Annotated in this window: 246 protein-coding genes, 3 pseudogenes and 1 riboswitch (1 of these 250 cut by a window edge); of the genes and pseudogenes, 31 read left to right on the plus strand and 218 right to left on the minus strand. The window is 48.0% G+C overall.

Annotated elements, in window-relative coordinates; translation table 11 throughout:
- From ACO9K6_RS02500 to ACO9K6_RS02605, 22 genes are all read right to left on the minus strand, one after another.
- Positions 1–521, minus strand: a 521-nt coding sequence (locus tag ACO9K6_RS02500; RefSeq protein WP_424765961.1) for a transposase, incomplete at its 3' end; no start/stop codon positions are given.
- 296 nt (positions 522–817) lie between these two features.
- Positions 818–2,146, minus strand: coding sequence for a type I glutamate--ammonia ligase (gene glnA / locus ACO9K6_RS02505; RefSeq protein ID WP_424765962.1), 1,329 nt, complete (start codon positions 2,144–2,146; stop codon positions 818–820).
- A gap of 41 nt (positions 2,147–2,187) precedes the next feature.
- Entirely contained in the window at positions 2,188–2,598 is a 411-nt protein-coding gene (locus tag ACO9K6_RS02510) for a MerR family transcriptional regulator (RefSeq protein WP_424765963.1), read from the minus strand.
- A gap of 62 nt (positions 2,599–2,660) precedes the next feature.
- Entirely contained in the window at positions 2,661–3,959 is a 1,299-nt protein-coding gene (locus tag ACO9K6_RS02515; protein WP_424765964.1) for a methionine gamma-lyase family protein, read from the minus strand.
- Between the two features lie 38 nt (positions 3,960–3,997).
- The gene (hflX, locus tag ACO9K6_RS02520) at positions 3,998–5,287 is read right to left on the minus strand and encodes a GTPase HflX (RefSeq protein WP_424765965.1); all 1,290 of its coding nucleotides are present in this window, start codon (positions 5,285–5,287) and stop codon (positions 3,998–4,000) included.
- Between the two features lie 28 nt (positions 5,288–5,315).
- Positions 5,316–6,302 carry an AAA family ATPase gene (locus ACO9K6_RS02525; protein ID WP_424765966.1) on the minus strand — a complete coding sequence of 329 codons (987 nt, stop codon included), beginning with the start codon at positions 6,300–6,302 and terminating at the stop codon, positions 5,316–5,318.
- Between the two features lie 89 nt (positions 6,303–6,391).
- Complete coding sequence (locus ACO9K6_RS02530) at positions 6,392–7,069, minus strand: YdcF family protein (protein WP_424765967.1); 678 nt, start codon at positions 7,067–7,069, stop codon at positions 6,392–6,394.
- Complete coding sequence (locus ACO9K6_RS02535; protein ID WP_424765968.1) at positions 7,066–7,623, minus strand: ribonuclease FAU-1 family protein; 558 nt, start codon at positions 7,621–7,623, stop codon at positions 7,066–7,068. The genes ACO9K6_RS02530 and ACO9K6_RS02535 overlap by 4 nt, the downstream gene beginning before the upstream one ends.
- 241 nt (positions 7,624–7,864) lie before the next feature.
- Positions 7,865–8,515 (minus strand): peptidylprolyl isomerase, encoded by a 651-nt coding sequence (locus ACO9K6_RS02540; protein ID WP_424765969.1) that lies wholly within the window; start codon positions 8,513–8,515, stop codon positions 7,865–7,867.
- The gene (locus ACO9K6_RS02545) at positions 8,516–11,023 is read right to left on the minus strand and encodes a transglycosylase domain-containing protein (protein WP_424765970.1); all 2,508 of its coding nucleotides are present in this window, start codon (positions 11,021–11,023) and stop codon (positions 8,516–8,518) included.
- Positions 11,024–11,174: 151 nt separating this feature from the next.
- Positions 11,175–11,420 carry an RNA chaperone Hfq gene (hfq, locus tag ACO9K6_RS02550; RefSeq protein WP_424765971.1) on the minus strand — a complete coding sequence of 82 codons (246 nt, stop codon included), beginning with the start codon at positions 11,418–11,420 and terminating at the stop codon, positions 11,175–11,177.
- Positions 11,417–12,451, minus strand: a complete 1,035-nt coding sequence (gene miaA / locus ACO9K6_RS02555) for a tRNA (adenosine(37)-N6)-dimethylallyltransferase MiaA (protein WP_424765972.1) — start codon at positions 12,449–12,451, stop codon at positions 11,417–11,419. Before miaA ends, hfq begins: the two co-directional genes overlap by 4 nt.
- On the minus strand, positions 12,448–13,224 hold the full coding sequence (locus ACO9K6_RS02560; protein ID WP_424765973.1) for a class I SAM-dependent methyltransferase: 777 nt from the start codon (positions 13,222–13,224) through the stop codon (positions 12,448–12,450). Before ACO9K6_RS02560 ends, miaA begins: the two co-directional genes overlap by 4 nt.
- The gene (mutL, locus tag ACO9K6_RS02565) at positions 13,221–15,224 is read right to left on the minus strand and encodes a DNA mismatch repair endonuclease MutL (RefSeq protein WP_424765974.1); all 2,004 of its coding nucleotides are present in this window, start codon (positions 15,222–15,224) and stop codon (positions 13,221–13,223) included. The genes ACO9K6_RS02560 and mutL overlap by 4 nt, the downstream gene beginning before the upstream one ends.
- 32 nt (positions 15,225–15,256) lie before the next feature.
- Positions 15,257–17,950, minus strand: coding sequence for a DNA mismatch repair protein MutS (gene mutS, locus ACO9K6_RS02570; protein ID WP_424765975.1), 2,694 nt, complete (start codon positions 17,948–17,950; stop codon positions 15,257–15,259).
- A gap of 454 nt (positions 17,951–18,404) precedes the next feature.
- Entirely contained in the window at positions 18,405–20,030 is a 1,626-nt protein-coding gene (locus ACO9K6_RS02575; protein WP_424765976.1) for a putative amidoligase domain-containing protein, read from the minus strand.
- A gap of 111 nt (positions 20,031–20,141) precedes the next feature.
- The gene (locus ACO9K6_RS02580; protein ID WP_424765977.1) at positions 20,142–20,705 is read right to left on the minus strand and encodes an outer spore coat protein CotE; all 564 of its coding nucleotides are present in this window, start codon (positions 20,703–20,705) and stop codon (positions 20,142–20,144) included.
- A 102-nt stretch (positions 20,706–20,807) separates the two neighbouring features.
- Entirely contained in the window at positions 20,808–21,776 is a 969-nt protein-coding gene (locus ACO9K6_RS02585) for an aromatic acid exporter family protein (protein WP_424765978.1), read from the minus strand.
- Positions 21,777–21,818: 42 nt separating this feature from the next.
- Positions 21,819–22,616: an ABC transporter permease gene (locus ACO9K6_RS02590; protein WP_424766232.1), complete on the minus strand. Its 798-nt coding sequence runs from the start codon at positions 22,614–22,616 to the stop codon at positions 21,819–21,821.
- A 145-nt stretch (positions 22,617–22,761) separates the two neighbouring features.
- Positions 22,762–23,559: an ABC transporter ATP-binding protein gene (locus tag ACO9K6_RS02595; RefSeq protein WP_424765979.1), complete on the minus strand. Its 798-nt coding sequence runs from the start codon at positions 23,557–23,559 to the stop codon at positions 22,762–22,764.
- 28 nt (positions 23,560–23,587) lie between these two features.
- Positions 23,588–24,598: an ABC transporter substrate-binding protein gene (locus ACO9K6_RS02600; protein ID WP_424765980.1), complete on the minus strand. Its 1,011-nt coding sequence runs from the start codon at positions 24,596–24,598 to the stop codon at positions 23,588–23,590.
- 149 nt (positions 24,599–24,747) lie between these two features.
- Complete coding sequence (locus ACO9K6_RS02605) at positions 24,748–26,262, minus strand: carboxypeptidase M32 (RefSeq protein WP_424765981.1); 1,515 nt, start codon at positions 26,260–26,262, stop codon at positions 24,748–24,750.
- 149 nt (positions 26,263–26,411) lie between these two features.
- Here ACO9K6_RS02605 and ACO9K6_RS02610 point away from each other — a divergent pair, with 149 nt between their 5' ends.
- Entirely contained in the window at positions 26,412–26,729 is a 318-nt protein-coding gene (locus ACO9K6_RS02610; RefSeq protein ID WP_424765982.1) for an iron-sulfur cluster biosynthesis family protein, read from the plus strand.
- A 102-nt stretch (positions 26,730–26,831) separates the two neighbouring features.
- Positions 26,832–27,005 (plus strand): carbonic anhydrase, encoded by a 174-nt coding sequence (locus ACO9K6_RS02615; protein WP_424765983.1) that lies wholly within the window; start codon positions 26,832–26,834, stop codon positions 27,003–27,005.
- A gap of 20 nt (positions 27,006–27,025) precedes the next feature.
- Here ACO9K6_RS02615 and ACO9K6_RS02620 read toward each other — a convergent pair whose 3' ends face one another.
- Positions 27,026–27,565, minus strand: a complete 540-nt coding sequence (locus tag ACO9K6_RS02620) for a DUF309 domain-containing protein (RefSeq protein ID WP_424765984.1) — start codon at positions 27,563–27,565, stop codon at positions 27,026–27,028.
- A 136-nt stretch (positions 27,566–27,701) separates the two neighbouring features.
- On the opposite strand from ACO9K6_RS02620, the gene ACO9K6_RS02625 reads away from it, so the two are divergent.
- From ACO9K6_RS02625 to ACO9K6_RS02635, 3 genes are all read left to right on the plus strand, one after another.
- Positions 27,702–28,121 (plus strand): hypothetical protein, encoded by a 420-nt coding sequence (locus ACO9K6_RS02625; protein WP_424765985.1) that lies wholly within the window; start codon positions 27,702–27,704, stop codon positions 28,119–28,121.
- Between the two features lie 2 nt (positions 28,122–28,123).
- Complete coding sequence (locus ACO9K6_RS02630) at positions 28,124–28,402, plus strand: YxcD family protein (RefSeq protein ID WP_424765986.1); 279 nt, start codon at positions 28,124–28,126, stop codon at positions 28,400–28,402.
- 185 nt (positions 28,403–28,587) lie between these two features.
- Positions 28,588–30,507, plus strand: coding sequence for a glycosyl hydrolase family 18 protein (locus ACO9K6_RS02635; protein ID WP_424766233.1), 1,920 nt, complete (start codon positions 28,588–28,590; stop codon positions 30,505–30,507).
- A 66-nt stretch (positions 30,508–30,573) separates the two neighbouring features.
- On the opposite strand, the gene ACO9K6_RS02640 is transcribed toward ACO9K6_RS02635, so the two are convergent.
- Positions 30,574–31,707 carry an ATP-binding protein gene (locus ACO9K6_RS02640; protein WP_424765987.1) on the minus strand — a complete coding sequence of 378 codons (1,134 nt, stop codon included), beginning with the start codon at positions 31,705–31,707 and terminating at the stop codon, positions 30,574–30,576.
- Between the two features lie 488 nt (positions 31,708–32,195).
- On the opposite strand from ACO9K6_RS02640, the gene ACO9K6_RS02645 reads away from it, so the two are divergent.
- A complete protein-coding gene (locus tag ACO9K6_RS02645) occupies positions 32,196–32,633 on the plus strand; it encodes a VOC family protein (RefSeq protein ID WP_424765988.1) in 438 nt (145 codons plus the stop codon).
- A 103-nt stretch (positions 32,634–32,736) separates the two neighbouring features.
- On the opposite strand, the pseudogene ACO9K6_RS02650 reads toward ACO9K6_RS02645, so the two are convergent.
- Both ACO9K6_RS02650 and ACO9K6_RS02655 read right to left on the minus strand, forming a co-directional pair.
- Positions 32,737–32,874, minus strand: a pseudogene (locus ACO9K6_RS02650) (transposase); the annotation flags it as partial.
- A complete protein-coding gene (locus tag ACO9K6_RS02655; protein WP_424765989.1) occupies positions 32,875–33,495 on the minus strand; it encodes an NAD(P)-dependent oxidoreductase in 621 nt (206 codons plus the stop codon).
- 353 nt (positions 33,496–33,848) lie between these two features.
- Between ACO9K6_RS02655 and ACO9K6_RS02660 the strand changes: the two genes are divergently transcribed.
- Positions 33,849–34,172 carry a hypothetical protein gene (locus ACO9K6_RS02660; RefSeq protein ID WP_424765990.1) on the plus strand — a complete coding sequence of 108 codons (324 nt, stop codon included), beginning with the start codon at positions 33,849–33,851 and terminating at the stop codon, positions 34,170–34,172.
- A 294-nt stretch (positions 34,173–34,466) separates the two neighbouring features.
- Here the strand turns inward: ACO9K6_RS02660 and ACO9K6_RS02665 are convergent, their stop codons facing one another.
- From ACO9K6_RS02665 to ACO9K6_RS02680, 4 genes are all read right to left on the minus strand, one after another.
- Entirely contained in the window at positions 34,467–35,459 is a 993-nt protein-coding gene (locus ACO9K6_RS02665; RefSeq protein WP_424765991.1) for an ABC transporter permease, read from the minus strand.
- The gene (locus ACO9K6_RS02670; protein WP_424766234.1) at positions 35,456–36,946 is read right to left on the minus strand and encodes a sugar ABC transporter ATP-binding protein; all 1,491 of its coding nucleotides are present in this window, start codon (positions 36,944–36,946) and stop codon (positions 35,456–35,458) included. The genes ACO9K6_RS02665 and ACO9K6_RS02670 overlap by 4 nt, the downstream gene beginning before the upstream one ends.
- A 122-nt stretch (positions 36,947–37,068) precedes the next feature.
- Positions 37,069–38,208 (minus strand): sugar ABC transporter substrate-binding protein, encoded by a 1,140-nt coding sequence (locus ACO9K6_RS02675; protein WP_424765992.1) that lies wholly within the window; start codon positions 38,206–38,208, stop codon positions 37,069–37,071.
- Between the two features lie 322 nt (positions 38,209–38,530).
- A complete protein-coding gene (locus ACO9K6_RS02680; RefSeq protein WP_424765993.1) occupies positions 38,531–38,716 on the minus strand; it encodes a hypothetical protein in 186 nt (61 codons plus the stop codon).
- Positions 38,717–38,945: 229 nt separating this feature from the next.
- Here ACO9K6_RS02680 and ACO9K6_RS02685 point away from each other — a divergent pair, with 229 nt between their 5' ends.
- The 3 genes from ACO9K6_RS02685 to ACO9K6_RS02695 are packed head-to-tail and all read left to right on the plus strand — an operon-like array spanning position 38,946 to position 41,784.
- The gene (locus ACO9K6_RS02685) at positions 38,946–39,812 is read left to right on the plus strand and encodes a class I SAM-dependent methyltransferase (protein ID WP_424765994.1); all 867 of its coding nucleotides are present in this window, start codon (positions 38,946–38,948) and stop codon (positions 39,810–39,812) included.
- Positions 39,812–40,540: an RluA family pseudouridine synthase gene (locus ACO9K6_RS02690; protein WP_424765995.1), complete on the plus strand. Its 729-nt coding sequence runs from the start codon at positions 39,812–39,814 to the stop codon at positions 40,538–40,540. The genes ACO9K6_RS02685 and ACO9K6_RS02690 overlap by 1 nt, the downstream gene beginning before the upstream one ends.
- Before the next feature lie 2 nt (positions 40,541–40,542).
- Positions 40,543–41,784, plus strand: coding sequence for a CapA family protein (locus ACO9K6_RS02695; RefSeq protein WP_424765996.1), 1,242 nt, complete (start codon positions 40,543–40,545; stop codon positions 41,782–41,784).
- A 23-nt stretch (positions 41,785–41,807) separates the two neighbouring features.
- On the opposite strand, the gene ACO9K6_RS02700 is transcribed toward ACO9K6_RS02695, so the two are convergent.
- The gene (locus ACO9K6_RS02700) at positions 41,808–42,212 is read right to left on the minus strand and encodes a MarR family winged helix-turn-helix transcriptional regulator (protein ID WP_424765997.1); all 405 of its coding nucleotides are present in this window, start codon (positions 42,210–42,212) and stop codon (positions 41,808–41,810) included.
- Positions 42,213–42,415: 203 nt separating this feature from the next.
- Between ACO9K6_RS02700 and ACO9K6_RS02705 the strand changes: the two genes are divergently transcribed.
- Positions 42,416–42,583, plus strand: coding sequence for a hypothetical protein (locus ACO9K6_RS02705; RefSeq protein WP_424765998.1), 168 nt, complete (start codon positions 42,416–42,418; stop codon positions 42,581–42,583).
- Here ACO9K6_RS02705 and gyrA read toward each other — a convergent pair.
- The 15 genes from gyrA to leuC form a co-directional block, all read right to left on the minus strand.
- Positions 42,564–45,026 (minus strand): DNA gyrase subunit A, encoded by a 2,463-nt coding sequence (gene gyrA, locus ACO9K6_RS02710; RefSeq protein ID WP_424765999.1) that lies wholly within the window; start codon positions 45,024–45,026, stop codon positions 42,564–42,566. The genes ACO9K6_RS02705 and gyrA overlap by 20 nt on opposite strands.
- A gap of 13 nt (positions 45,027–45,039) precedes the next feature.
- Positions 45,040–47,010, minus strand: coding sequence for a DNA topoisomerase IV subunit B (parE, locus tag ACO9K6_RS02715; RefSeq protein WP_424766000.1), 1,971 nt, complete (start codon positions 47,008–47,010; stop codon positions 45,040–45,042).
- Positions 47,011–47,334: 324 nt separating this feature from the next.
- On the minus strand, positions 47,335–47,538 hold the full coding sequence (locus ACO9K6_RS02720; RefSeq protein WP_424766001.1) for a hypothetical protein: 204 nt from the start codon (positions 47,536–47,538) through the stop codon (positions 47,335–47,337).
- Positions 47,539–47,574: 36 nt separating this feature from the next.
- Complete coding sequence (locus tag ACO9K6_RS02725; protein WP_424766002.1) at positions 47,575–47,850, minus strand: YqkE family protein; 276 nt, start codon at positions 47,848–47,850, stop codon at positions 47,575–47,577.
- A gap of 528 nt (positions 47,851–48,378) precedes the next feature.
- Positions 48,379–49,560 carry a formate-dependent phosphoribosylglycinamide formyltransferase gene (purT, locus tag ACO9K6_RS02730; RefSeq protein WP_424766003.1) on the minus strand — a complete coding sequence of 394 codons (1,182 nt, stop codon included), beginning with the start codon at positions 49,558–49,560 and terminating at the stop codon, positions 48,379–48,381.
- 131 nt (positions 49,561–49,691) lie between these two features.
- On the minus strand, positions 49,692–51,515 hold the full coding sequence (locus tag ACO9K6_RS02735) for an ABC transporter ATP-binding protein (protein ID WP_424766004.1): 1,824 nt from the start codon (positions 51,513–51,515) through the stop codon (positions 49,692–49,694).
- Positions 51,515–53,302 carry an ABC transporter ATP-binding protein gene (locus tag ACO9K6_RS02740; protein ID WP_424766005.1) on the minus strand — a complete coding sequence of 596 codons (1,788 nt, stop codon included), beginning with the start codon at positions 53,300–53,302 and terminating at the stop codon, positions 51,515–51,517. The genes ACO9K6_RS02735 and ACO9K6_RS02740 overlap by 1 nt, the downstream gene beginning before the upstream one ends.
- Before the next feature lie 295 nt (positions 53,303–53,597).
- A complete protein-coding gene (locus ACO9K6_RS02745; RefSeq protein WP_424766006.1) occupies positions 53,598–57,332 on the minus strand; it encodes a dynamin family protein in 3,735 nt (1,244 codons plus the stop codon).
- An 11-nt stretch (positions 57,333–57,343) separates the two neighbouring features.
- A complete protein-coding gene (locus ACO9K6_RS02750) occupies positions 57,344–57,616 on the minus strand; it encodes an NAD/NADP transhydrogenase alpha subunit (protein WP_424766007.1) in 273 nt (90 codons plus the stop codon).
- 5 nt (positions 57,617–57,621) lie between these two features.
- Positions 57,622–58,317 carry an endonuclease III gene (gene nth, locus ACO9K6_RS02755; protein ID WP_424766008.1) on the minus strand — a complete coding sequence of 232 codons (696 nt, stop codon included), beginning with the start codon at positions 58,315–58,317 and terminating at the stop codon, positions 57,622–57,624.
- A gap of 161 nt (positions 58,318–58,478) precedes the next feature.
- Positions 58,479–60,962, minus strand: coding sequence for an S-layer homology domain-containing protein (locus ACO9K6_RS02760; protein ID WP_424766009.1), 2,484 nt, complete (start codon positions 60,960–60,962; stop codon positions 58,479–58,481).
- Positions 60,963–61,039: 77 nt separating this feature from the next.
- A complete protein-coding gene (locus ACO9K6_RS02765) occupies positions 61,040–61,600 on the minus strand; it encodes a GerMN domain-containing protein (protein WP_424766010.1) in 561 nt (186 codons plus the stop codon).
- A 19-nt stretch (positions 61,601–61,619) separates the two neighbouring features.
- Complete coding sequence (locus ACO9K6_RS02770; protein ID WP_424766011.1) at positions 61,620–63,047, minus strand: N-acetylmuramoyl-L-alanine amidase; 1,428 nt, start codon at positions 63,045–63,047, stop codon at positions 61,620–61,622.
- A 157-nt stretch (positions 63,048–63,204) separates the two neighbouring features.
- A complete protein-coding gene (leuD, locus tag ACO9K6_RS02775) occupies positions 63,205–63,804 on the minus strand; it encodes a 3-isopropylmalate dehydratase small subunit (protein ID WP_424766012.1) in 600 nt (199 codons plus the stop codon).
- 28 nt (positions 63,805–63,832) lie between these two features.
- Entirely contained in the window at positions 63,833–65,248 is a 1,416-nt protein-coding gene (gene leuC, locus ACO9K6_RS02780) for a 3-isopropylmalate dehydratase large subunit (protein ID WP_424766013.1), read from the minus strand.
- 163 nt (positions 65,249–65,411) lie between these two features.
- On the opposite strand from leuC, the gene ACO9K6_RS02785 reads away from it, so the two are divergent.
- Complete coding sequence (locus ACO9K6_RS02785) at positions 65,412–66,305, plus strand: LysR family transcriptional regulator (RefSeq protein ID WP_424766014.1); 894 nt, start codon at positions 65,412–65,414, stop codon at positions 66,303–66,305.
- Here the strand turns inward: ACO9K6_RS02785 and ACO9K6_RS02790 are convergent, their stop codons facing one another.
- Positions 66,306–67,106 (minus strand): carbon-nitrogen family hydrolase, encoded by an 801-nt coding sequence (locus ACO9K6_RS02790; protein WP_424766015.1) that lies wholly within the window; start codon positions 67,104–67,106, stop codon positions 66,306–66,308.
- Positions 67,107–67,227: 121 nt separating this feature from the next.
- On the opposite strand from ACO9K6_RS02790, the gene ACO9K6_RS02795 reads away from it, so the two are divergent.
- The 8 genes from ACO9K6_RS02795 to mtnB all read left to right on the plus strand — a co-directional run bounded on the left by ACO9K6_RS02795 (position 67,228) and on the right by mtnB (position 75,162).
- Positions 67,228–67,689, plus strand: a complete 462-nt coding sequence (locus ACO9K6_RS02795; RefSeq protein WP_424766016.1) for a hypothetical protein — start codon at positions 67,228–67,230, stop codon at positions 67,687–67,689.
- Between the two features lie 83 nt (positions 67,690–67,772).
- Positions 67,773–68,963, plus strand: a complete 1,191-nt coding sequence (locus ACO9K6_RS02800; protein WP_424766017.1) for a pyridoxal phosphate-dependent aminotransferase — start codon at positions 67,773–67,775, stop codon at positions 68,961–68,963.
- Between the two features lie 338 nt (positions 68,964–69,301).
- Complete coding sequence (gene proB, locus ACO9K6_RS02805) at positions 69,302–70,408, plus strand: glutamate 5-kinase (protein ID WP_424766018.1); 1,107 nt, start codon at positions 69,302–69,304, stop codon at positions 70,406–70,408.
- Positions 70,409–70,425: 17 nt separating this feature from the next.
- Entirely contained in the window at positions 70,426–71,673 is a 1,248-nt protein-coding gene (locus ACO9K6_RS02810) for a glutamate-5-semialdehyde dehydrogenase (protein WP_424766019.1), read from the plus strand.
- Between the two features lie 60 nt (positions 71,674–71,733).
- Entirely contained in the window at positions 71,734–72,603 is an 870-nt protein-coding gene (proC, locus tag ACO9K6_RS02815; RefSeq protein WP_424766020.1) for a pyrroline-5-carboxylate reductase, read from the plus strand.
- Positions 72,600–73,829 carry a 2,3-diketo-5-methylthiopentyl-1-phosphate enolase gene (locus ACO9K6_RS02820; protein ID WP_424766021.1) on the plus strand — a complete coding sequence of 410 codons (1,230 nt, stop codon included), beginning with the start codon at positions 72,600–72,602 and terminating at the stop codon, positions 73,827–73,829. The genes proC and ACO9K6_RS02820 overlap by 4 nt, the downstream gene beginning before the upstream one ends.
- Positions 73,829–74,512: a 2-hydroxy-3-keto-5-methylthiopentenyl-1-phosphate phosphatase gene (locus tag ACO9K6_RS02825; protein WP_424766022.1), complete on the plus strand. Its 684-nt coding sequence runs from the start codon at positions 73,829–73,831 to the stop codon at positions 74,510–74,512. The genes ACO9K6_RS02820 and ACO9K6_RS02825 overlap by 1 nt, the downstream gene beginning before the upstream one ends.
- Complete coding sequence (gene mtnB, locus ACO9K6_RS02830; protein WP_424766023.1) at positions 74,509–75,162, plus strand: methylthioribulose 1-phosphate dehydratase; 654 nt, start codon at positions 74,509–74,511, stop codon at positions 75,160–75,162. Before ACO9K6_RS02825 ends, mtnB begins: the two co-directional genes overlap by 4 nt.
- Positions 75,163–75,297: 135 nt before the next feature.
- Here the strand turns inward: mtnB and ACO9K6_RS02835 are convergent, their stop codons facing one another.
- From ACO9K6_RS02835 to ACO9K6_RS02935, 21 genes are all read right to left on the minus strand, one after another.
- Positions 75,298–75,981 carry a DnaD domain protein gene (locus tag ACO9K6_RS02835; protein WP_424766024.1) on the minus strand — a complete coding sequence of 228 codons (684 nt, stop codon included), beginning with the start codon at positions 75,979–75,981 and terminating at the stop codon, positions 75,298–75,300.
- 37 nt (positions 75,982–76,018) lie between these two features.
- Positions 76,019–77,221, minus strand: a complete 1,203-nt coding sequence (locus tag ACO9K6_RS02840; RefSeq protein WP_424766025.1) for an acetate/propionate family kinase — start codon at positions 77,219–77,221, stop codon at positions 76,019–76,021.
- Positions 77,221–78,093, minus strand: a complete 873-nt coding sequence (locus ACO9K6_RS02845; RefSeq protein ID WP_424766026.1) for a 3-hydroxyacyl-CoA dehydrogenase family protein — start codon at positions 78,091–78,093, stop codon at positions 77,221–77,223. Before ACO9K6_RS02845 ends, ACO9K6_RS02840 begins: the two co-directional genes overlap by 1 nt.
- A gap of 153 nt (positions 78,094–78,246) precedes the next feature.
- Positions 78,247–79,740: an AAA family ATPase gene (locus ACO9K6_RS02850; protein ID WP_424766027.1), complete on the minus strand. Its 1,494-nt coding sequence runs from the start codon at positions 79,738–79,740 to the stop codon at positions 78,247–78,249.
- 1 nt (position 79,741) lies between these two features.
- Entirely contained in the window at positions 79,742–80,272 is a 531-nt protein-coding gene (locus ACO9K6_RS02855) for a hypothetical protein (RefSeq protein WP_424766028.1), read from the minus strand.
- Between the two features lie 113 nt (positions 80,273–80,385).
- Positions 80,386–80,916 carry a cell wall elongation regulator TseB-like domain-containing protein gene (locus tag ACO9K6_RS02860; protein ID WP_424766029.1) on the minus strand — a complete coding sequence of 177 codons (531 nt, stop codon included), beginning with the start codon at positions 80,914–80,916 and terminating at the stop codon, positions 80,386–80,388.
- The gene (locus tag ACO9K6_RS02865; protein WP_424766030.1) at positions 80,916–82,217 is read right to left on the minus strand and encodes an amidohydrolase; all 1,302 of its coding nucleotides are present in this window, start codon (positions 82,215–82,217) and stop codon (positions 80,916–80,918) included. Before ACO9K6_RS02865 ends, ACO9K6_RS02860 begins: the two co-directional genes overlap by 1 nt.
- Positions 82,198–82,854: a redox-sensing transcriptional repressor Rex gene (locus ACO9K6_RS02870; protein ID WP_424766031.1), complete on the minus strand. Its 657-nt coding sequence runs from the start codon at positions 82,852–82,854 to the stop codon at positions 82,198–82,200. The genes ACO9K6_RS02865 and ACO9K6_RS02870 overlap by 20 nt, the downstream gene beginning before the upstream one ends.
- Positions 82,851–85,760 (minus strand): ATP-dependent DNA helicase DinG, encoded by a 2,910-nt coding sequence (gene dinG, locus ACO9K6_RS02875; protein WP_424766032.1) that lies wholly within the window; start codon positions 85,758–85,760, stop codon positions 82,851–82,853. Before dinG ends, ACO9K6_RS02870 begins: the two co-directional genes overlap by 4 nt.
- A gap of 16 nt (positions 85,761–85,776) precedes the next feature.
- A complete protein-coding gene (locus tag ACO9K6_RS02880) occupies positions 85,777–86,484 on the minus strand; it encodes a hypothetical protein (RefSeq protein ID WP_424766033.1) in 708 nt (235 codons plus the stop codon).
- Positions 86,485–86,606: 122 nt separating this feature from the next.
- Positions 86,607–86,990, minus strand: coding sequence for an aspartate 1-decarboxylase (gene panD, locus ACO9K6_RS02885; protein WP_424766235.1), 384 nt, complete (start codon positions 86,988–86,990; stop codon positions 86,607–86,609).
- A gap of 6 nt (positions 86,991–86,996) precedes the next feature.
- Positions 86,997–87,872 (minus strand): pantoate--beta-alanine ligase, encoded by an 876-nt coding sequence (panC, locus tag ACO9K6_RS02890; protein WP_424766034.1) that lies wholly within the window; start codon positions 87,870–87,872, stop codon positions 86,997–86,999.
- Positions 87,869–88,780 (minus strand): 3-methyl-2-oxobutanoate hydroxymethyltransferase, encoded by a 912-nt coding sequence (gene panB, locus ACO9K6_RS02895; protein WP_424766035.1) that lies wholly within the window; start codon positions 88,778–88,780, stop codon positions 87,869–87,871. The genes panC and panB overlap by 4 nt, the downstream gene beginning before the upstream one ends.
- 254 nt (positions 88,781–89,034) lie before the next feature.
- The gene (locus tag ACO9K6_RS02900; protein WP_424766236.1) at positions 89,035–90,009 is read right to left on the minus strand and encodes a biotin--[acetyl-CoA-carboxylase] ligase; all 975 of its coding nucleotides are present in this window, start codon (positions 90,007–90,009) and stop codon (positions 89,035–89,037) included.
- Entirely contained in the window at positions 89,999–91,300 is a 1,302-nt protein-coding gene (locus ACO9K6_RS02905; protein ID WP_424766036.1) for a CCA tRNA nucleotidyltransferase, read from the minus strand. The genes ACO9K6_RS02900 and ACO9K6_RS02905 overlap by 11 nt, the downstream gene beginning before the upstream one ends.
- 33 nt (positions 91,301–91,333) lie before the next feature.
- Positions 91,334–92,497 carry an N-acetyl-alpha-D-glucosaminyl L-malate synthase BshA gene (gene bshA / locus ACO9K6_RS02910; protein ID WP_424766037.1) on the minus strand — a complete coding sequence of 388 codons (1,164 nt, stop codon included), beginning with the start codon at positions 92,495–92,497 and terminating at the stop codon, positions 91,334–91,336.
- A gap of 64 nt (positions 92,498–92,561) precedes the next feature.
- Positions 92,562–93,260 carry a bacillithiol biosynthesis deacetylase BshB1 gene (gene bshB1 / locus ACO9K6_RS02915; RefSeq protein WP_424766038.1) on the minus strand — a complete coding sequence of 233 codons (699 nt, stop codon included), beginning with the start codon at positions 93,258–93,260 and terminating at the stop codon, positions 92,562–92,564.
- Positions 93,257–93,679 (minus strand): methylglyoxal synthase, encoded by a 423-nt coding sequence (locus tag ACO9K6_RS02920; RefSeq protein ID WP_424766039.1) that lies wholly within the window; start codon positions 93,677–93,679, stop codon positions 93,257–93,259. Before ACO9K6_RS02920 ends, bshB1 begins: the two co-directional genes overlap by 4 nt.
- A 30-nt stretch (positions 93,680–93,709) precedes the next feature.
- Complete coding sequence (dapB, locus tag ACO9K6_RS02925) at positions 93,710–94,516, minus strand: 4-hydroxy-tetrahydrodipicolinate reductase (RefSeq protein ID WP_424766040.1); 807 nt, start codon at positions 94,514–94,516, stop codon at positions 93,710–93,712.
- 5 nt (positions 94,517–94,521) lie between these two features.
- Positions 94,522–95,058 carry a tetratricopeptide repeat protein gene (locus ACO9K6_RS02930; RefSeq protein ID WP_424766041.1) on the minus strand — a complete coding sequence of 179 codons (537 nt, stop codon included), beginning with the start codon at positions 95,056–95,058 and terminating at the stop codon, positions 94,522–94,524.
- A gap of 54 nt (positions 95,059–95,112) precedes the next feature.
- On the minus strand, positions 95,113–95,448 hold the full coding sequence (locus tag ACO9K6_RS02935) for a nucleotide pyrophosphohydrolase (protein WP_424766042.1): 336 nt from the start codon (positions 95,446–95,448) through the stop codon (positions 95,113–95,115).
- A gap of 143 nt (positions 95,449–95,591) precedes the next feature.
- On the opposite strand from ACO9K6_RS02935, the gene ACO9K6_RS02940 reads away from it, so the two are divergent.
- A complete protein-coding gene (locus tag ACO9K6_RS02940) occupies positions 95,592–96,455 on the plus strand; it encodes a YitT family protein (protein WP_424766043.1) in 864 nt (287 codons plus the stop codon).
- Positions 96,456–96,462: 7 nt separating this feature from the next.
- Here ACO9K6_RS02940 and ACO9K6_RS02945 read toward each other — a convergent pair whose 3' ends face one another.
- The 64 genes and pseudogenes from ACO9K6_RS02945 to ACO9K6_RS03260 form a co-directional block, all read right to left on the minus strand.
- Positions 96,463–97,332, minus strand: coding sequence for a sporulation protein YpjB (locus ACO9K6_RS02945; protein WP_424766044.1), 870 nt, complete (start codon positions 97,330–97,332; stop codon positions 96,463–96,465).
- Between the two features lie 42 nt (positions 97,333–97,374).
- Positions 97,375–98,004, minus strand: a complete 630-nt coding sequence (locus tag ACO9K6_RS02950; protein WP_424766045.1) for a DUF1405 domain-containing protein — start codon at positions 98,002–98,004, stop codon at positions 97,375–97,377.
- Positions 98,005–98,085: 81 nt separating this feature from the next.
- Entirely contained in the window at positions 98,086–98,955 is an 870-nt protein-coding gene (locus ACO9K6_RS02955; protein WP_424766046.1) for a c-type cytochrome, read from the minus strand.
- Positions 98,956–98,973: 18 nt separating this feature from the next.
- Positions 98,974–99,645: a menaquinol-cytochrome c reductase cytochrome b subunit gene (gene qcrB / locus ACO9K6_RS02960; RefSeq protein ID WP_424766047.1), complete on the minus strand. Its 672-nt coding sequence runs from the start codon at positions 99,643–99,645 to the stop codon at positions 98,974–98,976.
- Positions 99,646–99,661: 16 nt separating this feature from the next.
- Positions 99,662–100,195 carry a ubiquinol-cytochrome c reductase iron-sulfur subunit gene (locus tag ACO9K6_RS02965; RefSeq protein ID WP_424766048.1) on the minus strand — a complete coding sequence of 178 codons (534 nt, stop codon included), beginning with the start codon at positions 100,193–100,195 and terminating at the stop codon, positions 99,662–99,664.
- A 240-nt stretch (positions 100,196–100,435) separates the two neighbouring features.
- Positions 100,436–100,858, minus strand: a complete 423-nt coding sequence (locus ACO9K6_RS02970) for a DUF2487 family protein (RefSeq protein ID WP_424766049.1) — start codon at positions 100,856–100,858, stop codon at positions 100,436–100,438.
- 177 nt (positions 100,859–101,035) lie between these two features.
- The gene (locus ACO9K6_RS02975; RefSeq protein WP_424766050.1) at positions 101,036–101,218 is read right to left on the minus strand and encodes an IDEAL domain-containing protein; all 183 of its coding nucleotides are present in this window, start codon (positions 101,216–101,218) and stop codon (positions 101,036–101,038) included.
- Positions 101,219–101,240: 22 nt separating this feature from the next.
- Complete coding sequence (locus tag ACO9K6_RS02980) at positions 101,241–101,723, minus strand: gamma carbonic anhydrase family protein (RefSeq protein ID WP_424766237.1); 483 nt, start codon at positions 101,721–101,723, stop codon at positions 101,241–101,243.
- 122 nt (positions 101,724–101,845) lie between these two features.
- Entirely contained in the window at positions 101,846–103,021 is a 1,176-nt protein-coding gene (locus ACO9K6_RS02985; RefSeq protein ID WP_424766051.1) for a hypothetical protein, read from the minus strand.
- Positions 103,022–103,208: 187 nt separating this feature from the next.
- Entirely contained in the window at positions 103,209–103,787 is a 579-nt protein-coding gene (locus ACO9K6_RS02990) for a histidine phosphatase family protein (protein ID WP_424766052.1), read from the minus strand.
- Positions 103,788–103,850: 63 nt separating this feature from the next.
- Positions 103,851–104,456 carry an anti-sigma factor gene (locus ACO9K6_RS02995; protein WP_424766053.1) on the minus strand — a complete coding sequence of 202 codons (606 nt, stop codon included), beginning with the start codon at positions 104,454–104,456 and terminating at the stop codon, positions 103,851–103,853.
- Complete coding sequence (locus ACO9K6_RS03000) at positions 104,453–105,049, minus strand: RNA polymerase sigma factor (protein WP_424766054.1); 597 nt, start codon at positions 105,047–105,049, stop codon at positions 104,453–104,455. Before ACO9K6_RS03000 ends, ACO9K6_RS02995 begins: the two co-directional genes overlap by 4 nt.
- A 396-nt stretch (positions 105,050–105,445) precedes the next feature.
- Positions 105,446–106,537 carry a prephenate dehydrogenase gene (locus tag ACO9K6_RS03005; RefSeq protein ID WP_424766055.1) on the minus strand — a complete coding sequence of 364 codons (1,092 nt, stop codon included), beginning with the start codon at positions 106,535–106,537 and terminating at the stop codon, positions 105,446–105,448.
- A 4-nt stretch (positions 106,538–106,541) separates the two neighbouring features.
- Positions 106,542–107,639, minus strand: a complete 1,098-nt coding sequence (gene hisC / locus ACO9K6_RS03010; protein WP_424766056.1) for a histidinol-phosphate transaminase — start codon at positions 107,637–107,639, stop codon at positions 106,542–106,544.
- A gap of 159 nt (positions 107,640–107,798) precedes the next feature.
- Positions 107,799–108,605: a tryptophan synthase subunit alpha gene (gene trpA, locus ACO9K6_RS03015; protein WP_424766057.1), complete on the minus strand. Its 807-nt coding sequence runs from the start codon at positions 108,603–108,605 to the stop codon at positions 107,799–107,801.
- Positions 108,592–109,797: a tryptophan synthase subunit beta gene (gene trpB, locus ACO9K6_RS03020; RefSeq protein WP_424766058.1), complete on the minus strand. Its 1,206-nt coding sequence runs from the start codon at positions 109,795–109,797 to the stop codon at positions 108,592–108,594. The genes trpA and trpB overlap by 14 nt, the downstream gene beginning before the upstream one ends.
- Positions 109,794–110,471, minus strand: a complete 678-nt coding sequence (locus ACO9K6_RS03025; protein ID WP_424766059.1) for a phosphoribosylanthranilate isomerase — start codon at positions 110,469–110,471, stop codon at positions 109,794–109,796. The genes trpB and ACO9K6_RS03025 overlap by 4 nt, the downstream gene beginning before the upstream one ends.
- A complete protein-coding gene (trpC, locus tag ACO9K6_RS03030) occupies positions 110,468–111,268 on the minus strand; it encodes an indole-3-glycerol phosphate synthase TrpC (protein ID WP_424766060.1) in 801 nt (266 codons plus the stop codon). The genes ACO9K6_RS03025 and trpC overlap by 4 nt, the downstream gene beginning before the upstream one ends.
- Positions 111,255–112,307: an anthranilate phosphoribosyltransferase gene (gene trpD / locus ACO9K6_RS03035; protein ID WP_424766061.1), complete on the minus strand. Its 1,053-nt coding sequence runs from the start codon at positions 112,305–112,307 to the stop codon at positions 111,255–111,257. Before trpD ends, trpC begins: the two co-directional genes overlap by 14 nt.
- The gene (gene trpE / locus ACO9K6_RS03040) at positions 112,307–113,878 is read right to left on the minus strand and encodes an anthranilate synthase component I (protein WP_424766062.1); all 1,572 of its coding nucleotides are present in this window, start codon (positions 113,876–113,878) and stop codon (positions 112,307–112,309) included. The genes trpD and trpE overlap by 1 nt, the downstream gene beginning before the upstream one ends.
- A gap of 367 nt (positions 113,879–114,245) precedes the next feature.
- Positions 114,246–114,614, minus strand: coding sequence for a chorismate mutase (aroH, locus tag ACO9K6_RS03045; protein ID WP_424766063.1), 369 nt, complete (start codon positions 114,612–114,614; stop codon positions 114,246–114,248).
- A complete protein-coding gene (gene aroB / locus ACO9K6_RS03050; RefSeq protein WP_424766064.1) occupies positions 114,614–115,714 on the minus strand; it encodes a 3-dehydroquinate synthase in 1,101 nt (366 codons plus the stop codon). Before aroB ends, aroH begins: the two co-directional genes overlap by 1 nt.
- 2 nt (positions 115,715–115,716) lie before the next feature.
- Positions 115,717–116,886 carry a chorismate synthase gene (gene aroC, locus ACO9K6_RS03055; RefSeq protein ID WP_424766065.1) on the minus strand — a complete coding sequence of 390 codons (1,170 nt, stop codon included), beginning with the start codon at positions 116,884–116,886 and terminating at the stop codon, positions 115,717–115,719.
- Between the two features lie 192 nt (positions 116,887–117,078).
- Positions 117,079–117,249 carry a hypothetical protein gene (locus ACO9K6_RS03060; protein ID WP_424766066.1) on the minus strand — a complete coding sequence of 57 codons (171 nt, stop codon included), beginning with the start codon at positions 117,247–117,249 and terminating at the stop codon, positions 117,079–117,081.
- A gap of 65 nt (positions 117,250–117,314) precedes the next feature.
- Positions 117,315–118,100: a CheR family methyltransferase gene (locus ACO9K6_RS03065; RefSeq protein WP_424766067.1), complete on the minus strand. Its 786-nt coding sequence runs from the start codon at positions 118,098–118,100 to the stop codon at positions 117,315–117,317.
- Positions 118,101–118,130: 30 nt separating this feature from the next.
- Entirely contained in the window at positions 118,131–118,574 is a 444-nt protein-coding gene (gene ndk / locus ACO9K6_RS03070) for a nucleoside-diphosphate kinase (RefSeq protein ID WP_424766068.1), read from the minus strand.
- A gap of 29 nt (positions 118,575–118,603) precedes the next feature.
- Positions 118,604–119,578, minus strand: coding sequence for a polyprenyl synthetase family protein (locus ACO9K6_RS03075; protein ID WP_424766069.1), 975 nt, complete (start codon positions 119,576–119,578; stop codon positions 118,604–118,606).
- 8 nt (positions 119,579–119,586) lie between these two features.
- Complete coding sequence (locus ACO9K6_RS03080; RefSeq protein WP_424766070.1) at positions 119,587–120,435, minus strand: menaquinone biosynthetic enzyme MqnA/MqnD family protein; 849 nt, start codon at positions 120,433–120,435, stop codon at positions 119,587–119,589.
- Positions 120,404–121,057, minus strand: a complete 654-nt coding sequence (locus tag ACO9K6_RS03085) for a UbiX family flavin prenyltransferase (RefSeq protein WP_424766238.1) — start codon at positions 121,055–121,057, stop codon at positions 120,404–120,406. The genes ACO9K6_RS03080 and ACO9K6_RS03085 overlap by 32 nt, the downstream gene beginning before the upstream one ends.
- 8 nt (positions 121,058–121,065) lie before the next feature.
- Entirely contained in the window at positions 121,066–121,941 is an 876-nt protein-coding gene (locus ACO9K6_RS03090; RefSeq protein ID WP_424766071.1) for a UbiA-like polyprenyltransferase, read from the minus strand.
- Positions 121,938–122,654, minus strand: coding sequence for a demethylmenaquinone methyltransferase (locus ACO9K6_RS03095; protein ID WP_424766072.1), 717 nt, complete (start codon positions 122,652–122,654; stop codon positions 121,938–121,940). The genes ACO9K6_RS03090 and ACO9K6_RS03095 overlap by 4 nt, the downstream gene beginning before the upstream one ends.
- 10 nt (positions 122,655–122,664) lie before the next feature.
- Positions 122,665–123,534, minus strand: coding sequence for a heptaprenyl diphosphate synthase component 1 (locus tag ACO9K6_RS03100; RefSeq protein WP_424766073.1), 870 nt, complete (start codon positions 123,532–123,534; stop codon positions 122,665–122,667).
- Between the two features lie 122 nt (positions 123,535–123,656).
- Positions 123,657–124,232, minus strand: a complete 576-nt coding sequence (locus ACO9K6_RS03105; RefSeq protein ID WP_424766074.1) for a hypothetical protein — start codon at positions 124,230–124,232, stop codon at positions 123,657–123,659.
- Between the two features lie 156 nt (positions 124,233–124,388).
- On the minus strand, positions 124,389–124,610 hold the full coding sequence (gene mtrB / locus ACO9K6_RS03110; protein WP_424766075.1) for a trp RNA-binding attenuation protein MtrB: 222 nt from the start codon (positions 124,608–124,610) through the stop codon (positions 124,389–124,391).
- Between the two features lie 143 nt (positions 124,611–124,753).
- Positions 124,754–124,873, minus strand: a pseudogene (locus ACO9K6_RS03115) (HU family DNA-binding protein); the annotation flags it as partial.
- A gap of 175 nt (positions 124,874–125,048) precedes the next feature.
- Positions 125,049–125,258, minus strand: coding sequence for an HNH endonuclease (locus ACO9K6_RS03120; RefSeq protein WP_424766076.1), 210 nt, complete (start codon positions 125,256–125,258; stop codon positions 125,049–125,051).
- A complete protein-coding gene (locus ACO9K6_RS03125) occupies positions 125,177–125,659 on the minus strand; it encodes a hypothetical protein (protein ID WP_424766249.1) in 483 nt (160 codons plus the stop codon). Before ACO9K6_RS03125 ends, ACO9K6_RS03120 begins: the two co-directional genes overlap by 82 nt.
- 421 nt (positions 125,660–126,080) lie before the next feature.
- The gene (locus ACO9K6_RS03130) at positions 126,081–126,581 is read right to left on the minus strand and encodes a reverse transcriptase domain-containing protein (RefSeq protein ID WP_424766077.1); all 501 of its coding nucleotides are present in this window, start codon (positions 126,579–126,581) and stop codon (positions 126,081–126,083) included.
- Positions 126,582–126,602: 21 nt separating this feature from the next.
- Positions 126,603–126,803 carry a hypothetical protein gene (locus ACO9K6_RS03135; protein ID WP_424766078.1) on the minus strand — a complete coding sequence of 67 codons (201 nt, stop codon included), beginning with the start codon at positions 126,801–126,803 and terminating at the stop codon, positions 126,603–126,605.
- 749 nt (positions 126,804–127,552) lie between these two features.
- A pseudogene (locus tag ACO9K6_RS03140) lies at positions 127,553–127,705 on the minus strand (HU family DNA-binding protein); the annotation flags it as partial.
- Positions 127,706–127,933: 228 nt separating this feature from the next.
- Positions 127,934–129,412 carry a stage IV sporulation protein A gene (gene spoIVA / locus ACO9K6_RS03145; protein WP_424766079.1) on the minus strand — a complete coding sequence of 493 codons (1,479 nt, stop codon included), beginning with the start codon at positions 129,410–129,412 and terminating at the stop codon, positions 127,934–127,936.
- Positions 129,413–129,699: 287 nt separating this feature from the next.
- Positions 129,700–130,452 carry a hypothetical protein gene (locus ACO9K6_RS03150; protein ID WP_424766080.1) on the minus strand — a complete coding sequence of 251 codons (753 nt, stop codon included), beginning with the start codon at positions 130,450–130,452 and terminating at the stop codon, positions 129,700–129,702.
- Between the two features lie 52 nt (positions 130,453–130,504).
- A complete protein-coding gene (locus ACO9K6_RS03155; RefSeq protein ID WP_424766081.1) occupies positions 130,505–130,852 on the minus strand; it encodes a 2Fe-2S iron-sulfur cluster-binding protein in 348 nt (115 codons plus the stop codon).
- Positions 130,849–131,451, minus strand: coding sequence for a nucleotidyltransferase family protein (locus tag ACO9K6_RS03160; protein WP_424766082.1), 603 nt, complete (start codon positions 131,449–131,451; stop codon positions 130,849–130,851). The genes ACO9K6_RS03155 and ACO9K6_RS03160 overlap by 4 nt, the downstream gene beginning before the upstream one ends.
- Positions 131,452–131,470: 19 nt before the next feature.
- On the minus strand, positions 131,471–131,767 hold the full coding sequence (locus ACO9K6_RS03165) for a 2Fe-2S iron-sulfur cluster-binding protein (protein ID WP_424766083.1): 297 nt from the start codon (positions 131,765–131,767) through the stop codon (positions 131,471–131,473).
- A 69-nt stretch (positions 131,768–131,836) separates the two neighbouring features.
- Positions 131,837–132,016, minus strand: a complete 180-nt coding sequence (locus ACO9K6_RS03170) for a DUF2768 family protein (RefSeq protein WP_424766084.1) — start codon at positions 132,014–132,016, stop codon at positions 131,837–131,839.
- A gap of 137 nt (positions 132,017–132,153) precedes the next feature.
- Positions 132,154–132,429: a stage VI sporulation protein F gene (locus ACO9K6_RS03175; RefSeq protein WP_424766085.1), complete on the minus strand. Its 276-nt coding sequence runs from the start codon at positions 132,427–132,429 to the stop codon at positions 132,154–132,156.
- Between the two features lie 81 nt (positions 132,430–132,510).
- Complete coding sequence (locus tag ACO9K6_RS03180) at positions 132,511–133,545, minus strand: NAD(P)H-dependent glycerol-3-phosphate dehydrogenase (RefSeq protein ID WP_424766086.1); 1,035 nt, start codon at positions 133,543–133,545, stop codon at positions 132,511–132,513.
- Positions 133,546–133,552: 7 nt separating this feature from the next.
- The gene (gene plsY / locus ACO9K6_RS03185; protein WP_424766087.1) at positions 133,553–134,152 is read right to left on the minus strand and encodes a glycerol-3-phosphate 1-O-acyltransferase PlsY; all 600 of its coding nucleotides are present in this window, start codon (positions 134,150–134,152) and stop codon (positions 133,553–133,555) included.
- Between the two features lie 12 nt (positions 134,153–134,164).
- Complete coding sequence (gene der / locus ACO9K6_RS03190; RefSeq protein ID WP_424766088.1) at positions 134,165–135,487, minus strand: ribosome biogenesis GTPase Der; 1,323 nt, start codon at positions 135,485–135,487, stop codon at positions 134,165–134,167.
- Positions 135,488–135,565: 78 nt separating this feature from the next.
- Positions 135,566–135,745, minus strand: a complete 180-nt coding sequence (locus ACO9K6_RS03195) for a capping complex subunit for YIEGIA (protein ID WP_424766089.1) — start codon at positions 135,743–135,745, stop codon at positions 135,566–135,568.
- Complete coding sequence (locus tag ACO9K6_RS03200) at positions 135,738–136,655, minus strand: YIEGIA family protein (RefSeq protein ID WP_424766090.1); 918 nt, start codon at positions 136,653–136,655, stop codon at positions 135,738–135,740. Before ACO9K6_RS03200 ends, ACO9K6_RS03195 begins: the two co-directional genes overlap by 8 nt.
- Positions 136,655–137,308: a YphA family membrane protein gene (locus ACO9K6_RS03205; protein ID WP_424766091.1), complete on the minus strand. Its 654-nt coding sequence runs from the start codon at positions 137,306–137,308 to the stop codon at positions 136,655–136,657. The genes ACO9K6_RS03200 and ACO9K6_RS03205 overlap by 1 nt, the downstream gene beginning before the upstream one ends.
- An 85-nt stretch (positions 137,309–137,393) precedes the next feature.
- A complete protein-coding gene (rpsA, locus tag ACO9K6_RS03210; protein ID WP_424766092.1) occupies positions 137,394–138,629 on the minus strand; it encodes a 30S ribosomal protein S1 in 1,236 nt (411 codons plus the stop codon).
- An 80-nt stretch (positions 138,630–138,709) separates the two neighbouring features.
- The gene (locus tag ACO9K6_RS03215) at positions 138,710–139,288 is read right to left on the minus strand and encodes a lysophospholipid acyltransferase family protein (protein ID WP_424766093.1); all 579 of its coding nucleotides are present in this window, start codon (positions 139,286–139,288) and stop codon (positions 138,710–138,712) included.
- Between the two features lie 3 nt (positions 139,289–139,291).
- The gene (gene cmk / locus ACO9K6_RS03220) at positions 139,292–139,987 is read right to left on the minus strand and encodes a (d)CMP kinase (RefSeq protein ID WP_424766239.1); all 696 of its coding nucleotides are present in this window, start codon (positions 139,985–139,987) and stop codon (positions 139,292–139,294) included.
- A gap of 143 nt (positions 139,988–140,130) precedes the next feature.
- Complete coding sequence (locus ACO9K6_RS03225) at positions 140,131–140,328, minus strand: hypothetical protein (RefSeq protein ID WP_424766094.1); 198 nt, start codon at positions 140,326–140,328, stop codon at positions 140,131–140,133.
- Between the two features lie 56 nt (positions 140,329–140,384).
- Positions 140,385–141,038 carry a flagellar brake protein gene (locus ACO9K6_RS03230; protein WP_424766095.1) on the minus strand — a complete coding sequence of 218 codons (654 nt, stop codon included), beginning with the start codon at positions 141,036–141,038 and terminating at the stop codon, positions 140,385–140,387.
- A gap of 58 nt (positions 141,039–141,096) precedes the next feature.
- Complete coding sequence (gene ypeB / locus ACO9K6_RS03235; RefSeq protein WP_424766096.1) at positions 141,097–142,455, minus strand: germination protein YpeB; 1,359 nt, start codon at positions 142,453–142,455, stop codon at positions 141,097–141,099.
- Between the two features lie 104 nt (positions 142,456–142,559).
- Positions 142,560–142,721: a hypothetical protein gene (locus tag ACO9K6_RS03240; protein WP_424766097.1), complete on the minus strand. Its 162-nt coding sequence runs from the start codon at positions 142,719–142,721 to the stop codon at positions 142,560–142,562.
- A gap of 74 nt (positions 142,722–142,795) precedes the next feature.
- On the minus strand, positions 142,796–143,491 hold the full coding sequence (gene prsW, locus ACO9K6_RS03245) for a glutamic-type intramembrane protease PrsW (protein ID WP_424766098.1): 696 nt from the start codon (positions 143,489–143,491) through the stop codon (positions 142,796–142,798).
- A gap of 15 nt (positions 143,492–143,506) precedes the next feature.
- A complete protein-coding gene (locus ACO9K6_RS03250; protein WP_424766240.1) occupies positions 143,507–144,748 on the minus strand; it encodes a Glu/Leu/Phe/Val family dehydrogenase in 1,242 nt (413 codons plus the stop codon).
- Positions 144,749–144,896: 148 nt separating this feature from the next.
- A complete protein-coding gene (locus ACO9K6_RS03255) occupies positions 144,897–145,511 on the minus strand; it encodes a genetic competence negative regulator (RefSeq protein WP_424766099.1) in 615 nt (204 codons plus the stop codon).
- A 196-nt stretch (positions 145,512–145,707) separates the two neighbouring features.
- Complete coding sequence (locus ACO9K6_RS03260; protein ID WP_424766100.1) at positions 145,708–146,031, minus strand: hypothetical protein; 324 nt, start codon at positions 146,029–146,031, stop codon at positions 145,708–145,710.
- Between the two features lie 164 nt (positions 146,032–146,195).
- Here ACO9K6_RS03260 and ACO9K6_RS03265 point away from each other — a divergent pair, with 164 nt between their 5' ends.
- A complete protein-coding gene (locus tag ACO9K6_RS03265) occupies positions 146,196–147,059 on the plus strand; it encodes a polysaccharide deacetylase family protein (protein ID WP_424766101.1) in 864 nt (287 codons plus the stop codon).
- Here the strand turns inward: ACO9K6_RS03265 and ACO9K6_RS03270 are convergent.
- Both ACO9K6_RS03270 and ACO9K6_RS03275 read right to left on the minus strand, forming a co-directional pair.
- Positions 147,046–147,282: a hypothetical protein gene (locus ACO9K6_RS03270; RefSeq protein ID WP_424766102.1), complete on the minus strand. Its 237-nt coding sequence runs from the start codon at positions 147,280–147,282 to the stop codon at positions 147,046–147,048. The genes ACO9K6_RS03265 and ACO9K6_RS03270 overlap by 14 nt on opposite strands.
- Positions 147,279–147,872, minus strand: a complete 594-nt coding sequence (locus ACO9K6_RS03275) for a CPBP family intramembrane glutamic endopeptidase (protein ID WP_424766103.1) — start codon at positions 147,870–147,872, stop codon at positions 147,279–147,281. Before ACO9K6_RS03275 ends, ACO9K6_RS03270 begins: the two co-directional genes overlap by 4 nt.
- Before the next feature lie 103 nt (positions 147,873–147,975).
- Here ACO9K6_RS03275 and ACO9K6_RS03280 point away from each other — a divergent pair, with 103 nt between their 5' ends.
- Positions 147,976–148,893 (plus strand): hypothetical protein, encoded by a 918-nt coding sequence (locus ACO9K6_RS03280; RefSeq protein ID WP_424766104.1) that lies wholly within the window; start codon positions 147,976–147,978, stop codon positions 148,891–148,893.
- Between the two features lie 24 nt (positions 148,894–148,917).
- Here the strand turns inward: ACO9K6_RS03280 and ACO9K6_RS03285 are convergent, their stop codons facing one another.
- Positions 148,918–149,244, minus strand: a complete 327-nt coding sequence (locus ACO9K6_RS03285; protein ID WP_424766105.1) for a rhodanese-like domain-containing protein — start codon at positions 149,242–149,244, stop codon at positions 148,918–148,920.
- Between the two features lie 240 nt (positions 149,245–149,484).
- Here ACO9K6_RS03285 and serA point away from each other — a divergent pair, with 240 nt between their 5' ends.
- Positions 149,485–151,077, plus strand: a complete 1,593-nt coding sequence (gene serA / locus ACO9K6_RS03290; RefSeq protein WP_424766106.1) for a phosphoglycerate dehydrogenase — start codon at positions 149,485–149,487, stop codon at positions 151,075–151,077.
- Positions 151,078–151,205: 128 nt separating this feature from the next.
- Here the strand turns inward: serA and ACO9K6_RS03295 are convergent, their stop codons facing one another.
- The 36 genes from ACO9K6_RS03295 to ACO9K6_RS03470 form a co-directional block, all read right to left on the minus strand.
- Complete coding sequence (locus ACO9K6_RS03295) at positions 151,206–152,669, minus strand: HAMP domain-containing sensor histidine kinase (protein ID WP_424766107.1); 1,464 nt, start codon at positions 152,667–152,669, stop codon at positions 151,206–151,208.
- Positions 152,670–153,386 (minus strand): response regulator transcription factor, encoded by a 717-nt coding sequence (locus ACO9K6_RS03300; protein WP_424766108.1) that lies wholly within the window; start codon positions 153,384–153,386, stop codon positions 152,670–152,672. It lies immediately after the preceding gene.
- Positions 153,387–153,413: 27 nt separating this feature from the next.
- On the minus strand, positions 153,414–154,673 hold the full coding sequence (gene ccsA, locus ACO9K6_RS03305) for a cytochrome c biogenesis protein CcsA (RefSeq protein WP_424766109.1): 1,260 nt from the start codon (positions 154,671–154,673) through the stop codon (positions 153,414–153,416).
- Entirely contained in the window at positions 154,670–156,334 is a 1,665-nt protein-coding gene (gene resB, locus ACO9K6_RS03310; protein WP_424766110.1) for a cytochrome c biogenesis protein ResB, read from the minus strand. The genes ccsA and resB overlap by 4 nt, the downstream gene beginning before the upstream one ends.
- A gap of 11 nt (positions 156,335–156,345) precedes the next feature.
- Positions 156,346–156,876 (minus strand): redoxin domain-containing protein, encoded by a 531-nt coding sequence (locus ACO9K6_RS03315; protein WP_424766111.1) that lies wholly within the window; start codon positions 156,874–156,876, stop codon positions 156,346–156,348.
- An 87-nt stretch (positions 156,877–156,963) separates the two neighbouring features.
- Positions 156,964–157,707 (minus strand): pseudouridine synthase, encoded by a 744-nt coding sequence (locus ACO9K6_RS03320; RefSeq protein WP_424766112.1) that lies wholly within the window; start codon positions 157,705–157,707, stop codon positions 156,964–156,966.
- 54 nt (positions 157,708–157,761) lie between these two features.
- Complete coding sequence (locus ACO9K6_RS03325; RefSeq protein ID WP_424766241.1) at positions 157,762–158,265, minus strand: spore maturation protein; 504 nt, start codon at positions 158,263–158,265, stop codon at positions 157,762–157,764.
- Positions 158,266–158,290: 25 nt separating this feature from the next.
- Positions 158,291–158,947 carry a nucleoside recognition domain-containing protein gene (locus tag ACO9K6_RS03330; RefSeq protein WP_424766113.1) on the minus strand — a complete coding sequence of 219 codons (657 nt, stop codon included), beginning with the start codon at positions 158,945–158,947 and terminating at the stop codon, positions 158,291–158,293.
- Positions 158,948–159,023: 76 nt separating this feature from the next.
- The gene (locus tag ACO9K6_RS03335) at positions 159,024–160,208 is read right to left on the minus strand and encodes a D-alanyl-D-alanine carboxypeptidase family protein (protein WP_424766114.1); all 1,185 of its coding nucleotides are present in this window, start codon (positions 160,206–160,208) and stop codon (positions 159,024–159,026) included.
- A gap of 134 nt (positions 160,209–160,342) precedes the next feature.
- Positions 160,343–160,840 (minus strand): GerW family sporulation protein, encoded by a 498-nt coding sequence (ytfJ, locus tag ACO9K6_RS03340; RefSeq protein WP_424766115.1) that lies wholly within the window; start codon positions 160,838–160,840, stop codon positions 160,343–160,345.
- Positions 160,837–161,505: a DUF2953 domain-containing protein gene (locus ACO9K6_RS03345; RefSeq protein WP_424766116.1), complete on the minus strand. Its 669-nt coding sequence runs from the start codon at positions 161,503–161,505 to the stop codon at positions 160,837–160,839. Before ACO9K6_RS03345 ends, ytfJ begins: the two co-directional genes overlap by 4 nt.
- A gap of 58 nt (positions 161,506–161,563) precedes the next feature.
- The gene (gene scpB, locus ACO9K6_RS03350) at positions 161,564–162,166 is read right to left on the minus strand and encodes an SMC-Scp complex subunit ScpB (RefSeq protein WP_424766117.1); all 603 of its coding nucleotides are present in this window, start codon (positions 162,164–162,166) and stop codon (positions 161,564–161,566) included.
- Positions 162,135–162,914 carry a segregation and condensation protein A gene (locus tag ACO9K6_RS03355; RefSeq protein ID WP_424766118.1) on the minus strand — a complete coding sequence of 260 codons (780 nt, stop codon included), beginning with the start codon at positions 162,912–162,914 and terminating at the stop codon, positions 162,135–162,137. Before ACO9K6_RS03355 ends, scpB begins: the two co-directional genes overlap by 32 nt.
- Positions 162,915–162,948: 34 nt before the next feature.
- Entirely contained in the window at positions 162,949–163,419 is a 471-nt protein-coding gene (gene ribH, locus ACO9K6_RS03360; protein ID WP_424766119.1) for a 6,7-dimethyl-8-ribityllumazine synthase, read from the minus strand.
- 23 nt (positions 163,420–163,442) lie between these two features.
- Positions 163,443–164,678, minus strand: a complete 1,236-nt coding sequence (locus tag ACO9K6_RS03365; RefSeq protein WP_424766120.1) for a bifunctional 3,4-dihydroxy-2-butanone-4-phosphate synthase/GTP cyclohydrolase II — start codon at positions 164,676–164,678, stop codon at positions 163,443–163,445.
- An 87-nt stretch (positions 164,679–164,765) separates the two neighbouring features.
- Positions 164,766–165,425 carry a riboflavin synthase gene (ribE, locus tag ACO9K6_RS03370; RefSeq protein WP_424766121.1) on the minus strand — a complete coding sequence of 220 codons (660 nt, stop codon included), beginning with the start codon at positions 165,423–165,425 and terminating at the stop codon, positions 164,766–164,768.
- Between the two features lie 72 nt (positions 165,426–165,497).
- Positions 165,498–166,601: a bifunctional diaminohydroxyphosphoribosylaminopyrimidine deaminase/5-amino-6-(5-phosphoribosylamino)uracil reductase RibD gene (gene ribD / locus ACO9K6_RS03375; protein ID WP_424766122.1), complete on the minus strand. Its 1,104-nt coding sequence runs from the start codon at positions 166,599–166,601 to the stop codon at positions 165,498–165,500.
- Between the two features lie 221 nt (positions 166,602–166,822).
- Positions 166,823–167,030: riboswitch (FMN riboswitch) on the minus strand.
- A 33-nt stretch (positions 167,031–167,063) separates the two neighbouring features.
- Entirely contained in the window at positions 167,064–167,495 is a 432-nt protein-coding gene (locus tag ACO9K6_RS03380) for a peptidylprolyl isomerase (protein WP_424766123.1), read from the minus strand.
- 52 nt (positions 167,496–167,547) lie between these two features.
- A complete protein-coding gene (gene lysA / locus ACO9K6_RS03385; protein WP_424766124.1) occupies positions 167,548–168,879 on the minus strand; it encodes a diaminopimelate decarboxylase in 1,332 nt (443 codons plus the stop codon).
- Positions 168,880–169,011: 132 nt separating this feature from the next.
- A complete protein-coding gene (locus ACO9K6_RS03390; RefSeq protein ID WP_424766125.1) occupies positions 169,012–170,649 on the minus strand; it encodes a spore germination protein in 1,638 nt (545 codons plus the stop codon).
- Between the two features lie 25 nt (positions 170,650–170,674).
- Positions 170,675–171,103, minus strand: coding sequence for a stage V sporulation protein AB (locus ACO9K6_RS03395; RefSeq protein WP_424766126.1), 429 nt, complete (start codon positions 171,101–171,103; stop codon positions 170,675–170,677).
- Positions 171,096–171,746, minus strand: coding sequence for a stage V sporulation protein AA (locus ACO9K6_RS03400; RefSeq protein ID WP_424766127.1), 651 nt, complete (start codon positions 171,744–171,746; stop codon positions 171,096–171,098). The genes ACO9K6_RS03395 and ACO9K6_RS03400 overlap by 8 nt, the downstream gene beginning before the upstream one ends.
- Before the next feature lie 114 nt (positions 171,747–171,860).
- Complete coding sequence (gene sigF, locus ACO9K6_RS03405) at positions 171,861–172,616, minus strand: RNA polymerase sporulation sigma factor SigF (protein WP_424766128.1); 756 nt, start codon at positions 172,614–172,616, stop codon at positions 171,861–171,863.
- A gap of 19 nt (positions 172,617–172,635) precedes the next feature.
- Entirely contained in the window at positions 172,636–173,082 is a 447-nt protein-coding gene (spoIIAB, locus tag ACO9K6_RS03410; RefSeq protein WP_424766129.1) for an anti-sigma F factor, read from the minus strand.
- Positions 173,079–173,432, minus strand: coding sequence for an anti-sigma F factor antagonist (gene spoIIAA / locus ACO9K6_RS03415; RefSeq protein ID WP_424766130.1), 354 nt, complete (start codon positions 173,430–173,432; stop codon positions 173,079–173,081). The genes spoIIAB and spoIIAA overlap by 4 nt, the downstream gene beginning before the upstream one ends.
- Positions 173,433–173,614: 182 nt before the next feature.
- Positions 173,615–174,835 (minus strand): D-alanyl-D-alanine carboxypeptidase family protein, encoded by a 1,221-nt coding sequence (locus tag ACO9K6_RS03420; RefSeq protein WP_424766131.1) that lies wholly within the window; start codon positions 174,833–174,835, stop codon positions 173,615–173,617.
- Positions 174,836–175,084: 249 nt separating this feature from the next.
- Positions 175,085–176,419 (minus strand): pyrimidine-nucleoside phosphorylase, encoded by a 1,335-nt coding sequence (locus tag ACO9K6_RS03425; protein WP_424766132.1) that lies wholly within the window; start codon positions 176,417–176,419, stop codon positions 175,085–175,087.
- Between the two features lie 24 nt (positions 176,420–176,443).
- The gene (locus tag ACO9K6_RS03430) at positions 176,444–176,614 is read right to left on the minus strand and encodes an aspartyl-phosphate phosphatase Spo0E family protein (RefSeq protein ID WP_424766133.1); all 171 of its coding nucleotides are present in this window, start codon (positions 176,612–176,614) and stop codon (positions 176,444–176,446) included.
- Between the two features lie 111 nt (positions 176,615–176,725).
- Positions 176,726–177,565, minus strand: a complete 840-nt coding sequence (locus tag ACO9K6_RS03435) for a purine-nucleoside phosphorylase (protein ID WP_424766134.1) — start codon at positions 177,563–177,565, stop codon at positions 176,726–176,728.
- Positions 177,566–177,615: 50 nt separating this feature from the next.
- Positions 177,616–178,809 carry a phosphopentomutase gene (gene deoB / locus ACO9K6_RS03440; protein WP_424766135.1) on the minus strand — a complete coding sequence of 398 codons (1,194 nt, stop codon included), beginning with the start codon at positions 178,807–178,809 and terminating at the stop codon, positions 177,616–177,618.
- Between the two features lie 46 nt (positions 178,810–178,855).
- Positions 178,856–179,746 carry a site-specific tyrosine recombinase XerD gene (gene xerD, locus ACO9K6_RS03445; RefSeq protein ID WP_424766136.1) on the minus strand — a complete coding sequence of 297 codons (891 nt, stop codon included), beginning with the start codon at positions 179,744–179,746 and terminating at the stop codon, positions 178,856–178,858.
- Positions 179,747–179,862: 116 nt separating this feature from the next.
- On the minus strand, positions 179,863–180,096 hold the full coding sequence (locus ACO9K6_RS03450; RefSeq protein ID WP_424766137.1) for a DUF4227 family protein: 234 nt from the start codon (positions 180,094–180,096) through the stop codon (positions 179,863–179,865).
- A gap of 96 nt (positions 180,097–180,192) precedes the next feature.
- Complete coding sequence (gene ald, locus ACO9K6_RS03455; protein ID WP_424766138.1) at positions 180,193–181,317, minus strand: alanine dehydrogenase; 1,125 nt, start codon at positions 181,315–181,317, stop codon at positions 180,193–180,195.
- A gap of 259 nt (positions 181,318–181,576) precedes the next feature.
- Entirely contained in the window at positions 181,577–182,050 is a 474-nt protein-coding gene (gene fur / locus ACO9K6_RS03460) for a ferric iron uptake transcriptional regulator (protein WP_424766139.1), read from the minus strand.
- Between the two features lie 91 nt (positions 182,051–182,141).
- Positions 182,142–182,762, minus strand: a complete 621-nt coding sequence (spoIIM, locus tag ACO9K6_RS03465) for a stage II sporulation protein M (protein ID WP_424766140.1) — start codon at positions 182,760–182,762, stop codon at positions 182,142–182,144.
- A 243-nt stretch (positions 182,763–183,005) separates the two neighbouring features.
- A complete protein-coding gene (locus tag ACO9K6_RS03470; RefSeq protein ID WP_424766141.1) occupies positions 183,006–183,569 on the minus strand; it encodes an NUDIX hydrolase in 564 nt (187 codons plus the stop codon).
- Between the two features lie 97 nt (positions 183,570–183,666).
- Between ACO9K6_RS03470 and mciZ the strand changes: the two genes are divergently transcribed.
- On the plus strand, positions 183,667–183,846 hold the full coding sequence (gene mciZ, locus ACO9K6_RS03475) for a Z-ring formation inhibitor MciZ (RefSeq protein WP_424766142.1): 180 nt from the start codon (positions 183,667–183,669) through the stop codon (positions 183,844–183,846).
- A 49-nt stretch (positions 183,847–183,895) separates the two neighbouring features.
- Here mciZ and ACO9K6_RS03480 read toward each other — a convergent pair whose 3' ends face one another.
- Positions 183,896–185,029, minus strand: coding sequence for a M20/M25/M40 family metallo-hydrolase (locus ACO9K6_RS03480; RefSeq protein WP_424766143.1), 1,134 nt, complete (start codon positions 185,027–185,029; stop codon positions 183,896–183,898).
- A gap of 124 nt (positions 185,030–185,153) precedes the next feature.
- Here ACO9K6_RS03480 and ACO9K6_RS03485 point away from each other — a divergent pair, with 124 nt between their 5' ends.
- Entirely contained in the window at positions 185,154–185,213 is a 60-nt protein-coding gene (locus ACO9K6_RS03485) for a hypothetical protein (RefSeq protein WP_424766242.1), read from the plus strand.
- Here ACO9K6_RS03485 and lipB read toward each other — a convergent pair.
- From lipB to lpdA, 5 genes are all read right to left on the minus strand, one after another.
- A complete protein-coding gene (gene lipB / locus ACO9K6_RS03490; RefSeq protein ID WP_424766144.1) occupies positions 185,202–185,909 on the minus strand; it encodes a lipoyl(octanoyl) transferase LipB in 708 nt (235 codons plus the stop codon). The genes ACO9K6_RS03485 and lipB overlap by 12 nt on opposite strands.
- 17 nt (positions 185,910–185,926) lie before the next feature.
- Positions 185,927–187,258 carry a dihydrolipoamide acetyltransferase family protein gene (locus ACO9K6_RS03495; protein ID WP_424766145.1) on the minus strand — a complete coding sequence of 444 codons (1,332 nt, stop codon included), beginning with the start codon at positions 187,256–187,258 and terminating at the stop codon, positions 185,927–185,929.
- A 23-nt stretch (positions 187,259–187,281) separates the two neighbouring features.
- Positions 187,282–188,265 (minus strand): alpha-ketoacid dehydrogenase subunit beta, encoded by a 984-nt coding sequence (locus ACO9K6_RS03500; protein ID WP_424766146.1) that lies wholly within the window; start codon positions 188,263–188,265, stop codon positions 187,282–187,284.
- On the minus strand, positions 188,265–189,299 hold the full coding sequence (locus ACO9K6_RS03505) for a thiamine pyrophosphate-dependent dehydrogenase E1 component subunit alpha (protein WP_424766147.1): 1,035 nt from the start codon (positions 189,297–189,299) through the stop codon (positions 188,265–188,267). Before ACO9K6_RS03505 ends, ACO9K6_RS03500 begins: the two co-directional genes overlap by 1 nt.
- A gap of 96 nt (positions 189,300–189,395) precedes the next feature.
- Complete coding sequence (lpdA, locus tag ACO9K6_RS03510) at positions 189,396–190,823, minus strand: dihydrolipoyl dehydrogenase (RefSeq protein WP_424766243.1); 1,428 nt, start codon at positions 190,821–190,823, stop codon at positions 189,396–189,398.
- 216 nt (positions 190,824–191,039) lie between these two features.
- Between lpdA and ACO9K6_RS03515 the strand changes: the two genes are divergently transcribed.
- Entirely contained in the window at positions 191,040–191,333 is a 294-nt protein-coding gene (locus ACO9K6_RS03515; RefSeq protein ID WP_424766148.1) for a DUF2627 domain-containing protein, read from the plus strand.
- A 117-nt stretch (positions 191,334–191,450) separates the two neighbouring features.
- On the opposite strand, the gene coaD is transcribed toward ACO9K6_RS03515, so the two are convergent.
- The 27 genes from coaD to ACO9K6_RS03650 form a co-directional block, all read right to left on the minus strand.
- On the minus strand, positions 191,451–191,930 hold the full coding sequence (gene coaD / locus ACO9K6_RS03520) for a pantetheine-phosphate adenylyltransferase (protein ID WP_424766149.1): 480 nt from the start codon (positions 191,928–191,930) through the stop codon (positions 191,451–191,453).
- Positions 191,931–192,450: 520 nt separating this feature from the next.
- Positions 192,451–193,263 carry a sporulation transcription factor Spo0A gene (gene spo0A, locus ACO9K6_RS03525; protein WP_424766150.1) on the minus strand — a complete coding sequence of 271 codons (813 nt, stop codon included), beginning with the start codon at positions 193,261–193,263 and terminating at the stop codon, positions 192,451–192,453.
- A gap of 295 nt (positions 193,264–193,558) precedes the next feature.
- Positions 193,559–194,887, minus strand: a complete 1,329-nt coding sequence (gene spoIVB / locus ACO9K6_RS03530; RefSeq protein ID WP_424766151.1) for a SpoIVB peptidase — start codon at positions 194,885–194,887, stop codon at positions 193,559–193,561.
- Positions 194,888–195,010: 123 nt separating this feature from the next.
- A complete protein-coding gene (recN, locus tag ACO9K6_RS03535; RefSeq protein ID WP_424766152.1) occupies positions 195,011–196,723 on the minus strand; it encodes a DNA repair protein RecN in 1,713 nt (570 codons plus the stop codon).
- Positions 196,724–196,737: 14 nt separating this feature from the next.
- Complete coding sequence (gene ahrC / locus ACO9K6_RS03540; RefSeq protein WP_424766153.1) at positions 196,738–197,190, minus strand: transcriptional regulator AhrC/ArgR; 453 nt, start codon at positions 197,188–197,190, stop codon at positions 196,738–196,740.
- 16 nt (positions 197,191–197,206) lie between these two features.
- The gene (locus ACO9K6_RS03545; RefSeq protein ID WP_424766154.1) at positions 197,207–197,674 is read right to left on the minus strand and encodes a hypothetical protein; all 468 of its coding nucleotides are present in this window, start codon (positions 197,672–197,674) and stop codon (positions 197,207–197,209) included.
- Between the two features lie 189 nt (positions 197,675–197,863).
- Entirely contained in the window at positions 197,864–198,694 is an 831-nt protein-coding gene (locus tag ACO9K6_RS03550; protein WP_424766155.1) for a TlyA family RNA methyltransferase, read from the minus strand.
- Positions 198,695–198,709: 15 nt separating this feature from the next.
- Positions 198,710–200,653, minus strand: a complete 1,944-nt coding sequence (gene dxs / locus ACO9K6_RS03555) for a 1-deoxy-D-xylulose-5-phosphate synthase (RefSeq protein WP_424766156.1) — start codon at positions 200,651–200,653, stop codon at positions 198,710–198,712.
- Positions 200,654–200,724: 71 nt separating this feature from the next.
- A complete protein-coding gene (locus ACO9K6_RS03560) occupies positions 200,725–201,639 on the minus strand; it encodes a polyprenyl synthetase family protein (RefSeq protein WP_424766157.1) in 915 nt (304 codons plus the stop codon).
- A 2-nt stretch (positions 201,640–201,641) separates the two neighbouring features.
- Positions 201,642–201,896 (minus strand): exodeoxyribonuclease VII small subunit, encoded by a 255-nt coding sequence (gene xseB / locus ACO9K6_RS03565; protein ID WP_424766158.1) that lies wholly within the window; start codon positions 201,894–201,896, stop codon positions 201,642–201,644.
- A complete protein-coding gene (gene xseA, locus ACO9K6_RS03570; RefSeq protein ID WP_424766159.1) occupies positions 201,880–203,250 on the minus strand; it encodes an exodeoxyribonuclease VII large subunit in 1,371 nt (456 codons plus the stop codon). Before xseA ends, xseB begins: the two co-directional genes overlap by 17 nt.
- An 8-nt stretch (positions 203,251–203,258) precedes the next feature.
- Entirely contained in the window at positions 203,259–204,119 is an 861-nt protein-coding gene (folD, locus tag ACO9K6_RS03575; protein ID WP_424766160.1) for a bifunctional methylenetetrahydrofolate dehydrogenase/methenyltetrahydrofolate cyclohydrolase FolD, read from the minus strand.
- Between the two features lie 50 nt (positions 204,120–204,169).
- Positions 204,170–204,613: a transcription antitermination factor NusB gene (nusB, locus tag ACO9K6_RS03580; RefSeq protein ID WP_424766161.1), complete on the minus strand. Its 444-nt coding sequence runs from the start codon at positions 204,611–204,613 to the stop codon at positions 204,170–204,172.
- A 123-nt stretch (positions 204,614–204,736) separates the two neighbouring features.
- A complete protein-coding gene (locus ACO9K6_RS03585; protein WP_424766162.1) occupies positions 204,737–204,967 on the minus strand; it encodes a DUF2273 domain-containing protein in 231 nt (76 codons plus the stop codon).
- Positions 204,968–204,981: 14 nt separating this feature from the next.
- A complete protein-coding gene (gene amaP, locus ACO9K6_RS03590; protein WP_424766163.1) occupies positions 204,982–205,539 on the minus strand; it encodes an alkaline shock response membrane anchor protein AmaP in 558 nt (185 codons plus the stop codon).
- Positions 205,540–205,638: 99 nt separating this feature from the next.
- A complete protein-coding gene (locus tag ACO9K6_RS03595) occupies positions 205,639–206,046 on the minus strand; it encodes an Asp23/Gls24 family envelope stress response protein (protein WP_424766164.1) in 408 nt (135 codons plus the stop codon).
- A gap of 136 nt (positions 206,047–206,182) precedes the next feature.
- Complete coding sequence (gene accC, locus ACO9K6_RS03600; protein ID WP_424766165.1) at positions 206,183–207,538, minus strand: acetyl-CoA carboxylase biotin carboxylase subunit; 1,356 nt, start codon at positions 207,536–207,538, stop codon at positions 206,183–206,185.
- A gap of 56 nt (positions 207,539–207,594) precedes the next feature.
- Positions 207,595–208,098, minus strand: coding sequence for an acetyl-CoA carboxylase biotin carboxyl carrier protein (accB, locus tag ACO9K6_RS03605; RefSeq protein ID WP_424766166.1), 504 nt, complete (start codon positions 208,096–208,098; stop codon positions 207,595–207,597).
- 242 nt (positions 208,099–208,340) lie between these two features.
- The gene (locus ACO9K6_RS03610) at positions 208,341–208,961 is read right to left on the minus strand and encodes a SpoIIIAH-like family protein (protein WP_424766167.1); all 621 of its coding nucleotides are present in this window, start codon (positions 208,959–208,961) and stop codon (positions 208,341–208,343) included.
- A 31-nt stretch (positions 208,962–208,992) separates the two neighbouring features.
- The gene (spoIIIAG, locus tag ACO9K6_RS03615) at positions 208,993–209,625 is read right to left on the minus strand and encodes a stage III sporulation protein AG (protein WP_424766168.1); all 633 of its coding nucleotides are present in this window, start codon (positions 209,623–209,625) and stop codon (positions 208,993–208,995) included.
- Between the two features lie 29 nt (positions 209,626–209,654).
- Positions 209,655–210,419: a stage III sporulation protein AF gene (gene spoIIIAF, locus ACO9K6_RS03620; protein WP_424766169.1), complete on the minus strand. Its 765-nt coding sequence runs from the start codon at positions 210,417–210,419 to the stop codon at positions 209,655–209,657.
- A 16-nt stretch (positions 210,420–210,435) separates the two neighbouring features.
- Positions 210,436–211,683: a stage III sporulation protein AE gene (gene spoIIIAE, locus ACO9K6_RS03625; RefSeq protein WP_424766170.1), complete on the minus strand. Its 1,248-nt coding sequence runs from the start codon at positions 211,681–211,683 to the stop codon at positions 210,436–210,438.
- 5 nt (positions 211,684–211,688) lie between these two features.
- Positions 211,689–212,084: a stage III sporulation protein AD gene (gene spoIIIAD, locus ACO9K6_RS03630; protein WP_424766171.1), complete on the minus strand. Its 396-nt coding sequence runs from the start codon at positions 212,082–212,084 to the stop codon at positions 211,689–211,691.
- Between the two features lie 42 nt (positions 212,085–212,126).
- Positions 212,127–212,330 (minus strand): stage III sporulation protein AC, encoded by a 204-nt coding sequence (gene spoIIIAC, locus ACO9K6_RS03635; protein ID WP_137186654.1) that lies wholly within the window; start codon positions 212,328–212,330, stop codon positions 212,127–212,129.
- A gap of 15 nt (positions 212,331–212,345) precedes the next feature.
- Entirely contained in the window at positions 212,346–212,864 is a 519-nt protein-coding gene (gene spoIIIAB, locus ACO9K6_RS03640; protein ID WP_424766172.1) for a stage III sporulation protein SpoIIIAB, read from the minus strand.
- The gene (spoIIIAA, locus tag ACO9K6_RS03645; RefSeq protein WP_424766173.1) at positions 212,861–213,910 is read right to left on the minus strand and encodes a stage III sporulation protein AA; all 1,050 of its coding nucleotides are present in this window, start codon (positions 213,908–213,910) and stop codon (positions 212,861–212,863) included. The genes spoIIIAB and spoIIIAA overlap by 4 nt, the downstream gene beginning before the upstream one ends.
- 103 nt (positions 213,911–214,013) lie before the next feature.
- Positions 214,014–214,280, minus strand: coding sequence for a YqhV family protein (locus ACO9K6_RS03650; protein ID WP_424766174.1), 267 nt, complete (start codon positions 214,278–214,280; stop codon positions 214,014–214,016).
- A gap of 154 nt (positions 214,281–214,434) precedes the next feature.
- Between ACO9K6_RS03650 and ACO9K6_RS03655 the strand changes: the two genes are divergently transcribed.
- On the plus strand, positions 214,435–215,145 hold the full coding sequence (locus tag ACO9K6_RS03655) for a 2-phosphosulfolactate phosphatase (RefSeq protein ID WP_424766175.1): 711 nt from the start codon (positions 214,435–214,437) through the stop codon (positions 215,143–215,145).
- 94 nt (positions 215,146–215,239) lie between these two features.
- Here ACO9K6_RS03655 and ACO9K6_RS03660 read toward each other — a convergent pair whose 3' ends face one another.
- The 5 genes from ACO9K6_RS03660 to ACO9K6_RS03680 all read right to left on the minus strand — a co-directional run bounded on the left by ACO9K6_RS03660 (position 215,240) and on the right by ACO9K6_RS03680 (position 219,346).
- Positions 215,240–216,493, minus strand: a complete 1,254-nt coding sequence (locus ACO9K6_RS03660) for an aspartate kinase (protein WP_424766176.1) — start codon at positions 216,491–216,493, stop codon at positions 215,240–215,242.
- Positions 216,494–216,621: 128 nt separating this feature from the next.
- Entirely contained in the window at positions 216,622–217,179 is a 558-nt protein-coding gene (gene efp / locus ACO9K6_RS03665) for an elongation factor P (protein ID WP_424766177.1), read from the minus strand.
- A gap of 28 nt (positions 217,180–217,207) precedes the next feature.
- A complete protein-coding gene (locus ACO9K6_RS03670; protein WP_424766178.1) occupies positions 217,208–218,281 on the minus strand; it encodes a M24 family metallopeptidase in 1,074 nt (357 codons plus the stop codon).
- A gap of 17 nt (positions 218,282–218,298) precedes the next feature.
- Entirely contained in the window at positions 218,299–218,748 is a 450-nt protein-coding gene (aroQ, locus tag ACO9K6_RS03675; protein WP_424766179.1) for a type II 3-dehydroquinate dehydratase, read from the minus strand.
- A gap of 91 nt (positions 218,749–218,839) precedes the next feature.
- Entirely contained in the window at positions 218,840–219,346 is a 507-nt protein-coding gene (locus ACO9K6_RS03680) for a YqhR family membrane protein (protein ID WP_424766180.1), read from the minus strand.
- Between the two features lie 213 nt (positions 219,347–219,559).
- Here ACO9K6_RS03680 and ACO9K6_RS03685 point away from each other — a divergent pair, with 213 nt between their 5' ends.
- Together ACO9K6_RS03685 and ACO9K6_RS03690 are read left to right on the plus strand one after the other, a co-directional pair.
- Positions 219,560–220,525: a DUF1385 domain-containing protein gene (locus tag ACO9K6_RS03685; RefSeq protein ID WP_424766244.1), complete on the plus strand. Its 966-nt coding sequence runs from the start codon at positions 219,560–219,562 to the stop codon at positions 220,523–220,525.
- A gap of 33 nt (positions 220,526–220,558) precedes the next feature.
- Positions 220,559–220,876: a hypothetical protein gene (locus tag ACO9K6_RS03690; protein ID WP_424766181.1), complete on the plus strand. Its 318-nt coding sequence runs from the start codon at positions 220,559–220,561 to the stop codon at positions 220,874–220,876.
- 72 nt (positions 220,877–220,948) lie between these two features.
- On the opposite strand, the gene mntR is transcribed toward ACO9K6_RS03690, so the two are convergent.
- On the minus strand, positions 220,949–221,371 hold the full coding sequence (gene mntR, locus ACO9K6_RS03695; RefSeq protein WP_424766182.1) for a transcriptional regulator MntR: 423 nt from the start codon (positions 221,369–221,371) through the stop codon (positions 220,949–220,951).
- Positions 221,372–221,592: 221 nt separating this feature from the next.
- On the opposite strand from mntR, the gene splB reads away from it, so the two are divergent.
- Positions 221,593–222,660: a spore photoproduct lyase gene (gene splB / locus ACO9K6_RS03700; RefSeq protein WP_424766183.1), complete on the plus strand. Its 1,068-nt coding sequence runs from the start codon at positions 221,593–221,595 to the stop codon at positions 222,658–222,660.
- Positions 222,661–222,682: 22 nt separating this feature from the next.
- On the opposite strand, the gene ACO9K6_RS03705 is transcribed toward splB, so the two are convergent.
- From ACO9K6_RS03705 to ACO9K6_RS03740, 8 genes are all read right to left on the minus strand, one after another.
- The gene (locus ACO9K6_RS03705; RefSeq protein ID WP_424766184.1) at positions 222,683–223,393 is read right to left on the minus strand and encodes a cytochrome c biogenesis CcdA family protein; all 711 of its coding nucleotides are present in this window, start codon (positions 223,391–223,393) and stop codon (positions 222,683–222,685) included.
- 20 nt (positions 223,394–223,413) lie between these two features.
- Positions 223,414–224,223 carry a metal ABC transporter permease gene (locus ACO9K6_RS03710; RefSeq protein WP_424766185.1) on the minus strand — a complete coding sequence of 270 codons (810 nt, stop codon included), beginning with the start codon at positions 224,221–224,223 and terminating at the stop codon, positions 223,414–223,416.
- A complete protein-coding gene (locus ACO9K6_RS03715) occupies positions 224,204–225,013 on the minus strand; it encodes a metal ABC transporter ATP-binding protein (RefSeq protein ID WP_424766245.1) in 810 nt (269 codons plus the stop codon). The genes ACO9K6_RS03710 and ACO9K6_RS03715 overlap by 20 nt, the downstream gene beginning before the upstream one ends.
- A gap of 76 nt (positions 225,014–225,089) precedes the next feature.
- A complete protein-coding gene (locus tag ACO9K6_RS03720; protein WP_424766186.1) occupies positions 225,090–226,166 on the minus strand; it encodes a metal ABC transporter solute-binding protein, Zn/Mn family in 1,077 nt (358 codons plus the stop codon).
- A 250-nt stretch (positions 226,167–226,416) separates the two neighbouring features.
- On the minus strand, positions 226,417–228,429 hold the full coding sequence (gene metG / locus ACO9K6_RS03725; RefSeq protein ID WP_424766187.1) for a methionine--tRNA ligase: 2,013 nt from the start codon (positions 228,427–228,429) through the stop codon (positions 226,417–226,419).
- Positions 228,430–228,616: 187 nt separating this feature from the next.
- On the minus strand, positions 228,617–228,745 hold the full coding sequence (locus tag ACO9K6_RS03730) for a hypothetical protein (protein WP_424766188.1): 129 nt from the start codon (positions 228,743–228,745) through the stop codon (positions 228,617–228,619).
- A gap of 69 nt (positions 228,746–228,814) precedes the next feature.
- Positions 228,815–229,057 (minus strand): membrane protein insertion efficiency factor YidD, encoded by a 243-nt coding sequence (gene yidD / locus ACO9K6_RS03735; protein ID WP_424766189.1) that lies wholly within the window; start codon positions 229,055–229,057, stop codon positions 228,815–228,817.
- A 14-nt stretch (positions 229,058–229,071) separates the two neighbouring features.
- On the minus strand, positions 229,072–229,327 hold the 3' portion of the coding sequence (locus ACO9K6_RS03740) for a Fur family transcriptional regulator (RefSeq protein ID WP_424766190.1). Its footprint extends 182 nt past the window's final position; only the last 256 of its 438 coding nucleotides appear in the window; its start codon lies off the right edge, out of view; its stop codon occupies positions 229,072–229,074.

Genomic DNA, 229,327 nt, shown 5'->3' on the forward strand with positions numbered 1-229,327 from the left:
AACGCATCCTGACCTCCATCTTGGAATTTCTTCACCCATTGGTACACTTGTTGATAGGAAACCTTAAACTGGTCTGCCGTCCTCTGATAGTCGTGCTGATGTGCCATACAATATTGAACAATATCGATTCGTTCCTGCCAAGTTGTAGAACGTCCTTTGGTCATCGCATGTGCTCCCCCTGAATAAGCTTTTAAGCCGCTATGGCCATTATACTGCTTAATCCAGTTGGAGAGCTGCGTTCGACTAGCAATCTTGTATTTATCGATGATCTGGTACTGGGACAAGCCCCCCTCCAGGTAATCCTTTACTGCCTGAAGCTTAAGCTCAGCGCTGTAGCTCCGATTATGAACTTGACGCTCCAGCCCTTCAAAACCATACACATTATAACGTTGTCGCCATTTAACTAATGTTGTTTTTGAAATGCCGTATTTCTTTGTAGCATCCTTTAGACTAATCTCACCATTTGTTATTTCACCGATGATAGCTAGTTTATCTGCCGGACTATATTTTTCTTTAGGCATGAAAAAGCTCCCCTTACAGTACCAGGTTTTATTATTTCACCTGTCTACCATATGGGGAGCATATCATCGTTTCACGTATCCGATTCAGCCTCTTCTTTTTCTATCCACACAAGAAATCAAACTCTGAATAAAGACGCCTTTATGGGTTGCTTTACTATTATCTTTCTCTATATTTTTATTGAGACTAATAACCACTGCTTCAACCATTTGTTATTAATAAAAACAAAAGACCCGAAAGACAGGCACTTTTTCGAGTGTCTATCTTTCGGGTCTTCTTTCACATTAAGTTTTTTCGTTTAGTAAAGCGTCAAATATTGATCGCGTTCCCATTGGTGAACCTGGGTCCGGTACATATCCCATTCGATTTCCTTGAGCTCGTAGAAATGTGCAAGCGCGTGTTCGCCAAGCGCTTCACAAACGATATCGCTGCGGAGCATTTCATCAAGCGCTTCCTTCAAATCAAGCGGCAGACTTGGAATTCCAGCATCCTGACGCTCTTCCTCCGTCATGATGTAAATATTGCGATCTGTAGGAGCCGGCAGAGGCAGCTTATTCTTAATACCGTCAAGACCTGCTTTCAGCATAACTGCCAGCGCCAGATACGGATTAGCCGCAGGGTCTGGATTTCGAACCTCTACGCGCGTGCTAAGACCACGCGAAGCTGGAATACGAATCATAGGCGAACGATTGCTTGCGGACCATGCAACGTAGCAAGGTGCCTCGTAGCCTGGAACAAGACGCTTGTAGGAATTGACTGTCGGGTTCGTAATTGCGGCCATTGCACGGGCATGCTCCAGAATACCTGCCATATAATGACGGGCAGCTACACTTAAACCGAGCTTGTCCTTCTCATCGTAAAATACATTGGTATCGCCTTGGAATAATGATTGGTGACAGTGCATGCCTGAGCCATTCACGCCGAACAAAGGCTTAGGCATAAAGGATGCATGAAGACCGTGCTCCCGGGCGATTGTTTTTACAACAAGCTTAAAGGTTTGAATTTGATCAGCCGCTTTAATAGCATCGGCATATTTAAAATCGATTTCGTGCTGACCAGGAGCTACCTCGTGGTGGGAAGCCTCGATTTCAAAGCCCATTTCCTCTAGTGTCAATACGATTTCACGCCGGCAATTCTCGCCCATATCCATTGGTGCCAAGTCAAAATAACCGCCTTGGTCATTAAGCTCAGTCGTAGGCTCGCCGCGCTCGTCCGTCTTGAACAAGAAAAACTCAGGCTCCGGTCCAACATTCATCGCTGTATAACCGAGCTCCTCCGCTTCCTTAAGCGCACGCTTCAAAATACCGCGCGGGTCTCCAGCGAACGGCGTGCCGTCCGGCATATAAATATCGCAAATTAAACGAGCAACGCGATCTTGTGCTACCCAAGGGAAGACAACCCAAGTATCTAAATCAGGGTATAAGTACATATCGGATTCTTCAATTCGTACATAACCTTCAATGGAAGACCCGTCAAACATCATTTTATTATCGAGCGCTTTATCAAGCTGACTGACCGGAATTTCGACGTTTTTTATCGTACCTAGCAAATCAGTAAATTGCAAACGGATGAAACGAACATTTTGCTCCACTGCAATACGCTTGATGTCTTCTTTAGTAAAACTCACAGAATCATCTCCTTTGATGGTTTATCATTCGTTAAATCACTCTAACGTTTATTCAAGAATCGAGTCAATTGACCTTGTATGAGAGAGGCTTGACCCGGTCTTTTCTCCAGCAGCTGCTGTTTAAGCATCCGGTGAAGCTGTTGATCGGATAGCTCCCTGCGCTTCACTTCAGACTGCTCGCTGACAATCGTCGCATCCTCCGATTCCTTGGAAACCGGATTCATAACCTGCTTGATGCCTGCGATATTAACGCCCTTCTCAATTAGAGATTTAATTTCCAATAGCCGTTCTACATCATTGAACGAAAATAGCCGTTGGTTGCCTGCCGTTCTCGCAGGCACAATCAATTCATGCTGCTCGTAGTAACGGATTTGGCGTGCCGTTAAGTCCGTCAGCTTCATTACGATGCCGATAGGGAATAAGGCCATATTTCTGCGAATCTCATCAGCCATGCCGCATCAACCTTCCATACGCTCATTTATATGACCATTGTAAACGCTATACCATAAATGTGTCAAGTTATGTGAGGTTTGGTCACAATTAAACCACTATTCACAAGTCGGTATAACGCAGTTAAAATACCATATTTCGCATGAGCATAGGTGAGTCCACCCTGCATGTAGGCAATGTATGGCTCTCGAATCGGCGCATCAGCTGACAGCTCAAGGCTGCCGCCTTGAATGAACGTTCCTGCCGCCATAATAACAGCATTCTCGTAGCCTGGCATGTCCCATGGCTCAGGCACGACATGTGAATCAACCGCGGCTGCCTGCTGAATGCCTTGTACGAAAGCGATCAGATGCTCGGCTTGTCCGAATCGAACCGCTTGAATTAGATCGGTACGAGGCTCATGCCAACGCGGCTTCGTTTCAAAGCCAAGCTCTTCGAACAGCGCTGCAGCTAGTACACTTCCTTTGACTGCTTGTCCAACCAAGTGCGGGGCCAGAAATAAGCCCTGAAACATCCCGCGCAGCGTGCCAAGCATTGCGCCGACATCACCGCCTATGCCAGGCGCTGTCAAGCGATAAGCTGCAGCTTCAACGCAAGCTGCCGTGCCGGCAATGTAGCCTCCTGTTTCTGCTAATCCACCGCCAGGGTTTTTGATAAGCGAGCCTGCCATAAGGTCAACACCTGCCTGAGTAGGCTCCAGCAGTTCCGTAAATTCCCCATAGCAGTTATCTACGAAAACAAGCACATCAGGCTTCATCGCTTTTACCCGTTTGACGATGGCTTCGATCTCAGCCACTGTTAAAGATGCTCGCCACTCATAGCCTCGCGAGCGCTGAATGCCAATTACTTTGGTTTGATCCGAAATCGCTGATTCAATTCGCTCCCAGTCGAGTCCGCCGTCCGCCAGCAGCGCCACTTCCGCATATTTCACACCCCAGTCCTGAAGCGAGCCCTTTCCATCTCCCGGCTTACCAATGACTTTATGGAGTGTATCATATGGTCTTCCTGTCACATATAAAAGCTCGTCTCCTGGACGTAAAATCCCGAACAACGCACAGCTGATCGTATGCGTCCCGGAAACAAAATGAGGCCTAACAATCGCCGCTTCCGCCCCCATCACATCCGCATAGACGAGATCGAGAACCTCACGACCGCGATCGTTATAGCCATAGCCCGTAGAGCCTGTAAAATGAAAATCGCTAACTTTGTGGCGCTGAAATGCTTCTATGACTTTCCACTGATTACGCTCTGCTATCCGTTCAACTGTGCGAAATGCCGCATCCGCACGCTGCTCCGCTTCCTCTGCCAGCCTCTCCATATACGCCCAAACCTTCTGCTTTTCCTGCTCTTGCTGCTCTTTCATCTATGATCTTCCCCTTCTATTTATACTGCCCCTGCCCGCTAAACAAGATAGGGCTGCAGTCGGTGTCCATGCTGCTCATATTGCTGCTTGCTAACATGAATCGTCAGCTGCAGCGCTTCTTCAACAACCTCTTGCTTAATGACCTCTCCGCTGCGGTAAGCGAGCGCAATCAAATCCCCGCGTTCGGCTGGCACCGCGAAGGTCAGTATATCCCCGCTTAATCTGGCTTGAATCGTCTCGCGAAGCAGCTCAAGATCCGCTGTCTCATAAGCGCTGATCACCAGATTATCGCCGCCGGTAACAGGCAAGTCAGAAAGCGTGCCGCTGACAGCGACCAAATCCTTTTTATTATAGACCATAACCATTGGCTTATCTGACGCGCCTAGATCGCCCAATATTTGATGCACGACGGCAATCTGCTCATCACGCATAGGCGAGCTGCTGTCAATGACATGCAGGACAAGATCGGCCTCGCAGACCTCTTCTAATGTTGCGCGAAAAGCTGCCACGAGATCATGCGGCAAATTTTGAATAAAGCCTACCGTATCCGTCAAAACCACTTCCCTGCCATTAGGCAGCTCGAGTGCGCGCGATGTCGGGTCAAGCGTAGCAAATAATTGATTCTCTACATACACATCCGCGTTCGTCAGCTCGCGAAGCAGCGTGGATTTGCCCGCATTCGTGTAGCCTACCAAAGCAACTTGAATGACACCTGATTTTTTGCGGCGTTCGCGATGCAGCTTACGGTGACGAACGACCTCCTCAAGCACAGACTTCAGATCCGTGATACGATCACGGATATGACGACGATCCGTCTCGAGCTTCGTCTCACCAGGACCTCTGGTTCCTATACCGCCCCCAAGTCGAGACAAATTTTTGCCGTGACCAGATAGACGGGGCAGCAGATAGCTCAGCTGGGCAAGCTCAACTTGAATAATGCCTTCTCGTGTATTCGCTCTTCCAGCAAAAATATCCAAAATAAGCTGCGTGCGATCCACGATTTTGAGATCAAGCGTTTCCTCCAGATTTCTAACCTGTGCGCCTGACAGCTCCTGATCAAAAATCGCAGTTGTAGCGCCCAGTTCATCCGCCAGCGCTTTGACCTCTTGGACCTTGCCCTTGCCTATAAACCATTTGGAATCGACCTTCTCTTTATTTTGCGTGATCGTCGTAAGCACCTCGACCCCTGCTGTCTCCGTAAGCTGCACAAGCTCTTGCAGGGAGTGCTCAGGATCAATTCCTTTGCGCTTATCATCCGAAGTGACCAGACTGATCAATATCGCCTTCTCATGCATATTTGAATTCGTATCGAATGTCTTCTCGCTCATGCTAAGCTCCTTATATAAATCGTCTAATTTACGTCTTTATGTCCCACTTTAAATCCTCAGGCTTAATCGACATCAGCTCATGCTTTGGCGGGACAGAACTGGAATACAGGGCCAGCAGACGAACCGCTTGATAGCGAACGGCCTTCTCTATTGTATTTCTCACATATCGGGCATTGCTGAACGAGAACATCGCATTTTGCTTCTCCTGCATTAAATGCTGTCTTAATTTAAATATCGTCTGCGGCTGCAAAATATAATCCCGATCCTTTGCCATCAGCTCACTGATCTGGATCAATTGATCAACAGAATAGTCTGGAAACTCAATCTGAATAGGAAAACGTGATGGCAGTCCCGGATTCGTAAGCAAAAAATTTTCAATTTCCGCGGGGTAGCCTGCCAAAATAAGCACGAATTGATTGCGATGATCCTCCATCGCCTTCACCAGCGTGTCGATCGCTTCCTTGCCAAAATCCTTCTCTCCTCCGCGCGCAAGGCTGTAAGCCTCGTCTACAAACAGCACGCCGCCGATCGCTTTACGTACGAGATCACGCGTCTTTTGAGCCGTATGACCGATATACTCGCCAACGAGATCCGCGCGTTCGACCTCAATGAGATGCCCCTTCGACAGGACGCCCATCTTCTGAAACAGCTTCGCGACGATACGGGCAATGCTCGTTTTCCCCGTCCCCGGATTGCCTTTGAAGATCATATGATAAACCTGAGAGCCGCCGGACAAGCCCGCTTCTGATCGCATGCGGCTTATATAAAGCAAGGCGTATATTTCATACACTAGTGACTTCACGTTATCCATGCCGATCATCGGCTCCAGCTCTTTCTGAATATCAGCATAATGATCTGCGCTGGGCAGAGGCTTTACGACAGGCAGCGGGTCCGGCTCCAACGCATGGGCAGAGGCTCCAGCCTGAAAGGAATCCTGACTTCTTAATATCACATTGATTTGCCTTGAAGGTCTAGCAGATCCGCTGCCCGGTCCTGATATGACGTGTCCACTCATCTGTCGCATCACCTATCCTTTGCATCGAAAGCTATAGCGGTTGACCGCACTACAAGTTTATTCTACCTTGCGGCCGCATATTAGCAGAATCAGAGCATGGAATCGGAAGAGCGAATACCAACGGATAAGAGCAGCCAATTAAGCTTCCATTTCGTAAAAGCAAGTATCTCACGCGACTCGTTATAGACTGGATTTAATACTTCGGAACGTGTTGCAGCTACCTGTAACGGGTCAAAATCAAGTGATTTCGCGACCTCCTTCGCTCTAGCCGCATGATAATCATGCGTGATGACGATGAGGCTGGACAGGCTGTTCTGATCAGCGATTGCTTTGCTAAACATCAAATTCTGATAGGTGCTGGTCGCTTCTTCCTCTAGCAAAAGCTTGTCAGCTGAAATACCATTTGCGATTAAAAAATCGCGCATGCCCTCAGCTTCTGTTTTCGTAGATCCATTCGCTCCGAGACCTCCGGATAAAATAAGCTTGTCCACCGTACCCTCCTCCACGAGACGAATCGCCAAATACAAACGCTCCCGAAGCGCCGGGCTAGGTACATCATTCCATAAAGCGGCCCCGAGTACGATGCCGGCATCCGCTTTGGCCAAGGGCTTATCTATATCGTATCCATTAATTAACCACAATAAATATCCGCACCAAAATACACCTGCAACCACAACCCAGGCTGCAACACGAAACAGGAGCAGCCACGGACGATTTTTTTTCGTTCGTTTGCGTGGACTGCTCCTCCGACCTGTTGCTGTGCTCATGATTCACTTAGCTCCCCAGTTCGCTCCAGCAGACTTTTTCTATGCTTCAAGCTGAGTGTAAAGTAACGGAACCGCCCATTTCGAATGCTCGAGAGTAATTTGCCGGCTGTTTTGCGCGCAAGCGCAACATCCTTCCCATTCACATCGCCTTGCCTATGCGCATCCTCTAGCTCATCCTCATCCATTAGAAACACTTCGCCGCTCGGAAGAACGACGACATCCAAATACAGATCATCGAACCAAGGCACCTGTTGATCAGTAAGACCTTGCGTTTTACAAACATCAATATACCACTGTACGACGGAGCCTTTGTCATCAAACATCGTTGTGACAACAAAATGCTCGCCTCTTGGGAAATGCTGCATCCACAGGTAGCCTCGGTCTGCGAGACATAGCCGCCGTCCGTTATATTCCTTCCACAGCGGCTCCCGAAGCTCATGAATCCTGTAGAACGTAACGAGACCTTTGAACTCATCGCCATCAAGCGCAAGGCAGGAATAGCTTTTGCGCAAAATACGCCGCCAGTTGGCCCGGTCAGAAAATTTTCTCTTCATACGGAACGTACCTTTCCGGTCAAGTGGGAAAAGCCCGCAACAGCTTGCGAATGCTCCTCTTTGTATCGATCAAACAACATTCTCCATCCATTCTCCACGCGACTGACGATTAATGATTTTCCTATAAAAAAAGATTACCATATCTTATCGTCCATCTCCAGCCAACAGTCAAAATAAACCAAGCCACATGTCCCATTCCTACGAAAAAAATCGCCATCCCGAAACGGGACAGCGATTCTTATCAGCTTTCTTCAATAACAATCGATTCAATGACAATGCGCTCAGTCGGAATGTTGTTTTTGGTTGGTGTTTTGGCAATAGCCCGAACAATATCTAAGCCGCTGGATACCTTACCGAATATGGTGTATTTCGGCTCACGGTTTAAGTTTTCCGCATCCGGTCCGGTGGATATAAAGAACTGACTGCCTCCCGAATTCGGCTGACCTGCATTAGCCATGGCCACAATGCCTTCTTCATACTTCCTACTCGTGTCCAGCTCATCAGGAATCGTATAGCCAGGCGTACCGGTGCCATTGCCATTGGGGTCACCGCTTTGAATCATAAATGACTCAATAATGCTATGAAACGTTAGACCATCATAGAACCCTTCACGAGCAAGAAACACAAAATTATTTACTGTCACTGGGGCTTCCTTCGCAAACAGCTCGACTGTAAATGGCCCCTTCGAAGTTTGGAACTTTGCGGAATAAGCCTTATTCAAATCAATGATCATATCAGGCATCTTATTCCAGCTCATTGTCTTCGTTGAAGCTGCAGCACTATTCCCGTCTGTTCCACCGCCATCCGTCTTACTGCCGCAGCCAGCAACCAGCATCAGCGCGGCGATCAACATGATGAAAAGCGAGAACTGTGCTTTGTTTCCATTTGCCATTTAACCACCCGTTCCTTGCGTAATGCCGCCGGTATCAGTGCCGCCAATTACGTCATTACTGCTTCCGGTGCCTGCCTCCTGATTTGGAGTCGGAGTAGGACTTGGCTCAACCGGTTGATTGCCGCCGCCCGGACTTTGCGTCTCGATCGGTCCTTCTGTGCCATCAGCCGGATTTGGAGAAGGCTGCTCACCCGCATCTCCTTCGATTGGCGGCATGGTGGCTTCGCCATCTGGTTCAGTCGGTGTAGGTTCCATCGGGATATCAGGAATAATCTCTGTTTCCGGAATTTCCACCTTAACGGTCTGAGAAGGCGCGCTTTCCAGATCATTTTTGGCATCATAAGCAACGACGTAATATTCATAAGTAAGCCCTGGGAATACGCTCATATCATCGACTCCTGTTGTTGTCAGAGAGTCTACGAAACGAATATATTCACTTTCAGAGGCTTCCTTGCGAAATACTTGATAGGTCACATCTTCGCCCTCTATAGGGTCCCAAGACAGCTGAACCTTCATTTCTTCCGGAAAAAACTCGGCATTAAAATTCGTAATCGCTGCCGGCGGTTTATCTTCTTTGATACCCTGCGGTTTGTTAAAGCTTGATTTCGGGACATTTTTCATAGCGGATTGCATCACCTTAGCGAATAGAGCAGCCGATTGACTGCTTCCTTTCTTTAGGATATGCTCCTTGTCCGTCCTATCGTATCCCATCCACACGGCCGCTGTCCACTCCGGCGTATAGCCGACAAACCATGCGTCGCGTATGCCATTGCCTCTGTAATTCGGCAGCCCGTGCTGCGTAGTGCCCGTTTTGCCTGCAACCGGACGGTCTATAGCCGCACTTGTTCCCGTGCCGCCTCTCTCCACAACTTTCTGCATCATTTCGGTCAAATACCATGCTGTATCCTCGGACATCAGCTGCTTCGCTTTCGGCGCTTCATAGGTATACGTATACCCTTTACCTTCAATCTTCACGATCGAATGAGGGTCAACCGATTTACCTCCGTTCGCCATTACGCTATAGGCCGTTGCCATTTGCAGAGGCGTTGCCCCCTTGCTCATACCGCCGAGCGCGATGGCTAAATTTCGATCTTCTTTCGTAAATTCAAGTCCAAGCTTTTCCGCAAAATCGATTCCGTTCTGGATACCGATATGATTCAGCGTCCATACCGCAGCCAGATTTCGGGAATCCTTTATCGCCTGCGTCATCGACACAGGCGTCGCTCCCCAACGGTTGCCAATTTCGGTAGGACAATAATCGCCGAAGCACTTCTTGTCATTCTCAAGAATCGTCCAAGGGAACATCTTGCCAGTCTCGAGCGCAGGCCCATAGGAAAGAATAGGCTTGATCGCCGAACCCGGCTGACGCAGTACTTGGACGCGGTTATGGGTAAGTGCCTTCTGCACGTAATCGCGCCCGCCGGCCAAAGCCTTGATCGCGCCGTCCCGGTGATCAATAATGACCATCGCTCCCTGTACGATCTGCTCGTCAACACTCTTCTCAAAATTATCGTCATTCGCGAACTGCGCATCCATGGCCGTTTGCGCCTGTTGATTAAGTGTTGTATAAATATGGAAGCCTCCGATACGAAGCTCTTCCTCTGTGATGTTCGTTACCTTAATGGCTTCCTCAATGACATAATCAAGATAAGCTTGTGACACATTCGTGCTGCTGTTGTCCTCCTCTAAGTGCTTTGGCGCCACATATTCGACTGCCTTTGCTTCCTCCGCCTCTTGAGCTGTGATATAGCCTTGCTGCTCCATAAGCATCAGGACGACCGCCCTGCGTTTCGCTGATTCCTCAGGGTTGTTAATCGGATTATAGAGGTTAGGCGCCTTCGGCATTGCCGCGAGCGTTGCTACCTGCCAAAGCTTCAAATTCTCAAGCTCGGTATCAAAATAGTACTCGGATGCCGCTTTAACGCCATGCACCCCTTTACCGAAATAAATCCGGTTCAAATACAGCGTTAAAATGTCCTGCTTCGACATTTGATGCTCCAGAGCAACGGCAATCGAAGCCTCAGTCGCTTTCCGGAAAAAGGTTTTATCCGCACTAAGAAAAACGTTCTTGGCAAGCTGCTGCGTAATAGTGCTGCCGCCTTCAACAGCGCTGCGTGCGATAATATCCTTCACGATAGCCCGTCCGATGGCAAAGAAATCAATCCCGGAATGCTCGTAAAAGCGCTGATCCTCCGTAGCGACAATTGCATTGAGCAAAGGCTCGGGGATTTCACTGAATTCCGCCATTTCACGATTTTCCTCATAATGATAAAGCTTGGCAACTTCATTGTTATCCGCATCATAAATAATGGACGCCTCGCCAAAATCAAGCTTGTTGCCGTGCTCCGCTAATATCCGTTCTCCGTTGAGAATGATGAGCAAATACCCGATAATGCCGCATACGACAGCAATCGCCGCTGTAAAAAACAATCCATAGAACCATTTCCGTCTTGAAAATTTTGTTTTCTTCAATTTCGGTGCAGTCTTGCTGCGTGGTCGTTCAGCCATTGCCGACTCCCCTCCTGTTGTTCCAATTTCTATCTTTACTAGTTTTACCCCGAAATGCAAAGAGCAACCCATTTTGGAGCGGGTTGCTCTTGCATGCCGCTATCTAGTTAAACGTACCTTGCTATAAGAAAGTTTCATTATCCACCCTCGCCTATGTGTCGGAGCCGATATTGTCCTGCTGCATAAGTGATATATTCCGCTGCGGTGTGAACGTGGAGATCGCATGTTTATAAACCATTTGTTGACGGCCTTCACTGTCAATGATGATCGTGAAATTGTCAAAAGCTTTAATAACGCCCCGAATTTGGAAACCGTTCATTAAGAAAACCGTTACCGGTATGTTATCCTTGCGCAGCTGATTAAGAAAAGTATCTTGAATATTGATCGATTTGTTCATTGGACGTTACCCCCGTTTAAAAAAGATTGATTAGAAGTATATTCAAGATTATCTTGAAACTTTCCTGTAATTATACCATGAATGGCTTGCAAATTGTTGTGAAAATTTTCCCCATTATCGATCCAATGAATATCCTTCATATGGCGAAACCACGAAAGCTGGCGCTTCGCAAACCTTCTCGTATCACGTTTGAGACGCTCCACTGCGGCCTCGTACGAGCAATTGCCGAGCAAATAATCGATCATTTCTTTGTAGCCTAGAGCCTGAAGCGCCACGGCATGCGGCGGCAAATTACGCTCCAGCAGACGCTTGACCTCATCCAGCAAGCCTTGCTCCAGCATCAGGTCTATGCGCTCTTCTATTCTACGATACAGCACCGCACGGTCCATAGTCAAACCGATGATGCATAGCTCATAAGGCGAGTCCTTGGTTTGACCGGCCTGCTGCTCAGAGAAGGTCTGCCCCGTCATATGATACACCTCAAGCGCCCTAACGACTCGGCGCAGATCATTCGGATGGAGACGCTGCGCTGCCGGAGGATCTATAGCAGCCAAACGCGAATGAAGCGCTTCTGCGCCATGTTCTGCCGCAAAGCTCTCCTGCTCCTGACGAAAGGCTTCATCGGACCCATGATCGGCAAACTGGTATTGATAGCATACCGACTCTATATAAAGACCCGTCCCCCCCACAATAAAAGGAAGCTTCTCCCGCGCTGCGATTTCTTTAATAGCATGAGCGGCGCCCGCCTGAAAGTCGGCAGCCGAATAAGCCTCCTCCGGCTCACAAATATCGATCAGGTGATGCGGAATGCCTTCCCGCTCATGCGGGGCGATTTTCGCAGTTCCGATATCCATGCCGCGGTAAACCTGCATCGAGTCGCCTGAAACAATTTCTGCGTTCCACGCCTTCGCGATGTCCAGGCTCATTCTTGTTTTACCGACCGCCGTTGGTCCTATAAGAACGAGCAGCGGCTGCTTGCGGCTATCAGCCTCCTTGCCGTTTGGCTGCTCTAAACGCTGATGTTGATTCAAACCTCGATCACTCCATATGCTATTTTCGACGTATTCACATGTCTTCGATCAAACCCAAGACGAGCAAACTCCCCGCTTGCTTGATGCTCCTTCAGCACGACGCTTTTGCGGGCAACACGCTTCGCGTGTTCGATGACCTCCGGACTAAGCGCATCCATATTCGCAATCGATCGGAGAGGCTCCATCGAACTGGAAGCGTGGATCGGCTCCCTGAACATCGGATCGAAATAGATAATATCTGTACTTTTATCTGGCTGGCCCTTTAAATAATCCAAATGATTGACGTTAAGCAGAACGATTCGCCTCATCGCCTCATTTACATCGGGAAGACCTGTCTCATAGGCCGCTAAGCCCTCGCGAACGAGCGCGCAGAGCACAGGCTCGCTCTCTATCGCTGTGACACTGCCGGTTTCGCCTGCAGCATACGAGAAAACGAGAGAATCCGCTCCAAGACCTGCGGTGCAATCCAAAATGTGATCCCCCGCTAAGCAGCCGGACAGCTGAACGAGCGGGTCCGGCTCGCCCCGGCGCAGCCGCTTCACACGAACAAAGGCCATGCTTGGATGAAAATAAAGCGGCGATTCCGCTTCTCCCTCATAATAGCGGACCTCGCGCTCGGTTACAACGAGCAGTCGCGCATCATTCGTTAAAGTAAGAAGCTTGCGCACGGTTAGATTGCCGCGCGGTTTGAGCTGTGCATGAAGCTCCGATGCTAAACGCGCCGCCTGCTCGAGCGCTTTTTCCGACGGCTTTGCGGTTGTCGTTACAATCAAGACATCACCCGCTTAAACATTTTTTCCAGCTGATACGTCGACAAATGCACGATAATGGGCCGGCCGTGCGGACACGTATAAGGCTGTTTACAGGTAGACAATCTTGCCAGCAGCGTCTCGCCTTCCTCACGATTCATCCGGTCATTGGCTTTGATAGACGCTTTGCATGCAACCATAATCGCCGCTTTCTCACGAAACTTCGCGATATTGATCGATTTGCGCTCAGCGATGAGCAGCTCAGCCATTTCCTCCAGCAGCGACTTCTCTTCGCCCTGCGGCATCCATTCCGGATAGGCGCGCACAAGAAAGGTTTGGGAGCCAAAGGCCTCAAGCTCAACTCCAGCTTGCTCGAATAAGGGGAGCAGCTCCCGTAGCTGCGAAGCCTCTCCCGCTGTAAATTCCAAGGTTAAAGGGACGAGCAGCTGCTGACTTGCGGCTTCAGGGTTCCCAAATTTTTGGAAAAAGTATTCATAATTGATGCGCTCATGCGCCGCATGCTGGTCAATTAAATAAAGCCCGTCCTCAGCCTGTGCGACAATGTATGTGCCGTGATGCTGACCGATCCAATGAAGCTCGGGAAAAGCAGGCTGCGCTTCATCGGCATTCTCTGCAGCTGCATGCGCAGGAAGAGCTTGCCCGGATGCTGCATTTACTTCTGAAACAGCCTCGAATTCCATAAACGGATCAGGCAACATTTCTTTACTTCGTACGTCACGATCTAGAGCCGCCGCGGAAGGGGCAGCTTGCTCCAAAGGTATCGTTAGCTCGCGTACGACAAGAAGGTCCTCCTTCGCGGGTGCAGCAGGCGCATACAGCTTCTCCGCCGCATTGCGGGGAATATATTCCCGGTTAATCTGAGGCTGCTCATAACTAGAGCCTGATCCTTTGTTCCCACTCTGGACGTATGGTGATGATGCAGCAGGCTCCAATCGATGAAATGAGATGGCATCCTGCACAAATACAGGCTTCGAGCGCTCCTGTCTTCCGTGTGACTCTGGTCCGGGTATATGGCGCTGACGACCCAGCACCTCTTTTACTGCCGCTTCGATTAATGAACGAAGCTCAGCCTCCTTGCTGAATCTGACCTCCATCTTAGAAGGGTGAACATTGACATCCAACAGACTGGGATGCATACCCAGCTCCAGCACAGCAAGCGGGTAACGGTTAATTGGCAGCAGCGTATGATACGCCTGCATCAAAGCCTGATTGATCGCATGGCTTCGTATATATCGGCCATTTACAATAGCTGTAATTCCATTGCGATTAGCACGTGTAAGCTCCGGTTTGGATATAAAGCCGCGAAGCTCGTAGTCGGCGTTCTCGGCTTCGACCGGCAGCATTGTCTTTGCTGTATTCGATCCGTACACCGCAGCGATAACCTGCAGCCTGTCTCCTGTTCCAAGCGTTCTAAGCAGCACATTTCCGTTATGCTTGAACGTGAAAGCGATGCCCGGATGCGCCAGCGCAATCCGATTCACAAAGTCAGAAATATGCCCCAGCTCGGTTTGAATAGCTTTCATATATTTAAGTCGCGCAGGTGTATTGTAGAACAAGTCGCGCACAATCATATCCGTTCCTTGCGGCGCATTCGCCGGCTCATCGGCCGTTACATGGCCACCCTCAATCACGATGCGTCTTGCGAGTCCTGTCGTTGTCTCCGACGAAACGCATTGCAGACGAGATACGGATGCGATACTCGGGAGCGCTTCACCGCGAAAGCCGAGACTGGCAATGCGAAACAGATCGCTGCTTGTTGCGATTTTGCTGGTGGCATGCCGTTGAAAAGCGGTTGCGATATCGCCTGCTTCGATTCCGAAACCATCATCGGTCACCCTTATTAACGCAAGACCGCCTTCCTCGATCGATATATCGACAGTCGTGCTCCCGGCATCGACAGCATTCTCAACAAGCTCCTTCACCACCGATGCGGGCCGCTCAACCACCTCGCCCGCAGCGATTTGGTTCGCGAGCTGCTCGTCCAGCACCTTGATTTTCCCCATAGTGTGACCGCACCCCCTTTCTTCAATTAAGCTTAACTGCCCAGCTTGCTCTTCATATCATTAAGCCATTGCATCGCTTGCATTGGCGTGAGATTAAATAAATCCAGCTTACGGAGCTGCTCAGCCAGCTGCTCGGCCTTTGGGCTTGCCGCTTTGCGTCGCACGGATTCAGACTCCGCTGCTGCTGCAGGCTCATCGAATATAGACAGCTGTACAATCCTGCGTGATTCCGCGAAGTGAGCGGATTTGTCTTGGTGTTCCGAGTAGATTTCCGGTGGCTTCAGATGTTCCACGGGTTTCACAATCGCACTCGAAAGCGCCGTAAGAGCAGCAAAATCAGCATGCGCTTCGGTCTCATGAAGCAGCTCATACGACCTGCCAATAATCGATTGTGGAAGGCCCGCGAGCTGGGCACAATAAATGCCATAGCTAGTGCTTGCGGCTCCCGGAATGAGCTTCCGCAGGAAGGTCACTTGATCACCGCTCTCCTCAACGGCCATCCGGGCGTTTGTAAGCGAAGGCAGTGAATCCTCCAGATGTGCAAGCTCATGAAAATGAGTGGAGACGAGCGCTTTGCAGCCAATATGATGATGAACATACTCGATGACCGCCTGCGCAATCGCCATCCCTTCTCCAGTCGAGGTTCCGCGGCCCAGCTCATCTATGATGACAAGCGAATTTGCTGTCGCCTTCTCGGTCATGATCTGTATATCCTTCATCTCGACCATGAACGTGCTTTGGCCGCCGATTAAATCGTCGGCTGCCCCAATCCGCGTAAATATGCGATCGATTAACGGAATAACCGCAGACTTGGCCGGCACGAAGCAGCCAATCTGGGCCATGATGCAGATGAGTGCCACCTGCCGCATGTATGTGCTTTTGCCTGCCATGTTCGGTCCGGTAATAAGCAGCATCCACTGCTCATCTTTCTTCAGAGAGGTGCTGTTGGCTATGAAAGGCATTCCATCCATCATTGCCTCAACGACTGGATGCTTGCCATCTTCAATTTGCAGATCGTAGCTCTCGCTAACCTGCGGCCTTGCAAATCGCCGTTCAGCACTGACCGTGGCGAGCGATTGGTACACGTCCAGCTCTGCGATGACGCCCGCAGCCTTCTGTAGTCGATGCAGATGAAGGGCAAGATGATCCCGCAGCTCGATAAAACGCTCGTATTCCAAATCGACCATTTTGTCCTCGGCTTCCAGAATCAGTCGCTCCTTCTCCTTCAGCTCAGGCGTGACGAACCGCTCAGCATTGGCGAGCGTCTGCTTCCGTTCATAACGTCCTTCCGGAAGCATGCTCAGATTCGCTTTGGACACTTCCAAATAATAGCCGAATACTTTGTTGTAGCCGATTTTCAAAGATTTGATTCCGGTTGCCTCGCGCTCTTGACGCTCCAGCTCCGCTAACCATTTTTTTCCGTTCACGCTTGCTTCGCGCAGCTGATCCAAATAAGCATCGTAGCCGTCGCGAATGAGCCCTCCCTCACGAATAGAGACCGGCGGCTCGTCCACGAGCACCGTCTCGATAAGCTCCGCTAAATCCGCGCAGTCATCCATGCCATCCACAATAGCTTGAAGCACCGGCGAGCCGGATTGCTCGCATAGAGCAGTCAATCCCGGGATACGCCGCAGCGAGCTGCGAAGCGCGTTCAGGTCGCGTCCGTTTGCATTGCCGAACGCTACTCTGCCGACGAGACGCTCCAAATCATAGATCGGCTGCAGCTCCGAACGCATATCGTCTCTTAAAATTAAGTTTTTGTATAACGTTTCAACCGCATCAAGCCTGTCATTAACGGCCTTGCTGCTAAGAAGCGGCTTGTCGATCCATCGTCGCAATAAACGGGCGCCCATCGAAGTTTGCGTTTTATCAAGCAGCCAGAGCAGCGAACCCTTCTTATTCCGATCGCGTACCGTCTCAGTCAGCTCCAGATTGCGTCTTGTATAATGATCCAAAATCATATACTGGTTCGGCTCGTAGGCATGAAAGCTTCGAACATGTCCAAGCGAACGCTTCTGCGTCTCATCCAAGTAGCCCGTCAGCACGCTGACAGCCCTAAGGCGCGCATCGGACAGACGGCTAAGCGCTGCCTCGCCATACTGCAAAGAAAGCTTGTCCGCCTCCATCGGCTCACGAGCTGTCAGCGTCAGCTGACGATTCCACACTGCTGCAGCTTGAACCTTGTCCAACAGCTCGACATCGCCAACAAGCTCCGAAGGCTGGTACACATTAATTTCATCGATCAGCGACTCCAGCTGCTCCGGAAATGATGTGACATAAAGCTCACCTGTAGATAAATCGCATGCGGACAACCCCAGCATGCCGCCTACACGAACAACCGCCGCGATGAAATTATTCGTTTTGCCCTCTAGCGACTTAGACTCCATGACGGTGCCGGGAGTAATAATCCGCACAATTTCCCTGCGTACGACACCCTTGGCAGCCGAGGGGTCCTCCACTTGCTCGCATATTGCTACCTTATAGCCCTTGTCAACTAAACGGCTTATATAGTTTTCTGCGGAGTGATAAGGCACACCGCACATCGGTATTTTCTGTTCTCCCCCGCCCTCGCGTCCGGTCAACGTAATTTCAAGCTCACGCGATGCCGCGATCGCATCATCAAAAAACATTTCGTAAAAATCGCCCAGCCTAAAAAATAAAAAAGCGTCCTTCGCTTCTTCTTTTATCGCAAGATATTGCAAAATCATCGGAGTATATCCAGCCATCCCGATCCTCCTCATAGTAAACATCAGAAATCTATTATACCAAGCGGAACAGATGTACGCCATAACAACGCAAAGGGTGCCGGATCAAGCAACATGATTCGTATAACATACTGCTTGTTCCAGCAGCCCATTCGTCTAAGTGATGATTTCGCCACTTGCGGATCACGTGCCGAATACGGGTGTCTTATATTCGTAGTGTAAAGAAGTCCTGAGCTGCGCTCCCTTTATTAGTAACGTCTGGCTCGGTTTAGTTCGATTTTGCAAAGCTAAACCGGGATATAATTACGCCAGACTAAAAAAGGTTTTTTAACGACTTAATGGAATGATTCGAGCTGCTGGAAAGCTGCGGCTGAAATGAATACGATAAAATCAAATTAATTTGTGTTATGCGCTCGATCCACTATAATGCGCCACCTTCATTGAAGCAAATAACAGCGCAATCGCTTAGTTTCAATTATCTCACGAAAGGGATGCGCCACTTGCTGCGTATGTCTGCAGCCTCGTTCCAGGTTGCCCCGCGTCTTGCCGCTTCGAGCAGAGGCTCGATGTAAGGCTCGAGCGCGGCATAGCTGTCCGTGGCGGAGATGGACGATGCCACGGCATCGAGGCAGTCGGTGAGCTCCGAGCGATCACCTGCGTAGTAAGCTTCCACATACCGCTCCTCTAGAGCAGGTATGTAGGTTATGCTCATCGCCTCGCGGGCGCAAAGCAGCGCCAGCGCGAAGGCCGCTTTGGCCGCTGCCGGCGAGATGAGCCAGCTCGGCAGCGTGCGGTATTCGAACCCGCCATGCGGCTGCTGGCGGAAGTCCCCGAGTATGCCATACCGGGGACGGCGGGCCCGCCCTGCGGGGTCCTCCACCATTGCGAGCGGGAATGCCGCGAAGCTGTCGAGCAAGCGGAGCAAGCGGCTGGTAAGCGGCGCTCCGCTGATGTGGATGTGCCCGCCGAGCGCCAGCCCCGGCACGGGCATTGCTCCAGCGGCCCAGCGCAAGCTAGGGTCGCTGATGCGGTCGGCGGCGCGCAGCAATAGCCGCCGCACATTTGCGGCGAGAGCGGCCGGATCCTCGGCCGGCTCGGGCCGCAGCTCGGCGACGGGATAGAGCAGCCGTCGCCCGATGAGCACGGCGTCGGCTCCGGCTGCCCCGCCGACGCCTTCGCCAAAAAACCGTGACGCCGCCGCAACCTTGCCAGCTGGCGTCACCAGCACAAACTCCGGATCGGCGCCGATCAACAGCGGCCGCCTCACCGCAGCCTCTGCTCTCGCCGCCGCATGCCAAGCGGCGAATCGCCTCAGCATGGCCTCCTCCAGCCTCGTATCCCTCAGCTTCGGCCAGGCTGCGCGGACGGCTGTCCGCCCGTCCCCGCCCAGCGCGACTTCGGCCTCACCGATATCGAGGCCTAGCGCATAAAGCGCTTGCACGGCTGTCCGCGCCACCCGCCGCAGCACCGGATCCTCCGGCCATTGCCCAATACCATGCCCGGCCGTAACGCTTCCTCGCATCCTTGCGCTAACCCCTACGTCTGCCCCTACGCCTGCCGGTGTATCCTTTATCACTTGCCCGCTGCTTGCAAAACCACCGTTATCTATCTCATACGATTCGGCTAGCTCTCGCCTTTCCCCTACGCTTGCGCGGCCCTCCATGCTTGCACGTCCTGCCTTCCACAGGCCGTCTTCAGCGCATGGGATTGGCAATTCCTGAAACGACTTTCCCATGTGATCGATGCGCTTCATTTGCACCGGCTCCAGATGAATAACGCTCACAAGATAGAGTCGTTCACTCTCAATCGATTTGCCTCCGCAAAGCCCCGCTCTCTTCCATACCCGCTGTTTTTCGCCATCCATCATCCTCACTGCGGCAAAGCCTTTTACATTCAGAACCCAAGCGCCTGGAAATCGTCTGCTGTCAATCGCTCGGGCATCGGACCAAGCAAGTACAGCATCACCTGCTTTTACATTCGTCCATGGCTGCGCGTGGAGCGGCTGACCATTCCATTCACCTGACGTATGTACCGATTTTCTGCCGTATGCCACAAGCTCCAACCGATCATAGCTGCCGCGCCAAATCCACGTCGAAGCCATTAAGCTTCCCCTCCATTTTTTGCCTGAATAAAAAAAAAGGAGGGCTTTCGCCCTCGAATTTGCCGCTTACGCAGCATATGATACATTAAATGCGCTGCTTCCCCAGCTCGCTTACAACTCGTCGTCCAGAAGATCTGGATCCAAATCCTCATAATCATTGTCGCCGAGGCTGAACTCCAGGTCCTTGCCGTCCAGGTCGCCGCAACCGCCTGGCAGCACGGCCACACAAACCTTCGTCTCGGCTACGAGCTCTACCGAAAACTCACGTTCTACGCGTATCACAACGCTGGACCCGTTCGAAGAAATATTGGCTTCGATACAGTTCGGCTCTTGGATGACATCGGCAGATACCTCCTCTGTAGAAGGCCGATGCTTCGGATCTACATAGGAGAGGTTGACATGCTCGACGTAATGTACAGACTCCTTCGCTACGTCAGTTTGTGAGTTTTTGCTGTACGAATACCAGATGTTGATATCGTAAGTACCAACCACCTCAATACCGTCGCCCGAACGAACCGCTTCATACTGATGATTAATGATCCATGCTCCCAGAATACTGGTCGGATTATGAGGCGGCGTTACGGTATGGGTTACAGTGGAAAACTTACGACCTTTGCCGCAGACAGCTTTCGTAATGATTTCTCTGTACTGGAGCTGTTTATCTGCAATAGTCATTGATTTAACCTCCTCCATACAATCATTCATTTAAAGTGTATGCAGGACATTCGTCTAGGGTGACTGTTTCTTTTTCCGAAACGAATAATTTCCCTCTATATTCTATGGCCGCATTTCGGACAAAATGACTTTTCTTTTTTTCAAACGCTTCGCAACGCTTAAATACCTCTCCAGCTCTCGCAGCAGCATGAGGAGTGATGCGCGAACCTCAAATTCTCCCCTCGTTTTTGGCAGCTCCATCATTCGGAACTGCTGTGTCAGCTCATTAATCCGCCCCTCAACCGAGCCTTCGTAAACATCGGATTTCACATCGTTTGACAGCTGCTCAAGCAGCTCAGCGATAAGAGCCGCCTGAGGGAATTTTTCATATACGAACGCCAGCTCAACAAGCATTTGCTGAACCGATTCCAGCTGCTCCCGCCTCATCTCAAAATAAGACGACCAGTAATGCTCCTGTCCCCACAGCCGATTCTCCCGATTGCGCGCCGAGCGCTGTGCGCCTTCCTCGATCGCGGAGTAAGCGTCAAGAATTTCACCGCCATTCCACACATGCGAAGGATTCCGTAGCGTAATGGCCATTTCATTAAAAATAATACCAAAGCCCTGTTCGATTCTCGTGCGATAGTAATTGAGCTGATGCTCATCCTTCGGCATATAAATGATATTGACGATTGTCGCCCAGCCAAGACCTGCGAATAGCAGCAAAATTTCATTTCCGATCACATGGATGGTCACCTGACCATGATTAAATAAGTGAAAGACGATGACTGAGCTGGTCACTATGCCGTCCTTTAATTGAAAGCGGGAAAGAATCGGGAATGTGATAAGAATAAATACGGCAACCGCCCAAATATGAAAGCCGAACACCGTAAATATAAGTGAAGCAAAAAAAAGGCCAAGCACTGAGGCAACGAATCGTACAAAGGCACTCTTCAGCCCTTTCAATCGCGTAACCTCTACGCCGAGAATAGCAAGTATGCCTGCTCCAAGCGGCGGCTCAAGCCCCAAATAAACGGCCGTATAAATAGCTGCGATGGCGGCTAGCGCCGTTTTAATAATTCGAATGCCCATAATCAAAATAACCTCGTCTGCGCTAGAATGTATACCTACATCCTAACGTTCGCGCCAGCCTGCCGTCAACCGCCGCTCGAGCACGGCAACAAGCTGATACATAACCGTCGCGACCGCCGCTATGACCAGCAGACTTGAAAGGACAAGCGTAAAGTTGAAGACCTGGAAGCCATAGATGATCAAATAACCAAGGCCGAGCTTCGCCACAAGGAATTCACCAACAATGACACCGATCCATGCCAAGCCGACATTGACCTTTAGCGTTGAAATGATAACCGGGAAGGAGCCCGGCAAAATGACAAGTCGAAACAGCTGCAATCGTGATGCGCCAAACAGTCGGACTACTTTGATATAACCGCTGTCGATTTCCCGAAATCGATTATAAATATTTAAAGTCGTAATAATTACCGTCACCGATAACGTAATCGCCACGATAGAAATAAATCCGGGACCAAATCCAACGATGAAGATGGGGCCGAGCGCAACCTTCGGCATACTGTTGAGCACAACCAGATAAGGATCGAACACGCGAGAGAGAAAAGGAAACCACCAAAGCAGCGCGGCGATCATTGTTCCGAGCAGCGTGCCAAGGGCAAAGCCTACGACCGTCTCCATTACCGTCATGCCAATATGCGGCCATAACGAGCCGTCTGCGAGCGTCCGCCAAAGCTGATCAAACATCTTCGACGGAAAGCTGAATAGCAGCGGATCAATCCATTTATTTCTACCCGCTGCCTCCCACAAACCTACAAATAATAAGAGCAGGGCGATTTGAGTCGTCAAGACTGCTCCCGTTAATCGGCGATTCCGCTCCTTAAAGCGATAGTGAAGCTGCTGCATCCAGTCACGGCGGTCCTCTTGCACGCCGGATATAGCTGCGATATGATGCACCACTCCATGCTCATTCATCGGATCCACAGGCATGGGCTTCTGCTCTCTACGCTCATTCATCGATTCTTCACTCGTGGGCTTTCGCTCTCTAGGCTCATCCATTGCGTCCTCCCCCTTCGTCGTCCTCCTCATCAAGCTCTGCCCACAGTCGGTCGAACAGCTCCTGAAAGCCCGGAAGCTTGCGCGCAGCCATAGGGGCAGCCTGACGAATATCGGCAGGAACCTCGATCTCACAGCGAATATGACCCGGATTGCGCCCCAGCACAATAACGCGATCGCTCATCGCCGCCGCCTCCGCCAAATCATGCGTCACGAGTACAGCTGTTTTGCCAAGCCGCTTGAGCATCTGATGCACCAAGTCCTCCAGCTGCAGCTTAATATGAAGGTCTAGAGCGGAAAATGGTTCATCGAGCAGAAGCACCTCCGGCTCTGTTGCAAGCGTCCTTGCCAGTGCGACTCGCTGCCTCATCCCGCCTGAGAGCTCATGAGGATAGCGGCTGCCTGCGTCTGGCAGTTCCACCTCTTCAAGCAATAAATCGACTGAGGCAAGCGACTCAGCTGACTTCCTGCCGTTAATTTCCAATCCGACAGCGGCGTTATCCCGAATCGTGCGCCATGGAAACAAATAATCCTGCTGCAGCATATAGCCTACTTTAGGCGAGGGGCCGACAACCCGCTCACCATTTAGCAGCACCTGCCCCTTCGTCGGCGGAAAAAGTCCGGCAAGCAAACTAAGCACCGTCGTTTTTCCGCAGCCGCTAGGGCCGACTAAGCTTATAAATTCCCCGCGGGAGACTGCAAACTCGATCTTCTCCACCGCAAGCGAAGCTCCTTTTTCATTCACATAAACATGTGACAACTGCTGCAGCTCAAGCACTGGTAATTGAGTCATGCCTAAGCCTCCGTTCCCTGCTTTGCTTTTATTTCACCGTTTCAATCGCCTTCTCGGCAAAGCTTGTGTCCACCAGCTCGCTGTGCTCGGTCCGTTTCTCGAGCTCGCCTGCAGTTGTAATAATATCAAGTAAATTATTCCATTCCGCTTCATCGATAATCGGATCCGTAGCGAAGGAGTCCTGCTGCTTGTAACGGTCAATCGAGCTGATTAGAATATCGCGGTCCACATTTTCAAAAAACGGCAGAACCGCCTCTGCGATCGCCTCAGCACTGTTGCTTTCTACCCAAAGCTGCGCTTTATGAACAGCATTCGTGAAGGCTTGAATCGTATTTTTGTTTTTGTCGATATAGCTATGCTTTGCCATAAAAACGGTATAAGGCAGACGACCGCTTTCCGTACCGAACGATGCGACCACATGGCCTTGGCCTTCCTTCTCGAATATCGACGCTGTTGGCTCGAACAGCTGCACGTAATCGCCGGTTCCGGAGGCAAACGCTGCGGAAATATTAGCAAAATCTACGTTTTGAATAAGCTCGAGATCCGCATGCGGATCGATTCCCTGTTTCTTCAGTGCGAATTCACCTGCCATTTGCGGCATTCCTCCTTTTCTTTGCCCGAGGAACACACTGCCCTTCAAATCATTCCAGACAAAATCCCCTTTATCCTCTCTGGACACCAGAAAGGTTCCGTCAGTCTGCGTCAGCTGCGCAAAGTTAATAATGGGATCATCGGTGCCCTGCTGATGAACGTAAATCGCAGTCTCAGAGCCAACAAGCGCAACATCGATCACATTGGACAGCAGCGCCGTCATCGTTTTATCGCCTCCCGGCGTTGTCGTCAGCTCGACATCCAGCCCTTCCTCTTCAAAAAAACCTTTTGCCATAGCCACATACTCCGGCGCGTAGAATAATGACCGCGTCACCTCGCCTATCCGAACTTTTACCTTCTCCGAATCTCCACTGCCGCAGGCAGCCAGAGCTGCCGTCGAGACAAGCGCCACCGCGAGCAGCAGCGACAACCATATACGTCTTTTCATTTTAGACCCTCCTGCGCTTTTGCGTGAAATAGATGTATTCCAGCCTATGCGATAGAGCTGTTGAGGGTGATTAGCCCGCACAAAAAGAAGGCTGCCTATCGTCAATCGACGATGGACAGCCTTCATGTCTTCAGTTAAGGCAATTTAAATTAGAGCTTATAGATATCGGTGTACTTCTTCGTCAAGTATGTGACCAAGTATTGCGGATCTAGCGGCTTGCCGGTCACGCTCTGAATAAGCTCCGATGGTGTTCTCAGCTTTCCGTATTTATAGATCCGTTCTGTCAGCCATTTTTTTATGGGCAGCAGTTCACCGCTGCCCACAAGCGACCAGAAGCCTTGAAGCTCCCTTTCCATTGTATCGGCGATTTGCGCCGCATACATATTGCCAAGCGAGTAAGACGGGAAGTAACCGAAGGCGCCGCCCGACCAATGCACATCCTGCAGTACGCCGTCAGCATCGCTTGAAGGAGTAACACCCAAATACTCTTTGTATTTGTCGTTCCATATCGCCGGAAGGTCGGAAGCCTTCGCACCCTCGTTAAAAATAAGCTTCTCCATCTCATAGCGGATAATGATATGCAAATTGTATGTCAATTCATCTGCTTCAATCCGAATAAGGGAAGGCTGCACGACATTGTTGCCGCGATAGAACTGATCGACCGACACATCCAGCTGCCCGGGAAAGCGATTCTGCAGTTCGCCGAAATAACGCTCCCAGAACGGCCTGCTCCGACCGATGACATTTTCCCAGAATCGGGATTGCGACTCATGAATCCCCATTGAGGTGCCCGTGCAAAGTGTCGTTCCGATAAGCTCCTCCATAATATTTTGCTCATAAAGCGCATGCCCGCCCTCATGAATCGTACCGAAGAGTGCGCTCGTTACATCCTCTTCCAAATAACGGGTCGTAATCCGCACATCGCCGGGACTTAGCCCCGTTGCAAAAGGATGTACGCTCTCATCGAGTCGTCCCGCTTCAAAGCTGTAGCCCATTTGCTTCAGGATGTATAAGCTAAAGTCTTTCTGGGATGCTTTGTCGTACGTTTGCCGCAAAAATGACGTATCCGGCTGATGCGGTGAATTTGCAATGGCAGACGCGAGCGGAACAAGCTGCGAGCGCAGCCCGCCGAATACAAGGTCCAGCTCGGCAACAGTCATGCCAGGCTCGTATTGATCCAGCAGCGTATCGTAACGGGTTGCTTTCACCCCCCATAGATCGATAAATTGGTTCGTATACGAAATCACCTTTTCCAAATAAGGCTGGAAGCTCGCATAGTCATTATTTTCCTTCGCTTCCTCCCACTTCGACTCCGATTGCGAGGCAAGCACTACGTATTCTTGATAGAGCTGCGGTGGAATTTTGACGCTGCGGTCATAATCCTTACGTGTCTCCGACACAAGCCGCTGCTCGATTTCTGTCAATTCTGCATAGACAGACCCTTCCTCCAGCGTCGACAACGACTCCCCAAGCTCAGGCGAAGTCGACAGCTTGAACATATCGCCGGACAACGCCCCGATTACCTCCGAGCGGTTATCCATTCCTCTTCGCGGAGCGCCCGTCCGCAAATCCCAGTAAAGCACGCCCAGCGCTTCCTCATAGCTTTTTATTTTTCGAATCGTTTCCTTGAAGCTTTGCAGCGTATCCTTATGTATTGTCGGCATCTCGATTCCGCCCTTCTTTTTTGACTAATAATGCATTCCATTCAATGGAACTTAACTTGATCTTACTTATTTCAGTCCTTATAATCAACTTAAACCTGCTGGATTTGTGTACAGGATGAGATAGATGGAGTGAAGGGAAGGAATTCAAAATGAATATTACGTTTACAAAATCAGCCGCCGATCGTCTGAGTCCTTATCTTAGCGACGGAACCAAGCAGCTGAAGCTGCTTCATGATACAGAAGGCTGCGGTTGTGTCGTAAGCGGCGTACCGGCGCTTCAACTCATAACCGAGCCAACCGTTGATGACAGGCTCACGCAAGGAGAGCCATTCCCCTTCTATTACGAGCCGCGTCACGAGGTCTATTACGAGCCGCAATTACGTGTCGATTATGACGCTGCTCGGAGCAGCTTCAGTCTGAAGAGCGACAGTCAAATCTATACGACGAATCTGCGATTTTTAGCGTAATAATTAGGTTTTCCTCTGTTCATTCATTTTAATAAGGAAGTGCCTTGTAAATCCGTTTCAACCGAAACGATCACAACCCTTAAGCACTCCGGACTGAATCTGATGCGCTGGCTGACGGGCTTCGACAACGTGCGTGACAGCGTACTTAACAGCGTGAGCATCATTCGGAATCATCCTCTGCTGCCTACGAATATTTTAGTGCACGGATTAATTATAAATCCGGAAACAGGCGAGTTAGAGCTGGTAGAAGGAGAACGCGGCGCTCCCCGCTTATAAGAAAAAGAGCGCAACGGCATCTACACTGATCCGTTACGCTCTCTTTTTTTCGCTTCAAAGGCCGCAAGTCTTGCCGCAATCACACCCGAACGATCTCTAAGCTTATGCCGATAAATAATAGAAGCATTCGCTAACGGACTTGGAGCGCCCCACTCCCATCCACGTTCCTTACAAGCGGCATAGCATAATGATTTCAGCTCATCGTTTATAATATTCAAGTTCATATCCGTATATTCCGTGCCTCCCGCTTGCAGCAGTCTCTGTATCCTTTCGGATATTTCCTTAAGCAGGCTCTCACTCTCTAAGCCTAGGGTTGACAAAGGAGCCTCCGCGAGTCTAGTCCTCGCTTGCACATACATTTTTCGCGCGCCAACCGTGTTCCCCCGTCGTTCATGATAAAGCCCGACAGCCAGTTGGATCAGACCAACCCAAGTATCGGCGAGCAAATCGCCCGGATGCTCCTTCCAGTACTCCTCGAGCAGCTCATGGCATTCAAAATAGTCACGAGACGCGTGAAATTCCACCAGATAGGAAAGGTAAGCTTGAGGGAAAGTCGTCATAATATTCCTCCGAACCGCTTATATTTTCATAAAATCGAACCTACAATAGAAGAAGTAAATGAAACCTTTGTTTATATTAGCCGTATTTTATGGTGTTAGCAATGCTTGAACAAGCAATCAGGAGGAGAATTTACAGATGAGAAAAGGATTTATGATTATGGTGGCGCTGGTGCTGTTCTTCACTGTAGGATTTGCGCAATATGCGGATGCTAAGCCGCGGGGCGGTATGAAATCGCCAAAGCAAAGCGTAACGCAAACGCCGCCGAAGAAAACAGAAAACACAAATCAAACGAACCCCGGTTCCACTGCAGGCTCGACTGCCGGTGCCGCTAAGCCTGGATTTTTCAGCGGCGGAAGCTTAATGAAGGGTCTAATGATCGGCGGATTGGCTGGTCTACTGTTCGGCAGTATGTTTGCCGGAATGGGCGCATTCGGTGAAATTCTTGGATTAATGATTAACCTGCTTGCGATCTTTGCGATTATTATGCTCATACGCGTAGCGTTTGTGTATCTTCGCAGCAAGCGTAATCCGCCCGACCAACGGAGACCTTACTAATCGTGCGAATATATACGGATGAAATTATAAATGCGATCTGCTTCCAAATGGCCGATCGTCGAGGCGTTAAGCCGACAGATGTGGAAGTACAGCTTTCTTGGGAAGAGGAATACGGCTACACTGCAGAGGTTTGGGTGAACGGTCGCAGTCAATACATTATCGAAGCTAACATTCTCGAGGCCATCGAGCAATATATGTTCAAGCAGTATAATCGCCGCGTATTCCGCTCCGACATTAAGCTGGACGCAGATGAAGAATTTTGGGCAGATATTGCGGATTAAAATCCATAAAGCACGCGTTGAACCAGATGATCCTCGTGATCAGATGGCTCATGCGTGCTTTTTTTATGGCTGTTTTGCAGCTTATGTCAATTATTACCGCATAAAAAAGCATCGGTTACGAGCAACCTCTCTACTCTTTCTGCGTCTAATAGAAAGACTATGAGAGGAGTGTGGTAGAAAACGTGATGAGAAATAAAATAAGCTTGACCTTAGTGCTGTTATTGTTCTGCCAAACAATATTGGCCGGAGCTGCCAGTATGGCCGATGCGGCGGCGAGCCAAATGACCAAATATCGTGTCTATCAGAATGATCAGGCACTGAGGGAGTTTCCAACGGAATCCGGCGCTATCGCCTATGCGAAAAAGTTTGGCTACAGCCATGTCGAAACCATCGCCGGACGAAGCTGGGTATGGGATAACTTCCCTCGCTACAAGCTCTATCAAAATGGAGTATCCAGCACCAAATGGGAATTCAGCACCAATGCACAAGCATTGAACGCTGCCAAAAAGCTTACAAATGTACATATTAGAGATCTTGAAAACATTGGCTGGACTTATCAATCCTATTCGAAGTACAGACTATATCAAGGCGATAACACTAAGGACAGCTGGACCTTCTTGACGTTCGATGCCGCAAAGCAAGAGGCCAAAAAGTGGGGTAACGCACATGTCGTCGATTTAGCGACGAACAATTGGATTTGGAGTAATTTGACCGCAGCACAAAAAACTGCGCAATTAAAAGCCGCTCCCGCCTATCAAATTACGGTAGATGGCTCACCTGTGCAGGAGGGCAAGCTTTACTCCTTCCTATATGATGCAAAAACAGCTTCATTGAAGATCGCAAACAGCGAGGTTGTAAATACGGTTACCGGCAAGATCGTACAATCCAACGTGCCTGCTTACACTGTTTCGCAGAACGGAACTGCCCTGCAATCCTTCATTAGTCTGGATGCGGCTGTTCAGCTCGCTAAAAAAACGCCTAATGCCGAAGTGCTGATGGGCAATACGGTATTATGGTCGGGTATCCCCTATCTAGGCGTATATCAAGGCGATAAGAAAGTAAGAGCCTTCAATACCCGAAGCGGCGCAATCGCCTTCGCGAATGGCTATGCGAACGCTACCGTCCGCACGTCCGATGGCCGCGCAATCTGGAGTAATACAAAAAGCCTTGTCTACCTAGGCTGGAATGGCAGCGCGACAAGTCAAACCGTGCTGGCTCACGTAGCGAATACACAAGGACTTTCCATAGATTCACCGACGTGGTTTGAATTATCTGCCGCTGATGGATCAATCAAGGATACGTCAGACAAAGCAATAGTCGATACCTTCAAAGCGCAAGGCATACAAGTGATGCCTCTTGTTCACAATCAATTTGATCGAAAAATGACCACCGCGTTTTTGAAAAACAGCACCGCGCAGCAAAGCTTTATTAACAAGCTGGTCGGACGCTTAGTCGAGCTTGGGGCCGCAGGCGTCAACCTTGATTTCGAGGAGGTCGCAGGCAATGACCGGCAGGCTTACACGAACTTTGTAACTGCATTAACGAATGCTGTACATGCGAAAGGAATGAAGCTATCCATAGACCTCCCTCGCGGCAGCTTAAGCTGGAATCACTTAACCGCTTATGATCATGCCGCCATAGCAGCCGTCGTCGATACCGTGATAATTATGGCTTATGATGAGCATTGGAGCGGGAGCAACACTCCGGGATCCGTCGCTGGTCTACAATGGTCTGAGGAAGGCGTCAAGCAATTTCTGAGCTACGGTATTCCTCGCAGCAAGCTCATGCTCGGCATCCCCTTCTATGTGAGAGAATGGAAGCTCGACAACACAGGCAAGCTGGTTGGCAATCGAGCAATCTACATGAGTGAGGTTCCAAAGCTTATTTCCGACACGAAGGCGCAAGGCGTGCTTGATCCCGAATCGGGTCAAGTGAAATACAAGTATGTAAAGGACGGTTTCACCTATCTATTCTGGGCGGAAACGGAAGATACCGTCAAGGCGCGCATAAACATTGCCAAAACCTATGATCTGGCCGGCGTTGCAGCATGGCGGCTTGGTTACGAAAGATCGGATTTGTGGACATTGATGCTGCAGATGAAATAAAGACAATCATCCCCGTAGGTCAGGTTGACATACGGGGATGGTAATACGAAGGAACGCACGATACCTTTATGGGTGTACAGCGGGAAGCCGAATTGTCACCTTCGTTCCTCGGCCAAGATTGCTTTCGTAGGTGATTTTACCGTTCATTGCTTCAACAATTCGCATGGTGACAAGAATGCCAAGACCTGTCCCCGACCCCTTGGTCGTGAAGAAAGCCGTACCAATTTGATCAAGATCCGCCTTGGACATTCCTTTACCCGTGTCCATAATTTCAATATAAATAACCTCGTTACGATAATAAGCATTAACGGTCACATCTCCCGTTTCGGGTATCGCTTCAACACCATTTTTGATCAGATTTAGAATCACTTGAGAAAGCTTCGGCTTCTCAGCCATAATATAAAGATCTGTCTGCTCGCAATAGAAATGCAGTTGAACATTTTGGATTAGTCCATAAGAATTCATAATTTCGAGCGTGCTCTGCAGAAACCCTGAAACCTCGATCACCTCAAGCTGATCGGCCTGAGGCTTAGCTAAATTCAAATAATCGGTAATAATAAACTCTGCGCGCTCGAGCTCTGATAAAGCGATTTTCAAATAATCCCTTTTCTTATCGTCAACAGATTCCTTCAGCAATTGCAAAAAACCTTTCACGACTGTTAATGGATTGCGTACCTCATGTGCTACTGACGCTGCGATCTGACTTACAATCTTTAGCTTCTCGTTGCGCTCCAGCTCCAGCTTCAGCATCGTGCTTTCTATGATATGCTCGTTTAGCAGAGCCGAAATCCACATGCCAATAACTGACACTAAAGCGAAGGTGGAGATCAAGGCAAACAAATACATGACGTCGATCGACAAATGCAATTGATGACCATAAAGCTTTAAATATATGTATAACAAAAATTGAATGATCAGGAAAGCGTTTACAGAAAGCAGAATACTAATAACCACTCTTTTGAAAACAGCATAATCCGGAAATTTTCTTACGAAAAAAAAGCTTGGACCTAGAATAGAGATATAGCCAAATATGGCTAACACAAAGATTTCTCCGCCAATATAGATCTGATAAACAATAGCAATGAACGCAGAAATGATGCCGGGAACATATTTCCCCGAGCTATAAATAATGGATACAAGAAGTGGAATGCTTCGTAAATCCCATTGAAAATCACCCGCAACATAAACCGGGTTTGCCATGCATATTGCGGCCGAGGCACCGAACATTATACCATTAATAATTTGATACTGTACACTATCCGTTACTTTTTTGCGAGCGAAAAGGAACTGTTGGATAAAGATCGGAAACAATATGATAATTAGATGTAGTAATAGTTGATTTACCATATGTATGAATCATATTCCTCTCCCTTAATTTACAATATTTTGATAGTGCGAAAGTACTAACTCTTTCTTTTTATAATAACACATATTTTAGAGGCGAATCGTAGCAATTTAAAGATTATTTTTTAGATGGAAGGGTCGAAAAAAATCTCGCTTCGTGCTGAGAAGCATCGAAACGAGGAAAAAATATTGCTTATTTTTGTAATGCCTCACGTAAGGCTTTAGGAAGACTGGCGCGAAGCAGCTGAAATTGTTGCATAATAAATTCAAATAATTTTGATTTTAATTGACGAATGATATAATGGCTCTTAGATTAACATTCTAAAATAAGAGGAGCGAATGTGATGTCAATTATTGCTTACTTGAATTTCAAAGGGAATTGCCGGGAAGCGGTCGAATTTTACGCAGAAGTGTTCGGAACGGAAAAACCATCTATCATGGCTTTTGGAGATATGCCTCCCAACCCTGAGCATCCTATTCCCGAGGAAGCGAAAAACTGGGTGATGCATGCGATGCTTATGATTAACGGAAGCCCTCTCATGTTTTCGGATGTTTTCCCGGGTATGCCATTTGCGATGGGTAACAACATTAACCTCATGGTTCACAGCAAGGACGCGGATGAAGTAAAAACCTGGTTTAACAAGCTGAAAGAAGGCGGACAAGTCGGCATGGAGCTTCAAGAAACCTTCTGGAGCAAACTGTATGGCAGTGTAACGGACAAGTTCGGCATCGAATGGCAAGTCAATTTGAACAATGAAGAAGCCCAAAGGAAATCAGAGTAAAACCAGGACGAGGGGCTGTCTCAAAAGTAGGTTTGCTCGCTTGATGAGACAGCTCGCTTCATGAATGAATCGGCGAAAATGAAGAAATGGCGTGGCCAGGGGGTTATCCTTGGCACGCCATTTCTGGTTGTTGGTCTATTGCTGACTTCTTGAGCAAATTGCGGGCGAGCGAAAGCCACCCGACCTCAAGTCTTACCTTTGGCAGGCCTCGAAGCAGGAAGCGCCGGAATCCCCGGTTATATCAGTAGGCGATACCCACACGCGATTTTATAAAATCGCTATTTTTTATTTGGCTATATGTAAATTCCGCTGTATCCGTCACGGATATTTCAAAACCACCTTCCGGCAAAAAATTACGGTCTACACGGTAATTACCTACACTTTCTCCATCCGGCAAATACGTAGGACAGACAATAGTCCATTCGAGTGTTGATTGTTTTAGCATATCGTAAACTTTATGATGTTCTTTTGCTGCACGGACTGACTTACGCTTTGATTCAATTGACTGATAACGCAGTGATTTTGGGGTGGTTCTACTTTGTAGGATACCAGCAGTTCCTATAGTTATAATTCGTTGTATACCTTCGTTTTGCATTGCTTCGATAATTAGTGGCATACTTTCTGAAAGAGTAGTTGTCCCATCAGTATTTAGTGCACTAATAACTACATCATTCCCATGCATGACACGTACGATATCATCTTTATTTAGAACATTACCTTGAATTATAGTTAACTTTTCATTATTTATTTGAATCTTCTCTGGAGTGCGAACTAATACAGTAACATGATGTCTGTCATGAAGGGCATAAGTAACTATTTGACCTCCAACTCGTCCAGTTGCACCCAAAATTAAAATATTCATGAGAACGAACCTCCTCTTGCGAATACAAATATTACTCTATAGCTTAAAAGTTATTATATCGGCTTTTTCAACTAATAGGGGCTTTTGTTTATTAACGAAAACTGCCAGTTAATTTAGCTGGTACATGGTGGCTCCCATCACCGGAGAAGTGGCTCATTTTTTCCGGAGGTGTGGCTCACTAACTACCGGAATGATGGCTCTTTTAGACCGAAATATTCACTCGACCAACCGCACTTGTCAATATATCCAAATATTACAATTTTCCAGTTTACATCTAGATTGAATTATTGTAATATTCTTTATAAAGAACTTAATTATTCTTTATTGAATTGACGTCTGGAGGTGTTGAGTTCGTGCCCAAGTTCAAGAAAGTTTTAAGTCTTACTTTATTGATTTCGTTATGTATGTTCCCGGCTACCGTTTTCGCATCATCGAACCAGTATTCTTCAGATAGCAAGAAAAGCTTATTTACTAACCTTTTCTTGATCTTCACAGGCTCAGATAAGGATTATACAGATAAAGATTATAAATACGATGACTACAAAGACAAGGATTGGGGTTTCAAAGATTTTCTCGATTCGTTTGATAAAGACAAGAACTGGTGGGATGACTCCAATCCTTGGGATGATCCCAAGAAAGACTCCTACTCTCTATGGGAGAAGTACTATTGCTATTAAATAAAAGCAACCGATACGCCGCTGGTCTATCCAGCGGTTCTTTTGTAAGTTCGTATGATACCTTATCCATAATCACTCTCTTTGATAAGGTATAAGATCCTAAACCTAAGGCAGTTACCAGCATTACGATGCTTAGAAAAGTAATTAAAAAATTCATGAGAGAGACAACTGCAGCTATTCTCTTTCGGATGTGCATTCGTTTGCACAAAGCTCCAACCTAAAAAGCAAAAATAGAATACCATTTCAGAGGTGAAAACCAAAAAGACTGCCGATCGGATCGACAGTCTGGCTATGCTAATGTTTTCTTTTGTAATAAGTAATAGCAAGCGCTAATGCCAGCACCGCGCCCTTCACGATGTCCATCGCATAATAAGGAACAGACAGCATGATCAGTCCATTGGATAGAATTCCGATCAGCACTGCGCCCGCAAACGTTCCAAATGCATTCGGCTTTCCTGCTCCAAGAACAGAATAACCGATGAACGCAGCCGCTACCGCATCCATTAAATAAGGACCGCCCGCATTGACCTCTGCGTTCATCACCCGTGCCCCAAGCACAATTCCGCCGATAGCCGCGAATAAGGCTGAAACAAGATAAGCGATTAACCGATACTTGCTTACTGCGATGCCTGATAGCTTCGCTGCCTCTTGGTTGCCGCCAATCATGTACATATAACGGCCATGCTTCGTATAGGAGAGGAACAGATGAACCGCCACGACGATTACGAGCATAATAATGATGATCCAGGGCACCTGCCCGAGCTTCCCAAATATGTCCGGAATTTGACCAGTTGCGAAGTCGCCATTAGGCAAAATCATATTTTGAGAGATCGTCGCACCTCTTGTGTAGGTAAGTGCCACGCCTTGAAAAATGAACATCGTCGCCAGCGTCATCAGCATATCCTGAATCTTGAAGTTTATAACCAGGAATGCGTTTATCAAACCAACTGCAAGACAAAATGCAATCGTAATGAAAATACCTAGTCCGAAGCTATGCTCGTGCCAGACGAACATCGAAATGACTAATGCATTTGCAAGAGAAGCAGTTGATCCGACCGATAAGTCAAAGCCGCCAACGGTTAGGGACACGGTCAGACCAATTGCAATAATCGTAACGATTGAAATAGAACGTAAAATATTAATGACATTCGTTCCGCTCAGAAAATTATCTGTCATTGTGCCGAACACGGCAATGAGAAGCAGAATCGTAATAAGCGTACCGTATTTGTACAAAAAATCGAATAAAAGAAAAGATTTTTTCTTCCGAATCGGTTCGGCAGTATTCATGTTAACAAGCCTCCAGTACTATAAAGCAAAATCTCTTCCTCACTGCTGTCTTGCGTGTGCAGCTCCTTGATGACGCCGCCGTCATACATCACGTACACCCTATCCGTTATGCCGATGATTTCCGACATTTCGCTCGAAGCGTACAAAATGCATTTCCCACGGTCTGCAAGCGCGGCAACGAGCTTATAAATATCCCGCTTCGCGCCGACATCAACCCCTTTGGTCGGCTCATCGAATATGTATACATCCGCGTCCACCAACAGCCACTTGCCGATCGCAATTTTCTGCTGATTGCCGCCAGAAAGATTTTTTACCTTCGCTTGCTCATCAGGCGTCTTAATGCCGAGGCTGCGGATGATATCATTAGCAGCAGCTTTTTCCTTCACTGCGCTTAGCCATGTCCCCAGTCTTGTAAAGCGCGATAGACTAGCAACACTTAAATTGACTGATACCGACTCCTGTACAAATATACCCTCCCGGCGCCTTTCCTCCGGCACTAAAGCGAGACCGCTGCGCACAGCTTCATGCGGCGATTTTATGCTCAGCTTGCGTCCCTGCAAATAGATGTCACCCTTAGCCGTTGGAGAGGCGCCAAACAATGCGCGGCACAGCTCTGTTTTACCCGCACCTACTAGGCCTGCGATACCTACAATCTCACCTTTTCGTATGTACAGATCCACATTTTCCACCTTGTCGTCATCGCGAATCCCTTTGGCTTCAAACCATTTATCGCCAATTGTCCGCTTCATATCGGGAAACTGCCCATCCATCTTTGTGCCAAGCATATATTCAACAATCTTGTGCTGATCGATATTCGCAATTTCATCACGAATGACGAGCTGCCCGTCTCTCATAATGGTGATATCTTCACAAATCTCGTAAAGCTCGGGAAGACGATGAGAAATAAAGATGATGCCTACTCCTTCTGATTTTAAAAAGCGCACTAATTGGAATAGTTGCTCCGTTTCACTTTGGCTAAGCGGAGCAGTCGGCTCGTCCAGAATGAGAAAGCGACATTGCTTGGAAACAGCGCGTGCAATTAGCACCATTTGCTTCTCGGCTAGCGTCAGTTCCTGTACTAGCTTTCTCGTAGGGACTTTTACATTCATGCGGTCAAGAATGGATTGTGCCGATCGGTGAAGCTCCTTCCAGCGAATAAGGTGACGACCGCTCATATCATGCACCATTTGCTCCAGCATGATATTTTCTCCCACTGTCAAATTGGAAATTAGCGCGGTGTCTACCTCCTGATAGACGATTTGAATACCGTTGTCCTTCGCTTCCTTTGGGGTTCGGATATGTACCTCTTCCCCATCAATGTTGATGCTGCCGGTATAATGATCATAAGCGCCTGCAAGCACCTTCATCAGAGTAGACTTCCCTGCCCCGTTTGCTCCGACTAGGGCGTGAGCTCTTCCGGCAACGCTATGGAAATCAACCTCGGTCAGTGCCTTTACCCCTGGAAAGGCGATTGAAATCCGTTTCATATCCAGCCAGCTTTCCCTTGAGTCCTGCAACAATCGCACCTTCCTCTCCAAACAGGATAGAGCGCCCTTCTCTATGCAGAGAAGAGCGCCTAGATTGATACTATTATAACATCAATTAATGCTTACTTGTCGTTAGAAGACTTCAAAGCTTTCATCCAATCTTCTTCGAACGCATCCGTAGTACCCCATCCTGGGATAATATCAGCAAGAGTAACCATGTTGACAGGCTGGGTCGAAGTTTTCAAAATTTCCTGACTTATAAGTGCAGCCTCCAGATTATACGTAGAAGGCGTTTCTTCGCCAGCGATTTTCTTAGCAAGCAGCCTTACGTTAACTGCACCGATCATCTTAGGATCAACAGCCGCTGTAGCTACCCATGGGCTGTTTTCTTCTTGCATGATTTGCAGATCGGCATTCGATACATCGATACCGTAAATTTTGATCTCCGTACGTCCCGCTTCAATCAGCGCTCTTGCAGCACCGATTGCAAAAGCATCCCAAGTAGCGAATATCGCGTCAATCTCTCCTTTGGGATGTTTCGTCAGCATCGCAGCAACTGCATTTTGCGTCTCAACCGAAGTAGTGGCATTCGCTACGCCGAAGCGTTCGATTTCCTTGATGCCTGGATTATTCGCAAGTGTTTCCTGATACACCGTATTGCGGCGAACCATCGCTGGGAAGCCATCTACCCACAGGTATACGATATTTGCTTCCGCGGCCTGCTCTTCCACAAGCTGATCAAGCGCATATTTCGCAAGCGCTTCATCGTCCTGCGACGTCAAGGTGACACCTTCAATCTCAGCAAGCTCGCCAACGGAGTCAAAAGCGACAACCGGAATGCCTTTATCCTTCAGCTTCTGTACAGCGTCAACCGTTGCAGGGTCATCACCATGTGAGATGACAACGCCGTCATAGCCGCCATCTGTCGCTTGTGCGATTGCATCATGGAACTTTGCCGTGTCTCCGTTTGCGGAGAACGTATCTACCTTAAAGCCTAGCGATTCGCCCTCTTGCTTAGCACCAGCCAAAAATTGTGCGGTATGATCATCGCCGCCGATTTTACGGATGACCATTAATTTAATTTCATCCTTGTCGGCAATCGCCGCCGGAAGGTTCTCAATTCCTTCGACTACAGGCGAATTCGCAGCCGTTGCACCGCTTCCGCTGTTTGTGTTACTGCTGCTGGTTTGTCCACAGCCCGTTGCAACAATGGCAATCGCCATGAGCAGGACAAACGCGGTACGGAAATTTCTAATACTCATTCTGTCTTCTCTCCTTATATATAAAGAAATAATAATTAACATAAGTAATCCTATAGGATATTAATTCCAACGTCAATATAAAAATAAAAGAGACCAAACAAAAAAACCGCCTAAGCAGAAGCTTAGAGCAGTCCTTCTTGCGAAAATTAACGAATACGATATATAACAAGCACAAGCTCATTGCCGGACTCGAGATCATACGTATAATCCTCCATAAAGGATGTACCTATAAAGCCACTTGTACTTACAACTTAAACTTACGTTTATCATACTCCGAGAGGAGAAGTATTTCAATATCATCCCTGCAAAAAACTTTCTAAATTCAAAATTGCTCTAAGCGATACGTATACCCGCAAAAGGAGCAGCGAAACAGCACACTTTTTTCCCCGATCGTAAACGTAAGCCGCTCATCATCCTCGATTTCGATAAACTCTCTCCCGTTCTCATCGCGATCGCCTGTTGCAAACATAACCGTTTTGTTGCCGCATTCACATTCAAAGCTCATCATTTCCATATCTCTCCTCTAGCTTATCTTTAATGAGTATTTCATGAACATGATTACACTAATAAGAGCCAGACTTGACGCATAGCCTGCAATTATATCCGTTATGCAATGTACATGAAAATAAACCCGGCTTCCTCCCCCTGTTTCATTGCTTCAAGCTGTTCGCTTCGATATAATTATCGATGACATTATTATATTACAAAAACAGAGACAAGGAAGGGTTACGAGAGACATGTACATAGCAGATAAATGGCTTGATTACGAGGTAATTGATACAGGAGATGGAGACAAGCTGGAGCGCTGGGGCAAATACACCCTGCGCCGTCCGGATCCTCAAATTATTTGGCCGATAACAAATGAAACCGAATTGTGGAAAAAAGCCGATGGCCATTATCACCGCAGCAGTTCAGGCGGCGGCCAATGGCAAATCAATCCGACTTTGCCGGAGCGCTGGACGATCTCCTACGGCGAGCTCAACTTTCATATTAAACCGACCAATTTCAAGCATACCGGTTTATTCCCTGAGCAGGCGGTGAACTGGAGCTGGATGATGGATAAGATCAGGTCTGCCGGCCGGCCGATTCGTGTCTTAAATCTGTTTGCCTACTCAGGTGGCGCAACCGTTGCTGCCGCTGCTGCCGGCGCAGAGGTCTGTCACGTGGATGCCTCCAAAGGGATGGTCCAGTGGGCCAAAGAAAATGCGCAGCTGTCCGGATTGGAATCCGCGCCTATTCGTTATATTACAGACGATGTGTTCAAGTTCGTGCAGCGCGAGCAGCGCCGCGGCAAGCAGTATGATGCGATCATTATGGATCCTCCGTCATATGGACGCGGGCCAAGCGGTGAAACTTGGAAGCTGGAAGAAAATTTATTCCCGTTTTTGCAGACCTGCACGACCATTCTATCCGACAATCCATTATTTTTATTGATTAACTCCTATACGACAGGCCTGTCGCCTTCCGTCCTGCACAATCTGCTGCATATGACGATGAATGAGAAGTATGGCGGTGAAATCAACTGCGGCGAGATTGGCCTGCCGATTACCAAATCAAGACTGAATCTTCCCTGCGGCATTTTGGGGCGTTGGGAGTCGAAGTAATGTCTTTACCTGTTTTGTTTGAGGATAATCATGTGCTGGCAGTCGTAAAGCCTCCCGGCATCCTCTCACAAGAGGATGATACAGGCGATCCGGATATGCTTACGCTGCTGAAGCAGGACTTGAAGGAACGCCATAACAAGCCGGGAAACGTGTTTCTCGGCCTTGTCCATCGTCTAGACCGCACCGTAGGCGGCGTTATGGTATTTGCCAAAACGTCAAAATCCGCATCAAGACTATCTGAATCGGTGCGCAATCGTCTTTTTGAAAAAACATATATATGTGTCGTGCAGGGAAAACCGGCCGAGCCGCAGGCAAAGCTTACACACTATATTCGCAAAGACAGCAAGCATAATCAAGTTACGGTTTTTGACAAACCAACCTCTGAAGCTAAAGAGGCAATTTTAGACTACGTGGTCGCAGCGACAACCGGTCGATTTTCATTAATTGCCGTACGTCTGCATACAGGAAGACCCCATCAAATAAGAGCGCAATTATCACATATCGGTTGTCCGCTTGTCGGGGATCTCAAATATGGCGCAAGCAAAACCGCCGGCATATCGGATATCGCCCTATGGTCAACCTCCGTAACCGTCCCTCATCCCATCACGAAGGAAAAGATGAGCTTCCACTCTATTCCTAGCGGATCTGATGCTTGGACCTGGTGGACGGATGAGCAGCTCAAGTTCGCCTCAACGATGCTCATCAATCAATCGGGAGGCTCGACTTAGAGATGCAACGAACAAAGCAGAGAAGGCTGCAATTGATTTTATTGCTACTAAGCGTAATCGGATTATTTATCATCTACCTCCTGCCTTGGCGGAACGATCTGACTTCTTATGCGCCAGATGCGACTCCTGCATTGCTGACAGAAGAACAAGCACAAGCGTCCACCTCTCCTGCCGTGATTGAGCCTTCCACAGCTCCTCCTGAGCCTGTGTACTCGGATGCGGTGTGGATGGCAGTCGGTGATATTATGATGCACATGCCTCAGCTTCCAGGCTCCTATGATCAAGCAACGGGCAGGTATAACTTCAACTCGGTTTTCACAGAGGTTAAGCCGCTGCTGGAACAAGGAGATTGGGTGATTGCGAATCTTGAAACGCCAATCGCGGGGATAGAATTTGGCTATTCCGGTTACCCGCAGTTTAATGCGCCGGTCGAGCTTGCAGAAGCATTGAAGGCTGCAGGCTTCAACCTTATTACCAATGCGAATAATCATTCGCTGGACAAAGGGGAAAACGGACTGCTGCGAACGCTTGAAAACCTTAAGGCATTAGACTTGCCAACCGCGGGAACTGCAGCATCCCAGAAAGAAGCAGATACCCCGCTGCTGATCGAAAAGAACGGAATCGCAATGGGACTGCTTGCTTATACGTATGGAACGAACGGCATTCCCGTTCCTGCAGGTAAACCTTATTTAGTCTCCCTCATTGATGAAAAGAAAATAAAAGAGGACATAAAGCGGCTTAGAGAAGCCGGCGCGGATTTTATTATGGTCTCCCTGCATTTTGGAACCGAATATCAACCGTTGCCTAACGAAGAGCAAAAACGTCTGGCCAGAGCTTTAATTGCAGCTGGAGCTGACATTATTGCGGGGTCCCATCCGCATGTCGTGCAGCCGTATGAGGTCATTGAAAAAATCGATGAAAACGGGCATGTCAAAAAAGGACTTATTATTTATTCTATGGGAAATTTCTTATCCAATCAGCGGGGAGATACGAAGGATTACGGAGTTATCTTCAAGGTTAGCATTCGTAAAAATTGGAAGGATGGGTCGGTAGATTTAACAGAAATTGAAGCAGTACCGACATGGGTTCATCGTTACAAGCCTGATCAATCTTACAGGTACCGTATACTGCCTATTGAAGCAACGATTGCTTCTTCATCAGACACCTTATTGACACAAGCCGACTACGATGTTTTAAGAACGAACTACGAGCTGCTGCGCAATCGGCTCGATTCTTTAAAATAAGGTACGTAAACGTGAAACTTGCTTTAAATATTGGCAACCTTTCCCAGCAAATATACTAGCAGTTGTTGATTATGCGAGGAAATGCGGTCCAGCGATTGTTCGATCATTTCGGTCCTTATCGCTGAGCCGCGTTCAGCCTCGGTTCTACCCTTCTCCGAGACGGACACCCATACGATTCTTCGATCATTGTTATCCCTGGTACGCTCAATCAGCTCATTACGCTCCATACGGTCTAACAGTGTCGTAATCGCAGCGGGTGTAGTCTCCAAATACTGAAGTAAATCTGACGGCTTCATCGGCTGATGCAGCAATAACAGCTCCAGCACCTTTAATTGCCCTTCTGTCAATGGAGCCAACGATTGCTCCAAGTTATTTTTCCATTCACGCGAAAGCTTCGTCCACAATCTTGTAAATTCATCAGATAACATGCCCTCACACTCGCTCCCTGTCATATTCGCCTATTCGATTCCTATTATACCAGTCTTTATTGTCGAAAAAAAGATTAACACAATTAATAATTTGCGCTATTAATCGATGCTTTTATGAACATTCCGACAGCTTTAGACATACAATGAGGCGAGTGCCCAGCATAATGTTTGATTATGCTAAGCGATTAAGGAGCGTGATCCTGATGGACACACGAAAAATCGAAATCATCCAAAAAATAAAAAGCTATGGGTTAATAAAAGACCCACAATGGCTGGAACGTCCGGATGAACCGGTGCCATTGTGGGTCATGCTTGAGGCCTTATTGGAAGTAATCGAGCGATTCGATCCTCCTAATCGACCTTTTGATTAATATCCGTCTTAGAACGAGCGATCGTATGGATGATCGTATCATTTTTGTCCACTTGGAAGATTAATTTGCCAGTCGACTTACGGTCCTCGATTGGCGCCTTCTCAGAGTCGCTTGACAGCTTCACGCCAGAGGCTGTGATGGCTGTTATTTCCTTCGCATCCTTACAATAGTAGGCGGCAGCAAGCCAAGCTCCGTTGGATCTGACTCGCTTGCCTTCCTTGAATTCGAAGGTTTGAACGCCTTTTCCGCCCCTTCCTTGAATCGGGTAATCGAGCAGAAGCGAACGCTTCGCATATCCTATGTCTGTTATGACGAGCAACTCACCCTCATCATCAGCTACCCATTCCACTGCGGCAACCTCGTCTCCATCCTTGAGCTGTATCCCTCTGACTCCGGTCGCTACTCTACCCATTGCATTAACCTCGAACTCCGCGAACCGGATACTCATGCCTTGCTTGGTCACCAATAAAATCTGCTTGGTCCCATCACTAAGCGCGACGCGAATGACTTCATCCCCATCGGCAACCTTACAAGCGGCAACCGCCGTTGAACGGGTCGTAGCATATTCCTTGAGCTCCGTCCGCTTCACCTGCCCTCGCTTGGTTACAAATACAAGCGATGCTGCCGATGCAGAAATATCCTTGACCGGTATGACGCTGACGATCGAATCATCTTTCGGAATCGGCACAACATTAACGATTGCCGTACCCGTTTCCTTCCACTTAAACTCTGGAATTTGATGGACAGGCAACAAATAATATTGTCCTTTGCGGGTAAAGAGCAGCAGGTTGTCAATCGTATTGACCTCAAACAGCTCGCGAATGAAATCGCCTTCCTTCACTCCTGAGCTCTGCCGCTCACCACCAGATCTTGTAAAGGAAAGCATGCTCGTACGCTTCACATAACCGTCTTGGCTGAGAGTTACCAGCACGTCCTCAGCTGTAACCAGCACTTCGAGATTAACCTTAAGCTCCTCAATTTCCCCGCGGAGATCAGAACGGCGATCAATGCCGTACTTATTGCGAATCTCTATAAGCTCATCGTTAATTACGCCCAACAACTTCTTCTCGCTCGCCAAAATAGATTTCAAATAGGCAATTTTCTTAAGCGCCTCCTTGAGCTCCTTCTCCAGCGTCGTGATTTCCAGATTCGTCAAACGATACAGCTGCAGCGTTAAGATTGCATCCGCTTGACGCGCGGTGAAGCCAAACTTCGCAATAAGATTGTCTTGCGCATCGGCACGATTTTTGGAGGCTTTAATGGCCGCAATGACCTCATCCAAAATATTGAGCGCTTTAACGAGACCTTCAACCACGTGTGCCCGGTCTTCCGCCTTCTCCAGATCAAACTGTGTACGGAACGTCACAACTTCCTTCTGATGCTCAATATAAGCAGCTAAAATCTGCTTCAATCCAAGCTGCATTGGCGTTTTGTTCACAATCGCCACCATATTGAAGTTATAGGCGACCTGCAAATCCGTCTTCTTGAAGAAGTACGCTAGAATGCCTTGCGCATCCGCATCCTTCTTGAACTCGACAACGATGCGCAGTCCATTGCGGCCGCTCTCATCCCGAACCTCGGCAATGCCTTCAACCTTCTTCTCAAGACGAATGTTCTCAATTGCCGTAACTAGACGTGACTTGACAACCTGATAAGGGATTTCTGTAATGACAAGCTGCTGCTTGCCGCCGCGAAGCTCCTCGATAGCTGTCTTCGCACGCAGATAAATACGCCCTTTGCCGGTTACGTAGGCATCTCTAATGCCTTCATCGCCCATAATGATTCCGCCCGTCGGGAAGTCTGGACCCTTCACAAGCTTCATGAGCTCTTCAAGCGGTGCCTCTGGGTTGCCCATAAGCGCGATACAGGCGTCTATGACCTCACGCAGGTTATGCGGAGGTATTTCCGTGGCAAAGCCGGCAGAGATACCGCTGGTCCCATTAACGAGCAGATTGGGATACCGCGACGGCAGCACAACCGGTTCCTTCGTCGTATTATCAAAATTGTCTTTGAATAGTACGGTTCTTTTCTCGATATCCCGAAGCAGCTCCATTGCAATTGCGGATAGACGCGCCTCCGTATAACGCATGGCTGCTGCCGGGTCATCATCCTGCGAGCCCCAGTTGCCATGACCATCCACGAGCGGATGTCCCATTTTCCATGGCTGAGCCATGCGCACCATTCCCTCATAAATCGAGGAATCGCCGTGCGGATGATAGTTGCCCATCACGTCGCCGACCGTTTTGGCCGATTTGCGGTACTGCTTGTCCGGCGTATTGCCTGAATCGTACATCGCATATAGAATACGACGCTGTACCGGCTTCAAGCCGTCACGAACGTCCGGAATGGCCCGATCCTGAATAATATATTTCGAATAGCGCCCGAAGCGGTCACCGACGACCTCTTCCAGAAACGCCGGCAAAAATTGTTCCAGCATACTCATGCGTCAGTTCCCCCTATTCCTCATATTCCATAAAATCGACATTTTCCACAATCCAGCGTTTTCGCGGATCAACCTTATCCCCCATAAGCGTAGACACTCTGCGCTCAGCCTTAGCCGCATCCTCAATTTGCACCTGAAGCAGCGTGCGCTTCTCCGGGTCCATCGTTGTCTCCCATAGCTGATCCGGGTTCATCTCGCCAAGACCTTTATAACGCTGAAGCTCATAGTTTTTCCCATATTCCTTCAAGTAATTTTGCAGCTGCTCGTCAGTCCAGGCATAGCGAATCGTCTCCAGCTTGCCTGATTTGCGGGTGATTTTATATAGCGGAGGCTGTGCTATATATACACGGCCCAGATCAATTAACGGCTTCATATAACGGTAAAAGAAAGTAAGCAGCAGCACTTGAATATGAGCGCCGTCCGTATCTGCGTCCGTCATAATAATGATTTTATTATAGTTGCATTCCTCAGCAGCGAATTCAGAGCCAACACCTGCGCCAATGGCTGAGATGATAGCTTTATATTCGTCATTTTTCAAAATATCGGCGAGCTTGGCCTTCTCCGGATTCATCGGTTTGCCCTTTAGCGGCAGCAGCGCCTGATATTTAGAATCGCGGCCCTGTTTAGCCGATCCGCCGGCGGAATCTCCTTCAACAATAAACAGCTCCGTACGCGTATAGTCCTTCGACTGCGCAGGCGTAAGCTTGCCGTTCAGGTTCGAACTCTCGCTCTTCTTCTTGCCGCTGCGAATTTCCTCGCGAGCTTTGCGAGCGGCTTCGCGCGCTTTGGAGGCTTGCAACGATTTCTTGAGCAGCATTTGCGCGACCTGCGGATTTTCCTCCAGAAAAACCTGCATTTTGTCGGATACAATCGCATCCACCGCGCTTCTAGCCGACGCGCTGCCAAGTTGGTCCTTCGTTTGGCCGACGAATTCGACCTCGGACATTTTGATATTAATAACAACCATCATGCCCTCGCGAAGATCATTGCCCTCAAGGTTCTTGTCTTTCTCCTTAAGCATCGCTGTTTTTCGCGCATAATCATTCATAACGCGAGTATATGCAGTCTTGAAGCCCGTCTCATGTGTTCCTCCGCCGCGCGTGGGAATTGAGTTTACGAATGAGGCGATCGTTTCCGTGTAGCCATCGTTATACTGCAGCGCTACCTCAACCTCGATTTCATCGCGCTCCGCCGAGAAATGAATGACATCATGCAGCACCGTTTTGTCTTCATTCAGAAACTGTACGAATTGACGCGCTCCTCCTTCATAGTGAAACACATCCTGTTTGCCGCTTCGATCGTCTTTAATGGTAACCTTTAGTCCAGAATTCAAAAAAGCGATTTCCTGCAGACGCTCGGCTAGCGTATCATAGCTTAGCGAGGTACCGTTCTGGAATACGCGTCCATCCGGCTTAAACGTAACCTTTGTACCCGTGCGGTTCGATGTCCCGATTACCTCTAATCCTTTTACAGGCTCTCCGACATGCTCCTTGCCCGCATCGTCTACCCAGTACTCGAACCGCTGCTTATGAATTTTGCCATCGCGGAAAATTTCCACCTCAAGCCATTCCGACAGCGCGTTCGTAACCGATGCGCCTACGCCATGCAGGCCGCCGGATTTCTTATAGCCTCCGCCGCCAAACTTTCCCCCAGCATGCAGGATCGTAAATACGACCTGAGGCGTTGGTATACCTGTCTTATGCATGCCCGTCGGAATTCCCCGTCCGTTATCGTGAACGGTTACCGAGCCGTTCTTGTGAAGCGTTACATCTATGGCTGAACAAAATTTAGCAAGATGCTCGTCGACTGCATTATCGACAATTTCCCAAACAAGATGATGTAATCCTGAGCTGCTCGTACTTCCTATGTACATGCCTGGCCGTTTGCGAACGGCAGTCAAGCCTTCAAGCACTTGTATATCATCGGCCTCGTAATTCCGGTCTGCAGCCGCTGTATTTGCGAAGAGATCTATTTGCTCTGACATGAGTGCCCCCCAATCTGTATGCACGTTTGACGTATCTTCAAGCTATTTTAAAGCAGTTGTTCTATTTCGTAAAGACAATTAAGAAGCCGGCCAGCGCGGCAATTCCCAGAACCACAAGCGTCGTAAGGGAAAATATAAATGATATTTCATAAAAAATCCCATTCCGCCGCAAAAAAAAGATAGATGGTACCATGTTTTGCAAATCGTACGCTCCTTATGCCGCAGGCCACAAAAAAGAATGCGTCTCCTCCGCTGCGATAAAAGAAAAAAGCACCCGAAGATGCTCGTAAAGGTACTTTGAATAGATTGTTAGTTACTTAAGGATTAATAATATCCCCAAAAGCCCGCAGCGATAAATAACGAAGCTAAAAATCCAAATAAGATGACATAAATGTTCAGCGGCCGCAGCATCTCTTTCTTGCTGTCGTCTTTAATCTTTGAGAAAAGATACATACATAGAACTCCCAGTACGATCGCCGTAATCGCAGCAACTACCAGCGGTCCGGCAACATTCCAGATGTCAGTCAATTCGCCTTACTCTCCCTTGATTCCCCATGCAGCGGATTATTTATACTTCGACCAGCTTTGATTGCTATTCTCTAATAAATATTCGAAATCATTTTCCAGACGCTTAAGCTCCTGCTTCCGCTTCTCTTCCTCTTGCCTGCGGTGCTCTTCCTTGCGAGTCGTTTCCGCCTGCTTCAAATCATCCGCCTGCGCTTTAAGCTTGCCGATCATATCGGCGCTAAGCAAATCCTTCAGCGACAGCCCGTTGCTTTCCTCGCTTTTTGGAGCCGGCTTGCCTGCTGGCTTCGTCGTCTTTTTATGTTTTTTGCCCATATCAGATTTCACCCGCTTTTTCATGAATTCGTCTAAAATGTCCCTATGCTTCATTATACACGATAGAATTCAGCGGTTTATATAATAGCTTGTTTCGTTTCACCTTGCAAGCACGAGCCTGCTTAAATCCTTTTGAAGCTGCTGAGCTATATCCCGGACGGCTTCGGAAGAGACATATATATGGTAGGTATTTATTGAAATTCATAAAAATAAGGTTATATTATATGACGTGGAAATAAAAAAAGACCGTCCATTAGTCAAATAACCTTGGACGATCCTATTGCTTACGTTATAATTAACGGCGACAGCATTCAAAGTCAACAATCATAATCAAACGAGGTTGAATCCATGAGTGAAAATGAGCGTATCAACTGCATGAAATGCAGCTATTACTATGTAACCTGGGATCCCAAATCTCCAAAGGGCTGCAAAGCCTTCGGCTTCAAAACACACGCAATGCCCAGCACCGTCGTGTTATCCTCGTCTGGACAGCCCTGCATGAATTTCAAGCAAAAATAAAAAAATGATTTAGCTTTCATACGCGATATACATCAATTCGGCCGCAGTTCTTGCGGCGTCTCTAGCTTGCTCCACATCCGATGCGCTGCTAAGCGCTACAGCCATACGACGTCCAATCTTCGTCTCAGGCTTACCGAATACGCGAACCTGCGTGTTTGGAACCGACAAGGCTTCCTGAATGCCGTCGATGCGGAAGGCTGCAGACTCTCGATCCGCTTTGAGCGTATGCGATGCCCCAGGTGTCAAGAGGCGTATCGTCGGAATAGGAAAACCAAGAATCGCGCGAACGTGCAGAGCAAATTCGGACAGATCCTGTGTCACCATCGTCACCATGCCCGTGTCGTGAGGGCGAGGGGATACTTCGCTGAAGAGAACGCCATCCTTCGTAATAAACAGCTCCACACCGTAAATGCCAAAGCCCCCAAGCTCATCCGTAATGCGCAGGGCGATGTCTTCCGCCTGAGCGATCTGCTGCTCGGTCATATCATGCGGCTGCCACGATTCGATGTAATCTCCATCCTTTTGAACATGTCCAATCGGCGGACAATAGCTCGTCCCGGACACGGATCTAACTGTGAGCAGCGTGATTTCAGATTCAAAGGTGACGAAGTCCTCTACGATAATGCGCTGCTTCTTGGCGCGACCGCCCTCCATTGCATAGTTCCAGCAGGACTCAAGCTCCGCCTCTGAACGACAAACGCTTTGGCCTTTTCCTGAGGAGCTCATGATCGGCTTAATGACACACGGAAAGCCAAGCTCGGCTGTCGCTTGGCGCAGCTCATCCAACGAATCCGCGAAGCGATATGGAGCGGTCGGCAGCTCCAATGTTTCCGCGGCCAAACGGCGAATGCCTTCGCGGTCCATCGTAAGCCGTGCCGCACGGGCCGTCGGAATCACGCGATGCCCCTCTTTCTCCAGTTCAAGCAGCGTTTCAGTCGCGATCGCTTCAATCTCGGGAACGATGAAATCTGGCCGCTCTTGCTCAATAATACGGCGAATAGCCGCACCGTCCAGCATATCGGTTGTGTAGCTGCGATGCGCAACCTGCATAGCCGGCGCATGATCATAGCGATCTACCGCGATGGTCTCGACGCCCAAACGCTGCGCCTCTAGTATAACTTCCTTCCCAAGCTCGCCTGAGCCCAGCAGCAATAACTTTCTAGCATACGATGACAACGGTGAACCATACATAACAAAAAAGAACCTCCTGGAAGCACGCCAAGCCGTTAGCCGCACCTTATCAGCACGGGTAACACCCGGTCGTTTTTACTTCCATTGTGGAGGTTCCTTATACAAAAATCAACCTTTATTCTGTTTTTGTCCTACAGAAAACGATATTGCGCCTCGATTAAGCCATTGTATACGCCGCGTTTCGCGATCAATGCCTCGTGATTGCCCTGCTCTACAATTTGCCCGTGATCCAGCACGATAATTTCATCGGCATGACGGATTGTCGAGAGTCTGTGCGCAATCATAAAGGAGGTACGGCCTGCAAGCAATATTCTGAGCGCCTCTTGGATTTTCAATTCGGTTTCCGTGTCGATGCTAGCAGTTGCTTCATCCAATATGAGAATTTGCGGATCGGCGAGGAGCGCGCGCGCAAATGACAGCAGCTGACGCTGGCCCATTGAAAGCACGTTGCCCCGTTCCTCAACCTGCGTGTCGTAGCCATCTGGCAGGCTCATGATGAAATCATGCGCGTTAACGGCCTGCGCTGCCTTTACCACTTCCTCATCCGTTGCATTCAGTCGTCCGTAACGGATGTTGTCGCGAATGGATCCTGCGAAAATAAAGGTATCCTGAAGCACGATCCCGACCTGAGAGCGCAAGCTATCTAGCGTGATATCCCGGATGTCAATGCCGTCGATCAGCACACGACCCTCAACCGGATCATAGAACCGGCAAAGCAGATTGATGATCGTACTTTTTCCCGAGCCGGTATGACCGACGAGAGCGATCGACTGACCTGCCTTGACATCGATCGTGACGCCTTTGAGTGCCGGTCTGCCCTTCTCGTATTCGAAGACGATCTGATCAAACTTTACTGCCCCCTTAATTGGCGGCAGCGGCTTCGCTTTCGAAGACTCGCCAACGGTTGGCTCTTCGTCTATAAATTCGAAGATTCTCTCGGACGAAGCCATCGCGATTAGCAGCTGGGAGTACATTTGTCCGAGACGGTTGATCGGATCCCAGAAGTTTCCGATATAATTGGCGTAACCAACCAGCAAACCGACTGTAATAGCCCCTGTTTGAATGAGATGCGAGCCGTACCAGAACAGGATAAACGTTCCGATTGCGGAGGTGACCTCAATGACTGGACCAAAGGCCTGATTGAGCGCCGACGCTTTGTTCCAGGATTTCACATTGTCCGAATTCATATGGTTGAAGAAGCTCATATTGTCTTTTTCCTGAACATAAGCCTGGGTCACCTTCATCCCTTGAATGCTTTCATTCAAATGGGCGTTAATCCGCGATTGCTTCATCCGAACGTCCTGCCAGGCATAACGAATGCGTTTGCGAAGCGTAGTCGAAACAAGGAACATAAGCGGCACGGTAATCATAACCGCAAGCCCCAGCTTGAAGTTCCACACAAGTAATATAATGACGATACCGAACAGCTGCACGCAGTCCATGAGCAGGTTGACGACCCCGTTCGTGAACAGGTCCTGCAGCGCATTGACATCATTGGTCACGCGGACAAGCACTGAGCCGGCAGGCCGTTTGTCATAGAACCGAAAGCTAAGCTTCTGGATATGCTGGAACAAATGATTCCTCAGGTCATAGATAACTTTCTGGCCGATGATGTTCGTATATTTAATACGGTACGTATTGGATGCCCACTGGATCACATATAAAATCAGCATCATGCCTGCGAACATGAAGAGCTTAGAAATACTCGTTTCTCCGCTTTTAGGCGCTATGGCTTCATCGATTGCCAAAATAACGAGAGCAGGTACCCCCAGTCGGGTAAGCGTGCCTAGTATCATCATGAAGATAACGGGCATAAGCTGCTTCGTATACGGTTTCATATACGTGAACAATCGGCGAAGCTGCGACCAGTTAAACGGCTTCTCAATGAGCTCATCGTCTTGGTACACGAAACGTTCGTTTTTGTTGCTTGCTTTGACTTTGCTGCTCGCGCTCATTAGACGGTACTTCCTTTCCGATCAATCGCTTCAACAGCCGCATCCGTGTCAGCTATTGGATAATCACCATATTGAATGTTGTATGTGTCGCGGTATGGACCATTCCGAGCAATTAACTCCGCATGTTTGCCCCGCTGCACGACATGGCCTTTGTCAAGTACGATGATTTCATCGGCATGCCGCAGTGACGAAATTCTATGCGCAATGATAAAGGTTGTGCGGCCAGCCATCAGCTCCTTGAAGCCCGCTTGAATTTCATGCTCGGTCTCCATGTCAACCGCGCTTGTGGCATCGTCCAAAATGAGAATGCGCGGATTTTTGATCAGCGCTCTCGCGATGGCGATCCGCTGCTTCTGTCCTCCGGATAACCCCATGCCCCGCTCACCGACAATCGTATCGTACCCAAGCGGCAGCTCCATAATAAAGTCATGCGCCTTTGCCAGCTTTGCCGCATATTCGATTTGCTCTGGTGTCACATCCCGAACCCCGTACGCAATGTTATCGCGAATCGATGCAGAAAATAAGAATGTTTCCTGGAAAACCGGCGCAATCAAGCGGCGAAGACTTTCCACATCCAGATTGCGAATATCTATACCATCGAGTGTGATTGTTCCCTTCTTCACATTATAGGCACGCATGAGAAGCTGAATGATCGTTGATTTTCCAGAGCCTGTCGCACCCAAAAAACCGATAACCGAGCCAGCAGGAGCATCAATAACGAGATCGGTTACCGCTGGCGATTTGTCCGGATAGCTGAAGGTAACATGGTCAAAGCGCACATGGCCTTTTACTGAATCGTTACTAACCTCAATCGCGTGCTCCGTATTTTTAACATGAACATGCTCGTGCAGCAGTCCGAGCACCCTCTCACCGGAGGCTTTGAACTGCGTGTAGTTATTAATATGGAAGCCTAGACCCCACATCGGGCCAATAATGTACCAGATCAAGCTGAAGAAGGCGACGAATTCACCGAGCTTAAGCGAACCGTTAATGACAAGAATACCGCCGGCTACAAGAAGGATGACAGCGCTTAAGTTTGCGACAAGCTCCATCACAGGGAAAAACTTTGCCCATATCTTTGCCGCTCCAACCTGATTCGTCTGGTAGGCCTCGCTGCGCACGGAAAATTTCGTAACTTCGTGCGGCTCACGGGCAAAGGATTTGACCGTGCGTACCCCAGTAATATTCTCCTGCACCGCCGTCGTCAAATTACTCATCGCCTGACGCATTTCACGGAAGGCTGGATGGATATGACGTTCGAAGCGGATCGCTGTGAAGCCCAGCAACGGAATCGTTACAAGCGTTATGAGCGTGAGCTGCCAATGAATGGAGAGCATCATCGCGCCGCCGAAAACGACCATCAGCGCCATATTCAATATTTGCGCGAATCCGAAGCCGATAAAGTTCCGGATTGCTTCGAGATCGGCAGTAAGCCGGGACATTAAATCGCCTGTCTTTGCTTTGTCATAGTATTGAAAGGACAAGGTTTGCAGCTTCCCGTATAGCGCATTACGCAAATGAAAGGCAACCCGGTTGCCCAGCCGTCCTCCGAAAAAACCGTGTAAAAACTGCATGAAGCCTTTAAAACTGACTACTCCTACAACCGTAAATGCAAGCGCCGGAACCAGTTCAAATTTCTGTGGATCGATGACATCATCAATCAAGTAGCGCAGTAAATTGGGATAGACAAGTCCGAGCGCTGTCGCGCACATTAAGCACAAGATCGAGGAGAACAAAAATTTTCGTTCCTCCCAATAAAATGCTTTCAACTGCCTTAACACGTCCAAGTAAATCCATCTCCCCGTATCTATTTTATAAGCCTGAATGAATATTATCAGCATCGTTAGATGGTAGCAAACAGTATAACTATGCGAATATGTGGATGAAGACGCTTATTGTGTCGATATGGAAATTAGGAGCCGTTAAACCTTTCAAATAGTCTCAAATCATTACAAAAATGTGCCAATTGCTCAGTTTTTGCACAAAAACACACAGAAATAAAAAAATGCTTTTGCAGGTGATTAAGCACCTGCAAAAGCATTGAGCTATAAATGCGATAAAACGATCAGTATCCATTAACAATTAGAGATGAATCAATTGATCATAAAGCTGCTTAAGCTCCGTCATATTGGCGTCCCCTACAAGCGAGCTTCGCTTACCTTCTACATACGCCAGCAGATCAGCAAGCAGCCGATCGCCGGCATGACCGGCAGCCGTTCGCCAAATATCCTCGTACAAAATAGTCCAGTCCGCTGTCTGCCCAGCTATCCAGCTGTTCAGAGAAGGTGCAAGCAAGGCTTCAAGCTCCTTGCGCAGCAAGGCTTTGCCCTCTCCTTCAAAAAATTGCCGCGGCGATTTAAATCGGCTCCACAGCAGCTTCGCGTCCACAGCAGTCGACTCCCAAGCGGTCGGCTCTTCCGGTGTCGGCAGTGAGGCGACCTCATAAGGTACTGCTTGATAAGCGGCAATAGTCTGCTCAAAGCTCTCCGCATAGCTTTTGTACTGCTTATGCAGCGAGGAATGAACGCCTCTCTCCATACGCAGCGACGTCGCCAGCATCTCTTGTGAAAGCTCAAGCTGAACGAGCCGCTGTAACTCCAGCCAAGACGTCCATAGCGCTCTGCGCAAATCGCGGCCATCGTCCTGCAGTGAAGCCGGATTAAAGGCGAGGTTGTAAAATTCGCCGAAACGGTACTGTATCCGCTGCGCCACATAATAAAGCAGCTCGCTCAGCTCCTGCTTGAGCTGCTCAGGCATGTGGCCTGCTTGCAGCGCTGCAATGTCCGCTTTCGCGCTCGCAAAAGCGATTTGAAGCTGATTAAGCTCTGCCTCACGCGCCTGCGCATCACCCTCTGCGCTCTTCAGCCAGCCGGAGACCGTAGCTGCCGCCCGCCGCAAATCCTGCTCTGCTGCATCGATGGCTAATCGGCCAAGATCGTTCTGTACAAACGAGAGGAACGATTCCTCGAACGCTTCAATGCCCGATTGCGCAAGCAGCTCAGCGTCCCCTTCCAGCTTCCCGTCGAGCGCCTGCAGACTCGACACAGGGAACAGACGCGGTGACCGAATGGCATGCTGCAGCAGGTTCGCTTCCACATGCTTCAGCACATCCGACAGCTCCTCTTGATCGGCCGCCAAATCGGCAGCGTTCACAAGGAAAAACATTTTGTCGAGCTCGAACTGATCCTTCACCCGGCCAAGCTGCATCAGAAACTGGCGATCGGCTTGGGAGAAGGCATGATTATAATAGGTTACGAACAAAACAGCGTCCGCATTTTTGATATAGTTAAAGGCAACGCCCGTATGTCTTGCATTCACAGAATCCGCACCCGGCGTATCGACAAGCACGATTCCCTGCGCAGTTAAATCGCAGTCATAGTGCAGCTCGATCTCGCTGACAAAGCAGGATTTGGATTCCTCCGCGACATAACGCTCGTAGTCAGCTTGCCCCACTGAAAGGTGCTGGCCTAGGAGCGCTTCATGCTCTGCCCAGCCTGCGCGCGCTGCGCGCAGGAAGCTGTAGTGCGGGCGGCCGCCGGCCCCGATGGAATCTGGGGACAGACGATCAATCGCCTGCATGAGGGCTTTGGCATCCGGAAGCGCCTCTTCTGCAGCGTTCTCCCCAAGCAGCGCTAACGAATAGCGCACATCGTCAAGGATGGCCGCGCGCGTCTTCATGACGATGCGCGCAGTACCATGTCCGTGCTCCGTCGTAGGGGGCACGAGCCGATTAATCGCGGCAGTCGTCGGATTCGGCGAGACCGGGAGCAGCGGCTCGCCGATCAGCGCGTTCGCAAGCGATGATTTGCCGGCGCTGAAGGCGCCGAACAACGCGATGGTGAAGCGGCTGTTCTGCAGCCGCTTCGCCTTATCGCGCATCGCCTGCGCAGCCGCGGCCAGCGCCGCATGCGGCGCCAGCAGCTCGGCGGCGCTGGTTAAGCGCTCAGCTGCGCTATGCTGCTGCGCGAGTGCGGCTCCGCCGCCAAGGGCGCTGCGGCTGCCCGCAGCCGCTCGCTGCTGTACGCCAGCATAGCCAGCGCCTGTTTCTTGCGTGCCAGGAGCCCTCGCAGCAAGGCTGCTGGCTGAGCTGTCCGTGCCAGCAGCCGCGAACTGCTCTGCTGCGTCAGCGCCCGATCCGTCGCCAGCTGCACCCGGCTCCGCCTCAAGCGCCGCTTCCGCCCCAGCTTCGCTCGGCGCGGGCAATTCCGGCTTCGCCGATGGCTCCGGCAGCAGTGCCGCCAGCCGGGCCGCATGCTCGTCAGCGCGCTTCGCCAGCGCTGCCAGCGCCTCAATAGCGCCAGCCTGCGCGCGTAACGCCGCAAGCTGCGCCTGTGCCACAGCGGCGGCAGCTTTGCCCGCCGCCGCCGCATGATCCGCCAGCGCGTCAATCAGCTCAAGCGCACGCTGGCGATATACCCCCTTCACATCCGCGGCAAGCTCGCGGCTGTACGTCATCGTATACTCATTCCCGATGACGGCTCCAGCCTTCACCCGCTCCACGAGCCATTCCGGCTCCGGGAGCCAGCCAAGCTTACTCGCCAGCGCCTCTTCAAGCCGCTCAGCATCATAACCGATCCGATCCGCCGCCATTCGAAGCAGCTGCTTGACATGCCAATCGATGGAAGCGCTGATCAGGCTGTTCAGCTCCTCGCGGAACGCCTGCAGCCGCTTCTCTTGCTCAGCAGCCGTCTTTGACGCAGCGAAGAGAAGGCCTGCCTTGAAGCCGGGCTTGCGGCTTTCCAGAAATGTCTGCGCTAAATCGCGCAGGCCCGCAGGCGTAATGTTCGCATTATCCAGCATCGTTTGGAGCTCCTTACGCAGCTCAGCCCGATAGACCTCATTATCGTCCGCAAGCTCGATTAAGCGCGAGGTTAGCCGAGCAATTTCGTTCTTAACCTGCGCTGCCGCTTCTTCTCCGCCAGCCTCTCCGAGCAATCGCTCACGCTCAGCCTCCGCATGCTGCTCAGACCACTTCAGATGCTCCGCAACCAAATGCCTTAGTGTCGCATCAACGCTATAGGCGCAAAGCGCTTCGCGCTTCATCTGCAGCTGGTCCAGCAGCAGCAGAAGCTTCTCCCATTCCTGGTGCGGGTGGCTCGGCTCGCGAAGCGACAAATAAACGATTCCCGCCGGCTCCAAATGCCATGCGTGAAACGCTTCTTCAACACTTTGGCGATAGCTCGCAAATGAAAGCTCGCGCTCGCGATGTTTATCAATTTGATTGACAATAAAGTATAAGGGCTTCCCCCAGTCCTTCAACTGCTTCGCGAACGCAAAATTGATTTCGGATTGCACATGATTATAATCCATCACATAAAACACAACATCGGCCAAATGCAGCGCCGATTCCGTTGCCATCCGGTGCGCGTCATCTGTCGAGTCAATACCCGGCGTATCGAGCAGCACCGTATGATCGCCCAGCACCTCGCTTGGATACACAATGGAGACTGAGGTGTACTGCTCTCCGTCTACGCAATACCGATCAAGCTCATCAATCGGCACCTCTGCTTTTCCTGTTATCCCCGCCTTAATTGTCTCGACAGCCGCATAGGCGCGGTCACCGCCGCGAATCGAGACCACATTGGCGCTTGTCGGGATTGGACTGGAGGGAAGCAGCTTCGAGCCGCACAGCCGATTGATCAACGTCGATTTCCCAGCCGAAAAATGTCCACAGAAAGCGACAGTAAGCCGACCATCGGTCAGCTTACTGTCCAGCTCCTGTGCTTGCTTTGCATGTCTTGTATCTCCAGCAGCTGCCATTGCGCCGGCTGCTTCGTATATAGCTCCCGCTATGCCTTGCACCGTTGCCTCTGTCATCAGATTGCTCCTTACACAGCTTCCTCTTCTTCAGACGGGAAGCAAATTTCAAACACGTTGCCGTGCTGCAAGATCATAATATTACGTTCTTTCTCTCTCATAACGACAACCTCTGGCTTCGAACGCATGCGCTCGATGTACTGATCAGGAACATCTCCTGAGCCGCTGACGGTAATGCCTTCTACGAGAATATCTTCATTCTCCTGCGGCGGCGATTCAAGCACCTGCTCGTAAATATCGGAAAAAAGTTCAAAATTGTTTGTGTACACGGAAATGCATTTCATCTTCATCATCCTTCACTCGCTATTTTCGGTTTTATCGTCTTATTTTTCGTTTTTATGCCTGGCTTCATACGTTGCTTGCCTTCCTTGCATACATCCAGCAGCGGACAAACAAGACACTGCGGGCTTTGTGCCTTGCAATGATAGCGGCCAAAAAAGATGAGTCTGTGGTGCGTTAACGTCCACTCCTCGCGCGGAACGAGCTTCATCAGCTTCTTCTCGACCTCAAGCACAGAATCCTCCGGCTTCGCGAAGCCGAGACGCTTCGAGACACGATCCACATGTGTATCGACTGCGATGGCCGGCACACCAAATGCGTTTGACATGACGACATTCGCTGTTTTGCGGCCAACTCCCGGCAGCTCTGTCAGTCCCTCATGGCTTGCAGGCACTTCCCCATCATATCTATCAATGATTATGCGGCATAGCTTCTGAATATTGGAAGCTTTGCTGCGAAACAAACCGATGCGGCGTATATCTTGCTCCAGCTCTTCAAGCGGAACGCTCAAATAATGCTCCGGACGCTTATATTTTTGAAACAAAGACGCCGTTACCTTATTCACCGTCTCATCTGTGCACTGCGCTGAAAGCAGCACCGCGATCGTCAGTTCGAACGGATTGCTGTGATTCAGCTCACAATGCGCATCCGGAAACATTTCCGCTATAATATCCAGCACATGACGCATTTTCTGCTTCGCGCTCATCGTCCTCTCCCCTAATCAAACACTATCGTTCAAAGTGTAGCGAAATTTGACACGGTTAGCAACTGAAAACAACCAAATTCAATAAAAAAACTGCCTCAAAGGGCAGTTTTTTCACAAAATATAAATATCTTGGGCTAAAATGCCTCTGAATGACTGTAAATTTACGATTTGACGATTGCCAGCGCATTGTTTCTGAAACCATAGACGGTGATGCTGTCGCCTGGTTTGAAATCCGTTACAACCGCTGCATTCCCGTCCTGATAATATTTTGTGCTGCTCGTCACGTTGAAATAATTACGGTTATCGTTGCTCGTTACCTTCTCTGTCCACACCTGGCCAGCTGAGGCGCTATAGCTTGTAAATACACGGTTCTCACCAACAGCTACTGTGAACTGAGTTTTGTTCGTGTCCGACTTTAGCACCTCTACATAATCGCCCGCGGTCAGCATACTCGTTTCTGAGCCTTGGACAGCGCCTTCTATTACGAGGAAGCCGCCAACATTATTATAGATGATAGGCTGACCGGTCATATTCACGATCGTCACACTGTTTGCCGATACGGTTTGAACTCTTCCGTAGGTGACGTTTACCGTTTTGACGGTCATGGCTTGTCTGCCTAAATAGGAAGCGTTGATCATTTGACCAGGCTTGATTTGATCAATGGTTAGCGCTGCCCCAGCCTCGTTAAGCAGCTCCGTGCTTACTACCGATAAGTCGAACAATGGGGTAGTCTCATTTTTGACGCGCAGCTTCTTCCCAAGCGCATCGATGGAGACCACCTCATATTGTGCGCTGCCGTGAACTTTAATTGTCGCAACCCGGTCTTGATTGTTATTCAGCTCCAGCGTAAGCATATCCCCTACTTTCAAATCACTGAAGGAAGAGCTGGTTGCCCCTGCAATCTCAACGTATGCACTATTATATGGTACGGACACATTCGTTCCATTATCGAGCCGGACGGTCATCAAATTCGCAGATGAATTCATTGAAACGAGCGACCCAACATATTTTGTTACGAATTGTATGGATACAATCGAACTTCCGGTATACGAGATAACGATTTTACGATTTTGCGTCAATAGACTATTTGCGGATGCGAGCGAAATCAGATTGCCGCTGTACTCGATTTTAGTTTGATCCGTAATATATAAGGCCTTTGCGTTTACGCCATTCGCATCAACGATGGTCAGCAGTTTTTTGTCATAAACGAAGCTTGCGATCTGAGCCCCCACAACCTGCGTAACATTGCGATTAACTACTTTAACCTTGATCACTTCATCATTCGCATTCAACGTTAGCTCAACCTCATCAGCTTCCTTAAGCAGGTCTGCAGTCGTCGCACCGTTCATACCAGCGATTTCAACAGTCGCGGAATCCGCTAAAAATTTAGTGACTAAAGTCGAGTTTTCTTTTATCGTAATAAGCCTGCCATCCGAACCTACAAACATTCCCCTCGCCTGCGTAGCTGAAGATTGTGGTGCTGTAACTATCTTCAAGGCTATTGGCGTTTCACGGAAAGTATCCTGAATGATGCTGATTTGGCTGTCGCGCTTAATCTCATTTAACGTTGCAGGCTTCCCTTCATTGTCCTCCACAACAAGGGAATCACTGTAAAAGATTTCTACAGGCGCATCGTTCATCCATACATACATTTTCTTATCAACCGCAATGACACGATCCATTGTGCCGCTTACTGTTTTAATATGCTGCTTCTCGCCCATCACTTCAATGTAAAGCGCCTTGCCATCCTTCGAGATCACCGTGACATCGCCATATTCCAGCAGCTGTTCACGTGTAATTAGCGTTTCTGTATTATAGTGATAATAGAGTGTATCTGTACCAAGTGTATATGTAGTTTCCTTTTTATCATGGTAGAGTGTCAAGGACGTATCCGTTAGCTTCGATACAATCCCGCTCGTTTGTCCTTCGTATTCAACCGGGAACTGCTTTTGTGCACGGCTAAACAACGTAGCAAGACTTGCTCTTGTAACATTCGCTTTAGGATCGAACTTTACTGGCGTCACTCCTTTGACAAGCTCCAGCTGTGTTGCCGCATTCACATATCCTCTATACTTTGCGTCAATTTGAGCGTCATCAGAAAAAGCAGAGGCTGCAGACTTCAATCGCACCGCTTCGGCATCCTTATTAATTGCGCGAATCATCAGCTTCGTGACCCATTCCCGCGAGGCTGGACGGGTACCCCAGTTTTTATCCGCCGCCTTATCGGCAAGCGCATATTCCTCCTCCTCATCCAGCAGTCCTGAGGATAATGCATATTGTACATAAGGCTTGAAAAAATTACTTACTTTAAAAGAAGCGGGAAAAGCGGCGATTACATCGGGGTTAACCTGATTGTAGAGCCCAGCGAAACGAAGTGCCATGAGAATCGCCTCTTCTTGAGAAACATTCGCGCTCGGTCTAAATACAAATGTATTTCCCGCCGTATAGCCTGTGATAATACCTTGCAAAGCAAGCTTCGCAACATGCTTCTCCGCCCAATGCCCGCGGCTAATATCGGTAAATGGTGTAGACATCGCCGTCGTCGCAGCAAGCACATGTGTCGGTACCGTCATTCCGCTTCCCGCAACAAGTGATAAAGCAATGGCTCCAATTACGATTTTTTTTCCTGCAAAATGTAATGGCATCGTCCGGTAATCCTCCTAAATGTTTAGAATGGCCTTAGCACAATACAAGCCTGCTAAGACCATTCCCATCATATGATTTATTCCCTCGTGAAAGGGTGCTCCAATTCAACATGACCCATCATGCTTTCAATTGCTTCTCCATCAACAAGCAGCTCAATCTTATTCACAAAATCAAATTGGAACAACGTTTGCTGTAATGTTTTAATAAGCATCAGTTCCCCAGGAGCTCCTAATCGAGCTTCATCAGGCAGGTGAACGTTCAGTCTGACAAGGTCAGCTTCCAGCTCAATAGACTTGATTTCGATCGGTTTCCAAAGGGACATCGCCTCATCGAAGCCGTCCTCCTGCAGGGCCAAAACTGCCGCTTCGACTAATTCAGCCTCTGTCTCGTACGACAGCGTCACAGGTTTCTCTACTATTTCATTTAACTCATTGTCGGAAAAATAAATGATTGCATCACGCTTGAAAATTTCCGGTGTAGGCTCCGGTGAGGAAGACGGTGACGGTGTACTCGTTGTCGCCGGCGTCTGCACAGCGCTGCCTGGTTGATTTACCGGTTTATCCTGCGCACCGCAGCCTGCAAGCGCCGCTGATAATAGCATAACGGCAAGCAGCCTTCGTGCTTTGATTCTTCTCATAACACTAAACACCTGCCTCTTATTTTACTTTAAAATATTCCTTGATGCCGGCTGTGAGCTCTGCAGCGATCCGGTTTTGAGCAGCATCGTCATAAAGGATTTTGGAATCCGAAGCGTTTGACAGAAAGCCGGCTTCTAATAAAATTGCAGGCATGGTCGTATCTTTAATAACCTTGTAACCTACTTTCTTCACTCCACGATCCTTAATACCGGTTCCGGCAACGAGCCGCTTGTGAATCACTGCGGCCAATGTCTTGCTGTTTTCATGGTAATAATAGGTTTCTGTCCCGCTGACCGTGCTCGCAGCGCTATTGGCATGAATAGAAATGAACATGTCCGCCTTCAGACTTTCGGCAAACTTAACCCGATCCACTAGGGACGGATAGGTGTCGCCCGTTCTCGTAAGATGAACTCTAATTTTTGACTCTTTGTCTAGCAGATTCTTCATTTTTAGAGCAAGGCTTAAATTAAACTCCTTTTCCCATCTGTTCAGGACACTCTTCGCGCCCGGGTCTGTTCCGCCATGGCCGGGATCGATTACAACATCGTAAATGCCATCGCCAGCAGGAACTTCCGGAATAACAACCGGCGGATCAACAACAACTGGCGGATCAACTGGTAAATTAGGATCAACCGGAACATCAGCCTGAGGCATAAAATCGAATTGGATTTCAAAAGCATTTTCCGTCACGACCACGCCGGTATCCTTATTCACGTCCAGCACTAAACGTGCCGTTAATGGAGCAGATGAGAATTGCGAGTACCTGAAGCTTTGCAGCCAGGTGTTTTCAAACAATACATTTTTGACTTCTCCTCCCAAAAACAGCGAGGACAAATCATCGGAGTAGCCCGCATTCGGAAAATCAAATACGATCCGTTTTGGATTGTCCAAAATAAGCGGCTTGTTGGGCTTCATATAACCCTCATAGCTGATTTTCAATCTGCTAGTCCCATCGAACGTAACTTGGGTAATTTTCCCTGTCGGTTCAACGGATACAGGCGGCTGTTCGGGTTCTGTCGGCTTTGCCGACATATGTACTTCTTTCTCGGCCTGTTTATACTCCACATACAAGCCGAACTGTTCGCCGATGAAGCGCAGCGGAATGAGCGTAATCCCTTTCACAATCGATGCTTGCGTATCCATTTGAACAGGCTGATCATTAACTAGCGCGGTTTGATCATTTAGCTTCAGCTTAATGACATTGACGCCATGCTGGACCGTCGCTGTCTTGGTCGTGTTGTCCCAAGTAATCTGATAGCCTAGCCCTTCGGATATCGTCCGCACAGGAACAACCGTAAAATTATTCACGATCTGCGGATCGATGTCAGATTTCAACACCTGGCCATTCAAATAAAGCTTTGGGACGACCGCTGCAGCTTGTCCTACTGCGGCGAACATCGTGAAAAAAACCGACATAAACAACAACATGGATACAAATTTCTTCATTTCCCACCTCGATGACTGAAATTGCCCGCATCGAATGAGTGCATTCGACTATTACAGACGCAAATATAGACGCAGCTTGTCAGAAAAAGTTGCGTATAAAGGAAAAAAGAGGACAAGACGACTTTTGCAATCGTTTTGTCCTCTTCTGTTTGTTTAATTATGCAAGGCGGGCAGCATGTTTTTGTTCATATGCAGTGATTTTGTCCTCATGCTGAAGGGTCAAACCGATATCATCAAGACCTTGCAGCAAAAATTGACGACGGTGCTCATCAAGATCAAATGAAATTGTAAGACCATGCTCGTCACTTAGCTGTTTGTTCTCCAAATCTACCGTCAGCTTGTAGCCTTCATGCTTAGCTGTGCGCTGGAAAAGCTCTTCGACCTGCTCTTCACTCAGCTTGATTGGCAAAATGCCGTTCTTGAAGCAGTTGTTGTAGAAAATGTCCGCATAAGACGGAGCAATGATTACTTTATAGCCATAATCAAGAATTGCCCAAGGCGCATGCTCACGCGAGGAGCCGCAGCCAAAGTTCGCGCGGGAGATCAGAACAGAAGCTCCTTCGTAACGCGGTTTATTCGGCTCGAAATCAGCGTTTACTTCGCCGTTTTCGTGGAAGCGCCATTCGAAAAATAGAAATTGACCGAAGCCGCTGCGCTCGATGCGTTTCAAAAATTGCTTAGGAATAATCGCGTCAGTGTCGACATTGACTCTGTCGACCGGGGCGACGATGCCAGTAAGCTGTTTAAATGAGTCCATATCTTTAATACCCCTCTCTCGCGTTCAATTAGTTCAACACTTCGGTTTTGATTTCCCAATCGCGTACATCTGTGAAATGACCTTTTACCGCTGCGGCAGCAGCCATAGCAGGCGATACAAGATGCGTACGTCCGCCGCGGCCTTGACGGCCTTCAAAGTTACGGTTGGAGGTTGATGCGCAGCGCTCGCCTGGCTTCAATACGTCCGGGTTCATTGCAAGGCACATCGAGCAGCCTGCATCGCGCCATTCGAAGCCTGCTTCTGTGAAGATTTTGTCGAGACCTTCCTGCTCAGCTTGAATTTTAACGCGTCCCGAGCCCGGAACGACAATCGCTGTAACTCTGTCGCTTACTTTGTAGCCTCTTGCAATTTCAGCGGCTGCGCGCAAATCTTCGATTCGGCCGTTTGTGCAAGAACCGATAAATACATAGTCGATAGCGATTTCGGTCATCGGCGTACCTGGCTTCAAATCCATATAGTCAAGAGCTGCTTCCGCTGCTTTACGCTCGTTCTCTGTCGGAAGATCCGCAGGGAATGGAACGGATGCCGTAATGTTCGTACCCATACCAGGGCTAGTACCCCAGGTTACTTGCGGGATAAGCGCATCTACATCGAAATGAACGACCGTATCGTATTGCGCTCCTTCGTCAGTAGTCAACTGCTTCCAAGCTTCAACAGCCTCGTCGTAGTTTGCAGGCGCATATTGACGACCGCGAAGGTAGTTGAATGTTGTTTCATCCGGCGCAATCAGACCTGCACGCGCACCCGCTTCTATCGACATATTACATACGGTCATACGCTCTTCCATGGTCAGACTGGTTATCGCATCACCTGTATATTCAATAACATAGCCGGTAGCGAAATCCGTACCATATTGCGCGATAACGCCCAGGATCAAGTCCTTTGCGGTTACGCCTGGCTTGCGCTTTCCATTAAAACGGACTTCCATTGTTTTGGCTTTCGACTGCTGCAAGCATTGCGTAGCAAGAACATGCTCAACCTCGCTTGTGCCGATACCGAATGCCAATGCGCCGAAAGCGCCGTGCGTTGACGTGTGGCTGTCGCCGCAAACGATCGTTTTGCCCGGAGCCGTAAGACCAAGCTCTGGTCCCATGACGTGAACGACACCTTGGTCGATGCTGTCAAGATCAAACAGCGTTACGCCGAAGTCTTTACAGTTTTGCGTTAATGTATCGATCTGCTGCTTCGAGATCGGATCTGTAATGTTAAAACGGTCCTTCGTCGGAACGTTGTGATCCATCGTTGCGAACGTCAGGTCCGGACGACGAACCTTGCGGCCGGATAGGCGCAATCCTTCGAACGCTTGAGGCGAAGTAACCTCGTGCACGAGCTGAAGATCGATATAGATAACGCTCGGCTTTCCTTCTTCTTGATGAATGACGTGATTATCCCAAATCTTCTCAAACATTGTCTTTTTCGTCATTATGCTCACCTCATCATTTCATGAAATCTTCTGCATTTCTTAACTGAACCTACTATAGCATTTCTTTCTTCATTGATCCAAGATATAATATCTATAACGACTATAGGTAATAACTATAATGAAAGCTTTAAAACTTTTGTTGCCAATAAAGGAGCTTATCGCTATGGAACTTAGGCAATTGAATTATGTCATCCAGATCGCCTTGGAAAAAAACTTTTCCCGCGCCGCGGAGAAGCTGCATATCGCACAGCCCTCTCTAAGCCAGCAGCTATCCAAGCTGGAGCAAGAAATTGGTGTACTGCTATTTAGGCGTACAACAAATTCCGTCGAGCTCACGCAGGCCGGTCAAGTGTTCGTAAACAAATCACAAGCCATCCTTGACGCAGTGGAGCAGTTGAAGCAGGAAATGGATGACATGGCCCAAATGAGGCGCGGTCGTCTAGTCGTTGGCACGCTTCCGATAACCGGCTCGCATATTTTACCGCTAGTGCTGCCCGTGTTCGGTGAGAAGTTCCCGCAAATCGAAGTCGTGCTTGTTGAGGATACGACGGCCAAGCTCGAGCAGCTTACCGCTAGCGGAGGTACAGATTTAAGCCTCCTCTCTCTCCCGCTTATCGACAGCTCGCTTGCTTGGGAGCCTTTATTAGAGGAAGAAATTTGCCTGGCCGTTCCTCCGCAGCATCCGCTTGCAGGACGCGAGGGATCAATCGATATCGCCGATCTCAAGGAGGAGCCGTTCATCGGTCTCAAGCGCGGTCAAGGCTTCCGTCAAATAACAGTAGAGCTGTGTGAGGAGGCTGGCTTCACGCCTAGAATCGTGTTCGAAAGCAGCAATATGGAGACTATTCAATCGCTAGTTGCCGGAGGCATGGGAATCGCCTTTGTCCCGCAAATGCTGACGCGAGCCAAAGGCGCTGATTTTGCTCCAGCTTATTTAGCATTAAATTCAAAGCCTACCCGGATGCTGGTCATTGCGAGCCGCAAGGGGCGTTATCTCTCCAAGGCAGCAGACGCCTTCATTCGAACCTTAAACAGCACCATAAGCAGTTATCATTGATTACGCTTGATAGATTGCTGGTCTGCGATCCTCAAACACTGGAATTTTTGAACGAACCGTATCGACAAGCGATAAGTCGATATCGGCGTATAGAATCATTTCCTCTTCACCCGCTTCGGCTATAATCTCTCCCCAAGGGTCAAGCACGATGGAATGTCCGAAAAAGCTCGTTTCACCGCTCTCGCCCATGCGATTGCAGGCAATGACAAACATTTGGTTTTCAATTGCGCGGGCCGTGAGCAAGGTTTTCCAGTGATGCAGACGCGGATTCGGCCACTCTGCTGGCACGAACAGAAGCTTGGCCCCCTCCAGCGCCAGCCTTCGAGCCAGCTCTGGAAAGCGAATGTCATAGCAGATCATCATTCCTGCTTGCTCTCCTTCCATTTCCAGCTTGCCAAGCTTATTGCCAGCCGCCAAATATTTCTCTTCGTCCATTAAGCGGAAGAGGTGAATCTTCGAGTAATCGGCAGCTACATTCCCTTCACGATCAAAGGCATAAATCGTATTAAGAACCTTGTCTTCCTTTAGCTCCGCGATCGATCCGCCAATAATATGAACCTTATGCTTCTTGCTGAAAGCAGACAGGAATGTTTTAGTACGATCGCCTTCCTTATCAGCAATCGACTGAATTTCCGTTAACGCATAGCCGGTATTCCACATTTCCGGGAACATGATGACATCCGGCTTTTGCGCTCCTCCTACCGCTTCCTCCAGCATCGAAGCCAGCTTTGTGTAGTTCGCCTCCGGATTTCCTGCCTCTATATGCATTTGCAGCAGAGCCAGCCGCAATTTTTTACTCATATTTCCGCTCCTTCTGCATTAGCTTTTTTTCTAATGATACCGTCTCATGGTTCTGTGTCAAGATGGGAAGCTTAACATTGATGCCTTTACCACTATACGATAAAAAAGGAGAATGTCTGTTATGCTTCCGAAAAAATTAATTTCTCTGCTTATAGCTTGCTGCTCGCTATTTCTTTATACGCAAGCTGCCGCCGCCCATCCTAATATGAATAGGCCCGTTTCAGAAACGGGGCTAAAGCCTGTTCAAGTATTTGATGTCGCTGCTGGAAAAGTTTTGAAAACGATCCCGAATGATAAGGAATTTCAAACCTTTGCCACTTCATGGACAAATTCGATTACGGGACTAGCGCCTCAGATCACAACTGATCCAAGCTGCAGCTTCGTCTTCAGAGTTCCGCTTCAGAAGCCGGTTACGTTGAAGGCAAATGACATATCCGTGACGACAGACGATGTGTTCCTATTTTATTGCAAGGAGAAGCCGCCCCTGCTACTCGTTTTTGATGAGAAGCGGAAACCATTTATATTTTTGTTCAAAACCGATATCACGCCATTTCTGCAAAAGGTAGGATTGCCCGCTTCCTGAGATGTCGCTTCTCTTATACACTTATTCATGCTACATTAAAGCTATTGTCTAAATAGCGATATTGTCATGTGGAGCGTGAAGAAATGGAAACACAAATCGGTCAACACCCGATTCAACCCGCGGATCGGATGAATGGACTTCCGACGCAATTTTTTGCCAAGCTCGTAGCCAAAGCGAATGCGCAAGCAGCTAAGGGTCGCGATGTTATCAATTTGGGACAAGGCAATCCGGACCAGCCGACCCCTCCCCATATTGTTGCTAAGCTGCAGGAGGCTGCAGCTAATCCGTTGTATCACAAATATCCTCCTTTCAGCGGCTACGCCTTTCTTAAGGAGGCTGCAGCAAAGCGGTATAAGGAAGATTACGACGTAGATGTAGACCCTTCAACAGAGGTGGCTATTTTATTTGGCGGAAAAACCGGTCTCGTTGAGATCAGCCAATGCTTGCTAAATCCCGGCGATATCTGCCTTGTCCCTGACCCAGGCTACCCTGATTATTGGTCAGGTGTGGCGTTAGCCGGAGCGGAAATGTCGTTCATGCCGTTAACGGAGCAGAACAGCTACCTGCCGGAATACGGTGCCATTCCGCCTGAGATAGCCGAGCGCGCAAAGCTTATGTTCATGAACTATCCGAACAACCCTACAGGCGCTGTCGCGAATGCGGAATTTTATGCGGAGACGGTTGCATTTGCCGAAAAGCACGGTATTGTTGTAGCAAGCGACTTCGCATACGGCGCGATTGGGTTTGAAGGAAGCAAGCCGATAAGCTTCCTTCAAACGCCCGGCGCGAAGGAGGTCGGCGTTGAATTTTATACCCTTTCCAAAACCTATAATATGGCTGGCTGGCGCGTCGGCTTTGCGATAGGCAATGCTCAGATCGTGAAGCTTATCAATCTCATACAGGATCATTATTACTGCAGCCTGTTCGGCGGCATTCAAGAAGCTGCGGCTTTAGCCTTAACTGGGCCTCAGCAATGTGTCGCTGATCTGAATGCGATGTACGAGAGCAGACGTGAAGCATTGTTCAGCGCGCTTGATCGGATCGGATGGAAAGCGGCGAGACCCGGAGGCTCCTTCTTCTGCTGGCTGCCTGTAGCGCCGGGCTATACCTCTGAATCGTTTGCTGATTTGCTGCTCCAGGAAGCAGACGTAGTCGTTGCTCCAGGGGTAGGCTTCGGCACACATGGCGAAGGCTTTGTCCGCCTCGGTCTATTAACGACTGAAGCGCGTCTTCAGGAAGCTGTAGAGCGCATCGGCAAGCTGAATCTATTTTAAAGCGGTCAAGATGTCCGCCTTGCTTTACACAGATTTGGGATCATGATATGCTTATAGGAAATGAACATGAAACGTGATGACGGGACTAGTAAGCATGACAGGTCGCGATCAGAGAGTAAATTCCATGGGCTGTAAGAATTTACCGAAGGCCGCTTGCTGAACCTACCTCCGAGCGGCCGGCGATGAGCCGGACAGTGCCTTCTGTTATAGGCTTAAGCTGGATGATTGTCTTCGTGATGATCATCAACAAAGGTGGTACCGCGGAAGTATAGACTTTCGTCCTTTATGGACGGAGGTCTTTTTTGTCGTCACAAAACAAGCATAGGATGGGATCAAAGATGTCAGAGCGTATCGTTGTAAAAATTGGCAGCAGCTCGCTTACCTCTGAGGAAGGCGGCCTAAACCGCGAGCGGATCGAGTTCTTTGCTTCTGAACTTGCCTCTCTTCATCAAGGCGGTAATGGTGTTATGCTCGTTACCTCTGGCGCGGTTGCTGCAGGCTTTCGTCAGATTGGATATGTAACGAAGCCGAAGATCGTGCACGAGAAGCAAGCAGCTGCAGCTGTAGGTCAAGCGCTGCTCATGCAAGCATATCAAGAAGCCTTCAGCCAATATGGCATAGTATCCGCACAGATTTTGCTTACCCGGGCAGATTTCTCTAACCGGCGACGAATCCAGAATGCTTTAATGACCATCGAAGAGCTGCTAAGACTTGGCATTATTCCGATTATTAATGAAAATGATACTGTGTCTACCGATGAGCTCGTCCTTAAATTCGGGGACAATGATCATTTATCGGCTCTCGTTGCTGCAATGACAAAGGCTGCCAAGCTCGTTATCATTACAGATATGGATGGTTTATATACAGAGGATCCGCGCAAAAATCCACAGGCGGTCAAAATCGAACGCGTCGTTCAGATCTCAGAGGACATTATGAAGCTGGCAGGCGGCGCCGGCTCTTCTGTCGGCACCGGCGGCATGCGCTCAAAAATCGAAGCGGCGCGCATTGCCATGCGCGGCGGCGTGAACGCGTTCATCGGCAAGGTTCAGCAGCATGGAGACCTCACGCTTGCCGTTCAAGGAAACGGACGCGGCACCTACTTCGATACGAAGCTGCACAGCCTGCCTATGAAGAAGCAGTGGCTGGGCTTTCACTCTTTGCCACAGGGCAGCATAACGGTTGATGACGGAGCAGTTGCCGCCTTGCTTGAAGGCGGCAAAAGCCTCCTCCCTGCCGGGGTTACGAGCATCCAAGGCGAATTCCATCCCGGCGATGTCGTCGAAGTTATGAATCGTCAAGGTGAAACGCTCGGCCGCGGTGTAGTCAATTATGCGGCATGGCAAATTCAGGCGGCAGCCGGTCTATCAACTGAAGAAGTCAGACGCCGAGTTGAGGTCTCACGCATCGAAGTGATTCATCGTGACGAATGGATTACCTTGAAATAACGAAGGAGGTTTTACTTATGAGTGAAGTAAGAGAAAAAGCAACGCTTGCTCAGCAAGCATCAGCAATAATGAATCGACTGACTACGGAGCAGAAGAACAGCGCGCTTATACAAATGGCGGATGCTCTGCTTTCGGAGCAGGCTGCTATTATATCGGCAAATGAGCTCGACTTGCAGCGCGGAAAAGAGCAAGGCACAAGCCCCTCCCTGCTCGACCGTCTTGCTTTGAATGGTGACCGTGTTACGGCTATCGCCGAAGGTCTGCGCCAAATCGTAGAGCTTCCTGATCCTGTCGGCGAGCTTCTCGAGCAGTTTGACCGTCCGAACGGGCTGAAGGTTGAGAAGGTTAGAGTTCCGCTCGGCGTGATCGGCATGATCTATGAAGCGCGTCCAAATGTAACCGTCGATGCTGCCGGCCTCTGCTTGAAGACTGGCAACAGCGTGGTGCTTCGGGGCGGCTCCGCAGCGATCGAGTCTAACCGCAAAATCGTGGAGGTACTGAAGAAGGCGCTTGACGCTACGGCTATGCCCGCCGATGCCATTCAGCTCATAGAAGATTCCGATCGTGCATCGGTTAACGAAATGCTGAAGCTTAACGGTTTGCTTGATGTCGTCATCCCACGCGGCGGCGCCTCGCTCATTCGCAACGTCGTCGAAAATGCGACCGTTCCCGTTATCGAAACAGGTGCTGGCATTTGCCATACTTTCGTAGATGCCAGCGCGGATTTCAATATGGCCGCAGAGATTGCCTTTAACGCCAAGGTACAGCGTCCATCCGTTTGTAATTCCATGGAAACGCTGCTTGTACATGAAAATTTTGCTGAGAAAAGTCTTATTTCTCTCGCAGAGCGCTTTATCACAGCCGGAGTTGAGCTTCGCGGCTGCGAGCGGACGACTGCCCTGCTTTCAGGCGCAAAGCTTGCTACGGATGAAGACTATAGCACAGAATATAATGATTACATTATGAATATCCGCATTGTACCGCATGTGGATGCTGCCCTTGATCATATCCGCCGCTTTGGAACAAAGCATTCCGAATGCATCGTGACCGAGGATGCCGGAAACGCTGAACGATTCATTCAAGAAGTTGATGCGGCTGCTGTTTACCATAATGCATCGACTCGTTTCACGGATGGCTTTGAGTTCGGCTTCGGGGCGGAAATCGGCATAAGCACACAAAAGCTGCACGCGCGCGGACCGATGGGGCTGCCAGCCCTTACATCAACGAAATACCGTATTTACGGCACAGGACAAATTCGGGGGTAGTCTCTCTCCCCGGCACTCAGCTATTTAAAACAACATTTTACTAAATGGAGGTAATCTACTATGTCCTTACTGACGAAGTCCGGTATCGCTGACTTGCAGCTTTGCTTTTTTGGGGCCGGCTCAATGGCTGAAGCAATAGCTAGAGGCCTCATTAACGAGAAGCTGGTTGATGCTCATCGGATATCTATGCTTAACCGCCAAAATAAGGAGCGGCTGACGGAGCTACATACGCGTTATGGCGTTCAAACGGTCGTTCAGGGCTCAAGCAATGAAGCTTTCTTGCGCGAAGCGGATATTATTTTTTTAGCGATGAAGCCGAAGGACGCTGCTGAAGCGCTTACTGCCATTAAGCCTTACATGAAACCAAATCAACTCATTATTTCGGTCATTGCCGGCTTGTCGATAAAGTCAATCGGTCAGCTGCTCGGTGAGGAAGCGGCTATCGTAAGAACGATGCCGAATACGTCAAGCACAATTGGTCTCGGCGCGACCGGCATCAGTTATTCCGAGACTGTAACCCCGCAGCAGCGGATGCTTGCGGAGACGATCTTCAGCTCCGTAGGCATTAACGCAGTTGTTGAAGAGTCGCTGCAGCAAGCCGTGACAGGTGTGTCAGGCAGCGGTCCCGCATATGTCTATTACTTTATGGAAGCGATGATGAGTGCCGCAAGCGAGCTTGGCTTGTCGCAGGAAGCAGCCAAGGAGCTGGTCGTTCAGACCGTGCTTGGCGCCGCAGAGATGGTTCGTTCAACCGGAGAGGAACCGGCTGAGCTGCGCCGCAAGGTGACATCCCCAAATGGCACAACACAGGCCGCGCTTGAGGTTATGGCCGAGCATCATTTCTCGGAAACCATCATTAAAGCGGTCCACCGCTCCGCTGAACGGGCAGGTGAGCTTGGCGCTGCTATTGAAAGGAGCATATCGGAATGAATGGAGTATGTATTGCAACCTATCGCTCGTATGACGATAAAGCCGATTTCAATAAAAAAGCGCTCTCGATCGCCGTTGGCTTAACCGTAGGCAGCTGGACAGAGCTTCCTGAAGCCCAAAAAGCGGAAATGGAGAAACATCTCGGCAAGGTGCTGTCAGTGAATGTGCATGAGCCTGCTGCTGCCGCACCTGGCGAGCGGTATGCCGATATTCAAATCGCATACCCGGACATCAACTTTAGCCGCGACCTGCCTGCCCTGCTCGTTACCGTATTCGGTAAGCTCTCCATGGACGGCAAGATCAAGCTGCTTGATCTTACGGTTTCCGATACGTTCGCTTCTGCATTTCCTGGCCCTAAATTTGGACTGGAAGGCGTTCGCGGGCTGCTCGGCGTTCATGACCGGCCGCTCCTGATGAGTATTTTCAAATCGGTCGTGGGACATGATCTTGCAAATCTGCAGGACCAGTTCTACAAGCAGGCGCTTGGCGGCGTAGATCTAATTAAGGACGATGAAATTTTATTTGAGAACCCGCTGACGCCGCTTGAGAAACGCGTCGAAGCCTGTATGGATGCCGCCCGCCGTGCGGAAGCAGAAACCGGTCAAAAGCTGCTGTATGCCGTCAATTTGACTGGTCCTACCTCACAGCTGGCAGCAAACGCACGTAAAGCGATAAGCGCTGGCGCCAATGCTTTATTGTTCAACGTTCTCGCTTACGGCTACGATGTGCTGCATGAGCTTAGCAGCGACAAGTCGATCAGTGTGCCGATAGCCGCACATCCCGCTATGGCCGGAGCGATATATCCATCACCGCATTATGGAATCAGCGCATCGCTGCTGTTAGGCAAGCTCATGCGTCTTGCCGGCGCGGATCTCGTGCTCTTCCCTTCCCCCTATGGTTCGGTTGTCATGCCGAAGGAAGAGAATTTAGCCGTTAAGGATGCCTTGTTTGCACCGCTCCACGGACTGCGGACAAGCCTTCCCGTTCCATCGGCCGGTATTCATCCAGGGCTCGTTCCTCTTATTTTAAAAGATTTCGGAACTGACGTTGTCGTCAATGCGGGCGGCGGCATACATGGCCATCCAATGGGAACCGCAGCGGGCGGACAAGCGTTCCGTCAAGCGATTGCCGCTGCCATGAACGGTGTACCGCTGCGCGATGCTTCGACGCAAGCAGGCAACGAGCCGCTGCTGGCTGCCATTAACGCATGGGGGATCAAAGAATAATGAATGAGAAGCCTACAGCTAAGAAGCGTATCGTGTTCTGCGATTTTGACGGAACGATTACGGTGAACGATAATATCATTGCGATCATTAAACATTTCAATCCTGAAGGCTGGGAGAAGATTGCCCAGCAAACGATTGATCAGGAGCTATCCATAAAGGACGGAGTCGGGCAATTATTCCGTCTTCTCCCAGCCTCGATGCAGAAGGAAGTTATTGATTTTAGCATTTCCAATGCTCGTATTCGGGACGGCTTCAGCGATTTTCTCGCTTATTGCAAGGAACAGCAAATCGAGTTTTACGTAACAAGCGGCGGCATTGACTTCTTCGTGTATCCGATTTTGGAGCCATTCGGTATTCCAAGCGATCATATTTACTGTAACAGCAGTGACTTCAGTGGCGAGCGCATCGAAATTTTATGGCCGAATCCTTGCGATGAGCACTGTGCCAATCATTGCGGCATGTGCAAGACAACGATTATGCGCCGTTTCCCCGCTGATCAATACGAGCGCATCATCATCGGAGACAGCGTAACTGATTTTGAGGGCGCAAAGCTTGCGGATGTTGTATACTCCCGCTCACATTTGACCGTGAAATGCAAGGAGCTTGGACTGCCGCATCATGAATATGAAACATTTCACGATATTATTAACCATATGAATACGGAAAGGACGACTTCGAAATGAGCTTTCAACAACTCGCATTAGAGGATAAGCAGCGCGCTTTATCCGAGCTCCGCGATGTGAAGGAGCTGTTCGCCTCCCGCGGCTGGTTTCCCGGTACAAGCGGCAACCTGTCGATTCGCGTTGGCGATTACAAGCCGGAGGAATTTCAATTTGCCATTACGGCAAGCGGGAAAGATAAAACGGTTCATACACCGGAGGATTATCTATTCGTTGACCAAGATGGCAAGCCATGTGAGAATACTCGCTTAAAGCCTTCTGCTGAAACGCTCATTCACTGTGAAATTTATAAGCTGACGGGGGCAGGGGCCATTTTCCACGTGCATACCGTATTTAACAGTGTTATTTCCGAATATTTCTGGGATCGCAAAGCGGTGCCTGTTGATGGCGTTGAGCTCATTAAAGGCTTCAATATCTGGGACGAGGAAGCTCAAATCGATATTCCTATCGTGTCCAACTTTGCCCACATCCCTTTTATCGTGCCTGAAATTACCGAGCGGATCGATCAGAAGATCCCAGGCATTCTGCTGCGCAAGCACGGCATTTACGCTTGGGGAGCCACTGCCTTTGAAGCGAAGCGTCACCTAGAGGCATTCGAATTTATGTTCGAGTATGTATACCGTTTAGAGCTGCTGCAGCGCGGTAATCGGTAGCGTTCAACGATTTTATCGTTTCCCGTCATATTATGAGGTTAGCCAGATTTACTGGTTGACCTCTTTTTATTAAGTGATAAATTAACCGCAGAAAGGTGAGGTATATGATTACAAAAAAAGACCAAGCCTTTCGGCTTAGCCTCTTCCACCCCGAAATTTTTGCGCATGGGCGCGTGCTTCGTCTGCGTTAGTAATCCGATTCCGGCTCCACTCAAAGAGAATCCGATCTATATAACGCAAGCTCAGCTTTCCTGCAAATACGGCTTCCTTGAGAGCAAAACGGATGATCTCATCGGTGTACTTGTCCTGATCGAGCCAGATTGAAATCGTCTCACACTCCATCGGCGACAGCAGCCGTCCAAACTCCTGCTCGAACACACTAAATAAATCCGACGAAGAGGAAGCGGCAAGCGGCTTCGATGGTTGACGCTCTGCCTTCTTCGTTTCCCGCTTCTGCTCAGCTGTAAGCTGCGCCGCCTTAAACAGCCAACCGCTCCAATTATAACGCTCCGATTGCATGCCGGTCGTACTGTCCACATAGCCATCAATCGTTAAGAAGTCATCCTTCATCAGTCTGGCAAGCATTTGGCCCACATCCCTCACGGATAATCCCATCCGCTCCGCCAGCTCCTCCAGCATCGGAAAATCATTCAAATCCGCTTCCATATAGACCATGATTTGCAGCAGCAGCATAGCTTCTGAATCCGACAAATCAAGCTGACGGTATGTACGCAGCAGCATTGCAGACACATGGACACCGCCCTCTTGAAGCGCTGCAGCCATGCCATGCGTATATGCCTTCCAAATCTCGTTGTTCACCGCTCGCCATCCCCCCGAATCATCTGCAACTATTATTTTAGGATTGCTTAACGAGGTTATAGGTATCTCTGGCAATAAGAAGCTCCTCGTTGGTAGGCACAACAAGAACCTTAACGCGGGAGGCATCCGTTGAGATCTCTCTGGCATCCTTGCGGCGCTCCGCATTGCGTTCTTCGTCCAGCTCAATTCCCAAGAAGGAAATTCCTTCACAGACCGCTTTGCGCAGTGCAACCGAGTTCTCTCCTACCCCTGCCGTAAAGACAAGCGTATCCACACCGTTCATCGCAGCTGCATAAGCGCCAATATATTTTTTCACACGGTAAATGTACATGTCAAATGCAAGCTTTGCATTTTTGTCTCCTTCATTCATCGCTTCCGTTACCTCTCGCATATCGCTGCTAATACCCGAGACTGCAAGCATCCCGCTATGTTTGTTAAGCATAGAATTTACTTCATTCAAAGTCAATTCCTCTTTGTTCATGACAAAAGGGACGATAGCCGGATCGAGATCACCGCTTCTGGTACCCATCATTAATCCTTCCAATGGTGTCATCCCCATACTGGTATCAAAAGATTTGCCATCCAATATTGCCGCGCAGCTTGCACCGTTTCCGATATGGCAAGTGATCATTTTGAGCGATTCAAGCGGTTTCTCCAAATATTGAGCCGCCATGCTGCTTACATAGGCATGCGATGTGCCGTGGAAGCCATAGCGACGAATTTTGTGGCGTCGGTATAATACGGTGGGAATGGGGTACAAATATGACGTTTTTGGCATTGTCTGATGGAAGGCCGTATCGAATACGACAACCTGCGGCACATCCGGCATATTCGTTTCAACCGCGCTAATACCCATCATATGAGCAGGATTATGCAGCGGAGCAAGATCAAACAATCGGCGAATCTCAAGCTTTACCTCCGGCGTAACGAGCACTGAGCTGCTGAATGCCTCCCCCCCGTGAACGACACGATGACCGACGGCCTCAATTTCCTCCAGCTTGCTGATGGCGCCGTATTCCGGATGAAGCAGCATGTCATTGACACGCTTCACAGCCGTAACATGATCCAATATTTCACTTACATGCCGCACCTCTGGCTTGTCGATCGGCTCATGCGTCACGATGGAGGAATCCATGCCGATTCGCTCTACGCGTCCGCTTGCAAGCACCGATTCATTTTGCATGTCATACAGCTGATATTTCAAAGAAGAGCTTCCTGCATTTATAACGAGTACCTTCATTAAATTCGATCTCCATCCATATCGTATTTGAAAAAACCGACGCCTGATTTGACGCCTAGATGACCGGCGCGCACCATCTTTTTAAGCACAATCGATGGACGGTACTTCAGCTCACCATATTCACGGAACATACGGTCCAGCGCAGCCAATACGGAATCAAGCCCGAAGCGGTCGCACATTTCGAACGGCCCGTGCTGAAAGGAGTAGCCGATCCGCATGGCATTATCGATATCTTCAGCAGATGCGACACCTTCTTCAAGAACATGCAGCGCTTCATTAATAAATAAGCAAATAAGACGAGTCGTTACAAAGCCTGGGGATTCAAATACCATAACCCCTTTTTTGTTAATGACCTCTTCCACAAAATGTTTCGTTCTCGTGAAGGTTTCCTCTGACGTTTTAAGTCCGCGAACGATTTCGACCAGATCGATTTTAAATACAGGATAAATAAAATGCATGCCGATCACGCGGTCAGGATGTGCGGTTACGCTTGCCAGCTCCGTTAAGCTGAGAGTAGAGGTATTGCTTGCGAGGATGACATCTGATCCAATGATTTGATCTATTTTATTGAAAATTTCCTTCTTGCTGTTCAAATCCTCTGTAACAGTCTCGATCACAAGCTCGCATTCGGCAAGTCTATCATAGCTGAGTGTCGGATGAATTCTATTCATGACAAGCTTCTTCTCCGCCTTCGTCAACGCCCACTTCTCAATTTGCTTGTCTAAGCTGATCTCAATCATTTGTTTGCCGTAAGCGAGGCGTTCCTCTGAACGCTCGATGATAATAACGTCTAGTCCTTTGGAGGCCAGCATTTCTGCAATGCCTTGCCCCATTGTTCCTACTCCGACCACACCGACTGTTTTTATATTCAATGTAATAAGCTCCTTTTAGTATGTTGGAATGAAGACACATGCCCTATTAAGAATCATTCTCCGCCCGAATAGTTCAATCCTATTATAACGAATTTCATCAAAAAAAGAAGGCGGACAGACACTCCGCCTTCAAATTGTAATATTGTAAACGTTTTATGCAGCCGTGTAAAGCTTTAATAAGCTCCTGAACTCATCGCCGCTTAATGTTTCTTCACGAATCAGCGTCTGCAGCGACTGTGTAAACACATCTCGCTTCATTTCCAACAGCCGCTTCGTCTGTGCCATAAGCTCATCGAGTATGGTGCGGTTTATCGCCGCCCACGCCTCCTTTGTCATCATTGACGATTCAATAATACCAAGGTCGGTCAAGCCGGATTCAACTAATGTTTTCACGATGCTCATCGCCTGCTCGAAATCACCGCGCGAGCCCGTGCTTCTTTCGCCGTAAAAAATTTCCTCGGCAGCTGCTCCGCCAAGCGCAATCATAATTTGACCATTAAGAAAAGGCTTTGTATATAAATATTGCTCCTGCTGCGGATTGTGACGAACGTAGCCGAGCGCTTGCCCACGCGGTGACAAAGCTACCTGAGATACGCTGCCTGGACGAACGATTTCGGCCATGATCGCATGGCCGAGCTCATGAAGCGCGATTCGCTCACGCTCTTCCTTCGTTGCCTCTCGATCCGTCTTTTCACCCATCAGCACCTTATCAATCGCCATGGACAGATGACCTTCGGCAATTTTCCCGCTATTTTCACGCAACGCATAAATCGCCGCTTCATTCATGACGCTTTCGAGCTGTGCACCAGAGAAGCCAAACGCTTCCGTTGCTATGCGCTCCAAATCCACTTCGTCTGCTAATGGCTTATTTTGGGCATGTATGTTTAGAATATGCAATCTGCCTTTCTTATCCGGCAGCTCTACCCCGATATGGCGGTCGAATCGGCCCGGACGAAGCAAGGCGCTGTCCAGCATTTCCTTGCGGTTCGTAGCAGCAATGAGCAGAATGCGCGGCGACTCATTGGCATGGATGCCGTCCATTTCCGTCAGCAGCTGATTCAACGTTTGATCGTACTCGCGATGCTGGCCGCCATCTCTTTTGCCGCCTATCACTTCTATTTCATCAATGAAAATGACAGCGCTGCTCTTGCCGGCTTTGTTCGCTTTCGTTCTTGCTTCCTTGAATAGATCACGAACCCGCCCAGCCCCTACGCCGACATACATTTCCACGAACTCACTGCCTGATGCGGCCAAATATATCGAATCTGTATAGTTCGCTGCTGCTTTCGCGAGCAAGGTTTTTCCTGTACCCGGAGGACCCGCAAGCAAAATGCCTTTAAGCGGTCGAATACCGAGCTTCGCAATCTGCTCCTGACGGACGAGAAAATCGAGCGCCTCGACTAGCTCCTGCTTTGCCCGCTCCTGGCCCCCGATTTGTTCAAAGGTTAATGGCGCCGCATTAACCTTTGGGCGGCGCTGCTGGCTGGATAAGGCTGTTAGCTTGCCTCTGCCGCGTGCAGCATAAAAAACCAAAAAGCCTAATACGCCCATAAGCAGCAACGGCATAATATTTTGTCCTATATAAATAAAAAAGATAAGGAGCACAGGGACTAAGCCTATAGCTATTTCAGGCAAATATTTACGCATATTACCAAGCCTCCAACTGAGAAGGCGTACGTGGAAGCACAACGTATTTTACAGCGTCCGCGTTTTTCATCGTAATATATACATTTGTATCATCCATATCCGTTGTAACTGTTACATTTGCATGAGTTTTTGCAGCATCCTTCATCGCATGAGGGATATCTGAATAAGCCTTTGTCTCCATAGCCTCGGCAACTCGGAATAAGGACTCTGACCAGAACTCCTCCAACTGCGTATCCGAATTCGTTTGAATGTTAATGGCAAGCTTGCGATCACCGAAGACATCCTTGCCGTTTTGGGCAATTTCTTGATAGATTTCACGTATATTCGCCTCTGGCTTTAAGACAAGATCAAGCGTTACCTGATCGCGAGTCATAACGGGCTTCGAGGAGGAAACAACTCCATTTATATGAGCTACAACCTTTCCGATTGGCGCCGCTACTGCTACTTGATTGTAAATAGCCCAGCCACCAAACAGTACGGATGCTGTAATTGCAGCAGTCAAAAGTATAGGAACTAAACGCGGTTTTATCATTACAACTCTCCTCCCGCTTAATGAGTATATATAATTTATATATCAATCTTGCTATATGAAAGTATATCACATCTCTCGGTAGAAATGACGTTGTAAAAACAGGAAACGGAGCCTTATGGCTCCGTTTTGGCAGGCAGCGAATACTCATCAATGAAGGCACCGCTGTCAAAGGTATAAAATTCGTAATAATAACGCTCCGGACTGCTGCCCATGCTATAAAAAATTTCCCAAACTGGTTTATCATCGAATAGACCTGGCTGTACTCGCTTGATGCTCGCATCTGGTTTTTCGGCTAGAAAGACATTTTTCAGCTCTTCGTACGCGATGCTATCCGCTGCCTGAATAACCACTGGATCTTTGTCGTCGGTTACCCATACATAAACTTTATTATTTTCTTCATCCGTACCTGATACGATCCAGCTTTTCTTGTGCCACGTATGCGAATAAACAGTTTCAACGCTGGCAAGCTTGGCTGCTTCAATCGCTCTTGCCTCAGCATTATAGTCTGCAGACCATTTTGGCGTTTGGATCTCTCGAAAATAGAGTCCGAAGGCAATGATGAATAGAAGGATGAATCCAGTGAGTAAGAAAAGCCATCGCTGCGGCGTCTTGACAGGCTTACGTTTCTTCGTGGCGCCTCGCATTAGGCTTTCAGTAAGCGCTCAAAGCTTGCTTGCGCCTCAAAGCGGATTTTCTCTTCATCCAGCAGCGTGCACTCACCGTCCCGTAAAACGTGACGGCCGTCAACCCAGACATGCTTAACATCGCGGCCTGATCCTGAATAAACAAGGTGAGAAACGATATCTGTCTTCGGATAAAAATGCGGCTGTTCAAGGTCAATGCCAATGAAATCAGCCTTCATGCCTTCACGCAGCACCCCAATTTGGTCCTGCTGCCAGATTGCTTTCGCCCCATCAACCGTTGCCAGCTTTAATGCTTCATGTGCCGGGATCGCTGTCGGATCACCAGAAACGCCCTTATGCAGCAAGGCGGCGAAACGAATTTCCTCGAATAAATCCAAATTATTATTGCTCGCAACGCTATCCGTTCCAAGTGACACTGTAACACCGGCACGAAGCAGATCCGGAACGCGTGCAATGCCGCTTGCCAGCTTAAGATTACTTACCGGATTATGCGACACTGAGACGTTTTTTGCTGCTAACAGCTCTATTTCGGAATCATTCAGATGAACAGCGTGAGCGACAAGCGCAGGACGTGAGAAAAACCCAAGACGGTCCAAATGCTCTACAGGTCTAACCCCATAGTCCCGAACATTTTGCTCGACCTCTGCAATTGTCTCTGACATATGGGTATGCAGCGGCAAGTTGTAATCATGAGCAGCTTGAACAAAACGATCAATATAGGCAGGCGGACAAGTGTAAGGTGCGTGAGGCGAAATCATCGTTGAAATTCGTCCATCCGCTTTGCCATTCCAGTCGCGAGCGAACGCTATAGCTTCTGCTAGCTTAGACTCCTGCTCTGCAGGAGAACAAAGACCAATCACTCCTCTTGTCAAAATCCCGCGGATGCCTCCTTGCTCAACCATTTGTGCTACCTGATCCATACGGTCATACATATCAACGAATGTTGTTGTACCGGATCGGAGCATTTCCACAATCGCAAGGGCGCTGCCCGCTCTCGTATCCTGATCCACATATTTGCCTTCCATCGGCCACATTTTTTGCTCCAGCCAAACCTGAAGTTTCTGATCATCGGAATAGCCGCGCAGCAGACTCATCGCAGCATGTCCATGTGTATTAATTAAGCCTGGCATAAACGCAAGCTTGGATCCGTCAACCTTTTGCACTTCCTCGGATAGCTGCTGCGGCTCCGCCTCACCCAGGTATGTAATTCGGTCATTCGTTACGACCATATGTCCCTTAAATGATGGCGATTCTTCATCCATCGTAATAAATAAACCATTCTTAATCCAAATCTGACTCATTTTGCGCGTCTCCTTCTCGGTCAAGATAATAAGCTAAGCTTAGCAGCTCTTTGGTGAAATCAGCATTTTGTATACGAATGGCGTCCGGCACTCTTAAAATAGCAGGCGCGAAATTCAATATACCCTCAATGCCGGCTTCTACAAACTGGTTAGCGACATTTTGCGCTTCCAGGGCAGGCACAGTAATAATTCCGATTCTAATTTTTTGCTCGGCAACCGTATTGGAAAGCTCGCTAAGCGGCAGCACCTTTAAATTGTTAATATCAGATCCAATTTTACTTGGATGAATATCGAATACAGCCGTAATCTGCATATTATCCTTGGAGTATTTATTATAATTGCATAAAGCGTGTCCAAGATTACCTGCCCCCACCAGCGCTACCTTGATCGTCTGATCCACTTTAAGAATCTGGCGGATTTTCTCGATTAAATAAATAACATCATACCCTACGCCTTTTCGTCCAAACTCACCGAAATAAGCAAGATCCTTTCTTATTTGCGCGGGATTTAGATCCAGCTTCAAGCCCAGCTCTTGCGAAGAAACCGTTTGAATTTCACGATTGTGCATCTCGTTTAATACTTGGAGATAGATCGGAAGCCGTCTTACAACAGCCTCCGATATTTTCGTTTGCCTCATCGTTTCTCCTCCTCCGAGTCTGCTTTTGCATGAATAGCGAGCTCGCCGTCCTCCCGCTTTTCCTCCGACAGCCATTCCCGCATCCGTACGACCATTTGATCCGTATGCATCGTTTCAATTTTAGGACCTGGCAATGAATATAAGAAGTGCTTGCCGTAATAAGCATCAATTATTCTCGTATCATAAATAATGACGATACCTTTGTCCTGCGCCGTTCGTACAAGTCGGCCAAAGCCCTGTTTAAATCGGATAACCGCTTGTGGAATGGAAAGCTTCATAAAAGGATTTTGCTTTTGCCGCTGCAGCATTTCAGCCTTTGCTTCTGCGAGCGGGTGATTCGGCGGTTGAAAGGGCAATCGAACGATTGCCAAGGCTATTAATGCTTCACCCGGTATATCCACGCCCTCCCAGAAGCTGCTTGTACCAAGCAGAACAGACTCTGGAGCTTGACGAAAGCGTCTTGTCAGCTTCGTCCGATTGCCGCTGTCTATTCCTTGTCCCAGCACCTGAATGCCTGCCTCCGTCAACAATTCCTTTAACGGCTCATACACCTGCTTAAGCATCCGATAGGAGGTGAACAGAACAAGCATTCTGCCTCTCGTTTCTTTTGCCGTATCCGCTAATGATTTCACGAGCATCTCTAAATAAGTCTGATCGACCGTGGAGCCCTTAAGCACAGGGAAATTACGCGGTATGACAACAAGCGCCTGCTCCCGATAATTGAATGGCGAAGGGAGCTGAACGGTTTTCAGTCTCCCTTGCTCTTCATACCCTGCTAGGCCAAGCTGCTCTGCCGCATATTGAAATGATTTCTGAACCGATAAGGTGGCGGACGTCAATACAATGCTTTCTTTGACATCGAAAAAATACTTCTGCAGCTGCGCGCTGACATCTACAGGGACGCCATACAACTGAACGGAGCGAAAGCGATAGGCACTGCTTGCCTCAATCCAGAAGACGGAATCGGAGAGCTCCAGCCTTGTAAACGTGCGGAGTTCGTCCTTCATACGCGACAGATCACGGATTGCCCCATTAAGATCGGTAACAATCGCTTGAATTGGAGATTCATCTATACGGTCCTTAATATCGGTCATCATTTTCTCTACCGTCCGAACTACACGATTTAGCTCCGTATAAATGTTCTCTTCTACGTTGACAGCATCGTCCCAGCCGTTAGGCAGCTGATCTTTTTTCAAACGACAAATCGTTTGCGCGTTATCTATTGCCCCTTCGGAAGAGGTCGATGTGAAGCTGTAAAACATCTCAAACAGCTTATCCCAATGCTCCTTCACCTCTTGAAAGATCGGAATGACGGTATCAATCGTCTCCAGCCACGCAGCTTGATGAGCATCGTCCTCATACATAAGCTTCTGTCTCAGAGCAGGAAGTAAGCCCGATCGGGCATCCTTATACAGCCGAATAACAGCTTGCGTCAGCGAGAAGTAATTGATCTGCATACCGAGGTGCTTGCCTGCGACCTCCTCCACATGATGCGCCTCATCAATAATTAGATGTGTATAGGCTGGGAGCAGCCGATGATCAGCTTGGATATCCGTAAATAGCATAGAGTGATTTGTGATGGTAACATCGGCAATGTTGGCTTCATGCTTCGCGCGGTGATAATAGCACCGCTTGAACCATGGACAAGCACGATTTAAGCAGGAGTCGGTATCGCTTGCTACAGATGACCAAAAATCGGCCCCCTTGTTACCGAAATTAAGCTCCTCCTGATCACCCGTCTCGGTCTCTCCAAGCCATACAATCATTTGCGCAGCGGTTACCGTATCTTCAATAGGCGACACGAGATCCTTTGTATTCACTTTGCCAGTGAATTTCCGCAAGCATAAATAATTCCCGCGGCCTTTAAAGATAGAGGCTTTGAATTCAAATGGAAGCACCTCTGCCAGAAGTGGCAAATCTCGTTGTCTTAGCTGCTCCTGCAGGTTAATGGTATGTGTGCTCACAACTACTTTTTTTTGATTCTGAATCCCGTAATACAAAGCCGGAATGAGATAGCCGAGCGACTTTCCTGTCCCCGTACCTGCCTCGATCAGCAAATGCTGATTGCTGTTTAGCGCATCGTACACCTCTTGGAACATCGCTGTTTGCGCTTCCCGCTCCTCAAAATTTTCAAACTTATGTTCAAAACGCTGTCTGACATCCGCCAAATATTGCTCAAAGGACACAGCATTCAAAGGCTCATCATCGCCGCTTCCCAATCTTGGCGGCTCTTCCTCCGACCATTCTCTCACCTTTAATGCGAACTGATTAAAGTAATCGTATTCGTTTGATTCGAACACGTTCCTATATTCCATGCGCTGCTGTGTTTCTTTGATGAACCAGCTGAAATCGCCGCCGTCATCCATAAGCGCGGATAGCCGCTGCAATGTAAGCAGCGGCAATTTGCGTAGCTTCTGGATGGATTCAATAAGGATAAGTGCTGTTGCCATAGCGTCACTGTCTGCCCGATGATGCTGATCATGAGCAATACCGAACAGCTCGGAAACAGCTCCAAGCTGATAGGTCGTGATCGTAGGATATAAGATACGCAGCAGCTCAATCGTATCCAGCTTACGCCCCGAAAACATCTGGTGGCCGCTGCGGTTGAGCGCTTGATTGAGAAAACCAGCGTCAAAGCCAACGTTATGCGCGACAAGCACAGCATCCTTCAGTAACGGAATGAGCTTAGCTAGAACCTCACTAAGCTCAGGAGCATCCGATACATCTTGTTCTTCAATACCCGTCAATTGTGTAATAAAAGCCGGTATTGGGATATTGGGCCGAACGAAGGAGCTAAACGTATCTATAATTTCGAGCTCATCAGAAACGATGACAAGCCCGACCTGCAAAATATCGTCGTCCGAGCTATGACCCGTCGTTTCTAAGTCCAATACTGCAAATTTCATTCATTCCCCGATCCTCTCACAAACAGCACAGCTCCGTGCTTCCGAAATATAACGATAATTGCTCTGGTGTTTCTTGGCATGATCGCAAATTATTAAGCGGGTCCTTGAAGCTGGGGCATACGTCATGAGCTTTTTTAAATAATTGCTCTGCTTGTGCAAGGTTCATATACACCGCCTGTATACATCCAAGCGCATTATAACCCATTGCCAGCCATTTAGGAAATTCCGATAATGCAACGAGCAGCTGAAAGTGCCGCTCCGCCTCATTCCAGTTTTGAAGATGCATATGAGACATCGCTAAGAAAAGCCTTGCCAAATTGCAATCCGGCGATTGTCTAATGGCGCTTTGAAACTGGATGGCAGCCTGAGGAAACATAAATAGTTTATAATAGCCTTGGCCTTTAGAAATAATGGGCGCCGCTTCTTCCGGAATTTCCAGGTCTGCAGCATGATTTGTCGAAGACCCGCTGACAAATATAGATGGCTGATCATAGATTTTCTCCGCGTCGGATATGGCATCTGCTTGATTAACCATTAGCTGTTCCTTGAAATCAGCGAATTTCTCCTCGAACACAATCCACTGCTCAATCATGCTGTCACTTACCTTTTTTAGCTCCTTCAACTGCTTTTCGTATTGCTGCTTCTCCTGTGTGTTTGCACTGCTGTAATGATTCATAATCTGATCGAGCATGTCATTCATTGAAGCAAACATATGCTGGAACATAACTCATCCCGCCTTCGCCAAAGAATTAAGGAGTGTAATGTTCATTTTTTGTTTTCGATCAGCTTTTCATTCAGCATGCCAGCCGTTACATAAAGCAGGGACTAGGCTTATTATTCAAGCAGTTACAGGATTGTTGCGTGCAGCTCCTCATTCAGCACTTGAACCGGGCGGTTCTCATTGTCTAGAATCGTTATGACCGGTTTATGATCGCGTGCCTCCGCATCCGTCATCATCGCATAAGAAATAATAATGACCTGATCGCCAGGATGCACTAGCCGCGCTGCCGCGCCATTAAGGCAAATGACGCCTGAGCCGCGCTGTCCTGTAATGACATAGGTCTCAAAGCGCGCGCCATTATTATTATTTACAATCTGCACCTTTTCATTTTCCCAAATATTAGCCGCATCCATCAAATTCTCATCAATAGTAATGCTTCCGACATAATTCAGGTTGGCTTCCGTTACGGTAGCTCGGTGCAGCTTGGATTTCATCATCGTTCTAAACATGCTCATTCACACCTCCATCGCTTCGAATAATCGGTTATCTATTAAACGCGTCGTTCCAAACTTTACAGCGAGAGCCAAAATTAACGGCTTTTTTAAGGTTTGAACGGCCGCATTGGCGACTGGCGCCTGAAGCGTTGGATAATATAATAGTTCAACGTAGTCCACTAGAGCCTCGCTTGCTTTACTGATCTGCTGCTTTACTCTTTCTGTTAATTGCTCCACCGTCAGCTCTGACTCTTGAAGCCATTCAGATGCATGCTGCAGCGTTTGTGACAATACAACAGCTTGCTGCCGCTGCTCTGCATTTAAATACACATTTCTCGAGCTTAACGCAAGACCATCAGGCTCCCTGACGATCGGACATGGAATAACTTCAACTGGAATATTAAGATCGTAGACCATTTGTTGGATGACTGCTACCTGCTGCGCATCCTTCATACCGAAATAAGCCCGGTCTGGCCGAACCAGATTGAACAGCTTGCTTACAACTGTACCTACACCGTTAAAATGTCCTGGTCTAGACGCACCGCACAGACGATTTGTGATTTGATTTACAATGACGCTTGTCAGCGGCTTCTCAGGATACATTTCCTGAACCGTGGGAAGAAATACAATATCAATACCGCATTCCTTCGCGAGAGCCAGATCCCTCTCTTCATCCCGGGGATAACGGTCCAAATCCTCGTTTGGTCCGAACTGAAGTGGATTAACAAAAATACTGAGCACCGTCACATCATCGCCATCAGATTTAGATTTTCGCATAAGACTGGCATGACCTTCATGAAGGAAGCCCATTGTAGGTACAAAACCGATGCTTAGGCCTTTCTTACGCCATTCAGCAAGCTGCTGCTTTAGCTCATCTTTGGTGCGGCATATGATCATGGCTGTGAGACCCCTTTCTTGCTCGGACCATCTAACTTATCTTTGTTGGGCTGCTTGCTTTGATCGGCACCGCCGTAAAGCGGGCCAATGTTCGCAGGCTGTCCCGAGAACACATGCTGCTCCTGCGGGAATGCGCCCGTCTTAACATCTTCTACGTACGATTGAATCGCACCGCGAATGGTCGTGCCAATATCCGCGTAGGTTTTGACGAATTTTTTCTCGAAATATGGCGAGGCGTATTGCAATATATCATGGTACACCAGTACCTGACCATCGCAGCCTCGTCCAGCACCAATCCCAATAACAGGGATAGATAATGACTCGCTTATTAACGCTGCCAGCGGCTCAGTGACAAGCTCAAGCACAATACTAAAGGCTCCTGCTTCCTCTAACGCCTTTGCGTCATTGATTAGCCGCTCCGCTTCCTTATCCAGCTTGCCTTGCACCTTATAACCGCCAAGTTGATGAACCGATTGCGGTGTCAGTCCGATATGTCCCATAACGGGGATACCAGCTTTAACCAGCGCCGCCACGTCAGAGGCAATATCGGTGCCCCCTTCTAGCTTAACTGCTTGCGCTCCGCCTTCCTGCATAATTTTTGCCGCATTGCGAAGCGTCGTTTCGCGTCCGACACCGTAGGTCATAAACGGCATATCCGCCACAATAAAAGTATGCTGTGCACCTCTGGCAACTGCTCTTGTATGGTAAACGATATCGTCGATTGTGACAGGAATCGTCGTATCGTAGCCGAGCACGACGTTCCCTAGTGAATCTCCGACAAGTATAACGTCGATACCTGCTTCTTCAGCAAGCTTAGCTGAAGGATAATCATACGCTGTTAATACGGAAATCGCATTGCGTTCCTGCTTCATCTTCTTCATATTCGTAATTGTCAGTCGTTTCCTCATCAGCTTCATCCCCCGTTCAATGTTAGGATAAACACAAAAAAACCTTTTAGCCGTTGCTAAAAAGGTCCCCAAACTGAAAAGGAAACGATTGCTTGTAGTGCTTCCTTCTGTCTCGGTCCCTACGGCTCAGAGCAGAGTGTGCATTTCCAACCATTTGTATCTTATTGCGGTTCATCAGTGCAGCTTCCGGAGAATACCGCCTGATAGTTGTATTTTATCAAATATTTCGCAAGACGTAAATGAAAGATGTCAACTTACAGCGGCTCTCCCATTTCAGCCGAAAATACTGTCTTGATAGAACCGTCCGCCAGCTCTACTCGAATCGCGCCGCTTTCATCAAGTCCAATAGGAATGCCAACGATGTCGCCTTGAGGCGTAATCAGCCGAACTTGAACACCAAGCGATACCGATAATGCCTCCCACAGGGTAATAATCGGACTGAAGCCCTGCTCCTGGTAAAGTGTATAGAGCTGCTCCCATTCCTTAAGAAAATGAGCGATGATCTCCGTTCGATCCCATTTCTGTCCGGCTGCGACAAGCAGTGAAGTCGCTTTTGTCAAAAGCTCCTCCGGATAGTCAGCTTCCTCCAAATTAACGCTAATTCCTATACCCGCGATGACGTAACGCAGACGCTCATCCTCGGCTGCCGATTCTAATAAAATACCGCTGATTTTCTTCCCGTTAATCAGAAGGTCATTGGGCCATTTAATACCGATTGGCAAATCCGTTATCCGCTTTAAACTTCTGCACAGCGCAACTGCCGTCAAGAGCGTAAGCTGCGGGGCAAAATGAATAGGTACGGACGGACGCAGAACCATACTCATCCAGATCCCTTTGCCGCGCGGTGAGATCCAGCCTCGTCCCATGCGTCCACGACCGCTTACCTGCTGCTCCGCGATAAACAAAGTCCCCTCTGCAGCGCCTTCTTCCGCAGCAGTCCTGGCAAGATTTTGCGTGGATTCAACAGAATCGAACAGCTGCAGCGTCTTGCCGAATACAGCAGAGCTCAGCCTGCTGCTTAATTCAGCGACGGATAGCTTGTCCGGTATGCTAATCAGTCGATAGCCCAGTCGTCTAGACGCTTCAAACTGATAGCCGGCAGCTTCAAGCTTTCGAATCTGCTTCCAAATTGCCGTGCGGCTCACGCCCAGCTTCTGGCTGATGCTCTCTCCGGATACATATTCACCAGGACTGACTTCAAACAATTGCAGCAAAGATTCATTTTTCATCATCGTTATCCTTTTTATCCCATATTACTGCCTGCTTAAGCAGTTCAGGCTTGTCATTATCCAAAGCTCCAATAGCAACCTGAAGCAGCAGCTTATTCAGCATTTCACTTATCCATGGTCCCGCTTCCCGCTGCAAATGCCTAACAAGCTCACTGCCGCTCACGCTGAGCTGTTTTAATGCTGAAATCGGAAGTTCATCCAGCCATTGTTCCAAATGCGTTACATGCTTATTTAGAGCGGCTGGAGAGGATGTTTTCATGACATTTACGGTTGTTAGCCAATCCCTTGCTGAATCAACACCATTCCGAAGAACGACTTCAAGCCATCCTTTTCGCACAGCCGCTTGTGAGTTTAGGCTTGTAACCTTTAACATTTCATAGTGAATGGAAATCACTGTCAAAATGATCCTGGAACGCTGTTTGGAAAATCGGAGCGTGTTCAGCGCTTGCTCGGCAGCCATTATAGGAAGCCTCAATCCAATACCAATTGCGGCCCAGCGCAATTCATTCACAGACAGGTGCTGCAGGTCATGGAATAGCAAAACAGCATCACTGGATTGCAAAGCTTCGTCGATCGTATGCACCAGTAATTTAGGAAAAGGCTCCTTCAAATGATGAAGCAGTCCGCTTGCCGCAACAAAATGGAGCGCTCTTTGCGGACATGACCCGCTTAGCATCTTATCAAGCTCATCCCGTACACGCTCCATCGCGATAAATCGCAATAAAGAACGATGTCGAACAAGTGCTTTCCACGTTTGATGAGCGGGTCTTAACTGGTATGTACTCATAAATCGAACGGCACGGAGCATGCGAAGCGCATCCTCCTGGAAACGGGCATCCGCTTCACAGACACATCTAAGAAGACCATGCTTTACATCCTGCAAGCCGCCAAAAGGATCCAGCAACTCGCCATCCTCTGTCAAAGCCATTGCATTCATCGTAAAATCTCTTCGAAGCAGATCGCCATCAAGACTATTAATATATTCAACGTACTCTGGCTTTCGATGTCCCTCGTATTGGGATTCCAGCCTAAAGGTTGTCACTTCATAGCTAATACCCTCAGCCAACACCGTGATTGTTCCATGCTGTAATCCCGTCGGTATACAACGTTCAAACAGCTGCATCACCTGCTCAGGCTTCGCAGACGTTGCAATATCAACATCTTTGATCGGCAGACCAAGAACCGTATCTCTAACACAGCCGCCAACGAATACGGCTTCGAAATGGTGCTCTCGAAGCCGTTTTACGATGGGCAATGCGGTTATAATTGACTCTGGCAATGACAAGCGCATATTGAACACCGTCCTTCACAACCGGCATAATCGCTATTCACTGCATACAGCGACTGGAAGATCGGCTTCTATGCCTAACACGCGATAATAAATTTGTTCGTATTGCGTTGTAATGACATCGTTGCAAAATTCATTTCTGGCTCTATACAGACAGGCCTGCCTGAATTGTTCATGCAGTCTCTCATCTGTAAGAAGACGTTCTGTATTTGCGGCCATTGCTTCAACATCGCCAATGGGTGATAAGTAGCCGGTTTCGCCGTGTGTAATCAGCTCAGGAATGCCTCCAGCTTCAGAACCTACCGTAGGTACTCCACACGCCATCGCTTCGAGCGCTACTAAACCGAAGCTTTCCTTCTCCGAGGGAAGCAGCAGCACGTCAGCCATCGAAATGACTTGTGAAACATCCTCTTGTTTTCCCAGAAAATGCACACGGTCCTCCAGCCCAAGCTGACGTATACGGCACTGGATTTTGGATAGCTCCGGCCCTTCTCCCACTAATAGCAGCTTGGATGGCACCTTCTCAGATACCCGAGCGAAGATGTCAACGACATCCCCAACTCTTTTGACCGGTCGAAAATTCGATATGTGCATTAAAATTTTCTCGTTCGGGGCAGCGAAATCCGAACGTAAGGATACGACATCACGCGGATAATATACACGCTTGTCAACAAAATTATAAGTTAAATCGATAGGTGTCGTAATATCGAGAAGTTGTCTCGTTTCATTAATCAAGTCATTTGACACGGCTGTGACTGCATCGCTTTGATGGATCGCCAATCGGATCAAATCCTTTAATGACTCATCCTGAGCAAGCACCGTTATATCGGTGCCATGGAGCGTCGTAACCGTCTTTAGTCCGTCACCAGTCATTTGCTTAGCCAAATAAGCACAAACCGCATGCGGCACCGCATAATGAACATGCAGCAGATCAAGCTGCTGCATCTTCGCTACCTGCGCCATCTTACTTGCTAATGCTAAATCATAAGGAGGGTAACGAAACACATAGTAATCATTTACTTCAACCTCATGAAAAAAAATGTTTTTATTAAATTTACCGAGCCGGAATGGAATACTGTGAGTAATGAAATGAATTTCATGCCCGCGTTCCGCGAGCAGCTTTCCAAGCTCGGTAGCAACGACACCTGATCCACCCAGGGTAGGATAACAGGTTATTCCGATTTTTAATTTTCTCGCCATCGTTGTTGCACCTCCTGTGTTCGTTACGTAAGCCTATTATATTCAACAGGAGCTGTACGATTTGTCAAAATAATTGTACGGCATGCGGCTGCTTCAAAGCAAAGCCCTCGGCATAAGCCCAACCGCGAGCTTGTCCGAGCAGCGAATCACGTGCTTCCACACGTTCGATATAACGACTCGTCAGCGGTGTGGCTACACGATCAGCGCCAGCAGCTGCAGCTTCGAATTGAGACCGGTAAGCCAGAAGCGCATTGCGCTTCGTTTCATAATAATCGCTGATATCAACGACCAGCGATACTTGGTCGACATCATTTATATAATAATAAATAAGCCGTTCGACTTGCAAGGATGGAAGCTCCGGCATATAACGGCGAAGCTTTGCATTAAATACTGCTTCCTCAACAAGTCGGCTGCAAGCGTTATGATCCGGATGACGATCCACCCAGTAGGGTGCGAACACCACACGCGGCCTGAAGGATCTTATTTCTGCAACAATACGCTCAATATGCTCCTTGGATGGTTCAAGACCGCGATCAGGAAGCCCTAGATTGGTTCTCTTGTGTAACCCAAGAACAGCCGATGCGGTTGCAGCCTCCTGCATCCGCAAATCTACTGTACCATTCGAAGACATCTCCGCTTGTGTTAAATCGCACACGCCTACCTTGTAACCAGCCTGTACATGCTTAGCGATCGTACCGCCCATACCGATTTCCGCATCATCAGCATGAGCGCCAAATACGAGAATATCTAGTGATTCCGTCATCCTTCAATACCAGGCTTATATTTATGAACGAGCTCACGCCACGCAAAGTCCCCGCGCTCAAGCGCCTTAACTAGCAATTCAGCCGTTGCCACATTCGTCGCAACCGGAATCCCCTGCACATCGCAAAGGCGAAGCAATGCGATAATGTCAGGCTCATGAGGCTGCGCCATCAATGGATCACGAAGGAAAATAATCAAATCCATTTCATTCGTTGCCACCATCGCGCCGATCTGTTGATCGCCGCCAAGCGGTCCGGACATAAAGCGGTTGATACTAAGCTTTGTTTGCTCCATTATGCGAGTTCCAGTCGTACCTGTCGAAAAAAGCTTATGCGGAACAAATACTTTTTCATAAGCGATAACAAAATTTACGATTTCCTCTTTTTTGCGATCATGTGCGATAAATGCAATATTTAACATGCCTTTCCCCTCTTCCGCTGCCAAAATGAATTAATCCATTATATGTTCAAAACCATAAATCAAGCCGCTGTATGTCATAACCTTCTTGACTGCAACGTTAACACCGGGCATATAGCCTGCTCGATCGTAGGAATCATGACGAATTTTAAGCGTTTGTCCATGTCCGCCGAATATGACCTCCTGCTGGGCAAAAACACCTGGGAGCCTTACGCTATGTATGCGGAATCCATTATAATAGCCTCCGCGAGCGCCTTCAATGACTTCTTCTTCCTTTGGGTTGCCCTGGCGCAGCTCTTGACGGACTTGAGCTATAAGCTCTGCCGTCTTGATCGACGTCCCTGAAGGGGCATCAAGCTTCTGATCACCATGATACTCAATTATTTCTACATGCGGTAAGTACTTAGAAGCTTCTGCAGCAAATTTCATCATCAAAATCGCGCCAATAGAGAAATTAGGGGCAATTAGACCGCCGATTCCCTTCTCCTGGCAAAGCTCGTCCAGCTCCTCGATTTGTTCAGGCGTAAATCCAGTTGTTCCGATAATAGGCCGCACACCATAGGCTATGGCTGTTTTCGTATTTGTGTATGCGACCTGCGGCACTGTAAAATCCACAAGCACGTCCGCGTTTGATCCGTCTAATGCTTCCTCCAGCGTCGCGCTTACAATAACACCTGAGCTTACGTTCCCTGCGAAGACGCCGGCATCAACAGGGCCTGCTGAAGGAGCAGCCGCCGCGACGAGTTGGAGCGTCTCATCCTCCAGCACCATTTTCACAACCTCGCGGCCCATTCTTCCGCTTGCGCCTGCGACTGCTACTCTTATTTTTTGATTTGACATACTAATCACCTGTTCCTTTTTCTTTTTCTTGCATATGTGCGGAGACGCAGCTTCCGGTTCACTTCCGAGAATAGACGACGCGCCGCCGAATGAGTGGGATTAAGCCGAACCGCTTCCTTTGCATGGATAACCGCCTCATCTAACTGATCAAGAGCCGCATACACAACTCCGATCCGATAATAGGCTTCAAAGCAGAGCGGATCAAGCACTGCCGCTTGCTTTAAAAGGTCAACAGCCTTGATAAGCTCTGGAGACTCTTCAGCAAGCAGAAGATCGGCTTCTGCTAATAGAAGATTCGCTTCAACTGTCTGCAAATGGTATACATATTCAGGGTACTCTGGTTCGAGACTTACTGCTGACTCGGCGTATTGCTTCGCTTTCGTCCACTTTCCGCTCCGCGCGCAGGACACCGCACATTTATGATAAAATGATGCATTTTCAGGCTCGGCAGCGATCGCCTGCTCGAACCAATATATGGCTTGCTCAAAGTCACTGTTAAAGATGAACTCGTAAGCTTTCTTGATGCAGCTCTCCCCATCCATCTGCCCATCCTCCTTGTACACAGGTTGATGGTACAGCATATGTAAGGAGCTTGTTTACAGTTCGGTTGATTTCTTCGTCCAGCGATTCGCATCGCGGGTCGTAAATTTATGCATCACTTTATTATGCGCTTCCGTCAGATCGATTTGAAGCGAGTTAGCGAAGCAGGAAAGAATAAATAAAATATCGCCAAGCTCCATTTCGACGGAGTTTTCTTCTTCATCGGCTTTTTTCGGCTTCTCGCCGTAGAAGTGATTTACTTCCCTTGCAAGCTCGCCGACCTCCTCTGACATTCTAGCCATCAACGCTAGCGGACTGAAGTAGCCTTCTTTAAATTGAGATATGTAGTCATCCACTTCCCGCTGAATATCTGATAATGATTTTTCCGACATCACTAATGTTCCTTTCTGTCGATAGCTATACATTTTATATGTTAACGTAAACGCCCATTTAAAATCAATGTTTTTCGAATCCCATTATTGTGCCATACTACAAATGAATACGAAACATAATTTGCAGCAAGGAGTGCTGTTCAATGTCAATCATGCTAAAACAAATCCGTATTATTATCCCTATTCTTATTGGAACCGCAATTTATGCGTTTGGATTGCACTACTTTGTCATTCCCAATCAACTGATGGAGGGAGGAGTAACGGGAATCGCAGTGCTCCTCAATTATGCAGCAGGCTTACCGCTTTCCTTGACGACGCTTGTACTTAACATTCCCCTATTCTTCTTAGGCTGGAAGGCGCTTGGCCGCAGCCAGATGATTTATACATTACTTGGCGTTATTTCTCTATCGGGCTTCCTTGCCCTCTTGGAAGGACTTATTGACCGGGACCTGCTTGTTCCTTTCCAAAGCTCGCATGATTACATGCTTGTCGCTCTATATGCCGGCGTAACACTAGGAACGGGGCTTGGCATTGTTTTCCGCTTCGGCGGGACGACTGGCGGAGTAGATATTATAGCTCGAATTGTCGCCCGCTCCAGAGGCATCAGCATGGGACAAATTATTTTAACGTTGGATGCGGTCATCATCGGGATTTCATTATTTTACATTCCGATCGAAAAGGTGCTATACACGCTTGTCACCGTTTTTATTGCATCCAAACTAATTGATTTCATACAGGACGGCGCCTATGCCGCTAAGGCTTTCTCCATTATAACTGATCAAGGAGAACTCATGTCGCAGTCGATTACAAAGGAGCTTGATCGCGGCGTTACGCTCATACCGGCAAAAGGGGCATTTTCCGGACAGCAAAAAGAGGTCGTTTATTGCGTCGTTCACAGGCAAGAAATTCGCCGTTTGAAAACGATAGTCCGCAAAATCGACCCCCGGGCATTTATCGTGATCAATGAAGTTCACGATGTGCTTGGAGAAGGTTTTAAAGAGGAATAAGGTCATATCATGCGAGAGGCTTGACCCCAAATGGATCAGCCTTATATTTTCGCCATCCGGAATAAGCGAGCACGGCTGATATGACAGCCCCCAGAAACAACGTCCACTTTACCGGATTAGCAGCGGCAAATGGAGCTATGGCAGGAAGCGCCTCCCTACGGCCATTCTGATCAAATAAACGTGTAATAGACTCATTCAAAGCTTTTAGAGAATGATTGACCATCGCTTCATTCGCTGCACTGACTGTTGTTGCTTCTAATAACTGATTCGTATACCGAATACGTTCCTTCATTTCTTCACTATAATGACTTCCATACAATAATGCTAACGTAGGCGCAATCCGTTCATGATGCTCCTGAAGACTATTCATTGCAGCTCTGGCGGCTACCGCTCCATCTCCTGTCGGGCGCTTCCACGCCCTTTGAACTCGCAACATATCATCCTGCATAAGTCGCTCATATTGCAGCCAGAGCGCATGCTCCTGACGGATGAGCGCATCCGTAGCTAGTCTAATTCGGGCAGCCTCTAACAGCCAGCCTGTTCGCGTTGTCCCGCTTAGCAGCGTTTCGCGAATGAACTGCGCATCACCTTCAAGTAACGCCCAGCCTTCATGATAACCTGGTAAAAAGCTCAACCCCGCATCCAGCATCCCCTGCAGCTGTTGAACTTGGTTGTAGCCCGACTGGCGGTTGTTCGTATAAGCTGCGATATATAATGAGCTTGCAATTTCATCCAATCGAATTAATTTCTTGTATGGATCGGATGCGAGTACGAGCATAGATGACCCATGTGATAAATGACTAGCCCAGACTGTTCCTACCGATCCGATCGTCATGACGATACATATAACCATTGGAAACATAAAACGTATCCTCACGGACATCCCCCCATAGATTACTCTATGAGGGGATGTCCAGCATTATACTTTTTTTCTAAATCGCCATACCCATAAAGCTGCCGCAAGGCTGAACAAGGATAATCCATACGTGAATCCACGCACAGCGGGCAGATCATTATACAGCTCTCTTGCGAGCGTAGGGAATACGCCGAATGTGTAATCAACCGTATCGTTCAACAGCAGCCAGCAGGCAGCGACAGCCAATGCAATGGGACCCGCCTTCATAAATCGGAAGTACAACAGCGCTTCAAATGCCATGCCCAAATGAGAGGCAATCAGCATGTAATGCTTCCAATTCAATTCATCGCCCTGCCAGGCACCAGCTGCAATCATGGCTACTGCCCATATTCCGTATTTCACTGAACAAACCACAGCCAATGCCTCCAGCACGCTGCGCCCGATCACAGCAATTCGATTCGATTGGCGTGGGGGAAATAGTAAATATAACAGCGCTAATGTAAAAAACAAGCTCGCTGTAGGAGAATCGGGTACAAAAACGATACGCCAAAGCGGATGATTAATATACGTATCGATCAATTGATATTCGTACCATATGTATCCATATATCGTCCCCGCCAGATTAACGAGGAAAAGGAGCCAAAGAAAAGAACGATTAAGTAAAAATTCTCGGCTCCAAAAAAAAGTAAGCATCTGCAATCACAGCTCCTTTGGAGTAGGATTCAAAAAAACCTGACCGTATGAATACGATCAGGTTTTTGGTACGACACTAATTTATTCAGCAGCAGCCTTCTGCTTGGATAGCCAAGTCGCTAGCTGTTCAATCTCTTCTGGCGTTACATTATCGCCTTGTGCCGGCATTCCGCCTCGACCATTGGTAATGACATCGGCGATTTCTTCCTTAGTCAAACGATCACCTACGCCTACCAGCCCAGGAATACTGCCTTGTCCCTTAAGATCAGCTGCATGGCAGCCAACACATTGTGCTTGCTTCGCGATGTCCATTGCTGGATCATTCGCATCCACCAAAGCAGCCTCCGGCGGCTTCTCCATAGGATTTGGCCGTTCTTGTCCAGCCATGGCCGCTTCACGCGCTTTCTCTTCACGCTCATGATGCTCAGGCACTTGACCATTCACCTCCAGCATGTGCTGGTAGTGATCCCAAGATACAACAGTTAAATATACGCAAGCAACTAGCGAAAGAGCCATTAATGAAGAAGCGATTGGACGACGGTAGAAGCGGCGTTCTTTCCCTGTATCCAGGAATGGTGCCAGCATCAGCGCGCCGAACATGACGCCAGGAATGCCTAGTGTTCCAAGCAGAATATAATCCTGCGATACATATGGATATTTCAAAAATTGATACAGAAACAAGAAATACCAGTCTGGCATCGGTATGAAAGCAGCATTCGTTGGATCAGCAGGATAGCCTAGCGGAGCTGGCTCTGCAATAACCCAGACGAGGAAACCAACCAATACGACACAGCCGACCATCCATTCCTTAAGCAGAAAGTTCGGTATAAAAGCTTCCGATTTGCCTGGGAACGACGTATAGTCGGGCGGAATGTTTGGATGGTTGCTCTTCTTCACACGCGAGTCGCCGACAAAGACAACCTTCTCGTTCGAATTATGACCATGCGCCATAAGTAAGCCCTCCTTCGCTTAAAGTGGTCCTGAAATACCTTGCTTCCGAATCATGATAAAGTGCGCAGCCAGCATCGCAATCAAAGCGCCAGGCAAGAAAAATACATGGATCGCGAAGAAGCGAGTCAGCGTTTGTGCGCCTACGATATCGCCGCCGTACAGGAAGTCAGCGATATACGGTCCCAATACTGGTACGGATGCTGCAATTTCGACACCAACTTTAGTCGCGTAGTAAGCTTTGTTATCCCATGGCAATAGGTAACCCGTGAAACCAAGGCCAAGCATAATGAAGAAAATCAGCATTCCGACTACCCAGTTCATTTCGCGTGGGGCCTTGTAGGAACCGGTAAAGAATACACGCAGGGTATGTAGGAACATCATGACGATTACAAGGCTTGCCCCAAAGTGGTGCATGCCTCGAACGATTTGTCCGAAAGCAACCTCATGCTGCAAGTAGTCAACACTTGCATAAGCATTAATAATGTCTGGCACGTAATACATCGTCAAGAACATACCGGACAAAATTTGGATGACTGTGATGAAGAAAGTTAAGCCGCCAAAACAATATACAAACGCAGAGAAATGATGTGCCGGGTTAACGTGCTCGGGCACCTCGTGGTCAGCCACATCTCTCCAAAGCGGCGTAATGTCAAGACGTTCGTCAATCCAGTTGTACACACTTTTAAACATCTGATATACGCCCTCCTTAGCTCATTCTCGTGTTTGGCATAACCGCGCCCAGATACACGAATCCATCCTGAAGCTTCACTTCATATTCATCCAAAGGTGTTGGGGCAACGGTAATGTTCTTCCCGTCTTTCGTGTAACGCGCGTCGTGACAAGGGCAATCATATTCGTTTTGCCCCTTCACATTCCAGCCGATTGTACAGCCTAAATGCTTACAAACAGGTGAAAGAGCGAATATCGTGCCGTTCGCATCCTTGGAAATCCATGCAGCGAGCTGTGGATTGCTTTCGTACCAACCATCTTTCTGATGAATTGTAAATTTAAATTCTTGCGGTTCATTCGTAATCTTGCTCTCTTCTACAACTTTTACGTAAGTGCCTTCGCCCTTCTTCACCAAGAGCGGGTCCACTGCAAAACGGACCATTGGCAGTACCGCGCCGGCCGCCATAAAGGCAGTCGTGCCGCCAAGCGTATATGACAAAAATTGACGCCGGGACATTTCTTTGCGCTGAACCGGTCGATGCGCGGTCTCGTGTTGTTCATGGTTACTCATCTTCTGTTCTAACCCCCTTTGCCAACCATATCTCGCGTCTTGCCACATGGCAAAAACACATGACGAACTAGGACATAACTTATAATAGCCTAGGTGCTTGGGAGCGTCAAGAATATGGCTGGATATTTGCATACTTATCAAATTGCCGTTCAATAATTTGTTATCATTTTGTCACATTTGACCTTCACTGGCATTTGTTTTCCCCACAATTTGATTATATTATACGACAAAACGGTTTGATTATGTAGCATGTCCACTCCATAAATTACGAATTTCGCTAGAGATATCAGCCTGAGACGGAAGTCCGCCATCCTTATTCGGCATCAATAATAAATCGACAGCTGGATCATCTATCCGAATATCATTATTCGCTGTGACGACAATGATATATCGAAAGCCAACCGTTTTCATAGAAGCGCACCATTTATTCAGCATGCCTATGAGCTCACTGTTGTCGGATACATAATGCCATGCCGGATACGTTACAACTCTTCCTTTGAAGGGAATTTCGATGAGGTCCATCATATCACGCAAGCGCTCCAGCCATTCCGTTGCTTCGTAGGGCTTCTCCATGCCTGACATCCCGGTTATTGGAAGCAGGCAGGTATCCAAATACGGCTGAAGCTCCTCCCACTGCTCACGTTCAATTTCACTGAATTTCATTTTACTGATTCCACTCCTTACTTTAATGACAAATTAGCTCTCTTTATGTTACCCCCAATCCTCTCGCTTGCCAATTGCATATGAAAAAAAGCTTTGCTGCGGTGTCGGATGCTGCCATCCACTCTTGCAAGCAAGCTTTTTTTAAAGTCAGACTATTTTATAGGAAAGCTGTTAACGCTATCTCTGCAACTCATTTAATTGCTTCGCAAGCCGGTAAAAAGTATCCTCGTCGCCTGCGGCCAGCGCCTCATCAATTGCGGCATGAATTTGCTTGGTCTGAAACTTAAGCACTGCATCATCTAACACAAGCTCCGCAGCCAGTCCTAGCATTGCTTCATACGTTACTTTCATTTTATCCATAGGATACACCTCCAAACCGGCGTTAAGAGATCCTATATTCTATACCTTTCGTCACGTAGCTCTCCATCGTTCTTTTCATTCGCTGTAAATCGTCATCTGTTAATTCTCTTACGACTTTGGCAGGTGAACCGATAGATAGAGTATAGGGTGGTATTTTTTTATTCTCTGTAACAATTGAACCGGCTCCTATTAAAGCATATTCACCAATGTCTGCGCCGTTAAGTACAATTGCCCCCATTCCAATTAATGTGCCCTTGCCTATCCTGCAGCCATGGATGATCGCTCCATGACCAATAGAAACCTCTTCCTCGACAAGCAGCGGCTGACTCGTATTCACATGACCTATAACCCCATCTTGAATATTGCTGCTATGCCCGATGACAATCGGTGCAAGGTCTCCGCGCAAAACAGCGTTAAACCAAACCGTGCTCTTTGATGCAATGGACACGTCACCAACCAATTTTGCGCCTTCTGCTATGTAGACATCCTCGTGAACAACGGGCATGATGCCCTTAAAAGGTAATTGCACAGTACATTCGCTCCCTGACTCTCGAAATATAAGATCGTATAGCGCTATCCCTATACTTTATCTCATATTTAGCCACGAACCAAGCTTGAAGGCAGAGGCTAATGCAGCGCGGCTTCCCCAGCCTCCTCAAGGCTCACGCCCGCAACGATCGCCCTGCCCGCTTTCGTCATCCTTACAACAGCGCCGTAGCTGGGATGCTCGCCAAGGCGAAGCAGACCTAAATGAACCATCATCGTCAAAATTCTCTGCTCCAAAATCGCGTTCGCGTCATCATAGTAGTAGGGCTTGATGAAGGGGGTGAGCACTCTTCTTAACGAATCAAGCGTCACCCATTTCTCCGCCAAAGCATCGATCCAATGAACGAGTGACAGCAGATTCGTAATCGGCCCTTTGTAAAGTTTGAGCCAGTACCGATAAAGCTTCTCCAGCTCGCCAGCATGGCATTCAGCCAGCCGCTCCTCTCCAGCCGCAGTTACCTTCAAAACCGTTTGACTCTCGGAAAGGTATTTACTGTGAACGCAGAAATCATAAACAAACGAAAACCGATTTGGATAATGATTAAAGTGTTTGCCGTATCCGAAACGCCATGCCACTTTGATCGGCGGTTCTTCCCTCACGCCTAGTCGTTCAAGCAATTGAATAAGAGATCTTTTGTACATCGAGCCGTCAGCCGTTAGCTGTATTTCATTCTGATAAACAAAATGAAGCACCTGCTTGATATCGTCATGCAGCAATAGCTGCTCATCCCGGTAAGCAGGCGGTTCATCCGTATAGACGAGCTCGGCTGCAAATTTCTTTTTAAGCGTATCTCGAAAGCGGGACTTCAAGTCATTCGGCACTTGAAACAAGTATCTGTTCGGTCCGCTAAAACCGTTAAACAACCAGCCCTGATGCTTGAATTTGGAAATCATTTCTCTCGGAGTTAAAGGTTTATCGGAAGCCTCCACTTTCTTTTTGCTTCTTTTTGATTTATTGAGCGGCGCTTCCTCTTTTTTTTCAGCCGCTTCACCAAATCGACTATGCTGTACCCTGGCGATCAGATCCTCCAAGCTGAAGGAATTACGAGCCTCGAACAGCAATGAGTTTAGAAATCGCAGATCCTCCAGCTTCATGCTGCTTATTTGCTCTTCAAAAACATCATTCCGACTAACGGTAGAGAGAATAGATTGAATCAACTCGTTCTTCGAGTTCCCGTTGCACTCGCAGCGGTAAACGTCTGCAATTCGGCTAAGCTGCTGTATATCCGCATAGCCAAGCATGTCCGATAAATTCATAGCTCTCTCCTTTCTGAGGCAGCCTTTGGATAGAACGTTAATGCTTCATCTCTATGGTGTCCGACAGTTCGTCGTTGTTTATACCATTATGGGAAAATTTCTTCATATTTATAACCTGATCCTCGTTCGATTTTGCATAAAAAAAACATCCTCCACTACGCTAGTGAAGAATGCCGCTTGTTATGGATTATGGAAGGAGATGTTTGGTGCAGTTATAGAGCTGCGGATGCCACATTTCCTCTCTGAACTCTAATATAGAATAAGAAAGATTATTTAAATGCTGATCCTCAAGCTGCGAGCATAGCGCAGAAAATATTTGAGCAAGAAAGCTTCCATGCGATACAACAAGCAGTCTGCGTTCCTTGTGCTCTAGCTGCCACTGCTTCAGAGCGTTTAGTCCACGTCTCGTTACGTCTACATCAGTCTCTACGCCGCTAGCGGTATTTCGCCAATCCTTCCCCCAGCGCAATAGACGTTCCTGCTCCAACGTCCCTTCAACCTCGCCAAAGTATCTTTCACGCAGCCGTTTATCGCCTTCCAGCAATGGAATTTCAAGCTTTTCCGCTATAATCTCTGCGGTAGCGTAAGCACGCTGTAAATCACTGGAAATTACCGCGTCCCAGATTCGTTCCTCCTTGTATAAACGTTCGGCAAGCGCATTCGCCTGACGGACACCCTCGGCATTCAAGGGAATATCGGTTTGGCCTTGTATTTTCCCCTCGGCATTCCAATCCGTCTTCCCGTGACGAACCCAACCAATCAACATATCTGCTCACAGCCCCTTTTCTATATAACAAAAGCTCCCGCAGGAGCTTCATTAAACCTCTTATTAGCTTCGTGTTCTAGACAACCAATTCAATATCAGCAATGTCATAATGATGCCAAGCAGCGATAAGGCAACATAATATTGCGGAAAGGCAGGAACTACCTTTAACACGAAAGGATCGCTGATGCTGGCAACCGGAATTTCCGCATAAAAGCCTGCACTGACCGTAAGTCCATCCCCAGAGGCGTTAGCTGTATCCATTAAGCCCGTCAGCTCAGCAATTTGAGCTTGTGCCGCATCCTCTTGGCTGTCGAATATAAATACAAAAAAAGCACTGGCAAACATGGCCATACATGCAGCAACGATAAGCGCAAAATTTCGGCGGAAGGATTTCGAGAATTGGTAACTTTTGTGCGGAACCGGCATCAGCCATGATTGCTCCGCATAGATACGTTCCATTACATTGCGATTGACATGCTCCGTCGGACCGATCAACTCTTCTTCTTCAGAAAAAAAACGTATCAAATCCTCGCTTTCCTCCCAAATCCGAAATTGCTCTGTACATGCTTTGCATTCAAGCAGATGAAGATCTATCGCTTTGCGATCCTCATCCTGCTCTGATAATTCCCAGTAGTCGCCGAATTTGTCTTGCACATCATTGCAATTCATCGCGTTTTCATCCCTTCGTATTCTTCCATCAACGGCGACTGTCCGAAATATGGCTCCAGCTGCGCTTTGACGCTTGCTCTCGCTCGGAATAGCAGTGATTTAACGGAACTAACCGTTTGCCCTAAAATATTTGCGATTTCTTGATAGTCCAGCTGGTCATATTCCCGAAGAATAAGTGCTGAGCGTTGCTTCTCTGGTAAGTTGTTTATCGCTTCACGAACCATTGCCATACGTTCATTGCGGAGCACATGCTGCTCAGGGGCGGCATCAAACGCCGCGACCGGCTCAAAGGTTGATTCATCAAGCGACACATGCGCTGATTTTTGTTTCCGAAGCTCGCTTAAAACTGTATTGCGTGCAATGGTATATAGCCATGTCGAAAAAGAAGCGTCCAATTCGCGAAACGAATGAAGGCTGCGATAGGCTTTGTAAAAGGTTTCTGAGCACAAGTCCTCGGCCAGCAGCTCCAGCTTGGCACTCTTCAGCATATGATAGATAAAGGCTAATATTTTACGTTGATAGCGCCGCATAAGCTCGGAGTACAGCTCGACATTGCCATCCTTTATTTCACGTATTAATTGGGAATCAGTCATGACAGGCGAACCTCCTCCACCTGCGGATTATCCCCGGGAACGTCTCTTCATTTGTACCGTTCCAGGAGCGAAAAGTTGCGGTCTTTATCATAAAAAATTCAAAAAATACGAGTATACATACAATTCGTGTTACAAGTCCAAATTCCTGCCGTATTCGACAAAAGGATAATATGCAATTTGATTACAACTGACGCATATTTCACCGTATCCATAAAATGGACAAAAAAAAACCACCTATAAAGGTGGTTCGCACAAAGTGCGAAGGATTTGGATAGGAGTGGAGAGAAACCATACTGTACTTTTATTATATGTATACGCTTCCAAATTGTCAATAAGCGTTTTCATTTTTATTAGAACAATTTTGTAAGCGTTTTTTCGATAAAATGACGTACACCCTTAGAGGTGTACGTCATATCCATTAGCGGTGAGCAGTTTAATCGCCTGATCCAAATATTCCTGACTCCGGAAAGACAGCCTAAGAATACCCGGCACGTCCTCCCTGCTCTCAATAATTTGAATATTGCTCAGATTAATAAGACTATTACCAAGCTCGCTCGTTATTTTACCGATAATACCAGGATGATCGGGCACATCAACATAGCAATCAAAGGTCGAATGAATCATGCCTTTGCGGCGCTCCGGCATTTTACTGCGAAATTGACCGGCTTCGCGGAAAGCTTCGGCGATTGCGTCACCATCTGCACTCTCCAGCATAGTAACGAATTTATCCGTTTCCGCACGCCAATCCTTTAGCAAACGAAGGAGTATGTCTCTGTTATTAATGAGAATATCACGCCATACAATCGGATCGCCTGATGCGATGCGTGTGATGTCACGGAAGCCGCCTGCCGCCAATGATTCATATAGGTGGTTATGCTCATTGTAGCCTCTGACTTGATTTACTAAAGATACCGCAATCATATGCGGCAAATGACTAATCGCACCAACGATTTCATCATGCTCCTGCGCATCCACCCGAACCATATTCGCCTTCGTATGGCTCAGAAGCTCAACTAGACGTTCAACGGCTTCCTCCGGCGTATGATCATCGGGCGTCAGAACATAATAGGCGTTCTCATATAGATGCGAGGATGCCGCCTCCACCCCTGAGCGTTCCGAGCCTGCCATGGGATGTCCTCCGATAAAAATCACACTGCCGAAATCTAGCTTTCTGGCGCACTCCATAACGGAAGCTTTGGTGCTGCCTGCATCCGTAATAATGCAGCCTGGCTTCAATTGAAAGGTACTTAGCTTATTAATATATTCCTCTAAATTACCGACAGGCACGCAGATGAAAATAAAATCAGCCTGCTCCGCGGCCTCCTGCATCGACGTCGTCGCATAATCGACAACGCCTCTTTGTAAGTATTTCTCTACTTGAGAAGGACGATTCGAATGCCCGATAACCGTTATACCTGGCTTTCCTTTTAGGCATAAGGCTATGGAACCTCCAATCAGTCCAACTCCAAAAATCGCAACTGTTGTCATAGCTTTATCCTTGCACCGTCTCTTCCTGCAACACTTGTTCTAACGCTGCAATAAATTTCTCATTCTGCTCCATCGTACCTACCGATATCCGAATATGGTTCGGGTAATAGGTCCAGCGGGATCTGGAAATGATGCCTCTGCGCAACAACGCGTCGAACACCTCAGGCGATGGACGTTTTACGTCGACCATTACAAAATTTCCATATGCAGGTAAGTAAGGTAGACCTAATCGATCAAACTGCTCGCAAAGATAAACGATTCCTTGCTTGTTTTGCTCGCGGCAGTATGTAATAAAGGCCTTATCCGCTAATGCAGCCTTCGCTGCTGCTTGCGCCACTCTGGACGTATTAAACGGCTCACGAACTTGGTTAGTAAACCGAATAACGTCTGGATGCCCGATACCGTAGCCGATCCGCAGCGCAGCTAAACCATAAATTTTCGAGAATGTGCGCAGCACGATCAGATTTCGGAACTCGCTAATCAATTTCACGCCGTTCGGAAACGCTGGATCCTCGATATATTCGCCGTAGGCTTCATCCAGTACAACGAGTACGTCGCTCGGCACCTGCTCAAGGAATGCAGATAGCTCCGGCAGTGTTACAATGGTGCCTGTCGGGTTATTTGGATTACATATCCATATTATTTTTGTGCGATTATTCACTTTAGCCAGCATAGCGGGCAAATCATGCTTACCTTCTAATAATGGCACCTCGATAATACGCGCATTTTCGATTTCCGCGTTATGTTTATATTGGGAAAAGGTTTCGTCCGCCATGATCGTCTCATCACCCGGGACGAGAAACGCCCTGGCAAGCATAAGGATAATATCACTGGAGCCCGTACCGAAAATAATTTGGTTCGTTTCAACACCGAGCTCTGCCGCTAGTGCGGCTGTAAGCTCAACGCTCGCCCCATCCGGATAAATATTAAAATTGTTTATCTCTTCCATTACTGCCGCTTTGGCCTTTTCGGAGCTGCCGAACGGATTCTCGTTTGAAGCAAGCTTAATCACTTCGGTTAAACCTAACTCCCTCTTAACGTCTTCAACCGGTTTCCCAGGCTGATAGACAGGAAGGTGGACGATATTACTTTTTGGCTGCATGAGCCGTTCACCTCTTTTATATAGTTAACTGGCCTTCTTACATGTCATACATTGTCTCATATCTGTTTGCGGTTTTAAAGTGTTTTTAAGCAAAGAAGGGGCAGGCCCATGGTCTGCTTGAACCAATACGCCTGCCCTTATGTCATGTGAGACCAACTGCTATCCTTTGAGCTGCGCGACAAAATCGCCAATTTGCTTTAGACCCGCTTCCCGCTTGCTATCATCGCGAAGGAATGGGATTGCGTCTTCTATCGTACGTACGATCGCGCTGCCTACAATGACGCCATCGCACTGGTTTTCAAATCGCTTGACCTGCTCACGGCTGGAAATACCGAAACCGACAGCAATTGGCAAATCCGTCGCTTCGCGTACGGTTGCAAGAAAATCGTCAATGCCCGTATGAAAATCTGCTCTTACCCCAGTAACTCCTAGCGAAGAGACGCAATACACAAAACCCTTCGCCTTCCGCGAAATTCGTACGACACGGTCTTTCGAGGTAGGCGCGACAAGCGGAATGAGATGGACATCAGCCGCTTCCGCTAGCTGTCTAACCTCTTCATCCTCTTCCATTGGCAAATCTGGAATAATGAGACCGCTGATGCCTTTGCTCTTCACGAGCTCGAAGAAGGCATTCAGCCCAAATTGGAACACAGGATTGTAATAAGTAAACAAAATAAACGGCAGCTTCACGCCCGCCTCGCGAGCTTGCTCAGCTACATGGATACAATCCTTAAGTGTAATGTGATTCGTCAGCGCACGCTCGGAAGCGCGCTGGATGACAGGCCCGTCCGCGAGCGGATCGGAATACGGAACACCAAGCTCAATCATATCCGCCCCTGCTTGCTCTAATGTCTTAATGATTTCAACGGACGTCAATAGATCAGGATCACCCATCGTTACGAACGGAATGAGCGCTGTCCGGCCTTGCGCCTTCAAATCTGCGAATACTTTATCAATGAGATTCATTTACACTGCCTCCCAAATAACTCATAATCGCTTCTACGTCTTTATCCCCGCGGCCTGACAGGCTAACAACGATTACTTTATCTTTATCCAGTGTTGGAGCAAGCTTCATCGTTTGCGCAATAGCATGAGCAGATTCCAGCGCTGGAATAATGCCTTCCGTACGTGAAAGCAGCTGCAGCGCCTCTAGTGCCTCCGCATCGGTTACAGGCACGTACTCCGCACGGCCGCTATCCTTCAAATAAGCATGCTCCGGACCGATACCCGGATAATCCAAGCCTGCTGAGATGGAATGGGCAGGCTGAACCTGGCCATGCTCGTCCTGCAGCACATAGCTCATCGAGCCTTGGAAAACGCCATGACGCCCCATGGTCATGGTCGCAGCATGCTCGATGGTTTCTATCCCTCGTCCGGCAGCCTCTACACCTAGTAAACGTACACTCTCATCTTCAACGAATGGATAGAAAATGCCCATTGCATTGCTTCCCCCGCCTACTGCCGCAACGACGTAATCCGGCAATCTGCCTTCATCCGTCAAAATTTGCTGACGGGCCTCGTCTCCAATAATACGTTGGAAATCACGAACCATCATCGGATAAGGATGAGGTCCGGTAACGGAGCCCAGAATATAATACGTATCGTCTACATGGCTTACCCAGTAACGAAGCGTTTCATTGCAGGCATCCTTCAGCGTGCGCGTTCCGGATGTCACGGGAACAACCTCAGAGCCTAGAAGCTGCATCCGAAATACGTTAAGCTGCTGACGCTTCATATCCTCTTCGCCCATAAATACTTTGCATTCCAAACCAAGCAGGGCTGCTATCGTTGCTGATGCGACCCCATGCTGTCCCGCGCCGGTTTCGGCTATAATTTTGGATTTGCCCATTCGCTTAGCGAGCACGCCTTGACCAATCGTATTGTTAATTTTATGCGCGCCCGTATGATTCAGATCCTCGCGCTTTAAGTATATTTTCGCTCCCCCAAGATGCTGAGTGAGACGCTCGGCATAATAGAGCGAGGTTGGTCTTCCTGAATATTTATGCAGCAAGTAGCGTACCTCATCCTGAAATGCAGGATCCTTGGAATAATGCTGATACGCCTCCTCCAGCTCAAGCAAGGCATTCATCAGCGTTTCTGGAACGTAGCGTCCGCCGAACTTGCCGAAGCGGCCATTCTGGTCTGGTACTTGTGTCATGCTTCCATCACCCTTCTCACAAATAATCGGATTTTATCGATATCCTTACGTCCATCCGTCTCCACTCCGCTGGATACATCAATACCGTCAGGCGCATAGGTTCGCAGCAGCTCCTGTACATTGCCTTCATGCAAACCGCCAGCCACATATAACGTTAGATCCAATTGGTCCACTGCCTTCTTGTAGGCTTCAATCGCCTGCCAATTAAAGGTCTCGCCGGTTCCGCCGCCAGGCGCATCGATCAATACAGCATCAACAGCCTCCTTATAGGGAGAAAGCTGCTCGAACGCATTTTCAAACTGACTGAGCTCAACATCCTTTTTAATCGAAAACACTTTCCACACGTTCACGCCCAGCCGTTTGCGTACTTCGCTGCAAAACGAAGCGGATTCGCTGCCATGCAGTTGTACGACATCAAGGGGCGCTGCCTTTAAAATCGCTTCGATGGCATCAAAATCTTCATTAACGAACACACCCACGGTTTGCGGCCTACTGCCTCCCGCTGACTTTAAGCGGTGAGCGGCCTCAATTAATTGTGCAGCGGTCGACTTGTCTACCTGCCGCTTGCTCGGAGCGAATACAAAACCGATTTCATGTATCGGCAAATCGTTCATCGCTTCGATCGTAGAAACGTCTCTTAGTCCGCATATTTTGATGCGCGGCGGCTGCATCATCGAACAGTCACCGCGCCCATTAGATCGTTTACCGCTCCGCTAACATCGTCACGACGCATAAAATGCTCGCCGATCAACACGCCATGCGCGCCTATCGACTGCAGGTAGTCCATGTCCGGCTTACCGGCAATGCCGCTTTCGCTTATAATCGTTACATCCTTCGGCATCAGGCTAATAAGCGCTTCGGTTGTTTTCAGATCCGTGACGAAGGATTTCAAATCGCGATTGTTAATGCCGATGAGGGTTGCTTTCCCAAGCTCCAGGACTCCCTCTAATTCCTCTCGATTGTGCACCTCTACGAGAACATCCATGCCAATCGATTTTGCGATATCATGAAACTCCCCAAGCTGCGCTTGAGTTAAGATCGCTGCAATCAGCAAAATCGCGTCAGCGCCGATTAGGCGGGCCTCATAAATTTGACGGTAATCAATCGTAAAATCTTTGCGGAGCAGCGGTACCTTTACCGTGTCGTGTACCGCGCTCAAAAAAGCATTGGAGCCTTGAAAATAATCACGGTCTGTTAATACCGATATACAATCCGCTCCAGCTGCTTCATAGGCTGCAGCCAGCCTTGTTGGTTCAAAATCCGGGCGAATTAACCCTTTGGAAGGCGAGGCCTTCTTCACCTCAGCGATAAGCCCCATGCTGCGATGACGGACTGCTGAAGATAAAGCCCGTTCAAAGCCGCGGCAAGACTCCAGCTCAGCAATTTTTTTCTCAGCCTCTGCATGATTAAAATGAGCTGCAAGCTCCTCAACTTCCACGCGTTTGGTTGCTACAATTTTATCCAGAAACATGTGCCAACTCTCCCGTCGTTTGAATAAGACTTATCAGCTTTTGCTCTGCCTTGCCAGAGTCAATAACCTCTGCTGCCAACCGGGCACCATCACGAATCGATGCTGCGGCGCCGCCTACATAGATGCATGCGCCAGCATTAGCCAGCACGATATCCCTGTAAGCACCGCGCTGCTCGCCAGCAAAAATTGCACGAATTAAAGCGGCATTCACGGCAGGCTCACCACCCATCACCTCAGAAATTGGCGAGCGTGCCAGCCCGAGCTCCTCAGGCGTAATTTCATAGGTTATTACTTCACCATCCCGAAGCTCCGAGATTTGTGTCGCCGCCGATATGCTGATCTCGTCTAACCCGTCATGACTGCTAACGACCATCGCTCGCTTCAAACCTAGCTCACCCAGCACTTCCGCTACCGTTGAGGTGCGTGAACGATCATAGAGGCCAAGAAGCTGACGGTCTGCGCCTGCAGGATTGGTTAGCGGACCAAGCATGTTAAATATCGTCCGCACGCCAAGCTCGCGCCTAGGCGCTGCCGCGTGGCGCAGCGATGGATGATACAGCTGTGCGAACATGAAGCAAATGCCGATATCGTTCAGGCATTGCGCCGCTTGCTCTGGGGTGATCGTAATCTGAACGCCAAGCGCTTCAAGCACATCTGCGCTTCCTGCTTTGCCAGACATCGCCCGGTTGCCGTGCTTCGCGACACGAATGCCTGCGGCGGCGGCAATGATCGAGGAAGCCGTAGAAATATTGAATTTATGAATGCCTGAACCGCCTGTCCCGCAGGTATCCAGCAGCCCCTCCTGTTCCGTTACGACATGGCTCGAATGTTCGCGCATCACTTCCGCAAAGCCTGTAATCTCGTCCTTCGTCTCGCCCTTCATCCGCATCGCCGTAATAACGCCAGCAATTTGCGCAGCTGTCGCTTCACCGCTCATCATGATGTTCATGACGGCCTTCGCTTGCTCTCTAGTCAAGTCTGAACCGCCAATTAGCTGACCAAGCGCTTGCTGCATCGTGATCATTTCGGTCGCTTGCATTACTGACCAAGCCCCTCTCCCGCGTTGACGTAGTAATCCATATTAATGGAATTGAAGGTGTCCGCACGTTCCACCGGCTTCGCAAAAATCGCTTCAGCGGTTCGGATGGCCTTCAGCATGCCCTTGGCTTTATTCACGGTTTCCATATATTCGCTTTCCGGCACCGAATCCCATACAATCCCGGCTCCGGCTTGGACATAGGCTTTGCCCTGCTTGAAAATAATCGTCCGGATCGTAATGCAGGTGTCCATCGAGCCTCCGAAGCCTAAATATCCGATCGCCCCTGCGTAAGCACCACGCGCCTCATTTTCCAGCTCCGCAATAATTTCCATCGCTCTTAGCTTCGGAGCGCCGGAAACGGTTCCTGCCGGCAAACAAGATATGAAGGCATCAAAGAAATCCTTGTCTTTGGACAGCTTCCCGGATACATTCGAGACGATATGCATAACATGCGAGTATCGTTCGATTTCCATAAAGGAATCACATTTCACCGTGCCAAACTCTGATACGCGGCCGATATCATTACGTCCGAGATCAACAAGCATCAGATGCTCGGCACGCTCCTTCTCGTCCGTAAGCAGCTCGAGCTCCAGTGCTTTATCCTCTTCCGGCGTTTTCCCGCGAGGCCTTGTGCCTGCTATCGGTCTGGTCTCCACGCGATCTCCGTCCACCTTAACGAGTGCCTCTGGCGAAGTACCGACAATAACCTCTTCTCCCATTTTCAAATAGTACATATACGGAGAAGGATTCATCGTCCGAAGGACGCGATACACATGCAGCGGATCAATATCCGTTTCAATGCTAAAGCGTTGGGACAATACAACCTGGAAAATATCGCCTGCCCGAATATACTGCTTCGCTTGTTCAACGTTTGAGATGAACTGCTCCTTCGTTACATTCGATTGAATATCGCCAAGCTCATGATCCACCTTAATGGACGGGCCTGACGTAACCGGTATCGATACGGGATGCTGCAGACGCTCGATTGTAGCTTCAATCTTATCCGCTGCAGCAGCATAGGCTTTCGCTATTTCAGCATCTGTTGCACCGTCTGCAATATGAACATTTCCGACAATTTGCAGCTGCTGCTTGAAATGGTCGAACACGATGACTTGATCGCAGAACATGAACTGCATATCGTTCATATTCAAATCATCCACTCTGTGAGCTGGAAGCTTCTCGTAATACTGCAGCAGATCATAGCCGAAAAATCCGATCGCTCCGCCTGTGAATGGGGGCAGCTCCGGCAGCGACGGGCTGCGGAAGGAACGTAAATGCGCTTTAAGCAGCTCGATCGGTTTGTCGTTCAGCGTATGCTTCTCACCGTTATGCTCAAGCACCATTTCCCCATTTTTTCCATAAAGCATCATAAAGGGATCTGTTCCGATAAATGAATAACGAGCCCATTTCGCGCCGCCCTCTACGCTTTCCAGCAAAAATGCATGCTTCTCCTTGGCAAAATGCTGAAACAGCCGAATTGGCGTTTCCGTGTCGGCCATCATATAACGAACGATAGGAATTAAATTGTATTGACCGGCAAGACGTGTAACATGCTGCAGCTCGTTTGACATTTCGAACAACCTCCCTGAAATTTTCATTAATGTGTTAATCTTTAAAACAAAAAAAGCTCCTGCCTGAGCAGGAGCGTTCGTTTAGATGATGACGAAAGTGTGTAAGCGGAAAAAGATATAATCGCGAATACGGCGAAACAGCACTTTTGTCCTCTCTGTGATACACACGAAAGAAAACTCAGCTCTTTCCTATCCATAATGGCAACTACTCTACTCTGCTTCTCTCAGCTAATCTCGACTCATCTAGGCTCTGCTCAAAAACTGCTCATCTACTCTCACTTACGTTATTCAATATACAACACCGAACGGCCGTGCGTCAACCTTGATAAATTTACGAAGTGAGACATACCATACGAAATGAATAAGATTAGACCTTGGATAAATCAGGACGAAGAGCTTGTGCTCCGTTTAAATAGACATGGCGAACTTCCGCTTGTGTCTTGTCAGTATTAATCAGCACCATTAAACGGATACAGCGCTCCAGACTGCCTTTGACAGGAACCTCCAGCGCGCACATCAGCGGCACCAGCTCCCAGCCCTTCATTTGGCGAATCGCACGAGCGGGGAACGTCTCATCTAGATCGTTCGTCACTGTCACGAACACGCTGCAAATGTCATCTGGCACAATTTCATTTTGCGCAACAATTTCATGAAGCATTTCGATCGTTGCGTTTAGGATTGACTGCTCCTCGTTGACATCAACGGTAATCGCACCACGAATACCTCTAACACTCATTACAGTTCGCCCTCCTGTTTCAATTGCTCTACGATCTCTCTTACCCACTGCACCGGAACATTCGGCATGATTTCCACTTTGCCTACTGCTGTCGGGACGACGAAAACCATGGTGCCCTCCGTAAATTTCTTGTCGTGCATCATCGCATCCATAATCGCGTCCACGTCAAAATGCCCAGGCAGCCGTATAGGTAGACCACTCTTCGAAAGCACCTTCTTTGTTACCGTGTACACTTCTTCAGGTGCACCATAACGCAATCCCAGCTTAGCCGAGCCGATCATGCCGATCGAAATCGCTTCGCCGTGCAGCAGCTCGTTATAGCCGGCAACGGCTTCCAAAGCATGACCTATCGTATGGCCTAGATTCAAAATCGCACGAAGGTCATTTTCCCGCTCATCCTGCGACACGACTGCCGCCTTCACGCTGCAGCCTTTGTAAAGCGCATAGCCCAGCGCTTCTGGATCAAGCGCCAGCAGCTTCTCAGCATTCTCATCGCACCAATCGACAAATGCGCTGTCCCATATCAACCCGTGTTTTACAACCTCGGACAATCCGGCCTTCACTTCACGGGGAGGCAGAGATTGAAGGGTTTGTAAATCATACAATACGAGCTCAGGCTGATGGAATGCGCCAATTATATTTTTGGCAAGCGGATGATTCACCGCTACTTTTCCGCCCACGCTGCTATCATGAGCCAAAATAGTTGTTGGAACCTGGACAAACTTAATCCCCCGCATGTAAGAAGCTGCAACGAAGCCTGCAAGATCGCCTACGACCCCGCCGCCAAGCGCTATAATCGCAGACTTGCGATCAAGACCGGCTTCCAGCGCTTTCGTGACAAGGCTCTCAAGCATCACAAGCGATTTCGAGCTTTCTCCTGACGGCACGACAGCGCTAACCGTCTTGAAGCCTCCCTCGGCCAGCTCCGTTTCAAGCGCTTGCAAATGAAGCTTCGCTACATGAATGTCTGTAATGATCATAAGGGGAGATTTTTTGCTAATGCCGTGCTTCTCGAAATAAGAGGAGGCCTCCTGCAGGAGGCCCTCCCCGATATAGATGGGATAAGAGCGGTCACCTAATTCAACTGTAAGCTCACGCATGCTTAGTACCGTTCCAGCTGCTCTTGATAGCTGTTCAAATTCGCGCGAATTTCTTCAATGGAATCGCCGCCGAACTTCTCAAGAAACGCCTTGGCTACTTCCCAGGCCACAACATGCTCCATCACTACACTCGCTGCAGGAACGGCGCAGCTGTCGGAACGCTCTACTTGAGCCGTGAAGGGCTCCTTCGTATCGATATCGACGCTGCGAAGCGGCTTATAAAGCGTCGGTATCGGCTTCATTACGCCGCGCACAACAATTTGCTCTCCATTTGTCATTCCGCCTTCGAAGCCGCCTAGACGGTTCGTTGCCCGATGATATCCGCGCTTAGCATCATACATAATTTCATCATGTACCTGAGATCCGCGAAGCTTAGCCGCTTCAAAGCCAATTCCGATTTCGCAGCCTTTGAAGGCATTAATGGACATAACGGCTTGCGCGATTCGCCCATCAAGCTTTCGATCCCATTGCACATGGCTGCCCAATCCAACCGGAGCGCCTTCAATAATGCATTCCACGATGCCGCCGATGGAATCGCCCTCGGCTTTAATTTGATCAATATAAGCCGTCATCTTGTCTTCCGTTTCCTTATCAACTACACGAACCGACGATTCCTCCGTCAAGCGGATCAGCTCGTCTACAGGAAGCTGATTGGCAGGCGCTTCGATTTCACCGATGCGAATAACCTGTCCTGCTACCTTGATTCCGAACTCTGCAAGCAGCTGACGGGCAATAGCTCCCACCGCTACACGCGCTGCCGTCTCACGGGCACTGGAGCGTTCGAGCACATTACGCAAATCCTTCAGGTTATATTTCAAGCCTCCGTTCAAATCCGCGTGACCAGGACGCGGGCGATGAACACGTCGCTTCTCTTCATCGCTGCCTTCAATCGGTTCAATGTTCATTACCGTTGTCCAATGCTTCCAGTCATTGTTCGCTACGACAACCGCGACTGGAGCTCCAGTCGTTTTGCCGTGACGCACACCGCCTACAATGTTTGCCGTATCCTTCTCAATTTGCATCCGGCGTCCACGGCCATGGCCCTTCTGGCGGCGATGCAGTTGAAAATTCAATTCCTCGAAATCGAGCGTAAGATTGCTAGGCAAACCTTCGATAATAGCTGTTAATTGGGGTCCGTGGGTTTCCCCCGCTGTCAAATACCTTAAACTCAACGAAAGCTCCTCCTTCAAAGCAAGCATCTAAGCGCCTGCTGTGCTTTACTGCACTAAACATCTTTGCTCATTATAGTACAGCAATACAGGTTTGACAAGAATACGGACCTCGTGAAAACGGGCAGAGCAGCAATGACAAAAGGCTTGCTTGCCTTCTAAGAAGACAAACAAGCCCGTCTAATCGTCGTGCGCCTATACGCTGTTAATCGGTCGTTTTTCACGATGAGCCAGCCCATCATTCAGCAACAGCGAATCATTTACGAGTCTCGCCATTTGTCCACTGTCAACGCCAATAATTTGTGCGCATTCCTGTATCGTAATAAATCCCCGCCTATAGGCGGCTATTACCTTCCGCTTATCCATTCCCGCTTCATCCTCCAAATCCTTTGGATAAGATTAGTATTGGAGAAGATGGAAGGAGGTATACATTACCCTTCAGCACGGCGATAAAAGAATGTATCCGCCGTCTCAAAGCCATATTGCGATGGTGAGAAGATTTGCTCCGTGCTGCCAACAAACAGCAGACCGCTCGGCTTAAGCGCTTTAGCAAATTTGTGATACAGCAGATTTTTCGCTTCCTCAGTAAAATAGATCATAACATTCCGACATACAATCAAATCAAATGAATGGTCAAAAGGATCATGAAGCAAATTTTGCTGTTTAAACTGAATATGCTGCTTTAACTGCTCGGATACAAGAAAAGCGCCATCGTCCTGCTTGAAATACTTCTGGCGGCAGTCAACTGGAACGTCACGCAAGGAGCGCTCCAAGTAATTGCCCTCCTTCGCCTTCTGCAGCACATTCGAATCCAAATCTGTCGCATGCAAAGCGGTACGCTGTAAAACTCCCAGTTCAGAAAGAATCATCGCAAGCGTATAGGGCTCCTCCCCGGTTGAACAGGCCGCGCTCCATACCTTAAGCCGATTCTCCTTTTTTAGCATCTCCGGTAAAAAACGGTTTTGAAGCACTTCCCACCTGGAAGGATTCCGATAAAATTCAGAAACGTTGATCGTCATGCGATCGAGAAATTCATTCATCATGCTCCGATTCTGCTCTATCGCCTTCCAATACTCCTCGAACGTCTGAAAGCCATGCTTCATCCGTAAAGTCGTAAGCCTGCGCTTCATTTGAGCTTCCTTATACTGCGACAAATCAATATCGGTCTTCTGCTTTATCCGTATAATAAATTGTGTAAAATCACGATCCTCCAGCATAGATGCCTCCATCGTTAACAGATTCGCAGATCAAACCCACCGTTGAATAGTATGTTCATAGCTTACCAGTTCCGAAGGAGAGAAGAAAATGCCAATTTCTCTTTCCGCATTAGCGATAGAATCTGAACCATGAATTAAGTTGAAATTCGTATGTACGGCAAAATCAGAACGAATCGTGCCAGGAAGAGCATCCAGCGCATCTGTTTTCCCGATTAATGCACGTGAAAGGGCAATCACATTGTCACCCTGCCATACCATGGCAAATACTGGGCCCGACGTAATAAAAGTAAGCAGCGGCTCATAAAAGCCTTTACCCTTATGCTCTGCATAGTGTATTTCCGCAAGCTCTTGGCTGATGATCATAAATTTGGCTGCAGACAGCTGCAGTCCCTTTCGTTCAAACCTTGATACGATTTCCCCGATTAAGCCGCGCTGCACGCCATCAGGCTTAATCATTAAAAACGTTCTCTCCATCGTCAACCATTCCTTTCCAGTTCAATGAATTAATAATTACGTTTTCCAACAAAGTGAGCAATATCAGTCAAGTTCTTTTTCGCCGACACATTTGGCAAACTCTCTAATGCTTGCAGCGCTTTTTTTATGTAACGGTTCGCGAGCTGATCTGCAAGGTCGCCGCCCTCGCTTTTACGTATCATCTCGATCGCGCAGCCGGCATCCTTTTGACCTCCATGCTCTCGAATAACAGCAATCTCTCTCAGCAGCGGTTCTCTTATTCTCATGTCCCTAAGTGCCAAAATAACCGGCAGCGTAATGTTCCCTTGCCTCATATCGGAGCCTGGCGGTTTGCCGATTTGTTTTTCTGTTCCGTACAGGTCTAGCAAATCGTCACGGATTTGAAAAGCCATACCCACATTGTATCCAAATCGGTATAGCTGATTCGCTATCTTGCGATCCGTATTCGCTCCAACAGCGCCAAGCTGACAGCTTATCGCGATTAATAATGCCGTTTTGCGCCGAATACGAAGCAGGTAATTGCGAATCGTCTGATCCGTATTGAAAAAATCGCGAATTTGCTCCATCTCGCCGATACACATTTGAACGAGCGCATTGGATAAAATTTGATGGATCTGCGGGTTCGGAAGCTGTGCAGCTATCGTTAATGCTTTGCCATGAATATAATCGCCGGTATACATGGCAATTCTGTTATCCCATTTGGCTTTAACGGTAAGCTGGCCTCGCCGCGTCTCTGCATCATCGATAACATCGTCATGCACGAGGGAAGCCATATGGATAAGCTCCAGAGGAACGGCGATCCGCTTCATGACATCAAGCCGGTAATCGCCGAATTTCCCCGCGAGCAATACGAATACGGGTCTAATCCTTTTGCCTCCCGCTTTGAGCAAATGCAAGGAAGCATCGCTCAGAAGCACATGGTCATCAGACACGCTGCGCTCAAGCTCATCCTCTATTTGATTAAGATCGCCTTTCATCTTTGCATACAAGTCTAGTAGTTTCATTCTTTCACCTATTGGGCAGATTGGTCTTCAAAAAAAGTAAGCTCCACATCATTCGCAAGCAGACCAAGCTGCTTTGAATAGCGGAAATATAACTTAAGTCCTTCTTGCAGCTTGCTCCCAAAATCGTATTGAAGCGAATGAAAGTACATATTCCAATACATGGACTCCCCGCCAAGACGTGAACAAGCATAGGCAATAAGCGGATCAAGATGCTGTTTATTATACTGCTTGCTCGCAATAAATGCTTGATAAACGGCTTGCATAAGATCCGGCGCTGCTTTGGCGAATTCCTTTCTTGCCGCGACAACAGCGTAGGTCATACCGAGTCCAGTCCATTCATTCCACAATTGTCCGAGATCCAGAACATGGAGACCATGCTCTTTCCAGGAGGCTTCAATGGCAGGATCACCTATAATTAAAGCTGCATCAGTCGATTCCAGCATGCTCTCGAGCACGGGTGCGGCCTCCACATACTGCGGGCTGCACTCGTAATACATCTTCATAATTATTTTCAGTAAATTAATTGAGGTTGCGGAGGTTGTCGTGACCGCAATTTTCTCGGGTCTCTTACGATCAATCGGTTCTTTCATGAACAAGAGTATCGATTTCACAGGTCCGACTGAGCCTACAGACAGATGAGGCAGTAATAAATAATCGTTAGCATTTTGTCCGTAGGAGAACGAGGATATCGCCGACACGTCGAGCGCTCCGGTTTGAAGCAATCGGTTTAATTCAGAAGGTACACGCGGTATCACTTCATAGCTATTTAAAGCTGCATGCGCTTCGAATTTGTGAAAAAGCGGCCATGCATTCGCATAATCAATTCTACCGATGGTGATCGGGCGATTTAGGCCCATTCTGCTCATCTCCCCATCTTCTGTACAAATCATGTTCAATATTCATATTATCCAGCACTTTGCCAACCATGAAATCAATCATCTCTGCCATCGATTGCGGCTTGTAATAAAAAGCCGGCATAGCAGGAATCATCCTTACGCCTAAACGAGCTAAAGTCAGCATATTTTCCAAATGTATCGCATGCAGCGGTGTTTCTCTAGGCACGAGGAGCAGAGTTCTGTTCTCCTTCATCATAACATCTGCCGCTCGTGCCATTAAATTATTTGAGCTGCCATGGGCAATGGACGACAGTGTCCCCATTGAACAGGGCATGATAACCATACCTTGAACCCGGAAGGAGCCGCTGGCAATCGTTGCGCCAATGTCTGCATTCGGGTGAAAAACGAGTCTGCCATTTTGTACTGCCTCTCCAAAACGCTGCTCTAGCGCAGCTGCCCTCCGTGAAGTTTCCCAGCCCATCTCTTCCTTCAATACACGCCAGCCTGCTTCTGTAATGATGAGATGAACCTGGCAGTCCAGGCGCAGCAGCTCTTCGATAAGTCGAATGCCATAAATAGAGCCGCTGGCACCCGTAATCCCTACAACCCAGCGGCGCTGCCAGCTTACTTCATTCACATTCATCATCCTTTCTACCATTGACGCAGAACCAGAAGATCAACGATGGTAAATAAGAATAACAAGACGCTTAACGTGCCGTTCATACCGAAAAATGCGGTTTGAACGCGAGACAAATCGTTGGGTCGCACAAGACGGTGCTGATAGAACAGTAGTCCAATTGAAATGATCGTTCCAAGCAAATACATCCAGCCCAGCTCTGTTATCCAAAATAAAGCGATAAAGCCGATTGCCGTCAGCAAATGCAGAGATCGCGCGATCCAAAGAGCGCCAGCAATGCCAAATCGTGCAGGTATCGAATACAAGCCTGCATTTCGATCATACTCGTAATCCTGCGTCGCATAAATAATATCAAACCCAGCAATCCAAAGAGCTACTGTAACGTATAACAGCCACGCTGCCAGATCAAAGCCGCCTGTAACCGCCACCCAGCCGCCAAGCGGCGACAGAGCAATAGTAAAACCAAGAAAAATATGACAAAGCCATGTAAAGCGCTTCGTGTACGAATACAATACGAGAAATACAACTGCGATTGGCATAAGCTTAAGGGCAATTGGCGCCAAATTAACGGTTGCTACAAACATAAGCGCAAATGAAACAATAATAAAAAGCAGAACCTCCGCCGATTTCAGCAAGCCGGCTGGAAGCGCCCGCTTCTCCGTGCGCGGATTGCGCAAATCAATCGCTTTATCTATCAAACGATTTAAGCTCATGGCTGCGCTGCGGGCACCGAACATAGCTAGCGTAATCCAGCCGATTTCTGCCCAAGAAGGAAGTCGCTGCTCCATCACCACAGCGCCTAATATTGCGCCCATAAAAGCGAATGGCAATGCAAAAACAGTATGTTCAAATTTAATCATTTCAAGAATAATGCCTAATTTGCGAATCATTGCTGTTCCTTCTCCTTTGTTCCCATATGCAGCGCCGCTACTCCGCCAGTCAGAGGATAAGCTTTCACCTGCGTCAACCCGGCCTCTTCAAATAGTTTTGCCAGCTCCGCACGACCAGGGAACATTTTGAGCGATTCAGGCAGCCACTTGTATTCATCAAAGCGCTTCGCAACAATTTTCCCCATAAGTGGCAAAATACGCCCGAAATACAAATTATACATGCCCTTAAACGGCTGCCAGGTCGGCTTCGACACCTCTAAGCAAACGATTTGTCCGCCCGGCTTGACAACACGCCTCATTTCTTTCAGCACCTGCAGGTAGTCCGGAACATTACGAAGACCGAAGCCTATCGTAGCGTAGTCAAAGGAGTTATCCTCGAAGGGCAGGCTCATTGCATTGCCTTGTACGAGTGTTATTTGCTTGCTTAAGCCCAGCTTGTCTAATTTGACCGCACCGACATCGAGCATGTTCTGACTAAAATCCAGACCGATGATTTTCCCTGTCACACTGGCATCAGCGAGTGCGATCGTCCAGTCACAGGTGCCGCAGCAAAGATCGATCGCGGTTTGCCCTGGCTGAACGTCCATCTTCTTCATCGTGAATTTACGCCATGCTTTATGTCTGCGAAAGCTGATTAGATCATTCATAAAATCATATTTTGGCGCAATACGTTCAAACACGCCATGGACATGACTTTTAGAGTTCGTATCCATCGTTTTCAAGTCACCTCGTCTCGTTGAATGCAGGTATATAATCGGTTCGTTTGTTTAATAGCGCATCGACGATTTGAATCATTTCACCGAGTAACTTGTCCGATTCCAGCTTGCCTGCGATTTCTTTTACTGCCTCAGCAGACTGCTTCAGCTTGTTAGAAAGCTGACTGCGCACATCATATTTTTCCACTAATCCTGCAATAAATGCAGGCTCGTTAGGATGCAGGGACAACCGCTCCCGCTCCTCCTCTGTTCCTTCTTGCATGACATGCCAGTAAGCCCAGCTCTTATCGAATCTAGAGGGGCTCTCGCTCCGCTCAAGCTCTTCGAGTACGACCTCGCAGCGGCTGATGTCAATTAGAACTTCTAACCAAGCACGTGATAATGTGCCCTCTAAAACGCCGGAAAAAAGCTGAAACAACGTGCTTTTCAACTGAACGACCGCGTTCAGATAATCTTCAGCTGTTACTTTCAGCTGTCTCATGCGCACATATAGGTTCACTTTCAGCCGGTTAACCTCACTTACAGCACTGCTAATCTTGGATACCATGTCAATTTGACCGGCTTGTGCCAGCAATTGATAAAACCTTGCACTAAAATAGTCGCCAGCAAGAACCTTAAGCTGCCTTGAACGCATTTCAGGCTCAGTTCGCTTCTCCTCGTCTGTGTCTATCAGATCATGCGTATCCATGCCAAGCTGTACAAGAGAAGTTACAACCGTAAAAAGCTCGCTATGTTTTGAGACTGAAGGCTGTTGGTCTAGAAACGCATATAGAGCGCGTAGTCTTGAATCCGAAAGCTCCGGAAGCTCTGTATGTGTTTGAATCATGTCATACTTGGTGTACTTTTGAGTGATTTCAGTAATACGATATGGTTTCATGGGGTAAGCCTCCGAACAGAGAAGCGCAAATCGCCGCTCAATAATCTAAACTATTATAGCATAACTTTTTCTAAAGAGCATACGATTCCATCTGTTGTTCAACATTTTGCAACATCCACCGTTCAAGGGCTCTCGTTATCCGCTTGGTTGGCCGAGAAACCCGAAACGGGACCGAAGCGTTCCTCCCATGCCGAAGTGAAGCTGACTCTCAGCCTTTCACGCCAAAGCACATCATGCACCGGATCTGCGTGGACTAGAGCATCCATATCCTGAAGCAGCCAACTGTCCGATTTTCTGACGTCAACGGCTGCCAGCAGCGAGCTGCCCTCCGGCTCCTCATCTACAATTCTGATCAGCACACGCTTTACGTTTTGCAGTTGCAGGAAAGAAGTGCGAACGAGCTTTTGAACATCCTGAAACCATGCGGAGGGACGTCCATTTGCTGCATTTACCATTATTTCAACGGACAAAACGCCGCTCCCCCACTCTGCTTTATTTAGACGCTCATTCAATTTTGCCGCGATGAGGACATCCACTAAATTATTATTGGTAACACGAACGGCAGGCGTAGTCTGAAAAACAGCAACCTCGCTCCCATTGGAGGGATGCTGCCTGGATTTATCCGGCAGCCAGCTTAGTAATAAGAGCACCGCAAGCACAGCAGCCCAAGCGGTCATCCATGGTTTTATGATTTTCACCCTGCACCTCCAAAAATCTATTATTCTGCGCTCTATCCTAATGTTTCTCATTGTAAAAATAGCATATACACCATTGTACGAGCGCAGAAGGTTGATTATTCGAAAGAGCATGCAGGGCATAGAAAAAGCAGGCTTCGCCTGCTCTGCGCCTTCGTGCTATTGATCCGTTTCCATCGTGCCGTATTTCGTCATAACTACAGCTTTGCCGCGAATTTTAATCGCCGACGTGTGGTCAGTAAATTGACAAATTAATATTTCATTTTTGTCCAGCTTCTCCGTGTGATGAAACTTCGTATCTTGTCCGCGTGTCAAACCGATGACTTGTACACCCTGGTCCTTTGCTTTGACAATTATATACTCGCCATGAGTAGGCTCCATCGTTATCCCTCCGCATCCGATATTCCAAACCGTCCATGTGAATTATAGTGGAAGTCGATCATTTGTGCAATGTCTGAACTCACCTAAATCACTAAAAAACGCTCGAACGGCATTCCGCTCGAGCGTCGCTTGTATACGAATACCTAATTGGATACAAGGTCCTTAAGTGATTTTCCTGGTTTAAAAGCAGGTGTTTTGCTAGCTGCGATTTCGATTTCTTCCCCCGTTTGCGGGTTGCGGCCTTTACGGGCCTGACGCTCACGAAATGATGATAGGTAACTCTTCGGTATGACCTCCGAGTTTTCCCCCATCCCACACCGTACGTGCGGCTTTCACCGCATACGGCGTTCCATCGAATAAGATGCCTCTAAGAGGCTCTCTACGGGCTCAGTCACCCGAGCTTAAGAGTTGGGACTACTTTGCCTCGCCAACAACTACCTATCCTTTTAGTAGCTCCTCTTGGAGCTTTAAAAGCGTCGTCCGAATTTTCCTATCCATTGTCTGTACACCACAATGGAGCTGATTATGACAGTTTGGGCATAAGGTAACCAGATTCGGGACCTTGTTTACCTTGTCAATTGAAAGGTACGGCTTGCGATGATGTACCTCCACGTTGTGAGGGTAAACAAATTTTTGCAACACACACATTTCACTTTATCGCGCTTAATGGCATAAGGTCGGTTCATGTAATACTCGAAATTATGACGGTAGTTATTGTTCCTAGCGTAAATTCCAAGCATATCATCATTCGTCCAAATGTCATCCAAATGAAGCTTCCTGAGTTTCTGGTTTGCTTCACGCCACAAAGCTCTTCCATCCTTCGTATACGGCTTCCACTTGGGATCGTATATTCTGGCATATTGAACCTTTGTACACGAGGCTCTTGTAAATCCAACCTTGCAAGATTCGTTGAAGAACTCTGCATAGGTTTTCATCGTATACCCTTCGTGTCTAACGACCCGATTTGAAAGATCTTTGAGTTGCACGACATGCTTTGTGTAGTTGCTTCCGTATAGTTTTCTGAAGGTGCCGATCATCGAGCGAACCATCGCATTGTCCATCTTGGAAATAAAGCCTTAGAGATCCCGATACTATAGTCGTTCGTTACCCCCAATTACTTTCGAGTTAATTAGCTCGATCTTTTCCAATCTGTCCGAGAGGTTCTTGTGCCGTCGAAGTTGATTGATATCGTCGCAGATCTCCCTCAGTTTAGGCTTTACTCTGTCCATATCGGGGATGACCTTGGCAACAATGATCTCATCTAACCTCTTCTTTTGCGCATATATGTGGAACCCGAGGAATTTTATCGGATGCTTTTGACAGTCCGTGATTAGAGTTTTCCCTCTTGAAAGATCTAAATCTAGCTGGTGAGAGAGATACTTCTCAATCTAATTCAACAGTTTTTCGGCATATGCTGCATCATGGCACATGATAATCCAATCCTCCGCGTATCTAATTAGATGAACGGGTTCATGTTTGGCGACTGACTTTTTCTTCAGTAATCGGTAATCCTTTTCGACGATGGTGCGACCATTTCTTGTGCGTGGCACCATCATCAGAGATTTTGGCTTTGAGCATCTTTTTAATAAGCATAAGGAATCTTTTATTCTTGATGCCCATATTCCAAAGGAGTTCAATGAGTTTATTGTGGTTGATATTATCAAAGCAGCCCTTGATATCGCCCTCAATAGCTGTGTAGTACTTATGGTTGATACATTGAACTAATCTGGCTATTGCATGCTCTGTGCTGCGGTAAGGTCTGAATCCATAGCTGTATTCCAAAAATTTGGTCTCGGCATATGGTTCTAATCCCATTCGAGCAATCTCTTGAATTATCCGGTCAACTATGATTGGAATCCCTAACGGTCTAAGCTTACCGTTACTGTTCGGAATGTATCTCCGAAGAACTGCCTGCGGATTGTAGTTGTCAATCTGATCTTTGATTAAGTCGAGCAGTTCTAACGTATCCATCTGCAATTAGTCGTTAATGGTTTACCCATCAGCTCCTGCCGCTTTCGAGCCATGATTCGACTTGATGTTGTGGATGGCTTTGTCAATGACTGCATCAGACTTCATGAAGTCCACAAGATTGTAGATGGGTTTGTTTTCTTTCGAAACCTCATATACCTTATCTTGGAATTCAACCAGATCGGATTCACCTGCGATTTGTGCGTCCTTTGAACCCCATGTCATCCCACCTTAAAAGTAGTTTGACAGGTTAGCTGATTGACTCGGACTTGCCTCGTTTAGACGCACTTGGCTTTTCGTCAATGTTCTTATCCGACTAGACCCCTTCACTCAGGAATGTTTTTATCCTCTCCCATCGTTACCTTTGGGATGTTAGCGGCATTCCGTCATCATTACTATGGGTCTGCTGACTGCTTTCATCAGGCTCTCCGGCAGTGGCATGCCTCCTCTGATTACTCGCTCTCGACTGTTCCGTATGACTTATCCTAGTGATTAAGTTTAGGCTTCCTCTTTACGCCGGGAAATCTGAATCAGGTTTAGAGCCTTCTAACTGTGCCTGATTATCCATCGTCATGTTGAGACGTGGATCACCACAACCATCGAAGAAAGAAGTGGTTCATTTCCTTGGGTATCCCTACCAACGGTTTGTCGGGAGGCGGTAATAACGACGCGTCAGACAAGGATTAGTCTCCTAGCCATGCTTAATCTTAGAGTCCCGCAGTATCTTCCCATGCACCTTTACAGACGAGAACCGTCATGGGTCAACTTACGACTTTACCTGGCTTCATACGGGTTTGTGTACCACCACTCCACCGCATGCAGGAGTCTCAGACACGCTTCCTTTGTAGGCTCTGGAAGCGACTCGGAATTACACCGAACAAATTAGTCATACAGTTGGGCTTAAATCTTTGCCCTCCGTTTTCCTGTCTCTGCGATTATGCCGCAGTGGCAGTTATACGGAAACAGCCCGCACCTTCGAAGTTACCAAAACCAACCAATTGCACTTTGTCTCCGTTTTGCAGCGCATCGGAAATCGCATCAAAAACGGCATCCACCGCTTTGGTCGCATCCTTCTTAGAAAGATCAGACAATTCAGCTACTTTAGCAATCAAATCTGTTTTGTTCATTGTTTCACCTCCTTAAAATTTTTGCGTAGCAAAACTTACTTCGTAAGCACATGAAGACTCATCTTATCCCTCTTATTAACTGAAATCTTCAAAAATATACCTTTTGATCGAACAAACCTATAGTAATACAGCCGATTGCCAATTTCAAGTACTAACACGATTTTCCGGCAATACAAATAAAACCGCCTCGATATTCGAAGCGGTTTATTCGTATATGCTTTGCTTTAGCTACAAAATGATCGCAATCAGGCCGCCGGAGCCCTCATTGATAATTCGTCCGAGCGTTTCCTGGAGCTTGTAGCGCGCATTGTCCGGCATCATTGCGATTTTTCCCTGTATGCCCTCACGAACGATCGAGTGCAGGGAACGACCGAATATATCAGACTCCCAAATTTTAATGGGATCATTCTCAAAATCTTGCATTAAGTATCTGACCAGCTCTTCACTCTGTTTCTCCGTGCCGATAATTGGAGCAAATTCCGATTCCACATCGACTCGGATCATATGAATGGACGGCGCTGTCGCCTTTAGCCTAACCCCGAAGCGCGATCCCTGACGAATGAGCTCAGGCTCATCAAGCGCCATTTCAGCGAGCGAAGGTGCAGCAATGCCGTAGCCTGTTGTTTTGACCATCTCCAGCGCCTCTGCGAAGCGGTCATACTCCCGTTTGGCATGAGAGAAATCCTGCATTAGCTGCAACAAATGATCTTTACCCCGTATCTCAACGCCTACAACCTCCATCAGAATCCGGTCGTACAGCTCATCAGGGGCGTATAAATCGATTTCTGCAACACCCTGCCCCATATTCATCCCGCTTAGTCCTGCCTTGGCAATGAAGTCGTAGTCCATAAATTGAGTGACAACGCGGTCGACGTCTCTCAGCCTGCGAATATCCTTCACCGTATCGCGAACAGAGCTCTCATAATTGCTCCGCAGCCAGTGATTATCGTTAAGCACCATAACCCAGCTCGGCAAATTCACATTTACCTCATGTACCGGGAATTCGTACAGCACCTCACGGAGAACGGAAATCACATCCTCCTCGCCCATTGTTGCAGCGCTGAGCGTCATAACCGGAATATCGTACTTTGCTTGAAGCTCACTCCGAAGCTGCAGCGCTTCTTCGCTTTTTGGTCTTGTTGAGTTAATAATGAGCACGAACGGCTTTCCGACTTCCTTAAGCTCATTAACGACCCGCTCCTCAGCTACCACATACGAGCTTCTCGGAATTTCGGCTATCGTGCCATCCGTTGTCACAACAACACCTAATGTGGAATGCTCCTGGATGACTTTGCGCGTTCCAATTTCGGCGGCCTCCTGAAAAGGAATCGGTTCTTCGAACCATGGCGTCGTGATCATACGCGGTCCATTTTCATCCTCATAGCCCTTGGCGCCTTCTACGGCATAGCCAACGCAATCGACCAGTCTTACGTTTACCTCGAGTCCTTCGGTAACCTTAAGCTTAACCGCTTGATTAGGAACAAATTTGGGCTCCGTTGTCATAATCGTTTTGCCTGCGGCGCTTTGAGGAAGTTCGTCTACAGCTCTGATACGGTCTGATTCGTTCGTGATGTTCGGAAGCACAACGGTCTCCATAAACCGTTTAATAAATGTTGATTTGCCCGTCCGGACCGCCCCGACAACCCCGAGGTAAATATCCCCGCCGGTTCGTTCGGCTATGTCCTTGAAAATGTCCACTTTCTCCACTGAATATCCCCTCCCAATTGAATTTCCGGTTCGCCGCCATCCACCGGTCAATAGGGCAGGCCAGCGACGCAACTCGTACATGCTTTTTGGACTAGTAACATCTTATGTGCAAGCTTCCCGATTATGACGATTCCTTCTGCGAAATCTTTTTTTGAGCAACAACAATCAACCCTTCCAAGATTGAGTTATATGACCCGATCCACATAACTATGACATTTGAAAGCAAAAAAACCCCCAAGACAAATCGCCTTGGAGATCCATGTAGAAGTGAAGCATTTCATATTGCGCTACGGCTGTACAGCCTGAGGCTCGTTGTTAATCCAATGGTATACCGGAGCCTTTACGGGTACAAAATCGGAGCTGTCAACGAGCAGTGACCGCAGATCAAGCGCAGGCTCGAAGCCAGACTTGCCGCTTTTGTTGACAAACTGCATAATATCAATGCCATAATCGGCATAAACAACCCCATTATCATCGAGAATAGCTTGTAGGGTCTGTCCGGAAAATATACTTATTATCGTCGGAGCTTTCTTGTTCATGCTCTTGTAATCAATATGATAAAAGCCAGGATACATTTTCTCCCCTTTAGGAAGATCGCCGCCGCTCTGTACATGGGTTCTTACCCAGCTTTGAACATCATTTATTTTCTGAAAGGTAACAATATCGAGCAGCTTAATTCTAGGCTTGGTATCCTCGTCTATAATTAAAAAATGAAAGTTTCCGCCATTCTCGAATGCTGCGGCAGGAATCGTGCTCAAATAGCCTGAACGGCCAAGTATATCAAAATCGACATAAAACTTTTCATAAAGCGGCGTGTCTACTGTACTGTTTTTCATCGGCAGCATTCCCGTATCGCTCTTATATTGATCAATAGCACCTTGCACATTGCGTACAGCTTCTTTAGGAGCGGCTTGATTTTGTCTCAGCTCGCTATCTGGGTATAAGCACCCTGTCAAAGTAGAAAGCGCAAATAACAAAGCGATTAAAGCCGCAGAGCTGCATATGCTTCTCCGCAGCCCTTGTCTATAAACAAATTTCATTTTTAATCCTCCTGAAAGGTTTGTAAAGCAAACTTGCTTCGTAAGCATCTGCTTACCACAAATCATCGTTTTCCTCTGCCTGTCTGGCGAGCTGCCTTGCGACTGCGGCGCGAAGCGGATCAAGCGGGATGTCTACCTCTACTTTACCTTCCACTTTCGCTTGACAGGCTAAACGGATTTGGTCGCCATCCAAACCAGACAGCTTCCTGCGTTCATTATCGGAGATCGGCTGTAGCTCACCTCCCGGTCGGACCATCACCTTACACATAAAACAAGCAGCCTTCCCCCCGCAGCGCGTTTTGATCGGCAGATTAGCGAGTCTGGCGGCCTCTAGCAGCGTCGTGCCCGGCTTCACCTTAACCACTTTGCCGGATGGCCAGAAGGTGACCTCACCATTCATAGCATGCCACCTTCCTCTCCTGCTGTGATCAGACCATGCAGCTCTTTCTTAGCCTCATCGGTAAAGTGGCTGCTTAATTCAATCGCTTGAAGCGCCCCTTCATGCAAGCTGGGATTGGCCGCAATCGCAGCTGCGATAAGCTGTACGCGATCGCTCCTGCCCCGAAGCATATTGAAGCAAAGCTCGTGAGCAAGTGGCACGATACAGACATCCAGATCTTTACGGATTTGAATTCGCGCTCCATACGGCAGCAGAAGCTTTCGTACGGCTGTCACGTAGCGGCAGCCTAAAGCAGATACCTGAAACCCTCCAACTAATTCGACCTGAACATCATCAATGATAAAGTGACACAGACAGGAGCGATACATGCTGGTCACGCTGATTGCCGGTTCATCAATGGCATACAGCTTGAGCGAGTCATATATATTTTGAACATCCTCCAGATCACAATAGATATCCAAATCCCGCGGCTTTGCCGCAAGCGGAAGTCCCCTCAGCATTAAGCCGACACTCCCGCCAACAATCCAACTTTCTTGTTTTGCTTTTGTCGCTTGTACAACAGTGGCCAGCGCAGTATGAATAATTTCGTTTCCAGTCATCGCCGGCACGTCCTCTTTCTTAGAAGTAAGGTTTATTAGCTGCTGCAATTTTAGCCCCCGCATCTTTGATAATTGCCTGGCAGCCAAGCCGGTAGCCTTCCTCGAACTCCTCTGGCTCAAGGCGGTCCCACTCCTCGTCCGTTATCCCTTCAAGCTGATCTCCGCCCTCCGTGACAATGCAGCGACAACGTGCGCAGGTGCCGCGAGCGCAGGAGAAGCCCCAATCCACATCATGCTTCAGTGCAAGATCCAGCAGCGATAAGCCAGCTTCCGCCTCTACGATTGCTGTTTTTGTTCTTCCCTTTAATTCAATCATTTTATTTCAAAGTCTCCCTTTCATTATGCTGTTAGCCATGCAGTATGTACGCATATTAAATTTTGTCGCCTAAACGATCGATATCAACCCGCATAAAAAACCAATAATGAGAAGCACAAATGCAACCAATGATAGAACAAACTTTATAATGCCCTTCGTTTTCAAACGAGCAAATGTTATTAATAGAGCCGCGATCGCCATCATCCCTATTCCGATAAGCGAGACCCACATTTTAGTCATTGGATCCATAGTTATTCCATTCTCCTAATCTATATCAATATGAATACTCCATTATTATAACATCGGAGAAAAAAAAGGACAAAAGCAGACAAGATTCTGCACCGAAAAAAAATTCCGGAACGAACCTCCGCTTTTGCCGCAGAGCTTTATTTCTTCATCATCATTTTCATTAAGGCTTCCATGTTAGACATGCTCATGCCGCTTGCTTTGACAGCCTTCACGATATCATTCACCGTTGATTCCGTAACCTTTACCTTCGCCATATCTGAAACCTGCTTGATGAGCTTACGCAGCTCAGCCTCATCCTGCATGGTCTCGGCTGTGACGCCGCTGGCAATTTTTTTGATCGAATTTTCGGTTATTCCTTTGCCGGTTTTTTTGTTTATCGCGTTCAGAACGTCTTTGGAAAAATCTTTTGTCATACCCTACACCTCCAGGATGCACTGAAATATTGCTCTTTGCATCATATGAGATGGGTATAGGATTGGTGTAGGCGCTCCCGCCTACACCAGTTCTTCGATTTCATGAGTGCGTAATCTGCCCATCAAATGCTCAACGGCTGTTCTTGGCTCCTTGCTCGCAAACAACACCTCGTACAGCTGAAAGGTGATAGGCATTTCTACCTTATATTGCTTCGCAAGCTCATAAGCAGCTCTTGTCGTTTTTACTCCTTCAACAACCATGCCCATACGCGCCAGAACCTCATCCAGCGGTGTACCGTCAGCTAACATGTAGCCTGCCCGCCAGTTTCGGCTGTGCTTGCTCGTGCATGTGACTACAAGGTCGCCTACGCCCGCTAGCCCGGCAAAGGTTAGCGGATTTGCGCCCATCGCTGTCCCAAGCCGTCCAATTTCCGCCAATCCTCGCGTCAAAAGAGCTGCTTTCGCATTATCGCCAAAGCCTAATCCATCCGTTAAGCCTGCACCCAGCGCAATAATGTTCTTGATTGCTCCAGCAACCTCAACCCCAACAACATCCGGATTCGTATATACGCGAAAGTGAGTGTTCATCAGCGCATCCTGAGCTTGCTCGGCTGCATGTATATTCGAAGATGCGACGACTACCGTTGTCGGCTGCTTCCGAATAACCTCTTCCGCATGGCTAGGACCTGAAAGCACGACTAGCTGCTCATCTCTCCGACCAAGCTCCTCCGAAAGGACGGTTGTCATTCGTTTTAGCGTATCCGTCTCAAACCCTTTCGTCGCATGAACAACTAAAGTACCGGGTGACAAGTAGGGCGCAGCTTGCTTTGCTACCTCTCTCATCGCCCCGGAAGGGGCAACGAACAGAGCAAGCTCCACATCCTGCAGCGCCTGTTTCAGATCCGTTGTAGCCTCGATCCCAGCTGGCAGCTTGACGTCAGGCAGAAATTTTTTATTTTCTTGATTGCGATTAATGCCTTCCGCTTGCTCGGTATTTCGTGTCCAAAGCATAACCTGATAGCCGTTGTTCGCGAGGACGGAGGCGAGCGCGGTACCCCAACTGCCTGCTACAAGCACTGCTGCCCGCTTTATAGCGGATGGATTATGATTTGTCATGCACGGCTCACGATCCCTTCTTTGCACCCAGCTTGTTTTCCGTCCCTTTAAGCAACTTTACAATATTAGATTGGTGACGGACGAATGCGAATATACAAATGAGCAAACTAACGCTTAACAGAGGCAAGGAAAAATAAAAAATGGCAATAAATAATGGCGTCAAGGCCGCAAATAATAACGACCCTAATGAAACATATCTGGTCAATGCAATGGTTGCAATTGCAACGATGCCTGCACACAACGCCGGAACAAAGGCAAGCGTAGCAATCACGCCAACAGTGGTGGCAATGCCTTTGCCGCCTTTAAAGCGAAACCATATCGGCCAGTTATGACCAACTATCGCTGCCAATCCGCATAAAACAGGAATCCATGAATTGTCACTCAAGCCATGCCCGATCCAGACAGCAGCGACTCCCTTTGCAATATCCAGTACAAACACGAGGATGCCCGGACCTTTGCCAAGAACACGCAGCGTATTCGTCGCTCCGGCGTTACCGCTGCCATGCTGACGAATATCAATGCCCTTCACCCACTTGGCAATCACAATACTGAATGATACAGAACCTAATAAATAACTTAAAGCAACCGCGATTACCCCGTATAGCAAACTTCTTCTCCCCTAATCTTCCACGGACTTACGACGCGAGAAAATTCGTATTGGTGTTCCTTCAAAGTCAAAAGCTGCTCGAATCTTATTTTCCAAGTAACGCTCATACGAAAAATGCATAATTTCCGGATCGTTAACGAATACGACAATCGTCGGAGGTTTGGTTGCAACCTGAGTCACATAATTAATGCGCAGTCGCTTCCCTTTGTCAGATGGAGGCGGGTTAATCGCAACCGCATCGGAAATAACATCATTCAACAAATGAGTTTGGATCCGCATCGCATGCTGCTCCGATACATGGTTAACAACAGGCAGCAGCTTTTGTAAGCGCTGTTTCGTCAATGCGGATAGATAGACGATTGGAGCGTAGGACATAAATAAGAAATGATCACGAATGCTTTGCGTAAATTGCTGCATCGTCTTTTCATCCTTTTCTACTACATCCCATTTGTTAACGACAAAGATAGACGCTTTGCCTGCTTCATGGGCATATCCGGCAATATGCTTGTCCTGTTCAATAATACCCTCTTCGCCATTTATCAGAACAAGTACTACGTCTGCCCGCTCGATGGCCTTCATAGCACGCATGACGCTGTATTTCTCAGTTGACTCGTACACTTTACCGCGTTTGCGCATACCTGCGGTATCAATGAGAACATAGCGCTGTCCGTCCCGCTCGAATGGCGTATCAATGGCGTCTCTGGTCGTTCCCGCGACATTACTGACAATGACGCGATCCTCTCCAAGCAGGGCATTTACAAGGGAAGACTTGCCAACATTCGGCCTGCCGATCAATGCTACGCGAATAACATCCTCGTCATAGCCGTCCTCTGTCTGCTCCGGCAGCAGCTCAACCGCCGCATCCAGCAAATCTCCGATTCCAAGCCCGTGCGATCCTGATATTGCAATCGGCGTACCAAAGCCCAGTCCGTAAAATTCATAAACCTCATCCATGCGGTTCTCATTATCCACTTTGTTGACGGCCACAACGACAGGCTTGCGCGAACGAAAGAGCATTTGAGCTACTTCATCATCCGCATGCGTCAAGCCTGATTTCGCATCGACCATAAAAATAATAACATCCGCTTCTTCAATGGCCAGTTCGGCTTGCATACGGACTGACTTCATAATTTCATCTTCACCATCAATTTCAATGCCGCCCGTGTCAATAATACTGAACGGCTTACCATTCCATTCTCCAGTGCCATAAAGCCGGTCACGTGTGACACCCGGTTTATCCTCAACAATTGCCAGGCGGTCGCCGATAACGCGATTGAAAATGGTAGACTTACCCACATTCGGACGCCCGACGATAGCAATAACGGGTCTTGCCATAATTAGTTTTCCACTCCTTCAAAAATACTCACGATAACCATCATAGCAAAAAAGTGCGTTCTTGGCTAACTTTTCATGTTATCGGTGGTCAACCAAAATAATCGTCCCATTTTTCAAATCATGGGCGCTGGCATCTAATATTTTTTCGAGCAGAAAAGCTGTTTGTTCCAGCATTTCCTTACTCTCCTCGATAAATACAGGAGCACCGCCGTGAGCCTTCTCTGCCTTCAAAGCTACTACTGCTACGATTTTAGCCATTTTCGCCAGCCTCCTTCTTATTTACCGAGGCTTCCGTTGGCATGCGAACAGCAGATTCCAATATTGGCACCCGTAAAATAATTTCCTTGCCTTTGCTCGCATCCAGCTCCTGCGGCAATAAAAATACGGCCAGCCTTCCATCCTTTATATCCAGCTTCGCCATTGGAATAAGCATAGGCTCGCCAGAATCCCGATAAAATCCCAGTATGGTGGCAATATCGTAAAGTATGGCCTGTCGCTGCCCAAGATTGCTAAGCGTTGCTTTGCCATTAGAGTTAAATGGAGTCAAAATAAAACCCATTCCTCTTTCCTCTATAATGTCTTGATTCACTTTCAATCCGACATTCATAATATAAATATTTCCAACAAACAGATCGGGGCCGTCAACGCGAACTTTGGCGGATTGAACATCTGCAATATGCGACAAAGATTTGCCGGATTTCAGTTTTTCGACAACCAGCAGCGATAACCCGCCCGCTAATATCCCGAACCAGATGTTTAATAAAATGGAAAAAAGACTGGTCAGCATAGCTGTCATGATAACCAAGTAATTGCGTCCCTCAAACATCATAGCGATATCCTCGATGTAGGTTGAGCCTCGTCCTACCAGCTCTAATTCATCTATCTTGGTCAACGTCTCCCGCTCCATTTTTCGAACGTCTCGAAATTGTGATGCCGCTAAGGTGAGAAACGTAATCGCCGTATAGTCCTTATTGAATAACGCCGGTACGGCTACAGCCCCCAGCGATGCAGCAATGACGGCCAACGAAATATGTATGATGCGACCATGCGTATGCGTCGGATATTGTCTATAATCCGTCCTTAGCATAAGCAACCTCGATAGGACACCTAACATAATGCCAAGCAAAACCCCGACTAAATACTTATTATCGATAAGAAAATACTGCATTACGAGGATCGGCCTCCTTTTACACGCCATAGGATGAGACTTAGCTTGGATATCCCAAGACGCATAAGCAGGAGCATCATACTACATATCCTTGCAGTTACAATAGCAATCAAAAAGCTATCCCACCACGCTAATGAGCCTATGAACGGTACATTTGTGCCGGACATCAATGCAGCATGCAGCACTTCACCAAATACCGCTCCCCAAACGAGCATGCCGAATTGATGCTTTACCTGTGAGGAGAAGGCACTGCACAACAAACCTCCAGCTATAGGAGAATCCCAGCTTGGACTTAGCCAAAAAAATACAGGGTCATAACTATAGAGCATTCGAGTAAATCCCCAAATGGTGGCAATCAAAAGCGCTGAGAGCACCAAATACACTTTATAGCCCACCTCTTCAGGATCTAAATAAATGAGGAAAGCCGCAATTATAACTATACATGCGCTCGCATGAACGTGAAGCTGCAGATTAAAAATGACAAGGGACAACCACAGTGAAGTCGGAATAACTGCTGCAAGTAAAAGCACAACAATCGCCATTTTACGACTATCCGTGTCGGGCGCCAAATATGGCCTCCAGCCGGTGGCTGCTAGAATAAGCACGATAAGCACAATACCTAGGGAAACATAACCTGGATTCAGTGGAATCACCTCTTGTCCCCCTATTATGCACCAAAAAAAAGGAGCTATTCCTGCGATTGCCGCAGGAATAGCTCCTTCATTTAAAAATAGCTGCTTATTTCAGGTTTTTAAGTTTGTCGCCGAAGCGCTCTGCAAGGGAATAGCTCATGCTTTCATTGCTAAGGCTTACGTTAGGGTTGTCGATTTTCTCAACCTTAGGAGCGCGCGGCGCACGATCAGGACGTGCGCTTGGAGTTGGCTGCTCAGGCGCTTCCTCAGTTTCTTTGATGCTCAGGCTAACGCGCTTCTCGGAAGGATTGAAGTCAAGCACCTTCGCTTGCACCTCTTGCCCCTCCTTCAGCACTTCGTTAGGCGTGCCGATATGACGATGTGCAATTTGAGAAATATGAACAAGTCCTTCAACGCCTGGAGCGATTTCAACAAAAGCGCCGAATGGAACAAGGCGACGAACTGTACCTGTTACAATATCACCTGTTGCAAATTGATTGCTTGCCGTATCCCAAGGGCCAGGCTGTGCAGCCTTAATGCTTAGACTGATTTTCCCAGCTGCCGGATCCACTTTAAGCACTTTTACACGAACGGATTGGCCTTCAGTTACAACATCCTTCGGATGCGCGACATGCTCCCAGGAAAGCTCTGAGACGTGTACAAGACCGTCAATGCCGCCGATATCAACGAAAGCACCAAATGGTGTCAAACGTTGAACGGTACCATCAAGCTCTTGACCTGGCTCCAAGGAAGCCATAACCTGCTGCTTGTTTTGCTCGAATTCGGAATCCAGCACTTCTTTTTGGGAAAGAATCACTTTATTGTTCTCGCGATCGATTTCTTTCACTTTCACACGTAGCGTACGGCCTTTGTAATCAGAAAAATCTTCCACAAAGTGACGCTCAACCATAGAAGCAGGAATGAATCCGCGCACGCCAACGTCAGCAACGAGACCGCCTTTCACGACGTCTGCAACTGCAACCTCGAATACTTCACCGCTTTCGAAGCGCTGCTCCAATACATCCCATGCTTTCTCGCCGTCAACGAGACGCTTCGAAAGAACAAGGCTCTCCTTATCATCGTTAATGCTTACGACTTTAAGCTCAACCTCTTGACCGATTTGAACTGCATCTGTTGCATTTTCAATTTGGACCGGAGAAAGCTCACGAATTGGAATGACACCGTCATATTTATATCCAAGGCTTACATAAGCTTGGTTATCTTCGATTTTGACGATCGTACCTTTAACGGAATCACCTTTTTTCAAAGACACGAAATTATCCATAGCGTCTTGACTTACCTCTTCCGCTGCGGATTCTTGTACATTAGTTTCTTCTGACATTGAAATAACCTCCTCAGTTCATACCCCAACTTTATTTAAATCTGCTGACGCCTATGGAGAAAGCAGCATTTAAAACATGATTAATCATTGTTTGATTTTAGCTCACGAATATGAGCCATAATAGCTTCTGTTACGCGGTCTAGCATATCAGACGATGTGTCTTCAATAATTGCAGATAAATCTATTGGCTTGCCGTAGCATACCGTCATTTTACTAAAAGGCTTATATCGTCCAATAATAGCAACAGGCACAATTACCGCACCGCTTCGTACCGCAATCATCGCGGCGCCCTTCTTAGCTGCTCCGCTTTGGTTGTTTCGCGTGCCCTCAGGAAAAATACCCAGCATATTTCCATCCTTAAGCATGGTAATCGCTGATTTGATTGCGTCTTTGCTTACGCCACCTCTTTTTACGGGAAAAGCGCCGAAAGCACGAATTAACGATCCGAAGACTGGAACCTTGAATAATTCTTCTTTCGCCATAAAATGGACCTTGCGTTTCACCTTGATTCCGACAGTAGGCGGATCGAAATTACTGATGTGATTAGAGGCTAGAATGACAGCACCCTCAGTAGGTATATTCTCAGTGCCTCTCGCTTCTAACCGGAATAACAGCGTATAAATGGCATTCAGGAGAGAACGAAAAAAAACGTATAACATAGTTTACTTCGCCTCCGCCATTTTGGTTCGGCTTAAATCTACAATTGCTTGAATAACCTCATCAATGGTCATCCCGGTACTGTCCACTACAACAGCATCTGAAGCGCAGATTAAAGGCGAAATATCGCGCTGCTCGTCCAACCGATCGCGCTCTGCAATTTCTGCTTCCAATTGCTCGAGTGTGACCGACTGCGTTTCGGAAATCTCACGAAAACGTCTAAGCGCTCGTTCCTTGACCGAAGCGGTTAAAAACACTTTCAATTCCGCGTCCGGCAAAACATGCGTACCAATATCCCGTCCGTCCATTACAACGCCCTTAAAGGCTGCTAGATTGCGCTGCATCATACCAAGTACATCTCGAACGGCTTCATTAGCCGCATAGTGCGAAACTTGAAGAGTTACCTCTCGTGATCGAATAAGTGAGGTTACATCCTCTCCATTTACATAGACGGACTGTCCTTGAATGCCGGGCTCTAGCTCAATCTTCAACGATCTTGCTAATTCAGCCAGCTTCTCCGGCTGAGCTGCTGATACACCCGCACGCTGAGCACTAAGTGTAACGGCACGATACATAGCTCCCGTATCGACATACACATACCCTAGCTGCTCGGCAACCTTTCGCGCGACTGTGCTCTTGCCGGCGCCAGCTGGCCCGTCAATTGCAATGTTCATGCGATCGGTTTCACCTTCGTGATGCATCACGTATGGTCAACCCCCTTTAGTTAGAGACGGCTGGCCGAAACACGTGAGATTGCGACACAAACCTCTCAAGAAAAAAGCAGGCATTGCCTGCGAACGTGAAAATTATACCACACAATACACGCAGATGCAAAAGATCAGCGTTAGTTCAAGCGGGTTCCTTCCCACTGATCTACGCCGGTTAACCAATGACGAATCGTATGATTTTGCAACGCAGCTTGCGAACAAACAAGCAAAATAAGAAGAGAAATAATGATCCTTCTTAAGATTGCGGTGACTTCATCGGTCAAATGAAGCAATTGCTTGCGTTTTCTCTTTCTATTTATTATCTTTCGCAACATTTGGCAGCCACCCTTCCTTCTTTTTGGGTAGCTTGCCAAGTGCCGCATGTTATTATTCATCGAATCCGGGATTCCAGCTGTTTCTCAAAACAATAGCGGATGACCTTTTGCCGTTCGGAATCATTTATTTTTATATATTTGATCATGGCCTGCTTCCGGCCTGTTTCCAAATTTATTACCCGAACGATTTCACCTGTAAAGGAAGCGTGATCAATCGTACCGTTCCTGAAGGGGATAAGCAGCCAGCAATCTAAATATTGTCCTGCAGCAAGCGGCCATTTCCCTTCGCATAGGAGTGAAATTCCTCCTCCGCCAATATCATCAGTCATACATACAAATCGTACATGATTAGACAATTTGACGGCGATTTCCAGCTCAGCGGGAACTCGAAGAAAGCTGCGGCGCTGAACCTTTGTAATCCGATTTGGATCGGGCTTCGTTATTTTGACTAATCGTATGACATCTTCCTTGAAACCGACAACATGAGAATCGAAATAATTTTTAATTCCATCCTCTGATACGAAGTAAACGGAAAGCTCATCGCCTAGAAACAAACGTTTGTAGCGCCCAGACCCTTCACTAATTGGAATCTCAATTAGCCAGGCTTCCTCTTGCTCGTCGGCAATTCGCGATTTGTACTCGATTGCCGCCTCCGCCTCATCCGAAGAAGCAATTTGATAATACAGCATTTGATTTATTTTCGGCAACAAAGTGGCTCCCCCCCATTTACATGCATTATAGCATGTCAATCAGAGGCGAGCCATATCGTTATTGGCCGGATGCAACGTTTATATCTTGCGTCGTCATTTCTTCAATTGATTCTTCGGCGCCTGTCTCGGAATTAATGTATACGCGATAGATAGCCCCGTTGATACGGCCCATATATTCGTAGCATAGCACCTCTTCGCCGAGATCATTTTTAATCAAGGCTAATTGCTCGCTTGTTACTTTCATTTCAGGGTTTAGCGCCTTTCGCACATTTTCTTTCGTAAGGATCGGACTTGGCAAAGTCCGCTTACGATGCTCGTATACATAATCATTCGCTTGCAGGCCGACAACCTCTCCATTATCCAAAGCCACCTTTACCGTCAGCTTCTCGGGATAAATCAATACGCCGCTTTGCAGTCCTACGAAGGTGAAAGCACCCGTATTATTCAACGTATCGTAATTAATGGCTTTCGTCGCTTCAAAGCCATGCTTATTTAAAAATGTTTCTGCAGCTGCGCGCGCTTTTTCTAAATCAATCTTCTTGTTTCCAATGTCACGAGAGTTCAGTAGCCATATGAGCTCTCCGCCTTTTTTGGTAAAGTCCATCTGCAGCATTTGGTTTTTAGACCCTTTCTTTACGGTTGCTGAATAAGAGGCGTATTCCGTTCCCTTAGCATTTTCAACGACGTGAATATCAGACTCGGCTGCATTAGCGAACTTTGCAGCACGCTTCTTAATTTCCTCGGGGGTAACCACTTCACCGCTTAGCATGTTGAACGTCCGTGTCTGATACATGCTGCTTACCGATGGGCCCCAATTGATCTCAGGGTACTCGCTTACCTTCTTGTCCACGGATCTAAAGCCATCGATAATTTTATTGTTGTTATTCGATTGATCAGAGGCAAGTGCAACTTCAACATCCATCCAACGCAAATTGTTGGCCATAACTTCCTTCTGCATGCCAGCCAAATCCTTAGAGATTTCCTCTGACTTCGCATAAAGAGTTTTCATCATGCTGAATTCATCCGGTGTAAGCGGCTGCTTGCTCAAATCGCGGACTGCGGTCTTGTAAGAAAAATTTGCAATGTGGGACAAGAAGTCCTCCGCTTTGTGAAAGGGAACCATGTTTAACGGGAGCTGGTTAATTTCGTTCTGCGCTTCGCTTGTTAGCCGCCACACATTGACAAGTCCCTTTCGATGAAAGCTTTGTGAGGCCGAGTTCACGGCAAGCGTATTTCCTAACTGCTGGTGCAATTGCTCGACATGATAGGTTAAATCATGGAAAGCCCGTTGATACTGGTTCTCTGCTTTAATCAATATCGAGTTCTTATCTTGATGCTCTTGATAACCCCAATAAACTGCGCCTAAAAAAAGCAGAGACATGATTGGAAACAGGATTGAGCTAAGTCGACGGTACATAATGCAAAAGCTCCTTTCTTGTGCAAAACATGGGTTTAGTTTGGTTTGCCAAAAGGAGCTTTATGCATCCTGCTATTCAATTGTTGTAAAGTTTTATAAAAAAATTAATACATCATATGCTCTTCAATATCCAAATCGTTTATGTTATTGCAAATGCACTGCTTAAAGCCAGTTTCAATTGTCCCTTTGTCTCTTCGTCCGCGAAGCACAAATTTTTCTCCGCAAACATTGCAGCGAATCGTCACCTTCACTCTTGCAGCCTCCATATTCCCCTCCAACCGAAATAATCTAACGTCTTCGTCCGAAGCGTTTCTATATATTAACAGTATGGACGCAGCAGCTACATTTTAATCTCATCCTCCTGAGCAACAAAGCGGAACGGAGAGCGTGAAGTAGCATGATTCATTTTGCGCAAACCCCAAATCCACAACATAATCATAAATGGAATAATAAACCACATCCAATTTGTCTGTACCGTAATCATAATCCAATCGTAAGAACCATGCAGCAGAACCGGAAGCGCGAACGACACAAACAAAAAGAAGTAGCTTTCTTTTTTGGGAGCAAACTTCGCTTTACCCAAGTAATAGCCCATCATAACTCCGAAGAGGGCGTGACCGGATACAGGCAGCAACGCTCGTGCAAGCAGCGTGCCGAAGGTAGCAGGCGAATAAATAGCGTAAAGTACATTTTCAAGAGTGGCAAACCCAAGAGATATGGACGCAGCATAGACGATTCCATCATATGGCTCATCGAATTCCGTATGGTTGTATATGACATGATACAAAACAAACCACTTTACAAATTCCTCTACACCAGCCGATTTAACAAAAGCAAACACAATATCATTATTTCCCAGCCAGAGCTCCATCCCGCGCTGAATAACCATAATCGGTACGACGACCAGTATGCCGAGCACGAACATTCTCGCTACCATATGAATGGGCTCTGCTTCGTACCGATCCCTCAAATATAAATAAGTAAGCAGCGAAACGCTTGGCGCTACAGCCGCAGTCAATACGGAAAACAACAACATTTCTTCCCTGCTTTCTCACACCCAGCCGCGATAACGAACAGCCTCAGCCATTTTGCGGACGCCGACCATATAAGCGGCAAGCCTCATATCGACCTTACGGGTGCGGTGTATTTCATACACGTGCTCAAAACCGCTTTTCATCATTTGTATAAGCTTATCATCTACTTCTTTTTCGTCCCAATAGTAGCCTTGATTATTTTGCACCCATTCAAAATAGGAAACAATGACGCCTCCGGAGCTGGCAAGCACGTCAGGGATAAGCAGAATATCTCTATCCGTTAATAATTGTGTAGCGTGCAGTGTTGTCGGGCCATTCGCAGCCTCTACGACAATTGCCGCTTTAATATTAGGCGCGTTGCTTTCCGTAATTTGATTCTCGATGGCTGCCGGCACAAGAACATCACATTCCAGTTCGAGCAGCTCAGCGTTCGAAATCGTCTGAGGAAACAACGAGGTGACATTTCCAAAGGAATCCCGACGATCAAGCAAATATTCAATGTCTAGCCCATCTTTATTATACAATGCTCCATGCACATCGGAAATACCTATTACGCGAGCTCCAGCCTCATGCATAAATTTGGCAAGGTAACTGCCTGCGTTGCCAAACCCTTGAATGACGATACGAGCCTCTTTTATTGGAATGCTTTTTAGACGAAGCGCTTCTTGGATCATGATAACAACGCCGCGTGCGGTAGCTGTCTCTCTGCCCTTGGAGCCGCCAAGCACAAGCGGCTTTCCTGTAATAAAGCCAGGGGAGTCAAATTCACGTATCCGACTATATTCATCCATCATCCATGCCATAATTTGCGAATTTGTCATGACATCCGGCGCCGGAATATCCTTATTCGGTCCTACGATCTGACTTACTGCGCGCACATAGCCCCTGCTAAGACGCTCTAGCTCGCGAAACGACATCGTCCGGGGATCGCAAATAACGCCGCCCTTGCCCCCGCCGTATGGAAGATCCGCAATCCCGCATTTTAGACTCATCCATATGGATAGCGCTTTGACCTCATTTTCCGATACCGCAGGGTGAAATCTTACGCCGCCCTTTGTTGGCCCCACCGCGTCATTATGCTGTGACCGATAACCTGTAAACACTTTCGTTACTCCGTTATCCATCCGCACAGGTATACGCACAGTTAGAACCCGTATCGGCTCCTTCAGCAGTTCAATTATATCCGTATCGTAGCCCAGTCTGCGCAGCGCTTGTTCAATTACAATTTGAGTAGATAGCAAAACATCGTTGTCTTTCATGTCACTCATTTTATACACCGCCTTTGTCTACATCTAATATGAACACCTTATCCCGCCTGTATGCGAGTCAAGTCTTCTTATTTACACACAAGAAGAGCATCATGCAGACATAATCAGTCCGCAGATGCTCTCTCCAGGTCCTAGCTTATTAATATTTGAAATGATTACATATTTCCCGAACGGCTGATTCGGACATAATCACTTTGCCATACTCCTCCAGCATGGCAAACGTAACCGAGGTGGCTTCTCCATATTCAGCAAGCAGTGCAATGACTGCGTTATGCCTTGATGTCTCAATTAACGCAGGCTCTAACGCTAATATATACTTGCCATTATAGGAATACAATCGTCCGTCCTCCGTTAACGCGGAAGCCTGCAATTGCTTGCATACCGAAATAACGTCCTCGAATTCGCGGAATGCGTACATGACGACATCGCTATGCTCCAGCGTCACTTCCATTTCGTATATCTCATCTTCCGTGTCGTCATCCTCGACAGTCCGTTCACCGGCGTGAGCGTGCATTTTACCGCGGGTAACGATCACCACCATTCCTTGGGCGGGGAGTGCAAACACTTCGACCGCTAACGGTCCACTGGCATCGAATCCAAGTTCACTATAGGCTTGATCCATCATTTCACTGAATAGTTCGTGTACCTTAGGAATTTCTCGCCACATGTCATCCTTCTGGATCCCCCGTTCCAGCAGGTCGTCGAACGTCAGGAAAATCCGTATCTTGTCCTGACTCAAACGTTCGATTTTCATGATAGGATCCTCCTCTGCAGCATCTGTTGTAACAGCGTATGAAATTTTTAGTAAGATGTGATCAAATTGATCACATCGTGCTATGTATCTACTTTATCATGTCTGATCTTTGATTGCACTAATGAAAAAAAGAATCGTAAAGCCGCATTGCATCTAAGCGCAGCAGCTATACGATTCTTCATCCTTGACTTGCCGTTTAGTGTGCCAATGCAGACGATTCCGCTTTGATCTTATCTGCTTCCCGCTTCAATGCAGGGTCGCTGTTCACAATAGCCTCAATTTGTCCCCAAGCGGCTTCTGATTTTACGGCGGAATCGTCGGAATGCTTTGGGGCTGTGACTGCCGCCTCTTCTTTCCAGTCCTTGCTCATTATTTTGGAAAACGATTTGCGGGCTGCCGAGGCACAAACATCCGACAAGGCATGAGCAGCCCAAGCGACCGCACCCGGACGTCTGCGTGAAACATATACGGTTGCGACTGCACCAATTAACCCTCCGAATAAAAATCCACTTAATTTCATGTTGTAGCCATCTCCTTCCTCATTCGTATGCAAAACTTATTTTGACCGACAGGCACATTGAGCATTCCATATAAAATAAGGAAATGATTCTAGGGACTACACATACAAATATGATACAATGAGGGCGTTTCCGTACGATTGGCCATAACAATTCGGAGGTTCCTATGCTCAAATCAACCATAAAACTTTTCATCGCACTTGCTCTCGGGTCGCAAATAGCCGCCTGCAGCAGCCTTACAGCTAACGAGAACATAACGGCTTCCAATGAAGGAACGTCTGTCTCACTGCATTCCCCTACTCCTGATGAGCCAAGTGAAGACAGCATAAGCAATGAAAGCACGCCGCAGCCTTCGTCTAGTCTAGCGGTCGAGCCGGAGCAGCAGGCCCAGCCTGTTAAGCTGTACCGCATGAATGACGCCTATCGCTTCGAGCCGATGGAGGAGAGCACTCCAGCTAAAGCCGTGCTGCTAACCTTCGATGATGGTCCGAAGGATGAAGGCGTCATTACCAGTATGCTTGACACACTTGACAACCATCAAGCGAAAGCCATATTTTTCGTAAATGGCTACCGTGTGAAGCAAAATCCAGATCTTCTAAAGCTTATCTATATCCGGGGGCAGACGATCGGCAATCATTCCTGGGATCATATTAATTTAAAAAATGAATCCGAGGAGGTCATTGAACAGCAGCTCGCTGATCTGCAGGCGCAGATCGAATCGTTTATCGGGGAGAAGCCTATATTTTTCCGCCCGCCTTACGGGTCAGGCGGAGACAAGGTGAAAAATATAGCAAAAAACCACGGCATGCTGTACATGACGTGGTCGAACGGCTCTCTTGACTGGGATAAATCTGCGAAAAACAAACCTGAGATTGTTATTCAAAATGTGATGGAACAGCTGCACCCCGGAGCAAACATTCTTATGCATGAGGTCCAGTGGACAGCCGATGCGCTTGATGAGCTGTTAACGAAGCTCGAAAACGAAGGCTACAGCTTTATTGACCCGGACACGATCGTTACCTCTCACTAAACTTAAGGCCATACCAGAACAAGCCCGCAACTAAACAAACGAATAATAAAAATAGCAGATTGTAATACCATTTTATTACCTTGTTAATGCTGGAGGGGAATTTCTTACGCCTTGGCGGCAGTGCTTCCCCATCGTTAGAAACCGTTATGTCTTGAGGCGATTTTGTCGCCTCTCCTTGTTGTTTATAACTTCTCCGGCCTCCAAATTTTTCTTTCCTGCTCATGTCTTCCTCCTAAAGCGAATAATTAAACCCATGATGAAGTCAATAAGGAAATGTGCGATAATTGGCGCCCATATAGAGCCAGATTGAATGTAAATCCACCCTAAGCCATAGCTGATCGAAAAAACCAAGCCGGTCGGAATCCAGTGCTTCAAGTAGCGGACATGGATCGTCGCAAAAATAATGCTCGTCCAATAAGGACCGATCGCATGCTGAATAGCCCCGCGAAAAAGCAATTCCTCGCATACTGCCACAACAAAGGAAATCACTGCAATATGCCAGATCGGACGATTCGCAAATATTCGATCATTAACGCCGCCGTCATCACCCGCTTCCTCTGGCACAAATCGAGAAATAAGCAAATCAATTAAAATTACCGCCCCCGCTAATCCTGCGCCCCACCAAATAAATGAAAGCTCCTTCGGAAAGGTAAATAAATGGAATACGTTTTGTCGCTGAAATAAAACCCATATCAAACCGATAATAAAAGTAAGCGCTTGGGTCGTATATAAGTTGATAAGGAGCATGCGGTCATCGAGCTCATCAACCGACACCTTGCGAACACGAATATTACGAATATCAAATTTCTTCATAGCTTCCCGCCTGTCTGGTACGTTCATATTTTCTTTTACTGCGGTTTAACCTATACTGATAGAACAAATCGACAACCTATTTTTACATAGAGGAGAAATTAAGATGGAAAAAAGATTAACGACTACAGCAATGTTATTTAGTGTTGGATTTGTATTCATGCTCGTATGTGTAGTAGGCGCTTTTTTCTACGGCATACAAGTTGGCGCTGAGCGCACAGAAGCCAGGTATGCGACACCGGACGAAGCCTCACAAGCAGCAGTGCCCGTCAGCCCCTATCAGCAGCAGGATTTGGTGTCATTCTATCATACTGTATTTTTGCCTTATCGTGAATTTCAAAACGAATGGTTTACAGCCATGACTAAATTATCGCAAGGAAAGAACATAGAAGCAACTTCGATGCTCGAGGACTTATCGAGCCTGGCCAAATCCAAAGCAGCCGAAGCAAGCTCCATTAATATGCAAACGTCTCCGCTGCTTGCAGAAGCGCAGATTAGCTACATCCGAAGCCTAAAGCAATTTACTGATGCAGCTTCAAAAGCGGCTGCTAACGCGAAGACTTTGACGAATACCGAGCTAAAGCAGGAAATCTCGGAAGAGAAGACCTATTTGTCAGCTTCTAATTTCGCCTTATCCGCACAGCAGGATTATTATTCCGCGATGCTGAAATGGGCTGCTTCCGTTGATATGGAAATACCTGCCGATTATAAAGCGCCAGCCATTCTAAAGCTGACACAATGGGAAAAGCTTCCGATCACGATCAAAAACAAGCTCATGGCTGATCAGCTTATGTCCCGCAAAAAACTTACAAGCTATTATCCGCATGATTTAACGAGTCGGGTAGACGAATTTATTTTATCCGGACAAGCAGCGAACATGAAGCTCCAAACCTTATCCGCAGTAGTAGACCTGCTCGTTAATACTGAAGCGGTCCGCAGCGGAGACTTCACGGCCAGCAAGTCAAGACTGTATCAGCAAGCGCTGCTGCCGCAGCTGCCATTCTTCTTCCAGGACTCAAACTAACCACAATCCAAATAAACAATCTAATTAATCATAATAAAAGCCTTTAAGCCCGGCTACAGCCGCCATCCCTCCTGTCACGTTGTGGATGTCGCTGTAGCCTTGTTCTTCTAAATAATGACATACGGCCACACTCCTTACTCCGTGTGCGCAAATAATATATAGAGGCAGCGCATTGTTAAGCTCCTGCAAACGATGCGGAATTGTATTCATCGGTATTAAGGTAGAATGCTCCAAATGATAATAATCCCATTCGAATGGCTCTCTTACATCTATGATTTGTCCTGCTTCTATTTGACTGTTTTCCAATAATGCCAAAAAAATTTGCGGAGTCACATCCTGCCATTTCGTCATCTATTAAGACCTCCATTATCGTAATTTGTTGCTAACGATGCTTGAATCATAACGAAAATTTCACATTTCAGCAAGTTTCAGCATTGCTTTTGTCCACTCCCTTGCTATAAAATAAGAAGGTCCATAACCGTAGATCAAACTCTCGTCCCGCTGCTGCACAACGGTGCCGGGTAGAGAGTTTTTCTGTACATAATAAGCGGAGCTCTCCAGCTTCGCCCCATTTTAGGAGGCATACTTCACATGTTTAAAGTGTTAGTTTCCGATCCAATCAGCGATCTGGGTATCCAGCAGCTAATGGATGCATCGGATGTCGCAGTCGACAAAAAACCAGGCTTAAGCGAAGACGAGCTCGTTGCCATCATTGGCGAATACGATGCATTGCTTGTCCGCAGCCAAACGCGCGTTACAGCAAAAATTATGGATGCCGGCAAGCAGCTGAAGGTTATAGGCCGTGCAGGCGTAGGCGTTGACAACATCGATCTGGATGCAGCGACACAACGCGGTATTATTGTCATCAATGCTCCAGACGGCAATACAATCACAACTTGCGAGCATACTTTTGCGATGATGATGGCGGTTGCCCGTCACATTCCTCAGGCGTATATGAAAACCGTCAATGGAACCTGGGATCGCAAATCCTTCCTTGGCGTCGAGCTTCGTAACAAGACGCTTGGCGTACTCGGCATGGGCCGTATCGGCAGCGAGGTTGCCAAACGCGCCAAAGCGTTCGGTATGGAGATCATGGGCTATGACCCTTTCATGACTGAAGAACGCGCCGAGAAAATCGGAGTGAAGCTGGCAAGCGTAGACGAAATTATACGCAATGCTGATTTCATGACAGTTCACACGCCGCTGACGCCAGATACACGTCACATGATTGGCAAGGCACAATTTGAAGTCATGAAGCCAGGCATGCGGATTATCAACTGCGCACGCGGTGGAATTATCGATGAAATTGCTTTAGTCGATGCGATCGACAACGGCGTTGTAGCTGGCGCAGCCTTCGACGTATTCGAAGTAGAGCCTCCTGCTGACGACCATCCGTTCTTGACACATCCGAAAATTATCGTTACCCCTCATCTTGGCGCATCAACTGTAGAGGCCCAAGAGAACGTTGCGATTGATGTATCCGAACAGGTGCTTCACATTCTTCGTAGTGAGCCGTTCATGAACGCGGTTAATATGCCGCCGATTCCGGCTAACCTGCAAAGCATTCTTCAGCCATACTTCACACTTGGAGAAAAGCTTGGCAGCTTTATTGCACAGTCCATAGAAGGTGCTGTAACTGAGATTGTCGTCGGCTACTCTGGTGAGCTTGCAGAGGTCGATACGCAGCCCATTACACGTCATATCGTTCGCGGCGTACTCGCGCATCATCTTGGCTCCGAGCAAGTCAACGTCGTAAACTCGATGCATCTTGCGAAGGTACGTGATGTTAACATTCTCGTTCAAAAATCCCACACCGCGAAGGATTTCACGAATCTCGTGACCGTATCGCTTCGTACGAAGAAGGAAGAACGTGTCATCGCCGGGACATTGCTCACTGGCTACGGGCCTCGAATCGTCCAAATCGACAAGTTCCCTGTTGATGTGACGCCAGAAGGAAACCTCATTCTAATCTCGCATAATGACAAGCCTGGTATCATCGGTCGTGTCGGCACCCTCCTTGGCAGCAATGATGTTAATATTGCAACCATGCAGGTAGGCCGACAGCTTGAAGGCGGCTCCGCGATCATGGTCCTGCGAGTGGATAAAGCAACACCTAAAAAAGTGCTCGAGCAGCTTACGAGCATGCCTGAGCTTAACACAGCTAAAGAAATTACTTTATACTAAGCTGCAACATTATGCACGGAAGAAAGGAGCCAACCGGGTTAACGGTTGGCTCCTTTTGTTTCACGTACAACAAGAATTATCTGCCCTATTCTACAAAAAAAGCGTTCCCTAAAGGAACGCTTTGACAACTATTGATGGGCTTCGACAGGCAAAAGCAAGGTGAATGATGTTCCAGCACCGGGAGCACTCTCGACGACGATACGTCCGTGATGAAGGTCCACAAAATTTTTGACGATCGCAAGCCCCAAGCCTGTTCCGACTGAAGAACCACGCTTTCGCGCTTTATCTGCCTTATAAAACCTTTCGAATATATAAGGCACATCCTCAGAAGAAATACCCTGCCCTTCATCTGTTACACTCAGCTGGATAAATGGTTTGCCGCTAACATGGGCGTGTCTGCCTGCAATTGTAATCGACTTTCCTGACGGGGTATGCCTTATGGCATTATCCAATAAATTGGTCAATACTTGCTCCAGTCGGTCCTCATCCGCTTCCTTCATGAGCAACGGTTCATTCGGGAGCTCAGCATGCAGTACCACTACCCGTTCCTTCGCATAAACCTGGAACTTGCGATGCACGCGCTTCACGATTTGTCTCAAATCAAGCTCTTGGAAATTCATATCGACGTGACCAGCTTCCATCCGTGCAATATCCAAGAAATCATTGACTAATCTACCCATCCGAAGAGATTCATCATAGATAACCTGTACAAGCTCCTTGCGCTCCTCAGGGGATACGACGATATCATCCAACAATGCTTCGCTATAACCTTGCAGCATAGAGAGAGGCGTTCTAATTTCATGTGATATATTTGCCACAAAATCTCTCCGCAGCTTCTCAAGCTTATGCTCCTCGGTCACGTTGCGGATCACCGCAACGGCACCGCGTACAATATCCTTCGATTGTAGCGGAGCCATCACAACGGACCAGACGCTGCTCAAGACATGGATTTTTTCCGTCGCGTCATGACCTTCCTGCATAACCCGTTGATAGAGATCTCGAAGCGGGATTGGAACCTCTGAATCCGCAGCCCCTCCATCAAACAGCTCTTCCTGCCATACGAGCTCTATACCTGACCATTGATTAATAAGTAAATGACCGCTCGGGTTGGTCAGGATCACCTTGCCTTCGGCATCGAACGTAATAACGGAGTCACCCATGCTTCGTAAAATACTTGTCAGGTGATTTTTCTCATGATTTAAATCATGAATGAGCTTATCGAGCTGCTCCGTCATATGGTTGAACGTATGAGCGAGCTCGCCAATCTCATCCGAGGAGCGTGTGCTCACTCTCGTGCTGTAATCGCCTTGCGATACTGAATCAGCCGCATGCTTTAGCTGAAGGAGCGGCTGTTGAATTTTCTTCGATAAGAAGAAAGCAAAAAAAGTTGACAATGAAAAGCCTATAATCGCAGTAAGCACGAAAAGAACCTTTACCTCATGCGAATCCTCGAAAGTAGAGCTATCAACATACTGAAGAAGAAATACACCAACTATAAGCAATACGAATGCGACAAGCAGTATAATCGTTGCCCAAAGCTTAACGACTACACTGCGCCACAGCCGTCCGACCAAGCGCTGCCACAAATTCATTTACTTAGGCACCTCAAGCTTATATCCGACGCCCCATACCGTTGTAATCATCGCAGCAGCGTCAGGCGATACTTTGTTCAGTTTCTCGCGAAGACGCTTTACATGAGTGTCGACAGTCCGCAAGTCACCGAAAAATTCATAATTCCAAACATCCTTGAGCAGCTCTTCACGAGAAAACACCTTATCCGGCGACACTGCCAAATAATGAAGCAGCTCGTATTCCTTCGGCGTCAGGCTGACCTCTTGACCGCCTGCCGACACACGATGCGCATCGTGCTCGATCACAAGATGAGGAAATACAATGTTATTGCTAGAGTTAATTTCCTTCGTAAGGAAGGCCGTAGCCGAGGAACGCCGCAAGATCGCCTTCACTCGATAAATCACCTCACGGGGGCTGAACGGCTTCACGACGTAATCATCCGCTCCCACCTCAAAGCCCTGCACGCGGTTCATTTCTTCCCCTTTTGCCGTTAGCATGATTACTGGAGTCGCTTTGATTTGACGTAAACGCGAGCATACCTCTACCCCATCGATGCCAGGAAGCATAACGTCAAGCAATATGAGCGCATAATCGGTACCCGATGCCATTCTAAGAGCCGTCTCACCATCTTCAGCCTCGTCGATGGAATAGCCTTCCTTCTCCAAATACATTTTGAGCAGACGACGAATTCTTTCTTCATCATCTACGACCAAGATACGATTAGAATAATCAGACATTTGTTATTGCTCCTCTCCACGCCGAGATTAGGTTCCGGAATATGAATGTAAACCAGCAATGACCAGGTTAACCCCAACCAATGTAAACAAGACGATAACAAAGCCGATTACAGCCAGCCAAGCCGACTTTTTGCCTTGCCAGCCGCGGGATAGACGGAAGTGCAAATACGCGCTGTAGTAAAGCCAAGTAATAAGCGCCCACACTTCCTTAGGATCCCAACCCCAGAACCGCCCCCAGGCTATCTCTGCCCATATCATAGCAAATATGAGCGCACCTAGCGTAAATATTGGAAATCCGATAGCAATCGCTCTATAGCTGATTTCATCTAAATCCTCTGGATCAATACCTTCCATAACGGGATGAATGACGGCACCTAGAGGCTTGCGGAATAGTAGCCGAAGTAAACCATATAGCAGTGTACCTGCAATAATCGACCAGATAACGGTATTCAGCTTTCTACCGGCATTTACGCCGTTCATCCAATCCGGAGCTTCCAAGATCGGCGCGTTCATGCCTAGGAAGGAATCCATGCTGACCACTTCGCTATTATATGGCTTAACGATAGGCGGAAGCGTATAATCAACCGTTTCCGTTGTTGTCGACTCGACACCTCTCGAATCAATGTTCGACATTGATTGTGTAAAATGAGCTTCATAGCCTAACCCGCGGAACGCAAATACGGCTACAATAAATCCTACAATAACAATAATAGAGTACAAAGAAAACTCAACCCAAAATTGAGATCTGCGTGCTTCCTTCGTTTTCCCCTTGAAATCAACGACTCTTAGCAAATACATCAATCCTGCTGCGAAGCCAACGGCGAAGAAGGCTTCGCCAAGCGCCGCTGTCGTAACGTGTACCTTCAGCCAAACGGAATTAAGCGCCGGTATCAGCGGTTGAACCTCCTGAGGAAAGACGGAGGCATATGCGATAATAATGATTGCTAAAGGTACGCTGAACATGCCTAGAAGCGTCTTACGGTATATGGCGTAGACGATCGTGAAGGCGATCATGATTGACATTCCAAGAAATGTCATGAATTCATACATATTGCTGGTTGGAATTTGACCGCTTCCCGCCCAGCGCGTAAAGAAAAAAGTCAAATGTGATGCCAAGCCAAGGCTGGATGTAATGAAAGCGATTCGGCCCCACCGCTGCTCATGCAGCAGAGGATCGCGATTGCTCCATTTTTTGCCCGCCATCGCAATCATATAAAACATAAAAGCAAAGCAGTAAAGAAAAAATGCGACCATAAACGCATCGCTGCTAAAATCGACTAAACTCACGCGTTTCTCCCTCCGTTATCAAGCGACTTCGGATCTACGGTTATCCCTATCCTCTGAAGCGTTCCCGCAATATCTGAACGCATACCGTACCAGTTTTTGTTCGTGTGAGCTCCAAGTGAGAGCTCATTGTCATCAACGCGGAGCCAAATGCGTCGATGCTGCCAGTAAGAGCCCATCAGCAGTCCAATCATGGAGAAAATAGCTCCGATCCATACATAAGGCAGCGCCTTGTCCATGCGAATGTTCAAATGCGTTGCCGCCTCTGAGAAATCTACATTCTCCATCCCGTCTACTTTAATCTCGATTTTATCGAGAAGAGCCTTATTGATCGTATCCTGCGCAAATTTCACCTTATCCTTCTGCATCGGGAAGTACATATAAGGCTCGCCCGCCGGATCCAAGCCTGGCCCCTTAACGGTGAAGACAAATGCCGGCGCAATAGGATCACGGGACAAGGTCGTCGGCTCGCCATTCTCGTCAATTGCAAATTCCATATAGTTCGCATACAAGTCAAGCGTATAAGGCCCTAGCTTATGCTGCAAAGCCGCATCTTTCATGGGCAGATCAAACGGGCCATAGGTTTGTCCCGTCTGCTTGTCCACCAGCACCGGATGCACCGCGTTCAATCGAGGCGTCAAGTCAAAATCGAATTGAAAGAGCTTAAGCCCTTTATATTCAAGCGGTTCATTTACGATAATGTCATGGCGCTTTACCTCTTGAAGGACTGGCTCCTGGTATGGATCGCCGCAATTGCTGACACATTCGTAAAGTACGGCTTTTGTCTCGAACAGCTTAGCTCTTAACGTTCCTCGAAGCTGCTCTGGTAGCTCGTCATCTGAATAAAACTCAATCGTAAACTTCTCGTTTTTCACGTAGTAATTCGTTTCCTGAATTTGAAGCGTTTCTCCATCACGAATCGTAATATAGCTGTCCATTTGAAAACCAGGAAAACTACGGGCCAAAATAGCCAAAAGAAAAAGAATGAGGCCGATATGATTTATATAGGGTCCCCAACGGCTGAATCTGTTTTTCTCGGCAAGCAGCGCCGTTCCGTCCCGATGCACGCGATAGCCTTTGCGCTTTAGCTGCGCTCCGAATTGCTCCACCCATTGATCGGCGTCTCCTTCGATCGTATGTTTAAACACTGCCTTTTGACGATGAATAAACTGCTGGTGCTTACGAATTTGCTGTTTGTTCAGCGCACGATACAGCGGAAGCACACGATCGAGACTGCAGATGACAAGCGAAGTGCCAATCATCACAAGCAGTCCGATAAACCACCAGGTTTCATAGGTATGCGACAAGCCCAGCAAATAATATAATTTGCCTGGCAGTCCGTAAGTCTGCTCATAGTAAACCGACGGATCAAAGTTATTGATAAACGTGTTTTCTTGCGGATATATCGTTCCTAGCATAGCTGTCAAAAAAGTAAGCACAATCAGATAAATTGCGATTTTGACAGAAGAGAAAAAATTCCATATCCGATCAATGAAATTCGGATTGCTCTTTTGCGATCTCCGGGCAACGCCGTCATACCGCATTTCCAAAGGCAAATCAGATGTGTCATTTTGTTCGAGCGGCTTACCGCAGCTTTCGCAAAGCACGGTGCCGACCGAATTTTGATGCCCGCATTCACATTTCGTGTTTTCTACCGCTAACACAATAAAACCTCCTACAGCTGAAGCAGACGTTCAATCCGTTCATTAATATCCAATTCCGTCATTCCGCCCACTTTAATTTCCATGATGGTGCCATCAGGCTTTATGAAAAAGGTCGTTGGATACGATCTAAGCTCATAGCTGCGTTCAGTACGTCGATTCACATCGCGCAGAATTGGATAATTCAATTCAAATCGCTTCACGAAATTATTCACGGTCAACGTATCCTCGCTGAGATTTATTGCCAGAATAACAAGATCCTTGTCCTTCCACTTGTGATGCTGCCGTTCAAATTCAGGCATTTCCTTCACGCAGGGTGGGCAGAAGGTGCCCCAGAAGTTGACTACAACAGGCTTTCCTTTATAATCGGACAGATTCACCAAATTTCCGTCCAGATCCGCCAGCTCGAATGGAGGCGGCTCGCTGCCTTCCTTCAAAGGCTCTTTATCGTCGGAGGCAAATAACGTAGATCCAATTGCATAACCGCCGATAATTAACACGGCTAACAATATGAAAACCTGTACCGTTTTACGCGACTTTCCCATAAATACTATCACCACCAGCTTCTGTCTGCATAGCCTCGAATAACTCCATTATAACGAAAATTCGACGGCAATTACTGCCGCCGTCGATTACTTTTTATGAACTTTATGTGTCTTGCGTGCGATTGAAAACAGCTCCTGTATTTCATCCGGCGTAAGGTGACGATACTTGCCTCTCCCGAGGTTATCGAGCCCAATTTCTCCGAATCGAATCCGCTTAAGTCTAATTACTTTATGACCAATAGCTTCGAACATCCGACGCACTTGACGGTTACGTCCCTCAAAGATCGTAATCGTAATCGTAGCCTCGTTATTCTCCGTATCGATATCGTGATATTCGACCTCTGCTGGAGATGTCATACCGTCCTCGAGCTTAATACCCTTTTGAAGCTGCTCCAGCCCGGAGCCGTGTGGTATCCCTTTGACGGTGGCACGATAAGTTTTCGGTACGTGATGGCTTGGATGCGTCAGCAAGTTCGCGAATTCGCCATCATTCGTAAGAATAAGCAAGCCTTCCGTATCGTAATCCAAACGGCCGACCGGGTACACGCGCTCTTTGATGCCAGGCAGGAAATCAGAAACCACCTTGCGGCCTTGCGGATCCTTAGCGCTTGTTATAACACCCTTTGATTTGTTAAGCATCAGGTAGAGCTTCTTCTCGCTTCTGATCGGTTTACCATTCACCGTAATGGCATCCACCGCAGGGTCAGCCTTCATGCCAAGCGTCGTGACCTTCTCCCCGTTGACCTCCACCATACCCGCCAAAATCATTTCTTCACATTTGCGACGGGAGGCGATGCCCGCTGCGGCTAAAATTTTCTGTAAACGTTCCATGTGTTTCACCTCATTCTCCATCATAACGATATGGACAACAAAGTACAAGCACCCTTACCCGAATATGTACAAGCAAATGAAAATAGCAGCGAAAAATCCAACTATATCTGAAAAAAGACCAACCTTCAACGCATAACGAGTGCGCCTAATACCGATAGCGCCAAAATAAACAGTAAGCACGTAAAGAGTTGTGTCTGTACTGCCTTGGATGGTTGATGCAATTCTTCCGATCATCGAATCGGGTCCAAAGGTCTGAATCAAATCCGCTGTAAAAGCTAGTGAACCTGCGCCTGTTAAAGGTCGCAGTATCGCTAATGGGAGCACTTCACTTGGAATTCCTATCCAATCGAACAAAGGCTTCACGGCAGATAACATCATTTCCAATGCCCCCGATGCCCGAAACATGCTTATGGCCACCATCATACCTACTAGATGCGGAATAATATTAATCGCTGTTCCGAAACCATCCTTTGCTCCCTCAACAAACGTCTCATAAACAGGAACTTTGCGCCGCAGCGCAGCATAAAGCGGAATGAACACAATGATGGCAGGAATCATCCAAGCGGACAAGCTCGAGAAGAAATTATACAACCGATTCACCTCCCGCTCCCGTTTTTGAGCTTTGAGGTTTAGTGAAGGAGTCCTTATTTAGGGATAAAGGAGGAGGAGATTTTCTTCTGTACCATCGATCTGCGAGTATGGCTGCGGTAGTAGCTATAAAGGTTGCAGCAAGTGTTGTTCCGATAATTTCAGCAGGATTCGCAGAGCCGTAATTCATTCGAATCGCAATCAATGTCGTCGGTATAATCGTTATACTTGAAGTATTCAGCGCAAGCAGCGTACACATGGCAGGCGTTGCCGTCGTCTGATCAGGATTAAGCTTTTGCAGCTCCTGCATCGCTTTAATTCCCATTGGCGTTGCTGCATTGCCGAGACCAAATAAATTAGCGCTCAAATTACTCATGATGTAGCCGATTGCGGGATGGTTCCGAGGAACATCAGGAAAAAGCATTCTTACCATCGGTCCCAGCATACGAGCCAGCTTCTTCAAAAGCCCCGCATCCTCGGCAATACGCATCATACCCAGCCAGAATACCATAATACTGATCAGACCAAAGCTGACGGTGACGCCTGATTTTGCTCCTTCAAACGCAGCCTGCGTCACCGCATCCATTTTACCAGTTATTGCTGCAACCACAACGCTGGCTACAATAAAGAACAGCCATATCCAATTCACCATACAAGCAGCCTCCCCTTTTACTGCTGACGACCATTTGGAACTAGAAAGCGTCTCCCGCGCATTCTTATCCGGAAATTCAAAACAAGGCATGCAGCACTTTCGTAATGGAATCTATTAACACAGCCCTTAGTTTAGAATAAGAAGCTTTCTCATAATCCAATAAGGTTTGATGCTCTGCTTTCGACGTCGAAGGCAGCCGCAATCTGATGCTGCCTTCATCGAACACCGGTACTGTGCCTATTTTACGGTTATTCATATACCACTCCAGAGCACCTCGCTCGCCTAATGCGTAGCGCGTTGTTCCCGCATCATACAGGACAAGCTTTGACGTTATATTGTTCAATTCCTCTAGTTCAACCGGATATTTAAAGGACTGACCGATCGCGTAAGGATAACCTGCGATGGCTTGGCCTTTAACCGCCATCTGCTTCAACGGATAGTACTCGAAGCCCCAATCCAGCAGTCTGCGATGATCTGCCCAATCATCACTATCATTGATGGTGACTGAAGCAAGCTGCTGGCCTGATCTGGTGGCTGAGCTGACTAAGCAGCGCAATGCTTTTTTGGTATAACCCGTTTTGACACCATCGGCGCCTTCATACATGGTCAGCATTTTATTTTTGTTCGTATAGCTGTAATCCCATGTAGCGTGAGGATTCGGCACTTTTTTCACACGCGTGCTTACAATTTCAGCAAACACTTTATTTTTCAATGCATATGCTGTAAGCTTGGCCAAATCGTTGGCGGAAGAATAGTGCCCCTCCTCGTCTAAGCCATGCGGATTTTTGAATTGCGTCTGCTTTAAACCGAGAAAAACAGCCTTCTCGTTCATGAGGTGCACAAAGCCCTCCTCGGAACCTCCAACATGCTCTGCGATAGCCGTTGCCGCATCATTACCTGAACGAAGCATGAGCCCGTACAGCATATTCAGCAAGCTCATTTTCTCTCCTAGCTGAAGGTAAATGGAGGATCCTTCTCTTCGGTATGCGCGCTTGCTCGTTTTGACCATATCGGTTAATTTGCCATGTTCGATAGCAACAATGGCCGTCATTATTTTTGTTAGGCTCGCTATTCTCATGGAAGTGTCGCCATTACTGCTGTACAACAATCGGCCTGACTCAACATCAATGAGCGCCGATGCTTTCGCTTTCGTATGCATTGGTTTTGGAGCAGCGCTCGCATACGGCGTCAAGCTTGTCCCCAGCATCATTGCGAAAAACAGCCCCAACGCCATAGCCCGTTGCAGCTTCTTCGAATACATCTGTTTACTTTCCCCTCTCGCAGCGTTAATTGTTCAAGCTTCTGCACTTACCTATTTCAGTATATGCCTGTACACTCTGCTCTAGACGAAATCATGCGAACAAAAATGAAAAACTGCCCTCTCGGGCAGTTATGTCATAGGAGGTGATCATTAGTTTCCACGCGCCCAGCGATTATCGTTTGTGACGGATCCGTATAGGATGTGCCCATGCCGGCACTCGTGGACGGTTTCTTCATCATGGCTTGCAGCTTATCAAATACATGCGGCGCTGAATCTATAACCCGTTCAAGCAAATGCGTCTGATTGTCAAGCGGCACGATTTTCACACCATGCGTGCCAACGACTAGAAATGCTATAGGGGTAATCGAAACACCGCCGCCGCTTCCGCCGCCAAACGGCATGGCTACAGATGCGTTATGCGCATCGGATTGTGCTGCGCCTTTATGCTCGGCATCATCTAACCGAATGTCACTGCCCCCTGCTACAAATCCGAAGCCCACTTTCGAGATAGGCATAATGATGCTGCCGTCCGGCGTTTGAACAGGGTCTCCTACGATCGTATTGACGTCGACCATTTCTTTAATATTTTCCATCGCGGTTTGCATTAAGCCTTGAATAGGATGTTCTGTCATGCTTTGACGCCTCCTTTCACCTTCTTCATGCGAACTAATAGCTGCAGCCCGGCAAGGATAGCATAACCGAAGCGGATTTGAGCTATGCATGACAGCTCTGTTGTAAAAGCAGGATGCTGATAAATCGGCTGGACAATCATTTTAGGCTCTGTCTTCAGCTTAACCATTTGCGATAGTACACCAATGACCGACGTTTTGACTGACCAGATGAATCCTGTAGCCATTGCCGTCCACATCGCATCACCTGTACCAACAGAAGTGTTCCAGTTCCATTCTACAAGTCTAACCTTCGTTAATGTTTTTCTTGCCCAACCGGTTAAATCTATTGTCATTTGTAAAATGTGCTTGAATCGTTCCATCGCATTTACTACTTTATCCGCATCGATATCCTCGCTGAATTGCTTCCACGTGTCAATCCCTGCGTTAGACGACGACACCTGCTCCTTGAGCTCGACAGACGTTCCTGTAAATTGGATAGTTGGCACCTTAACACGATATTTAATAAGGCCGTATAGAGCTTTTACATTTAATTCTGCATCATCATTGCTTCCCAATCGGCGCAAATGTCCATTAATGACAACTGGAGAAAAGAGAAGCACCATCAATATGAGCAAAAAAAAGAGACCGGCCGCCGTTATCCAACCGTAAGGGTAACTGAGCATCATGATGCTTCCTCCGTTTCCCTAAAATGGGTTGAATATAGTATGACCCGGCGGTCAAATCTCATTCTTTAATTTCTTCAATTGTCATTTGACGCCCATCCAGGCGTTCGAACAGAAGCTGAGTCTGCTCCTCAAGCGCATCGTCGATATCCACATTTCCAGGCTCCGGCAGATCCTTGATCGAGGGTAATCCGAAATAATCCAAAAATGATTTTGTCGTTCCATACAAGATTGGCCTTCCGATCGCCTCTGCACGACCTACCTCTTCAATTAAGTCCTTCGATACGAGCGATGCAATCGCTCTATCGCTTTTTACACCGCGAATCTCTTCAATTGCAATTCTAGTAATTGGCTGGCGGTATGCAACGATAGACAGCGTCTCGAGCGCAGCCTGCGAGAGCTGTGCACGCGTAGGTGTGTAGGCCATCCGTTCAAAATACGGCGCATGCTCCGGATGCGTTGTAAGTCTATAGGTGGAAGCTACCTCGGCAATTTGAACACCACGGCCTTCTCTTTCCAAATCCCGCTGCAAATCATACACCAAATCGGTTGCTAGATCAGCATCAAGCTCTAAAATGTCAGCGAGCTGGCGTTTCGTTAATCCTTCATCGCCCGCCATAAACAGCAGACCCTCAATAATTGTCTTCAATTTCGGATAATCCACTTCCCGAAGATTCTCCTCTCCAATGAATGACGATATCGTCAAACAGCTGATGCTGGAAGCAGCGGATATGCTTCATCTTCATGAGCTCAAGTATAGCTAGGAAGGTGGCCACGACCTCGTGCCGATTCATATTTTCTCGAACGAGCTTGGAAAATCTGACCGTTTCGAACTGCTTCAGAATTTCTATAATATCCTGAATACGATCCTTCACTGAAATTTCATCGCGCTGCACGGTTGCAACAATATCACGTCTTGCCGCACGCTTGAGCGCCTTCTGGAAAGCCGCGATCAAGTCCGACACATGCAGTCCTTCAACCGGATTAACCTTTTCCTCCTTCATGAAAGGAGTCATATCCTCGGGCTCGCGCGAATAGACGAGACTGCGTTCGAATTCCTTCTCGCGCAGCTGCTCAGCTATTTGCTTGAACTTGCGATATTCGACGAGCTTCTGAATAAGCTCGTCTCGCGGATCTAAGCCATCATCCGGCCAGTCCTCATAATCATCCTCAAATACGGGAGGCTTAGGGAGAAGCTGCTTGCTTTTCATAGCTAAGAGCGTAGCCGCCATAACAAGAAATTCGCTCGTGACATCAAGCTCCAGCTCCTTCAATGCATTCAGGTATTCCATATACTGAATCGTAATCTCGCTGATCGATACTTCATGGATATCAATTTCAGCCTTATCTATTAAGTGAAGCAACAGATCAAGCGGACCCTCAAAGGATTCCAGCTTATAGAGCACTGACACGCCTATTTCCTCCCGCCTTAACTAGGTTAGCCGCTTATCCCTGCAATTGCTTGGTCAAATTCGCCATTTCGATTGCACTGGCAGCTGCTTCATAACCTTTGTTGCCTGCTTTCGTGCCCGCACGCTCAATCGCTTGCTCGATCGAATCGACTGTCAGTACACCGAAAATAGTCGGTACACCGGTTTTAAGCGCAATTGCTGCTACACCCTTTGCCGCTTCATTGCAAACAAAGTCAAAATGAGGAGTCGATCCGCGAATAACGGCGCCAAGAGTAATAACCGCGTCATACTTGCCGCTTTCTGCCATTTTTTGAGCGATTAAAGGAATTTCGAAGGCGCCTGGAACCCAAGCCACCTCCACATCTTCCTCCTGCGCGCCATGACGCTTGAAAGCATCCAATGCGCCACTGAGCAGCTTGCTTGAAATAAACTCATTGAAACGTCCTACCACTACTCCATATTTTAAACCCTCTGATACTAAATGTCCTTCATAAATTCGTGCCATTTTACATTCATCCTTCCGAAAATTTATATTTTGTAGTCTTGTTCTTCAAAACGCAGTAAATGTCCTAGCTTAGATTTCTTTGTACTTAAGTACCCTTTGTTGTCCTCATTCGCTTCCATTTGGATCGGTAAACGCTCGACAACCTCCAGCCCGTAGCCTTCCAGGCCTTTTATTTTACGCGGATTGTTCGTGAGCAGGCGAATTTTGCGGATGCCAAGATCCTTCAATATTTGCGCGCCAATACCATAATCTCGCAAATCGGCCGGAAAGCCAAGCTTTAAATTTGCGTCAACGGTATCCAGGCCCTGCTCCTGCAGCTCATAGGCCTTCAATTTATTAATTAAACCGATGCCTCTGCCCTCTTGCCGCATATAAAGCAGAACACCGCTGCCCACTTCTTCAATTTGCTTCAGAGCGGCTTCCAGCTGCGGTCCGCAGTCACAACGGTGCGAGTGGAACACGTCCCCGGTTAAGCACTCGGAGTGGACTCGAACTAACGTTGCAACTGACGGATCGATTTCTCCTTTAACTAACGCCACATGCTCTTTACTATCGAGCATGTTGGTGTAAGCAATCGCTCGGAAGGTTCCGAAATCGGTTGGCAGCTTAATATCTACTGCACGCTCGACCAGTTTTTCCTTCTCGTTGCGGTATTGAATCAATTCTTGAATCGTAATGAGCTTTAGATTGTGTTTTTCTTTAAAGAGCAGTAGATCGGGCAATCGCGCCATCGTTCCATCCTCTTTAATGATTTCACAAATCGCAGCCGCTGGCGCGGAACCGCACATAATCGCGAGATCTATCGCTGCCTCCGTATGTCCAGCACGACGCAGTACGCCTCCCGGCTTGGATATTAGCGGGAAAATATGACCCGGTCTTCTAAAATCCGATGCCTTCTTCGTTGGATCAATGAGCGCTTTTACCGTTTGTGAGCGTTCATAGGCTGAGATTCCGGTGGTCGTCCCGACATAATCGACTGATACCGTAAATGCCGTTCCATGATAATCCGTGTTATGTGACACCATTGGCGGCAAATCAAGCTCCTCCGCCCTTTCCTGCGTAATTGGAACGCACACGAGCCCGCGCGCCTCCGAAATCATGAAGTTAATGACCTCCGGCGTCGTCTTATCAGCCAGCGCGATAAGGTCCCCTTCATTCTCGCGATCCTCATCATCCACTACAATGATCGGCTTCCCAAGCTTCAAATCATGCAATGCATCCTCAATTCGATCAAAAAACATTTTATCTGTTTGATCCATATGCGTTTCCCTCCTTTTTCTACCAAACAATTTTGGATGCTTATTTTATGGTTAAGCTGCTGAATTAGCTATTTAGTCATACCTGCATTACAAAAATCCGTTTTCCATCAGAAATGTTGTGGATAACTTGGATTTTGCGCTTACTGCTTCAGGCTGCTTGAAGTGAAGCAGATGGTCAACGTATTTGCCTATGACGTCACATTCGATATTGACGGTGTGGCCTGCTATCTTGTGCTGCAAGGCCGTTTCACTGAGCGTATGCGGAATGATCGAAACTCTGAACGAATGTGACGAAGTGTCAACCACCGTAAGACTTATTCCGTCTATTGTGATCGAGCCCTTCGGAATTACATAGCGAAGCATCTCTGGATCATCCAGCCGAATTTTATATACGACCGCATTTGCATCTGCTTCTCGGGTTACGATTTGACCTGTACCATCGATATGCCCCTGTACAATATGACCGCCAAAACGCGCCCCAGCTTGCATAGCCCTCTCCAAATTGACAGGCTCGCCTGAGCGGAGCTGATGCAGGCTCGATTTCCGGTACGTCTCAGGCATCACATCCGCCGAGAAGGAAGCGCGATCGAACGAGGTTACGGTTAAACACACGCCATTTACCGAAATACTATCGCCAAGCATAACGCCATCTAATACTTTAGCTGCCCCGATAACCAGACGCATCGCTTCTCCTTGCTTCGTTATCCCCTTCATATTTCCCACTTCTTCAACTAATCCGGTAAACATCGACGTCCTCCTCCAAGGTTTGAGATAGCAAACCTGCCTCGTAAGCATCAGCTAAAGTTTGCAATTGCAAACCTACTTCGTATATACGGGATAGCCCGATACACAGATATCTTCGCCCGCCATTTCTACCTTTATATTCTCCAGTTCAATGGCATCGGCCATTTTTTCGAAGCCGTTAAAGGTAAATGTGCCTGGTGCGTTAGCGCCCCCGATAATTTTGGCTGCATAGTAAAGAATAATTTTATCGATAAGCCCCTCTTCCAGCATCGCTCCGTTCAACTGACCGCCGCCCTCGAGGAGGATCGAGCCAATTTCCAGCTGGCCTAGTTTGCGCATCGCGTCCGGTAAGTCCACTTTTTCGCTGTTGCCGCATACAACGACCTCTATACCAGCCTTCTCCAGCGCTTCGCGTTTGTCCGCAGAAGCTTGGGACGAAGTCAATACGATCGTTCTCGCTAAGCGATTTGTTACTACCCTTGCCTCTAGCGGCAAGCGCAGCGACGAATCAACGATAATCCGAATCGGGTCAATGGCAGGTACAGCAGCTCTCGTGTTCAGCAATGGATCGTCCGTAAGCACAGTTCCAATCCCCACCATGATCGCTTCGTGCTGATGTCGAAGCGTATGGACCTGCTCACGGGCGATTGCCCCCGTAACCCAGCGGCTGTCTCCGGTTCTGGAGGCAATTTTCCCATCAAGCGTACTTGCTGTTTTTAAAGTGACGAATGGCAACTTGGTCGAAATGTATTTATTGAATTTCTCATTCATTTGCTGTGATTGCTGCTCTAGGACACCAACCGTTACTTCGATGCCCTCCTCGCGCAGCCTGGAAATCCCTCTGCCCGACACCTCAGGATTGGGATCACCGCTTGCAACGACTACTTTAGCCGCTTTGGCAGCAATAATTCTTTCGCAGCAGGGCGGCGTTTTGCCAAAATGGCTGCAAGGCTCTAATGTCACATATACCGTTGCGCCTTCCGCATCATCGCCTGCCATCTGAAGGGCATGGACCTCAGCGTGGCCCGTTCCGCGCTTCAAATGCGTTCCAACCCCAATGATTCGCCCATCCTTTACAACGACGCAGCCGACCACCGGGTTAATTCCAGTCTGTCCTGCTGCTCTTGCAGCAAGCTCAAGCGCAAGCTGCATATAATACTCATCATTCAAGATTTCCAAAATAAAAAACACCCCTATCGGCACACTTACCGGAAGGGGTGATGAAAGAATTCATTGAGCACAACGACAAAACCGATCTACAAAGCCAGCTAATAACTGCCGCTCACGAATAAGCCGCAAATGCTGCGATACCGGTTCGTAAAAATACGCTAAAGAAACAAGCCTGTATTGCTTGTGAAATAAAACACAAACAAAGAAGCATGAATAAATAGCTGTCGATGCATCTCCTTCTCCCATCCAGACTATACTGTCGGTCCCGGATTCGCACCAGGTCCACCGTTCCAATGAGCAAACGTCGGTTTATACCGTCGCCATGCCCATCAGCCCGGGTCACGGACTTACAAGGAGCGCAGGAAGTTCGGTTGCCCGATTCCCCTGCGCTCCCCGATCACCGCCGGTTGGGAATTTCACCCTACCCCGAAGGAAAGCTGCACTTACATATTTATAGTAAGTATCTTATCATTAAACTTCGACAACTTCAACCTTTTCCATTTTGTCTCCGCCTTTAACAGCATCAACAAACTCCATACCTTTAGAAACTTTGCCGAATACGGTATGAACGCCATCAAGATGTGGTTGAGGCGCATAAGCGATATAGAATTGGCTTCCGCCTGTGTTGCGACCAGCATGCGCCATAGCCAATGTACCGCGTTCATGCTTGTTAGGGTTTATTTCACAGTTGATTTTGTAGCCAGGACCGCCTGTACCAGTGCCGTTCGGGCATCCCCCTTGAGCGACAAAGCCTGGGATAACGCGGTGGAACGATAGACCGTTATAGAAGCCCTCATTTGCTAGTTTCTCAAAGTTTGCTACTGTATTCGGCGCATCTTGATCGAACATATCAATAACAACTTCTCCGCCGTTTGCTAGTGTAATTTTTGCTTGTTTTGCCATTACTGCATCAACCTTTCTTTATCTGAATAAATCTACGTTACCAATAACGCTCTTATTTCGCAAGCGATGATTTTTGAAGTCTTGCCGGAATTACGTCATTACAAACAATATTTTCAAGCGATTCACGCTTAACGGCCAGGTCTGCTTGTCCGTCCTTAACGAAGACGACAGCTGGACGGCGGATACGATTATAGTTGCTTGCCATTGCGTAGTTGTAGGCACCTGTGCAGAACACGGCAAGCAAATCCCCAGATTTTGCTTTCGGCAATTCGAGATCCCAAATCAGCATATCACCGCTCTCGCAGCATTTGCCGGCAATCGATACGGTTTCTTCCACGGGATCATTGGCGCGGTTAGCAAGCACAGCTTCATACTTCGATTGGTAAAGCGCTGGGCGTGGGTTGTCCGTCATGCCGCCGTCAACAGCGATATATTTGCGAACGCCAGGAATATTTTTGCTGGTACCGACCGTATAGAGCGTTGTACCCGCATCACCGACCATGCTGCGGCCCGGCTCGACCCAAATTTCAGGCAATGGAAATTCTGCCTTCGTGAAGTTCGAGATGATCGCTCCTGTGATCGCAGCTACATACTCGCTAATCGGAAGCGGTGTGTCGCCTTCCACATAACGAATGCCAAAGCCTCCACCGAGGTTGATGACTTTAAACGTCAGTCCAAGCTCGTTGCGAACAGCTACTGCAAAATCAGCAACCTTGTCCACCGCCATACGGAAGCCTTCCACCTCGAAAATTTGCGAGCCGATATGGGAGTGAACGCCGAGAACATTTAGGTTTGGAAGCGCAATGGCCTCTTGGATCGCTTGCTTAGCAGCGCCGTTACCGAGGTCAAAGCCAAATTTAGAATCCTGCTGGCCAGTCGAAATATAATCATGGGTGTGTGCTTCCACGCCAGGCGTGATACGAAGCAAAATATTAACTTTTTTGCCTTTTTCGCCTGCAAGTGCATTTAGAAGTTCCAGCTCCAGGAAGTTATCCACTACGAAGCAGCCAATACCTGCGTCAAGCGCCATATTGATCTCTTCAGGCGTTTTGTTGTTGCCGTGGAAGTGAATGCGCTCTGCAGGAAAGCCCGCTTGCATAGCCGTATAAAGCTCACCATCGGATACCACGTCTAATGATAATCCCTCTTGCTCAGCAATTGCGCACATCGCCATGACGCTAAAAGCTTTGCTTGCATAAGCAACCTGAAATTTCAGTCCAGAGGCTTTGAACGCCTCGACATATTCGCTTGCGCGCTGACGTACGAGAGCTTCATCAACAATATATAGCGGCGTGCCGAATTGGCTGGCCAAATCAACTACATCGCAGCCGCCAATTTCCAAATTACCGTTTGCGTTAATTTTACTAGTTCCATGTAAGTACATTTATTTCCCCTCATCTTTCTTCTATCTGCAAGCAAATAGAAAGGATAGAATTTGCATCAATAGCATAAGTATAACGCAATCTATCCGCTTGAGAAATGGATAAATTCACATTTCATTTGCATTTTTATGAATTCACTCCGTTTGCGGCATCTTGTCACGCTGCTGCGCCTTCAATAAATTTGGACGCGTCCGGTTGTGCAGCACGGGCTGTCTGATGATAATTCCCCAGAGCGCCTTCATATCAAAAGGAATAATCGGCCAAAAGTAAGGACGATTGAAGGAACGCTCGCAGATGAGCATCAGCATGATGGCCGTCGTCGCAACGATGAAGCCGGGTACACTGAAGGCGGCCACCGCTATGATTAGCACTAACCGTACAATCCGATTCGCTAATCCAAGCTCATAGCTTGGCGTAGCGAACATCCCGATTGCTGCGATCGCCATATATAAGATGACCTCATTTACAAAAACGCCTGTTTTCACCGCAATATCGCCGATCAAAATGGCGGCGACGAGCGACATGGCCGTTGCTAGCGAGGTTGGTGTATGTACAGAAGCCATTCTTAGCAGGTCTACGCCAATCTCAGCCAGCAGAAACTGAACCACCAATGGTAGTTTTCCCGTTTCGGAAGGCCCTAGAAACGATAATGCTGCTGGCTTGAGTTCAGGATGCAGGACGAAAAGCAGCCAAAGCGGGAGCATAAACAGCGAAGCGGCAATACCGATAAACCTCACCCAGCGCAGGTATGTGCCAATAAACGGTGTTTGCCTATTTTCTTCTGCGTGCTGCATTAAATCCGTATAGGTCGTCGGCAGGGTCATCACACTCGGCGAGGTGTCAACGAAGACCGCGACTGCGCCCTCCAGCAAATGAGCCGCAACCGTATCCGGCCTCTCCGAATAGCGGACAAGCGGAAACGGATTCCAGCCGCGCTTGACCGTCGCCTCCTCCAGCTGCTTGTCCGCAAGGGGCAGACCGTCCAACTTGACCATCCTAATTTTATCCTTAATTGATTTCAAGAGCTCTTTATCAACGATGTCATTCACGTAGGCAATACATACATCCGTCTTCGTCCGTTCGCCAACCTGCATGATCTCGTACCGAAGCTGCGGGTCCCGCAGTCGTCTGCGAACGAGCGAAACATTCATCATCAGTGTCTCGACAAAGCCGTCTCTGCTGCCGCGCACGACCTTCTCAAGCGAAGGCTCCTCAGGTCCCCGTGCCGGAAAAGCCTTGGCGTCGATCATGATTGCGCTAGACTCACCGTCGATATACAACGCCGAAGCGCCCGATAACACCTGCATAATCACTTTATTCCAATCATCCGCTGTCGTTACCTGCACAGCAGGCACATAATACTCTAAAAACGAATGCAGAGCATGGCTCGATACCTCATCAGGTGAAAGAAAAGTTAAACGTTTGAGCACCTCCGTCTGAATGCTGTCCTTCACCAATCCGTTCATGCATACCATGGCCGTTCTCCGCTCACCGAACGTCATTTCCCTCACCACGACGTCGAAGCTCGTTTTATAACCGATTTCATCCTCTAAACGATGCAAAATGACATCCAGCTCCGTCGGGATAGATTCTTTCTCTTCCTCATTCGAGGAGATCGAGCTAGTCAATTTTTGACGCTTGGAAGCTGTGATAATAGACTCCTGCAATTTATCACTTGCTTCCTCGCCCTGCTGCTCCTCAGATAATTCCATATACGGAGGCGATCCCATTTTACCGATCTCTGTTCCTTGTTCTGTTTGAGACTCCCTCATTTTCCGTCACCTCATTTGTAATGTTCTACCATTGAAAAACAAGCCAGTCAAACAGTGAGCCTAATGATTTCCCGACAACCATTGCCATAACCAATGCAATCATATACTCGGAAAGCTGCATTCTTTTTGCTAGAATCGGCAGCACGTTCAACACCTCTGTTAATGCTGCAGCAAGCATACCCACAAATATTCCATCGAACAGACCCGACATGCTCATAAAAATGCCAGGCGGCAATTTGAGCTTCCAATCCAAGAAATCGGCAAATGTCCAATACAGCGAGCCGCATATGATGGCCGTTTCAAAGCACACGGATATGCGATAGGCATTGGCGAGCTGGGCTAAACGAGGAATAAGGTCCAATACGATCAGCAATGCCACTAAACCGCTACCTACTGCGAGCCCGCCAGCCAAGCCGAGAAGGACAACGAATATATTGGGCGCGATGTTAACCATTCGACTTGTCCTGCGTCTGATCATAGTCTGCTTTCTTGCGCATTTCATCGGCAATGACGTATGCATTTACATTTTCCTGATACATATAAAGCTCCACCTCTAATGGGTTCGGTTCCTCATTGAACCGCTTGCGGAACAAGTGATTGAAGAACAGCACCATGCCAAGACCGATCCCCAGCGAGTAAGGGATCTGAAACCATAACGGATGCTTCGTTCTCTCTCCAGTAACGAGCTCGACGATTCGAATATGAACCTCCTTCATATTGACATCAGTATGAAAATTCATGATCGCGAGCCCCGAGCCAAAAAACAACAGCAGCCATGCGAAAATGAGCACCGGTATACGAGGCTTCACCGGCTTTTCTGCCACCATGACGAGCACTTGGGGGTCACCATATGCCTCAACTGTCAATTCCGGCATAAGCTCTCTTATCCGCTTGACAATTTGCAGTAAATCAATAACAACGCGATTTCCATCCGCTCTCTTATGCTCATAGAGCACCAGATCCTTGAGCTGTCGCTCAACTGATTCATTGGCAGCCAGCATACGCGAGGCTTGACCAAGTGTGACATCATGCTGCGGCTTAATGTAAATTCTTTTTTTGAGGCGCAGATAAAGAACTGATTGTGTATATGCTCCCACCTGTCCGCCTCCCTTCTGCTTTAGCTTTGGCGTTTGTTTCCCATTTAGTATGAGAAAAGGTTGATTCGGATACTCATGCGAACTAAGGTAAAAAAAGGAAAAGACCAAGCCGCCTTAAAGGGCGATTTGGTCTTTAATGGATTGCAATATTTTTTTCTCCAGCCGTGACACCTGCACCTGCGATATTCCAAGCCTGCTCGCTACTTCGGATTGCGTTTTGTCGCGGTAATAGCGCAAATACACGATTAGCCGCTCTCGTTCGCTGAGACCCTCAATCGCTTCGACAAGCGCAAGCTTATCGAACCAACGCTCCTGCGATTCATCCGCAATCTGGTCCATCAGCGTAATCGGATCGCCATCGTTCTCAAACACCGTTTCATGAATGGACGTGGGTGGTTTATTCGCTTCCTGGGCGAAAACAACGTCCTCCGGCGTAATGCCGAGTCGATCTGCTACCTCGCTGATGGTCGGCAATCGTCCTAACGTTTTAGACAGCTCATCCTTCATTTTACGAACCTTGTTGGCCGTTTCCTTGAGGGATCTGCTAACCTTCAACGTGCCGTCATCGCGCAAAAACCGTTGGATTTCACCAATAATCATCGGCACTGCGTAAGTCGAAAACTTCACATCATAGGACAAATCAAACTTGTCCACCGATTTGAGAAGTCCGATACAGCCGATCTGGAACAAATCCTCTGGCTCATAACCACGATTAATGAAACGCTGAACGACGGACCAAACGAGCCGAATATTGCACTGAACGAGTGTATCTCGTGCGAGCGTGTCGCCCGATTGGCTTAGCGCAATGAGTCGCTTCACTTCCGCATCATCCAAGTATGGCTGGGCCGTTTGCTTCAAACCGACATCCATGAGGCTCAACCCCTATGCACTAATTGTAGAGTGCTTTTTTCGATTCGATCCGCTTCAGCATTTCAACGCGAGTTCCCCCGCCTGACGTACTGGAAACCTCGAAGCGGTCCGTAAAATTTTCCATAATCGTAAAGCCCATCCCGGAACGCTCAAGCTCCGGCTTTGACGTAAAGAGCGGCTGACGGGCAAGCTCTAAGTCTTCAATGCCGCGCCCGTTGTCCGACACGATGATGGATACACAATCACCTTCAATTTTTGCTTCGATCGCTACTTGGCAAGAAGCATCGCTTTCGTATCCGTGGATGATCGCGTTCGTCACTGCTTCCGATACGGCTGTCTTCAAATCATTCAGCTCCTCCAGCGTCGGATCAAGCTGAGACACAAATGCAGCAACCGCAATTCGTGCGAAGGCTTCGTTCTCCGAGCGAGCGCTGAAGGAAAGCGTCATTTCGTTCGATCCATTCATGACACCACCTCCAAGCTGGAAATTGCGGTACGTTCATTATCGTAAATCGTCAAAATTTTGAACAAGCCCGAGAGCTCGAACAAGCGATACACGCTCGGATTGACGTCGCAGACAACCATTTTGCCGCCCTTGCTCTTCACTTGCTTGTATCTGCCCAGAATGACGCCAAGGCCGGAGCTGTCCATGAACTGCAGTTCCTTCAGACTGAGAATAATGTGATCGCTGGTGCCGCGAAGCAGTGCCTCCTCCATCTTATAGCGAACGACATCAGCCGTATGATGGTCTAGCTCTCCTCGCAGGCGTACGATCAGCACATTGCGATAATGCTCCAATTCTGCTTGCAGACTCATTGTGGCTGTTCAACTCCTCTAGGTTCAATTCAAACTTAAATTTGCCGAGATAGAACTAGCAATTCTCCAAAAAGAAGACCAATTCCTGCATGCCGACAAAACTAGAAGTAACTTGCTAACAGCTGACAAAATGTGAGTCAAATAAGCTTCTGCTTGAAATGCTTGAAATAATCAGCATAAAACTACGTTAATAGGCCGGAGAAAGAGCGCTTCAGCAATCTCCACCAGCCCGCCCGTTCAACAGATAAAGGCGCGTCGACATCAAACTGCTTCAACTCCTTGTCGCCCTGGTAGACAACAAGCTTACCGATTGGCTGTCCCAGCTGAATCGGCGCTTTCAGAGGTCCATCAATTTTAAGCTCGTAGCGAATATCCTTAGTAGAGCTTCCTTTTTTCAGCAGAACACTATAGGCATGCTTAGCAACAAGCGGCAGCTGCGGAGCTACACCCTTTTCAATCTGGAGCGTTCCCATGGACTCCCCTTCTTTAATAATGGGGTAGTTCATATATTGCGCGAACGAATAGTCGAACATTTGGGACACCTCAGCGTTTCTTGTCTTCGTATCCGGCTCGCCCATGACCACGGCAATAACACGCATATTATCGCGCTTCGCAGTTGCTGATAAACAATATTTCGCTTCGCTTGTAAAACCGGTCTTCAAGCCATCCGCACCGCTGTAAAAACGGACCAGCTTGTTCGTATTCACAAGCCAAAATGGTTTTTCTGAGGTTTTGCGCAAATAATCCTGATACAGACCGGTATATTTTGTTACCTCTGTATGCTTGAGGAGCTCCTTGGACATGATTGCGATGTCATGTGCTGACGTGAAATGGTTTGGCACAGGCAACCCATTTGGATTGACAAAATTCGTATCCTTCATCCCAAGCTGCTGCGCACGTTCATTCATCATCGCGACGAATTGCTGTTCTGTGCCTGCAAGCTTCTCCGCCATCGCTACAGAGGCATCGTTGCCTGAAGCGAGCGCAATTCCTTTTATCATATCGTCAACCGTCATCACTTCTCCCGGCTCTAGGAAGATTTGTGATCCACCCATTGATGCCGCATACTCGCTCGTTTGGACATTGTCACTTAATTTAATTTTGCCGTCGTCCAGAGCCTCCATAATAAGCAGCAAAGTCATAATTTTCGTAATACTTGCTGGCGGCAGCTTGTCATGGCTATTCCTTTCATAAATAACCGTGCCTGAATCTGCGTCCATCAAAATCGCCGAGCGAGCCGAAGTCGCCAGATTAACGGCAGGCGCCGTCTGACTATTAGGTGCGGGGGGCGGAGCAGGCTTAGGCTCCACAGCAGCAAATAAAGTCGCGGGCCATGCTAACGCGAATGCAAGAATAAGTATACATAGCTTGATAGAACGGTGTTTCAACAGAATCCCCTCCATTAAAATTTTTGCGAAGCAAAAATCGCTTCGGAAGCACACGCTTTCGATTGTATTTCACCGATTGTTACGTATAATTCGGTTATATTTTCCTCTTTAGTGTTAACCTTTTAGATGAAAAATATTCCATAGACTGATGGAACAAATAAAGCGGTCAGAAGAAAAATGCTGTACCGCTTTTTTTTTGCGCAAAAAAAAGCTGTCCTTTGGTTGTTACACCATAAAGAACAGCTTAATGCTCATCATTTATATTTATCCGTTATACCGAGTAATTCCTTCAGCAGTCACGACTGAGAGCAGCAGAGGACGTGACTCAGGTTTCCTGTTTTTGATCGTATAAGCTTGACGTACACGTTCAGAAACCTCATTAGCCGCTTCATTCTGCTCACGCACATGGAGCATTGCAAGCGTTTCGCCGCTTTGCACGGTATCGCCTACTTTTTTGCGCATTGTTATGCCAACCGCGTAATCGATTGCCGCATCCTTCGTCGCTCTTCCCGCTCCTAGTAGCATTGCCGCGAGACCGAGCTGCTCCGCTTGTATCGCATTCACGTACCCGTCGTCTGTCGCATTGACCTCGACGACGAACGGTGCTTGCGGAAGCCTGGATGGGTGATCAACGATCGACGCGTCACCGCCTTGTGCCGAAACAAAGTCCTTGAACTTCGCTAGCGCGGCTCCACTTTGAATTTGTTCGCGAAGCAAAACTTTCGCCGCATCAACAGAATCTGCCTTCCCGCCCAAAACAACCATATGCGCGCCTAGCGTAAGACAAAGCTCCGTGAGATCCTCCGGTCCGTTTCCTTTGAGCGTTTCAATCGATTCTTGGACCTCTAGCGCGTTACCAATCGCAAAACCTAGCGGCTGATCCATATCGCTGATGACTGCAGCTGTATTGCGGCCGACTTCCGTACCGATCTCAACCATAGCTTTCGCAAGCTGCTCTGAATGCTCGAGCGTTTTCATAAAAGCGCCGCTGCCTGTTTTCACATCAAGCACGATCGCATCTGCACCGGCGGCAATTTTCTTGCTCATAACCGAGCTTGCGATAAGAGGGATCGATTCTACCGTAGCCGTCACATCCCGCAAAGCATACAGCTTCTTATCCGCAGGAGCGAGATTGCCGCTTTGTCCAATAACCGCTAATCCTATGTCATTAACCTGTGTCATAAACCGTTCTCGTGAGAGCTCGGTTCGAAAGCCCTCAATGGATTCCAGCTTGTCGATCGTTCCACCGGTATGTCCGAGACCCCTTCCCGACATTTTCGCGACTGGAATACCTGCTGAGGCTACTAAAGGAGCCAGAATTAAGGTTGTCTTGTCACCGACTCCACCTGTGCTATGCTTGTCTACTTTAATACCGTTAATTGGGCCGAGATCGACCTGATCGCCTGAATTAGCCATAGCAAGAGTAAGCGCAGCGGTCTCCTTTGGCGTCATGCCTCGGAAAAATACAGCCATTGCCCACGCAGAAAGCTGGTAATCCGGAATATCACCGCGTGAGTAACCATCTATTAAATACGTTAATTCCGAGGCGCTCAACTCACCGCCGTCTCTTTTCTTCTGAATTAAATCTACCGACCGCATGTGAACCTCCTCAAAGCTTCGCGATTAATTGAAACGCGATAGCATCCGACGCTCTTCTTGCACCTGTAAAATGATTTCATCCAGCGATTGACTAAGAATCAATACATCATGATGCAGAAGGCTTTGCTTTAATTGAGCAGTTTCCATCATCATGTTACGCAACTGCTCCATCTGTGTGAGTAAATGCTTGTCCATGTTTTTTTTCCACTCCATTTTTCATTAATCATGGACATTATACGACGAAACGAGAAAAAAATACTGTCACATTAAGTCGACTGAATTGTGACAATTTTGTTACAGAAACCATTAAACTGCAGCGATCAATGCCGTTACAAGACCTAAAAATTGGGACTTGACACGTTCAGTCGTTTCCATAACCTCCGCATGTGACAAAGGCTGGTCTAAAATACCTGCGGCCATATTGCTAATACACGAAATCCCGACGACTTCGATTCCCGAATGACGCGCTGCGATAACCTCTGAAACCGTCGACATTCCGACAGCATCAGCGCCCAGAACGCGTAGCATTCGAATTTCAGCAGGCGTCTCATAGGTAGGTCCAAGCAAACCGGCATAAACCCCTTCTCTTAGGGTAATGCCCTGATTCGAAGCAATTTCGCGCGCAATTGCACGAAGCCGCTTGCTGTAAGCCTCGGACATATCCGGGAAACGAACACCCAGTTCGTCGTCATTTGGTCCGATTAACGGGTTTTTTCCCGTCATGTTGATATGATCAGATATGAGCATCAAATTACCGGCATCGTACTCCGTATTAATGCCGCCGGCTGCATTGGTAACCAGCAGTATATGTACGCCAAGCGCCTTCATCACTCGAACTGGAAAAGCAGTTAACTCAGCTCCATAGCCCTCGTACATATGAAAACGTCCGCGCATAAGCAATACTGTTTTACCAGAAAGCGTTCCGATTAACAGCTCACCCGCATGACCTTCAACCGTTGACATCGGAAAATGCGGAATATCATGATATTGAATGGTTATCGCATTCTCAATATAATCGCCGAGTACACCGAGTCCAGATCCCATGATAAGTCCGATTTCAGGCTTTTGCTTCGTTAGCCCTTCAATAAATTGTGCCGCTTCCTTAATATGCGCAGCAGTTAGGCTTGCTGCTGTAAATGCATTCATCCTTGTTCCTCCCAAAAAAATTATTGTCTTATTTCTCTCTTGAACTCATTTTATTTATCTGTTGCAGTGGACAATTGTCCCAAAAAGCTTGTGCCGTTTGGCGGATTCTCGACATTGAAATTATCAGCGATTGTAGCACCAAGATCTGAGAAGGTCGATCTAACCTCAAGCTCCCCTGGCTGTTGAAACGCTGGACTATATAACAGAATTGGCACGTACTCGCGCGTATGATCCGTTCCAGGATGAACAGGATCATTGCCATGATCAGCAGTTATGATGAGCAAATCTCTTTCAGTAAGCTGCTGCTCAAGCTCCGGAACCGCCCGGTCGAATTCCTCCAGAGCTGCAGCATAGCCCTTAGGGTCACGACGGTGCCCGTACAACGAATCGAAATCAACCAAGTTCGTAAATATAAGCCCTTTGAAAGGCTGCTTAAGCTGCTCAATCGTCCGTTTGATACCATCTGTATTGCTTTTGGTTGGTGTAGAGTCGGATATCCCCTCGCCATCAAAGATATCATTAATTTTTCCAATCGCAATTGTATCGTATCCAGCGGCCTGCAAAGCGCTCAATACGGTCGGCTGCGGCGGCTTCACTGCATAATCATGGCGATTCGGCGTTCGCTTAAAGGCGCCCGGCTCTCCTATATACGGCCTAGCAATGACGCGTCCCACCGTGAAACGTTCATCCATCGTCAGCTCTCTCGCAATTTCACACGCACGATAAAGCTCCTCAAGGGGGATTACCTCTTCATGCGCTGCGATTTGAAACACACTGTCAGCTGAAGTATATACAATCCAAGCACCCGTTTCGATTTGCTCCGCTCCAAGCTCATCCAAAATTTCAGTTCCGCTGGCTGCTTTATTGCCAATTACCTTGCGTCCAGTCCGTTCCTCAAAAGGCTCTAACAGTTCAGGCGGAAAGCCGTCAGGAAAGGTTTGAAAGGGCACGGTCATTTTGAGCCCCATAAGCTCCCAATGACCTGTCATCGTATCCTTGCCTACCGATACCTCGGCCATTTTTCCGTAATAGGCAGCTGCTGGCTTGTCAGACGGAGCCCAGTTACTTATAGGCGCAATGCGGTCAAGACCCCACCTTCTTAAATTCGGAAGCTGCATTTGTGGAACGCGATCTGCAATATGGCCTAGCGTATGCGAGCCTAAATCTCCAAAGTCCTCTGCATCCGGAAGCTCGCCGATTCCAACACTGTCCAATACGATTACGGTTATACGATCAAATTTCATTTGTCAGACTCCCTTCTATGTCGATTGCGACTAGATTACCCGGAGGTTACGCCCGCGGATGCGCATTGCTGTATGTCTCTCTCATCCTCGTCTTCGATACCTGCGTATATTTGAGAGTAGATGTGAGGTCGGCATGTCCCAGCAGCTCCTGCACGGCATGAATATCCGCACCATTTTCCAGCATGTGGGCAGCTACGGAATGCCTCAGCGTATGCGGCGTTATCTCTTCCTGAATACCTGCCTCTTTCGCATATTTCTTCATCAATTTCCAAAATCCCTGTCTGGTTAACCGAGTGCCCAAATGATTGAGAAACAATGCCGATTCCGATTCTCTTTCGGTTAAAAGCTCTGGCCTTCCAGCCTCAAGGTAATTCTTTAAAGCTTCTTTCGCCATTCGTCCAAAAGGAACAAGTCGCTCCTTGTGACCCGTACCTATGCATTGTATGAAGCCAAGCTGATCATTAACATGCTCCACATTAAGTGTCACGAGCTCGGATACTCGTATGCCTGTCGCATAAATAAGCTCTAGCATCGCTTTATCCCGTTTTCCCGCAGCACTTTCAGTGCCCGGCGTATCAAGCAATGTTGAAGTATCCGTTATGCTCAGCACAGTCGGGGCTTTCCTCTCCTGCTTGGGAGCTTCCATAAAAACAGATGGATTATGTACGATTAAACCCTCTATCACCAGGAAGTGAAAGAAGGCCCGAATAGAAACCATATGACGAGACTGCGTTGCCGCCTTTCTGCCCTGCTCCCTCAAATGGAGCATATACCTTGCAAAATGGTGCCGCTGAACGACTGCAGGCTCCATGAGGCCTATTTCCTTCATATAGGAAATAAATTGAATTAAGTCCCTTTCGTAGGAGGTTAGCGTATTCATTGAGAGAGCGCGCTCTTCCCGTAAATATTGCATAAACCGATTCAATTGAGCGTTCATCCGAATTCCTTTCAATTACAGCCTTTGTTTGACAAGGCTATTCTACACAAAGATTCAACGTTCGACCATTTAAATCCTGCTTATTCATATAATTTGTGCTGGTTGTACAAATCATACTACTCCCCATACCAATAGAACCACCGCAGCCGATCGGCCGCTTTACTGCTGTCTGGCGGTCCGGGCTCCGTAATAAATACCTTTAATGAATCGCCATGAGGCACTCGATATGACGGAACAGGCGACAATGCATCCACAAGCCAGCGATAGCCGCCAGTCACCGTAAGAAGCAATGCTGCAAATAGGACAATAAAAATGAAACGGCTCGTCCATCTCCGAATGGATACGATCATCTGTACCAGCCTCCCCTTTCGTTAGGATACCGTTAACCTTTCCTAACACCTTATGAGGAGGCTGGCGTGAATATGCAATGACAGCGACAATCCGTCTCAGGAAACACTGTCCAACCAATGATCAATCGGAGTATACGGCAAACCGGTAGCCGCTGCAACGGGTTCATTCGTTACTTTTCCGCCGTGTGTATTTACTCCTTTTTGAAGAGGAATGCTCCTCCCCACAGCTTCCATCCTATGATTTGCCAGCTCCAGCGCATACGATATCGTAACGTTCGTCAAGGCAATAGTTGAGGTGCGAGGTACTGCGCCTGGAATATTAGCGACTGCATAATGGACAACATCATGCTTGATATAAATCGGATCCTTGTGTGTAGTCGGTCGGTCTACTGTCGCAATGGAGCCGCCTTGATCGACGGCAACATCAACGATTACAGCACCTTTCTTCATCGATTGCACCATCTGCTCGGTGACCAAGTGAGGAGCACGCGCTCCTGGAATTAAAACAGCCCCTATTAGCAAATCCGCTCTTGCGACTGCTCCAGCGATATGATATGGAGTCGACATGAGCGTGTGAATCCGTCCTCCAAAAATATCATCCAAATATCGCATCCGATCAGCGCTTCTCTCTAAAATGACGACGCTGGCTCCCATGCCGAGCGCTATTTTAGCTGCATTCGTCCCCACAACACCGCCGCCGATAATAACGACCTCAGCAGCCGGAACGCCTGGCACCCCTCCAAGCAGCACGCCCCTGCCTCCGTTGAAAGCCTCCAAAAACTGCGCCCCTACCTGCACCGACATTCGTCCGGCAACCTCGCTCATCGGAGTCAGCAGCGGGAGACTGCCATTGGGCAGCTGGATGGTCTCATAGGCGATTGCCGTGACGCCCGCATCTACCAAAGCCTTCGTCAATGCCGGTGCAGCCGCTAAATGCAAATAAGTGAACAGCAGCAGGCCGTTGCGAAAATAAACAAACTCCTCGTCCAAAGGCTCCTTCACCTTCATAATCATATCCGCTTGCGACCAAACCTCGGCCGCACTATCCCTAAGCTCGGCGCCCTCAAGCTCATAATCAGAATTCTCGAAGCCGCTTCCGCTTCCGGCCTCCTTCTCAATCAGCACGCGATGCCCGGCTGCCACCAGCATCGTTACGCCAGCCGGCGTTAACGCTACGCGGTATTCGCTTTGCTTCATTTCCTTAGGAACCCCTACAATCATGTCCTTCTCCTCCTCCTTCCGCACAAAGGTCAAGAAACGTCATCACAGCCTCTTACTATGTTGTATGAAAGGACAGCAGCGAATGATCGTCCCGCGCGGTACATTTTATACTTTGTAAAATTTCTAAAAATATGTGCGCATTCACGGCAACTCCCCCACATGAGATGAGCCTTCCCCAAAAACATAAGATTGCATTTTTGAGTCACCCTGAATGCCAAAACGGCTTTGCCGTCCAGTTATGCTGGTCAGCCAAGCCGTTTTATGATTGATTTTCATTTGGATTTGCTTGGTCATTCTTCTCTTTGCATCGACGGCATACGCCTTGGAAATCAAGACGATGGTCAATAACGTAAAATCCATATTCCTGCTCAAGCCGTTCTTCTAAAGGCAATAGCCAATCCTCTTTAATCTCATCCATAGATCCACATTGCACACATATTAAGTGATGGTGATGATGCTTGTTGCTATCTGTACGCAGATCGTACCGAGCCACCCCATCGCCAAAGTTTAATTTCTCGACGACGTGCATTTCGCTAAGCAATTCCAATGTCCGATAAACCGTTGCAAGTCCGATTTCCGGGGCCTTATCCTTTACCAGCATGAATACATCTTCAGCGCTCAAATGGTCGTCTTCATTTTCAAGTAAAACACGAACCGTTGCTTCACGCTGCGGGGTTAATTTGTAGCCCTGTGACTGCAACTGTTGTTTGATCTTCTCAATCCGGGCTTCCATGATTTCCCCCCTACCACATGTCTGCGCCTTTTACAGGAAACGTTCCTTCCATTATAGGGGTTAACCTGCAGTAAAGTCAAACATTTTGGTGTCAGATGGTGGCGTTTGCCGCGGAAAGAAGCGGTGAAACCCAGCTAATTAATGACGGTGATACATAGGCCTCAAATAACGCTGCCCCGCCGAAAATCATAAGCATGAGCAGAGCGGTCGACGTAAAAGAGCCCAGTTGCGGCGCAAGCTCGCCTTTTTGCTGCAGCAGCCTGTTTTTGATGACAAACATGGAAAATGTAATAGCAGCCGCGCTCGTGATAATCATTGCCGGAACAGTTATTATATTTTGCGGTGCAATCGTCACAAGTGAGAACAATACGCCCTTCCAAGCATACTGCTGCACAAGCGTTCCAACCGAAAAGCCGACCAAAGCTCCCTTCAAAAAATTAAGAGCAAGCACGCCTGGAATACCAACAACGGTAATACCCAGCACCCATAATAAGAACAACCACTTCCCATGAAAAACAAAACGCTCCCAAAATGTGTCCGCCGCTCCCGAGCCAACCCCAATGTTCATAAGCTGTACATAATGATCAACATCCTGCGCCAGCTCCTGCTGCTGCTCCAGCGTGAGCGCGTTTACCATCAGGCCGCCAAATATGACGCCTACAACAAACAGTACGGAAACAAATACATAGAGCGAAAGTTGATTTTTTACCATATTCACCGTACCTTTCAGATGCTATCATCGATGATCCTCGAGGGACTCACCCAAAACCCTCTAGGATTTCGAACCATCATGGACGCGTTTCGATTAGTTGCTGCGGCGTTTTGTCTATGTAAACACCACATTATTCTTATAAAGTGTACGAAGAGTTGAATGTGTATATGTGCTGGTAGCTAAGTTAGAAGGGTTGTCTTTCATATTATATGAGGTGTTAGGGAGAGGTATGACGAAGGTCGGCTAAAGCCGACCTGTCAGCGTGTATAGTTTCCAAACATAGATAGCAAGAATAGTTTTGGCGTCGCTGATGCGGCCTTCCGCGATGAAAGCATCTGCCTGGTCGAGGGTAATTGCTTCAACCTTGAGGTCTTCATCCTCGTCAGGATTTTGTGTCCCCTGCTCCACCTGGTCCGTAAAGTAGACATAAAGAATCTCGTCGGCAAAACCAGGTGAGGTATAGAAAGCGTTTAACAGCTTCAGCTCCTTGGCCCGATAGCCGGTTTCCTCTTCGAGCTCGCGGGCCGCTGCGGTTAACGGGTCTTCACCCGGATCAAGCTTGCCTGCCGGAATTTCAATTTGGAATTTTTCCAGCGGCTTTCTGAACTGTTCGACAACAAGCAGCTTACCGTCCAGCAGCGCCATAACAGCCGCGGCTCCCGGATGTCTGACAATTTCCCTGGTAGCCGTCCTTCCATCCGCTAAAGCCACCGTATCCACCTGGAGTGAAATCATTTTCCCTTCAAAAATGGACTCCGTTTTGATCGTATCCTCGCGCCACAATTCGTCAGCCTGCTTTTTGTCCAAGGATAATCGTCTCCTTTTATTATGAATAGGTCATCCGCATAACTTGTCCTGCCCCCGCATAACTATCATTATATCAAATCGACAGGGGCGTTTAATTATGAAACAATATGTTTCCTTAAATCATTTGAGACTCGTCGGCAAAGGATGGGAAATTCGTCACCAGCTGCGCAAGCTGTCCGCTTCTTCCCTATCCAAAAGTCCGATGTCCGAGTATACGAACGTGATCAGCGTTCGCCGCATATTGGACCTCTGTCAAGATAGTAGACACAAATTTTAACGCTTTGCTGTATTAACGTAGTAGTTGCGCTCAAATTCACTGTCAATCCTTATTTAGCTGCAGCAGCCTGCTTGATAATCTCAACAACAAGCTCCGTCGTTTTGACCAAATCCTCGACTTTAATTTGTTCCTTGGTCGTGTGAATATGCTCGTAGCCCACCGCCAAATTAACCGTCGGCACACCTAAGCCGTTAAAAATATTCGCATCGCTGCCCCCGCCAGAGTGAAAGGTTCGCGGCGTACGGCCAATGGCTGTTATCGCTTTTTTGGCAAGCTGCACAACCGGATCCTCATCATCGTACTGATAAGCAGGATAAATAATTTCACTTTCCAGCTCGCCGCGTGCCCCGCACTCCTCCGCAGCGCTCTCCACAGCCTTGCGCATCGCTTCAATTTGATGATCCAGCTTATGCTGCACAATGCTTCGCGCCTCTGCATCAAGCCTTACGAAATCGCAAACGATATTCGTTGCGCCACCACCTTCGAAGCGTCCGATATTAGCTGTCGTCTCATTATCGATGCGGCCGAGCGGCATACGGGCAATCGCTTTCGCCGCTACCTGTATGGCGCTAATGCCATCCTCGGGATTGACGCCTGCGTGTGCCGAACGACCGTACATTTTGATCGTTACCTTAGCCTGGGTAGGAGCCGCTACCGCAATATCTCCTATTGCGCCATTAGAATCAAGCGCATAGCCGAATTTAGCCTCCAGCTTTGATGCATCCAGTGAACGCGCGCCAAGCAAGCCCGACTCCTCGCCTACCGTAATCACGAATTGAATACGGCCATGCGGAATGGACTGCTCCTGCACAACGCGAATCGCTTCGAAAATAGCCGAAATACCGGCTTTATCATCAGCGCCCAATATCGTTGTACCGTCACTGCGGATATAGCCATCCTCGTCCAGCTGCGGCTTAATGCCTGCGCCTGGTGTGACAGTATCCATATGACAGGTGAAAAATATCGCAGGAGACGGATTGTCTGCTCCAGTTGCTTCCCATAGCGCAAACAAATTGCCTGCCCCATGGCCTGTTGTTGCTGCCGCATCGTCCTCGCTGACTTGAAGCCCAAGAGCCTCGAACTTTTGCTTTAGTACCCGACTTATTTCCTGTTCATGCTTTGTTTCACTATCCACGCGCACCAACTCCATGAACTCGTTCACTAACCGATCCTTTTCGATCATTTACGTTTCCTCCATCCGTTATTTTGTTATACAATAGATGTCAGACAAGCTTTAAAAAGCTTTGACATGAAAGGAGCTTTTCCCTATGCGCAGACAACAGCTTATACGTATCGTCGCTATTGTAATGGTGGCAGCACTCCTGATCACAACCCTGTTTGCTGGAATCGGATCTTTATTTTATTAATTCCTCAAATTCAAATCCAAAAACCTTCGCAAAATGAGGGAGCAGCTGCCTCGCTGCTTCCTCTACTGACAGGTCCCGACCGGTCAGATCATTAAACGAGGTCACGCCGTATTGCTCAATACCGCAAGGCACTATTCCGCTAAATCCATCCTCTGCAATTCCGGCTTTAATATTTAATGCAAAGCCGTGACTCGTAATAAAGCCCCGCCGATGCCGGGCTTTATTAAACTTCACCCCTATGGCGGCAATTTTCAGATCGCCTACCCATACACCTGTATATTCCGGCTTTCTGCCCGCTTCTATACCATACTCGCCAAGCCAATTTATAATGACCTGCTCTAAGCTGCGCAAATAAGCATGTAAATCAAGACCTACCGCATCCAAATACAAAAGCGGATATCCAACCAGCTGACCGGGACCATGGTAGGTGATGTCGCCGCCGCGGTCGATTTGGAACACCGCGATCCCTCGAGCCTCAAGCTCTGCTTCGCTAAGCAGCAAATGCTCTGGATGCTTATCCGATCCGATCGTATAGGTCGGCGGATGCTGAAGAAGGAGCAGCGTCTCTTGACGCTCCTCCCGATCAATTTGCTTTACGTATGCTTTTTGCAGCTCCCACGCCTCGGCGTATTCGAGTCTGCCTATATAGTGGGCATCCAACCGTCTAAAGCTATTTGCGTTCTCCGCCTCAGCCATGTTGGTCTTCCCCATTTCTAATATAATTTACTTTCTGTATTGAAGCTCTCTAAATTGTCCTTTACCCGCTGCAGGAAACGTCCGCAAATAACGCCATCCAAAATCCGATGATCCAACGACAAACACAGATTGGCCATCGAGCGAACCGCTAACATATCGTTAATGACGACAGGGCGCTTCACAATCGACTCAAAGGTCAAAATCGCGGCTTGCGGATAGTTAATAATCGGATAAGACAAAATCGAACCAAAAGAACCCGTATTGTTCACTGTAAAGGTACCGCCCTGCATATCGGACAACGTCAGCTTGCCTTCCCGCGTCTTCCGTGCAAGCTCATCAATTTCCTTTGCCAAGCCTGCGACGTTTTTGTGATCGGCATTTTTGATAACAGGTGTGAGAACGGAATCTTCCGTGCCTACTGCAAGCGATATATTGATATCACGCTTCACAATGATTTTATCAACTGCCCACATGGAGTTCATAATTGGAAAATCTTTAATCGCATTGACGACTGCCTTTAGAAGAAAGGCCAAATAAGTCAGATTAATTCCTTCGCGCTTCATGAAATCATCTTTCAGCTTATTGCGCAGGAGAACGAGATTCGTAACATCCACTTCTATCATTGTCCAAGCATGAGGGATTTCACTAACGCTTTGTCTCATATTACGGGCAATCGTATTACGAATAGGAGTTACGTCGATAAAGTTATCTCCACGCCCTGCGCCTGCAGCACCCTCGACCTCAATTTTCGGCATGCGCGGCGTTTCCGTTAAATGCAAACCGGAGGACCGGACCTGAGCAGTCGTATCAGCAGCAGAGACCGCAGGCATAGCTTGACCACTAGAATCCTGGCTCCGTTTACCTGCGCCAGAGTCGACGTAAGCAAGCACATCCTTGCGCGTAATACGTCCTCCGAGACCTGTTCCAGGCACATCGGTTAAACGGATGGAATGCTTCGCTGCCAGCTGCTGCACAGCAGGCGAAAAGCGGTTCCGCATAGGCGCGTCCTCTGAATCCGCTTGAACAGCTGCAACGGAAGGAGAAGCTGAGACAGATCCAGTGTAATCCGGCTGCGACTCAACCGCGCTTTCTCCATCGCCAGCACCTTCGGTCTCAATAATACATACAGCTGTTCCGACTGGCACCGTCTCGCCATGACCGACAAGAATTTTGACGAGTCTACCGGCAACTGTCGATGGCAATTCCGCATTCACTTTGTCCGTCAATATTTCGCAGACCGGTTCATATATATCAACCCAATCCCCCGGCTGCTTCAACCACTTATCGATAGTGGCCGATACGAGCGATTCCGCAAGCTGCGGCACGACGATTTCAGTAAGTGATTTCATCTATCTCATCTCCTAACTGACGCCTAATATTGCGCCAATTGCCGCATGGCCTCTTTCACTTTTTCTTTATTTAGCATAAAAAATTTCTCACCCGGAGGATTGATTGGCATTGCCGGAACATCCGGACCGCATAGCCGCATGATCGGAGCATCCAGCTCATACAACAGCTCTTCGGCAATAATCGCCGACACCTCAGCTCCGACTCCGCCTGTTTTGTTATCCTCGTGAATAATAAGTACTTTTCCAGTTTTGCGCACCGCTTCAAGAATAGCTTCCTTATCGAGCGGCTGAAGCGTCCGCAAATCAAGAATATGAGCGCTGATGCCATCCGCGGCTAGCTCAGCTGCAGCCTGCTCCACGAAGAGCAGCGGCATGCTGTAGCTGATTACCGTAATGTCGTCGCCTTCGCGAAGTAAATTCGCCTTGCCGATCGGCACGATATAGTCCGTATCCGGCACATCGCCGTTAATAAGCTTATAGCATTTTTTGTTCTCAAAAAACAACACAGGATCCGGATCGCGAACCGCTGCCTTCAACAAGCCTTTGGCATCATAAGCTGTGTATGGGGCTACGATTTTCAAACCGGGCGTTCCGAAAAACACCGATTCTGTACATTGCGAATGATACAAGCCTCCAAATATGCCGCCGCCAATCGGCGCACGAACAACTATCGGACACGTCCAATCGTTGTTGGAACGGTAACGAATTTTGGCCGCTTCGCTAATAATCTGGTTTGTCGCCGGGAACATGAAATCCGAATATTGCATTTCTGCAATCGGCTTCATCCCATACATAGCAGCGCCGATCGCAACGCCGGCTATTGCCGACTCCGCAAGCGGCGTATCCAGAACGCGAAGCTCGCCGAACTGCTCCTGCAGTCCCTTCGTTGTGGTGAAGACGCCGCCCTTAAGACCAACATCCTCGCCAAGCACGAAGACATCCTCATCGCGTTCCATCTCTTCCTTCATTGCAAGCCGAATCGCATCGATATAATCCATAACGGCCATTAGTTATGCCCTCCCTGCTCAGCATCATCCGCATAAACATGCAGCATAATGGATTCCGGCGTCGGGAATGGCGCTTTATCGCCATACTCAGTCGCTTCATCTAGCAGCTTGCGAATCTGCGCTTGCAGCTCCATATCCTGCTCCTCTGACCAAATGCCGCTGTCGATCAAATATTGCTTAAATTTTGGAATACCGTCCTTCGAACGATGAAGATCAACCTCTTCCTTCGTCCGATAAGCAAGGTCGTTATCCGATGTGGAATGCGGAGATATCCGGTACATCAACGCTTCAATCAGTGTCGGACCTTCGCCCGCTATAGCACGCTCTCGCGCTTCCTTCACAACGCGGAACACTTCAAGTGCATCGTTGCCATCGACCTGCAAGCCAGGAAACCCGTATCCAATGGCGCGGTCGGCTACTTTGCCGGCAAGCTGCTTATGAAGCGGCACGGAAATGGCGTACTGGTTATTTTCACACATGAATATGACAGGCAGCTTGTGCACGCCCGCAAAGTTGCAGCCCTCGTGGAAATCCCCCTGATTACTGGAACCTTCCCCGAACGTCACGAAGCTCACCAAAGATTTTTTCTTCATCTTTGCCGCTAGGGCGATGCCTACTGCATGAGGCAACTGCGTCGTTACTGGACTGGAGCCCGTTACGATCCGCAGCTTCTTCGAGCCAAAGTGGCCCGGCATTTGACGCCCGCCGCTGTTCGGATCCTCTGCCTTCGCAAATACCGATAATAATAAGTCTCGCAGCGTCATTCCAACAGCCAGGACAAACCCATAGTCCCGATAGTAAGGCAAGAAGTAATCATGCTCGCGATCCAGCGCGTAAGCAGCAGCTACCTGCGCCACCTCTTGTCCGACACCGGATACGTGAAAGTTAATTTTACCTGCGCGCTGCAGCAGCAGCATTCGTTCATCGAATTTGCGTGCGGACAGCATCGTCGTATACATAGCAATCGCTTGCTCATGGCTAAGTCCTAATTCCAAATGACGAACATTTTGCCCAGTAGAAGCAGATTGGGTCATAAGGTGTTCCTCCTTTTACGTACTATTATAACCTGGTACTAAGACTTGATCATATTTATTATAACCTCATTGAACCAAAAAGAAAACCGTACCCGGTTAGAACGAAATCGCTTTGCCGTCCACCGCGAGCATCGCTTCTCCCAAAGCCTCCGCAAGCGTTGGATGCGGATGAATCATTTGGCCAACCTCCCAAGGAGTCGCGTTCAGAACGCCGGCTAGCGCCGCCTCTGAGATCAAATCGGTCGCATGCGCTCCGATCATATGAACACCTACGATATCATTGGTCTTCCGGTCGGCGATTACTTTAACGAACCCGTCCTTTTCACCAAGCACAAGCGCCTTGCCGATGGCTTGAAAAGGAATTTTACCTGTCTTGATATCATGTCCCTTCGCCCGTGCTCCGTCCTCCGTTAAGCCGTAGGATGCAATCTCCGGCCTCGAGTAGATACAGCGAGGAATGAGATGATGCTCAACCGCTGAAGGCTTGCCTCCGCTGATGTGCTCAGCCGCAATCAACCCTTCATGCGCAGCGGCATGCGCAAGCTGTACGCCGCCAATCACATCGCCAATCGCATAAATATGCGGCTCGCTCGTTTGCCCGAATCCATTCACTTCAATCGCACCGTTTGTTGTGCGTATATCGGTATTTTCTAGACCAATTCCTTCAATATTTGGTGTTCTGCCGACAGAAAGCAGCAGCTTTTCCGCATTCAGCAGCACATCGCCATCCGGTGTGTTTGCCGAAATCGACACTTCCCCATTTTCGGCTTTGTACTTGTCCGTCAGCAACTGAACGCCCACCAATACACGAACGCCTCTACGACGAAGAAGCTTCGTTAGCTCTGCGGAAATCTCAGTATCCTCGCCCGGCAGCAAGCGCGAGCCCGCTTCAACTAACGTGACCTGAACGCCAAAATCCTGCAGCAGCGAAGCCCATTCCACGCCGATAACGCCGCCGCCTACAATGATGATTGAAGCTGGCAGCTTATTCAGCTCTAATGCTTCATCGCTGGTAAGAATGTATTCACCATCCGGTGCAAGTCCAGGCAGCACACGAGGCCTTGAGCCTGTCGCTATGATCAGGTTCGTTGACACCACCGATTCCATTTCGCCATCCGGAAGCTCCACAGCAAGCGAGCCGCTGCGCGGCGAGAAAATAGAAGGGCCGATCACTCTGCCCTTTCCTTGAATAATTTCAATACCATTCTTCTTCATTAAGCCCTGAAGGCCGCGATAAAGCTGTTCGACCGTCTGCTCCTTGCGACCCTGCACCTTACTATAATCAAGCGAAATCGCATCCTTCGCTACATTTATCCCATATGTACCTGCTTCAAGAAGCGTTGCATATACCTCCGCGCTGCGAAGCAGTGACTTACTCGGAATACAGCCTCTATGTAAGCAAGTTCCACCTAGCTTGTCCATTTCGATAATCGCTACCTTCTTCCCAAGCTGCGCTGCGCGAATTGCCGCAGTATAGCCGCCCGGTCCGCCCCCTAATACTGCTACATCCACTTGAATTGCCATCATACCAATCCTTCCTTCATTTCTTTCTCTATAACCTCGTTCATGATATTGATTTATCATTGCAGTTATTCGCCAGCATCATAACATAACATCCTTATCTATTGTACCTGTTTTCGCCGATGTTTACATCGTTGATTTACAAAATAGACACTCTTCACGCAAAAAGGTATGATAGAGCTAACTGTATATTTTGACCGATAAGGAGACGCTGTTCGAATGAAATTAGTTGCTGCTCGTTTTATTGCCATTTTAATGCTTGTTATACCTGGCCTTTTTGCCTGCTTTGGATTTCTTGAAATGAAGGACGCCGTATTCTATTACTTTTCCGATTTCGGAAATGAAGACATTGCCCCTTATTTCGACTGGCTAAAGTTTTTGGTCGGCTTTATCATGTTTGCTGCTGGCGCTGGCTTTATCGCTGGCTGGACCTTCTTCCGAGACCGCAAGCGCAACTATGTCGCCCCGCGCTTCAAGGAGAAGCGTCCGCGTCCCCCTAAGCCGCAAAGCTAAAGTGAACATAAGCGTGACACAAGCCAATACAGCTTTCCCAAGCCGCAGACAACGAGGATTTGCATGAATCCCAACGTCTTCGGTTTTTTTATATTCACTGCAAACATTCACTCCTATTTAGACATCCACGTATTCAAGCATTCTCAAATACGCTTTCGGCACCATGTAGGAAGCTGCAAGCTCCGTCTTATCTGATTTAAGAAACATCCGAACAAGCGAACTGCTCGTTTGCATGTAATGGGTGTAAGGAGACAAATAGACCGTATCGGCCATCGTTGTATTTCGTATATATTGCTCAAGTTGAAGCTCGTATTCCAAATCGGTTGCATTCCGAATCCCCCGAATGACGACATCGATATTATTTTCATTAATATAATCAGCAACAATACCCTCATAAGGAACAATGACGATTTTGGGATCCATTGTAATCGAGAGGCTTACAAGCTCCGTTCTTTGTTCGATCGTGAAATGATGGTTCTTCGAACGATTATTAGCTACGAGGATATGAACCTCATTAAACAAATGAAATGCTCTTTCAATAACGGACACATGCCCGAGTGTAATGGGATCAAAGCTACCTGCATAAACAGCTCTCACCGTCTCATCCCCCTCCCTTGTTTTACAATGCGATAACGATTGTTTAATAAGATTACATTTCTCTCCATCCTAGTTTATCATTCCGAAATACATGAGCACTATGATTAAATTATTAAATCGAATCGAGGTGGAAAAATGAAAATCGTGTTTGATGTATTCGTAGACGGAAAGGTAAGAGAAACCCTTCAACCCAACACTCAGCGTTTAAAAGAAATCCAGACCTTCATTAAAGCCGAATCGGCTACTATCATTAAAAAATACGGAACCAATGTTTATCTGAACAGAAGATTCATTTACAACTAAGGCATCCTGAGATGGCCTTTTTTTGTTTCCTCCAGACTCTCACAACAAAAAATACCGCCCTTCATTGAGTTTTTGGAAAACCCAATAAATAACGGTATTAATTGACAAGCTGCATAAAATTTATCGGCTTAAGTTTGCTGAATTCTGATATTTACAGCCAAAATTGTTTTGGCTGTAATCCGTTTCCAGCACCCTCAATCCCTTACGCCGCCTACTCTCAGCTCACCTTATGCTCAATCCGCAGCTTATCCGCGACCATCGCGATAAATTCGCTATTGGTCGGTTTCGACTTAGAGATGTTAATCGTGTAACCGAACAAATGTGAGATGCTGTCGATGTTTCCGCGAGTCCAAGCGACTTCAATCGCATGGCGGATCGCCCGCTCAACGCGTGATGGTGTCGTTTTGAATTTCTCGGCAATTGCAGGATATAGCGTTTTTGTGATCGCGCCAAGAATTTCGATGTTGTTATACACCATCGTAATCGCTTCACGCAAGTACTGGTAACCCTTAATATGAGCAGGAACACCAATTTCATGAATAATGCTTGTAATGTTTGCGTCAAGGTTCTTGCCCTTTGCAATAGGTACAACATTAGATTTCATGATGGATGTGCTTGAAGAGTAGCTGCCCCCAGTAGTGATAGCCTGGTTACCCACCAATTGACGAATGCGATTAGCCAGCACATCCATATCAAATGGCTTTAGAATATAATAGGAAGCCCCGAGCTGTACTGCTTTCTGCGTAATATTTTCTTGACCGAATGCGGTCAGCATAATAATTTTCGGCATTGGCGACAGGTTCATTTCCTTCAAACGTTCGAGGACGCCTAAACCATCCAAGTGTGGCATAATAATATCAAGGATAAGCACATCTGGAATTTTTCTCGTTTCCTCCAAATGTCTTAATACCTCTTCACCGTTATAAGCTACTCCACTAACCGTCATATCACTTTGTTCGGATATGTATTCTGATAATAAATTAGTGAATTCCCGATTGTCATCTGCCAATAATACATCGATCTTATGCAAATTGTGGTCCTCCCTTGAATGGTTATTCTTGAGTTCGCTCACTAGTTGTCTGCTTAAAGTTTTCGACATGGGCGAATGAAATCCTCCTGTCGAAAATTATTTTTCTTTATTTTTTTATGACAATTCGATATAATTAAAAATTTATTACATAGTATGCCACTTTTCATCGATCTTCGACAAAATTCATATCAAATTTTATAGTATACGCAATTTTTGTAGGAATATGATTAATGTAAAAATGTCTGCTGCGGCAAACGATTTGCCGTAACAGACATCTCTACAACCTCCACTAAAACTACGCTGCTTCACCAATACGTCCATTTGCTGCTTTCAATAACACACCAGCATCCTGCAGCATCCACTCAATAAAACATCCATAGCCTGACGCAGGATCATTAACGAATACATGAGTAACAGCGCCAACGAGCTTGTTTTCCTGTATAATCGGACTTCCAGACATGCCTTGAACGATACCGCCCGTCTTGCTTAATAGACGTTTATCTGTAATCTTAATAACCATACCCTTAGTTGCTGGCCCGGATTGTTTGGATACATGTACGATTTCTATCGTAAATCGTTCCACCTTTTGTCCGTTCACAACTGTCAAAATTTCCGCTGGCCCTTCCTTAACATCCTCAGCAAACGCTACAGGTAATGACTTATTATTATAGCTATGCATAGGTGCTTCATTCATTTTTCCGAATATGCCAAACGGTGTATTTCGCTCGACATTCCCTAAAATCTTGCTTTCCTTCACAAAATGAGCACGCTTCTCACCGGGTTCCCCATTTTGGCTTTTGTTAATTGACGTTACACTTGATTGTAATATTTGTCCTTCCCCGACCTCGATCGGGGTTTGTGTATCCATATCCGTGATCACATGCCCCAATGCGCCATAAACACCTTGATCGGGGGCATAAAACGTTAATGTCCCGACGCCGGCAGCCGAGTCTCTGATGTACAAGCCAAGTCTCCAGGCTTTATCCTCAGCATCAAAGATTGGACTGAGATGTGTATCCGCTAATTTCCCATTGCGCTTATAGGTAACTTGAAGAGGCTTATGATCCTTCCCTGCTCTTTCGCTTAGCTCAGCCACCTTATGGACCTCGTTTACATTTGAACCGTTAATTTTGACAATAAGATCACCTAATCTAAGCCCTGCTGCTTCGCCTGGTGATTGCTTCAACCCATTATCACCTATAACCTGATGATGACCAACGATTAAAATACCAGCAGATTTCACCTTAACACCTATTGTCTGTCCGCCTGGTATGACACGCAAATCAGGAACAACATTGACTTTTACCGTCTTAAAGGGAATTTTACCGAATAATTTCACTTTCATCTGCGTTTGACCGCTGCGGCTCGGCTGGAGTGATAATGGTTCATTCAAATTGACGGACAGCGAATTGCGGGTTGTTCCATTAATCTGAAGCATATGAGGGTCGACCGTTACTTCTGCATGAACGGGCACTCCATATTGAAGTCGTTTCAGCTGCCCGGAGAATAAACGAAGTTCATTCGGAATAGCGGCAAAATGTTGAAACGGAGCGGAGCAACCGATCATACAAATGAAGAAAACGAGAACTAGGCCAAACCATCGCTTCCGTTTATTGGAGTTCAATGATTTCACGCTCCCTGTAATTCCATCGCATGACGTTAAAGGCATAACCGCCATTGGCGTACCTTTAAGTTACCCCGACCCGTTCGTTTTATGTCCGAAAAAACATTCCCTGAATGGCTACCATTACGCCCCCTTCTGCTTAAGCGCCATATCAAGCATTTCTTGTGCGTGATGCCTTGTTTTTTCCGTGACCTCTACCCCGCCAAGCATCCGGGCAAGCTCCTCAATGCGAACGGAATCGATCAGCTCGTCCACAGAGGTTGAGGTTCGCGCCCCTACGATCTGCTTGCGAATTTCATAATGATGGTCAGCCATGCACGCGACCTGCGGTAAATGAGTAATAGAGAATACTTGGCATTTAAGCGCCAGCTGAGACATCTTCTCAGCGATCGCTTGTGCTGCTCTTCCACTTACGCCTGTATCCACCTCATCAAATATAAGAACAGGCACTTGATCGATTTCAGCAAAAATACTTTTTAATGCGAGCATGATACGGGACATCTCTCCGCCTGACGCAATTTTACTAAGCGGCTTTAATGGTTCACCAGGATTAGAGGAAAGCATAAATATCGCTTCATCCATTCCGTTACCATGGAGTCGGATCTGATTCTCTTCGCTGCCGCTAACAAAGCTTTGGTCAATTTGGACCTTAAATCTCGCCGCTGACATCTGGAGCTGGCTGAGCTCCTTCTCAATGGCGTCAGACAAGCGTGTAGAAGCGTGCTGCCGAAGTTTTGACAGCTCCTTCGCCAATTCTAATGCTTGCGCATAAAGAGCCTTCTCCTCCGCTTGGAACTTCTCAAGCAGCTGATCACGATTCTCAATCTTGTCCCGATCAGCTGTCGTACGTTCCAGATAAGCTAATATATCAGGTATAGTTTCACCATATTTGCGCTTTAATCCATTTATTAAATCAAGCCTGTCATCAATTTGTGACAATAGCTCCGGATCAGATTCGATTCCGTCACGATAATCACGCAGTTGGAATGCTGCATCCTCCGCTTGATAAAAAGCAGACTGCAGCTGTTCAAGCAACGGACCAAGCTTCGCCGAGTCATAAGACAGGATGTCGCTCAGCTTTGCTGCCGCCTTGCTTATGGCATCCAATCCCTTATCTTCGTAAAGCAATGAGTAGGCATCTGAGACGGCATCCATTCTTTTACCTGCATACATTAGCTTGCGTCGTTGATCCGCAAGTAATTCATCCTCCTGCGGCTTCAGCTGCGCATTTGTTATTTCTTCAATCTGGAAACGATATAAGTCAAGCATCTGGACATTATGTCTCGTAGAGCTTTCCAGATCGCGTAAAGCCGCTCTTGTCTTCTGCAGCTTATCGAATAATTCCCTATATTGAAGCTTACGTTCAATGAGTAAATCACCCGCAAATAAATCAAGCCACTCCAAATGCTGCTCTGTGCGCAGTAAAGATTGATGCTCATGCTGTCCGTGAATGTTGACCAGATACTCGCCAATCTCTCGCAGCATCGTCATCGTTACAAGGTGGCCATTGACTCGACTGCTGCTTTTGCCATGCGAGGAGAGCTCCCTTCGAATGACAAGCATCTCTTCAGGCGAGGAATTCACGCCAAGCTTTGTAAGTACATGCCAGACCGGATGACCGGGCGAAAGATCGAACATGGCTTCCATTTCAGCTTTTTCGCAGCCATAGCGAACCATGTCTGCTGAGCCCCTGCCGCCTACTACTAGGCTTAACGCATCGATTAATATCGATTTACCGGCCCCTGTCTCCCCTGTCAATACATGAAATCCATCATGAAAAATAACGTTCACTTCTTCAATAACCGCTAAATTCCTTATAGATAACTCACGCAGCATGACCAAATTCCTCCTTAGTTCAATAGCTCAAGCAATCGTTCTACAATTTCTCCGCTTTGTGTCTTGGACCGGCAAATCATCAATATCGTATCATCGCCGCAAATCGTTCCCATTACTTCTGACCACTCCATGTTATCGATTAAAGCGCCAATCGCATTAGCCGTGCCTGGCAAGCACTTCATAACAACCAAATTATCTGTGAAGTCAATATGTACAAAATGGTCCAAGAGCGCTCGTTTAAGCTTATGGATCGGATTTTGCCGCTGATTGTCCTGCGGGATTGAATATTTATATTTCCCTTCTCCAGCTGGCACTTTAATCAGCATCATTTCCTTCATATCGCGAGATACAGTAGCTTGTGTAACTTGCATGCCCGTTGCACGAAGCGCCTCCACTAGCTCCTCTTGGGTTTCGATCGTATGGTGTGTAACAATTTCCTTTATTCGGAACTGTCGAATCCCTTTCATATAAACCCTCCATGTCTCAGTAGTCTGCAATGTGAAATGTAATGGTTCGAATGATCTTAACTTTAGCATCGACGAACAATACGCCATCGCATTCAGGTAACAATAATGAATACACGAGCAAACGATCTCGAACCCCGCTTGCCGTCCAATCCATCGGCATTCGGTCACGAGCAGTCTTTACAACGTAAATTTTCTTATCTTTTTCCACAATATAATCTATATATAACCGGCTGCCTTTCCCAAGCGGATTGCCGTCCAGCTTTATCGGTATTGGCACGAGATGCTTGCCTGAGCGCACCTCAAAGCCAGCTTTCTCCAGCAGTACAATATTCTCGTCATTGGCTTGAAGTTCTCCTCCCTTGCCAAGCACGAGTCGATTCACACTTGCAGGCTCATGCAGCCAACGATAGAACGCTCTAAAAATCCAATACAGGAGTACAGCTCCAGCAAGCGCCATGATCAGCCAATCACCATTATGATTCATCGGTATCCCCCATTCGCGAATGGTTTATCATCCTACAGTTCGCTAAGCTGGGGGCAATTTCCTCTCTCGAACTTGAACCGAACGTTTGTTTGGTTTTCACTAGTTTATCAAATGAAGCCTGCCTCTGTAAAGAAAAAAGATGCCCTTGCAGTTATTAAACTGTTTGGCACCCTTCTCGGATCCTGCTTTTTATTTTCCAGCCGTAAATGTCTGGCTGGCCGTTTTCACTAGCTCATCAAGCTTATCTTCTTCCGGAACTATCGTATTCGGTTGAGCTGTCCATAGCCAGTAAGCCAAAAATTCAATATTGCCCTCTCCGCCTGTTATAGGAGAGAATGTTATGTCCTGAAGGCTGTATCCTAGCTCTGCTGCAGCAGATAATATCGTCCTCAGTACATCCTTATGGACGCTTGAGTCACGTACGACACCTGACTTTCCGACCTTATCCCGTCCCGCTTCAAATTGAGGCTTAATAAGCGCAACAACTCCCGAACCAACCGAGAGCAAGGTCGAAAGGGCAGGTAAAATAAGCTTCAAGGATATAAATGAAACGTCGATTGTTGCAAAGGTTGGGGCAGGTCCGATTAAATCAGCGGGCTGCGAATAACGAAAATTGGTACGCTCCATCACATTCACTCGTTCATCCTGCCTGAGTGACCAGTCTAATTGATTATAACCGACGTCAATCGCATAGACGTAGGATGCTCCGTTCTGCAGCGCACAATCCGTAAACCCGCCGGTTGACGCACCAATATCGAGCATGACCCGATCGCTCAAATCGATGTTAAAGGCACGAATCGCTTTCTCCAGCTTAAGTCCACCGCGGCTGACATAAGGATGCAAAGCACCCTTAACCTTAATGTCTGCCGTACGCACTACCTTCATACCGCTTTTGTCCACCGGCTCATCATTAACCAGCACGAGCCCTGCCATCAGCGCAGCCTTTGCTTTTTCTCTGCTTTCAAAAAATCCGCGCTCTACCAGGAGCACATCAATTCTTTCTTTCGCTGTTGTTGTCATCTTTCTCCTTCAAGCCTACTGCGGGCCTGTTACTCGCTTCATTCGACGCGGCAGCATCGTTTTCATTTCCATAGCGACTCGCTCGGCCGTTAAGCCGACTTCCTGCCGCTGCTCCTTGATTGTACCATGCTCCACAAAAATATCCGGCACACCAATAATACGAACAGGTATACCATAAATGCCCTTAAGTGAATAGAACTCCAGCACAGAGCTGCCGAAACCTCCAAGCTCCGCGCCTTCCTCAAGGGCAATGATATTCCTGCCCTCTGCAGCGAGAGATAAGAGCATTTCTTCATCAAGAGGCTTAATAAACCTTGCATTAACAATTTGAACATTAAGCCCTTCACGCTTCAGAAGATCAGCAGCCTCCTCGGCAACCTGAAGCATTGGCCCAATGGCTAAAATAACGCCAGAGTCGCCCTCACGAACGATTTCCCATTTGCCAATCGGCAGCGCCTGCGGATCAGCATCCATCTCGACGCCTAATCCGGCAATACGCGGATAACGCACTGCAATAGGCCCATCATTGTAATCAATCGCGGTTTTGAGCATTTGTCTTAACTCATTCTCGTCTTTAGGCATCATAATAACCAAATTCGGAACATGTCTTAAATAGGCTATATCGTATACGCCATGATGTGTTTCACCATCGGGACCAACAAACCCCGCGCGGTCAATCGCGAAAACTACATTTAAATTCTGACGACATATGTCATGCACAATTTGGTCGTATGCCCGTTGCAGGAAGGTTGAATATACGGCATAGACAGGCTTCATTCCTTCCATAGCCAGCGCTGCGGACATTGTAGCCGCATGCTGCTCCGCAATCCCTACATCAATCATTCTGTCCGGGAATTTCTCCGCAAATTTGAGCAAGCCTGAGCCGCCTGGCATAGCCGGCGTAATGGCAACAATTCGCTCATCCTTCTCGGCTAATTCAATAATCATATCGGCGAATACATCCGTGTATACCGGAGGGCCGACAGCTTTGACCACTTGACCGGATTCGATCTTGTAAGGTGTAATGCCATGCCATTTGAAAGAATCCGCTTCGGCAGGTGAATAGCCCTTTCCTTTTACCGTCAGCACGTGCACAAGCACTGGTCCCGGCATGGAATCCGCTTGCCGCAAAATATCAAGCACCTGTTCTAAATCATGACCATCCACGGGCCCCAAGTAAGTAAAACCGAACTGCTCGAATAAAATACCGCTAACCAGCAAATATTTCAAGCTGTCCTTAAAGCGTTCTGCTGTTTTGGCGAGCTTGCCGCCGATAGCTGGAACTTTGTTCAACAATTGCTGAAGATCATCCTTCGCCTTTTGATAATGGCGATCCGTGCGTATCTTGCCCAAATAATGATGCAAGGCTCCTACGTTGGGAGCAATTGACATTTCGTTATCATTCAAAATAACCATCAGGTTTTTCTTCTCATGCCCAATATGATTGAGCGCTTCCAGAGCCATTCCGCCAGTAAGCGCCCCATCTCCAATTACAGCCACAACGCGATTGCTGTCACCCTTCAAGTCACGGGCAAGCGCCATACCCATAGCAGCAGATAAAGAGGTGCTGCTGTGTCCCGCTTCCCACACATCATGCTCGCTCTCCGCGCGTTTCACAAAACCGCAAAGGCCTTTATATTTACGCAATGAATCAAACCGGCCCTTGCGTCCGGTCAAAATTTTGTGAACGTACGATTGATGTCCAACGTCATATATAAACTTATCATCAGGACTGTTAAATAAATAATGCATGGCCAGGGTCAATTCCACAACTCCCAAATTAGGAGCGAGGTGACCACCTGTAACGGAAAGCTTCTCAATTAGAAACTGACGGATTTCACCGGCAAGCTGCTCCAGCTGCGCGGTTGTCATACCCTTCAAATCTAGAGGTCCGTTAATCTGATCAAGCAGCACGTTACTTTCCTCGCTTTCACGGACAGTATAAAATAACCGTCCCATGTACAACTACATTTTTCCTATTATAGCATACTGCAGTTTTTTTCCCAACCTGCTCGTACAAGCTTTGTATATCAATGATCCCGCTGAACAAGGTAATCAGCTATTTCCAGCAAACGGCCAGGCATGACCAAATCCGCTTCAAGTATGGCAGACTTTGCCTCATGCGTTAAGCGCTCTACCTGTGCCTTGCTTTCATCCAGGCCGATCAAGTACGGATAGGTTACCTTACTCTGGTCCACATCGCTATTTGTTTTCTTGCCTAGCTTTTTCTCGTCCCCGATCAAATCAAGTATATCATCCTGAATCTGAAAAGCTAAACCAATATTCCGCGCATACAAAGCTAGAAGCTCGAGCTGCTTTGAATCAGCTTCACCAATTCTAGCCCCTGCTGTAACCGAAAATACAATTAAATCGCTAGTCTTATGTAGATGTATGTATTCAAGCTCTGCTATTGTTGTTATGCCTTGCTCGCCGAGCATATCCGCCGCTTGTCCGCCTACCATGCCGGGTGCTCCCGCAAGCTTGGCTAAATCCTCGACGATAGCCAGCGCCACTTCTGCGCTTATTCCGCTCTTACGTACCGCTTGAGGAATTAAATGAAAAGCATGCGTAAGGAGCGCATCACCTGCTAGAATGGCCATGGCTTCACCGAACACTTTATGGTTAGTCGGTTTTCCTCTTCGAAAATCGTCATTATCCATAGCAGGCAGATCATCATGAATTAATGAATAAGTGTGTATATATTCAACTGCGCATGCTACCGGAACAGCCGCTTCAAATGCTGAAGATTTACCCAACACAGCCTCAGCTGCCGTTAACACGAGCGCCGGCCGGAGTCGTTTGCCGCCTGCCTCGAGCGAATAATACATGGCTTCTCTCAGTCTGCTTGGAATGACCCATTCCAACGGAAGCGCTGTCTGAAGCGAAGCTTCCGTCAGCTCCGCGCATTGCTTTAAATAAGACGTTATCGTTGCCCTCTCGTTCAAGCTTATTCCCCTTTGTCCTCGTTCACTGAAGCAAACGGTTTTTTCTGAAAGCCTTGTTCCGTCTCAATGAGCAATTCAATCTTGCGCTCAACTTGCTCCAGCTTGCCTCCGCAAAGCTGTGACAGCTTCATGCCTTCTTGAAACAACTCAATAGCCGTCTCCAAAGGAACATCCCCATTCTCAAGCTTAGATACAATTGTATCTAATCGTTCCATCGCTTGCTCGAAAGTCAAATCGCTATTATTCGCTGCTTCCATTGACCTGATCTCCCCTCAAAGAATTAACCTGACAGTCCAGCTGACCGTCTGCTACTTTCACCTTCACGACATCTCCGGGCCGTACGTCGGCAATCGATTTAATTAAATGAAGCTCATGCTCATCATATACGAGACTATAGCCGCGGGACATGACCTTTAGAGGACTTAACGCGTCCAACTGCCTAATCGCACTGTTGAGCCTTAGCTTCTTTTCTTTTATAGTCGAATTCATAGCCTGCTCGAGCTGTCTGGTTGTACCTTGCCAGCGTTTCGCCGCATAAGCCGCTCGATCTCCAGGATGATGCGCTGCCAACAAGGCCTGCATGCGGGCAAGCTTTGAATAACCGCGTTCAGTTATCGATTTGGTCCGCTGCCCAAGCTGCTCTTTCATCCGATCAAGCTGTTGTGCTTGCTCAAGCAAATATTTACGTGGATATAGGAAAAAAGGAGAGCGCCGAATGCGCTGCAGCTTCTCCTTTTCTTCTTGAACGCGATAATGAATTCCTTGTGTTAACCGCTGCGTCTGCCGCTGAAGCTGCTGCTGCAGCTCAGACATATTAGGAACGGCAAGCTCGGCAGCGGCTGTTGGCGTTGCCGCACGCAAATCTGCCGCAAAATCAGCAATGGTGAAATCCGTTTCATGTCCGACTGCGCTAATGACGGGAATTTCCGAGGCCGCTATGCTTCGGGCTACTGCTTCCTCATTAAAGGCCCAAAGCTCCTCAAGCGAGCCGCCGCCTCGGCCTACAATCAATACGTCGGCTTCACCAAAACGGTTCATAGCTTCTATCGCTTTCACGATAGCCGGTGAAGCTTGAGTCCCTTGTACAAGTACAGGATAGACATAGACAGGAATGGAAGGATAGCGCCGCTGCAGTGTAATAATAATATCCCGGACTGCTGCGCCTGTTGGTGAAGTAATGACACCGATAGCGCGTGGAATACGTGGCAATGGACGTTTCCGGGCGGCAGAGAATAAACCCTCCGCCTCTAGCCTGCTCTTCAGTTGCTCATAGGCGAGATACAAGCTGCCGATTCCATCCGGCTGCATCGCCGTTACATAAAACTGATAGTTTCCATCCCGTTCATAAACCGATATATTGCCCCTGGCGATCACCTTTGTTCCTTCCTTCGGAAGGAATGGAAGGCGCTGATTATGAGAGGCGAACATGATGCTTTTCAGTTTACTGTCGCTATCTTTCAGCGTAAAATACATATGCCCGCTGGAATGATGCGTGAAGTTTGATATCTCACCGCGAATCCACACATCGCCAAGCACCGGGTCGGACTCCATCTTCATCCGAATATAGCGATTAAGCTCTTTTATGGAATAAATCCGAGGCTGTTCCGCCATGCCAAACGTCACTCCTTGATTCCGTTTGCCCTTTTTGCTGCAGTTATCGTATTTTTCATAAGCATAGTAATCGTCATGGGTCCAACACCGCCTGGAACTGGAGTGATGAAGCCCGCTGTATCCAGACAATCATCATAATCCACATCTCCTGCCAGCTTACCGTCCGGCAGTCGATTGATTCCGACATCGATTACGATTGCACCTGGCTTCACAAACTTACGGTCAATCGCTTTGGCTTTGCCGATAGCGACAACAAGAATATCCGCTTGTTTAGCGAGCTCTTCCATATTCGCTGTACGCGAGTGGCAGATGGTGACCGTAGCATTCTCGCGAAGCAGGAGCATAGCTACCGGCTTCCCTACGATATTGCTTCTCCCGATCACAACCGCATGCTTGCCTGAAATATCAACACCGCTCCGCTTAATGAGCTCAATAACGCCAGCTGGCGTACATGGCAGCAAGCTGTCATCGCCAATAACCAGATTGCCTACGCTTTCCGGATGGAAGCCGTCTACATCCTTGTCTACGGAAATAGCATCTATGACGGCTTTCTCGTTTATATGCTTCGGAAGCGGCAATTGAACAAGTATGCCATTAATAGAAGCTTGATTATTCAAGCGCTCAATGACCGCTAACAGCTCCTCTTCACTTGTGTCGGCGGTTAACCGATGAACCTCTGAATAAAAGCCCAGCTGCTGGCACGCCTTTTCTTTTGATCCGACATACACCTTGGATGCCGGATCCTCTCCTACTAATACTACAGCTAATCCAGGAACGACTCCCTTCATTTTAAGCTCAGCCGTCTCTGAAAGCATTTCCTCGCGTATAAGATCAGATATTTTTTTTCCTTCAATAATTTGTGCGCACATCGCTCTAGTCTCCTTTTGCTTCGATATCAGCATCACGCCCAATAAAGGGATTAAGACCTCAGTTCGTCAATTCCAAGCAGCAGTTTTCCAAGCACGCCATTGACGAATTTCCCGGATTCCTCAGTTCCAAAATGTTTTGCTAATTCGATGGCTTCATTGATCGCTGCCTTTGGCGGCACATCATCACGAAATACCATCTCATAACATGCAAGCCTGAGCACCTGTCGATCAACGCGCGATAACCGGTCTACCTGCCAGCCTGTCAAAAACTGCTGCAACATGCCGTCTATGGCCTGCTTTCGCTCCATCACCCCAAACACAAGCTCGCGCACAAACTCATCCGTGCTGCCAATCTCAGAAGGGTCGGCCCCTATTTCATTTTCCTGCCTGAGCTCATCCATCAGCATATCAACCGCATCTGATGCCGATACCTCGTTCATTTCCATTTGATACAAGCTTGAAACCGCTATTTCCCGTGCTAATCTTCGTTTCATGTGACCTCCGTGGCAACATTTATGCCAATTATATTGAAATGTTCTGAAAAAAAACCTATGATCTCCTCCCTGCCCCGAATAAAGCGGGTATCCGGAATACGGAGTACGGAGGAGAACACAGGATCATTTGAATGGCCGAAATCTTTCTAACAACGAATACCAAAGCCGCTGCCATGGAAAGATCGATCCGTTGTTTAATTCTTTCTGCACGCCTATCCAATAACCGATTGCGACGAGCAGCCCTACAAAGAGCATATCCCAAAAACCGACAATCAAGTAGAGTATGCCGAAAAACAGTCCCACTGCAGCGCCTGCTGCACGTTTCCCATAGACAGCCCAGAATTCCCTCCACATCAGCAAACCCACCTCTATTCCACGCGACTCTTAATTGTACTCGTTTGGATGATGTTCGCAACGTATACCGAAACATTCGTTACCGGTACGCCAGAAATGTCCTCCACATGCTCTTTGACAGCACGTTGAATATCTTCTGTCAGTACAGGAATAGAGCTTTCGCCATCAACTACCGCACGTATAACAATGTCGAGTCCAGCGTCGGTTGCTCGTATGCGAGCGCGTAAATCCTTAACTCCACGCTGACGAGATGCTGCCTTAAGCGCTAAATTTTCTATCGTTTCGAGAGAAATCCGGATATCGCCGAAGTCAGTTCTCTGATCGATTGACGGGGCGGAAGCCGATCCGCGCTGAAGCGATACGATGAAAAAACGCAGGCTCAATAAAAACAGCACGACACCCAGTACAGCAATTGTAATTTGAATGGAACTCAATCGATAGGCGTCATCGACTAAATCATTCATGAGGTCTATTGAAATCCAGTTAAACCCCATGGATAGCAGAAATACGGAAAGACATCCGATGATAATGCTATAAAGAAACAAAAGCAGCTTGTCCACAACTTTTACCAAGCGTATTGCCTCCTCCTGTGAAGCCGAATGAAAACCCCCTTGCGCCGAGCGGCATGCCCATTCACGAGGGGGTTATAAAATGGATTAATGAATCATTCATTATTTAACTCTATGCTGACTCTCTTCTTCTTCCGGTTTCTCCGGCGTCTTGAAATGTACATCGTGAATATGTACGTTCACTTCGACAACGTTAAGCCCTGTCATCATCTCGATCGAACGTTTCACATTTCGCTGAATTTCAGATGCGATTTCCGGTATTCGATTACCGTATTCGATGATAATGGATACGTCTACCGCAGCCTCGCGCTGACCCACCTCAACCTTGACGCCCTTGGACAGGTTCTTGCGGCCTAGAAGCTCAACAATGCCTCCGGCGAATCCGCCGCTCATGCCAGCAACGCCGTTCACCTCGATCGTCGCAAGTCCTGCGATTACTTCGATTACTTCAGGTGCAATTTGAATCGTGCCAATGTCCGTTTTTTCATATTCCGCAGCAATGGTACTCATGATTGTTGTACACCTCCTTAAAGTTGCGAGTACTCAGCCTTCAAGCCAAGCCATTATCCGCATCTTGTTAATATACTATAACATTCGGCATGAAATATGACAAACAATACACCTTGTTCACATTTTTGTCGTGTGATTATTCCCGCGCGTTAATGTCATTTTCCTCTAAAAACTTGATGTCGCACTCACCTTGAATGAATGTCGGGTGATTGAGCAGTTTCAAATGGAACGGAATTGTCGTTCGAATACCCTCAATCGCAAATTCGGATAACGCACGCTTCATGCGCGCAATCGCCTCCTCGCGAGTAGGTGCCCATACGATAAGCTTTGCGATCATAGAATCATAATGCGGTGAAATTGTATAGCCCGGATAAACGGCGCTGTCCACACGAACACCTGGGCCGCCTGGCGGCAGATAAAACGGAATCTTTCCTGCCGAAGGCATGAAATTGCGTTCGGAATCCTCTGCGTTAACCCGGCATTCGATCGCCCAGCCGTTAATCCTCAACTCGCTTTGCGTGAAGGACAATGGATTACCTTCGGCAACAGAGATCATTTCTTTAATCAGATCCACGTTCGTGATCATCTCAGTAACGGGATGCTCGACCTGGATTCGCGTATTCATTTCCATGAAGTAAAAGCTGCCATCCGGTCCCAATAAAAATTCCAGCGTACCTGCGCCTGAATAATTAACGGCAAGCGCAGCTCTTACGGCGGCTAGTCCCATTTGCTCGCGAAGCTCAGGCGTCAAAGACGCGCATGGCGCTTCTTCAACAAGCTTCTGGCGTCTGCGCTGAACGGAGCAATCGCGCTCGAACAAATGAACCGCATTGCCGTGCTTGTCGGCCATGATCTGAATTTCCACGTGCTTCATGCCAGTCAAATACTTCTCTAAATATACGCCCGCATTGCCAAAGGCCTTCTGCGCTTCCTGCTGTGCATTCGTCAATTGCTGAACGAGCATCGTTTCATCGTCCGCGATTCGAATGCCTTTGCCGCCGCCGCCTGCTGTAGCTTTAATAATAACCGGATAACCGATCTCCCTGGCAACAGCAATCGCCTCATCCATACTCTCAACTAGACCGTCGGAGCCGGGAATGATCGGCACGTTGGCTGATTTCATCGTCAGCTTAGCCTCTGCCTTATCGCCCATTCTATTGATCGCATCAGGTGAAGGACCGATAAAAGTAATATTGCAGGACTCGCAAATTTCCGCGAAATTCGCATTCTCAGCAAGAAAGCCATAGCCGGGGTGTATTGCGTCGCATTCTGTAATCGTTGCCACGCTCATTATATTGGTTAGATTTAAATAACTGTCCTTCGATGTCGTCGGACCGATGCAATATGCCTCATCCGCCAAGCGAACATGGAGCGAGTCCCGATCCGCCTCGGAATAAACGGCAACGGTGCTAATACCTAGCTCGCGGCAGGCCCGAATAATTCTAACCGCTATCTCACCGCGGTTTGCAATTAATATTTTGTGAAATTTCACGTAGGAACCCCTTTCAAACAACTGTTTCCCTGTTCGGACGTTAACTCACTCGTAAATTATTCTGCTTTAACTAGAAACAACGGCTGTCCATATTCTACAAGCTGGCCGTTAGTAACCAATATTTCAACGATCTCACCGTCAACCTCAGCCTCAAGCTCATTCATCAGCTTCATTGCTTCAAGAATACAAACTACGCTTTTCTCATTAACGCGATCGCCAACCTTGACGAAGGCTGCTGCATCCGGCGTTGGCGAGCTGTAGAAGGTTCCAACCATTGGTGATACGATTTGATGAAGATTTTGGGCAGCCGTACGAGCAGCATCCGATTCTTGTGCAGCTTGCAGCTGGGATGCTGCTGGCGCTGCGGTCTGCGCTGGCTGAGCTTGCAGCGGCGCAGACGAGTATGTATGCGTAATTGGAGCCGCTTGCACATTCACCACTTCTGTTTTGCCAGGCTTGCGGATGAGTAGGCGAGTCCCTTCGTTTTCGATTTCCAGCTCATGAACGGAAGTTTGATCGACTAATTTGATCAACTCTTTGATCTCGCTCAATTTGAACATGAATAATTTCACTCCTTAAATTTGCGATAGCAAAATGCTTCACTAGCTTCTTAGCCAATACTGCTTAAATGCTAATCTATCCATATCTTTCACATAACGTTTAACATTATAACATAAACCATCGGGAAGACGAATCATTTTTTGTTCAGCCTTTTGTTATCTAGCAAAAGAGCCTCTGCCAACGTCAGCTCATACGCTGACTTGGACAGAGGCTCTCTTATACCTTCTTGAAATCAAGCGTCTTATTGCGGTACATATTGGACGGAGATTTGATCGGCATCGACTTCCATCGTGCTCATTACCATTTTAACAATGTCCGCCGCCTGCTTCTTCTCCAACTGCTCGCTAGAGACAACAACCTTATAGCGCTCGTTTTCTTCATCAATAACAGCTACCTCATACTGCTCCATCAACTCAGACTCGAGTCCGGCAATTTTGGAAACTTTTTCTTCCAGAAGCGAGAGCTCCTCGGCGGCAGCCGTTAACTCTTCAGGCTTCTTCTGAACATCGGCCATAACCGACATGATCCGGTTTTCTTCTTCGGCATTTACCATTTCTCGCTTCGCAAGCAGCTCGCTGAACAAGCCGCCCGCAGCAATGCCTTGCTGATCGACCTGATTCAGAACATCCTGGTCCTCCTCGCTGAGAACCAAAGCATCGCCTGACAAATCTACTTCACCGACTACTAGACCATTGTCATCTGCAGCTGCTTCCATAGCATTTCCTGCAGCTTGCTCCGTTTGCGAACCATCGGTCAACACGTTCGGCGAATCAACATCCTGCGTAAATAAATAATAGGCCGACAGCACAACCATTAAGCTAAGCATAGATACGAGCCAAACCGTTTGTCTTTTCGTGTTCATGAGAACACCCTCCCCAATTTTTCGATTTAAATTATTGTTTGCTTGGAACGACTGATATCCGGTTAACCGGCACATGTACGCCTTTCTCCACAGCGTTGACAATGAGACGTCTGACCGTCGCATTTTCCGCGCCTTTGGCGACTATGAGAATACCGCGAATGCGCGGGTTAATCGTTTTGGTAATAATCGGCTTCTGGTCTCCGGAAACCTCATAAAGCACCACCTGGCCATCCTTCGTAATCGATGTAATATGTCTTCGCCCGCCGTTTCGATCATTCTCATCCGTAATCGACTGCGATTCATTCTGGTGACGCTCAACAATAATTTCCTCGGTGGAATCTATCGTCACGAGCACATCTACCGTACCAACACCTACAATTTTCTCCAAGATCTCCTTCAGCCTGCTCTCCAGCGGATGCTCGATCGCCGCAAACTGCGCACCTGCTGCTGTACCCGCATTATTCCATACCGCCTCTGCCTGCGGAGGCGGATTCGGATCCTGCGCCGAGGGCTCGACATCCTTATAGGTGAGAAAAGAATTCATAATCATAAGCGCTGCGCCAATCCCTCCAACGATAAGCAGTATCCTCAGCGTCCTTACACGCTTCGGACCGCTGGGACCGCCGCCAACCGCTGATTCCAAGCCTTCCAGCCACTTGGCCACCGCGCTGTGCCTCCTCTCCATCTAACGGTTTAATGCGATGCTCCCTGCTGCGGAGCTGGCTGCCTTACAACAATTTGCTTCGCAGCTACGCCCCACCTCTGTTCAATCGTACTCTTGATGGCTGCTGCGGCTGCCGGGTCCGCCTCACTCCACAATCCGTCATCTGCTTCAGCCTTTTCGATAAATCCGATTTCGCTGTCGGGTTGCTTTGGCGTCGAATTGCGTGCACCCTCTTCTTCCCCTGGCTTCTCAACCTGAACACCAATCGCTACAGGCTGCACTTCCTCAACCGGCGACGCTTCCTTCCAGCTTCCGGCTTTCTCATCAACCGATTTAAGTGTAACTATAACCTCGCTGATGAGTGGCATCTGCTGTCCCGAGACATTTATCCATTCCATGACGGCGTCAACGCTTTCGACGGGCGCCTGCGTCCGTTCGATCAGCTCAGCTTTCATCGTGCTTTCCATCGTGCGCTCCGCAAGCTTGGACGCTTCCAAAGCCCGCTGCTCACTCAACTGCTCTGCATCTCGTTGAATCTGGCTTAGCCCTGTCATTGGCACCTGACGAGCCATTGCCGATTCGCTCCAGAGATCCATTTCTTCATCAAGCTTTGTGCTTATATCGCTTTGTATCAGCTTTAATATAGGCGATAATATGGTTAATAAAATGAACAATCCGACCACCAGGCGCGCATACCGCTGCATCGCTTTGTTCGGGAGCAGCAGTTCAACAAACACCGCCAGCAAAATAACCGCGATGATGTCTCTCAGCCAATCGCTTAACCAAGCAACCACTGCCTTGTCTCCTTCCTTATCTCACCATTAGCGCTGCATTTCCTGCAGTCAGAATAATTGTGACAGCAAGGAAAAACATGAGGCTGACAGCCGCCAACGCGGCGAACACATAAATCATTGTTTTTCCGATCGTGCTCAGACAGGTTACGATCGGAGAATCGCCGAGCGGCTGCATGACTGCAGCGGATAAATTATAAATTAGGGCGAGCGTTAATATTTTGATAGCTGGAAATGCGCTAATAAAAAGTAAAACGATAACGCCTGCCAATCCGATCGCATTTTTGGCGAGCATGGACGCGGATATGACGGTATCGGCTGCATCCGAGAACATTCTTCCAACGACGGGCACGAAGTTGCCGGTAACGAATTTAGCCGTCCGCAGCGTCACGCCGTCCGTTACCGCCCCTGTTGCTCCCTGCACCGATATCACGCCGAGAAAGATGGTAACCAATACCCCCATCACGCCTACGGCGATCGTTCGAAGTAAATTGGCCAGCTGCGTAACTTTAAATTTCTCCGATAGCGCGCTCGCGATATGAAGAACGGCCGAGAAGAACAAAAGTGGAAATACAACCGTGTAGATGAGCGTGCCTACTGCATGAATCATAAAAATAATAAGTGGATGAAGAACCGACACCGTGACGACATTGCCCATCGAAGCAAGCAGCGTAAGCAGCAGCGGCACCATGGCCAGCATGAACTGAATCATGCTCTCAATCGCTCCTTTGGCATAGCCGATCGCTACATGAAAGCTATTCACGGCAATAATGATCAGCACCATGTACGTAATCGAGTAGGCAACCTTGCTGACGGCATTTCGCTCGAAAGCATTCTGAAGTGTTTCCAGCACCATACTAAACACAGTGAGCATCACGATCGTGACAAGCAGCTTCCCGTTATACAGCACCTCATGCCAGAAATATTTCAGCAGTCCCTTCAGCATGTCGGTCAGCTTTAATCCATCGCCGCCTGGCATGATCATATCCATGAAGCTTGGAACGCGCTGTTCTGGAAAAAAACCGCCGTATTCGCTGCTCAGCTTATTCCAATAGCTCTCAATGCCCTCTGTGTCCAAGCCGCCCAGCTGATTCGCTGTGAGCTCATTCGTAAGCTGGTCTCTTTGCTGCTGCAGATTCCCGGCAGGAGCCTGTGCGCGTATATCCTCCGCAAAGCCTATTCCCGGTACGAAGGAAAACAAAAAGGTCGCAGCCAGTAGAAACAGCAGCAGCTTGGCCCGATCACGGGCGGAGGCGAGCTTGATCATGCACTTCAGCTCCCATCCGGCAGCAGGCCAATTACCGTCTCCACGATCACACTTATAATAGGTACGGCCATGACGAGTATGAACACCTTGCCGGCAAATTCAATTTTTGAAGCGATACCCTCTTGACCGGCGTCTCTTACGATTTGTGCCCCGAATTCTGCAATGTACGCGATACCGATTATTTTCAAAATCGTCTTTAGGTAGATGGACGGGATGCCCGATCGATTCGCCAAATCCTCCAGCACCGAAAGAACAGCCTCAATTTTTCCGATCAAATACAGAAAGATGAACAGTCCCGTAAAGGCGGCTAGCAAAAAAGCGAACATCGGCTTCTGTTCCCGAACGACAAGGATAAGTATGGTAGCCATCAGACCCAGTCCGACGATTTGAATCATTTCCACTTCGTTCATCACCTACTTGCTTGCGCGTCCGACTATCGACATCTACTGAAACAAAAAGATCGTTTTGATCTCTTGAAATAGATCGTTGAGGAGCCGAACAACCATAAATAGCACAACAACGAAACCAATTACCGTTACCCAGTGCGCCATATCTTCCTTACCCATTTGCTTGAGCACGGAATGAATCATTGCGATTACGATCCCGATTCCAGCAATTTGAAAAATAGCGCTAACATCCATGTTCATCTGTGCGGCACCCCATTACACCATCAAAATGACGATCAGCACAGCGATCAAAATACCGAGACTTTTCCACATCTTCTCATAACGCCCTTGATCGTCTCTCGCTGCGTCCTCCTCTGACTTAAGCTGCAGTAACGCTAGACGTAAATGCTTCATCTGATCTTCCTTATCGCTAATTCCGAGCGTGGACCCTAGCCTTAAGAGTACAGCCTGCTCGTTACTGCGCATTGAGGTTGCAGGCCACCCATGTATTATCGCTTGCTCCCAGCTGTCCTTGAAGGAGAAGCTCTCCGTTTCCCATATCCCGCTCGCCGCATGGCGGAATATGGAGGCTAATGGCTCGGCCGTGGCTTCGGCTGTTCGTTCAAGCGCTTCGGGAAGCGGCGTATGTCCATAGCCGATTTCCGTCTCCAGCCGCTGCAGCGCATGCGCGAGCTGTCGCAGCTGACGAGGACGCTCGGCGAATCTGGCAGCCTGCTGGAAGCCGATCAACGTCCCAGCGAACAAAATCAATAACGCTCCAAGCAGCTTCATCATAGGTCATCTGCTCTTTGTCGTCCCGATAGCGCAGGGATAGGACCCGCTGATGCCTGCTTTTGAACGGCAGGGTGCTCACGCGCGAGATTTCGTCCCATCGCCTCCGCGGATACGACTCTATGCATGATGCCATGCTCCGTTCGCTTCAGCTCTACCACCTGTGTAAATGCTCCCTCGTCCAGCAGTCTTCTTAACACGGGCCGCCCTCTCGCATCCTGTAAATCATAAGCATGCGCGGTTGCAACAACGCTGATGCCTGCATGACTGGCTTCGCGAATGGCCTCCCCATCCTCCGGCCTGCCGATCTCGTCAGCGATTAAAACCTCTGGAGACATTGACCGCAGCAGCATCATCATGCCCTCCGCCTTCGGGCAAGCATCCATTACATCGGTACGCGGTCCGACATCGAACGTCGGTATTCCGCGGACGCAGGCGGCAATCTCCGAACGCTCGTCTACGATTCCAACCTTTCTGCCTTGCCACACATTCGCTTCAAGAGGCGGCCACAGTCCGTAGCTGACAGATCGTGCAATGTCGCGGACAAGGGTTGTTTTCCCTTGCTGGGGAGGCGCCAGGATGAGGGAAGAGTGCAGTGTTTTTCGCGTACGGTCCAACAGCTTCGGCAGCAATAGAGCACTAGCGCCAATCACCTCTCTAGCTACTCGAATATTAAAGGCGCCGATATCGCGTATACCTCTTACTACGCCGCTGTCCAGAATCGTTCTGCCTGCAAGTCCAATGCGATGCCCGCCAGACACCGTTATAAAGCCTCTTCGGAGCTCCTCCTCCATGGCATACAAGGAGTAGTTCGTAATACGCTCCAGCAGCTTGCGGCAAGTATCAGCCGAAGGCTTATACGCGCCGTCTGCCGTTTGACGCAGCGAGCCATCCATCGTCATGAATCTGGATTGCCCTCGAAAACCAATTTCTAGCGGCCTTCCCTCTCGGACGCGTATTTCTTCAAGCTGCTCTTGTATCGATTCAGGAAGACGCTCCAGGAGCGTCTTTAACTCTAAGGGAAGCAGGTGTATTACACGTGCCAGCATATCTTCATCACTCCCGGAGGTTTGTCCTTCGTTGTTCCTATTTGTATGCGGGCCATGCGAGAATATGTCTCCCTATTCTCTTAATTGCTAGATTCGCAAACTATTATTTCTTCAAAATGCCGATCATCAAGCAAATGACTCCCGCTGCCACCCAAATAAACTTTGAAGGCGACAGCTTATCCGACAATCCGACTAGACCAACCGTAGTTGTTGCAATCAGAATTATCGGCCCTACTAATGCGAGTGAAGAATTTACAACTAAAGCCTTATCAATTTGATTGAGTCGAAGCATCAGCAGCGCAGCGCATATTTCGATCGTGCCCGATGTGAGCCGCAAAGATGCCATGGTCACAACGATTTTGTTTAACATAAATTTATGACCTCCCTTCATTAATGCAATGCTTCTATACTTATATGCATGCTTGTCTCTATTTCATGCCGGGCACCTGCCCAAGCCGAAACGCATATTGTGAAGGATGACTAACAAAAGAATGACATAATGAAGAGAAAGGCGGATCAAACACATGCATGTGCAGGTCATTTCAAGTGTGAATGAAGCAAGCTCTGCTAGATTCCATCACAAAACAGCCATTATCGCCGATGTCCTTCGAGCGACTAGCACGATTGTGACAGCTATTGCTGCAGGCGCTTTATGCGTCATTCCAGCGGAGACCGTTATGGAGGCAAGAGCATTGGCACGACCAGGCGACTTACTCGGCGGAGAACGCTTTTGCCGAAAAATTGCGGGCTTTGATCTAGGAAATTCACCAGAGGAATATACGGAGCAGGTCGTATCAGGCAAACGCATCGTACTTACGACGACCAACGGCACACGCGCCATTCACAAATCGATGAGAGCGGATTATGTGTTGACCGCTTCACTTCTTAATGCTGAAGCCTGTGCTCGTACTGCAATTGAATTACGAAGGGATATCATCATTTTATGCGCGGGGAGTCACGATGAATTTGCTGTTGAGGACGGCTTATGCGCTGGACTCGTACTCGATAGGCTGCATGCGATTAGTCAAGCTCCAATTGAAATGGATGATTTTGGCGTTGCGATGCTGGCTCTCTACCGAAACCGGGCCCCTCAAATAAAAGAGACGCTTTGGAACGGACAGACGGGGAAGCGGCTGCTCAAGCTGGGGCTGAAACGGGATCTCGAAGCTTGCTCTGCCATCGATGTCTACCAAGAGGTGCCTAGACTAAATGGCGATCAGCTCACACGGGCTTAGCCAATAGATGTCGTTAACAGGTCTTGCACGCATTTAAGCATCACAAAAAAAGCTCACTCCCATTTTTGGGAGTGAGCTTTTTTTGTGAAAGCAATTAACGACGATCCTGAGGACCGCCAACAAATGCTTGCTCAGCCGCATCTAGACCGTACGCTGTGTGCAGCGCGCGCACCACATCGTTCAATGGTTCGGCCGCGATAACACAGGAGCACTTAATTTCAGAAGTGCTTACCATCTTAATGCTTACGCCGAGCGAAGAAATCGCTGCGAACATTTTCGCGGCTACGCCCGGATTGCTGACCATGCCGGCACCAACGATAGATACCTTGACTAGATTTGATTCAGACGTCGCTTCGCGATACGAAACTACGCTGCGATTTTTCTCAATAACAGACAGCGCCTTGTCCTTGTCATCGCCGGATACGGTAAAGGAGAAATCGGCTTTGCCGTCCTGCACACCGCTTTGTACGATAATATCGACATCGATGCCGTTGTCCGCCAGTGCGCCAAAGACGTTCGCAAGCACACCAGGAACATCCTCAACGCCCAAAATGCTAATTCTAGCTACATTTTTGTCAAACGCAATGCCGCGAACGACCACGCCCTGCTCCATGACCGCTTCCTCCTTCACACTTGTACCTTCGTTTTGAGTAAAACTTGAGCGTACGACAAGCTTCACATTGTTATGCTTTGCATATTCTACGGCGCGCGGATGAAGCACTGCGGCGCCCAAATTAGCAAGCTCAAGCATTTCATCATACGAAATCTCATTCAGCTTGCGGGCATTTTTCACGACGCGGGGGTCCGTTGAATAAACGCCGTCCACATCCGTGTAAATCTCGCAAACATCCGCATTCATTGCGGCTGCCATGGCAACTGCGGTCGTATCAGAGCCGCCTCTGCCAAGCGTCGTAATTTCCCCGTCCTCCGTCATGCCTTGAAACCCGGCAATAATCGCTACATTGCCCTGCTCCAACGCTTTAAAAACACGATCAGGGTGGATATTTGTCATTTTTGCTTTGCTGTGCACCGCTTCTGTCCGAATGCCTGCCTGCCAGCCGGTAAAGGAAACTGCGCGAGCACCCAACTGGTGGATCGTCATCGAAAGCAATGCGATCGATATTTGCTCACCAACCGTCAGCAGCATATCCATTTCCCGCGCCGGCGGATTCGGATTAAGCTGCTTCGACTGATCGATTAGATCGTCTGTCGTATCTCCCATAGCAGACACAACGACAACAATATCGTTGCCCTCCTGCTGCCTATCAATAATTCGCTTTGCGACGCGCTGCATCCGCTCCGGCGTTCCCACGGAGCTGCCGCCAAACTTCATCACTATCAACGACAAAGCTGATTCACTCCCAACCTTGACATATACATACAAGACATGATTATAACACAGAAGTTAATCAAATGGGTATATAAAACTACAAAAAAACCGCCCGAGATGCTCGGACGGTTTTAATAGACAGCTTACTATGCGCGCGAGATATATTTACCTTCACGTGTATCGACTAGCAAAACGTCGCCTTCGTTGATGAACAGCGGTACCTGAACATTCAGGCCCGTCTCAACCTTGGCACTTTTCGTTGCACCCTGTGCCGTGTTGCCTTTTACGCCCGGCTCCGTTTCAATTACCTTCAAATCTACGCTGTTAGGCATTTGAATGCCGAGAATTTCGCCTTGGTAGCTCGAAATGTTAACATTCATATTTTCTTTCAGGAAGTTAACTTCCCACTCCAGCTGCTTTTTGTCAAGATTGAACTGGTCAAACGTTTCATTATCCATGAACGTGTACTCCGAACCGGAGTTGTACAAATATTGCACCTCGCGGTTTTCAATAATTGCGCGTCCAATCGTTTCGCCTGCGCGGAAAGTTTTCTCAACAACGTTTCCGTTGCGAAGGTTTTTCAGCTTGGAGCGAACGAATGCAGCGCCTTTGCCTGGCTTTACGTGTTGAAAGTCAAGCACGGTGAAAATATCATTGTCCACTTGTACGGTTAAGCCTGTCTTAAAATCGTTTACTGAAATCATTGCTGATTCCCTCCTGAATGAATAGTCCTTAACCCAGAGTGATCAAGTCCTTCGGGGATGAGGTTAATATTTTAATACCGGTTTCCGTTATGACGATGTCGTCCTCGATCCGCACCCCGCCGAAGCCAGGTACATAAATGCCAGGTTCTACCGTTACGGTCATGCCGGGGGTTAAAATCGTTTCGCTAAGCTTGGACAAGCGCGGCGCTTCATGGATTTCCATGCCTAGTCCATGGCCGGTGCCGTGACCAAACTGATCACCATAGCCGTATTTCGTAATAATATCGCGAGTTAACGCATCCGCTTCGCGGCCGCTCATGCCCGGCTTGATATGCTCCAGTGCATGCAGCTGTGCTTCCAGCACAATATTGTAGATCTCAACATGCTTTTCACTAGGCTTGCCAACAACGACCGTTCGAGTCAAATCGGAGCAATAGCCGTTATAATAAGCGCCAAAGTCCAGCTTCACAAATTCATTGATTCCAATTACGCGGTCGCTGGCAACGCCATGCGGCAGCGCAGCACGCTCACCAGAGGCTACAATCGTATCGAATGAAGATGATGTCGCTCCATGGCTTCGCATATACACTTCCATTTCGAGTGCGATGTCGGTTTCACGGACACCGGTGCGAATAAGCTTCAAGATATGCTCGAATGTACGGTCAGCAAGATCAGCGGCCTCCTGCATAATTTGCAACTCTGTGGCATCCTTGATGATGCGGAGCTTCTCCACAAGTCCCGACGAGGGTTCCAGCTTAATGCTAGGCAGCGCCTTCGTCCACGCCGTAAATTCGCTGTATACGACATGCTCCTGCTCGAATGCCAATCGGGAAAGCTTGTGCTGCTCCATCAGCTCTCGTACATTTTCTAAAGGACTAGACCCGTGCTCGATAATTTGGAAGCCCGCCGCTTGCTGAGGCGCCTGTGTGCGGTAACGAAAATCTGTCAATAAATAGCTGTGGGTTAGCGTGATAAGCACCATGCCCGAAGAGCCTGTGAAGCCGCTAATATAACGTCGATTATGCTCGCTTCCAATTAATAAGGCTTCGAAGCTTTGCTCCTCCAGCAAATGACGAAGCCGCTTTACTCTTTCATTTGGCATAACCGCTTCACCCTTTCTTACTTGCTTTCCGATTTTTGCAAATGACGTACAAGTGCATCCAGCCCTAGCTCATAGCTGTGGGAACCAAAGCCCGCAATTTGACCAACAGCAATAGCCGATACGACTGAGATGTGGCGGAACGCCTCACGCTTATGAATATTCGACATATGCACTTCTATGATCGGTAAGCCAACGGAGCTAAGAGCATCCCGCAGCGCATAACTGTAATGCGTCCATGCTCCGGGATTAATGACGATTCCATCGGCCTGACCAAATGCGCTATGTATCCGATCAATCATTTCACCCTCATGATTGGTTTGAAAACATTCAAGCGAAATACCCAGCTTGTCGGCCTTGTCCTTCATGAGCGTCTCGATCGAAGCTAACGATTCCATCCCATATACGCCAGGTTCACGAATGCCGAGCATATTCAGGTTTGGTCCATTTAAGAGCAATATTTTGTGCATAGCAGCACCCCCAAGCAACAGAATCCATTCTAGCTTCAAAGTCCATTAGACATTTTACCACAAATGTCCTCTGCTTGAGAAGTAGAAGTGCTTAATGCATTTTGACCGGCTCTCTTGAAGCTTCATCCATGAATTCGAATGTGATGGAATAACCGATAAAGGCACCCCACAGCAGAAAAACGCAAAGCTCGGTATACAGCGTATTCCAGCCGGCTTTCGTAATACGTTCCGTCATCCCTATCCAAGGACCAAGGCCGACAAAAATAATTGCCCACCACACCAGGCCGTAGAGAATACCCGGCCACGGACCGCGCATATGCCAAGGCACCATTTTATAGAGGAGCGCCGCAACGATGGAAAGGATGGCGAAGCTGGCGATTCCAATAATCACTCCCCAGAACGTCTTTAGAAATGATTCTTGGAAAAACGGATCAGCCGCAAAGCCTGGAAGCTCAGTCGTAAACTTCATCTGATAAAACAACCATCGCACCGTCCCCCATATGATGCCTGCGAAAAAGCCGATATGAATGGAATACATCCAAGGATTTGTTCGATGATTATTATTGTACTCTTTTTTGGTCTTTACATTATTCGCCATAAAAGCAGGCCTCCATTCTAGACTCATTCTCGTCCTGCTTAGTATGTGAAATAATGTGAAGTCATACCCGCGAAGTCTTGAAATTCGTCCCGTGGCTGCTTGAGCTGACGTTGGCTTTTGACCGTTAGATCAAGTACAATAGATTTACTAGGAAATGAAAATTTTCGTCGCAGCATTATAGGCGATACAACGATCAAGGAAGGTGAAATCCACTTGCCGCAAGACTCCAGAAGTATATACGGCGGACAAGCGGTAATCGAAGGCGTTATGTTTGCCGGCAAACACGTCAACGTTACAGCAGTCCGACGCAAAAATGATGAAATCGTATTTTATGAGGTACCTCGCATCTCTAAGCGCTGGGTTCAGCAATTGAAGAAAATCCCGCTTATTCGCGGCGTTGTCGGCATCGTTGAATCAAGCGCCAAAGGCTCGCAGCATTTGAATTTTTCTATGGAGGCTTACGCGGAGGATGAAGCGGATGAGCAGCCTGAAGCCGATGCAGCCCAGAAAGCCGCCACTGCCAAGGAAGAGAAGAAATCCGGCGGCTGGAGTCTCAGCATGCTGGTAGGCGTGGCTGTCGCAGGCGTTTTGTCCTTTGTTTTCGGCAAGCTGATTTTTACAGCGGCGCCTGCCGCCATCGAGGAACTGCTGTTTGCAGGGGTATTCGAGAACAAGGTCGGTCATAACTTATTAGAGGGCCTTATAAAAATTATTTTGCTGCTCGTATATTTATATTTCATTTCTATGACGCCGCTTATTAAGCGATTGTTCCAGTATCACGGCGCTGAGCATAAGGTGATAAGCGCCTATGAGGCGGGTGAAGAGTTGACCGTCCGCAATGTGCAAAAGTACAGCCGCTTGCATTATCGCTGCGGTTCAAGCTTTATCGTATTTACAGTAATCGTTGGCGTTGTGGTGTACTCCCTTCCTATCTTCACTTGGGACAGCATCTGGGAGCGCATATATATCCGTATCCTGCTGCTTCCTTTAGTGCTTGGGCTCTCTTACGAGGTTCTTCGTTGGACAAACGCACTGAGAGAAGTACCTGTCCTTCGCTACCTCGGTTACCCGGGGCTATGGCTTCAGCTTCTAACAACCAAGGAGCCGCGCGATGAACAGGTAGCTGTATCCATCGCTTCCTTCAGTCGGATGCAAGAGCTCGATCAACAAATGAAATAAGTGCAAGCTAAAGCATAGAAAGGCGGTTTAAACATGAGCAGAATGCCACGCAAATGGAATGGCTGGGTAATCCTGATTCTTGCATTGCTTGCCATTGGTCTATTTTACAGTATCCTCGTAAACCCTTTTTCCTTTATTGTTCCAATCGTCGTGCTGGGCGGCATTTTCTTGCTCTATAAGTATCCGCCTTCTTTCTTAAGGGGAACAGGCTCTAATCGTGAGCGACCGCAGGTGAAGCAAAGCCGTGTAACGGCTGCGAAAACCAAAACGACCCGTCCGCGCTCCAAAACTGTGCCGTTTCGGGTCATTGATGGCGGCAAGGATGACGATGACCTGCCAAAATATCATTAAAACAATAAAACAAGGTCCGGGATCATTTGTCCCGGACCTTGTTTAATAACAGTCTGTTCTCCCTGCTATGTACTACTCGTTATCCATTTCTACTCGTATTCCACGCAGCTCATCTATCCTTTGCGGATCACGGCGGAAATATTCCACCAGCGTCTCGATGCATGTGATCGAATCCCAGCTAAGGTGATGCTCGATCCCTTCGACATCCTGATAAATATTTTCATCCTGCACGCCTATTGTTGTCAGAAATGATTCCAATAGCTGATGACGATCCACAAGCCGCTTTCCCATTTTCTTGCCTTTATTGGTAAGGACAAGTCCCCGATATTTCTCATAAATGAGATAATTGTCTTTGTCGAGCTTCTGGATCATCTTTGTTACCGAGGATGGATGCACCTCAAGACCTTCCGCTATGTCCGAGACACGCGCATATCCTTTTTCATCAATGAGCTTATAAATTTTTTCCAAGTAGTCTTCCATGCTCGGTGTCGGCACTGAAGAACCCCCTAACCATACTTCTTCACCTTGTCTCCTCGGCGTTACTCTATGTATCATACACTTTCTGTTGGCAGCACCGCAACCCGATCTCAGCTGAGCGACAATGTAAACTCAATCCATCATGCAGTCTTCACCCATGAACTCACCAGTTTGAACAGACAGCTGCCTCCATACAATAAGCTGATGTGTTGCAGCAGCATAATAAGGAGGAATAAACAATGAGTACTGACGTAACGGAACGCCCGAGAGCGGATCGCTCCACCCTTTCCTTTGTTCCTGAGCTCGTTTATTTTGAACCATCGGCACTGGATTATCCAAAGGGACAGCGAATATTCGAATGGGTCAAGCAGGAAGGAATCCCTTATCGGATGACGACCTCGCATAATCGCATTACGAACCTGCCTGGGGATACAGAGCTTGAACAATACAAAATCGCAAAACGCACCCTTGTTGTCGGCATTCGCAAAACGCTAAAATTCGATAGTTCTAAGCCATCCGCTGAATATGCGATCCCTATTGCTACAGGATGTATGGCTCATTGCCATTATTGCTATCTGCAGACCACATTAGGGGCTAAACCCTATATTCGCGTATATGTCAACATCGATGATATTATGGATGCAGCAAAAAGTTATATCGAAGAAAGAGCGCCGGAAATTACTCGCTTCGAGGCGGCATGCACTTCAGATCCCGTTGGTCTCGAGCCGATTTCAGGAAGTCTCTTCGAGCTCATTGAATTTATGGGTGAGCAGGAATATGGAAGGCTCCGTTTCGTGACGAAATTTCATCATGTCGACTCTCTGCTCGATGCGAAGCATCAAGGCCATACCCGCATCCGATTCAGTGTGAATTCCAAATATGTAATTAAGCACTTCGAGCCTGCCACCTCCCGCTTTGAGCAGCGAATCGAAGCCGCAGCAAAGGTCGCTCGAGCAGGCTATCCGATAGGCTTCATTATAGCACCTATCATTTGGCACGATGGCTGGGAAGAAGGCTATAGCGAGCTTATAGCCTCATTAGCGGCCTCCCTGCCTAGGGATGCAACGAAAGAGCTGACCTTCGAGCTCATCCAGCATCGATTCACAAAAACAGCAAAATCGGTAATCGAAAAACGTTATCCGCGAACGAAGCTCGAAATGGATATCGAGAAGCGTAAATATAAGTGGGGCCGCTGGGGGCAGGGGAAATATGTATACCCCGATGAGCAAGCAAATGCGCTCCGCATGTTTTTATCGGAGCGCATTTTCGAGCATTTTCCAGAAGCGAGAATTGAATATTTTACGTAAGCATACCCTTATAGATCATCTTTTAAAAAGCTAACCAATCAGGGGTAATGGTGTTAAGCCAAATCGTAATTTTAGTCATTTGATCTGTAAACAGCAGGATACCCATTAAGATCATGATCGCACCGCCAACCTTCATGACAGCAGACGAATACTTTAAAATCCACTTGGCCGTTCCAAGGAAAAATGCGAGAACAAAAAAAGGAATCGCAAAGCCAAGCGCATAAGCTGTTGTCAGCTGAAACCACGTGCCTGGCGCGGTCGCCGCAAGTCCTAATATTGCTGTTAATGCAGGGCCCATACATGGTGTCCAGCCTGCCGAGAAGCCGATTCCAAATACGAAGGAACTTAAATAATTCGCTTTCTTCGGTACTAAATTCATCCGAAACTCCTTCATAAGAAGCTGTGGCTGAAATAAGCCTAGCAGAAATAATCCCATTAAAATGATTAAGATTGCGGATAATTGCATGATAAGCTGCCGATAATCGCTGAAAAACTCTGCGAACACATTCGTGCTGTAGCCTAGAGCATAATAGACGGTGCTGAAGCCCAAAAGGAAAAACAGCGTATGCGACATCGTTCGTATACGTTTTTTCTTTGTATTATCATTCGATTTCAAATCGGATACCGAAATGCCAGTTATGTAGGATAAATAAGATGGGTAAAGCGGCAAGCAGCAAGGAGAAATGAAGGATGCAAAACCCGCTCCGAATGCCAGCCAAATATTGATGTCCAAGCCTTTTCACCTCACTTCAATCAATTGCCTGCTCTGACTCCGCGCCGGAATACAAACAGTAAAAGCAGAACAGCGATGAGCAATAATACAATCGTGCCGCCAGGCGCAAGATTCCATACGCCAGCTATAAGCAGTCCGCTCAGAACCGCCAGCTCACCGATAAGGACAACGGTAATGACGCTTTGACGAAAGCTCCGGGCGATGATCAAGCTGCATGCAGCCGGTACAGTAAGTAATGCGGAAACAAGCAGAGCGCCGACGATTTGAATCGACACGCTAATGACAAGTGCCGTTAGCACGCTAATCATGACATTATAAAATTTGACGGGCAAGCCGCTGACCGCTGCCGCGTCCTCATCAAAGGTGAGCAGAAACAGCTCTTTAACCTGTGTCCGGATGGCAATAAGCACAATCGCCGTGACTCCGCCTATTACAAACAAATCGGTGCTGCTAAGCGTGTAAATGCTTCCGAATAAATAGCTATTTACATTCATTTTGAAATTTTTTCCTATCGTAAATAATATAGATGCAAGTGCGATGCCGCCTGACATGATAATCGCAATAGACAGCTCTGCGTATGATTTATAGGCCTTCCGCAGCTTTTCTATGGCAAAGGATGCCATAATCGCAAATATGAATCCGACAGCAATCGGGTACACTCCAATCAGGAAGCCAAGAGCAACTCCGGCAATCGACACGTGAGATAAGGTATCTCCAATCATGGAAAGCCTGCGCAGAACAAGAAATAAGCCCATTAATGGGGCTGTTATGCCAATCAGAAAGCCGCCGATAAGGGCTCTTTGAAAAAATTCACTCGTTACGATCTCCAATCAAAACTACCTCTTTCCTGCTCTCCATTTGCTCTCTTAGCCCTTTAAGGCTGTGCGCCAGGTCATTCTCCACGCAATCCTGCGTTTCATGCGAATGCTTAATGTGAAACTTAAGCTTCCCATTCTCGGCAGCCGGACGTTCTCCCAAATAAGAGCGAATCATGTCCAGATCATGCGATACCATCAGGAACGTTATATTATGGTGCTGATGCATATGCTTGATCATGTGAAAAAAGCCTTCCTGCGTTTCCGTATCGATGCCGACCGTTGGCTCGTCTAAAATTAACATCGATGGATTGTTTATAAGTGCTCTTGCTAGAAAAACGCGTTGCTGCTGTCCGCCTGACAGCTGTCCGATCCGCTTATCCTTCAAATCCTCGATTCCCATTGCCTGCAGCGCATCTTCACACTTCTGGAAGTCGGACTTGCTTAGCTTCTTGAAAATTTTATTGCGGCTAAAAAGTCCTGACAGCACGACCTCTCGGACAGTAGCCGGAAACAGCGGATTAAACGCATTTTTCTGAGGGACGTAGCCGATGCGTTCCCATTGCTTAAACCTGTCTACGTTTTGTCCGAACAATCGGATTGTGCCCTTCGTCGGCTTCAGCAATCCAACGATCATACGCAGCAGCGTCGTTTTGCCCGCACCGTTCGTGCCGATCAGACCGATGAAGTCTCTCTCCTTCACGGCGAAGCTAAGATCCGAGATAACATTCTGCTGTTGAAAAGAAAAGGAGACATTATCCAAGGAGATGACCTCTTGGTGGCAGCTTGTGGTGTCTTTGGACATGATGTTTGTTTGCACCTTATTTTCCCTCCTCACAGCAATACGGAGCTGAATCAGCTCCGCAGGTTTGCCTTTTGTTCTATTGTAATGCTTGCACAAGATTTTGCAAGTTCCGTTCCATTAAGGTTATATAGTTCTCGCCCGCTTTTTCCTGCTCAGGCGTCAATCCTTCCAGTGGATTAAGAACCATCGTCTTCGCATCAGCTTCACTAGCGAGCGTATTAGCAAGCTGATCTGATACAAGCTCCTCGAAGAAAATATATTTCACGTTGTTTTCCTTCGCAAACTTTGCGATCTTCAATAAATCTTGTGCCCGCGGCTCGGCATCTGGGATGAGGCCCATAATAGGCACCTGATTCAAGCCATAATCACGGGCCAAATATCCAAATGCCTGGTGCGATACGACAATATTTTTATTTGTAACCTGTGCAAGCTTGGCTGTATAATCTGCATCTAGTGCTTCCAGCTTTTGCTTGAGCGCGGAATAGTTATTCTCATAATCTGCTTGGTTTGCGGAATCGACCTCAATTAAGCTGTTTTTAATGTTTTCAGCTAATACTAACGCTGATTTCGGGCTAACCCACGTGTGCGGATCTATTCCCTCCTCATGGTTATGCGCTTCTTCATCCGCATGCCCATGATTATTCTCGTCGGCATGCCCCTGATTATTCTCGTCGGCATGTTCATCCGTTACTTCGCCGGAGCCTTCGATCAAATTTATTCCGACGCTCATCTCCTTCGAAATGACCATGCTGTCCTTAGACATGCCCTTCAGAAAATCATCAACCCAGCCCTCTAAACCAGCGCCATGATAGAGGAACAGCTGAGCGTTAGATGCTGTGTCCAAATCGCGGCTCTTAGGTGTCCAATCATGCGGCTCTACTCCAGCGGATACTAGATTAACCGCATTGACATGCTCTCCTCCAATTTCTGAAGCAAGGAAATATAATGGATAAAAACTAGTCACAACACTAACCTGCTGCTCTTGTGCTGCATCCGTTGCGCCACTGTCATTTGGAGCGGCGGAAGAATTTGTGGAATTATTCGTGTTGCCCGTGTTATTCGCATGATTGCCGCATGCTGCGGCGAACAGCAGCAGCGCTGTAACCAGCAGACTTAGCACAGGATAGCGGAATGATGACTTCGAAGCTTTCATTTGATGTTCTCTCCATTCTATTTCTATCTTTTTATCGTAATCGTTACTATTACGTTTTGTATTATACGATGCATTAATTAGACTGTCAACCTTAACTGTTCGCATAAAGCTATAAAAAAATGCACCTTGCAAGGCTGGAGAAATAGATGGACGCAAATACGCCATCACCAGCTTCGCTAAGGTGCATGATTGATTATAATCCGATTTTTTTACACGCAAAATGTGTTCTGCTTGAACAGCTCATTTGTTATTATTTCACAACCGCGCCGTTCGGCATGCTTTCAGGGACTGTAGCGAGTGTCAATTGATCGTCGTGCGAGGCAGCAAGTATCATTCCCTGCGACCATTCGCCGCGCAGCTTAACCGGCTTTAAATTCGTGACGCATATGACTTTGCGTCCGATAAGCTCTTCAGGAGTATAAAATTTCGCGATTCCTGAAACAACCTGGCGCTGCTCATAACCAAGATCTAGCTGAAGCTTTAGCAGCTTGTCGGCCTTTGGAACAGACTCTGCCGCAATAACCTGAGCGACTCTCAGCTCGACCTTTGCAAAATCATCGATTGCAATTTCTTCCTTATTGTCCGCTCGAGCCGATCCTGCTTCGGCACCGATTCCAACGGCTGGAGTACTGGCTCCGGCCCTGTCTCCTTCAGCCTCCGGCTGCACGAGCTGCGAGCCGCCGCTCATAGCCGCAGCAATGAAAGCCGCTTCTTCTGCTGTATCAAGGCGCGGGAACAACGGTGCTCCCTTGCTCACCTTCGTGCCGCCAGGCATTGTACCGAAACGTTTCGTGCTCTCCCAAGAAGTAAGCTCACCTTGCTCTAATCCTAGCTGCTTCCACAACTCCTGAGGAGCATGCGTCAAGAACGGCTGCAGCAGGATCGAAACGATACGCAGCGATTCCGCCAAGTGGTGCATCACGGATGCAAGCTCCTCACGTTTCGCTTCGTTCTTAGCAAGCGTCCATGGCTGTGTCTCATCAATATATTTATTTGTTCTGCTTACCAGCTGCCACAAGCAGGCGAGCGCCACAGAAAACTCCATATTTTCCAGCGCATCTTCCATTTGGCTTACGGTTTCTGCAGCCAGCTTCTGCAAAGACTCGTCGAAGTCCGTCACATAACCGCCAAATGCCGGTATCACACCATCAAAATACTTATCAACCATCGCAACCGTGCGGTTAAGTAAATTTCCGAGGTCATTCGCTAAATCGAAGTTAATGCGCTCAATAAAATTTTCAGGCGTAAATGCGCCATCCGCACCAAAAGGCACCTCGCGCAGCAAATAGTAGCGAAGCGCGTCAAGACCATAACGGTCAATCAGCATAACCGGATCTACGACGGTACCCTTCGACTTTGACATTTTCCCTTCCTTCGTCAAAAGCCAGCCGTGGGCAAATACCTTCTTAGGCAGCGGAAGGTCAAGCGCCATAAGCATAATTGGCCAGTAAATCGTATGGAAACGAACGATTTCCTTACCAACCAGATGAACATCTGCAGGCCAGAAATCGCGGTATTTCTCATCTCCGCCCTCCTTGCCGTAGCCTAGTGCGGTAATATAGTTGGATAACGCATCAATCCATACATAGATAACATGCTTCGGATCACCAGGCACCTTAATACCCCAATCGAACGTCGTGCGCGATACCGCCAAATCCTCCAGACCTGGCGTGATAAAATTGTTGATCATTTCGTTTTTCCGCGATTCGGGCTGAATAAAGTCCGGATTGTCCTCATAATGCTGCAGCAGACGATCTGCGTATTTACTCATGCGGAAGAAGTAGCTTTCCTCCTTCACAAGCTCTACCGGCCTGCCGCAGTCCGGACACTTGCCGTCTGAAAGCTGACGCTCCAGGAAGAAGGATTCACAGGGCGTACAATACCAGCCCTCATATTCGCCTTTATAAATATCCCCTTGCTTAAGAAGCTGGGCAAAGATTTTCTCAACAACAACCTTATGACGCTCCTCCGTCGTACGGATGAAATCATCATTGGATATTTCCAGCTTAGCCCATAACTCCTTAATGCCGATCACGATGTTATCGACGAATTGCTGCGGGGTTTGGTCCTTCTCCTTTGCTTTACGCTCAATCTTTTGCCCATGCTCGTCAGTACCTGTCAAATACCAAACGTCATAGCCGCGCAAACGCTTGTAACGCGCCATTGCATCCCCTGCTACTGTCGTATAAGCGTGCCCGATATGCAGCTTATCGCTCGGATAATAAATTGGCGTCGTAATATAAAACGTATTTTTCTTCGTCATGCTTGACCCCTCCAAAAGGTTAAATGTAGAAAAAAACGCAAAAAACTCCCGTCCAACATGGGACGAGAGTGTAAACTCACGCGGTACCACCCAAATTCCAATCACGATGGCATCGGTTCAATTCTCCCGATCCATGGCGAAAGCTTCGTGTGCCGTCCAATTGACGGCAATCGCCGATAACGCTGGCTTAGCGCCGCTCCCTTACCCAGCCTCTTACGTGCTGCAGCTCGAAAGCGAATCCTCCCGGACCATCTTCCAATAGCTTCCCTTGCCGGCTTCCACCGCATTGCCCGGCTCTCTGCATAAGGTATGCCATTGTACTTATCCGTTCCTCGGATATATAGATGCTTCTATGTCAAAATATACCGAAAGATCCCCCGGTCTGTCAAGGAGCATCGGCCTTATCCCCCTTTACCGGCGGGACGGGGTCAAAGCCTCCTGGATGAAACGGATGACAGCGTGCGATCCGCTTAGCGGCAAGCCATGCTCCCTTCGCTGCGCCATGCTTCTCAATCGCTTCCAGCGCATACATCGAGCAGGTTGGGTAATAGCGGCAGGATGGAGGCAGGATTGGCGATATAACCTTGCGATAAAAGCGAATCGGCGCCTGCGCAACTCGTATTATCATCTGCTGCTTCCCCATTACTGCTCGCTTGCCGACTGTTCATCCTGAACGCATTCCTTACAATAGCCAAACACCTCGAATTTATGCTTCACCACTTTAAATTCCTCTGGAACAATGGTCTGCTCCATTGGGCAGAACGTGATGGGGTATGTTATACCGCATTGCAAGCAAATCATATGGTGATGGTGATCATGCTCTCTGCAGTGGAGCTTGAATTTGCCGCCATCCTCAAAAACAACCTGCTCCAGCACCCCCAGCTCTTCCATGACACGC

The organism is Paenibacillus praedii, from assembly GCF_049725345.1.
Taxonomy (GTDB): domain Bacteria; phylum Bacillota; class Bacilli; order Paenibacillales; family Paenibacillaceae; genus Pristimantibacillus.

What these genes read in the sequence shown, in the direction of transcription:
- ACO9K6_RS02510 (WP_424765963.1), bottom strand. Translation starts at nt 2,598, where the DNA reads ATGGCTGATGAGATTCGCAGAAATATGGCCTTATTCCCTATCGGCATC.
- ACO9K6_RS02515 (WP_424765964.1), bottom strand. Translation starts at nt 3,959, where the DNA reads ATGAAAGAGCAGCAAGAGCAGGAAAAGCAGAAGGTTTGGGCGTATATG.
- hflX (WP_424765965.1), bottom strand. Translation starts at nt 5,287, where the DNA reads ATGAGCGAGAAGACATTCGATACGAATTCAAATATGCATGAGAAGGCG.
- ACO9K6_RS02525 (WP_424765966.1), bottom strand. Translation starts at nt 6,302, where the DNA reads ATGAGTGGACACGTCATATCAGGACCGGGCAGCGGATCTGCTAGACCT.
- ACO9K6_RS02530 (WP_424765967.1), bottom strand. Translation starts at nt 7,069, where the DNA reads ATGAGCACAGCAACAGGTCGGAGGAGCAGTCCACGCAAACGAACGAAA.
- ACO9K6_RS02535 (WP_424765968.1), bottom strand. Translation starts at nt 7,623, where the DNA reads ATGAAGAGAAAATTTTCTGACCGGGCCAACTGGCGGCGTATTTTGCGC.
- ACO9K6_RS02540 (WP_424765969.1), bottom strand. Translation starts at nt 8,515, where the DNA reads ATGGCAAATGGAAACAAAGCACAGTTCTCGCTTTTCATCATGTTGATC.
- ACO9K6_RS02545 (WP_424765970.1), bottom strand. Translation starts at nt 11,023, where the DNA reads ATGGCTGAACGACCACGCAGCAAGACTGCACCGAAATTGAAGAAAACA.
- hfq (WP_424765971.1), bottom strand. Translation starts at nt 11,420, where the DNA reads ATGAACAAATCGATCAATATTCAAGATACTTTTCTTAATCAGCTGCGC.
- mutL (WP_424765974.1), bottom strand. Translation starts at nt 15,224, where the DNA reads ATGGGGAAAATCAAGGTGCTGGACGAGCAGCTCGCGAACCAAATCGCT.
- mutS (WP_424765975.1), bottom strand. Translation starts at nt 17,950, where the DNA reads ATGGCTGGATATACTCCGATGATTTTGCAATATCTTGCGATAAAAGAA.
- ACO9K6_RS02575 (WP_424765976.1), bottom strand. Translation starts at nt 20,030, where the DNA reads ATGGCTTCGACGTGGATTTGGCGCGGCAGCTATGATCGGTTGGAGCTT.
- ACO9K6_RS02580 (WP_424765977.1), bottom strand. Translation starts at nt 20,705, where the DNA reads ATGACTATTGCAGATAAACAGCTCCAGTACAGAGAAATCATTACGAAA.
- ACO9K6_RS02585 (WP_424765978.1), bottom strand. Translation starts at nt 21,776, where the DNA reads ATGGGCATTCGAATTATTAAAACGGCGCTAGCCGCCATCGCAGCTATT.
- ACO9K6_RS02590 (WP_424766232.1), bottom strand. Translation starts at nt 22,616, where the DNA reads ATGCAGCAGCTTCACTATCGCTTTAAGGAGCGGAATCGCCGATTAACG.
- ACO9K6_RS02595 (WP_424765979.1), bottom strand. Translation starts at nt 23,559, where the DNA reads ATGACTCAATTACCAGTGCTTGAGCTGCAGCAGTTGTCACATGTTTAT.
- ACO9K6_RS02600 (WP_424765980.1), bottom strand. Translation starts at nt 24,598, where the DNA reads ATGAAAAGACGTATATGGTTGTCGCTGCTGCTCGCGGTGGCGCTTGTC.
- ACO9K6_RS02605 (WP_424765981.1), bottom strand. Translation starts at nt 26,262, where the DNA reads ATGCCGACAATACATAAGGATACGCTGCAAAGCTTCAAGGAAACGATT.
- ACO9K6_RS02610 (WP_424765982.1), top strand. Translation starts at nt 26,412, where the DNA reads ATGAATATTACGTTTACAAAATCAGCCGCCGATCGTCTGAGTCCTTAT.
- ACO9K6_RS02615 (WP_424765983.1), top strand. Translation starts at nt 26,832, where the DNA reads ATGCGCTGGCTGACGGGCTTCGACAACGTGCGTGACAGCGTACTTAAC.
- ACO9K6_RS02620 (WP_424765984.1), bottom strand. Translation starts at nt 27,565, where the DNA reads ATGACGACTTTCCCTCAAGCTTACCTTTCCTATCTGGTGGAATTTCAC.
- ACO9K6_RS02625 (WP_424765985.1), top strand. Translation starts at nt 27,702, where the DNA reads ATGAGAAAAGGATTTATGATTATGGTGGCGCTGGTGCTGTTCTTCACT.
- ACO9K6_RS02635 (WP_424766233.1), top strand. Translation starts at nt 28,588, where the DNA reads ATGAGAAATAAAATAAGCTTGACCTTAGTGCTGTTATTGTTCTGCCAA.
- ACO9K6_RS02640 (WP_424765987.1), bottom strand. Translation starts at nt 31,707, where the DNA reads ATGGCAAACCCGGTTTATGTTGCGGGTGATTTTCAATGGGATTTACGA.
- ACO9K6_RS02645 (WP_424765988.1), top strand. Translation starts at nt 32,196, where the DNA reads ATGTCAATTATTGCTTACTTGAATTTCAAAGGGAATTGCCGGGAAGCG.
- ACO9K6_RS02655 (WP_424765989.1), bottom strand. Translation starts at nt 33,495, where the DNA reads ATGAATATTTTAATTTTGGGTGCAACTGGACGAGTTGGAGGTCAAATA.
- ACO9K6_RS02665 (WP_424765991.1), bottom strand. Translation starts at nt 35,459, where the DNA reads ATGAATACTGCCGAACCGATTCGGAAGAAAAAATCTTTTCTTTTATTC.
- ACO9K6_RS02670 (WP_424766234.1), bottom strand. Translation starts at nt 36,946, where the DNA reads ATGAAACGGATTTCAATCGCCTTTCCAGGGGTAAAGGCACTGACCGAG.
- ACO9K6_RS02675 (WP_424765992.1), bottom strand. Translation starts at nt 38,208, where the DNA reads ATGAGTATTAGAAATTTCCGTACCGCGTTTGTCCTGCTCATGGCGATT.
- ACO9K6_RS02680 (WP_424765993.1), bottom strand. Translation starts at nt 38,716, where the DNA reads ATGATGAGCTTTGAATGTGAATGCGGCAACAAAACGGTTATGTTTGCA.
- ACO9K6_RS02685 (WP_424765994.1), top strand. Translation starts at nt 38,946, where the DNA reads ATGTACATAGCAGATAAATGGCTTGATTACGAGGTAATTGATACAGGA.
- ACO9K6_RS02690 (WP_424765995.1), top strand. Translation starts at nt 39,812, where the DNA reads ATGTCTTTACCTGTTTTGTTTGAGGATAATCATGTGCTGGCAGTCGTA.
- ACO9K6_RS02695 (WP_424765996.1), top strand. Translation starts at nt 40,543, where the DNA reads ATGCAACGAACAAAGCAGAGAAGGCTGCAATTGATTTTATTGCTACTA.
- ACO9K6_RS02700 (WP_424765997.1), bottom strand. Translation starts at nt 42,212, where the DNA reads ATGTTATCTGATGAATTTACAAGATTGTGGACGAAGCTTTCGCGTGAA.
- ACO9K6_RS02705 (WP_424765998.1), top strand. Translation starts at nt 42,416, where the DNA reads ATGGACACACGAAAAATCGAAATCATCCAAAAAATAAAAAGCTATGGG.
- gyrA (WP_424765999.1), bottom strand. Translation starts at nt 45,026, where the DNA reads ATGAGTATGCTGGAACAATTTTTGCCGGCGTTTCTGGAAGAGGTCGTC.
- parE (WP_424766000.1), bottom strand. Translation starts at nt 47,010, where the DNA reads ATGTCAGAGCAAATAGATCTCTTCGCAAATACAGCGGCTGCAGACCGG.
- ACO9K6_RS02725 (WP_424766002.1), bottom strand. Translation starts at nt 47,850, where the DNA reads ATGGGCAAAAAACATAAAAAGACGACGAAGCCAGCAGGCAAGCCGGCT.
- purT (WP_424766003.1), bottom strand. Translation starts at nt 49,560, where the DNA reads ATGTATGGTTCACCGTTGTCATCGTATGCTAGAAAGTTATTGCTGCTG.
- ACO9K6_RS02735 (WP_424766004.1), bottom strand. Translation starts at nt 51,515, where the DNA reads ATGAGCGCGAGCAGCAAAGTCAAAGCAAGCAACAAAAACGAACGTTTC.
- ACO9K6_RS02745 (WP_424766006.1), bottom strand. Translation starts at nt 57,332, where the DNA reads ATGACAGAGGCAACGGTGCAAGGCATAGCGGGAGCTATATACGAAGCA.
- ACO9K6_RS02750 (WP_424766007.1), bottom strand. Translation starts at nt 57,616, where the DNA reads ATGAAATGCATTTCCGTGTACACAAACAATTTTGAACTTTTTTCCGAT.
- nth (WP_424766008.1), bottom strand. Translation starts at nt 58,317, where the DNA reads ATGAGCGCGAAGCAGAAAATGCGTCATGTGCTGGATATTATAGCGGAA.
- ACO9K6_RS02760 (WP_424766009.1), bottom strand. Translation starts at nt 60,962, where the DNA reads ATGCCATTACATTTTGCAGGAAAAAAAATCGTAATTGGAGCCATTGCT.
- ACO9K6_RS02765 (WP_424766010.1), bottom strand. Translation starts at nt 61,600, where the DNA reads ATGAGAAGAATCAAAGCACGAAGGCTGCTTGCCGTTATGCTATTATCA.
- ACO9K6_RS02770 (WP_424766011.1), bottom strand. Translation starts at nt 63,047, where the DNA reads ATGAAGAAATTTGTATCCATGTTGTTGTTTATGTCGGTTTTTTTCACG.
- leuD (WP_424766012.1), bottom strand. Translation starts at nt 63,804, where the DNA reads ATGGACTCATTTAAACAGCTTACTGGCATCGTCGCCCCGGTCGACAGA.
- leuC (WP_424766013.1), bottom strand. Translation starts at nt 65,248, where the DNA reads ATGACGAAAAAGACAATGTTTGAGAAGATTTGGGATAATCACGTCATT.
- ACO9K6_RS02785 (WP_424766014.1), top strand. Translation starts at nt 65,412, where the DNA reads ATGGAACTTAGGCAATTGAATTATGTCATCCAGATCGCCTTGGAAAAA.
- ACO9K6_RS02790 (WP_424766015.1), bottom strand. Translation starts at nt 67,106, where the DNA reads ATGAGTAAAAAATTGCGGCTGGCTCTGCTGCAAATGCATATAGAGGCA.
- ACO9K6_RS02795 (WP_424766016.1), top strand. Translation starts at nt 67,228, where the DNA reads ATGCTTCCGAAAAAATTAATTTCTCTGCTTATAGCTTGCTGCTCGCTA.
- ACO9K6_RS02800 (WP_424766017.1), top strand. Translation starts at nt 67,773, where the DNA reads ATGGAAACACAAATCGGTCAACACCCGATTCAACCCGCGGATCGGATG.
- proB (WP_424766018.1), top strand. Translation starts at nt 69,302, where the DNA reads ATGTCAGAGCGTATCGTTGTAAAAATTGGCAGCAGCTCGCTTACCTCT.
- ACO9K6_RS02810 (WP_424766019.1), top strand. Translation starts at nt 70,426, where the DNA reads ATGAGTGAAGTAAGAGAAAAAGCAACGCTTGCTCAGCAAGCATCAGCA.
- proC (WP_424766020.1), top strand. Translation starts at nt 71,734, where the DNA reads ATGTCCTTACTGACGAAGTCCGGTATCGCTGACTTGCAGCTTTGCTTT.
- ACO9K6_RS02820 (WP_424766021.1), top strand. Translation starts at nt 72,600, where the DNA reads ATGAATGGAGTATGTATTGCAACCTATCGCTCGTATGACGATAAAGCC.
- ACO9K6_RS02825 (WP_424766022.1), top strand. Translation starts at nt 73,829, where the DNA reads ATGAATGAGAAGCCTACAGCTAAGAAGCGTATCGTGTTCTGCGATTTT.
- mtnB (WP_424766023.1), top strand. Translation starts at nt 74,509, where the DNA reads ATGAGCTTTCAACAACTCGCATTAGAGGATAAGCAGCGCGCTTTATCC.
- ACO9K6_RS02840 (WP_424766025.1), bottom strand. Translation starts at nt 77,221, where the DNA reads ATGAAGGTACTCGTTATAAATGCAGGAAGCTCTTCTTTGAAATATCAG.
- ACO9K6_RS02850 (WP_424766027.1), bottom strand. Translation starts at nt 79,740, where the DNA reads ATGCGTAAATATTTGCCTGAAATAGCTATAGGCTTAGTCCCTGTGCTC.
- ACO9K6_RS02855 (WP_424766028.1), bottom strand. Translation starts at nt 80,272, where the DNA reads ATGATAAAACCGCGTTTAGTTCCTATACTTTTGACTGCTGCAATTACA.
- ACO9K6_RS02860 (WP_424766029.1), bottom strand. Translation starts at nt 80,916, where the DNA reads ATGCGAGGCGCCACGAAGAAACGTAAGCCTGTCAAGACGCCGCAGCGA.
- ACO9K6_RS02865 (WP_424766030.1), bottom strand. Translation starts at nt 82,217, where the DNA reads ATGAGTCAGATTTGGATTAAGAATGGTTTATTTATTACGATGGATGAA.
- ACO9K6_RS02870 (WP_424766031.1), bottom strand. Translation starts at nt 82,854, where the DNA reads ATGAGGCAAACGAAAATATCGGAGGCTGTTGTAAGACGGCTTCCGATC.
- dinG (WP_424766032.1), bottom strand. Translation starts at nt 85,760, where the DNA reads ATGAAATTTGCAGTATTGGACTTAGAAACGACGGGTCATAGCTCGGAC.
- ACO9K6_RS02880 (WP_424766033.1), bottom strand. Translation starts at nt 86,484, where the DNA reads ATGTTCCAGCATATGTTTGCTTCAATGAATGACATGCTCGATCAGATT.
- panD (WP_424766235.1), bottom strand. Translation starts at nt 86,990, where the DNA reads ATGTTTAGAACGATGATGAAATCCAAGCTGCACCGAGCTACCGTAACG.
- panC (WP_424766034.1), bottom strand. Translation starts at nt 87,872, where the DNA reads ATGATCATATGCCGCACCAAAGATGAGCTAAAGCAGCAGCTTGCTGAA.
- panB (WP_424766035.1), bottom strand. Translation starts at nt 88,780, where the DNA reads ATGAGGAAACGACTGACAATTACGAATATGAAGAAGATGAAGCAGGAA.
- ACO9K6_RS02900 (WP_424766236.1), bottom strand. Translation starts at nt 90,009, where the DNA reads ATGAAAAATGAATCTTTGCTGCAATTGTTTGAAGTCAGTCCTGGTGAA.
- ACO9K6_RS02905 (WP_424766036.1), bottom strand. Translation starts at nt 91,300, where the DNA reads ATGCGCTTGTCATTGCCAGAGTCAATTATAACCGCATTGCCCATCGTA.
- bshA (WP_424766037.1), bottom strand. Translation starts at nt 92,497, where the DNA reads ATGGCGAGAAAATTAAAAATCGGAATAACCTGTTATCCTACCCTGGGT.
- bshB1 (WP_424766038.1), bottom strand. Translation starts at nt 93,260, where the DNA reads ATGACGGAATCACTAGATATTCTCGTATTTGGCGCTCATGCTGATGAT.
- ACO9K6_RS02920 (WP_424766039.1), bottom strand. Translation starts at nt 93,679, where the DNA reads ATGTTAAATATTGCATTTATCGCACATGATCGCAAAAAAGAGGAAATC.
- dapB (WP_424766040.1), bottom strand. Translation starts at nt 94,516, where the DNA reads ATGTCAAATCAAAAAATAAGAGTAGCAGTCGCAGGCGCAAGCGGAAGA.
- ACO9K6_RS02930 (WP_424766041.1), bottom strand. Translation starts at nt 95,058, where the DNA reads ATGGATGGGGAGAGCTGCATCAAGAAAGCTTACGAGTTCATCTTTAAC.
- ACO9K6_RS02935 (WP_424766042.1), bottom strand. Translation starts at nt 95,448, where the DNA reads ATGTCGGAAAAATCATTATCAGATATTCAGCGGGAAGTGGATGACTAC.
- ACO9K6_RS02940 (WP_424766043.1), top strand. Translation starts at nt 95,592, where the DNA reads ATGTCAATCATGCTAAAACAAATCCGTATTATTATCCCTATTCTTATT.
- ACO9K6_RS02950 (WP_424766045.1), bottom strand. Translation starts at nt 98,004, where the DNA reads ATGCTTACTTTTTTTTGGAGCCGAGAATTTTTACTTAATCGTTCTTTT.
- ACO9K6_RS02955 (WP_424766046.1), bottom strand. Translation starts at nt 98,955, where the DNA reads ATGGCGCATGGTCATAATTCGAACGAGAAGGTTGTCTTTGTCGGCGAC.
- qcrB (WP_424766047.1), bottom strand. Translation starts at nt 99,645, where the DNA reads ATGTTTAAAAGTGTGTACAACTGGATTGACGAACGTCTTGACATTACG.
- ACO9K6_RS02965 (WP_424766048.1), bottom strand. Translation starts at nt 100,195, where the DNA reads ATGAGTAACCATGAACAACACGAGACCGCGCATCGACCGGTTCAGCGC.
- ACO9K6_RS02970 (WP_424766049.1), bottom strand. Translation starts at nt 100,858, where the DNA reads ATGAAATTCAGTGAAATTGAACGTGAGCAGTGGGAGGAGCTTCAGCCG.
- ACO9K6_RS02975 (WP_424766050.1), bottom strand. Translation starts at nt 101,218, where the DNA reads ATGGATAAAATGAAAGTAACGTATGAAGCAATGCTAGGACTGGCTGCG.
- ACO9K6_RS02980 (WP_424766237.1), bottom strand. Translation starts at nt 101,723, where the DNA reads ATGCCCGTTGTTCACGAGGATGTCTACATAGCAGAAGGCGCAAAATTG.
- ACO9K6_RS02985 (WP_424766051.1), bottom strand. Translation starts at nt 103,021, where the DNA reads ATGAATTTATCGGACATGCTTGGCTATGCGGATATACAGCAGCTTAGC.
- ACO9K6_RS02990 (WP_424766052.1), bottom strand. Translation starts at nt 103,787, where the DNA reads ATGTTGATTGGTTGGGTTCGTCACGGGAAGACGGATTGGAATGCCGAG.
- ACO9K6_RS02995 (WP_424766053.1), bottom strand. Translation starts at nt 104,456, where the DNA reads ATGAATTGCAATGATGTGCAAGACAAATTCGGCGACTACTGGGAATTA.
- ACO9K6_RS03000 (WP_424766054.1), bottom strand. Translation starts at nt 105,049, where the DNA reads ATGACTGATTCCCAATTAATACGTGAAATAAAGGATGGCAATGTCGAG.
- ACO9K6_RS03005 (WP_424766055.1), bottom strand. Translation starts at nt 106,537, where the DNA reads ATGACAACAGTTGCGATTTTTGGAGTTGGACTGATTGGAGGTTCCATA.
- hisC (WP_424766056.1), bottom strand. Translation starts at nt 107,639, where the DNA reads ATGCAGCCAAAAAGTAATATCGTCCACCTTCCTGTCTATCAGCCTGGG.
- trpA (WP_424766057.1), bottom strand. Translation starts at nt 108,605, where the DNA reads ATGAATCTCATTGATAAAGTATTCGCAGATTTGAAGGCGCAAGGCCGG.
- trpB (WP_424766058.1), bottom strand. Translation starts at nt 109,797, where the DNA reads ATGACACAAGTACCAGACCAGAATGGCCGCTTCGGCAAGTTCGGCGGA.
- ACO9K6_RS03025 (WP_424766059.1), bottom strand. Translation starts at nt 110,471, where the DNA reads ATGATGCAGCCGCCGCGCATCAAAATATGCGGACTAAGAGACGTTTCT.
- trpC (WP_424766060.1), bottom strand. Translation starts at nt 111,268, where the DNA reads ATGTTTCTGGATAAAATTGTAGCAACCAAACGCGTGGAAGTTGAGGAG.
- trpD (WP_424766061.1), bottom strand. Translation starts at nt 112,307, where the DNA reads ATGCAAGCGACCGAAATGATCACGATGCAGCAAGCGCTTGGTCAGCTA.
- trpE (WP_424766062.1), bottom strand. Translation starts at nt 113,878, where the DNA reads ATGTCAAACGAGCTGCAGCATGTTACACGTCTTGCCGGTCAATACAAT.
- aroH (WP_424766063.1), bottom strand. Translation starts at nt 114,614, where the DNA reads ATGAGTGTTAGAGGTATTCGTGGTGCGATTACCGTTGATGTCAACGAG.
- aroB (WP_424766064.1), bottom strand. Translation starts at nt 115,714, where the DNA reads ATGCGTGAGCTTACAGTTGAATTAGGTGACCGCTCTTATCCCATCTAT.
- ACO9K6_RS03060 (WP_424766066.1), bottom strand. Translation starts at nt 117,249, where the DNA reads ATGGATAAGCGGAAGGTAATAGCCGCCTATAGGCGGGGATTTATTACG.
- ACO9K6_RS03065 (WP_424766067.1), bottom strand. Translation starts at nt 118,100, where the DNA reads ATGCTGGAGGATCGTGATTTTACACAATTTATTATACGGATAAAGCAG.
- ndk (WP_424766068.1), bottom strand. Translation starts at nt 118,574, where the DNA reads ATGGAGAGAACGTTTTTAATGATTAAGCCTGATGGCGTGCAGCGCGGC.
- ACO9K6_RS03075 (WP_424766069.1), bottom strand. Translation starts at nt 119,578, where the DNA reads ATGAAACTACTAGACTTGTATGCAAAGATGAAAGGCGATCTTAATCAA.
- ACO9K6_RS03080 (WP_424766070.1), bottom strand. Translation starts at nt 120,435, where the DNA reads ATGGGCCTAAATCGCCCGATCACCATCGGTAGAATTGATTATGCGAAT.
- ACO9K6_RS03085 (WP_424766238.1), bottom strand. Translation starts at nt 121,057, where the DNA reads ATGAATGTGAATGAAGTAAGCTGGCAGCGCCGCTGGGTTGTAGGGATT.
- ACO9K6_RS03090 (WP_424766071.1), bottom strand. Translation starts at nt 121,941, where the DNA reads ATGATTCGCAAATTAGGCATTATTCTTGAAATGATTAAATTTGAACAT.
- ACO9K6_RS03095 (WP_424766072.1), bottom strand. Translation starts at nt 122,654, where the DNA reads ATGGATACGAACTCTAAAAGTCATGTCCATGGCGTGTTTGAACGTATT.
- ACO9K6_RS03100 (WP_424766073.1), bottom strand. Translation starts at nt 123,534, where the DNA reads ATGAAACCATATCGTATTACTGAAATCACTCAAAAGTACACCAAGTAT.
- mtrB (WP_424766075.1), bottom strand. Translation starts at nt 124,610, where the DNA reads ATGGAGCCTACTCATGGCGAGTATATAATTGTCAAAGCAAAGGACCAG.
- ACO9K6_RS03120 (WP_424766076.1), bottom strand. Translation starts at nt 125,258, where the DNA reads ATGTGTGTGTTGCAAAAATTTGTTTACCCTCACAACGTGGAGGTACAT.
- ACO9K6_RS03125 (WP_424766249.1), bottom strand. Translation starts at nt 125,659, where the DNA reads ATGGTTCGCTCGATGATCGGCACCTTCAGAAAACTATACGGAAGCAAC.
- ACO9K6_RS03130 (WP_424766077.1), bottom strand. Translation starts at nt 126,581, where the DNA reads ATGGATACGTTAGAACTGCTCGACTTAATCAAAGATCAGATTGACAAC.
- ACO9K6_RS03135 (WP_424766078.1), bottom strand. Translation starts at nt 126,803, where the DNA reads ATGACATGGGGTTCAAAGGACGCACAAATCGCAGGTGAATCCGATCTG.
- ACO9K6_RS03150 (WP_424766080.1), bottom strand. Translation starts at nt 130,452, where the DNA reads ATGAAATTTGTTTATAGACAAGGGCTGCGGAGAAGCATATGCAGCTCT.
- ACO9K6_RS03155 (WP_424766081.1), bottom strand. Translation starts at nt 130,852, where the DNA reads ATGAATGGTGAGGTCACCTTCTGGCCATCCGGCAAAGTGGTTAAGGTG.
- ACO9K6_RS03160 (WP_424766082.1), bottom strand. Translation starts at nt 131,451, where the DNA reads ATGACTGGAAACGAAATTATTCATACTGCGCTGGCCACTGTTGTACAA.
- ACO9K6_RS03165 (WP_424766083.1), bottom strand. Translation starts at nt 131,767, where the DNA reads ATGATTGAATTAAAGGGAAGAACAAAAACAGCAATCGTAGAGGCGGAA.
- ACO9K6_RS03170 (WP_424766084.1), bottom strand. Translation starts at nt 132,016, where the DNA reads ATGGATCCAATGACTAAAATGTGGGTCTCGCTTATCGGAATAGGGATG.
- ACO9K6_RS03175 (WP_424766085.1), bottom strand. Translation starts at nt 132,429, where the DNA reads ATGACAAAAGATTTTTCCAAAGACGTTCTGAACGCGATAAACAAAAAA.
- ACO9K6_RS03180 (WP_424766086.1), bottom strand. Translation starts at nt 133,545, where the DNA reads ATGACAAATCATAATCCATCCGCTATAAAGCGGGCAGCAGTGCTTGTA.
- der (WP_424766088.1), bottom strand. Translation starts at nt 135,487, where the DNA reads ATGGCAAGACCCGTTATTGCTATCGTCGGGCGTCCGAATGTGGGTAAG.
- ACO9K6_RS03195 (WP_424766089.1), bottom strand. Translation starts at nt 135,745, where the DNA reads ATGGCTAAAATCGTAGCAGTAGTAGCTTTGAAGGCAGAGAAGGCTCAC.
- ACO9K6_RS03200 (WP_424766090.1), bottom strand. Translation starts at nt 136,655, where the DNA reads ATGCAGTATTTTCTTATCGATAATAAGTATTTAGTCGGGGTTTTGCTT.
- rpsA (WP_424766092.1), bottom strand. Translation starts at nt 138,629, where the DNA reads ATGTCAGAAGAAACTAATGTACAAGAATCCGCAGCGGAAGAGGTAAGT.
- ACO9K6_RS03215 (WP_424766093.1), bottom strand. Translation starts at nt 139,288, where the DNA reads ATGTTATACGTTTTTTTTCGTTCTCTCCTGAATGCCATTTATACGCTG.
- cmk (WP_424766239.1), bottom strand. Translation starts at nt 139,987, where the DNA reads ATGCATCACGAAGGTGAAACCGATCGCATGAACATTGCAATTGACGGG.
- ACO9K6_RS03225 (WP_424766094.1), bottom strand. Translation starts at nt 140,328, where the DNA reads ATGTTGCGAAAGATAATAAATAGAAAGAGAAAACGCAAGCAATTGCTT.
- ypeB (WP_424766096.1), bottom strand. Translation starts at nt 142,455, where the DNA reads ATGTACCGTCGACTTAGCTCAATCCTGTTTCCAATCATGTCTCTGCTT.
- ACO9K6_RS03240 (WP_424766097.1), bottom strand. Translation starts at nt 142,721, where the DNA reads ATGGAGGCTGCAAGAGTGAAGGTGACGATTCGCTGCAATGTTTGCGGA.
- prsW (WP_424766098.1), bottom strand. Translation starts at nt 143,491, where the DNA reads ATGTTGTTGTTTTCCGTATTGACTGCGGCTGTAGCGCCAAGCGTTTCG.
- ACO9K6_RS03250 (WP_424766240.1), bottom strand. Translation starts at nt 144,748, where the DNA reads ATGAAAGACAACGATGTTTTGCTATCTACTCAAATTGTAATTGAACAA.
- ACO9K6_RS03255 (WP_424766099.1), bottom strand. Translation starts at nt 145,511, where the DNA reads ATGAAAATCGAACGTTTGAGTCAGGACAAGATACGGATTTTCCTGACG.
- ACO9K6_RS03260 (WP_424766100.1), bottom strand. Translation starts at nt 146,031, where the DNA reads ATGAAATTAAGTGGATTTTTATTCGGAGGGTTAATTGGTGCAGTCGCA.
- ACO9K6_RS03265 (WP_424766101.1), top strand. Translation starts at nt 146,196, where the DNA reads ATGCTCAAATCAACCATAAAACTTTTCATCGCACTTGCTCTCGGGTCG.
- ACO9K6_RS03270 (WP_424766102.1), bottom strand. Translation starts at nt 147,282, where the DNA reads ATGAGCAGGAAAGAAAAATTTGGAGGCCGGAGAAGTTATAAACAACAA.
- ACO9K6_RS03275 (WP_424766103.1), bottom strand. Translation starts at nt 147,872, where the DNA reads ATGAAGAAATTTGATATTCGTAATATTCGTGTTCGCAAGGTGTCGGTT.
- ACO9K6_RS03280 (WP_424766104.1), top strand. Translation starts at nt 147,976, where the DNA reads ATGGAAAAAAGATTAACGACTACAGCAATGTTATTTAGTGTTGGATTT.
- ACO9K6_RS03285 (WP_424766105.1), bottom strand. Translation starts at nt 149,244, where the DNA reads ATGACGAAATGGCAGGATGTGACTCCGCAAATTTTTTTGGCATTATTG.
- serA (WP_424766106.1), top strand. Translation starts at nt 149,485, where the DNA reads ATGTTTAAAGTGTTAGTTTCCGATCCAATCAGCGATCTGGGTATCCAG.
- ACO9K6_RS03295 (WP_424766107.1), bottom strand. Translation starts at nt 152,669, where the DNA reads ATGAATTTGTGGCAGCGCTTGGTCGGACGGCTGTGGCGCAGTGTAGTC.
- ACO9K6_RS03300 (WP_424766108.1), bottom strand. Translation starts at nt 153,386, where the DNA reads ATGTCTGATTATTCTAATCGTATCTTGGTCGTAGATGATGAAGAAAGA.
- ACO9K6_RS03315 (WP_424766111.1), bottom strand. Translation starts at nt 156,876, where the DNA reads ATGGGAAAGTCGCGTAAAACGGTACAGGTTTTCATATTGTTAGCCGTG.
- ACO9K6_RS03320 (WP_424766112.1), bottom strand. Translation starts at nt 157,707, where the DNA reads ATGGAACGTTTACAGAAAATTTTAGCCGCAGCGGGCATCGCCTCCCGT.
- ACO9K6_RS03325 (WP_424766241.1), bottom strand. Translation starts at nt 158,265, where the DNA reads ATGATTCCTGCCATCATTGTGTTCATTCCGCTTTATGCTGCGCTGCGG.
- ACO9K6_RS03330 (WP_424766113.1), bottom strand. Translation starts at nt 158,947, where the DNA reads ATGGTGAATTGGATATGGCTGTTCTTTATTGTAGCCAGCGTTGTGGTT.
- ACO9K6_RS03335 (WP_424766114.1), bottom strand. Translation starts at nt 160,208, where the DNA reads ATGTATTCGAAGAAGCTGCAACGGGCTATGGCGTTGGGGCTGTTTTTC.
- ytfJ (WP_424766115.1), bottom strand. Translation starts at nt 160,840, where the DNA reads ATGACAGAACATCCTATTCAAGGCTTAATGCAAACCGCGATGGAAAAT.
- ACO9K6_RS03345 (WP_424766116.1), bottom strand. Translation starts at nt 161,505, where the DNA reads ATGATGCTCAGTTACCCTTACGGTTGGATAACGGCGGCCGGTCTCTTT.
- ribH (WP_424766119.1), bottom strand. Translation starts at nt 163,419, where the DNA reads ATGGCACGAATTTATGAAGGACATTTAGTATCAGAGGGTTTAAAATAT.
- ACO9K6_RS03365 (WP_424766120.1), bottom strand. Translation starts at nt 164,678, where the DNA reads ATGGATCAAACAGATAAAATGTTTTTTGATCGAATTGAGGATGCATTG.
- ribE (WP_424766121.1), bottom strand. Translation starts at nt 165,425, where the DNA reads ATGTTTACCGGATTAGTTGAAGAAGTGGGAAATATGAAGGGGATAACG.
- ACO9K6_RS03380 (WP_424766123.1), bottom strand. Translation starts at nt 167,495, where the DNA reads ATGGCAAAACAAGCAAAAATTACACTAGCAAACGGCGGAGAAGTTGTT.
- lysA (WP_424766124.1), bottom strand. Translation starts at nt 168,879, where the DNA reads ATGTACTTACATGGAACTAGTAAAATTAACGCAAACGGTAATTTGGAA.
- ACO9K6_RS03390 (WP_424766125.1), bottom strand. Translation starts at nt 170,649, where the DNA reads ATGAGGGAGTCTCAAACAGAACAAGGAACAGAGATCGGTAAAATGGGA.
- ACO9K6_RS03395 (WP_424766126.1), bottom strand. Translation starts at nt 171,103, where the DNA reads ATGGTTAACATCGCGCCCAATATATTCGTTGTCCTTCTCGGCTTGGCT.
- sigF (WP_424766128.1), bottom strand. Translation starts at nt 172,616, where the DNA reads ATGGATGTCGGTTTGAAGCAAACGGCCCAGCCATACTTGGATGATGCG.
- spoIIAB (WP_424766129.1), bottom strand. Translation starts at nt 173,082, where the DNA reads ATGAATGGATCGAACGAAATGACGCTTTCCTTCAGCGCTCGCTCGGAG.
- spoIIAA (WP_424766130.1), bottom strand. Translation starts at nt 173,432, where the DNA reads ATGAGTCTGCAAGCAGAATTGGAGCATTATCGCAATGTGCTGATCGTA.
- ACO9K6_RS03420 (WP_424766131.1), bottom strand. Translation starts at nt 174,835, where the DNA reads ATGGAGGGGATTCTGTTGAAACACCGTTCTATCAAGCTATGTATACTT.
- ACO9K6_RS03425 (WP_424766132.1), bottom strand. Translation starts at nt 176,419, where the DNA reads ATGCGGTCGGTAGATTTAATTCAGAAGAAAAGAGACGGCGGTGAGTTG.
- ACO9K6_RS03430 (WP_424766133.1), bottom strand. Translation starts at nt 176,614, where the DNA reads ATGGACAAGCATTTACTCACACAGATGGAGCAGTTGCGTAACATGATG.
- ACO9K6_RS03435 (WP_424766134.1), bottom strand. Translation starts at nt 177,565, where the DNA reads ATGAATGCATTTACAGCAGCAAGCCTAACTGCTGCGCATATTAAGGAA.
- deoB (WP_424766135.1), bottom strand. Translation starts at nt 178,809, where the DNA reads ATGAAATTTGATCGTATAACCGTAATCGTATTGGACAGTGTTGGAATC.
- xerD (WP_424766136.1), bottom strand. Translation starts at nt 179,746, where the DNA reads ATGAACGCTCAATTGAATCGGTTTATGCAATATTTACGGGAAGAGCGC.
- ACO9K6_RS03450 (WP_424766137.1), bottom strand. Translation starts at nt 180,096, where the DNA reads ATGATCGTATCCATTCGGAGATGGACGAGCCGTTTCATTTTTATTGTC.
- ald (WP_424766138.1), bottom strand. Translation starts at nt 181,317, where the DNA reads ATGATTGTAGGGGTTCCTAAGGAAATGAAGCAAAGCGAATACCGCGTA.
- fur (WP_424766139.1), bottom strand. Translation starts at nt 182,050, where the DNA reads ATGGAAGCCCGGATTGAGAAGATCAAACAACAGTTGCAGTCACAGGGC.
- spoIIM (WP_424766140.1), bottom strand. Translation starts at nt 182,762, where the DNA reads ATGGTAAAAAATCAACTTTCGCTCTATGTATTTGTTTCCGTACTGTTT.
- mciZ (WP_424766142.1), top strand. Translation starts at nt 183,667, where the DNA reads ATGAAACAATATGTTTCCTTAAATCATTTGAGACTCGTCGGCAAAGGA.
- ACO9K6_RS03480 (WP_424766143.1), bottom strand. Translation starts at nt 185,029, where the DNA reads ATGATCGAAAAGGATCGGTTAGTGAACGAGTTCATGGAGTTGGTGCGC.
- lipB (WP_424766144.1), bottom strand. Translation starts at nt 185,909, where the DNA reads ATGGCTGAGGCGGAGAACGCAAATAGCTTTAGACGGTTGGATGCCCAC.
- ACO9K6_RS03495 (WP_424766145.1), bottom strand. Translation starts at nt 187,258, where the DNA reads ATGAAATCACTTACTGAAATCGTCGTGCCGCAGCTTGCGGAATCGCTC.
- ACO9K6_RS03500 (WP_424766146.1), bottom strand. Translation starts at nt 188,265, where the DNA reads ATGGCCGTTATGGATTATATCGATGCGATTCGGCTTGCAATGAAGGAA.
- ACO9K6_RS03505 (WP_424766147.1), bottom strand. Translation starts at nt 189,299, where the DNA reads ATGACCCAATCTGCTTCTACTGGGCAAAATGTTCGTCATTTGGAATTA.
- lpdA (WP_424766243.1), bottom strand. Translation starts at nt 190,823, where the DNA reads ATGGCAATTCAAGTGGATGTAGCAGTATTAGGGGGCGGACCGGGCGGC.
- ACO9K6_RS03515 (WP_424766148.1), top strand. Translation starts at nt 191,040, where the DNA reads ATGAAATTAGTTGCTGCTCGTTTTATTGCCATTTTAATGCTTGTTATA.
- recN (WP_424766152.1), bottom strand. Translation starts at nt 196,723, where the DNA reads ATGCTGCGTGAGTTATCTATAAGGAATTTAGCGGTTATTGAAGAAGTG.
- ahrC (WP_424766153.1), bottom strand. Translation starts at nt 197,190, where the DNA reads ATGAAAGGGATTCGACAGTTCCGAATAAAGGAAATTGTTACACACCAT.
- ACO9K6_RS03545 (WP_424766154.1), bottom strand. Translation starts at nt 197,674, where the DNA reads ATGAATCATAATGGTGATTGGCTGATCATGGCGCTTGCTGGAGCTGTA.
- ACO9K6_RS03550 (WP_424766155.1), bottom strand. Translation starts at nt 198,694, where the DNA reads ATGACAACAACAGCGAAAGAAAGAATTGATGTGCTCCTGGTAGAGCGC.
- dxs (WP_424766156.1), bottom strand. Translation starts at nt 200,653, where the DNA reads ATGGGACGGTTATTTTATACTGTCCGTGAAAGCGAGGAAAGTAACGTG.
- xseB (WP_424766158.1), bottom strand. Translation starts at nt 201,896, where the DNA reads ATGGAAGCAGCGAATAATAGCGATTTGACTTTCGAGCAAGCGATGGAA.
- xseA (WP_424766159.1), bottom strand. Translation starts at nt 203,250, where the DNA reads ATGGCGGAACAGCCTCGGATTTATTCCATAAAAGAGCTTAATCGCTAT.
- folD (WP_424766160.1), bottom strand. Translation starts at nt 204,119, where the DNA reads ATGTGCGCACAAATTATTGAAGGAAAAAAAATATCTGATCTTATACGC.
- nusB (WP_424766161.1), bottom strand. Translation starts at nt 204,613, where the DNA reads ATGAAACGAAGATTAGCACGGGAAATAGCGGTTTCAAGCTTGTATCAA.
- ACO9K6_RS03585 (WP_424766162.1), bottom strand. Translation starts at nt 204,967, where the DNA reads ATGTGGAGGGAATTCTGGGCTGTCTATGGGAAACGTGCAGCAGGCGCT.
- ACO9K6_RS03595 (WP_424766164.1), bottom strand. Translation starts at nt 206,046, where the DNA reads ATGAGTACCATTGCTGCGGAATATGAAAAAACGGACATTGGCACGATT.
- accB (WP_424766166.1), bottom strand. Translation starts at nt 208,098, where the DNA reads ATGTTCAAATTGAGCGAGATCAAAGAGTTGATCAAATTAGTCGATCAA.
- ACO9K6_RS03610 (WP_424766167.1), bottom strand. Translation starts at nt 208,961, where the DNA reads ATGAACACGAAAAGACAAACGGTTTGGCTCGTATCTATGCTTAGCTTA.
- spoIIIAE (WP_424766170.1), bottom strand. Translation starts at nt 211,683, where the DNA reads ATGATCAAGCTCGCCTCCGCCCGTGATCGGGCCAAGCTGCTGCTGTTT.
- spoIIIAC (WP_137186654.1), bottom strand. Translation starts at nt 212,330, where the DNA reads ATGAACATGGATGTTAGCGCTATTTTTCAAATTGCTGGAATCGGGATC.
- spoIIIAB (WP_424766172.1), bottom strand. Translation starts at nt 212,864, where the DNA reads ATGATGAAGCTGCTTGGAGCGTTATTGATTTTGTTCGCTGGGACGTTG.
- spoIIIAA (WP_424766173.1), bottom strand. Translation starts at nt 213,910, where the DNA reads ATGCTGGCACGTGTAATACACCTGCTTCCCTTAGAGTTAAAGACGCTC.
- ACO9K6_RS03650 (WP_424766174.1), bottom strand. Translation starts at nt 214,280, where the DNA reads ATGTTAAACAAAATCGTTGTGACCATGGCATCTTTGCGGCTCACATCG.
- ACO9K6_RS03655 (WP_424766175.1), top strand. Translation starts at nt 214,435, where the DNA reads ATGCATGTGCAGGTCATTTCAAGTGTGAATGAAGCAAGCTCTGCTAGA.
- efp (WP_424766177.1), bottom strand. Translation starts at nt 217,179, where the DNA reads ATGATTTCAGTAAACGATTTTAAGACAGGCTTAACCGTACAAGTGGAC.
- ACO9K6_RS03670 (WP_424766178.1), bottom strand. Translation starts at nt 218,281, where the DNA reads ATGCCAAATGAAAGAGTAAAGCGGCTTCGTCATTTGCTGGAGGAGCAA.
- aroQ (WP_424766179.1), bottom strand. Translation starts at nt 218,748, where the DNA reads ATGCACAAAATATTGCTCTTAAATGGACCAAACCTGAATATGCTCGGC.
- ACO9K6_RS03680 (WP_424766180.1), bottom strand. Translation starts at nt 219,346, where the DNA reads ATGGCGAATAATGTAAAGACCAAAAAAGAGTACAATAATAATCATCGA.
- ACO9K6_RS03690 (WP_424766181.1), top strand. Translation starts at nt 220,559, where the DNA reads ATGAGCAGAATGCCACGCAAATGGAATGGCTGGGTAATCCTGATTCTT.
- splB (WP_424766183.1), top strand. Translation starts at nt 221,593, where the DNA reads ATGAGTACTGACGTAACGGAACGCCCGAGAGCGGATCGCTCCACCCTT.
- ACO9K6_RS03715 (WP_424766245.1), bottom strand. Translation starts at nt 225,013, where the DNA reads ATGTCCAAAGACACCACAAGCTGCCACCAAGAGGTCATCTCCTTGGAT.
- ACO9K6_RS03720 (WP_424766186.1), bottom strand. Translation starts at nt 226,166, where the DNA reads ATGAAAGCTTCGAAGTCATCATTCCGCTATCCTGTGCTAAGTCTGCTG.
- metG (WP_424766187.1), bottom strand. Translation starts at nt 228,429, where the DNA reads ATGACGAAGAAAAATACGTTTTATATTACGACGCCAATTTATTATCCG.
- ACO9K6_RS03730 (WP_424766188.1), bottom strand. Translation starts at nt 228,745, where the DNA reads ATGGCATACCTTATGCAGAGAGCCGGGCAATGCGGTGGAAGCCGGCAA.
- yidD (WP_424766189.1), bottom strand. Translation starts at nt 229,057, where the DNA reads ATGATAATACGAGTTGCGCAGGCGCCGATTCGCTTTTATCGCAAGGTT.